General features: G+C 42.9%; 190 protein-coding genes, 1 tRNA gene, 1 other RNA gene and 2 pseudogenes (2 of these 194 only partly in view). 79 read left to right on the top strand and 115 right to left on the bottom strand.

The window, feature by feature from the left end:
• Both NTX44_09705 and NTX44_09700 read left to right on the top strand, forming a co-directional pair.
• Window positions 1-370, top strand: the 3' portion of a protein-coding gene (locus NTX44_09705) for a YajQ family cyclic di-GMP-binding protein (GenBank protein ID MCX6121881.1). The gene continues 128 nt to the left of window position 1, outside the view; only the last 370 of its 498 coding nucleotides appear in the window; the start codon falls outside the window, past its left edge; its stop codon occupies window positions 368-370.
• The gene (locus tag NTX44_09700) at window positions 371-1,954 is read left to right on the top strand and encodes an N-acetylmuramoyl-L-alanine amidase (GenBank protein ID MCX6121880.1); all 1,584 of its coding nucleotides are present in this window, start codon (window positions 371-373) and stop codon (window positions 1,952-1,954) included.
• Window positions 1,955-2,017: 63 nt separating this feature from the next.
• On the opposite strand, the gene NTX44_09695 is transcribed toward NTX44_09700, so the two are convergent.
• The 6 genes from NTX44_09695 to NTX44_09670 form a co-directional block, all read right to left on the bottom strand.
• Window positions 2,018-2,578 carry a transposase gene (locus NTX44_09695; GenBank protein ID MCX6121879.1) on the bottom strand — a complete coding sequence of 187 codons (561 nt, stop codon included), beginning with the start codon at window positions 2,576-2,578 and terminating at the stop codon, window positions 2,018-2,020.
• 69 nt (window positions 2,579-2,647) lie between these two features.
• On the bottom strand, window positions 2,648-4,513 hold the full coding sequence (locus NTX44_09690; protein ID MCX6121878.1) for an Nramp family divalent metal transporter: 1,866 nt from the start codon (window positions 4,511-4,513) through the stop codon (window positions 2,648-2,650).
• Window positions 4,514-4,562: 49 nt separating this feature from the next.
• Complete coding sequence (locus tag NTX44_09685; GenBank protein ID MCX6121877.1) at window positions 4,563-5,276, bottom strand: hypothetical protein; 714 nt, start codon at window positions 5,274-5,276, stop codon at window positions 4,563-4,565.
• Between the two features lie 58 nt (window positions 5,277-5,334).
• Entirely contained in the window at window positions 5,335-6,606 is a 1,272-nt protein-coding gene (locus NTX44_09680; protein MCX6121876.1) for an MFS transporter, read from the bottom strand.
• Window positions 6,607-6,639: 33 nt separating this feature from the next.
• A complete protein-coding gene (locus NTX44_09675; GenBank protein ID MCX6121875.1) occupies window positions 6,640-7,476 on the bottom strand; it encodes an ABC transporter permease in 837 nt (278 codons plus the stop codon).
• Window positions 7,473-8,399, bottom strand: coding sequence for an ATP-binding cassette domain-containing protein (locus NTX44_09670; protein ID MCX6121874.1), 927 nt, complete (start codon window positions 8,397-8,399; stop codon window positions 7,473-7,475). The genes NTX44_09675 and NTX44_09670 overlap by 4 nt, the downstream gene beginning before the upstream one ends.
• Window positions 8,400-8,570: 171 nt before the next feature.
• On the opposite strand from NTX44_09670, the gene NTX44_09665 reads away from it, so the two are divergent.
• From NTX44_09665 to dapA, 4 genes are all read left to right on the top strand, one after another.
• The gene (locus NTX44_09665; protein ID MCX6121873.1) at window positions 8,571-9,569 is read left to right on the top strand and encodes an aspartate-semialdehyde dehydrogenase; all 999 of its coding nucleotides are present in this window, start codon (window positions 8,571-8,573) and stop codon (window positions 9,567-9,569) included.
• 159 nt (window positions 9,570-9,728) lie between these two features.
• Window positions 9,729-11,123, top strand: a complete 1,395-nt coding sequence (gene lysC, locus NTX44_09660) for a lysine-sensitive aspartokinase 3 (GenBank protein MCX6121872.1) — start codon at window positions 9,729-9,731, stop codon at window positions 11,121-11,123.
• A gap of 5 nt (window positions 11,124-11,128) precedes the next feature.
• Entirely contained in the window at window positions 11,129-11,860 is a 732-nt protein-coding gene (dapB, locus tag NTX44_09655) for a 4-hydroxy-tetrahydrodipicolinate reductase (GenBank protein MCX6121871.1), read from the top strand.
• A 14-nt stretch (window positions 11,861-11,874) separates the two neighbouring features.
• Complete coding sequence (dapA, locus tag NTX44_09650) at window positions 11,875-12,768, top strand: 4-hydroxy-tetrahydrodipicolinate synthase (GenBank protein MCX6121870.1); 894 nt, start codon at window positions 11,875-11,877, stop codon at window positions 12,766-12,768.
• A gap of 45 nt (window positions 12,769-12,813) precedes the next feature.
• On the opposite strand, the gene NTX44_09645 is transcribed toward dapA, so the two are convergent.
• From NTX44_09645 to NTX44_09600, 10 genes are all read right to left on the bottom strand, one after another.
• Window positions 12,814-13,581: a sugar phosphate nucleotidyltransferase gene (locus NTX44_09645; protein ID MCX6121869.1), complete on the bottom strand. Its 768-nt coding sequence runs from the start codon at window positions 13,579-13,581 to the stop codon at window positions 12,814-12,816.
• Between the two features lie 10 nt (window positions 13,582-13,591).
• Window positions 13,592-14,449 carry a pantoate--beta-alanine ligase gene (panC, locus tag NTX44_09640; GenBank protein MCX6121868.1) on the bottom strand — a complete coding sequence of 286 codons (858 nt, stop codon included), beginning with the start codon at window positions 14,447-14,449 and terminating at the stop codon, window positions 13,592-13,594.
• Between the two features lie 13 nt (window positions 14,450-14,462).
• The gene (accD, locus tag NTX44_09635) at window positions 14,463-15,305 is read right to left on the bottom strand and encodes an acetyl-CoA carboxylase, carboxyltransferase subunit beta (protein ID MCX6121867.1); all 843 of its coding nucleotides are present in this window, start codon (window positions 15,303-15,305) and stop codon (window positions 14,463-14,465) included.
• 25 nt (window positions 15,306-15,330) lie between these two features.
• The gene (tsaB, locus tag NTX44_09630; GenBank protein MCX6121866.1) at window positions 15,331-16,014 is read right to left on the bottom strand and encodes a tRNA (adenosine(37)-N6)-threonylcarbamoyltransferase complex dimerization subunit type 1 TsaB; all 684 of its coding nucleotides are present in this window, start codon (window positions 16,012-16,014) and stop codon (window positions 15,331-15,333) included.
• A complete protein-coding gene (gene tsaE, locus NTX44_09625; GenBank protein ID MCX6121865.1) occupies window positions 16,011-16,460 on the bottom strand; it encodes a tRNA (adenosine(37)-N6)-threonylcarbamoyltransferase complex ATPase subunit type 1 TsaE in 450 nt (149 codons plus the stop codon). The genes tsaB and tsaE overlap by 4 nt, the downstream gene beginning before the upstream one ends.
• Complete coding sequence (locus NTX44_09620; GenBank protein MCX6121864.1) at window positions 16,457-18,022, bottom strand: bifunctional response regulator/alkaline phosphatase family protein; 1,566 nt, start codon at window positions 18,020-18,022, stop codon at window positions 16,457-16,459. The genes tsaE and NTX44_09620 overlap by 4 nt, the downstream gene beginning before the upstream one ends.
• A 57-nt stretch (window positions 18,023-18,079) precedes the next feature.
• Window positions 18,080-25,114: a cell surface protein SprA gene (sprA, locus tag NTX44_09615; protein MCX6121863.1), complete on the bottom strand. Its 7,035-nt coding sequence runs from the start codon at window positions 25,112-25,114 to the stop codon at window positions 18,080-18,082.
• Window positions 25,115-25,340: 226 nt separating this feature from the next.
• Window positions 25,341-25,703 (bottom strand): Hpt domain-containing protein, encoded by a 363-nt coding sequence (locus NTX44_09610; GenBank protein ID MCX6121862.1) that lies wholly within the window; start codon window positions 25,701-25,703, stop codon window positions 25,341-25,343.
• A gap of 12 nt (window positions 25,704-25,715) precedes the next feature.
• Window positions 25,716-28,967 carry a PAS domain S-box protein gene (locus tag NTX44_09605; GenBank protein MCX6121861.1) on the bottom strand — a complete coding sequence of 1,084 codons (3,252 nt, stop codon included), beginning with the start codon at window positions 28,965-28,967 and terminating at the stop codon, window positions 25,716-25,718.
• 112 nt (window positions 28,968-29,079) lie between these two features.
• The gene (locus tag NTX44_09600; GenBank protein ID MCX6121860.1) at window positions 29,080-32,292 is read right to left on the bottom strand and encodes a PAS domain S-box protein; all 3,213 of its coding nucleotides are present in this window, start codon (window positions 32,290-32,292) and stop codon (window positions 29,080-29,082) included.
• A 316-nt stretch (window positions 32,293-32,608) separates the two neighbouring features.
• On the opposite strand from NTX44_09600, the gene NTX44_09595 reads away from it, so the two are divergent.
• A complete protein-coding gene (locus tag NTX44_09595) occupies window positions 32,609-33,979 on the top strand; it encodes an LptF/LptG family permease (GenBank protein ID MCX6121859.1) in 1,371 nt (456 codons plus the stop codon).
• Window positions 33,976-35,079 carry an LptF/LptG family permease gene (locus tag NTX44_09590; GenBank protein ID MCX6121858.1) on the top strand — a complete coding sequence of 368 codons (1,104 nt, stop codon included), beginning with the start codon at window positions 33,976-33,978 and terminating at the stop codon, window positions 35,077-35,079. Before NTX44_09595 ends, NTX44_09590 begins: the two co-directional genes overlap by 4 nt.
• A gap of 675 nt (window positions 35,080-35,754) precedes the next feature.
• Here the strand turns inward: NTX44_09590 and NTX44_09585 are convergent.
• The 19 genes from NTX44_09585 to NTX44_09495 all read right to left on the bottom strand — a co-directional run bounded on the left by NTX44_09585 (window position 35,755) and on the right by NTX44_09495 (window position 55,797).
• The gene (locus tag NTX44_09585) at window positions 35,755-36,156 is read right to left on the bottom strand and encodes a response regulator (GenBank protein ID MCX6121857.1); all 402 of its coding nucleotides are present in this window, start codon (window positions 36,154-36,156) and stop codon (window positions 35,755-35,757) included.
• A 178-nt stretch (window positions 36,157-36,334) separates the two neighbouring features.
• Window positions 36,335-36,739, bottom strand: a complete 405-nt coding sequence (locus NTX44_09580; protein ID MCX6121856.1) for a response regulator — start codon at window positions 36,737-36,739, stop codon at window positions 36,335-36,337.
• Between the two features lie 263 nt (window positions 36,740-37,002).
• Window positions 37,003-38,283, bottom strand: coding sequence for a hypothetical protein (locus NTX44_09575; protein MCX6121855.1), 1,281 nt, complete (start codon window positions 38,281-38,283; stop codon window positions 37,003-37,005).
• Window positions 38,280-38,738, bottom strand: coding sequence for a hypothetical protein (locus tag NTX44_09570; protein ID MCX6121854.1), 459 nt, complete (start codon window positions 38,736-38,738; stop codon window positions 38,280-38,282). The genes NTX44_09575 and NTX44_09570 overlap by 4 nt, the downstream gene beginning before the upstream one ends.
• A 216-nt stretch (window positions 38,739-38,954) precedes the next feature.
• Window positions 38,955-40,562, bottom strand: coding sequence for an ATP-binding protein (locus tag NTX44_09565; protein ID MCX6121853.1), 1,608 nt, complete (start codon window positions 40,560-40,562; stop codon window positions 38,955-38,957).
• A gap of 29 nt (window positions 40,563-40,591) precedes the next feature.
• Entirely contained in the window at window positions 40,592-41,824 is a 1,233-nt protein-coding gene (locus tag NTX44_09560) for a PP2C family protein-serine/threonine phosphatase (protein MCX6121852.1), read from the bottom strand.
• Window positions 41,821-42,450 carry a DUF3109 family protein gene (locus NTX44_09555; GenBank protein MCX6121851.1) on the bottom strand — a complete coding sequence of 210 codons (630 nt, stop codon included), beginning with the start codon at window positions 42,448-42,450 and terminating at the stop codon, window positions 41,821-41,823. The genes NTX44_09560 and NTX44_09555 overlap by 4 nt, the downstream gene beginning before the upstream one ends.
• Complete coding sequence (locus NTX44_09550) at window positions 42,443-42,943, bottom strand: DinB family protein (protein ID MCX6121850.1); 501 nt, start codon at window positions 42,941-42,943, stop codon at window positions 42,443-42,445. The genes NTX44_09555 and NTX44_09550 overlap by 8 nt, the downstream gene beginning before the upstream one ends.
• Before the next feature lie 3 nt (window positions 42,944-42,946).
• Window positions 42,947-45,562: a DNA mismatch repair protein MutS gene (mutS, locus tag NTX44_09545; protein ID MCX6121849.1), complete on the bottom strand. Its 2,616-nt coding sequence runs from the start codon at window positions 45,560-45,562 to the stop codon at window positions 42,947-42,949.
• Window positions 45,563-45,664: 102 nt separating this feature from the next.
• Window positions 45,665-46,447, bottom strand: coding sequence for a 5'/3'-nucleotidase SurE (gene surE / locus NTX44_09540; GenBank protein MCX6121848.1), 783 nt, complete (start codon window positions 46,445-46,447; stop codon window positions 45,665-45,667).
• Between the two features lie 10 nt (window positions 46,448-46,457).
• Window positions 46,458-47,282 (bottom strand): 3-methyl-2-oxobutanoate hydroxymethyltransferase, encoded by an 825-nt coding sequence (panB, locus tag NTX44_09535; GenBank protein ID MCX6121847.1) that lies wholly within the window; start codon window positions 47,280-47,282, stop codon window positions 46,458-46,460.
• On the bottom strand, window positions 47,279-48,055 hold the full coding sequence (locus NTX44_09530) for a lipoate--protein ligase family protein (GenBank protein ID MCX6121846.1): 777 nt from the start codon (window positions 48,053-48,055) through the stop codon (window positions 47,279-47,281). Before NTX44_09530 ends, panB begins: the two co-directional genes overlap by 4 nt.
• A 7-nt stretch (window positions 48,056-48,062) precedes the next feature.
• On the bottom strand, window positions 48,063-48,854 hold the full coding sequence (lpxA, locus tag NTX44_09525) for an acyl-ACP--UDP-N-acetylglucosamine O-acyltransferase (protein MCX6121845.1): 792 nt from the start codon (window positions 48,852-48,854) through the stop codon (window positions 48,063-48,065).
• Window positions 48,855-48,881: 27 nt separating this feature from the next.
• Window positions 48,882-50,294 (bottom strand): bifunctional UDP-3-O-[3-hydroxymyristoyl] N-acetylglucosamine deacetylase/3-hydroxyacyl-ACP dehydratase, encoded by a 1,413-nt coding sequence (locus NTX44_09520; protein MCX6121844.1) that lies wholly within the window; start codon window positions 50,292-50,294, stop codon window positions 48,882-48,884.
• A 20-nt stretch (window positions 50,295-50,314) separates the two neighbouring features.
• Window positions 50,315-51,379, bottom strand: coding sequence for a UDP-3-O-(3-hydroxymyristoyl)glucosamine N-acyltransferase (gene lpxD / locus NTX44_09515; protein MCX6121843.1), 1,065 nt, complete (start codon window positions 51,377-51,379; stop codon window positions 50,315-50,317).
• A 12-nt stretch (window positions 51,380-51,391) separates the two neighbouring features.
• Window positions 51,392-51,934, bottom strand: coding sequence for an OmpH family outer membrane protein (locus NTX44_09510; protein ID MCX6121842.1), 543 nt, complete (start codon window positions 51,932-51,934; stop codon window positions 51,392-51,394).
• A 51-nt stretch (window positions 51,935-51,985) separates the two neighbouring features.
• Window positions 51,986-52,540, bottom strand: a complete 555-nt coding sequence (locus NTX44_09505) for an OmpH family outer membrane protein (GenBank protein ID MCX6121841.1) — start codon at window positions 52,538-52,540, stop codon at window positions 51,986-51,988.
• Window positions 52,541-52,589: 49 nt separating this feature from the next.
• Window positions 52,590-54,977: an outer membrane protein assembly factor BamA gene (gene bamA, locus NTX44_09500; protein MCX6121840.1), complete on the bottom strand. Its 2,388-nt coding sequence runs from the start codon at window positions 54,975-54,977 to the stop codon at window positions 52,590-52,592.
• On the bottom strand, window positions 54,961-55,797 hold the full coding sequence (locus tag NTX44_09495) for an isoprenyl transferase (GenBank protein ID MCX6121839.1): 837 nt from the start codon (window positions 55,795-55,797) through the stop codon (window positions 54,961-54,963). Before NTX44_09495 ends, bamA begins: the two co-directional genes overlap by 17 nt.
• A 249-nt stretch (window positions 55,798-56,046) precedes the next feature.
• Between NTX44_09495 and NTX44_09490 the strand changes: the two genes are divergently transcribed.
• Both NTX44_09490 and NTX44_09485 read left to right on the top strand, forming a co-directional pair.
• Window positions 56,047-58,554: an ATP-dependent Clp protease ATP-binding subunit gene (locus NTX44_09490; protein MCX6121838.1), complete on the top strand. Its 2,508-nt coding sequence runs from the start codon at window positions 56,047-56,049 to the stop codon at window positions 58,552-58,554.
• 111 nt (window positions 58,555-58,665) lie between these two features.
• Complete coding sequence (locus NTX44_09485) at window positions 58,666-59,262, top strand: pseudouridine synthase (protein MCX6121837.1); 597 nt, start codon at window positions 58,666-58,668, stop codon at window positions 59,260-59,262.
• Window positions 59,263-59,268: 6 nt separating this feature from the next.
• On the opposite strand, the gene NTX44_09480 is transcribed toward NTX44_09485, so the two are convergent.
• The 8 genes from NTX44_09480 to waaF form a co-directional block, all read right to left on the bottom strand.
• Window positions 59,269-61,458: a S9 family peptidase gene (locus NTX44_09480; GenBank protein MCX6121836.1), complete on the bottom strand. Its 2,190-nt coding sequence runs from the start codon at window positions 61,456-61,458 to the stop codon at window positions 59,269-59,271.
• Window positions 61,459-61,635: 177 nt separating this feature from the next.
• Entirely contained in the window at window positions 61,636-62,985 is a 1,350-nt protein-coding gene (gene lysA, locus NTX44_09475; protein MCX6121835.1) for a diaminopimelate decarboxylase, read from the bottom strand.
• 192 nt (window positions 62,986-63,177) lie between these two features.
• Window positions 63,178-63,251 (bottom strand) — tRNA-Arg (locus tag NTX44_09470).
• 170 nt (window positions 63,252-63,421) lie between these two features.
• On the bottom strand, window positions 63,422-63,820 hold the full coding sequence (locus tag NTX44_09465; protein MCX6121834.1) for a cyclic nucleotide-binding domain-containing protein: 399 nt from the start codon (window positions 63,818-63,820) through the stop codon (window positions 63,422-63,424).
• 242 nt (window positions 63,821-64,062) lie between these two features.
• Window positions 64,063-64,992, bottom strand: a complete 930-nt coding sequence (locus NTX44_09460) for a hypothetical protein (protein MCX6121833.1) — start codon at window positions 64,990-64,992, stop codon at window positions 64,063-64,065.
• 386 nt (window positions 64,993-65,378) lie between these two features.
• Window positions 65,379-66,044, bottom strand: a complete 666-nt coding sequence (locus tag NTX44_09455; GenBank protein ID MCX6121832.1) for a tetratricopeptide repeat protein — start codon at window positions 66,042-66,044, stop codon at window positions 65,379-65,381.
• Window positions 66,045-66,486: 442 nt separating this feature from the next.
• Window positions 66,487-69,396, bottom strand: coding sequence for a lamin tail domain-containing protein (locus NTX44_09450; GenBank protein ID MCX6121831.1), 2,910 nt, complete (start codon window positions 69,394-69,396; stop codon window positions 66,487-66,489).
• A 326-nt stretch (window positions 69,397-69,722) separates the two neighbouring features.
• Window positions 69,723-70,784, bottom strand: a complete 1,062-nt coding sequence (waaF, locus tag NTX44_09445; GenBank protein ID MCX6121830.1) for a lipopolysaccharide heptosyltransferase II — start codon at window positions 70,782-70,784, stop codon at window positions 69,723-69,725.
• Between the two features lie 200 nt (window positions 70,785-70,984).
• Between waaF and NTX44_09440 the strand changes: the two genes are divergently transcribed.
• From NTX44_09440 to NTX44_09400, 9 genes are all read left to right on the top strand, one after another.
• Window positions 70,985-71,749 (top strand): 1-(5-phosphoribosyl)-5-[(5-phosphoribosylamino)methylideneamino] imidazole-4-carboxamide isomerase, encoded by a 765-nt coding sequence (locus NTX44_09440; protein ID MCX6121829.1) that lies wholly within the window; start codon window positions 70,985-70,987, stop codon window positions 71,747-71,749.
• A complete protein-coding gene (locus tag NTX44_09435; GenBank protein ID MCX6121828.1) occupies window positions 71,750-72,730 on the top strand; it encodes a carbohydrate kinase family protein in 981 nt (326 codons plus the stop codon).
• 17 nt (window positions 72,731-72,747) lie between these two features.
• The gene (locus tag NTX44_09430; protein ID MCX6121827.1) at window positions 72,748-73,596 is read left to right on the top strand and encodes a 2,3,4,5-tetrahydropyridine-2,6-dicarboxylate N-succinyltransferase; all 849 of its coding nucleotides are present in this window, start codon (window positions 72,748-72,750) and stop codon (window positions 73,594-73,596) included.
• Complete coding sequence (gene rfbD / locus NTX44_09425; GenBank protein ID MCX6121826.1) at window positions 73,593-74,504, top strand: dTDP-4-dehydrorhamnose reductase; 912 nt, start codon at window positions 73,593-73,595, stop codon at window positions 74,502-74,504. Before NTX44_09430 ends, rfbD begins: the two co-directional genes overlap by 4 nt.
• 21 nt (window positions 74,505-74,525) lie before the next feature.
• Complete coding sequence (gene serS / locus NTX44_09420) at window positions 74,526-75,791, top strand: serine--tRNA ligase (protein ID MCX6121825.1); 1,266 nt, start codon at window positions 74,526-74,528, stop codon at window positions 75,789-75,791.
• Between the two features lie 67 nt (window positions 75,792-75,858).
• Window positions 75,859-77,619, top strand: coding sequence for an ABC transporter ATP-binding protein (locus NTX44_09415; GenBank protein ID MCX6121824.1), 1,761 nt, complete (start codon window positions 75,859-75,861; stop codon window positions 77,617-77,619).
• Between the two features lie 43 nt (window positions 77,620-77,662).
• On the top strand, window positions 77,663-78,031 hold the full coding sequence (locus tag NTX44_09410) for a four helix bundle protein (protein MCX6121823.1): 369 nt from the start codon (window positions 77,663-77,665) through the stop codon (window positions 78,029-78,031).
• 74 nt (window positions 78,032-78,105) lie between these two features.
• Window positions 78,106-79,902, top strand: coding sequence for an ABC transporter ATP-binding protein (locus NTX44_09405; GenBank protein ID MCX6121822.1), 1,797 nt, complete (start codon window positions 78,106-78,108; stop codon window positions 79,900-79,902).
• A gap of 10 nt (window positions 79,903-79,912) precedes the next feature.
• Window positions 79,913-80,515, top strand: coding sequence for a 3'-5' exonuclease (locus NTX44_09400; protein MCX6121821.1), 603 nt, complete (start codon window positions 79,913-79,915; stop codon window positions 80,513-80,515).
• An 86-nt stretch (window positions 80,516-80,601) separates the two neighbouring features.
• Here the strand turns inward: NTX44_09400 and NTX44_09395 are convergent, their stop codons facing one another.
• Window positions 80,602-83,211, bottom strand: coding sequence for a T9SS type A sorting domain-containing protein (locus NTX44_09395; protein MCX6121820.1), 2,610 nt, complete (start codon window positions 83,209-83,211; stop codon window positions 80,602-80,604).
• 419 nt (window positions 83,212-83,630) lie between these two features.
• On the opposite strand from NTX44_09395, the gene NTX44_09390 reads away from it, so the two are divergent.
• Window positions 83,631-85,637, top strand: a complete 2,007-nt coding sequence (locus NTX44_09390; GenBank protein ID MCX6121819.1) for a PAS domain S-box protein — start codon at window positions 83,631-83,633, stop codon at window positions 85,635-85,637.
• Between the two features lie 238 nt (window positions 85,638-85,875).
• On the opposite strand, the gene NTX44_09385 is transcribed toward NTX44_09390, so the two are convergent.
• The 9 genes and pseudogenes from NTX44_09385 to NTX44_09345 form a co-directional block, all read right to left on the bottom strand.
• The gene (locus NTX44_09385; protein MCX6121818.1) at window positions 85,876-86,580 is read right to left on the bottom strand and encodes an SEC59/DGK1/VTE5 family protein; all 705 of its coding nucleotides are present in this window, start codon (window positions 86,578-86,580) and stop codon (window positions 85,876-85,878) included.
• A 119-nt stretch (window positions 86,581-86,699) separates the two neighbouring features.
• A pseudogene (gene ftsH, locus NTX44_09380) lies at window positions 86,700-88,559 on the bottom strand (ATP-dependent zinc metalloprotease FtsH).
• A 167-nt stretch (window positions 88,560-88,726) separates the two neighbouring features.
• On the bottom strand, window positions 88,727-89,290 hold the full coding sequence (gene hpt, locus NTX44_09375) for a hypoxanthine phosphoribosyltransferase (GenBank protein MCX6121817.1): 564 nt from the start codon (window positions 89,288-89,290) through the stop codon (window positions 88,727-88,729).
• Window positions 89,283-90,671: a tRNA lysidine(34) synthetase TilS gene (gene tilS / locus NTX44_09370; protein MCX6121816.1), complete on the bottom strand. Its 1,389-nt coding sequence runs from the start codon at window positions 90,669-90,671 to the stop codon at window positions 89,283-89,285. Before tilS ends, hpt begins: the two co-directional genes overlap by 8 nt.
• A gap of 172 nt (window positions 90,672-90,843) precedes the next feature.
• A complete protein-coding gene (locus tag NTX44_09365) occupies window positions 90,844-91,716 on the bottom strand; it encodes a hypothetical protein (protein MCX6121815.1) in 873 nt (290 codons plus the stop codon).
• Window positions 91,700-92,533, bottom strand: a complete 834-nt coding sequence (locus tag NTX44_09360) for a hypothetical protein (GenBank protein MCX6121814.1) — start codon at window positions 92,531-92,533, stop codon at window positions 91,700-91,702. The genes NTX44_09365 and NTX44_09360 overlap by 17 nt, the downstream gene beginning before the upstream one ends.
• Window positions 92,530-94,014 (bottom strand): restriction endonuclease subunit S, encoded by a 1,485-nt coding sequence (locus NTX44_09355; protein MCX6121813.1) that lies wholly within the window; start codon window positions 94,012-94,014, stop codon window positions 92,530-92,532. The genes NTX44_09360 and NTX44_09355 overlap by 4 nt, the downstream gene beginning before the upstream one ends.
• On the bottom strand, window positions 94,014-95,429 hold the full coding sequence (locus NTX44_09350; protein ID MCX6121812.1) for a class I SAM-dependent DNA methyltransferase: 1,416 nt from the start codon (window positions 95,427-95,429) through the stop codon (window positions 94,014-94,016). Before NTX44_09350 ends, NTX44_09355 begins: the two co-directional genes overlap by 1 nt.
• Before the next feature lie 3 nt (window positions 95,430-95,432).
• The gene (locus NTX44_09345; GenBank protein ID MCX6121811.1) at window positions 95,433-97,889 is read right to left on the bottom strand and encodes a DEAD/DEAH box helicase family protein; all 2,457 of its coding nucleotides are present in this window, start codon (window positions 97,887-97,889) and stop codon (window positions 95,433-95,435) included.
• A 514-nt stretch (window positions 97,890-98,403) separates the two neighbouring features.
• Here NTX44_09345 and NTX44_09340 point away from each other — a divergent pair.
• A complete protein-coding gene (locus NTX44_09340; protein MCX6121810.1) occupies window positions 98,404-99,393 on the top strand; it encodes a helix-turn-helix domain-containing protein in 990 nt (329 codons plus the stop codon).
• 144 nt (window positions 99,394-99,537) lie between these two features.
• A complete protein-coding gene (locus NTX44_09335) occupies window positions 99,538-101,361 on the top strand; it encodes a PQQ-binding-like beta-propeller repeat protein (protein MCX6121809.1) in 1,824 nt (607 codons plus the stop codon).
• 169 nt (window positions 101,362-101,530) lie between these two features.
• Here NTX44_09335 and NTX44_09330 read toward each other — a convergent pair whose 3' ends face one another.
• The 5 genes from NTX44_09330 to NTX44_09310 form a co-directional block, all read right to left on the bottom strand.
• The gene (locus NTX44_09330) at window positions 101,531-101,965 is read right to left on the bottom strand and encodes a DUF3276 family protein (protein ID MCX6121808.1); all 435 of its coding nucleotides are present in this window, start codon (window positions 101,963-101,965) and stop codon (window positions 101,531-101,533) included.
• A 335-nt stretch (window positions 101,966-102,300) separates the two neighbouring features.
• Window positions 102,301-103,950: a chaperonin GroEL gene (groL, locus tag NTX44_09325; protein MCX6121807.1), complete on the bottom strand. Its 1,650-nt coding sequence runs from the start codon at window positions 103,948-103,950 to the stop codon at window positions 102,301-102,303.
• Between the two features lie 19 nt (window positions 103,951-103,969).
• Window positions 103,970-104,257, bottom strand: coding sequence for a co-chaperone GroES (gene groES / locus NTX44_09320; GenBank protein MCX6121806.1), 288 nt, complete (start codon window positions 104,255-104,257; stop codon window positions 103,970-103,972).
• A 128-nt stretch (window positions 104,258-104,385) separates the two neighbouring features.
• Window positions 104,386-104,940, bottom strand: coding sequence for a hypothetical protein (locus NTX44_09315; GenBank protein ID MCX6121805.1), 555 nt, complete (start codon window positions 104,938-104,940; stop codon window positions 104,386-104,388).
• Window positions 104,941-104,955: 15 nt separating this feature from the next.
• Window positions 104,956-105,540 (bottom strand): sigma-70 family RNA polymerase sigma factor, encoded by a 585-nt coding sequence (locus tag NTX44_09310; GenBank protein ID MCX6121804.1) that lies wholly within the window; start codon window positions 105,538-105,540, stop codon window positions 104,956-104,958.
• Window positions 105,541-105,684: 144 nt separating this feature from the next.
• Here NTX44_09310 and NTX44_09305 point away from each other — a divergent pair, with 144 nt between their 5' ends.
• Window positions 105,685-106,053, top strand: a complete 369-nt coding sequence (locus tag NTX44_09305; GenBank protein MCX6121803.1) for a hypothetical protein — start codon at window positions 105,685-105,687, stop codon at window positions 106,051-106,053.
• Window positions 106,054-106,386: 333 nt separating this feature from the next.
• Complete coding sequence (locus tag NTX44_09300; GenBank protein ID MCX6121802.1) at window positions 106,387-107,058, top strand: porin family protein; 672 nt, start codon at window positions 106,387-106,389, stop codon at window positions 107,056-107,058.
• A gap of 54 nt (window positions 107,059-107,112) precedes the next feature.
• Here NTX44_09300 and NTX44_09295 read toward each other — a convergent pair whose 3' ends face one another.
• From NTX44_09295 to NTX44_09260, 8 genes are all read right to left on the bottom strand, one after another.
• Window positions 107,113-108,681: an aldehyde dehydrogenase family protein gene (locus tag NTX44_09295; GenBank protein MCX6121801.1), complete on the bottom strand. Its 1,569-nt coding sequence runs from the start codon at window positions 108,679-108,681 to the stop codon at window positions 107,113-107,115.
• Window positions 108,682-108,841: 160 nt separating this feature from the next.
• Complete coding sequence (locus tag NTX44_09290; protein ID MCX6121800.1) at window positions 108,842-109,666, bottom strand: SDR family NAD(P)-dependent oxidoreductase; 825 nt, start codon at window positions 109,664-109,666, stop codon at window positions 108,842-108,844.
• Window positions 109,667-109,703: 37 nt separating this feature from the next.
• The gene (locus NTX44_09285) at window positions 109,704-110,252 is read right to left on the bottom strand and encodes a lipocalin family protein (protein ID MCX6121799.1); all 549 of its coding nucleotides are present in this window, start codon (window positions 110,250-110,252) and stop codon (window positions 109,704-109,706) included.
• A gap of 131 nt (window positions 110,253-110,383) precedes the next feature.
• On the bottom strand, window positions 110,384-110,815 hold the full coding sequence (locus NTX44_09280) for a pyrimidine dimer DNA glycosylase/endonuclease V (protein MCX6121798.1): 432 nt from the start codon (window positions 110,813-110,815) through the stop codon (window positions 110,384-110,386).
• A 141-nt stretch (window positions 110,816-110,956) separates the two neighbouring features.
• Window positions 110,957-111,244: a DUF1059 domain-containing protein gene (locus tag NTX44_09275; protein MCX6121797.1), complete on the bottom strand. Its 288-nt coding sequence runs from the start codon at window positions 111,242-111,244 to the stop codon at window positions 110,957-110,959.
• Window positions 111,245-111,574: 330 nt separating this feature from the next.
• Window positions 111,575-111,937: a thioredoxin gene (gene trxA / locus NTX44_09270; GenBank protein ID MCX6121796.1), complete on the bottom strand. Its 363-nt coding sequence runs from the start codon at window positions 111,935-111,937 to the stop codon at window positions 111,575-111,577.
• Between the two features lie 42 nt (window positions 111,938-111,979).
• Complete coding sequence (locus NTX44_09265) at window positions 111,980-112,363, bottom strand: DUF302 domain-containing protein (GenBank protein MCX6121795.1); 384 nt, start codon at window positions 112,361-112,363, stop codon at window positions 111,980-111,982.
• A gap of 74 nt (window positions 112,364-112,437) precedes the next feature.
• Window positions 112,438-112,824, bottom strand: a complete 387-nt coding sequence (locus NTX44_09260; protein ID MCX6121794.1) for a rhodanese-like domain-containing protein — start codon at window positions 112,822-112,824, stop codon at window positions 112,438-112,440.
• Between the two features lie 84 nt (window positions 112,825-112,908).
• On the opposite strand from NTX44_09260, the gene NTX44_09255 reads away from it, so the two are divergent.
• Window positions 112,909-113,067, top strand: coding sequence for a hypothetical protein (locus tag NTX44_09255; protein ID MCX6121793.1), 159 nt, complete (start codon window positions 112,909-112,911; stop codon window positions 113,065-113,067).
• Window positions 113,068-113,336: 269 nt separating this feature from the next.
• Here NTX44_09255 and NTX44_09250 read toward each other — a convergent pair whose 3' ends face one another.
• The 17 genes from NTX44_09250 to NTX44_09170 all read right to left on the bottom strand — a co-directional run bounded on the left by NTX44_09250 (window position 113,337) and on the right by NTX44_09170 (window position 134,838).
• Entirely contained in the window at window positions 113,337-113,810 is a 474-nt protein-coding gene (locus NTX44_09250; GenBank protein ID MCX6121792.1) for a periplasmic heavy metal sensor, read from the bottom strand.
• A gap of 184 nt (window positions 113,811-113,994) precedes the next feature.
• Entirely contained in the window at window positions 113,995-114,807 is an 813-nt protein-coding gene (locus tag NTX44_09245) for a hypothetical protein (GenBank protein MCX6121791.1), read from the bottom strand.
• A gap of 350 nt (window positions 114,808-115,157) precedes the next feature.
• Window positions 115,158-116,249 (bottom strand): flavodoxin-dependent (E)-4-hydroxy-3-methylbut-2-enyl-diphosphate synthase, encoded by a 1,092-nt coding sequence (gene ispG / locus NTX44_09240; protein ID MCX6121790.1) that lies wholly within the window; start codon window positions 116,247-116,249, stop codon window positions 115,158-115,160.
• Between the two features lie 57 nt (window positions 116,250-116,306).
• The gene (locus NTX44_09235; protein MCX6121789.1) at window positions 116,307-117,218 is read right to left on the bottom strand and encodes a rhomboid family intramembrane serine protease; all 912 of its coding nucleotides are present in this window, start codon (window positions 117,216-117,218) and stop codon (window positions 116,307-116,309) included.
• A gap of 149 nt (window positions 117,219-117,367) precedes the next feature.
• Window positions 117,368-118,633, bottom strand: coding sequence for a phosphoglycerate kinase (locus NTX44_09230; protein ID MCX6121788.1), 1,266 nt, complete (start codon window positions 118,631-118,633; stop codon window positions 117,368-117,370).
• A gap of 168 nt (window positions 118,634-118,801) precedes the next feature.
• Window positions 118,802-119,869, bottom strand: coding sequence for a type I glyceraldehyde-3-phosphate dehydrogenase (gene gap / locus NTX44_09225; protein ID MCX6121787.1), 1,068 nt, complete (start codon window positions 119,867-119,869; stop codon window positions 118,802-118,804).
• Between the two features lie 317 nt (window positions 119,870-120,186).
• Window positions 120,187-121,248, bottom strand: a complete 1,062-nt coding sequence (locus NTX44_09220; protein MCX6121786.1) for a glycoside hydrolase family 88 protein — start codon at window positions 121,246-121,248, stop codon at window positions 120,187-120,189.
• Window positions 121,249-121,348: 100 nt separating this feature from the next.
• The gene (locus NTX44_09215) at window positions 121,349-122,719 is read right to left on the bottom strand and encodes a sigma-54 dependent transcriptional regulator (protein ID MCX6121785.1); all 1,371 of its coding nucleotides are present in this window, start codon (window positions 122,717-122,719) and stop codon (window positions 121,349-121,351) included.
• 43 nt (window positions 122,720-122,762) lie between these two features.
• On the bottom strand, window positions 122,763-123,527 hold the full coding sequence (locus NTX44_09210) for a hypothetical protein (protein ID MCX6121784.1): 765 nt from the start codon (window positions 123,525-123,527) through the stop codon (window positions 122,763-122,765).
• A gap of 60 nt (window positions 123,528-123,587) precedes the next feature.
• Window positions 123,588-126,674, bottom strand: a complete 3,087-nt coding sequence (locus NTX44_09205) for a fused MFS/spermidine synthase (GenBank protein ID MCX6121783.1) — start codon at window positions 126,672-126,674, stop codon at window positions 123,588-123,590.
• Window positions 126,675-126,707: 33 nt separating this feature from the next.
• Window positions 126,708-127,640: a GDP-mannose 4,6-dehydratase gene (locus NTX44_09200; GenBank protein ID MCX6121782.1), complete on the bottom strand. Its 933-nt coding sequence runs from the start codon at window positions 127,638-127,640 to the stop codon at window positions 126,708-126,710.
• A 21-nt stretch (window positions 127,641-127,661) separates the two neighbouring features.
• Complete coding sequence (gene purD, locus NTX44_09195) at window positions 127,662-128,957, bottom strand: phosphoribosylamine--glycine ligase (protein ID MCX6121781.1); 1,296 nt, start codon at window positions 128,955-128,957, stop codon at window positions 127,662-127,664.
• Entirely contained in the window at window positions 128,954-130,276 is a 1,323-nt protein-coding gene (locus NTX44_09190) for a glycosyltransferase family 4 protein (GenBank protein MCX6121780.1), read from the bottom strand. Before NTX44_09190 ends, purD begins: the two co-directional genes overlap by 4 nt.
• A 3-nt stretch (window positions 130,277-130,279) precedes the next feature.
• Complete coding sequence (locus tag NTX44_09185; protein MCX6121779.1) at window positions 130,280-131,350, bottom strand: Xaa-Pro peptidase family protein; 1,071 nt, start codon at window positions 131,348-131,350, stop codon at window positions 130,280-130,282.
• Between the two features lie 7 nt (window positions 131,351-131,357).
• Window positions 131,358-132,818 carry an IMP dehydrogenase gene (gene guaB, locus NTX44_09180; protein ID MCX6121778.1) on the bottom strand — a complete coding sequence of 487 codons (1,461 nt, stop codon included), beginning with the start codon at window positions 132,816-132,818 and terminating at the stop codon, window positions 131,358-131,360.
• Window positions 132,819-133,071: 253 nt separating this feature from the next.
• Entirely contained in the window at window positions 133,072-134,442 is a 1,371-nt protein-coding gene (locus NTX44_09175) for a sigma-54 dependent transcriptional regulator (protein ID MCX6121777.1), read from the bottom strand.
• 24 nt (window positions 134,443-134,466) lie between these two features.
• Complete coding sequence (locus tag NTX44_09170; protein MCX6121776.1) at window positions 134,467-134,838, bottom strand: response regulator; 372 nt, start codon at window positions 134,836-134,838, stop codon at window positions 134,467-134,469.
• Window positions 134,839-135,056: 218 nt separating this feature from the next.
• Between NTX44_09170 and NTX44_09165 the strand changes: the two genes are divergently transcribed.
• The 11 genes from NTX44_09165 (at window position 135,057) to NTX44_09115 (ending at window position 145,798) form a co-directional block, all read left to right on the top strand.
• Window positions 135,057-135,743, top strand: a complete 687-nt coding sequence (locus tag NTX44_09165; GenBank protein ID MCX6121775.1) for a response regulator — start codon at window positions 135,057-135,059, stop codon at window positions 135,741-135,743.
• A 208-nt stretch (window positions 135,744-135,951) separates the two neighbouring features.
• Complete coding sequence (locus NTX44_09160) at window positions 135,952-137,064, top strand: Nif3-like dinuclear metal center hexameric protein (protein MCX6121774.1); 1,113 nt, start codon at window positions 135,952-135,954, stop codon at window positions 137,062-137,064.
• 28 nt (window positions 137,065-137,092) lie between these two features.
• Window positions 137,093-137,824: a C4-type zinc ribbon domain-containing protein gene (locus tag NTX44_09155; GenBank protein ID MCX6121773.1), complete on the top strand. Its 732-nt coding sequence runs from the start codon at window positions 137,093-137,095 to the stop codon at window positions 137,822-137,824.
• Complete coding sequence (locus tag NTX44_09150; GenBank protein ID MCX6121772.1) at window positions 137,821-138,237, top strand: ribonuclease HI family protein; 417 nt, start codon at window positions 137,821-137,823, stop codon at window positions 138,235-138,237. The genes NTX44_09155 and NTX44_09150 overlap by 4 nt, the downstream gene beginning before the upstream one ends.
• 78 nt (window positions 138,238-138,315) lie before the next feature.
• An RNA gene (gene rnpB, locus NTX44_09145) (RNase P RNA component class A) lies at window positions 138,316-138,821 on the top strand.
• A gap of 86 nt (window positions 138,822-138,907) precedes the next feature.
• Complete coding sequence (gene recJ / locus NTX44_09140; protein MCX6121771.1) at window positions 138,908-140,650, top strand: single-stranded-DNA-specific exonuclease RecJ; 1,743 nt, start codon at window positions 138,908-138,910, stop codon at window positions 140,648-140,650.
• 136 nt (window positions 140,651-140,786) lie between these two features.
• Window positions 140,787-141,545, top strand: coding sequence for a YebC/PmpR family DNA-binding transcriptional regulator (locus tag NTX44_09135; protein MCX6121770.1), 759 nt, complete (start codon window positions 140,787-140,789; stop codon window positions 141,543-141,545).
• An 11-nt stretch (window positions 141,546-141,556) separates the two neighbouring features.
• On the top strand, window positions 141,557-142,132 hold the full coding sequence (gene ruvC, locus NTX44_09130) for a crossover junction endodeoxyribonuclease RuvC (GenBank protein ID MCX6121769.1): 576 nt from the start codon (window positions 141,557-141,559) through the stop codon (window positions 142,130-142,132).
• Window positions 142,129-142,737: a Holliday junction branch migration protein RuvA gene (gene ruvA / locus NTX44_09125; GenBank protein ID MCX6121768.1), complete on the top strand. Its 609-nt coding sequence runs from the start codon at window positions 142,129-142,131 to the stop codon at window positions 142,735-142,737. Before ruvC ends, ruvA begins: the two co-directional genes overlap by 4 nt.
• Before the next feature lie 109 nt (window positions 142,738-142,846).
• Window positions 142,847-143,884, top strand: coding sequence for a Holliday junction branch migration DNA helicase RuvB (ruvB, locus tag NTX44_09120; GenBank protein MCX6121767.1), 1,038 nt, complete (start codon window positions 142,847-142,849; stop codon window positions 143,882-143,884).
• A 24-nt stretch (window positions 143,885-143,908) separates the two neighbouring features.
• Window positions 143,909-145,798 carry a YCF48-related protein gene (locus NTX44_09115; GenBank protein MCX6121766.1) on the top strand — a complete coding sequence of 630 codons (1,890 nt, stop codon included), beginning with the start codon at window positions 143,909-143,911 and terminating at the stop codon, window positions 145,796-145,798.
• Between the two features lie 27 nt (window positions 145,799-145,825).
• Here the strand turns inward: NTX44_09115 and NTX44_09110 are convergent, their stop codons facing one another.
• Window positions 145,826-146,569, bottom strand: coding sequence for an RluA family pseudouridine synthase (locus NTX44_09110; GenBank protein MCX6121765.1), 744 nt, complete (start codon window positions 146,567-146,569; stop codon window positions 145,826-145,828).
• A gap of 122 nt (window positions 146,570-146,691) precedes the next feature.
• Here NTX44_09110 and NTX44_09105 point away from each other — a divergent pair, with 122 nt between their 5' ends.
• Complete coding sequence (locus NTX44_09105; GenBank protein MCX6121764.1) at window positions 146,692-148,362, top strand: aldehyde dehydrogenase family protein; 1,671 nt, start codon at window positions 146,692-146,694, stop codon at window positions 148,360-148,362.
• 135 nt (window positions 148,363-148,497) lie between these two features.
• Window positions 148,498-149,139 (top strand): DNA-3-methyladenine glycosylase, encoded by a 642-nt coding sequence (locus NTX44_09100; GenBank protein ID MCX6121763.1) that lies wholly within the window; start codon window positions 148,498-148,500, stop codon window positions 149,137-149,139.
• 172 nt (window positions 149,140-149,311) lie between these two features.
• Here NTX44_09100 and uvrA read toward each other — a convergent pair whose 3' ends face one another.
• From uvrA to NTX44_09050, 10 genes are all read right to left on the bottom strand, one after another.
• Entirely contained in the window at window positions 149,312-152,206 is a 2,895-nt protein-coding gene (gene uvrA, locus NTX44_09095) for an excinuclease ABC subunit UvrA (GenBank protein MCX6121762.1), read from the bottom strand.
• A gap of 169 nt (window positions 152,207-152,375) precedes the next feature.
• Window positions 152,376-153,272, bottom strand: coding sequence for a DUF58 domain-containing protein (locus NTX44_09090; GenBank protein ID MCX6121761.1), 897 nt, complete (start codon window positions 153,270-153,272; stop codon window positions 152,376-152,378).
• An 82-nt stretch (window positions 153,273-153,354) separates the two neighbouring features.
• Entirely contained in the window at window positions 153,355-153,870 is a 516-nt protein-coding gene (locus NTX44_09085; GenBank protein ID MCX6121760.1) for a tetratricopeptide repeat protein, read from the bottom strand.
• A gap of 174 nt (window positions 153,871-154,044) precedes the next feature.
• On the bottom strand, window positions 154,045-155,379 hold the full coding sequence (gene rsmB / locus NTX44_09080; GenBank protein MCX6121759.1) for a 16S rRNA (cytosine(967)-C(5))-methyltransferase RsmB: 1,335 nt from the start codon (window positions 155,377-155,379) through the stop codon (window positions 154,045-154,047).
• Between the two features lie 547 nt (window positions 155,380-155,926).
• Window positions 155,927-158,560, bottom strand: coding sequence for an ATP-dependent chaperone ClpB (gene clpB, locus NTX44_09075; protein ID MCX6121758.1), 2,634 nt, complete (start codon window positions 158,558-158,560; stop codon window positions 155,927-155,929).
• 367 nt (window positions 158,561-158,927) lie between these two features.
• Entirely contained in the window at window positions 158,928-159,296 is a 369-nt protein-coding gene (locus tag NTX44_09070; GenBank protein ID MCX6121757.1) for an endonuclease domain-containing protein, read from the bottom strand.
• A 265-nt stretch (window positions 159,297-159,561) separates the two neighbouring features.
• Window positions 159,562-159,825 (bottom strand): hypothetical protein, encoded by a 264-nt coding sequence (locus tag NTX44_09065; protein ID MCX6121756.1) that lies wholly within the window; start codon window positions 159,823-159,825, stop codon window positions 159,562-159,564.
• A gap of 189 nt (window positions 159,826-160,014) precedes the next feature.
• Window positions 160,015-161,991 (bottom strand): molecular chaperone DnaK, encoded by a 1,977-nt coding sequence (gene dnaK / locus NTX44_09060; protein MCX6121755.1) that lies wholly within the window; start codon window positions 161,989-161,991, stop codon window positions 160,015-160,017.
• A 146-nt stretch (window positions 161,992-162,137) separates the two neighbouring features.
• Window positions 162,138-162,602, bottom strand: coding sequence for an Hsp20/alpha crystallin family protein (locus NTX44_09055; protein ID MCX6121754.1), 465 nt, complete (start codon window positions 162,600-162,602; stop codon window positions 162,138-162,140).
• 28 nt (window positions 162,603-162,630) lie between these two features.
• Window positions 162,631-163,035, bottom strand: a complete 405-nt coding sequence (locus tag NTX44_09050) for an Hsp20/alpha crystallin family protein (GenBank protein ID MCX6121753.1) — start codon at window positions 163,033-163,035, stop codon at window positions 162,631-162,633.
• Between the two features lie 389 nt (window positions 163,036-163,424).
• On the opposite strand from NTX44_09050, the gene NTX44_09045 reads away from it, so the two are divergent.
• The 14 genes from NTX44_09045 to NTX44_08980 all read left to right on the top strand — a co-directional run bounded on the left by NTX44_09045 (window position 163,425) and on the right by NTX44_08980 (window position 176,733).
• Window positions 163,425-164,849, top strand: coding sequence for a M20/M25/M40 family metallo-hydrolase (locus tag NTX44_09045; protein ID MCX6121752.1), 1,425 nt, complete (start codon window positions 163,425-163,427; stop codon window positions 164,847-164,849).
• A gap of 91 nt (window positions 164,850-164,940) precedes the next feature.
• Window positions 164,941-165,738, top strand: a complete 798-nt coding sequence (locus NTX44_09040) for an aminoglycoside 6-adenylyltransferase (GenBank protein MCX6121751.1) — start codon at window positions 164,941-164,943, stop codon at window positions 165,736-165,738.
• Window positions 165,739-165,773: 35 nt separating this feature from the next.
• Window positions 165,774-166,394: a hypothetical protein gene (locus tag NTX44_09035; protein MCX6121750.1), complete on the top strand. Its 621-nt coding sequence runs from the start codon at window positions 165,774-165,776 to the stop codon at window positions 166,392-166,394.
• A 19-nt stretch (window positions 166,395-166,413) separates the two neighbouring features.
• On the top strand, window positions 166,414-166,818 hold the full coding sequence (locus NTX44_09030; protein ID MCX6121749.1) for a DUF1761 domain-containing protein: 405 nt from the start codon (window positions 166,414-166,416) through the stop codon (window positions 166,816-166,818).
• A gap of 46 nt (window positions 166,819-166,864) precedes the next feature.
• Entirely contained in the window at window positions 166,865-167,386 is a 522-nt protein-coding gene (locus NTX44_09025) for an isoprenylcysteine carboxylmethyltransferase family protein (GenBank protein MCX6121748.1), read from the top strand.
• Window positions 167,387-167,544: 158 nt separating this feature from the next.
• Window positions 167,545-168,153: a hypothetical protein gene (locus tag NTX44_09020; protein ID MCX6121747.1), complete on the top strand. Its 609-nt coding sequence runs from the start codon at window positions 167,545-167,547 to the stop codon at window positions 168,151-168,153.
• Between the two features lie 255 nt (window positions 168,154-168,408).
• Window positions 168,409-169,524 (top strand): rhomboid family intramembrane serine protease, encoded by a 1,116-nt coding sequence (locus tag NTX44_09015; protein ID MCX6121746.1) that lies wholly within the window; start codon window positions 168,409-168,411, stop codon window positions 169,522-169,524.
• Between the two features lie 206 nt (window positions 169,525-169,730).
• Complete coding sequence (locus NTX44_09010; protein MCX6121745.1) at window positions 169,731-170,738, top strand: NAD(P)-dependent alcohol dehydrogenase; 1,008 nt, start codon at window positions 169,731-169,733, stop codon at window positions 170,736-170,738.
• Window positions 170,739-170,751: 13 nt separating this feature from the next.
• A complete protein-coding gene (locus NTX44_09005; protein ID MCX6121744.1) occupies window positions 170,752-171,399 on the top strand; it encodes a methyltransferase domain-containing protein in 648 nt (215 codons plus the stop codon).
• A gap of 31 nt (window positions 171,400-171,430) precedes the next feature.
• Window positions 171,431-172,423 (top strand): NAD(P)-dependent alcohol dehydrogenase, encoded by a 993-nt coding sequence (locus NTX44_09000; GenBank protein ID MCX6121743.1) that lies wholly within the window; start codon window positions 171,431-171,433, stop codon window positions 172,421-172,423.
• Window positions 172,424-172,625: 202 nt separating this feature from the next.
• Window positions 172,626-173,033, top strand: coding sequence for a hypothetical protein (locus NTX44_08995; protein ID MCX6121742.1), 408 nt, complete (start codon window positions 172,626-172,628; stop codon window positions 173,031-173,033).
• A 337-nt stretch (window positions 173,034-173,370) separates the two neighbouring features.
• Complete coding sequence (rarD, locus tag NTX44_08990; GenBank protein MCX6121741.1) at window positions 173,371-174,279, top strand: EamA family transporter RarD; 909 nt, start codon at window positions 173,371-173,373, stop codon at window positions 174,277-174,279.
• A gap of 99 nt (window positions 174,280-174,378) precedes the next feature.
• Window positions 174,379-175,941: a M28 family peptidase gene (locus NTX44_08985; GenBank protein ID MCX6121740.1), complete on the top strand. Its 1,563-nt coding sequence runs from the start codon at window positions 174,379-174,381 to the stop codon at window positions 175,939-175,941.
• Between the two features lie 12 nt (window positions 175,942-175,953).
• Window positions 175,954-176,733 carry a biotin--[acetyl-CoA-carboxylase] ligase gene (locus NTX44_08980; GenBank protein ID MCX6121739.1) on the top strand — a complete coding sequence of 260 codons (780 nt, stop codon included), beginning with the start codon at window positions 175,954-175,956 and terminating at the stop codon, window positions 176,731-176,733.
• Window positions 176,734-176,838: 105 nt separating this feature from the next.
• On the opposite strand, the gene NTX44_08975 is transcribed toward NTX44_08980, so the two are convergent.
• Window positions 176,839-177,861 (bottom strand): acyl-ACP desaturase, encoded by a 1,023-nt coding sequence (locus NTX44_08975; GenBank protein MCX6121738.1) that lies wholly within the window; start codon window positions 177,859-177,861, stop codon window positions 176,839-176,841.
• A gap of 584 nt (window positions 177,862-178,445) precedes the next feature.
• Between NTX44_08975 and NTX44_08970 the strand changes: the two genes are divergently transcribed.
• The 23 genes from NTX44_08970 (at window position 178,446) to NTX44_08860 (ending at window position 199,135) form a co-directional block, all read left to right on the top strand.
• A complete protein-coding gene (locus NTX44_08970; protein MCX6121737.1) occupies window positions 178,446-179,759 on the top strand; it encodes an O-acetylhomoserine aminocarboxypropyltransferase/cysteine synthase in 1,314 nt (437 codons plus the stop codon).
• Between the two features lie 242 nt (window positions 179,760-180,001).
• The gene (gene cysK, locus NTX44_08965; GenBank protein ID MCX6121736.1) at window positions 180,002-180,916 is read left to right on the top strand and encodes a cysteine synthase A; all 915 of its coding nucleotides are present in this window, start codon (window positions 180,002-180,004) and stop codon (window positions 180,914-180,916) included.
• Window positions 180,917-181,092: 176 nt separating this feature from the next.
• Window positions 181,093-181,542, top strand: a complete 450-nt coding sequence (locus NTX44_08960) for a DUF4395 domain-containing protein (GenBank protein ID MCX6121735.1) — start codon at window positions 181,093-181,095, stop codon at window positions 181,540-181,542.
• 12 nt (window positions 181,543-181,554) lie between these two features.
• Entirely contained in the window at window positions 181,555-181,980 is a 426-nt protein-coding gene (locus tag NTX44_08955) for a thioredoxin family protein (GenBank protein MCX6121734.1), read from the top strand.
• 214 nt (window positions 181,981-182,194) lie between these two features.
• On the top strand, window positions 182,195-182,623 hold the full coding sequence (locus NTX44_08950; GenBank protein MCX6121733.1) for an SRPBCC domain-containing protein: 429 nt from the start codon (window positions 182,195-182,197) through the stop codon (window positions 182,621-182,623).
• 50 nt (window positions 182,624-182,673) lie between these two features.
• Window positions 182,674-183,321 carry a TMEM175 family protein gene (locus NTX44_08945; protein ID MCX6121732.1) on the top strand — a complete coding sequence of 216 codons (648 nt, stop codon included), beginning with the start codon at window positions 182,674-182,676 and terminating at the stop codon, window positions 183,319-183,321.
• 12 nt (window positions 183,322-183,333) lie between these two features.
• On the top strand, window positions 183,334-183,894 hold the full coding sequence (locus NTX44_08940; protein MCX6121731.1) for a hypothetical protein: 561 nt from the start codon (window positions 183,334-183,336) through the stop codon (window positions 183,892-183,894).
• Window positions 183,895-184,001: 107 nt separating this feature from the next.
• Window positions 184,002-184,583, top strand: a complete 582-nt coding sequence (locus NTX44_08935) for a YdeI/OmpD-associated family protein (protein ID MCX6121730.1) — start codon at window positions 184,002-184,004, stop codon at window positions 184,581-184,583.
• Window positions 184,576-185,118 (top strand): DUF1697 domain-containing protein, encoded by a 543-nt coding sequence (locus NTX44_08930; protein MCX6121729.1) that lies wholly within the window; start codon window positions 184,576-184,578, stop codon window positions 185,116-185,118. The genes NTX44_08935 and NTX44_08930 overlap by 8 nt, the downstream gene beginning before the upstream one ends.
• 114 nt (window positions 185,119-185,232) lie before the next feature.
• The gene (locus NTX44_08925; GenBank protein MCX6121728.1) at window positions 185,233-185,625 is read left to right on the top strand and encodes a nuclear transport factor 2 family protein; all 393 of its coding nucleotides are present in this window, start codon (window positions 185,233-185,235) and stop codon (window positions 185,623-185,625) included.
• Between the two features lie 151 nt (window positions 185,626-185,776).
• Window positions 185,777-186,142: a DUF4180 domain-containing protein gene (locus tag NTX44_08920; GenBank protein MCX6121727.1), complete on the top strand. Its 366-nt coding sequence runs from the start codon at window positions 185,777-185,779 to the stop codon at window positions 186,140-186,142.
• Between the two features lie 43 nt (window positions 186,143-186,185).
• Complete coding sequence (locus tag NTX44_08915) at window positions 186,186-186,518, top strand: hypothetical protein (GenBank protein MCX6121726.1); 333 nt, start codon at window positions 186,186-186,188, stop codon at window positions 186,516-186,518.
• Between the two features lie 280 nt (window positions 186,519-186,798).
• Window positions 186,799-187,599, top strand: a complete 801-nt coding sequence (locus NTX44_08910) for an alpha/beta hydrolase (GenBank protein ID MCX6121725.1) — start codon at window positions 186,799-186,801, stop codon at window positions 187,597-187,599.
• Between the two features lie 156 nt (window positions 187,600-187,755).
• Complete coding sequence (locus NTX44_08905) at window positions 187,756-189,318, top strand: glycosyltransferase family 39 protein (GenBank protein MCX6121724.1); 1,563 nt, start codon at window positions 187,756-187,758, stop codon at window positions 189,316-189,318.
• A 264-nt stretch (window positions 189,319-189,582) separates the two neighbouring features.
• A complete protein-coding gene (locus tag NTX44_08900) occupies window positions 189,583-190,566 on the top strand; it encodes an aldo/keto reductase (GenBank protein MCX6121723.1) in 984 nt (327 codons plus the stop codon).
• 155 nt (window positions 190,567-190,721) lie between these two features.
• Window positions 190,722-191,159, top strand: coding sequence for an HIT family protein (locus NTX44_08895; protein MCX6121722.1), 438 nt, complete (start codon window positions 190,722-190,724; stop codon window positions 191,157-191,159).
• 18 nt (window positions 191,160-191,177) lie between these two features.
• Window positions 191,178-192,425: an NADP-dependent isocitrate dehydrogenase gene (gene icd, locus NTX44_08890; protein ID MCX6121721.1), complete on the top strand. Its 1,248-nt coding sequence runs from the start codon at window positions 191,178-191,180 to the stop codon at window positions 192,423-192,425.
• Between the two features lie 193 nt (window positions 192,426-192,618).
• Window positions 192,619-192,909 carry an ATP-dependent Clp protease adaptor ClpS gene (locus NTX44_08885; GenBank protein MCX6121720.1) on the top strand — a complete coding sequence of 97 codons (291 nt, stop codon included), beginning with the start codon at window positions 192,619-192,621 and terminating at the stop codon, window positions 192,907-192,909.
• A 5-nt stretch (window positions 192,910-192,914) separates the two neighbouring features.
• Entirely contained in the window at window positions 192,915-195,830 is a 2,916-nt protein-coding gene (alaS, locus tag NTX44_08880) for an alanine--tRNA ligase (GenBank protein MCX6121719.1), read from the top strand.
• A 10-nt stretch (window positions 195,831-195,840) separates the two neighbouring features.
• Window positions 195,841-196,584, top strand: a complete 744-nt coding sequence (locus NTX44_08875) for a geranylgeranylglyceryl/heptaprenylglyceryl phosphate synthase (protein MCX6121718.1) — start codon at window positions 195,841-195,843, stop codon at window positions 196,582-196,584.
• A 24-nt stretch (window positions 196,585-196,608) separates the two neighbouring features.
• A complete protein-coding gene (locus tag NTX44_08870) occupies window positions 196,609-197,214 on the top strand; it encodes a D-sedoheptulose 7-phosphate isomerase (protein MCX6121717.1) in 606 nt (201 codons plus the stop codon).
• A gap of 48 nt (window positions 197,215-197,262) precedes the next feature.
• A complete protein-coding gene (locus NTX44_08865; protein MCX6121716.1) occupies window positions 197,263-198,678 on the top strand; it encodes an undecaprenyl-phosphate glucose phosphotransferase in 1,416 nt (471 codons plus the stop codon).
• Window positions 198,679-198,763: 85 nt separating this feature from the next.
• Window positions 198,764-199,135, top strand: a complete 372-nt coding sequence (locus NTX44_08860) for a hypothetical protein (GenBank protein MCX6121715.1) — start codon at window positions 198,764-198,766, stop codon at window positions 199,133-199,135.
• Here NTX44_08860 and NTX44_08855 read toward each other — a convergent pair.
• The 5 genes from NTX44_08855 to NTX44_08835 form a co-directional block, all read right to left on the bottom strand.
• Window positions 199,122-200,081 (bottom strand): energy transducer TonB, encoded by a 960-nt coding sequence (locus NTX44_08855; protein MCX6121714.1) that lies wholly within the window; start codon window positions 200,079-200,081, stop codon window positions 199,122-199,124. The genes NTX44_08860 and NTX44_08855 overlap by 14 nt on opposite strands.
• Before the next feature lie 130 nt (window positions 200,082-200,211).
• Window positions 200,212-200,910: an SPOR domain-containing protein gene (locus NTX44_08850; protein MCX6121713.1), complete on the bottom strand. Its 699-nt coding sequence runs from the start codon at window positions 200,908-200,910 to the stop codon at window positions 200,212-200,214.
• A gap of 57 nt (window positions 200,911-200,967) precedes the next feature.
• Window positions 200,968-202,674 (bottom strand): TonB-dependent receptor, encoded by a 1,707-nt coding sequence (locus NTX44_08845; GenBank protein ID MCX6121712.1) that lies wholly within the window; start codon window positions 202,672-202,674, stop codon window positions 200,968-200,970.
• Window positions 202,674-205,643, bottom strand: coding sequence for a tetratricopeptide repeat protein (locus tag NTX44_08840; protein MCX6121711.1), 2,970 nt, complete (start codon window positions 205,641-205,643; stop codon window positions 202,674-202,676). The genes NTX44_08845 and NTX44_08840 overlap by 1 nt, the downstream gene beginning before the upstream one ends.
• Window positions 205,644-205,912: 269 nt before the next feature.
• Window positions 205,913-206,452, bottom strand: coding sequence for a hypothetical protein (locus NTX44_08835; GenBank protein MCX6121710.1), 540 nt, complete (start codon window positions 206,450-206,452; stop codon window positions 205,913-205,915).
• Window positions 206,453-207,002: 550 nt separating this feature from the next.
• On the opposite strand from NTX44_08835, the gene NTX44_08830 reads away from it, so the two are divergent.
• Complete coding sequence (locus NTX44_08830) at window positions 207,003-207,692, top strand: hypothetical protein (GenBank protein MCX6121709.1); 690 nt, start codon at window positions 207,003-207,005, stop codon at window positions 207,690-207,692.
• An 88-nt stretch (window positions 207,693-207,780) separates the two neighbouring features.
• On the opposite strand, the gene NTX44_08825 is transcribed toward NTX44_08830, so the two are convergent.
• The 7 genes from NTX44_08825 to NTX44_08795 all read right to left on the bottom strand — a co-directional run bounded on the left by NTX44_08825 (window position 207,781) and on the right by NTX44_08795 (window position 215,567).
• Window positions 207,781-208,317 carry a putative metal-dependent hydrolase gene (locus tag NTX44_08825; GenBank protein MCX6121708.1) on the bottom strand — a complete coding sequence of 179 codons (537 nt, stop codon included), beginning with the start codon at window positions 208,315-208,317 and terminating at the stop codon, window positions 207,781-207,783.
• A 518-nt stretch (window positions 208,318-208,835) separates the two neighbouring features.
• Window positions 208,836-209,213 (bottom strand): DoxX family protein, encoded by a 378-nt coding sequence (locus tag NTX44_08820; GenBank protein ID MCX6121707.1) that lies wholly within the window; start codon window positions 209,211-209,213, stop codon window positions 208,836-208,838.
• A 606-nt stretch (window positions 209,214-209,819) separates the two neighbouring features.
• On the bottom strand, window positions 209,820-210,263 hold the full coding sequence (locus tag NTX44_08815; protein MCX6121706.1) for an endonuclease domain-containing protein: 444 nt from the start codon (window positions 210,261-210,263) through the stop codon (window positions 209,820-209,822).
• A gap of 133 nt (window positions 210,264-210,396) precedes the next feature.
• On the bottom strand, window positions 210,397-210,879 hold the full coding sequence (locus NTX44_08810) for a hypothetical protein (protein MCX6121705.1): 483 nt from the start codon (window positions 210,877-210,879) through the stop codon (window positions 210,397-210,399).
• 169 nt (window positions 210,880-211,048) lie between these two features.
• Window positions 211,049-213,556: an AAA family ATPase gene (locus NTX44_08805; GenBank protein MCX6121704.1), complete on the bottom strand. Its 2,508-nt coding sequence runs from the start codon at window positions 213,554-213,556 to the stop codon at window positions 211,049-211,051.
• Between the two features lie 497 nt (window positions 213,557-214,053).
• Entirely contained in the window at window positions 214,054-214,917 is an 864-nt protein-coding gene (locus tag NTX44_08800; GenBank protein MCX6121703.1) for a serine hydrolase, read from the bottom strand.
• 182 nt (window positions 214,918-215,099) lie between these two features.
• Window positions 215,100-215,567 carry a hypothetical protein gene (locus NTX44_08795; protein MCX6121702.1) on the bottom strand — a complete coding sequence of 156 codons (468 nt, stop codon included), beginning with the start codon at window positions 215,565-215,567 and terminating at the stop codon, window positions 215,100-215,102.
• 411 nt (window positions 215,568-215,978) lie between these two features.
• Between NTX44_08795 and NTX44_08790 the strand changes: the two genes are divergently transcribed.
• Both NTX44_08790 and NTX44_08785 read left to right on the top strand, forming a co-directional pair.
• A complete protein-coding gene (locus NTX44_08790; GenBank protein ID MCX6121701.1) occupies window positions 215,979-216,797 on the top strand; it encodes a penicillin-binding transpeptidase domain-containing protein in 819 nt (272 codons plus the stop codon).
• A 120-nt stretch (window positions 216,798-216,917) separates the two neighbouring features.
• Entirely contained in the window at window positions 216,918-219,065 is a 2,148-nt protein-coding gene (locus NTX44_08785) for a glycoside hydrolase family 97 protein (protein ID MCX6121700.1), read from the top strand.
• A gap of 339 nt (window positions 219,066-219,404) precedes the next feature.
• Here the strand turns inward: NTX44_08785 and NTX44_08780 are convergent, their stop codons facing one another.
• The 8 genes from NTX44_08780 to NTX44_08745 all read right to left on the bottom strand — a co-directional run bounded on the left by NTX44_08780 (window position 219,405) and on the right by NTX44_08745 (window position 228,120).
• On the bottom strand, window positions 219,405-219,752 hold the full coding sequence (locus NTX44_08780; protein ID MCX6121699.1) for a translation initiation factor: 348 nt from the start codon (window positions 219,750-219,752) through the stop codon (window positions 219,405-219,407).
• Window positions 219,753-219,785: 33 nt separating this feature from the next.
• Entirely contained in the window at window positions 219,786-220,445 is a 660-nt protein-coding gene (locus NTX44_08775; protein ID MCX6121698.1) for a SprT family zinc-dependent metalloprotease, read from the bottom strand.
• A 149-nt stretch (window positions 220,446-220,594) separates the two neighbouring features.
• Window positions 220,595-220,918, bottom strand: coding sequence for a hypothetical protein (locus NTX44_08770; GenBank protein ID MCX6121697.1), 324 nt, complete (start codon window positions 220,916-220,918; stop codon window positions 220,595-220,597).
• A 326-nt stretch (window positions 220,919-221,244) separates the two neighbouring features.
• Complete coding sequence (carB, locus tag NTX44_08765) at window positions 221,245-223,077, bottom strand: carbamoyl-phosphate synthase large subunit (protein ID MCX6121696.1); 1,833 nt, start codon at window positions 223,075-223,077, stop codon at window positions 221,245-221,247.
• Entirely contained in the window at window positions 223,064-223,543 is a 480-nt protein-coding gene (locus tag NTX44_08760) for a hypothetical protein (GenBank protein MCX6121695.1), read from the bottom strand. The genes carB (NTX44_08765) and NTX44_08760 overlap by 14 nt, the downstream gene beginning before the upstream one ends.
• 26 nt (window positions 223,544-223,569) lie before the next feature.
• Window positions 223,570-225,042: a carbamoyl-phosphate synthase large subunit gene (carB, locus tag NTX44_08755; GenBank protein ID MCX6121694.1), complete on the bottom strand. Its 1,473-nt coding sequence runs from the start codon at window positions 225,040-225,042 to the stop codon at window positions 223,570-223,572.
• 103 nt (window positions 225,043-225,145) lie between these two features.
• Window positions 225,146-226,780 (bottom strand): thioredoxin-like domain-containing protein, encoded by a 1,635-nt coding sequence (locus NTX44_08750; protein MCX6121693.1) that lies wholly within the window; start codon window positions 226,778-226,780, stop codon window positions 225,146-225,148.
• Between the two features lie 125 nt (window positions 226,781-226,905).
• The gene (locus NTX44_08745; protein MCX6121692.1) at window positions 226,906-228,120 is read right to left on the bottom strand and encodes a tetratricopeptide repeat protein; all 1,215 of its coding nucleotides are present in this window, start codon (window positions 228,118-228,120) and stop codon (window positions 226,906-226,908) included.
• A 109-nt stretch (window positions 228,121-228,229) separates the two neighbouring features.
• On the opposite strand from NTX44_08745, the pseudogene acnA reads away from it, so the two are divergent.
• Window positions 228,230-230,686, top strand: a pseudogene (gene acnA / locus NTX44_08740) (aconitate hydratase AcnA) (it continues 291 nt past the right edge of the window).

Here is a 230,686-nt window from a genome sequence, read left to right as displayed (position 1 = left end):
ATTGGACCAGAAAGAAAAGAAAATCATCCTTCTCACAGGTGATGAATTTCATCTGAAGAGCGTCGTTGATATATTACAATCGAAGTTGATCAAACGCGGTGTTCCGATAAAGGCACTCCGTTACGGGACCATTGAACAAGCAGCCGGCAGTTCCGTGCGGCAGACAGTTACCTTGCAGGTTGGTATAGCGAAGGAAGATGCAAAAGTTATAACAAAACTTGTGAAAGATTCAAAATTGAAGGTGCAAACACAAATCATGGAAGATCAAGTGCGGGTGAGCGGGAAAAACAAAGACGACCTGCAAGCTGTTATGGCACTGATTCGGGGCCATGAGTTTTCGTTCGCATTGCAATTCGTGAATTACAGATAGATGAGACTCGCCTGCTTCTTAAAAGTCATTCTTTTTGCTCTCGTGTTTTCGCTGTGCCAAGCCCAAACAACGGAAAATAAAACATCTCTCACCTTTCGACTTGCATCTGGGGATACAACAGTTATCGGCCGTATCGATAGTGCCGGCGTTCTGTTCTTTTCTCTCAATGATTTTTTAAAATCGTTGCAGCTGCCGGCATCGGTGAATGACAGTACCGGAAAGATCGAATGCCTCATTGCACTGCAGCTCGTGCGTTTTACGGATCGTAATCCGTTTGTCGTTATCACGGAACGAACGAGCAATACTGCAACGATGTACCAAATGTCCGGCAATGTTATTCGCAGGCGCGGAGAGTTTTTTGTACCGGCAAACACTTTTATTCAATTATATGAACGACTCACCGAACAGCGCTTATCGATCGATGCACAGCACAACACGCTGTCATTGGAAACTTTCCGCCGTTTACAGTACTCGGTTGCAGGAATCGAAATCGAAAAAAAAATCAACGGTTCTCTCATTACCATTCATGCTAATACTAAATTGGGAGATGTTGAAAGTTGGTTGAAGCCGGATGGCTGGCTTTTCGTTACTATTATGGGTGCGGATGCAGATACCATTGCAATCAATGCCACAAAACCATTTGGCGCAGTGCGAAAAGTGCTGACATTTCAATCACCTGCATCGCTTCAATTAACATTCCAGGTAACTCCAGATGTCGTTCAGGCAGAGACCGTGAACGATCCTGCTTCCAACGATATTCACATCTCCCTCCGGACTCTATCAACTTCAGAAAAGGAAGAGCTGAAAAAGAAGAAACAGGAAGCTAAAAAGCAACAATTAACCAACGGGCGTGATCGATGGAAATTAGACGTTATTGTGATTGATGCGGGACATGGCGGAAAAGATCCCGGATGCATTGGCGTCGTTGGAACACGCGAAAAAAATATCACACTTGATGTAGGACTAAAACTCGGCCACATCATTGAAACGAATCTCAGAGGTGTAAAAGTTGTCTATACGCGATCGAGCGACAAGTTTGTCGAATTATACAAGCGTACACAGATTGCCAATGAGACAGGCGGAAAATTATTCATTAGTATTCATTGCAATTCTCTAACGCATAAACCTTCACGCATGAACGGGTTCGAAATTTATCTGTTGCGCCCCGGCCGCACCGAAGATGCTGTAACTGTTGCTTCACGCGAAAACGCTGTTATTCAACTTGAAGAAGGATACAAAGAGCGCTATCAAAATTTAACGGAAGAGAAATTCATTATTGTCACGATGGCGCAAAGCGCATACATGAAACAGAGCGAACAATTTGCCGAGAGTGCTGTTGGTTCGATGGCAAAGCGCCTGCGTATCAAAAACAGCGGAGTGAAGCAAGCTGGATTCCAAGTTCTCGTCGGTGCCTCAATGCCAAACGTTCTTGTCGAATTAGGTTATCTTTCTAACAGGAATGAAGAACAGTTCTTGCGCAGTGAAAACGGTCAGGATCGGATTGCTGATGCTCTCTTCCGAGGAATTAAAGATTATAAAATGAAGTACGAAAAATCCCTGCAAGAAGGAATTGAGGATAAATAAAAGTGACCCATTAACAGTACCTACCCTTGCGAAGAGTTTGGAACCTTCGCAAGGTTTTGTATACTAATCAAGCATAAAACGATCAAGCTTTTCTTCAACGCGAGCATATCGTTGCAACTCTATAAAATCGTGGTATTGTTTCCCATTTTCAAAAAAGGAATTTCTAAGAGATAGATCGGTAAGATCTGATTGTCGAACATCTATCCATTCCTTGTAGTCAGAAAACTCCCACTCTTCTGGTGTATTGACTAATTGAGCTGAAACAGGATTAAGATGAATGTAGGCACATAACTGAACTGCATAGAGATCGTTGTCTACCTCGCGAGCTTTCGCTCTGCCTTCGAAAAGTGTTCCTGACCTCTGCTGTTGTTTATTGAAGGCCTGTGTGTATGCATTGAACATGGTCTGGATACAGCGTTGAATGGAACCCTCTAACGACTGCTGGAGCAGGAAGTGGTAATGATTGGGCATGAGACAATATGCAAGAATGGAAGTTTTATCCTCGATTGCGTATTTGTACAAAAGCCGCAAGCAATAGCGGTAATTTTCGTGTGAGAGAAATAATTTTTCTTTGTTCGCGCCTCTGTTAAAGACGTGGTAGTATTTTTCTGATTCGTATTTCATAATTAACGAATCCTTGCGAAGGGTTTGGAACCTTCGCAAGGTTTTGTGAGAGATGGTGACAGTCACGTTTTATTGCACAACAAGGACAGGTACTTTCAGGCCATGCCGCACTTTCGAGATGGAAGTTCCAAAGATGATGTCCTTGATGCCGCGATGACCATGCCCGCCCATCACCAGTAAATCGATCTTCTGCTCAATTGAGAGACGGATAATTTCTTTTGGTATACGGCCGAAACCGAGCACAGCTTGGACTTCTAATCCTGTGGCTCGGAGTTGTTCTGCATGGTTCTCTAAATGTGCTCGGTCATCACGCGCTTCGTCATCGTTTGCGTTCACGCCAAATAATTGTCCCCCGACTCCTTCAACAACATGCATGAGCACAAGACGTGCGCCATTTTGCTGTGCCAGTGTCTTAGCTTGCGAAAGTACCTTAGAATCCATTCCGCTGAGATCAAGCGCGACACCGATATTTGTGAATGGGTGCGAAACCAATTCGAGTTGTTCAATTTCTGAAGGCATTGCGAGTTCTCTCCTGCGCCATGTTTTCGGCAATGTAATATATATGAGGAATAAAAATAATCCGACAATTATTGGAACAAATGTCATCCAAATAATTATCGACATGCTCCCTGCTCCCTTAATCCAATCAGTGATAGTCCCAAATACCAAACGGGCATTTAATCCTACAATGATGATCGCTGCAATCCAAGCAAGAGACTTCACCCATGGCTTATTGACAAACACGCCCATTCGTTCTTTGTCGCTTGTGAAGTTAATCAAAGGAATAATGGCAAACGGCAGTTGCATACTTAAAACAACCTGACTGAGAATCAACAACTCATACGACCCTTGATCCCCGCGGAAATAAATGACGGCGATTGCCGGAACTATGGCAATAGCGCGCGTAATAAATCGGCGAAGGACCGGACGCATTTTAAAATGTAAAAATCCTTCCATGACAATTTGACCTGCATAGGTTCCCGTCAATGTTGAGCTTTGTCCAGAAGCCAATAATGCACCTGCAAATAGAGTGCTTGCCAGCGTTGTTCCAAGCAGTGGCGCTAAAAGCGAATGTGCCTGCTGGATTTCTGTCACAACCAGACCATTCTTAAAGAACACCGAGGAAGAAACAATCAGGATTGCGGCATTCACTAAGAATGCAGCGTTCAGCGCGATCGATGTATCAATGAGATTAAATTTGCATGCTTGCCGTTTTCCCTGTTCCGTCTGTTCGACTAATCGTGTCTGAACGAGTGCCGAGTGCAGATACAAATTATGCGGCATCACAGTTGCACCGAGAATTCCAATAGCGACAAATAAGCTCTCGGAATTTAATCGTGGAAGAAAACCATTCGCAACTTCACTCAGAACCGGCTTTGAAAGCAGCATCTCAATTCCAAAGCACACGCCCATAACAGACACGAGCATGATAATAAAAAACTCCATCTTCCTGATTCCAAAATTCTGGATCACGAGAAAAAGCATGGTGTCGAAACCGGTGACCAAAACGCCGATAAGAAGCGGTAGCCCGAATAGAAGATTTAATCCAATAGCTGTACCGAGTAATTCGGCAAGATCACATGCTGCAATTGCAACCTCGCAGAGAATCCATAAAACGAATACGACCGGTTTCGGATATTCATCACGGCACGCTTGCGCAAGATCGCGGCCTGTCACAATGCCAAGACGAGCTGAAAGCGTCTGTAAAAGCACCGCCATCATATTCGACATCAAAATGACCCAAAGCAGTTGATACCCAAACCGCGAACCGCCTTCGATGTCTGTTGCCCAGTTTCCTGGATCCATATAACCAACACTGATTAGATACGCAGGGCCGGCAAAGGCAAGAAACCGCTTGATCATCCCGTAATTTTTGGAAATGTTCACAGAGCCATGCACTTCAGAAAGCGAGACGGATGTTTGGCTGTTTTTCATTCCTTTGATTTCTTACACTGAATGCCGAGCGCTGATACCTGAGGCTTCATCACTTTTCTTTCTTCTCAAAAAGTTCATCCGAGAGCCCGATATTGATTTTGTAATTTGAATAAACGACTGTCACCGTACCGCTTCGCGGCATGGAACGCTGAGCACCTTCCAATTGACTGTCGAGTGATGGCGTAGAATCTTTCTGCATCTTATCCGAATCTGACGCGAATGATACAACCAACTTTGATGGAAGCCAATATTTCTGTTGTTGGTATTCATAAGTGAATGTCATGGAGAGCGTGCGTCCCTCATACGGGATGGTTTCTATCTTCGTGATAGTCCAAAACATTGGATTCACCCACATGGAAAGCGCACGGAGACGAGTTTTCGCATCTTTGGCGGCAAGAAGGAGTTTGATCAATTTTATTCCACCGACAGTTTCGCGCACTACCGAAGTTGCGAGATAATGTTCTTTGAATACCGATGGATTCAACGCAAGGCCTTCACGCGGCACAAGAAGAAAACTCTGCGATGAGAAATGAATTTTATCCGGTTTCTTGAAGAACAATTCAGCATGCATTTTGGGAATTTGTACGCGTTCCATATTAATTTCGGCATCGATAACAGCGGAGAAATCCTTTACTTCTTCAAACCTTTTATCGATCTTCGTTAATATTTCATCTGCATCACTAATTTTCAGTACCCGTTGAGCAAACGCATGGCACATGATCAATGCGCTTATCAATACTATTTCCAAAATTTTCATAATCATCCCTTTCTCTTTCACAAGACTGGACGATATCCTGTTTCGTATTTCTTTATAATGCCGTCTAAACTGTTTTAGTTTCTTGTGCCTTGACGATTTTATTGTAAAGCAGCATCAAGATAGTACCAAGCGCTCCAATGCCTATGAGTGCAAACCAGACTAATTCCGGCTTGCCGCTTGCCTTCGACGTTTGATATAGCCACCCGCCTATTGGATCGCCGACAAATCTTGCAATCGCAATCGGCAGAAAAGCATACCCCTGAAATAATCCTTGCTGCCCCGGAGGCGCTATTTCTGAAATGTATTCGTAATACCGCGGTGCTTGAATCATTTCACCAATTGCAAATGCAACGATTCCCGCCGCAATTGTTGGAATACTTGGATAGATACCGATAATCAGCCAGATGAGACTGGAAATCGCAAAACCGAGAACAATAGCGCTGCGCGTCGGGATATTCTTCGTAAGACGGTTGAGCGGAATCTGAAACAGAATAATTGCACCAGCCCCTGCCCACGACTGAAGAATTTCATAAGGGGCGTTCGCATTGATATAATCTGTTACGTAATATGGTACAATAATAAATTCCTGCCAGAAAATAATCCAATAGAGTGAATAGATAAGGAGAAAAATCATGAACTTCACATTTGCCAGAACGACAAAGAGGTTGGCAATTTTCTTTCCAAAAGATTCCACAACAACTGTCCGCGTGCTCTTCACTTCTTTGTAAAGGATTAAATTCACGACAAGCATTGCAAGGCAGCTGAGAGACGATACCATATAAACAAACTCGTTGCCGAAGCTATCCCGTACAAAATAAGCAATCGTAGGCCCTAACATTGCTCCAACATTGACTAACCAGTAATAGACAGCAAAACCAAGCGACTTGGTTTCTTCTTTGGAAGTAACCGCAACTGTTCCCAGAACAGAAGGTTTGATAAACGAACCGCCAAACGCTGTAAAGATAAGAAATATCATCAAAAGCCAATAAAGATTGAAGTTACTATACACACCGGCAAATGCAGCCATTCCAACTGAGCCAATCAAGAAATATCCAAGAGCAAGAATTGTGAATGCAATGTTGAATGCACGGCGGAATCCCCATTTATCAGCGAGCGTGCCGCCAAGAATTGGCAGTAAATAAATCAAACCGCCAAAGATACCGGAAAGCTGCCCTGCCTCTGTTTCCGTAAAACCGAGTTTGTTACGGAGATAAATCATGAAAACAATTTGCTGACCATAATACGCCAGCCGCTCAAACAATTCCATCCCGTTTGCTACCCAAAACGTTGGATGGAATCCATTCCTTATCTCCTGCACCCTTGCTTTAATATCCACGCATTCTCCTCGCTTTGTGACAATTCAATTATTTTATGAAAGAATATCCTTCTTCACAAACACACTCCACGCTCCCAGTACTGCCGCTAATGTCCATGAGCCCATAAACAACATTCCCATCTTAACCTCATTCCATGGAATAGGATCCATAAATATTTTTTGCCACATGTCGAGATACCGGGTAAAAAGGAATTTCTTTGGAATTTCAAACATCTCTACCGGCATAAGAGTTATCACTGTGCACACAATCAGCAATCCCATCGTAGCGACAATGGGGCCGATTGCATTCTCGACAAACGATGAGAAGAAAAATGAAATCGATGCAATGGTAATCATAGTCCAAGTGGCAAGAAGATAGGCGATGAAAAACCGCCACGCAACTTCCGATTCAGGAAGAAGAAGAATATTGCGAGTTATAATAACGAGATCACCACGACCAAGCAACGTCAGAGCCAAACCGATACTTAAAGCCGCTAAGAAGAAAACAAAAATAACGGTGTAAATAAGTGTTGTGATATATTTCGAAATAAAAATACGCGTACGTGAAACTGGCCGAATGAGGATGAGACGGTAGGTGCCTGCTGTCGCTTCGCCGGCAAGCTGATCTCCAGCAACAAATGAAATGAGTAACGGGATATGCAACCAGAGACTGTTCATAATCTGATGAGCGACAAACCAGCCATTAAAAATATTCCCAAAGAATAGAAAATCTCTTGACAATCCGCGCATTGCCATCGTCAAAAAGCGGCCGCCTTCTAACTTCATCGCCACTTCCACGAGCGGAACAATCACCAGTACAATTCCGAAGCCGAGATACGTGCGCTTCTTCATGAATATTTTTATGAGTTCGTAATAAATAAGCCGAATCACGTGTCCACCTTGTTTGACTGTTCGGTCATAGAAAGAAATAAATCTTCGAGCGAGCGTTTCGGAATTAATGCCTGCACGCGAACTCCGGCTTGCACAAGTGATTTGTTTAACTCAGGAATGTCGGCAAAGTCCATTCTCACTTTAAACATCTCTTGTTGTACGTCGTATGCTCCGATTATTTTTTTTAGCCTCCGCAAAACGGACTCAACTTTCTTCTGTGGTTGAGCTTGAATCACAACATATTTCTCCCCTTCATCTAAGAGTGTGCTCACATCTCCTTGTATAACTAATTCACCGTTGTTAATGATCACCATACGATTGGCGACTAATTCAATTTCATTGAGCAGGTGAGAAGAAAGAATAATTGTTTTCTTTCGTTCGCGCGAAAGATGCACAATGAGATCCCGCACTTCTTTCATTCCCTGCGGATCGAGTCCGTTCGTAGGTTCGTCGAGGATCACAAGTTCAGGATCGGAGAGCAATGCCTGTGCAATGCCCAGCCGCTGTTTCATCCCGTGCGAATAGGCCTTTACATTGTCGGCAGCACGACTTGTTAAGCCCACCAGATCCAGTACTTCTAGAATTCTCTTCCGTTCTACACCGCCGGTAAGTGCCCCAATGATTTCTAGATTTTTATACGCGGAGAGGTATAAATAGAAATCGGGCTTCTCGACAATTCCTCCGACACGTCGTAGTGCATCCGATCGCCGAGACTTGAGCGAACAACCGAAAAGTTCGGTTTCACCTGTTGTTGGTTTAATAAGCGATAATATCATTCGGATAGTAGTGCTTTTTCCTGCCCCGTTCGGTCCCAGAAAACCAAACACATCACCGCGAAGAACTTCAAGATTAAGATTCTTGACAGCCCAGCGTTTTCCGTACCGCTTTCCAAGCTGACGCGTTTGTAAAATATATTCGTTCATATCAAATTCGTTCTGAGAATATTATTTCCATAGCCAATATACCAAGCTCTTCATTCTCGTTCAATATAAAATATTTTACATGTTATGGAAGAATTTATTTGAAGAAGAGCGTTGGAATCTGTATCTTAACTAAGGTAAAGTAGTCTTTCATCAATATAATAAAGTGACATAATGAGAAAATCATATACAGTTGCGGTCGCAGGAGCGACTGGTTTAGTTGGACGTACCATGACGACAGTATTGGAAGAACAAAATTTCCCCGTGGCGCGTTTTGTTCCACTTGCTTCTGCGCGTTCTGCGGGTATGGAAGTACTCTTTCAAGGTAAACCTGTGAAAGTGCAAACACTTACCGGTGATAGTTTTTCTGGAGTAGACTTCGCGCTTTTTTCTGCAGGTGCAAACACCAGCAAAGAATTTTCGCCTAAAGCCGTTACACATGGCACAGTTGTCATTGATAACAGCAGTGCATTTCGGATGGATCCGGATGTTCCACTTGTTGTGCCAGAAGTAAATCCTGAAGATGCCTTCAAACATCATGGCATTATTGCCAATCCAAATTGCTCGACTATTCAGATGGTAGTAGTCTTGAAACCGCTGCACGATGTGTTCGGTATCAAGCGCGTCGTGGTTTCTACCTATCAGTCTGTTACAGGCGCCGGCAAGAAAGGCGTCAATCAGCTGGAAGATGAAATAGCAAAACGACCGTTGCGTGAGAAAAAATTTCCCCATCCAATCGCGTTCAACATTCTGCCACATATTGATGTCTTCCTTCCGGATGGCTATACGAAGGAAGAACAAAAGATGATTTTGGAGACGAAAAAAATAATGGGCGCAGATATTCCCCTCACAGCGACCACGGTACGTGTGCCTGTGTTCGGCGGACATAGTGAAGCAGTAAACATTGAATTTGAGCGGCCGTGTACACCGGAAGAAGTGCGTACAATTCTGAATCATGCACCGGGTGTCATCGTGGAAGACGATCCGTCAAAGAACATCTATCCGATGCCTATCAATGCATTCGGAAAAAACGAGGTTTTCGTCGGGCGTATCCGAAAAGATTTTAGCGTTGCGCATGGCATCAATCTCTGGATCGTCTCAGACAATATCCGGAAAGGCGCCGCAACAAATGCAGTGCAAATTGCGGAATTACTTACTTCGCGAATGGAATAAAGACAAGGATAATTCACAATTATCAAATATTCAAATAGCAAATAATTTCCAAATCCCAATCATTTAAATATAGTTTGAGATTTTATTTTTGAAATTTATTTGATTTTTGTTTTTTGAAAATTGTTATTTACTATGAAGCTATAGAATGAGGTCTGATACATGATTGTAATGAAATTCGGCGGCACTTCTGTCGAAGATGCCAAATCGATGCGCACGGTAATCGAAATTGTACGAAAGGAACGTGCACAGACACCCATTGTGGTGCTCTCTGCCATTTCCGGGGCAACCAACATACTTTTAAAATCCGCACGAACTGCACAGGAAGGTAAACTCGAAGACGCAATCCTTCTTTTAAATGAACTCTTTGATCGTCATGTCACAGTGATGGAAAATCTTATCGATCATCGCCAGACGGTTCAGCAGCTTATCGCTTCTTTTAAGCAGCGGTTTGAAGAACTTCGAAATCTATGCCGCGGCATTGCTATTCTTGGCGAGTTGACAAATCGTTCGTTAGATGCCATTGCTTCTGTCGGTGAACTCCTCTCCTCACAAATTCTGAGCGAAGCAATCCGTGCACAAGGACTCCCGGCGCAATGGATTGATGCCCGTTCATTTATGATCACTGATAATCAATTTGCTTCGGCGGTACCTCAATTTGATCAGATAGATATTAAAGCAAAGGAAATTCTCTCTCCGCTCATATCTGCCGGAAAGATTATTATTACACAAGGATTCATTGGATCGAATGCCAAAGGCACGACCACAACCTTAGGCCGCGGAGGTTCGGATTATTCTGCTTCAATTATTGGTGCAGCATTGGATGCCGAGGAAATCCAAATCTGGACAGATGTCGATGGAGTGCTGACAGCAGACCCGCGCATCGCTCCTGGGGCACAGAAACTCAGAATGATCTCATTCCGCGAAGCAGCAGAGCTTGCCTATTTCGGGGCAAAAGTTTTGCACCCCAGCACGATCTTTCCCGCAGTAAAGAAAGATATTCCTGTGGTTGTGTTAAATTCAAAGCGCCCGGAAAACAGCGGTACACGGATCGTTTCCCATCCACCGAAAACACACATTCCGGTAAAATCCATCGCATGCAAACGCGGTATCACAGTCGTGAATGTGCAATCACTGCGTATGTTGATGGCTTATGGTTTCCTTGAATCAATTTTTTCTGTCTTCAATAAGTATCAGACACCGGTTGATCTCGTCAGCACTTCTGAAGTGGCCGTTTCACTCACCATCGATTCTACAGCGACACTTGATAAGATTGTTGCAGAGCTTTCTGAATTTGCTGAAGTTTCGATCTTAGAACACCAAGGAATTATTTGCGTGGTTGGCGATCAAATGCGCTCCACTGCTGGTGTTGCAGATCAGATTTTCAGCGCACTCAAGGAAGTGAACCTGGTCATGATCACGCAAGGAGCATCGGAAATCAATATGAGTTTAGTGATCGATGAAACACAGGTAGATGAAGCTGTGCGACGGCTGCACAAGCAATTTTTTGAGTCCATTCCTGACACTGATATGTTTGAACCAGTTGGAGGCAAATAACTCCAATGCGTTTAGCACTTGTTGGATACGGAAAGATGGGCAAAGAGATTGAACGCCTCGCACATGAACGCGGGTGGAGTGTTGAACTCCATGTCGATATCGATACACCGCCTGTCACGAAGGCGCAGCGTGAGAATGTAGATGTTGTGATCCATTTTGCAACCGCCAAGAGCATTATCAACGATCTGACACCGTGGGCTAAAGCGCATAAACCAATTGTTGTCGGAACAACCGGCTGGCAAGATCAATTGCCCAGTATAGAAGCACTCGTTAGTAAGAATCAGATTGGTCTCATTTATGCGTCAAATTTTTCGCTGGGTGTGAATATTTTCTTCCACCTCGTTAAGACTGCGGCACAAATGATGGATAAATTTTCAGAGTACGATGCTTTCATTCAAGAAATTCATCATAAAAATAAAATCGATAGCCCGAGCGGAACTGCGCTCACGATGGGACATATTGTTCTTGAGCACATGCGAAGGAAAAAAGAATTATTGAGCGAAACATCGCACGATAAGATACGGCCCGAACAGCTTCATGTCTCTTCCACACGAAGCGGCACAATTGTCGGTACACATACACTCGCGTTCGACTCTGCCGCAGATACGATTGAACTGAAACATACTGCAAAAGACCGGTCCGGCTTAGCGTTCGGTGCGTTGTTTGCCGCGGAATGGATTCGAAATAAAAAAGGGCTTTTCACTATGGATGATGCATTTCAAGATATCTTCAAATAAGGAAACCGTTCGTCATGGCAGCACAGACAAAATTTCGAGGAACAGCTACAGCGATCATCACTCCTTTTACGAAAGACGGTTCGATCGATGAAACTGCATTGAGGCGTTTTGTAGATTTTCAAATCAAGGGCAGCGTTGAAGCGCTTGTACCGTTGGGAACAACCGGCGAGTATTCAACGCTCAGTATGAAAGAACAGCAACGCGTCATTGAAATTGTGATCGAACAGGCAAATGGGCGTGTAAAAATCTTTGCCGGTGCAGGAAGCAACAACACGGCCGAAGTGATTGAAAAAGCGCGCTTCGCCAAACAAGCAGGTGCGGATGCGGCACTTATTGTTGGTCCCTATTATAATAAGCCGACACAGAACGGATATTTTCAGCATTTCAAAGCAGTTGCCGATGCGGTCGATATTCCCATTATCGTTTATAATGTTCCGGGACGAACAAGCGGAAATATCGAAGCTGCGACTGTGCTGAAAATGGCTGAAGAGATACCGAATGTTGTCATGGTAAAAGAAGCTTCCTGCAATATGGCGCAGGTGATGGAAATCGCACGCAACAAACCGAAGAATTTTTCACTTCTCTCTGGCGATGACGCACTTGCCTATTCCATAATCGCCCTCGGCGGCGATGGATGTATTTCGGTTGTTTCAAACGAAGTGCCAAAAGAATATTCTCACCTCATGCGTTTATGCTTGAAGGGTGAATGGACGAAGGCCCTTCAACTTCACTTTCGCTTGCTACCCCTTATGAACATCAATTTTATAGAGTCCAGCCCGATTCCGGTAAAGACTGCACTCACGATGATGGGAATGATTGAAGAATCTTTCCGCCTGCCTTTGGTACCTATTACAGAGCCAAGCCGCGCAAAGTTAAGGAAAGTGCTGGAAGATTTAAAATTGATATAAGGAGCGCACGAACCTTGTCAAAGTTTGAAACTTTGACAAGGTTGTTCAAGATTGCATCCGTTTTTGTTTGATAGTCTCCGCCTCTTTCAGCTGTTCTATTGTGTTAATACCACGAATCTCGTCAACATAAGTTGCCTTTAAGGCAGAGACTCTCCAATGATGTTTCCAGAAATATTCAAAGACATCCGTTAGGTAATATTCCTTTTGAACATTATGTGGCGTTATATGCTGCAAACCATCGAATAGCTTCTGTTTGTCAAAGATATATATACCTGAATTAATCTCCTTCACTTGACGCTCTTCTTCTGTTGCATCCTTATGCTCGATGATTTTCTTCACCGAATTATCATCGTTTCGTATAATACGGCCATAACCGGTTGGATCATTAAAATGTGCAGTAAGGATGGTGGCAACCGCCTGTGTCTGAAAGTGATGTTCAATAAGTTGTTGTATGCTTGCAACTGTTAATAGCGGAACATCACCAGAAAGCACGATCACATCTCCATAAAAATCTTTTAGCGCATTCTCCGTTTGCATTACGGCATGACCAGTGCCAAGCTGTTCAGCTTGGACGGCAATCTCAATATTGGGATGCGATTTGCAAATGTGATTCATTACCACATCTCGTTGATGTCCAACAATTGCAATGACACGGTCCGCTTTTAGATTAAATGCAAGGTCAACAACATAATGAATCATCGGTTTACCAAGGACTTTATACATTACCTTCACCTTGGATGGATCCTTCATGCGTGTTCCCTTACCGGCCGCCATAATCACTACAGCTAAACCGCGCTTCTTTTCTGTTTTCAATATTGTTTCCTCATTGTAACTGAATGCAAATATTATCAATAAGCCGCGTCGAACCGAAACGTACAGCTATCGCTACGAGCACTTCCGGCGATTCAATTATTTCCACTTCCTTAAATATTTCCGGATTGACAATTGCGATGTAATCGATTTGACTTGGATTTCCACTTTTAATTATTTTTTCTATTTCAACACGAATGTCTGCTGCCTTTTTTGCCCCATCCCTAATGCGTTGAGCAGCGTGCTGAAGTGAACGATAAAGCACCAGCGCATTCTTTCGTTCAGTTTCGTTGAGATATACATTGCGCGAACTCAACGCCAGTCCATCTTCTTCTCGAACAATGGGTGCAATGATAATATCTATATCGAAATTCAGATCTTTCGCCATCTTTTGGACGATGAAAGCCTGCTGTGCATCCTTCTGTCCAAAGACGGCGATATGTGGTTTTGTGATATGAAAAAGTTTTGCTACGACCGTCGTGACACCTCGAAAGTGAACTGGACGGAAAGCACCCTCCAATATTTTTGATGCCCTCTCAACTTCTACCGTACTATTAAAATCCTCTGGATACATTTCTGCGACCTCTGGAAAGAAGATGAAATCTGAGCCCGCATCCTGGGCAATTATTTTGTCGTGTTCAAGGTCTCGAGGATAACGATTGAAGTCTTCGTTTGGAGCAAACTGAGTAGGATTAACAAATATTGTGGTAATGACAACATCTGCACGAGAACGTGCAATTTCAATCAAACGTGCGTGTCCGCGGTGCAGATATCCCATTGTCGGAACCACGCTAACGATCTTACCCCCGCACCGAAACCGTTCAGCAATATCCTGCATCTCACGGATCGTTTTAACTATCTGGATAGACACCTGAACCTTTTCGTTATCCTACAAGACTCCGAATTACTTTCGTAGTTGTTTCTTTGAGTTCTTTCCGATGAACAACGAGGTCGACGAATCCTTTATCCATCAAAAACTCTGATCGCTGAAATCCTTGAGGCAAATCTTTTCCAATTGTCTGCTTAATAACACGCGGACCTGCAAATCCGATAAGCGCGGCAGGTTCCGCAATGTGTATATCGCCTAACATTGCAAAACTTGCAGTCACACCGCCTGTTGTTGGATCTGTAAGGATGGAAATGTACGGCACACCTGCATCGGAAAGTTGTGCAAGTTTTGCGCTCATCTTAGCCATCTGCATCAATGACATTGCGCCTTCCATCATCCTTGCACCGCCTGTGGAAGAAACAATGATCATCGGTTGTCTCTTTTTACGAGCAACGTCTGTTGCACGTGATATTTTTTCTCCTACAACAGAGCCCATGCTTCCTCCGATAAAAGCGAAATCCATGCAGGCGATGACCACTGGAATTCCATTCATCATTCCTTCGCCGGTCCTCACAGCATCATAGAGACCGGTTTTTTTTATGGTCGTCTCCACACGGCTTGCATACGATTTTGTGTCGGTGAACTTCAGGGGATCCACAGAGCGCATTTTCTTGTTCATCTCTTTGAATGTACCGTTGTCAAGCAGTATTTCGAAATACTCTTTGCTGCCAATACGGAAATGGAAGTTACACTTTGGGCATGTGAAAAGATTTTTATCTAACTCCTTCTTATGAATGATCTCGCTGCACCCGCTGCACTTCGTCCACATACCATCGGGAATGTCCTTCTTCTGACCATCCGACGAAATATTTTCTTGTGACCGCTTGAACCAAGCCATTGTAATCTCCTTTACCTGCCGTGAATCATTTTGCCAATTTCATCTGTGTCCGAACAACGAAGTCTTTCAAATACATCGGTTCTCGTTGTGCCCAAACACTGCTTTCCTCAGGCGCCCATCTCTCTAATGCCCTATGTGCAATAACATCTCCGCGGCAATAAGGGAACACATCCTGAACAAGGATGGAATCACGAGATTCTGTTCTCACTTCGTCGGTACGATCTGTGACTATAAGGGTTCTCACAGAGGCTGCAGCAATGGCCGACGCTATACTTCCAATGTGCACAGGCAGTACCTCGCAGATAGTTCCATTGTCGTGTTTGTACACCCCAATATAATACTCTCTCTGCTTCGCATCAATGCATACAATAACCCGCGCACAATCCGGATGCGAACCTGCTACACTGTGTGCGATAGATGCGAACGTCGGCACTGCAATAAGCGGTTTTTCAAGCGCGAAGCACAATCCTTTTGCGGTGCTTAATCCGATGCGAAGTCCGGTAAAAGAACCGGGACCTATGGAAACCGCCACACCATCCAACCGAGAGAGCTTCATTTTTTGTTCATCGCACAATTCTTGAATCAGCGTTAACAGTTTTTCTGAATGAATATGTGATTCAACGAGCGATCGTTCCGACTGCAATCCACATTCGTCTGCCAATCCTACAGAACACACCGCCGTTGATGTCTCGATGCCGAGAATCGTCATGACGTATGAACTCCAGAAATTTCAATATAGCGTTCGTTCTCACCTGCGCCTAAAGAAAACCGAACGTCGTACCTTTGCTTCGGCAATAATTCCCCAAGCATCTCCGCCCACTCGATAAGGCAGACACCATCGCCCTGAAGAAATTCTTCGTAACCAAGATCGTATATTTCTGTGAGCGACTTTACACGATAGAGATCGAAATGATATAATAATATTTCGTTTTTGTGCTCATCTATGCCATTATACCTATTGAGGATGACGAACGAAGGGCTTGTTGCAGGCGTGCGCGTCTTGAATGCCTGACATATACCTTTCACAAACTGTGTCTTCCCACTGCCCAGATCACCAAAGAGTGTGACAACATTTCCCCGCTGTAATCTTCCAGCGAACGTACTCGCAAATGCAATCGTTTCTTCCGATGATGTCGTTGTACGCGTTTCGTTCATTTTGGTTGAAGTTTCACAATGGGAAGAATCATCTCCTGCATTGAAATACCGCCGTGCTGGAAGCTATCGTGGTACTGGTTGAGATATTTATGATATTCTGTCGGGTAGACAAAATAATAATCTTCTTTCGCCATGATATAATTTGTCGTAACACTACCTCGCGGCAGTTTATAATCAACCGGACTCTTGATAAAGACCGCTTGTTTTTCGTCCACTTTAAGATTTCTGCCAAATTTATAACGCAGATTTGTTGATGCTTCTCGATCTCCAACAACTTTCGATCCGCGCATGCATCGGACACTTCCGTGGTCTGTAGTTAAAATAATCTTGACATTTTTCTGCAGAGCAAGTGTTTTGAGCATTCCAAAAAGCGATGAATGCTGAAACCAGGATCGTGTCAGCGAACGATACGCTGCTTCATCAGGAGCAATTTCTTTTAGGAGAGGAGAGTCCGAACGCCCGTGCGCGAGCATATCGATAAAATTCACCACAACAGCCGTGAGGCGGCTTTGTGTGTAAGAAATGATGTTTCCCTCGAATTGTCTGCCGAAATCCGAATCCAATATTTTCACATACTTTGATTCCGGTTTTAAAACGATGCGCTTGCGTTCTAAGAGTTTGTCCATCAATTGGTGCTCGTACCGATTGCGGCTGTTTTCGTCGTCGTCATCTTCGGAAGACCAGATTTCAGGGAATCGTTTTTCTATGTCTATAGGAAAGTGCCCGCTGAAAATTGCGTTTCGTGAGTATGGCGTTGCAGTCGGCAAAATGCTGAAGTAATATTGCTTTTCGAATGTGTAATATTCTGATAACAGTTCTTCTAAAATCAGCCACTGGTCAAGCCGCAGGCAATCGATAACGAAGAAAAAGACTGAAGTGCGGTTATTCAGTTCAGGGAGTACACAGCGTTCCATAACGTCGGGCGAAAGCATAATCGAACGTTGTTCATCCGAAATCCACTTGCGATAGTTCCGTTCGACAAATTTTCCAAACTCGGCGTTGCATTCACGTTTTTGATCCTGAAGTGTCTGCCGCAATCCCAATTCCGGATGGGCATCCAATTCCATATCCCAGTTTGTGAGTTTGAGATACAGATCGATCCATTCTTCTTCCGCAAGAGAATTATTCAACGTGAGACTGATATTTTGAAACTCCTTAATATAGTCTCGGGAAACGTGTTCACCGGATATCTTTTTCGATTCAAATATTTTCTTACATGCCATAAGAATCTGGCTGGGATTTACCGGCTTCACCAAATAATCCGTGATTTTACTACCGATGGCCTCTTCCATCAAACTCTCCGCTTCGCTCTTAGTCACCATGACTACCGGAAGAGTTGGTGAGATGTCTTTCATCGCCGAAAGAGTTTGTAAGCCGCCTAAACCGGGCATCATCTCATCAAGAAAAACAAGGTCATAGCCCTTCTTCTTCACTGATTCGATGGCATCCTCGCCATTAGCCGCCGTATCGACTTGATATCCCTTCTGTTCCAATAACCGCAGATGAGGACGTAATAAGTCGATTTCGTCATCGACCCAAAGTATTTTTTTAGGAGTTTCCATGAAAAACCTTAAGTAAATTACTATTTCCACACGCGAGAATCAACGCGAGAAAATGGATTATTGAATAAGGACGTGAACATCTACCCCGCCTTCATTGGTTGTGGATCCGGGAATTTGCGATCCGCCATCATCCGGAGCAAGTCTTGTGTATCGATAATAGACAGAAGCTGTTACACGCTCACTCAATGTGTAGCGGATACGCGGTTCTAGTGTTGTGCGACCCGAACCTTCCATAGGAGTACCACCACTTTGGAAATTGCTGAAACTGTAGAGCAAGCGGGCGTTATGTGAATAGCCGTAGGTGAAAGAAATGTCGATATTATTCATAAGCGACAAACCGAAAAGAGGAATTTCAAATCCCTGCCTGCTGTAAGTTCCTGTAATCGACATATCTGTGGTCGATGATTGCGATACATCTTGAGTAGACGGGGCAAGATCAAATGATGTTGTCGTCCCGTACCTGAATGTGGCGCTCATACTTCCTTTGATAAATTCTTTAAATGTTATATTCACACCAATTAATGGAGAAAATCCATACGTAACCGTTTGGCTTGTTGTAACCTCAGTCATGCTGGTAATCCCCCTAACCGGATCATTAGCGGATGTCATTTGCCAGCGCCGTTTATAATCTGACGTATAAGCATGATCGAGCGAGATGCGTGACGCAAAACTACTTAAAATGCTAAACTTCTCCAATCCATCCCAATGGATAGACCAGTTGGCACGTGGTGCAAGCGAACCTACTATTTTTGACAACCATGGAAGCGCCTCTAATCCCTGCTCAAACGCTTGTGATAACTTTGCAGCGTCAGTCCGTGTATCATTCACATCTTGTTTCAACGCAATATATTTTTCATTTACATTGTCAAGATTCGTTTTCACAAATTTAAATGGCAGTGATATATACGAACGCCCCACATCTCCGGTGACCATCCTGCTTACCGTGCTATCAATAATATAACCGAGCGAATCTGTATTGGTGGTCCTGTTCTCGCTATACGTCCAGCCGACTTTCCAATCCAACTGAAGAGTTGCCCCCTCCCATAATGGTCTTGAGGTATGCATGGCAATCTGATTATTTTGCGAATATGCATCAGCAATATTTGCATTTGCAGCGCGAATACCCGGTATCGTGGAACCGGTGAAGAACGGAAATGTTGGTTTCGTCTTTATCACCAACTCGCCATTTGGATCAGATATTAACCCAAATTGGTACAAAAACTTTGGACCATTTTCGTCCAACGAAGATTGAAAAAACGGAGCTCGTGCAAATATGTTCGCAAATCCTGTACTGCCGCGTACGCCGTTGTTTTGTGACGAGTTTGACTGTGAGAAACTGAAATTGAACTTCTCAAAATCAAATAACGTATTCTTGAATAAGATGCGTGATATATTATCAAACGATATCTGACCAAACTGCTTCAGCAGATGATTGATTGAACTCTCCTTCTTTTTGGTAGTATCCGCAGATAGTGGTGCTGGAGTTGGTGTTGGTGTTGGTGCTTGAGTTGGTGCCGGTACTGGAATTGGTGCCAGCGTCGTCGACCAAATGGCTTCTGTGAGTGGTTTTAAATTGACATCAAGCGAGAATGAAGGCCCACCGCTCCAACCGGCGCTGCGGCCGCGATCAGCTGCCTGAATATTGTTTGTCCAATTATAGTTCACAGCATAACGCAGGTTTGGCGTGAAAATCTTATCGAGCATCAGTATTTGCGGCGCTGTGACTTTTGTATTCAATGTAATTCCCTGGCCATAGGATTGGTCAATGCCGAAGTCGATTAATCGATCGCTGAAAAATATATCGCTGAGGATTGCCATAAACGTACGCTGGTGTGAGTACTGATCTGTTTCCAAATGCAGAAGAGTACTTGAGACATTAACATTATATGCAACGCCAAGATCAAACAATCCGCCCTGAAAGAATTGCCAGCTGAAATCCATTGACCGCTGCGCACTTAAATTACGCTGAACATCATTTGGATTTGCCTGGGTACGCAACTTTGCCTGTGATTGACTCCGGCTCAGCGTTGCGCCAAAATTCATCGACTGGGGCGTGAAAAAGAATTTTAATCCTCCTAATGAAAGATAATTATTCGGATTGAACTGCGTTCCATATCTGAAATTTGCGCTCCAACTCCACGCATTTGCATATTCCGTTGATGGATTGCGTTGGTACGATGTTGTATAGCTATAACCAAACGACATTTTATTGATCGTTTCTGTTACAAGCCAGGTTTTCGCTGGAATGTTGAGCTTCAATGTCGGCAAGGAGTAAGAATCCGTAATACTTAGATCCTCCGATTGCGCCCGCACATCATCTGCATTTTTATATTGGCGATTTGGATTGGTGGATGTATCCGCTGCAACACGCTCCGCCGCCTTTTCCACTAAAATATCTTTGCCTGGAATATAGAGCGGTTTGTTAGTTGATTCCGAATGAGAATAACTGAAGTTTAAAATAGAACCGTTCCATGTCTCCGGTAGAAGCCGCTCAAAAGCGAAGGAAGTGGAAATGCTCCAAGCCCGGCTTGTGTTGCGTGTGCCGAATCGATCTTCCAATCCGTGGAAATACGGATCGCGTTGACTTAACGAGAAGGCGATACTCCCGATGTCTGCAAGTTTGACGCTGGCGTCTACTTTATACGCCCAACCGCGCGTATCATCCACATCGGTGAGGCGGAGCTCATCGACCCATAATTCACCGTTAAGAACTGGAGCACCCTTTCCAGAATTTTGAATTCCAATGGAAATATATTGGATTCTATCTAACCGCGGATTTCCTCGAACCTTATACTTCGCACCTGGTGGTCCACCTGATATTTCTTTACTGACTTCATTATGTGCGCTATCTAATAAAGCTTTAAGGCCAGTGAGGTCAGAAAATGAGATGAGAACATCATTTCCCCCCCAATCTGGACGGACAGGGGCACGATATTCATAGTAATTTAATGTATCATCGCCAAAATGCAGAAACATTTCTGCATCATAGCTGTTTGTATCTTTATACGCAAATTCGTCATACTGTTTAGCCATATCGTGGCCCTTTTGGCCGTGAACAAACATCTTTAACGTCCGATAGTTAAACATGTCAATTGGACGTTCTATACTATACTTCACCGCTTCTTGAGAATGGCCGGATTGCAGATTCTTCACTATCAAATTCAGCGATTGTTCATTACTAAGAATTTCTTTATCCGGTTGTGTAAGATCTCTCGTGCGAAGGCCATCCACCGGCGGCTGATAGAGAGGATTATCTTCGTAGTTCACGACACTCAATTCAAATGAAGGATCCGTCTTTACACGCTTTTCCCATTGATTGCCGACAAGATTAAATTCAGCAACGCGAAACAGCACAGGTTTTCCAGCACCCGTAACCCATAGACGCACCCCTTCCACATTTGTAAAGGTTGGAGCTCCTATTTTTCTATTATATTCAGCGAGCGGAATACGAATTTGTTTCCAATTGTCAAGGCCTCTTCCTATGATTAATTGTTGAAATCGAGTGCTGGTTGTATCGAGAGGAATTTCATATTCAAAATAATCATTATATCGATCTACTTTTCCATTTCTATTCAAGTCTTCTGTATCCGGGAAATGCCCATCTTCACTGGCAAAGTTACCCTCCGTGCCATTCACTCCTTGATATTGCTCAGCGAGTACCATATTCAGTTTCATTCCACCACCGATTGGCAGGCGGGACCAATCATCACCTGATGGATCTGAATGATATTCAGGATACTTGTTCCAAAAATTTTCATAATGTACTTTACAGTATTCTTGTTCCGTCGCATTACTCATTGCATCAAGCCCCCAATCATAATCTTTATTCATGATTCCTCTTGGGGTATGGAGTGGATTATCCAAACCATCTTCCGTATCGAGTTTTTTATTCGGAATTACATCTTCACATATATAGCCAAGATCGACACTAAGTTTCGCAGAGGTATTATCAGTTATCGGTGAAACAATATTGATCCAGAGTTCTATGAATGCGACGTTTTGTTCTATGAGGTTAGTAGAGCTTGTACCAAGAACATGCTGAATACCCGCCCATGATTGTAGATGAGAATTAACTTCTGATTTATATCCGATTGTATTTTCAAGATCTGAAGAATAGTTAAACTCGCCACGTAATTCCGGATGAAAAAGGAAATCTAAGGACGTCACTGGTTCATTCCTAATCGCTAGCGATTTACGATCCCCCCAGATCGTGCCATTCGTAACATCGCTGGGGATGACATTGAACCAGCAAGCCTTTCCCTTATAATACATCTTTTCTGTATCTGCTTTAATGCCAATTGAATATGGATCATTTGGTGTCGGAATATAATCGGGACCATTGATCGTGTCGGATCCAGGCACATAGGAATCCAAATTTTTCATGAACCACGGTGCGCTCGCATCTCTCCATCCCGCATACGAAACGCCAAGAGGAATGCTTTGGCGGGCACCTTCAAAGTCATCGATATAAGCTACGCCTTTACCGCCATCACTAGAAATAGGACTGGTGCGCGTGTTTGGATTTGGCACCATATATGCCACTTCGCCGCGGACAGAAATTTGTGATAATGCCGTTGTTTTTATGCCGGGTATATAATTCAACGCATCAGTCAGCCAGTTTGCATTCAGCGTGGTACCGCCATCAATTCCCATAATAAAGTTGCTGATAGGTTCTTCACCAAGCCGCACTTTGTCACTTAACGATTGCTGGCTGTAATTCATAAGTGTAAAACCAAGTGCAGAGTTTTTATCTAAATTAAATTCACCACGCGCACCAAGCAGCGATTTTGAAGCAAGCTGGAACATGTCGTTCGCTTCATACTTGATTTGGACGTTGCGTCCCGGACTAAGATATGCTTGATTCTTGATAACGACCTGGCTGGAGATATAATCAACCGTGTAATCAACGCCCGGCGTTGTTACCTGACCATCGACAATGACTTGCACGCTTCCTTCAACAATATTAAAACCAAGCGAGTAACTTGCCCTCTGTGCTGTTTTCACCGTACTGCGCATATAATATAAGTTGTGCGGGTCATTCGTCGCGTCAATGATGTCCTTGGTATAAATTGCGCCATAAGCGAATGAATCTGCATACTGTCGTGCAGTGGCATCATCAATGCCACCGTGCAGTATAAAATATTTATACATACTCGATGCACTAAATGGTTCCACCGTCGGGAAAATAATTTCCCCGCGCAATTCGTTAATAGTAATTCCGGAAAAATAATCAAACAGCTTATCAGGCTTTTTTGAACCATCGGTGCTATAGCGATCTAATCCAAGCATTTCCATCACCCCGACATTCTGCTGCGTGACATCCGTTATCGGTGTTTGACCTGATAATTGATAGTCTATATGGAATTCAAAACTCGATTTATCTATACCGGTTCCGCCAAGAGAATACCGGTTCTTCAGCATCATACGCCATGCGGTCTTCATGGTTGGACCAAGCTGGGATGGACGGACAAGTTTCATGACAAGATTCAACGCTTGTCCGTTGAGAGAGTCTTTTGGGGTCTGGCTCGACTGACCTATAACTCTGATAGAATTATTATTATCCATCGAATAACAGACCGCAACTGCCTGGTCATCTTGCGGCTGGGTCCGAAGTGAAATAATGCCTGCATAGGCATTCACATCATAATCATTATTGGGATCAAGTTTAATGAATTTTGCTTCTTCAATTTCTCCCTGATTCGGAGTCATTGCACCTGGGACTCTGGAAGCTTTATCGTTATTTTTAACTATATTTTCAACTTCGTTTTGATCCATCAACGCAAGAACATTTCTATATTTTGCTGGATCCATCTCCGTTTTTGTAGAAATCCATACTTCAATTTCATGAATATGCATCCTCGACATATCCGCGTTAATGAACGGGTCAGGTTGATACACGTTTTCATAAAAATTGATGTACGATGTATCGATAAAAAAGTGGCACCTGGAATAATTGGGCGGACGTATTTCTGCCGGCGTAGATTGTCCGCCGCCGGAAATGGACAGCTCTTTGATCTGTCCTTTCTTCTGGGTAGTGACCGTCGTCAGGCGCAATGGTCCGATCTGAAATTTTGCCATGATACCAAACAATGCCGAACCGCCAGAAATAAATGACGAATTGGTAGGTAGTGATACGTTGCCTGCTTCCACACTTTGTACAAGTTCATCTTCGTACCCTTGGTACTTGACATGGAGCTGGTTTTCATACTCGAATGTACGTTGAGTATTCCAATCGGCATCAATCTTCAACTTATCTCCAATTTCGCCTTTGACATTCACTTGAATTTCTTGTTTGAAATCAGGAGTGCTTTGGCTCTGCCCCAATGCACTGGATGTATAAAGATCTGATTTTGTGTTGCGAAATCCGGCATGGATATCAATTGCACCATTGATGATCATTGATATTCTACTTGGCCCGAAAATGCTGAAAATCGGGTTCTTCGGTACCGGAATTTCAATTTTTGTGATCTTGCCAAGTACATCTCCCAACGTGGTTTTCGTTTCACCCTGAAGCTGGTAGAATTGTGCCATCGATTCCCAGTTTTGCCGCACGGTTTGCTTCAACCGAAGCGAGGAATATTCATCCAATGGTACTTCGGTTGATATGCGTGTATCTAGATCACCAACAGTTTTACGCAGGCGGTATACCCATTTCGTAGAATCCAAAACTGCTTGACGTTTGACAATGAGCGGGTCTGAGAGGAACAGTGGATGATTTTTATGATACGTGCCGTCTACCACCGGTTTGTCTCTGCGCACATATTGGAATTGTGCAAGCCGTGCAGAAGAATCCCGGGGAAGTGCACGTATTGCTTCCAACGTCATTCGCGAAGTATCGCGAGTGACAATACTTGCAGTGCTGGTGGAACTGCGTCGCAGTGCCGCTTTGGCGCGCCGAGAGAGTTTGCCCGTTGACTGTTGCTGTTGTGTCAGCGTCGAATCCGACCCGGCAACGAATAGATAGGGTACGTCATTCGTTGCGAATAAGTGATCTGATGCTTCGATCGGCATCTGGTAGAAAAAAGCCAGAGCGAACAACGCACTACTCCACCAGACACTTCCTATCCGAATAATAAATTTATGCGGAATCACGAGCGCTCGTTAATCGTTCAATTAATTGATAATACTATTTAACAGCCAGTTTAGAATGGTCGCAACCGTTCGATATGGCTCCGGAAGGATTTTGGATGGGGATTTATACAATAAACAACGTTCATCTTGCTAATTGCCTTTTCTCATAAACATACTTTTGACTTAAAAAACTTAGTGAAAAGAAGTCGAAATTGCAAGCATCGTCAAAAAACAAAATTGCAGCACATCATTTTTGTTTATAAGCAAGCAGCATTGTTTTGACATTCTCATATTCTTCTTCTATTTCCGCAGTGCTTGTGTTTTCTGGGATCGACTTGCCCGCGCGTCCTAATTCTTCTAATTTCAGACAACGTGCGCCAAGTTGTTTGGCACCAAGATTCAAACTGCTTCCTTTGAGCGTGTGCGCGGCAATCATCAATGCAGGAAAGATCTGTGCCGTCAACGCTGCATTTATTGCTTGAATTTGTTTCGGTGTCTCATTGAGATAAATATCGATCAATTCGATAACAAATTCGCGATCTGTTTCCTGTTCTAATTCCTGCAGCCGTGTAAGAAGGGGATTCAAAAATGTTGTGTCTGTCGTTGGCATAGTATTCTTTCGTTAGAATGTACCGTGAATTGTTTCGTACCATTTCTTAATAATGCGTCTGACTTCATCGATCATTATTGGTTTGCTCATATAGTCGTTCATTCCGACTTCCAGGCATTTTTCGCGATCGCCCTGCAAAGCATTCGCCGTCATTGCAATGATAATCGGCTGATGATCCTTGGATACCTCGGTGCGAATACGCTGCGCAGCATCATAACCATCCATCTCAGGCATTTGGATATCCATTAATACAATATCGTATTTTTTCTTATGTACTGCATTCAATGCTTCCAATCCATTATTTGCGATATCTACTTCCTCACCAAGAATCTTCAAAACACGTACAATGAGTTTTTGGTTAATCGCATTGTCTTCCGCGATCAAGATATTCATTGGCGGCAGAGTAAGGCGCTTCTCTGGCGATATACTAACAGAAGATGATGACAATGGCACACCCTTTAATTGTTTCAAGGAGACAGCAAGTGAATCGTACAATACGCGATGCCGAACGGGTTTTAGAACGACCTGAAGAATTTCATTATTCGTCCTGACGATTTGGTCGCGTTTCGATCGAATAGCTACAATAATGAACGCAACATCTGGCTTCCCGTTTGCTTTTCGTATTTTTTCTTTTACAAGCTTCCCGCTATAATCGGTCGGTGCTTGCTCTGCTACCACGACATCAAACGGCTCATTATCTTTCATGAAAGCAAGAGATTCTTCTGCCGTTGCGGCAGAACGTACAATGAGTCCCCAATCCACCAATAAGTTCTCTATTATTTGACGGCATGTCTTATTATCATCAATCACTAACGCTTTCATTGTTTTATTGATCAAAGGTGGACACAAATTCTGTCCCTGAAAATCAATAAGAAGCTCAGAGACAGTAATCGTAAATTTGAATGTGCTCCCTTCTGCGGAATTACTTTCAACCCAGATATGTCCATCGAGCAAGGCGACAGCTCGTGCACAAATAGCAAGTCCAAGACCCGATCCGCCATATCTTCTCGTGGAAGACGTATCGACTTGCGAAAACGGTTTGAATAGTTTATGAATTCGATCGGAAGGGATACCAATGCCCGTATCTCGTACAGAAAATAGAAGTTCAAATTTGCCGTTTTTCTCAGATGCTTTCGATACGATGATATGTATTTCGCCGTGGTCAGTAAATTTGATAGCATTACTGACAAGATTCACGAGTACCTGTCGTAAACGTGTGGCATCTACCATCACCACCTGCGGCACTTTATCATCAATCCAATAGACAAGGTCAATGTTTTTTTGATCTGCTTGAACGGCAAAGAGGTCGAAGGTTTCCTCGATACAAGTTTCGATGCGGAACGGATGTTCTTCCAATTCGATTTCATTCGATTCGATTTTCGATAAATCAAGAATATCGTTTATGACATTTAACAATGCATCTCCGCTCAATCGTATGGTTTCTACATACTCTTGTTGTTCAGCTGTTAATTGAGTTTCAGCCAGGAGACTGATCGTTCCGATGACGCCATTCATCGGTGTTCGTATTTCGTGACTCATATTGGCAAGAAATTCGCTTTTTGCTTTATTCGCGATTTCCGCCGCTTCCTTCGCTTGTCGAAGTTCTTCTTGTGCCCGTTTGGATTCAGTAATATCTTGCGCAACAACCAGCACAGCTCGGTGATTGTCATAATCCAAATTATGCCAAGAAAGGTGTACGTCAATGACAGCGCCATCCTTGAGGCAATGTTTGCCCTGTATCGTACTGGAATCTCTCGTTTTAATTATTTCAAGCTCCTCTTTTACGCTCTCGGTATCTTCGGGAGGACGAAGATCCATAATGTTCATTGCGAGAAATTCTTCTTTTGAATATCCATAGTGATTGACAGCCGCGTTGTTCACCTCGAGAAATTGGCAGGATTCAAGGTCGAACACCCACGTAGGGATAGGATTGTTTTCAAAGAATATGCGGAATCGTTTGGAACTTATTTGTATTGCCTGCTCCGCTTTCCTGTACTCCGTAATATCACGGTAGGCACTCAACACCATCTTTCGGCCATTATAGTTCACCAATGAAGAAGACATCAAAAGAATTTTCTTTTCGTCGAATTTTGTACGAATTGTTATTTCAGATTCCTTTACTCTGCCTGTGCTCCATAATTCCTTCTGTGTTGAAAGAATCCTTTGATATTCATTTTCAGTTGAAGTAAGTAATCTGTTGAAATCAGGATGGTCGTTTGCTTCGTTCAAGGAATAGCCGGTGAGTTCTTCCATACGAGGATTAAATACTTCGAAGAATCCACTTTCATCGCTCAAAGTGATTCCCTCATTCACCGTATTGACAATACTCAATAATCTGCGTTCACTTTCTGCGACACGATCATCGATACGTTTTTTTTCGGTGATATCACGAGCAACGACAGAAAATCCTATGATCTTTTCTTTTTGAAACAACAGTTGCACATTCTGCCCAAGCCACACAATAGTGCCATCTTTTGCCAGAGCCGGCACTTCACGAGAGGTGACCGGTATTCTCTTGAGAAACTGTACCCCATAAAATTTTTCAACAGACTTACGGTACGACGGTTGAATTAATTCCCGGTAATGATGTCCAACGAGTTCATTTTGCTGATATTTTAACAATTGGGTTGCAGCTGGATTAAAGAAAGTAATGAAGCCGTTCTCATCCGTTCGATAAATGAGTTCGTTTGCCGAGTCGAAAATGCGTTTATATTCTTGCTGGCTGTTCCTCAACTCCTGCTCTACGCGTTCTTTTTCAGTCAATGTTGTTTTCAACCGTCGAACAATACGGCGCATCTCAAGCTGTGAGACCACAAGCTGACTCAATTCTTGAAGAGCAGATCGTTGTTTTTCTGTCAAGGTGCGGGGTTTTGTATCCAAGATACAAAGTGTGCCAAGTACATGTCCTTGTGGACTTATGAGCGGTGCTCCGGCATAGAAACGAAACTTTGGACCGTGCTTTACAACCGGCAAAGACGAGAACCGAGCATCTTTTTCTGTATCTTCAACGACAAGTAATTCTTTTTGTTTAATTGCTTCGGTACAGAACGATTGACTGCGCGGCATTTCTTGTCCATCAAATCCCACCTTCGATTTGAGCCACACTCTCTCCGTATCCACGAGATTGATAAGTGCAATTGGTACAGCGCAAATCTGCGATGCTATGGAGGTCAGCACATCGAATTCAGTCTCAGGTTGAGTATCAAGAATATCGTACTCGTGAAGTTCTTGAAGCCGTTCTTTTTCGTTTATTTCTTTTGTCATACAATAATTTCTTTTTCTATCATCCTGCAATGTCTCGACAATGATTACTATAATAACGTGTTAAGCGTTGATATTCTTCATGTGTGTGATATTGATTCAATACTCATTCTTTTTATTTCTTCAACCTTTTAGGAATTACTGCTCCTTTGATCCGCACCAACATACCACTGCTATCTTGAGTTTTTATATAATTTGCAACAACGGGAATAGTTTTCCCTGATGCGCTTGTCAGTTTCACTTCAAAATCCATTACTTCTGATGTTTTCTGTAATCGTTTCATCAGATTGTCCTTTACCCGCTTGGAAGTGCCCATAATATCGATGTGCGCAGTGATCAGTTCATCATGGGTACTAAAATTCAATAGATGCATGAATGCAAGATTGCAATCAATTACAATTCCATCTGCATTTGCGATAAAATGACCGATGGTATTCGCTTCTAGAAATCCCAGATAGCGTTGTTCAATTTTCTTCAGTGCAGTTAAATTACTTTTTCGATCTATTGCTTTTGCAATCTGAATAGATACGAATTCCACCATATGTTGTTGTTCTGGACCGAGTCGGTTCACATCGGAGTAATCCTGTACAGCAAGGACGCCCACCACTTGTTCATCGATAATGAGCGGCACACCAAGCCATATTTTCGATTGCACGCCCACAAGCTCAATCTCACCCCGCTTCGTCAATTCCTCATCTACTGCCGGTGTATAGAGCAGCGATTTACCAGTCTTTAAAACATACTCCGTTAATCCTTTTCCTAACTTCTGTGGAGGATGCGGTCTATCAACTTCATCCACAAAGTATGGAAAGCTTAAGAGATCTTTTTCCTTATCATACAAAGCGATGTAGAAATTTTTAGCCGGCATCACTTCTTGGATTAACCGGTGAACTTCCGAATAGAGATCATCCAAAGTTTGACTTGTATCTTGTACCTGCGCAATTCGAAAAATAACATCCTTCATCAATCCAGCTTGCTTCTCTACCGTAATATCCCGCTGTGTGCCCCACACACGCACAAGTTTTTCTCCTTCGACAACACCAATCATATTATTCAAGAAATACTTCGATTTTTCATTCTTATCAATTTCGTGGGACTCAGCATTGACGAGCCGATAATTCGAGCGAATGAATGAGCGTAGATATTCAACATTTGTCGGATCTGCCGGATCAAGCAAATCTTTCACTTTCGCTCCTAGGAGTTGCTCGGCAGATTCGAGACCGTACATTCTCGCCATTGTATCGTTGCATTCTTTCAAGCACCCAACTTCCATTAAGTACTTAATTTGTCTCTCTTCGGATAAACTGATCGGCATTGGTTCAGAAGATTCAAAACACCAAATTGCCTCGGCGCTTTGTTCGATGAATGCACGGAAGCGTTCTTCGCTGATTCGCAATGCTTCCTGCACATTCTTCAATTCTGTGATATCTGTAATCGTTCCTTCATAATAGAGAATATCACCAAGCCGGCTTCGAACCACTCTGGCATTTTCTAACACATCGATAATCTGACCATCTTTTCGTCGAAGTTTAAACTCCGTGTTCTTAGCTCGCTCTCCTTTATTAAGAAGTCTTAAGTACTGTCTCCGTTCTTCCGAATTTATGTAAAGTTCCTTTTCAGCATTGAGAAGCAGCAAATCGGTTTCAGATTCATACCCAAGCATACGAGCCAATGCTGGATTTGCCGTTAAAATTTCTCCATCCGGAGTTGCTTGATAAACGCCATCGAGCACGTTTTCAACGAGCGATCGGTACTTCGCTTCTGAACCACGCATAGCTTGTTCTGCTTTTATTCGCTCCGTGACATCGCGCAGAACAACTTGAATAGCGGGCTTCCCTTGCCACAAAAACGGCATTGCCGCGACCTCTGCTTCAAATATTGTGCCATCCAGCCGGATAAATTTCTCTTCAATAGTTGGTACGCGTTTTCCCTGCTGTGACATTTGCAGGATGCGATCTTTAACAATAATACGATAATCTGGATGAACCAATTCTATGACTGACCGTCCGATTAAATCGTTAGCTGACCTCGCGGCAAATATTTTCACCGCGGCTGTATTGACAAACACTAACGTGCCGCCTATATGAACAGCAATCGGATCAGGTGAGAGCTCGACAAGCGCACGGTATCGTTCCTCGCTTTCACGTAACGCCTGATCAGCGTATTTTTTTTCTGTAATATCGCGAGACACTCCCATCACACCAATCATTTCACCTTTTACGTTTCGCAGAACAGATGATGATAGTAAACTCTGAAATAATTCGCCATTTTTTCGTTTGTTCACCACTTCCTGCACATAGCGGCTTTGTTCCACTGTCGTTTTATGTACCTTATTGCTTTCCTCCGGATCAGCATAGAGGATACTCACATGTTTTCCCAAGAGTTCGTTACGAGTATAACCGAACGTGTCTTCAGCCTCTTTGTTGAACTCGATGATGTTGAGATTTTTATCAACGGCAATAATCATATCAAGCGAACTATTGATGATGTTCTGTGCATATTCCTGCGAGGTTTTCAGTGCTTCTTGAACCCGCTTACGATCCGACACATCCTGAAAAACCAACACCACTCCAACGGTATTTCCGAGTTCATCTTTAATTGGCGATGCACTTTCGTCAATGGGAATTTCTTTTCCTTCGCGCGAAACAAGCGTGGCATGATTTTTCAATACTGCTGTAATTTTGTTCTTTAAAATTTGCTCGATCTGATTTGTAAAGTGAGGTTTTATTGTTTTTTCCACGGTTCGGAATACTTTCAGCAAATCCTCCCCAAGCACTTCGCTCATTTTCCAACCCGTAAGATTTTCCGCGGCGGTATTCATAAACTTGATAGTACCCAACGTATCGGTAGAAATAACAGCTTCGCCGATGCTTCGAAGTGTTGTACCATACCAAGTTTCATTCTCTTTGAACCTTCGCTCCAGTTCTCTTCTATAGAGGGCCATCTCGATAGTCGTATGAAGTTCACGTTCTTCAAATGGTTTGAGAATGTATCCGAACGGTTCCGTTTTACTAGCACGTTTGAGTGTATCGTTATCCGCATATGCACTCAGGAACACAACAGCAATGCCATACTGAAACCGAAGTGCTGAAGCTGTTTCAATACCATCCATCTCTCCCTTCAAGCGGACATCCATTAATACTAAATCGGGCAATGTTGCAATCGCTTTCTTAATTGCTTCTTCGCCCGTCGAAACGATGCCCACAATGTCGTATCCGAGATTCATCAGTCGTTTCTGAAGATCTTTCGCCACAATGTTTTCATCTTCGACAATTAATATTTTTGGATTTAACATTGTTTCTACTGTCCCTCTTCTAGTGCTCCCCATCGATCTCAGTATCTTTCAGAATTAATCATACACACGAAGTACGATAGTCTGCATATCCGTTGCCGAGACAAAATTGTTCTGAAGCAAACTCATCACTCGCCATTGAACGACGCATTACTTTGCTGCAATTGCGCAACTCGCGAGTGCGCAATTCCATACGCGTCAACATGGCTTTCGATCATTTTAATTCCTTTGCGAGCAAGGAATACTCCTAAGACACAGTCTATCCTTTCTATGTGAAATATACTTACGATCGCAGGCAAAGGCAATATCAGAAACTTGTAAAGAGCGGACATTCTCGTTATATTTCTATGACATGTATATTCTTTGGCGACATATCCTCCGTATGCACATCGGACCATTTATCTTCTCCGTTGTTTTGATGATGTGCATATTTCTCCTTCAATTCCTTATGAAGTATCTCGACCAGTTGACGGGGAAAGGATTAAGTGCTGCAGTTATTGCCGAATTGATTACTCTCAATCTTGCCTGGATGCTTGTGCTGGCTGTACCGATGGGCGTCCTTGTAGCGACGCTGATGGCATTCGGCGGATTGGCTTCTACAAACGAAATTACTTCAATGAGGGCAAGCGGTGTAAGTCTCTACCGAATGATTGCACCGGTGATCGCTGCATCCATAATGATCTGTCTTCTTTTGATCAGCTTCAATAACGATGTATTGCCGGATGCTAATCACCGTACGAAAGTGTTAATGAACGATATTTCCCATAAAAAGCCAACCTTAACCTTGGTGCCTGGAATGTTCATTCAATTGCTGCAGGGACACAGTATTTTAGTGAGAAAAACATTCGAACATTCCAATGATCTCGAAGGTGTAACCATCCTCGACTATTCCAAACCGATGATGACTTCCACAATCACAGCGCACCGGGGAACGATTTCATTCTCTACAGATTATCGAAAGCTTGTCATGGATTTATCGGATGGCGAAATACATCAGGTCAATAATCAATTTAAAAGCCAGTACCGCGTTATCCGATTTCAAAGACATCGGATTGTCATGGATGCCGAGGGATTCAACTTCCAGCGCTCTCTCGAAACCGATATTTCTCGTGGTGATCGTGAAATGAGTGTACAAAGGATGTCGCATAATGTGGACAGCATCCGAACATTGCAAGCAAGTACCGAACATCATCTAAAAGAACTTACGGGGAAACAGCAGGATGAAATTTTCAATGTTAAGAAATCCATTGAACCCTCCGAGATTTACACAACGCCCCTCAAAGGAATAAAAGCAGATCCTTCTCAACAAGCGGCAATTCGTTCTGATCTTTTTATGATCAATAATTATGAACGGGCTGTGCGCTCATATTTAGTGGAGATTCATAAAAAATTTTCTATTCCATTTGCATGTATTGTTTTCGTATTTATTGGCGCACCGCTTGGCATTATGTCAAGGCGTGGAACATTCGGCATGGGCGCGAGTCTTAGCTTGGGATTTTTTGTATTTTATTGGGCGTGCCTGAAAGGTGGTGAGAATCTCGCAGATCGTGGTTTTTTTGATCCCTGGATCGGAATGTGGATCGCGAATATTATTTTAGGATCCATTGGATTGTATTTGACTGTGCGAACTGCTCGAGAGAACCCCACTATTGATTGGTCGGTCCTTGCCCGGTTGATTCCAAAATCATGGCGTTCGGATTCTCATTCGCCGGAGGAATCGTGAAAATACTCGACCGCTACATCATTCGACAGTTTCTTATCGTATTTATTTTCGGATTACTCGCTTTCATTGCCATTTTTATTATTATTGATATGATGGAGAAGTTGGATGATTTCATAGACGCGCAAGCACCGACAAGCACCATTGTGCAATACTACATTGCTTCAATCCCTGATATCGTCAAGTTGATGATCCCTGTTGCCGTACTGCTTTCGGCATTGTTTGTAACCGGCCGGCTTTCCAGTCAGAACGAACTCGCTGCCATCAAATCCAGCGGAACCAGTTTGTATCGAATCATGGCACCTTTTCTCATCGTAACATTCATCATCTGTTTTGCGTCCATCTATCTCAATGGTTGGATAGTTCCATATGCCAATCAAAAAAAATTCTATATAGAACGCACTCACTTGAACCGTTCCAGCCAACCAATTGTTCGATATAATATTCTTTTTCAAGAAGGCAAAACACGCATCGTTTCCATCAGTTACTATGATACACAAGCCAAGTGCGCTCGGCAAATCAGCATTCAGGATTTTGATAGTAATGATATAACCGTTTTACGGCATCGATACGATGCACTCCAAATGCAATGGGTACAACAGAATGGAGATGATGTACAAAAAGGGAACTGGGTGCTGCTTCACGGAACCACTCGCGCTTTCCTCGATTCTACGCAAACTCTTGTGGCATTCGATAGCTTAAAGGTGGGGAAGCTTTCATTAACCCCATCTGACATGGAAAAAAAGCAACGGACACCTGATGAGATGGATTATTATGAATTGCGTGAATTTATTGCTAATCAGCAACGTGCAGGACAAGATATAGCCCGCTGGTTAGTGGAGTATCATTTCAAGCTCGCATTCCCATTTGCAAGTATTATTATGGTGCTCTTCGGTGTGCCATTTGCAGCGAGCAGACCGCGCACCGGCGCGGCGCTTGGATTCGGCATTGCTACCGCCGTTACTTTCATTTATCTCGGTTTTATGAAAGCGAGTCAAGTATTTGGCTACAACGGCGATCTTAACCCGCTTTTTACTGCATGGCTTGCCAACATTATTTTTCTTATCGCTGGCATTGTTAATCTCTTGAGAGTTCAAAAATAGCATTCATCTCAGAGACCATTATGATGCAGGTCTATAGTGAACTACTTTTTTCCTGTTGGTATACCTTGTTTGATTTTCCATCGCTTCGATTTCCTCATCCCAGTGATGGATGGACTGTAAGAATCGAACCAACAGGAAAACACCGATGCAATAACTTATTAGTATGATCCCTATCGACATATTGTACCTTTCTTCAGCCTTATGAGCAGCTTTTATTACTACAATATGGAACAAGAGTTATACCACTGAAAATTCTGTGAAGGGATTAATCGAAATTGTCGTTTTTGCAAAATTATGGGGTGGCTTTTAACAAAATTGGACTTCCTTTGTAAAACGATATAACATACACTAGAAAATATTGCCGATTCTACAATTGAAAATTTTATAATTCCTCTGTCATTTTCAAATAAATTATTATTTTTGTCCAGACTCGTCGGGAAAGACAGGAATTTAGAAGTAACCGAAGACGAGAACTTAAAATCCGAAAAAGCATTAGGATACGAGAAGGGATTTGATAAAATGTTGAGAATACTGAATATGTTACTAAGTAGTTAAGAAATATATATTATGTCTGTTATCAGCTGCGTGCGGTTTTCAGCAGTTTGCAATGAATGCAAGATCTTTCCACCGGCAGCGAATGATCAACATCAGCTATCTTCTAAAATCTTGCTTCATTTATTTTAATCTTTCTTTTCGCGCTCGATGTTTACTGTATACTTGTTCTACCATAACAGGAATTCGTACCGTATCCATTTCCCCTTTTACGAAGTACTCTGATGCTCCCCATTTATACGCTTCTTCATAAATTTCTTCAGACCCATAACCCGTAATGAGAATCGCCGGAATATCCATTTTCTTCCCGTACATCCATTGCAGGACATTAATACCGCTGGTGCCTTCCATTTTATAGTCCAAGAGAGCAATATCGAATTGTTCTTTTTGCAAACGATGAAACGCGTCATCTGCTGAATTACAAACTACAACGGAATGTCCATGTCCAGTAAGAGCCTTTTTTAAAAGAACGCAATAAGGATGATCGTCATCCGCCACAAGGACATGAAGTGATTGTTTATTCATAATTGTGTTGCACAATAGAAGTAAACAGTATTTATCTACAACAGAAGTGTACAACAAACAAAGGAAGAAGTCAATCCAACTTCCTGAAAATACCTCTTCGTCCACATTCAAATGTGCAACGAATCGGTTCAGTAGCAAAAATACAACGAATAAATTATATACCGAGGTACAGGCTGGTTTATTCTGACCTGCGTTGACGTTCCAAGATTACCTGTTTATACACTTTCAAAACAAGTTCCGGTAGTTGGGACATATCTGACTTTCCCTTTACAAAATAGTCCCTCGCTCCCCACTTCCACGCTTCAAGAGCAATCTCTTCCGAACCATAGCCTGTAATGAGTATCACTGGAACATCCATCTTCATTCCGTACATCCATTGCAGTACATTGATACCGCTTGTTCCGGGCATTTTATAATCAAGCAGCACCACGTCATACTTGTTTTTTTGAAGCAGGCTGATAGCGTCATCTCCACTGTCACAAGATTCGGTTGTGTGTCCGCAACCTTTAAGTGTTTGTGTGAGAACAATACGATATGTCGGTTCATCATCTACAATAAGAACATTTAACAATTGTTCGTTCATGCAAACTCCAAAAAAATAAAATGATTAATGATGAAAATAAATTTTTATTAATAATTCGGAAACCTCTAAAATGTGCAACCTTTTACTATCGAAATCCACACGCATAAAAAACATGCAAACTCGTAATTCATATTCAATCTATCGACACAAAAGATTACAACAGAGTATATCGCAAAAAGAACTATTCGCTCTTAGTACCGCATGAAGTAACCTATTCTCACATGCAATATTTTTCCATTCTCGAATCGAATTTCGTTTAATAGTTATTCTTTTTGACTTGTTTTGGGTCCTTTACGGAAAATCCATACACAAATAATCGCTACAAGAAGAACTCCTAAGACGATCAATATATACGTCAGCCATGTCGCACCTGGCATAACAGATGCATGCCACTTTTCAAATTTTTCTTCTATATCTTTTTTCTGGGTATCAGAAATCTTACGCAGTTCGGTGAGAGCTGGCAGCCATGTTGCATTCAAATCTGTTTGCCATAGACTTTCATTAAAGTTTGTAAACAGTTTATATCGTGTGTTATCGGTTTCCTTATTCGGATTTTGAATTTGCTCATCAAGGAAGGCAATAAAGTTTGCAACAAACTCATCACCGTTATAAAACTCCTTGGCCACAAAACCTTTTTCTTTGAAAAGAGTGTTGAGCGAGCGCCACATCGCACCATCAACCTTATCTCCCCACATTGCCAGCATCGAATCGACTACGCCAACTTCACTCTTCTTCGATTTCCCGCTTAGATAGAGTGAAGCAAGTTTCGGTGCTAACCCAGTCCATTGCGACTGAAACCGTTTCTGTTGCCGCACAATTGTAACAAGATCACTTCCTTTAAGCTGTGTCGATTCGAGGAATGCTACATTGTCTATAATAGATCGTTTGACATTTCCAATGATACCGTGGCGATCGATCTTGCCTAACAGTCCCTGCTTTTCAATATCCTTCATATCACTGACATTTTTATCGTATTGCATAAAAAGACTATCTGTCAGGGCGAAGATAAGAGCATCGCGTTCCTGCAATCCTTGGCGTAGCCTTACAATCATATTACGGAGCGAATCTATTGGTGTGGCAGAATTAAAAAGATCGCCTGAAAGTTTTTTTACATTCAGGGAAAGTTGCTTGACTTCGGCCATCAATGATTCATTCTGGCTTGTCAACTTCATGAGCTGATCCGACAGTTCACGGATTTTCACTTCCAATTCTGTAATACGTACAATCTGACTTTCAATGACGCCAAGATCTCTTTGCCGAATGAGTAGTTTACCTCGAAGTTGTTCTACGGTTTTATCATATCCATCCGGATAATTTGCTTTATTGATAAGTGCTTTATCCTCACTGAATTCTTTTTCAATCGCATCAATTGAAGTATTGGCTTCGGCACACTCCTGCACCGTCTTTGCCTGATCAATATTTTTCGCAATGGATTTGGTTATGGTTTGAAAATGCTGAACAATAACATAATCCGATTTTTGCTGAGCGGTAAGCGTCAAGGTCATCATCACCAGCAAAGCAATAATCCGTATCATGGTCTTCATTTCTTTTCTCCTTCAAAAACTCCATCTTCTGTTACTAAGATGGTTGGATTTTTTCCATTCACAATTTGGATGTACGGTACTCGCTGGTTAAGTGCCGGTTCACTCAGTCCATTCTGTGCCACAAAAATTTTATTTTTAAGTTTAAGACCGCCCTCTGTTTGTTCAAACACATAGACATTCTTAAACTGTGACGCTGTTATAAAGTAAAAACCCTTTACATCGCGAATCATCCGCAAAGTCACTTTTGCTATATTGACAGAGTCTTGTGTTTCGATAAAGAGGAGTTTTTTGACATTGAGTGAAAAGCTGTAACGTTCGCTTTGCACATTACCTTGAGCATCAACGCTTAGGGCAGACTCGACAGGCCAAGCAAAATCACCTGGTTTTAACGTGAGCGATGAACAACCGGCCAGAATAAAAAAAGATAGAGCAATAGGATTGACAAATCCTTTCATATTACCTCCAAGATTGTCATTCAAAGGAAATTACGCTAAATCAATCTGCACCAATGTATAAAAGGAAATTGTCGGATTCAAGTGGTGTACTTAAAAACTTGCCGTCAAGGCAGCAATGCTTTTCTCACACACACAAAGGACAATCATTGACAACAAGAAAGAGAGAAGAGGTGGAAGCATAGAGTGCAAGGGACATCCTATTCAATGCCCACCAGTTCACTTAACCTTTTCTTGCTTCCACCATCGCGTGACGACTTCCGCAATCTTTGTTTTGGCATCACTCTGTTTCCATTTCTCATAAAACCTTATATCGCTGCTATCCGGTTCCGGATTAGGATAATCGATCTGCACACGCAAAGGCATCGAGATTGCTTCACCCACAACGAGTGCTTCTCCTGTTCTCAGTGAGGGCAACACATCAGTAAGACTTGCAAATGTATCTGGCACCAGCCGTCTAATATAATTCTGATCAAGCGGGTTGGTCAATCGCAGGACAACATAATTGTTGCATTGCGAAAGGATTGTTTCTGAAACTTCCGACGGACGCTGGCTAACGATCATACAACTGACACCGTATTTTCTTCCTTCTTTTGCAATGCGCTCTACAGTTTTACGAGCAGAGGCCGTAGCAGTGCCACTGCTTGGTAAATAATTATGCGCTTCCTCAAACACCAAGAGAATTGGAAAATCACGCCTGTTGGGATTCCAGAAATTGAAATCAAATATTAAGCGCGCCAGAAGCGATACGATCGTATTAACGATATCGAACGGCACACCGCTCATATCCAAAATTGTCACTTGCGCGCTGCCGTCTGCACCCAGTATCTTCGAGAGCAAATCGTTAATGGCAGCAGATTGAATATAATTTTTTAACCGAAACATAAACGCGTATCGCGGATCGTTCAACTTACCATCTAACCGGACAAGGAATCTGGCAAACTTGCCGTAGAAAGGTCCCTCCTTCACTGTCGCACCCATCGTTATTTTTTCGGTGTCCATAAACTGCAGCTTTGCACGGATCTCGCTGATGTCATAATATACCGGCGTATCAATTGTTATCATCGTCGACATCTCCGGATTTTTTCCTCTTTTTGACATGATAACGAGATCTTTGAGCACAGTAATCTGGCTCGAGGCGTTTTCGTCCTTATCATCTATAAACATTTCACGCAATTCGTCAAAGTTCATCAACCAATAAGGCAATTCAAATTCTCCAATGTCGAGATGATTGCAGCTCCCCTCGAACGCTTTATGATATTCGTTGTGAATATCTAGGATGATGATATTCGTATCGGGATACTTTGACACCTTCTGTAAGATAGAGGCGACAGCGCACGATTTTCCGGAACCGCTCGAGCCAAGCACAGCAATATGCTTTCCAAAAAACTTGTTCGCATCAAGAAAAGCACGTTGATTCTCGAAAAGCGAAATCTGTCCGATCGAAAATCCATAGCGCTGAAATGTTGCAAATGCCACGGCAAGGTCAGCATCTTCTGCAAAAAACACCGGCATATCAACCACTGGAAAAATAGACACGCCACGCTCAAAGCGTCCACTTTTTACGGTGCCCACCATCGAAGCAAGAATAATATAACGCTGCTGCGCTTGTCCATTAACATTCAAGTCTTCTTTTTTCAAATCCGATACCATCCCAAGGAGCACCATTGTCCCCATCGGGATCAAGAAGTAAGTACCGATTTGTCCTATATAATATGTCTTACCGTTAATCTCCCGCTTCAGCGAAGTAGTTTTTGGATCGACAAGAATGGAAATGATTCCGCTATTCACTGATGCAACGACACCAATATATTTTTGTTCTACCATAGTTCAACCTTCTTCGTGAAAGATTTAGTTCAATTGACTCGTTTAATGACGACAATAGTTCGGTCGTCTGAATATTCTGCACCTTCTGCAAAGAGTTCAACATCCTCAATTAATGATTTACATATCTCCTTCGCTCCCTTAGCCGCAAGCTTCTGTATATTTTCCGCTAAGTGCTTTTCTCCATACGGCATACCATCACTCCGTTGTGCTTCAGTAATACCGTCGGTGTAAATCACGGCGACATCTCCTTTTTTCAGCATGGTGCTTTCCACGCGATAATTGCCGCGGGGGAAAGGACCAAGAATGAGTCCCGTCGGTTCTAACAACTCAATGCTTTTATCTTGTGCGTGATACACCATCGGACTATTGTGTCCGGCGTTCGCATACAGGAGCAATCCCTTCGCGCCGTCTGTCAGCTCGGCATAGAACATCGAAACAAATTGTTCTTCAGCAAATGAACGATTCACAATTTTATTGATCCCTGACATCAATGCGGCAGTTTTCGTTTGATGCGCAATTCCCATCCGCAAGGCGCCGACAACATACAACGCCTGCGCCGCAGCACGGAATCCTTTGCTCGCCGCATCGCCCACGACAATCATCAAACGATCTTTTACCTCGTCTGCAAAGAGATAATCAAAGAAATCTCCACCGACGATCCTGTCCGGCACAGAAATTCCATAAATATCATAGAAGTAAAAATGAAGAAATGGATCTGGTAAAATGCCTAATTGAATTTCCCGTGCTTTGTCGATATCCTGCTCCAGCAGTCGAGCTTTTTGTTCGATACGCTTGCTGCGGAGAACAGATGTGACTGCAAGGCTGATAACGTTGAGGTTAGGAAGAAGATCTTGATCGAAAAAATCCGAATTAAATGCTAAAATATATTGATAGACCGTTCCGTTACGATAGGGCATTTTATCGCCGACACCTGTCGCAGAATATTTTACAATTCCTTTTTTCCGAAGATACCCGTCGGTTTCATTTGCAATGATGGAACGCTGTTCCGTCAGGTGCTGGAACATCGGGTACCGTGAAACTTGAATGCGATAACCCGGGTCGAGCCGTTCAATTTGCCCGATCTGGTGAAAAAGACGGTACGATTCGGTGGATGGTTCGTACTGCCAAAGTCGCCCCCCCTTGAGAAGAATGTCTTCGCTCTTGACGATTTCATTGAGAACGTGTTTGAGCAAATCTTTTTCTGTTTTGAATTGTTCAGGAGCGAAACTTTCGATAGTTCGATATAATCTTCGTTGATTCATAGTGTACTCGCAAGCGAGAGCGAGGGCTCCTCATGAAACAATTCCTCAATCTCCTTTAATCCCTCAGTTCCAAGAATATATTCAAATTCTTCACGACATACATCAAGTACCGTCATCGGACCATCAGCAACTATACTGCAGCACTGCCGCCGATTCGTAAATTCCGGTTCATACGTTGTCAGCACGTGTTCATCTATCGTGATTGGAAAAGCGATGCAGTAAAATGGTTTCAATGCAAATTTATCCATCCCTTCCGCCATCGCAGTCTTTTGTAAGGCACAGAGACCTTTGCTGCATAGAAAAACGCAGCTGTTCCCTTGCACTGCCGTCCCATCGCACTTGCCGGAAGGAAAATCAGAATCATGTTCGATGTTATTATCGAACCATTTTGCGGCATCTTTTTCCTGTTCTGGTTCGAGGTACTTTTTAATCATGTCGGCGTGTGCAAGAATCAATTCTTTCTCTTTCACATCAAGGAGCACTCCTTCCGTACAACAAGTGCCATTGCAGTGACACATCGAACTGTTAGGTGAAAAACGTTGAGTAAGGATTTCCGGGTCAACGTGCAGTTCAGGGATATGTCCAAGTTTATGCTTCTGTAATATCTTTAAAAGTTTTTCAGCCACGAGTTTCCTTTTGTCTAATGTAATTAATCATATCTGTGCTAACAACTTTTTCTCCCATCTGCCTCAGCATCGTCACCACTTGTCCCCTATGATAGGAAGAATGATTCACTTTATGCTGCATTTGCTGGAAAAGCGGGTGAGTATATGAATTGCCTTTAAAATCAGTGTAAGGCATCTGATCGTTTAATTTCTCCTCGGTGAGACTCCGCACAAAGTTACTCATCTCGCAATGGTAAGCATCCCACTGTTTTTTTACAACTTCGACTGTCGGGAAATCTTCTGCTTTCAACAGCACAGGTATCTTCCCAGTCCAACGGGCGAACCATACTTTATCAGCAGAAAGGATATGTACAAGGGTTCCATGTATTCCGCCGAAACTGGATGCGAGATCTTTCTTGTACTGATCTTTGGCTAGCATCGCAATCACTTCGAGCAGTTTCAAATCCGCCCACTTATCATAGTCGTACAACATTTGAATCTCATTTTGTGTCATTTCTTAGTCCTTCGTTTCTATTTTACTCTTCAATATCGCTAATATCTGAAGTGCTTCCAGCGGAGTCATGTGTTCAATATCGAGATTGACGAGTTCCTCGCGCAACTTGTCGTCTTTCACTTCAAACATTGCTAATTGCACTTCTCCATTGCTCTTCGCATATTTCATTTCTTTTTTCTCTCTTGTTCTCACCACCAATTCCGAGCTTTCCAAATTTTTCAATACTTGCTTCGCACGTTCTGTTACTTCTTCCGGTAAACCTGCCATTTGCGCTACTTGAATTCCATACGAGTGATCGGCAAATCCCGGCATCACTTTATGAAGAAATATTACTTTATCACCATACTCGCGCACATCTACTTTGTAGTTCTTGATGCGTGTAAAAAGATCGGCGAGTTCGTTTAATTCGTGATAATGCGTTGCAAAAAGTGTCTTGGCGCCAATTCGTTCATGCAAATACTCCGTCAGCGCCCATGCGATACTGATACCATCGAACGTGCTCGTCCCGCGCCCAATTTCATCAAGAAGAATGAGACTGCGCTCCGTCGCCGTGTTGACAATATTCGCTGCTTCGTGCATTTCCACCAAAAAAGTACTTTCACCTGATGCAATGTTGTCGCTCGCACCGACACGCGTATAAATTCTATCCACAATCCCTATGCGGGCTGATGCAGCGGGGACAAAACTTCCAATTTGCGCAAGCAAAACATTCAACCCAACCTGCCGCAAATAACTCGACTTGCCGCTCATATTGGGGCCGGTGATAATGAGTATCTGATCCGATGCCGTATCGAGCAGAGTATTATTTGGCGTATAGTGCTCACCTGGCGGTAATAGTTTTTCGATTACCGGATGCCGCCCTTCTTGAATCGTTATACAGAGCGAATCATCCACAATGGGGCAGGTATATTTATTCTCTACCGCTACATCGGCAAGCGACACAAAACAATCCAACGTTGCGATTGCATACGCGTTTGTTTGAATTGTCTCTGCATGTTCAGTAATCATTTTACGCAGTTCATTGAAGAGACGCGTTTCGAGTGCAAGAATTTTTTCTTCTGCATGAAGAATCTTTTCTTCATATTCCTTCAATTCCGGAGTTACAAAGCGTTCAGCATTTGTCAGCGTCTGCTTACGAATGTAATTATCGGGCACCTTATCCCTGTGTGTATTCGTCACCTCAATAAAATAACCAAACACATTATTGAAACTAATCTTGAGCGATGAAATACCTGTGCGTTCGCGCTCCGATTGCTGATGCTTTGCCACCCAATCTTTCGCCCCATACGCCAATGCTCGAATTTCATCCAACTCCGCGTTATAACCATTCTGAATCACGCCGCCGTCTACCAATGCAATCGGCGGATCATCTGCAATTGCTTTATCAATGGCGGAAACAAGATCAGCGAGCGAATCAAGGTTATTATTCAGCACCACGAGTGTCTGGTTTTTCAGATTTGAGATTTGGGATTTAAGATTTGGGATCAGTTCCAGCATTGCCTTTAACTGATTCACTTCCCGCGGATTCGCTCTGCCAGTGGCAATTTTTGCAATCAGTCTTTCCAAATCGCCGATATGATCTAATTCTTCCCGAATTCTGCTCCGTGTTGATTCATTCGTTACCATTTCCTGCACCGCAGTAAGCCGCGCTTGTATCGGCTCTAATCGTTTTAACGGACGATTGATCCACTGCTTCAGCATTCTCCCGCCCATGGGCGTACATGTACGATCAATGATGGCATACAGAGTGCCTTCGGGTTGCCCAGAGATGTTGGTGGTAATTTCAAGATTGCGTTTCGTTGAAATGTCCAACAGCATATACTCACTTACATCATGCGGCACAATTTTTTTTATGTGCAGAATGTTTGTCTTCTGTGTTTCCTGTAAATAATTCATCACTGCACCAGCTGCAATTGTGCCGATACGCATTTCTTCGATGCCGAAACCTTTCAGTGATTGAGTTTTGAAATGATTGACGAGAAGCTCGTAAGCATAATCTGCGTTGTAAACCCAATCGTCCACTTTTGTATAGAGTACACGAAAACGTTCGCCGAGCAATGTTTTAATCGTCTCCAGATCACGCTTCTGCACCAGTAATTCTTGCGGTTGTAAATTGTTCGCCTGTTCAAAAAGTTGTTTCAGCGGAAATTCACTCAGCCCGAATTCTCCTGTGGAAACATCAATGAAAGCGAATCCAATCCGATCTTCACTTGTTGCGAGCGGGGATGGCAGTGCAATTGCAGCGAGATAGTTATTTTGTTTCTCTTCTAACACTTTATCCGAGAACGCTACACCTGGCGACATCACTTCAACCACATCACGTTTGACGATGCCTTTGGCAAATTTTGGATCTTCCATCTGCTCGCAGATAGCCACGCGATAACCAGCACGTAGAAGTTTGGGAAGATACGCATCGAGAGCGTGATGCGGAAATCCAGCCAGCGGTGTTTCACCGGAAGCGCCATTACCACGTTTGGTCAACACAATACCCAGAACTTTGGATGTTATCTTTGCATCTTCATCGAACGTCTCAAAGAAGTCGCCCATTCTGAAGAGAAGTATCGTATCCGGATACTTCGCCTTCACCTGCTGGTATTGTTTCATTAATGGAGTTGACATAAGAACAATGCAAAATAAAACAGTGATAATTTAAAAATTGCGATATGCTTTCAGAAGTGTGCAATCATTTATGAGCGTTCTGCTCAATACACTTTTTACTTCTTATTTAATCTTTCCTATTCCCCACTTCTTCATCGTTTCAAACATTTTATAATCTGTGAGATCATATTGAATAGGAGTGACAGAAATATAATTGCTGCGTACTGCCGCTTCATCAAATTCTAAATCCTTATCTACTTCTTCTAATCCGCCGGTAAGCCAGTAGTATTCGCGATTATTCGGATCTCGCCGATGATCGAACGTATCATTCCACACTGCTTTGCCTTGCCGAGTAATAAGCACGCCTTTGATTTCTTTCGCCTTCAAGGGAGGAACGTTGACATTAAGCAACGTGCTTGGCGGAAGCCCGCGTTTGCCGATGAGCAAAGCAAGTTTTCGGGCAAATTTCGCCGCATACCGAAAATCTGCCGGTGCGTACGTGGTCAACGAAACCGCGATAGACGGAATACCGAGAATTGTTCCTTCAGTCGCAGCCGAAACCGTACCGGAATAAATAATACTTATCGCAGTGTTGGAACCATGATTTACACCGGAGACGACCAAATCTGGTTCATGTTTAAGAATTGCGCGGACGGCAAGCTTGACACAATCCGCGGGAGTACCTTGCACAGCATACCCAAAGAACTTTCCGTCCTTCTTGAATTCTTTGACACGCAAGGGATAATTCATCGTGATAGCATGACCGACGGCACTTTGTTGTTTGTCCGGTGCCACAACCGTTACGGTACCGATCTTTTTCATTTCTTGTACCAGTGCATAAATACCCGGAGCATCAATGCCGTCATCGTTGGAAACAAGAATACTGAGTTTACGTTTTGGTTTCATCTTCCTTAGTCTAATAGCTTTCTTTTTGAGTCGGAAATTTTTCCTCTTTCACATCTTTTACATATCCGCCAACACTTTGGCGAATTGTATCAGCAAGATGTGCGTAGTAGCGTACGAAACGCGGATGGAAATCTTCATACAATCCCAGCATATCAGACACCACAAGAATCTGCCCATCGCAATGCAAACCAGCACCAATACCGATTGTCGGAATCTTAATGGATTTCGTCACTTTCGCCGCAAGCTCTGATGGAATTTTTTCGAGTACCACGCCAAATGCACCGGCGTCTTCCAAAATTTTCGCATCTTTGAGCAGCTGTTTCGCCTCCGATGGAGTCGCACCGCGCGGAGTAAAGCCGCCGAACTGATGAATCGACTGTGGTGTCAATCCAAGATGCCCCATCACCGGAATTCCAGCACGCATCATCATATGCACTAAATGAGCGGTACGTTCGCCGCCTTCAAGTTTCACACCGCCGGCGCCGGTTTCTTTCATGATACGACCCGCATTGCGAAATCCTTCTTCATCATTTGCCTGATAGGACATGAATGGCATATCAATAATGACCATCGCCCGATCGACGCCGCGAACAACTGTCTTCGCATGATAAATCATTTCGTCAAGTGTCACCGGCAATGTTGTTTCCTGCCCTTGAAAAACCATACCAAGTGAATCGCCGACAAGAATCAAATCTATGCCCGATTGATCGAGCAGACGGGCTGTAAGATAATCGTAGGCCGTCAGACACGCGATCCGCGATCCGTCTTTTTTCATCGCCGCGATGACTTTTGTTGTAATTTTCTTAGGACCTGATGTCGTGGATGAATTTTTCATATGGTCACCTTTTGTTCTTTATCAATCGTACTAACAATTTCCGGAGATATGAACCATGCCTTCCGAAATCCATGCAGAATTGCATCTGCTGTTTCATCATAATGTACGTTGCGATTTAAAACCGTTGACAGCTCCGTTGTTTTTTCATCAAGCTCCTGCAACAAAGCAACACGCTGTTCTTCAGATGGAAGATTGAGAAATTCTACCATTTGTTTGTGTTCGGATCCTATCAGGATCGAACCGTGCTGTAGTACCACTTCTTCGCCATCACCTGCAGCATAGCGGCGTTGAGCACTGCCGACAAGTTTTTTACCGTTACATTTAATTTCATAACGTCCGGTACTCGAAAAGCACGCCACTGCGGAAGCAGAACGATAGAGCGATGGAAAATGCGGCTGACTTTTCTCTATAGCGACAGGCGCACCAAGCTCTTGCAATCCGGCAACAAGCGCGCGGCTAATATCCTCATAGACAGTAAGAACGTTTTTATTATGCACTCGCATAACGACACTGTAGGTCAATTCGTTTGCATGCAATATTGCGCGACCACCAGTGGGGCGACGAACGACATCGATGCCTGCTGCCGATGTTTTATTGACATCAATTTCATCTATCGATTGATTCCAACCGAGCGAGATGGCAAACGGCTGCCAGCCGTACACACGAATAGTGGGATTACCTGTACCTTCGACGAGCGCTCGAGCAAGGGCTTCGTCATATTCCATATTAAAAACACCAGAACGAACACCGGTGTTTTCAAATCGCCAATTCATATTCTTCCTAGTGATGACTAGGACCCGGAATGATACCGCGCTTACTGCTTGCTATGAAATTTAAAATGTTTTGAATCTCGGGTATCTGCTCCAATTCTTCCTTGATTCTTACAACTGCTTGCGAAACATTCAAGTTGGAGAGATAGATGAGAGTATACGCTTTGTCTATGAATTCAATTGCCTCCCGATGAAAACCGCGACGGCGCAATCCTACAGAATTTAATCCTTCAAAGACCATCGGCTCTCGGCCAGACCGAATGTAAGGTGGAATATCTTTTGTAACCCGGTACCCGCCGCCAACCATCGTATTGTCTCCTATACGAACGAATTGATGTACTGGTGTCAGCCCTCCAATAATCACCCAGTTATCAAGTGTGACATGACCCGCCAATGCAACACTGTTCGCTAAAATACAATTATTGCCAACAACACAGTCGTGGCCCACGTGAGCATTTGCCATAATCAAACAATTGCTGCCTATAACAGTCTTTCCTGTTTCAATTGTTCCCCGGTTTAATGTTACATATTCTCGAACATCGCATGTATCGCCAAGTTCTAATAGTGTCGGCTCGCCTCTATATTTTAAATCTTGCGGCGGTCCACCAATGACTGCGAAAGAAGCGATTTTGCATCCCTTGCCAAGACGCGCTCCATCCTGAATGATTGCATAAGGTGCAATCGTCGATTCGTCACCAACAACGACATCGTCGCCAAGAATTGCCGAAGGACCGATTGTAACATTCTCACCAAGCTGTGCTTTTTTTCCAACTAATGCCAAAGAATGAATATGAACACTCATAAATCTCTTTTCTCATTTATTTTGAGATTATTTCGTTTTCGCTTCGTCACGGTCAACAAGCGCGGCGGTAAAATCACCTTCTGCTACCACATTTCCATCGACGAGAGCTTCACCACGAATCTGAATTACTTTAGAACGGCGGCTCACCATCCGAACATCAAGAATGAGCTGATCGCCCGGAACAACCGGCTTACGGAATTTTACATTATTAATCGCCATGAAAAAAACCAATTTATTCCCAGGATTTTCAGTTCCATTGAGCATGAGAACACCACCTGCCTGTGCAAGAGCTTCCACAATCAATACACCGGGCATAATTGGTTTGCCGGGAAAGTGACCCTGGAAAAAATTCTCGTCCATCGTTACATTTTTCACACCGACGGCATGTTCATCCATCTGAAAATCAATAATTTTATCAACGAGAAGGAACGGATACCGATGCGGCAATATTCGTTGAATGGCATTGACATCAAAAATAACGCCTTCCTTTTTCTCATGCTGATACTTACGAACGAGTTTATTTTGCTGGTACAGCTTTCGAACTTTGCGCGCAAATTCAATATTAGCAGCGTGGCCGGGACGCGCCGCGAGTATCTGTGCTTTAACGGGCGCGCCAATAAGCGCAAGATCACCAATCATATCAAGTAGTTTGTGTCGTGCTGGTTCATTGCGGTAATGAAGTTTTTTATCGTTCAATACACCGGAGGAACCGAGAATCACCGAGTGATCAAGGCCAAGTTTATGCACAAGTTTCCGTAGTTCATCATCCGACAGATCGCGATCAACAATGACGATAGCGTTATCGAGATTTCCTCCTTTAATGAGTCCTTGATCAAACAGCATTTCAACTTCATGAAGGAAACAGAACGTTCGTGCCGAAGAAAATTCGGTGACAAATTCTTTTTCAAGATTGAATAAACCTGTGTGCTGGCTTCCCAATGCTGGATTGTTGTAGTCAACCATGACCGTGACACGGAAATCATCTGTCGGCAACGCAACAATTTCGACGCCGCGGGCTGGATCCTGATAATGGATAACTTGATCTATGATGAGATAATCTTTCGGTGCTTCCTGATCTTCTAACCCTGCTTCAAGCAGCATATCGACAAATGGTTTTGAACTGCCGTCACCAATAGGAGGTTCGATGTTGTTGAGCTCAATAACGATATTATCAACCTGCAATCCGGCTACAGCGGCAAGCACATGCTCGACGGTATGCACACGCGTATCACCAATTCCGAGAGTTGTACCGCGCTGGAGATCAACTACGTGATCAACATCAGCTGGAATTTCCGGTGAATCCGGGAGGTCAACACGGCGAAATCGGATGCCATAATTTTCAGGAGCTGGTTTAAAGGTCATCGTCGTTGTCACGCCGGTGTGAAGTCCTACACCGGACAGAGAGACGGGTTTCTTGATAGTCATTTGCTGAACGAGCATGCTTTCAACTTCTCCTTTACTTATTTTCCTAAAAGTTTTTGTTCGAGATCGGCAACTTTTTTCTTCAGTGCCGTGAACTCGTGCAGCATATCCGGCAGCATCTTCATTGCAATGTATGCACGTTGTGCTTTCCTTGCTTCATCAGCAGGATATCCGAAAAACGATTTGCCTGGTTCTAGAATATTGTTAGCGACTCCAGACTTCCCCATGATAATTGTTCGGTCAGCGATTTCGATATGACCGACAAGGGCTACCTGACCGGCAAGCATACAATTTTTACCTATCTTCGTACTACCGCTGATTCCCGTCTGCGCGGCTATGACCGTATTCTCCCCAACAACAACATTGTGCGCAATTTGAACAAGGTTGTCTATCTTCACGCCGCGGTGGATGTGTGTATCACCCATCACCGCACGATCTATGGTTGTGTTCGCGCCGATCTCTACATCGTCCTCAATGACAACAATGCCAAGCTGGGGAATCTTTTCGTACGTTCCATCCGGTTTCGGTGCAAACCCAAATCCATCCGACCCGATTACTGCACCAGAATGAAGAACGACTCTATTCCCAAGTACGCATTGATGATAGACAACGACATTGGGATAGAGCATACAATCTGCTCCAATCTGCGCATGTATTCCAATGATGCAACCCTCGCCAATCTTTGAGTTGCTGCCAATAACTGCATGTTCACCAATCACAGCATACGCACCTACCGATACATTTTTCCCTAGTGTTGCAGTAGATGAGATAACAGCTGTCGAATGGATACCGGAGGCGAATGGATCCATTGTTGGTGTTAAGCGTTTCAATACATGGAGAAACGCGACATATGGATCGTCGACACGAATAAATATAAGTGAAGCTCGACTTTCAATTTTCTTTAGGTCGAGCTTTCGGGATACCAGTACTGCCGTGGCATTGGTTGTGCCGAGATATTTTTCGTATTTCGGGTTAGCCAAGAACGTGAGACTGCCGGGTGTTGCCTCTTCAATTTTTGTAACACATTCAATCTCCGGTTTTCCCTCAACATTGCCGCCCACGATTTCCCCGCCAAGCCACTCCGCTATCTCACGAATGGTCATAAGTCGGTTGTGTTATTTTGTGGTTGATGGAGCTGTTGTCGTTACCTTGAGTTTGGCAAAGACTTTTTGTGTCAGGTCGTACTTTTCATTTGCATACATTAACAAGATATCGCCGCTTTTATCAAACACGTAATCGTACCCGTCTTCGCGCGCTATATCCTGTACTGCTTTAAACACACGATCCTGCACAGGCTTCATTAGTTCATTCTGTTTGTTGAACAACTCGCCGCTCTGTCCGAATTTTTGTGTGCGGAAATCGACTATTTTTTGGTCCATATCCCGCAATTCACGTTCAGCATCTGCACGCCGTTGTTCAGTCATAATGAGTTTCCGTTTATCATAATCATCAAACTTTTTCTTCCACTCATCCTGCATTTTGTTCAATTCTTGCTGCCAATCGGCAACGAATTGATCGAGCTGCTTTTGAGCGTCCTGCGCATCCGGAAGCTGTTTCATAACTGCTTCTGAATTAAAGTAAGCAATCTTCATCTGTGCGCTTGCCTGTACCATGCACAAGAGCAAGAGGAATCCTACCAAAGCCGAAATTTTCTTCATATCATTTTTCTCCATCAATCATTCATTGGGAGATACCACAACTTATTTAACTTATTTTGACTTCGTCGGTACTGGAGATGCGAAACCTCTCTTCAATTGATCGATCACTTTATACGTCAGGTCGAACTTTGAATCTGCGTACAGGAGATTAGTCGCTGCTTCCAGCTTGTCAAATACATAATTGAATCCATCTTCCTTTGCTACTTTTTCGATGGTTTTCATGACCCTCTCTTGAATAGGTGCAAACTTCTTTTCGCGCAGTTTTACTGCTTCACCTTCACGTTGATCAAACTTCTGGTATTGATATTCACGTGCCTTCTGTTGGAGATCCTGTAAACTTTTTTCCTTGTCAGCTTTTATTTTCGGATCAAGCAAAGCTTGTTTTTTCTGGTAATCTTCTAAACCATCCTGAAGCTCTTTACCCATGCGTTCCAGCTCGTCCTGCCATCCTTTGATAGTGGCTTCAAGCTCCTTCTTCACTTGTTGGGCTTCAGGAAGTTCACGAAGAATAGTTTCAGAATTGACATAAGCAATCTTCACTGTTTGTGCTGTGCCAATGGATGCAACCAAAACAACCAGTGCGGCAATACAAATGATTTTTTTCAAGGTACCCTCGTTTATTTAAGTGATTAAATGTTCAACTACGCTAATAATTCTACATAGATTTTCCGAATTGGAAATGAAACTTCCATCCGGGAGCAGCAGCATTCGGTGTTGCTCCATCATATCCATACCCATAATCGAATCCAATCATACCGATGGGATTCACCAATAAACGAACACCAAATCCAGCTGAACGGCGAAGATCATGCATGTCCATAACGGTATGATCGAGCCACACATTTCCTGCCTCGGCAAAGAAGAGTGTGTAGATCGGAATTGGATTTAATGCCAGTGCAAAACGTAATTCTGTTGTGTACTTTACCATTGCTTTACCGCCGATATTGCCATTATCTGGACCGACAGTGCGATCATCATATCCACGTAACGGGGTTACAGCAATCTGTCCAAGTCCCGTTCCACCCATATAAAACAAATCTTGATATGGAATGTAGGAGTTTTTATCAAGGCCAAAAATGAGTCCAACTAAATTAGAGCTCATCAATGTCACTCGGCCGGAACTTGTTAAAGGCACATACCAATCGGCACTAAAGACATGCTTGTGATACCGTGCTGCTTGAACTCCACCGCCGAAACTTGGACCGCCGTTTATATCGGTCAATAATGAAAAGCTGGAACCGCGAGAAGGAAAAATAGGACTGTCAGTGCTATTACGGGAAATAACTTGTGAAATACCAATCTGTGTCGTTGTTCCTTCATAATAATAATCATAGGCAGTTGCAGTGCCAAGGGAATGATACGTGTTCTCCTGAACGCGCAATGTCCAGTCACCGCGGAAATACATATCGGGCCACTTGAAACGCCGTCCGATACGGATGGACGCGCCGCGATAATGCAGGTCTGCATAATACGATTGATAGGTATCGAAGATACTGAATCCAAACAATGTTGGTGTATCGAACATCCATGGCTCTGTAAAGCCTATCGAGAATGTTCGATAATAATTGCTTACGCCAAATTGATAATCGAATGTCATTGCTTGACCTGCGCCGCCGCGCAATGGTTCACTTAAAGAAAAATTATTAAAAGTAAGGCCGAGACCGCCGCTAAAACCGAACGCACCGCTGTATCCAACCGACATATTGAAGGTATCGCTGGATTTTTCTTCAACAGAATACTCCAACTCAACTGTTTTGTCATCGACCGGACGGACATCTGGTTTTAATTTTTCTGGATTGAAATAATTTAATTGCTGCAGCTGTCGCAGACTTCTGATAATCAACTGCCTGCTGAAGAAATCACCCGGCTTCGTTAATAATTCGCGGCGTATCACTTTTTCATACGTTTTTGTGTTCCCCGAAATAAAAACACGTCCAACGCGGAATTGATTACGTTCATGGATTTGCAGTGTGATATCAAGACTGTCCGTGCCAACTACTTTTATTTCAGGTTCCACTTGAAAATAGAGATAACCGTTGTCGGCATAGAGCGATGTGACATCCGATTCTTCTTCGTTGCGGTGCAAATTTTGATCAAACTTTTCCTGATTAAATACATCACCTTGTTTGAGTCCGAGCCGTGCACTGAGCACATCAGATGGATAAACAGTATTGCCTTCCCAAAAGATTTTTCTAACGAAAAACTGCTGCCCCTCTGACAAATAGATGTTAATCGTCATGTATTTATTTGTACGATCGTAACTCAGTGAATCAGAAAGAATTTCGGCATCGCGAAATCCATTCTTTCGATAAAACGCAAGGACGAGATCCTTATCTTCTTGATATTTTTTCTTATCAAATTTATTTGTCGCCCAAAACTTCCACCACGTTCTTTCGCTTGTTTCCTTCATCTCACCTTTAAGGTCGCTGTCATCATATCGTTTATTACCATGAAAATGGATATAATCCACCTTCACTTTTGGCCCCTCATGAATAACAATTTTCAACGCCACGCGCCCGGTCGTGTCGTTCACTGTTATGAGCGTCGGGGTAATACGTGCATTCAGGTATCCATCTGTATCGTATTGATTTTTTAATATACGTACAACTGAAGAGAGATCCTGTGGTGTAACAATTTGCCCTTTCACAAGGCTAATTTTTTTAAGAATCTCATCTTCATCCAATTCGTCATTACCGGAGACTTCAATGCGTTCCAATCTTGGATTTTCTTTCACTTTGATTAAGAGATAGACCCCATCCTGCACTTGATTCTCTATGAAAATCTGGACATCATCAAATATTCGAAGGTTGTGCAATCGTTGAATGGCCAATTTTGTCTGCTCACTTGGAATAGTGATTTCACCGCCGATTTTCAATCCAGTATTGGCGATAATGGCGGAGGGTTCTCCTGATCGTTGTCCCTCTACGCTGATACCGAGAATTTTATAAACTTCTGGTTGCGGCTGTTGCTTCTGTCCGAGTAAAATTCCAGCTTGGAACATTACGATGAGGAAGAGGAAAATGAGTTTATGAGTTCGTGACACTTTTCTTAAACCTTTCTATCATCCGGGCAGAACGACTTTTTGAGGATTGCTGTATTTGCTCACTCACCATACCAAACCGACGCTCACGCGTTTGGAAGTCTGCAATTGCTTCATACAGATGCTTCCGTCGAAAGGCAGGCCAAAATTCATTTGATATAACGATCTCGGAATATGCTGATTGCCAAAGAAGAAAATTACTGAGCCTCAACTCGCCGCTTGTCCGGATGAGCAAATCGGGATCCGGAATGTTTTTTGTTGCAAGATAGTTCCCGATTATGTCTTCTGTAATCTTCTCTTCCTTTAACACTCCAGCTTGAATATCAACATACATTTTTTTGATAGCATTTGTTATATCCCACCTACCGCTGTAACTGAGTGCAAGCACCAACGTTAAACCGGAATTTTCCTTCATCATCTCCATCGCATCATATAATTCCTTGGCGACATCACGCGGAAGCGCTTGGAAGTCCCCAATGACTTTCAGGCGTACTTCATTCTGATGCATCCGATCTCGTTCATCCCGCAATGCCCTCACCAATAAGCGCATCAGCATGGACACTTCATCTTGAGGCCGCTTCCAGTTCTCAGTAGAGAAGGTATAAAGAGTAAGATATTTTACTCCAAGTTGTGCACACGCCTCAATAATATCCCGAACAGAATTGACACCTTCGTTATGCCCGGCAATTCGTGGCAACCCTCGGCGTTTCGCCCATCGCCCGTTTCCATCCATAATAATGGCGATGTGCATTGGCAACGGACCACTTGCAATAAGCTGTTCTTGATGCTTCTTATCGATTCCCGTCGCCTTTACTAACGGCACAATTTCTCCAAATTTCTAATAATGAATCGTATGCATTTGTAAATTTAACCTTTTTTGGAACGATAGTCAAAAGAAAGCATCTAATAAGAGTGACACGCCGCGTGCGCAGGGGTTGGTATTCGATTTCTTGACTGCCCCCGTAAAAATGGTTATATTGATTAGGAAACTTTATTTCTTATAAAACCGTTCATGACATAGGAATTCAGACGTTTTAATAAGATAGATGGTTCCGTTATTAAGGGAAATTATATGGAAGGAAATTTTTCAAATAGAGTACAAGATGTCATACGACTAAGCCGTGATGAAGCTCTCAGGCTTGGGCACGATTATATCGGAACAGAGCATTTGCTTTTGGGCGTCATTCGTGAAGGTGAAGGGATAGCGGTAAAGATTCTTCGCAATCTCGGTGTAGATTTATACAAGTTGAAGAAAACAATTGAAGATACCGTTCGCGCCGTAGGTGGAACGCTTACCATTGGCAATATACCTTTAACAAAACAAGCAGAAAAAGTCCTTAAGATCACCTATTTGGAAGCGAAACTCTACAAATCTGATGTGATCGGCACGGAACATTTATTACTCTCGCTTCTCCGCGATGACGACAATATAGCCGCACAGATTATGCATCAATTTAATGTGCATTATGATGTAGTACGAAATGAATTGGATAATATTATTTCCGGTAAGCCATCCACTCCTCCCGGACAACAACATGTTTCAACGGAAAAAAAGCAAGATCGATCGAAAACTCCTGTATTGGATAACTTCGGCCGTGATCTCACAAAATTAGCAATTGAAGATAAACTTGACCCTATTGTCGGACGCGAAAAGGAAATCGAACGCGTCGCTCAGGTTTTGAGCCGCCGGAAGAAAAACAATCCGGTACTCATAGGTGAACCGGGAGTTGGAAAGTCCGCCATTGCAGAGGGTTTGGCACTTCGGATAGTTCAAAAGAAAGTCTCTCGCGTTTTACATGATAAACGCGTCGTCACACTCGACCTTGCTGCATTAGTAGCTGGCACGAAATATCGCGGCCAATTTGAAGAACGAATGAAAGCAGTGATGAATGAACTGGAGAAATCGAAAGATGTCATCCTTTTCATCGACGAATTGCATACGATTGTCGGTGCAGGCGGTGCAAGCGGCTCGTTAGATGCATCTAATATGTTCAAACCAGCACTGGCGCGCGGCGATCTCCAATGCATCGGAGCTACCACCCTTGATGAATACCGGCAATATATAGAAAAAGATGGAGCACTTGACCGTCGGTTCCAAAAAATTATGGTGAATCCAACCACGGTTGATGAGACTATACAGATCCTCCAGAATATAAAACATAAGTACGAAGAGCACCACGGAGTTCTTTATTCTGAACCGGCTCTCCAAGCAGCAGTGCGGTTGAGTGATAGGTACATCACCGATCGGTACCTGCCGGATAAAGCCATCGATGTGATGGATGAAGCCGGTGCCCGTGTGCACCTCGCCAATATAAAAGTGCCGAAAGAAATTCTCCAGCTTGAAGAAGAGATTGAAAAAATTCGGCAATCAAAAAACCAAGTTGTAAAAAATCAAAATTTCGAGGAAGCAGCACGCCTGCGCGATCTCGAGAAGAAACTTCTCAGCGATTTGGAAATTGCAAAACGTGAATGGGATTTGAAAGCACAGGGTACGATTTACGATGTCGATGATGAAGATTGCGCCGCGGTTGTCTCGATGATGACAAATATTCCAGTACAAAAAGTTGCGCAGAGCGAATCCGAGAAATTACTCAAAATGGAATCAGCACTTGCCGAGATGGTCGTCGGACAAGAAGAAGCCATTTCCAAGCTGACGAAAGCAATTCGACGCACTCGAGCCGGTTTGAAAGATCCGAAGCGTCCAATCGGTTCCTTCATCTTCCTCGGTCCTACAGGCGTCGGTAAGACCGAGATGGCAAAAGCGCTTGCCCGTTATTTATTCGATTCTGATGAAGCGCTGATTCGCATCGATATGAGCGAGTATATGGAAAAATTCGCGGTCTCGCGCCTTGTTGGTGCACCTCCGGGCTATGTCGGATATGAAGAAGGCGGACAGTTGACTGAAAAAGTACGTCGAAAACCATATTCGGTCGTTTTGTTAGATGAAATTGAAAAAGCGCATCCGGACGTTTTCAACATTTTACTTCAGGTATTGGATGATGGAGTACTAACCGACAGTATCGGTCGCCGTATTGATTTTAAAAATACGATTTTAATTATGACGTCAAATCTAGGTTCACGCGATATCAAGGTTACAGGCGGATTAGGATTTGGGACAGATTCACACCAGGACAAATACAAGACGATGAAATCTAGTATCGAAGATGCGCTCAAGCGAGTCTTTAATCCTGAGTTTCTCAATCGCGTAGACGATACGATTATTTTTCATCAGCTCGAACGTTCTCATATTTATAAGATTATCGAGATTGCCACGAAAGAGCTCTTTGGCCGCATGACATCCCTGGGAATCACAATTGAGCTGAGCCAAGAAGCAAAAGATTTTCTCGTGGAAAAAGGATACGATCCAGCATTTGGTGCGCGGCCGCTCCGCCGAGCAATCATGAAATACATCGAAGATCCGTGCGCTGAAGAAATTCTGAAAGGAACGTACGCGCAGGGAAGTACTATACACGCAAATTTTGATAAAGAAAAAGAAGAGCTTGTGTTTGTGTATACCGCCAAAGAAATTGAAGGCGATCAGCAAGAAAAACACGATGAGGAAATAATCGGTACCAAGTAAGCGAATCAATTAAAAATATTTATAATCCCTCGGCAGATGTCGGGGGATTTTTATTTCCATCAAGAATAAAATACATTAATATTTCTTGTATGTATCTCATCTGAGACATCCGTGGAATCACATACGAAGTCTTACGTCCTCTTTTACAAACCCTACGGCGTTCTGTCTCAATTCACCCGGGAGGCCGGATATTTATCATTAGCCGACTTTGGTCCATTTCCAAAAAATACGTATGCCGCCGGTAGATTAGATGCAGACAGCGAAGGCCTTCTTCTCTTAACGAATGATAATGATATCAAACATCGCATCACTGATCCAAAGTTCGAACACGACCGAACGTATCTTGTTCAGGTGGAAGGTTTTCCGGACGAAAATGATATCGAACGATTACAAAAAGGAATTATGATTGAAGGAAAGCGCACGAAGCCGGCAAAAGCAAAAATGTTAACTCACGAGCCACATATGCCCCCGCGAGCTGTGCCAATCCGTTTCAGAAAAAACGTTCCGACATCGTGGATAGAACTCGTCTTGCGTGAAGGACGCAATCGACAGGTGAAAAAAATGACTGCCGCAGTCGGCCATCCCACATTACGACTTGTAAGGACAGCTATTATTTTCCTCCCCCTCAACGGATTACATCCCGGGGAACATCGCACGTTAACTTCGAAGGAAATTAAGGAGATGCACAAGTTTCTTCACCTCCCTTAATCTCTTTTACAATTTCTCCACAATATAATTTGTAATCATTTCAAACAGATGCAGGCGCGTGTTGCCCCCTTTTAAACTGTGATTCCGATTCGGATAGAACGCGGTACGGAATTGCTTTCCTGCTTTCTCCAATGCATCGACAAGCTGGACAGTATTTTGCCAGTGAACATTGTCATCAGTTGTACCATGAATAAGGAACAGATTCCCTTTCAGTTTATCAATATACTCGAGAGTTGAACTTTCTTTATATCCATCAGGATTATCTTTGGGTAACCCCATGTAACGTTCCGTGTAGATATCATCATAGAATCGCCAATCAGTTACCGGTGCAACTGCAATAGCAGTGCTAAAAAATTCTGCTCCTCTGAGTATGATTGATGCTGCGACATATCCGCCGTAACTCCATCCCCAGATTCCTATTCGTGAAGCATCCACAAATTTCAGACCAGCCAAATATTTTGCTGCTTCAATTTGATCGTTCACTTCCCATTTACCGAGTTGATGATATACAATTTCCTTAAATGCTTTTCCTCGTCCGCCTGTTCCGCGACCATCGACACTGACAATAATATATCCCCTCTGCGCCAGCATGTGCTGCCACAATGCAGTCGATCCTCCCCAAGTGTTCGTTACACTCTGAGAGCCGGGTCCGCCATACACTTCAAACAAAACCGGGTATTTTTTCTGTGATTCAAAAGGAGACGGTTTAATCATTGAACCGTTGAGTTCGGCACCATCGCTTGTTTTAAAAGTAAAGAATTCTGTTGTATTCAAATCGTACTCATTGAGAGAAGGAATCAAATTTTTTTCAATCATCCATTTTGATTTTCCTGTGATGTCGTAAAGTGCTGTTTTCGTGGGTGTCGTTGTATTAGAATATTTATCAATGAAGTGTTGAGCGTCTGGTGCAATATCGATGGAATGTGAAAACCCGTCCTGTGTTAATTGATGCATCGAACTTCCATCCATTGTGACGACATAGAATTGCTTTTCAATCGGTGTTTTTACTCCAGCGGTGAAATAGATCAATTCATTGACTTCATCAATTCCATCAAGAGAGCTAACATCCCATTTCCCTTTCGTCACCTGATTGACCATTTTGCCATTCATATTATAACGGTAAATATGATTGTATCCATCCCGTTCGGAAAATTTTAAGAATTGATTTTTCTTCTTGAGAAATCGGAATTCATATCCTTCTTCAATCCATGTCTTCTCTTCCTCAGTGTGAAGAATTCGAGATTTTCCAGTTTCGATATTACTTAACAATATATCAAGCTTGTTTTGAAGACGATTCAACCGCTGAATGGCAAGAGTGTTCCCATCAGGTGACCACTGTATTCGAGGAACATACATATCATTATCCGGACCAATATCCATCCACGTAATATTTTTAGATTCAAGAGAAACGACGCCAATTTTGACGATGGAATTCGGATCACCGGGTTTGGGGTATTTCATGACAATATCATCATCGTTCTCCGTCATAAAATCTGTCATCTTGAAGTTCGGCACCCTGTTTTCATCAAGCTGCCAGAAGGCGATATGTTTCCCATCAGGCGACCATTGCCATCCATCCGATATTCCAAATTCTTCCTCATACACCCAATCAAATTTTCCATTGATCACATGCTCTGCCCCATCATGGGTAAGCTGTGTTTCGATGCCGGAGGCGAGATCGAGAACAAGTATGTTGTTCCCGCGGACGAACCCAAGTTTTGTTCCATCCGGAGAAAATTTATGATTGAATTGTGATTCATTGACATTTGTTAAGCGAATAAAAGTGTGCTTTTGAATATCATAGAGAAAGTAATTTCCCTCTGGCGTTAATCGCGAGAGGTACTGTTTGTCCGGTGGCGCTGACACAAATAAGATTTTGTCTTCTTGCGAAGACCACTGGTAGGATAAATATCGAAAAGGCGGATCATCTGGATGCAGCTTCAGGAGTGATGCATTAACCTGCAGGGATCGCGATCCATCCGAACACCGAAAAGTGAAAATATTTTCCGTTTGAGTATTTGTATCAAACTGTTGATAAGAGAACTGTGCACCATTCATCATCCAATGAATTCCTGCAACAGACTTTCCGCTGAATTTTGATGAATGAAAAATGTCTTCGACGGTGAGGGTTTTTTGTGAAGGTTGACCATATAGAAAAACAGGTATGATAAAAATCAGAGCATAGAAGCGTTTCATAGCAACCTCAAATGTATACAGTTTTATAATCACCTCGTTCCCAAACTCAGTTTGGGAACGAACAGGATTGAAGCCCTGCCTCATAATAAATATAGAAGCTGAGCTTCCGGGAAAAAAACTCCCAAGCAGAGCTTGGGTGTGAGAAGATTCATTTTAAGATTTTTATTCATCGTTTCGTTAACGCTCTAATCTCGTATCAACGTTAAACCGGTGCAGTATCTGGTCCAAGTCTTCAATACCTTTTGAACACTTAATAAGTTTGCCATTGTGCACCATCAGAATATTTGCTCTACTTCTTAAGCAATATGCTGAAGACATGACATCACCATAGGCGCCGGTATCAAGAATACCTAACACATCCCCCTCTCGAATCTCAGGAATTTCCCTCGGTTGATCTTGCGTGAAGGTATCACCCGTTTCGCAGACATTACCGTCAATAGCATACACGCTGAGAGGACCGTTTGGATTTGATACATTAATTATTTCATGATATGCATGATAGAGTTTTGGCCGAATCAATGTCCCCATACTTGCATCAGTATAGGCATGGAGTAAGCCATTCTTCTCCTCAACAGTATTCACCTTCGTTAAGAGAATCGTTGAATCTCCGACTAAACTTCTGCCCGGCTCGACAATTAATTTGTTTATTGCAACTCCGTTCTTTTCTATTTCTTCACTGATCATCGCGGCATACGTATTAAAGGGAAAAGATTTTTGAGACTCTCTATATCTGATACCGGGACCTCCGCCAACATTGAGATTCAGGTTGGTAAAATTGTGTTTCTTTAATTCATTGATAACTTCAAGAGTATTCTGCAAAGCGATTCTGAAACTATCAACATCATTCCCAAGCCAGCCGGAACCAATATGGATGTGCAGGGTATCGGGATGAAATCCATACTCACGCGCATCCAGAAATGTATCAACAATTTTGTTCTGCTCTATTCCGAACTTTATTGGAACACCCTCTTCATTTTTTGAGCCGGCAGTGATAACATCAGGATTATGACCGGCGCCAACATTAGGATTCAATCGTATGGAAAGATGTAAGCCTTGAATATTCCATTCGTCCCTGTGCTCTCCAAGTTTTTTAAGTTGTGAATTTGAATCAATGTCGATTTTATAATTACCGAACTTCACAAGTTGTTCTAGATCTTCTTTGGAAACAGACGTTCCAGTAAACATGATTCTCTGTCTGGAAATTCCACGCTGTTCTGCAAGAATTGCCTCGTTGGGAGAAACGACGTCTGCGCCCAAACCAAGCATCGCAATAAGATCAAGAATTTGAGGGCAGTAATTTGCCTTTACGGCATAATGAATATCGACAATACCTGTATAATTTTTTGTGAAAGCTTCCCTGATGAGTCTCGCTTTATCTTCAATTCTTTTTCCGTTCGTAAGATATAAAGGAGTAGAACTGGATTTTGCCAGCTCATCTAGATCGCATTCCGTATACGAGCGGGACCACACCTTGTTGTTTCTCACATCAAAACCTTTGAAAAACCACCAGTATTGCCGATCAGCCATAAATATTCGTTCTCTTTGATTTCTTTTCAGCATGTATAATGTTTCATTGATGTTTTAATATAGTATATCGCAACCAGAGAGACAATATTGGGAACGATAGTAGAGACACAAAAGCCTCCATCATTGGAGGCTCCTGTTCATCGCTGAAAGTTTTTAAGATAGCTCGATCTCTAAAACCATGATGAGATCGTGTGACCCCGGCGTGACTCGAACACGCGACCCACAGCTTAGAAGGCTGTTGCTCTATCCACCTGAGCTACGGGGCCATGGAATTTTTGTGATCCTTAGTTATAGTACGGAAAATTCAATTTTGATTCAACGTCCACCATCGATCCATGAACAAGAAAGGCTTAGATTTCTCCAAGCCTTTTCAAACTCCACCGACACCTTTACCCTAGCAATCTATCTATGACAAGCGGCCATAGATATATTTTTTTTACAGAGGTTTGATATCCTTTTCAACAAATGAAATATAATCTTCGGTCGTTTTCGCCAGGCGTTCGGCAAGATTGATGAGTACTTTTTTTGTTACATCGGGATATTCTGTAATGAGCTGATCTAGAGGCATATCGAAATGCACTGCTTTTGTTGTCTCGAGTGCAACAAGCGAAACAGTTTGTGGAGTATTAAGGATAAAACTCAATTCACCGAATACGACTCCGCGCCTACTTAATTCGGCCACCTGCCGGTCGTGTTTAATAACACCGATTTTCCCTTCCAACAATATATACCACCCATTCGATTTTTCTCCCTCGGTGCTAATTTGCTCTAACTCTTCAAACGTGCGAATGTTACTGGAATATGATGTTATATTATTCTCTATAGAATTATCCACCGTGGTTTTCTCCTTATAGATTTAGTATTGAATATATGTTAATCATTTCAATATAATAAATCTAATTGAAATTACCCTCACAATTCACTCATATTCGTAAAGAAGCCAGAATTAATTTGACCATTTCTTCATCCTGAAGCTCTTTCATACGTCGTAAATGCCCTTCAGGGCAGGTCTTGCCGCCGATATGAGAACACGGCCTGCAATATAAATCCTTCCGCTCCAGAACGATTTGCTCTTTATTACTTTGATATGCCATTATATACATCTATTCCGTGTTGCGTTGCAGAAAATATATTCTTACCAAGTACTGTTAGAGCATTGACGACTGTATTATTAGCTCCAACTTGAATCCAAAATAATCCAGTATTGTCAATTGACTGATATATTCCATCGCTTTTATCGATATCATTTATTGTATAACCTGTTCCGGCAACAATACTTACTCCATCAGTTGATAACGCAGTAAATTCCTTATCTGACCTTCCTACTATATTCCAGTTTATTCCATTATCAGACGTTCTAAATAATCCGTTACGCGTACCGGCAATAACACATCCTGATTGAGTTACTAAGGCATTGATGTATGTATTTGTCAATCCATTATTTGCTTTTTTCCAAGCTGTGCCGCTATCTTCCTTAATATAAACTCCATCCGGTGTCCCTGCGAATATTTTTCCGTCCATTGAAGCAAGAGCACGTATATCATTATTAGTTAATCCATTACTAATTTGCTTCCAACTATTTCCATTATTTGTCGATAAAAAAATACCATTGGTAGTCCCCGCAAATGCATTTGCTCCGGATATTGTAAAGCTGAGCATATATTTATTAGTCAAGCCATTATTAACTTCTCTCCAATTTGCACCATTATCAGTTGAACAAAATATTCCATGTCCCTGTGTACCCGCCCAAATATACATCCCCGAAGACATCAAAACTCCAATATCTTTATTAGATAATCCTATCGGCTCCCAACTTTCACCATTATTAGTTGACAAGTATATTCCGCCTCCTCCTGATGTACCAGCATAAATGCTTTTTTCTGTTACTACAAGCGATGTGATATTCCCACCATAAGGGCCGATTGTTTGTACCCATTGAGCGTTCATTAGAACCGTTGTGGCAATTAAGGAAGTTATAAACTCGAGAAGGCGTAAGAAATTATTCAAAAAAATTTTTCCCTTGAATTAGTGAAACCAATAGCTAAATAACAAATAGAAATTAAGTTGTTCAATGTTTTTGATCTTATTTGATTCTACAGATTTGTAGCGAAAAATTCAATATCTAATAGTTTTTAAACAGCCATTATTCTTTCATTTTTGCATTATAGGCTATCTTCTTAGTCTAAGGATATAGAAATATTGTTTAATACCGAATGCAAACTCTCAGGCTGAATATGATTACGAATTAAGAAAAATCCTCGATTGTGCTAACAATCAAGGATTTGCAACTGTACGTTTGTTTAGGAGGGAATAGTACAAAATTAAAATTATGTATTATACTGTTTTTTGTGTCAGCGAATTCCTTCCAGAAAATAAACTCAGTTATTCCATCTTTACTTGGTTGTATCAACACTTACATTTCCCTTGGTTGTATCAACATCTACTTTGCACTTATCCAAAAGCTCCTGAGGAACATCATGACCTCGCATTGTTGCCCTATTAAAATCTTCCAGTGCTTTGTCCTTTAGATTAAGCCCCAAGTATGAAGCCCCCCTGTTGGCATAGGCACCTGCATTATCCGGATTGATACTGATTGCCCTATTATAATCGAGAACGGCTCCCAGATAATCCTTAAGTCTTTCCTTTGCGTTCCCTCTATTGTTGTAGGCGCTTGCATTATCTGGCTTCAGCTTGATTGCCTTCGTCCAGTCGGCAATGGCTCCCTGATAGTCTTCAAGACCAGATTTTGCAATTCCTCTGTTGTTGTAAGCTTCTGCAAAATCCGGCTTCAATTTAATTGCTTTGTTGCAATCGGCAAGAGCTCCCTGAAAGTCTTCAAGGTTAGACTTTGCCAGCCCCCTGCTGCTGAATGCTAAATAAAAATCCGGTCTAAGACTGATTGCCGTATCGTAATCGGCAATGGCTCCCTGATAGTCATTATGGTAATACTTATCGAGCGCACTTTTATACCAATCGGTTGCGCTTTTCTGTGTCTGAGATAAAGAAATTTGTTGAAGACATCCAAATATCAAAACAAATGTAATTATTTGTCTTTTCATTGTTATTCACTCCAATGTTTACCACGGTTAAATATTTCTTCTTTATTTGATTTAGGCTCACCAAGAGCTTCTTAAAACACCGAGGCATCGTACATCTCTATGAAATACGGAACTCTTTGTTTGGTGATTTTACAGAAACCATTCATTTGAATTCTACATTTATTAGAATATATAGTACGGAAAATTCAATTTTGATTCAACGTCCGTCATCGATCCATAAACAAGAAAGGCTCAGATTTCTCCGAGCCTTTTTTATACTATTCCTGCATCTTGAACCTCAAATGTATCTAAACCTAGTCAAGGTTCCGGTTTGGTAATCACTCCCGTTCCATGTTGCAGGTGGAAACTTTTGAGTCTCTCAGTCATCCACGTGGATTGATAGTGTGGATCCATTACAAAATATTCCTCAACCTGGATTCCCGATTACATCATTCGGACTTCTTTATTTCGTCATCAGCATTTTGTGCGTGATGCGCTGATTGCCGAATTCTAATACGCAGAAATACAGGCCTGTTGCCATACATGACGCGTTAAAAGTCGTCTCATAAAGTTTTCCCGCTTTAGCTACACCATCAAATAGTGTCATTACTTCCTGACCGACGACATTATATACACACAGGCGTACATTGCCATTGACAGGAACCGTAAACTGCACCTTGGTTGATGGATTAAATGGATTCGGAAAGTTGCCAAAGAGTTTCAATTCTTTTGGCATGCTCATCTCGAGTTCAGTGCTGCTCGAATATTTACATGCACCGCCGTTATCGATTTGTTTGAGACGATAAGCATACTTCCCCGATGACAGATTACTATCTGCATAGGTATAAGCGTGTACGGAGTTGCTGGTTCCAGCTCCTCTTACAAACCCAACTTTCTGCCACCCGTTTTCTCCAATCTCTCGTCTTTCTATCTCAAAACCATAGTTGTCTGTTTCTGTCGCTGTGATCCACTTCAACTGGGCACTCATCTTCTGAGCAACCGCTGCAAAGGAAATCAATTCAACGGGAAGAGGCGAATTAGCAGTGAGATTTGATTCAACGTAAAAATCGAGAGAGTTATCATCACCATCATAACCATTTGCGCTTCCATAAACGTTTGTCCCTGCGTTACTTTTTCTTCTGATGCTTGACGTATTGCTTGGTGCGTAAGCATACCCTGTTCCTTCGTAGGCATTTGCAGAAGAACCATAACCAACAAAATCAATCACCGATGATCCAGAAGGAGCCTGAACCGTAAAAGCCGTCGTTGAATTGGATAATACGACTTTTCCCGCAGTGCCATTCATATTAATTGAACCAGTTACTATTGGAGTATGAGGAAGTACCGTCCCAACAGCACCACCGGTCCCTTCTTGAATGAGGTAATAACTGTTTGCCAAGATACTTCCACTTAAATTAGTTACCTGCCAGGTCGTCGTCGTCGATGCAGCGGAATTATATTGCACAGACCAACCTGTTAAATCTATCGAAGAAATAGTCGGATTATATAACACAATATAATCGTTCGTATATGGTGCACCAGAATTTCCGCCACCGCCATATATCTCAGCGATCACGACATGATTGGCAACAGGAATATTCAAGCATGAAATACTACCTGACACCGCACTCGTTAATCCGGACGCTGCGGCTGTTATGACAAATGATTCCACAGTGTTATAGGCAACGTCAGACCATGAATAAACACCGGATGACATTGATTGTGTCAGACTTGTTGCTGAAGTAAGTGTTCCTGTTCCGGTTGTTCTAGTTAATGTTATGGAATGAACAGCGTCAAGATCCGTATTATTATTTATATCCGTGGCTTTTATTTCAACAATAAAAGGCACGTTTATATAAACACTGGCAGGCGGTTTATTTGTGGTATTGACTAACCGAGTTGCAGTGACTTCAATTTTATTATTATCTCCAATAATTGAACTTGCGGCCCCGCCCGCATTCGAAGTAGCAAACAGTGAGCCGGTTAAATCAGCAGCAGCACCGCTCACTGTTAATTGAATTTTTTGATTGTCGGTTACAGTAGTATTTAAACTCACTCGTATGCTAAAATCCTTTGTGCCTCCATCGACTGCAGATATCGCAAAGCCGGAGAATGTGACCGAAGAAGCTCCCGCTGCTTCTGTTCCAACTTCTGTTGCCCCGTCATATAAAGCAATTCTCCGTATAAAAGAAAAATTAGTAATATTAAATGTGATGGAATTTAAGATTGTTCCGAACGAATCTCTCTCAGCGGATGCACCGCCATCACGGATCGTGAACTGAGCAATTTCAATATCACTGCTTCCGCCGACTATATCCGTCGCCTGGTAATTCTCGTAAGCAATATTTGTAGGATACGTGAAACCTGTATTTTCAATAATATCAGAAGTGTTTATATTTATCCCCGTACCGCTAAGAGCAATATTCTGTGTTATCGCACCAGTACTAGCATTTGTTATATTGACTGACTTCACTCCAGTATTCAAAGGAGAAAACCGTACATAAATTGTTGTGGTCGAAACGATCCCGCCGGCTTGAGTTAATGTGATTGGATTTGTTGAAAATCCCGAGCCGCTTGTCTGCGAAATTTCAAAATCTGTTGGAGAAGTGACAATGATATCATCGGTAAGATTTGTTCCTGAAATTGTGTAAGACTGTTCTGCAGAATGATTGCCTACAATAATATTTCCGAAGGAAGAAAGTGTCCCAACAGTCGATATCACTGGAGCCGAAGAATTTGTCACAGTTCCACCAATTGTAAGACCATTTTGACCGGAAGTTGACGAGTAGAATCCCCACCCACCAGTTGTCGTTTGTCCGCTTGCATAATAACGAATCGTAATAGTCGTACCAGCAGCAACATTTTGTAATGCAGTGATTCCAGATAAATCGATTTGAGCCATCGTTAACGGAACTGATCCAGAAAGGTTGAAGGATGAACTTATCAAGGTGAAGTTCGTTCCATCTACGCTATAGGCGAATTGGGATGTCACTCCTGAAGAACCTACAAATGTTTGTGTACCGCTATATTTTGCATCGATTGTCAAGAGAGAAACGGCATATCCTGAAACAGCTGTCAGTGTGATTTGAAAATAATCTGTGTTCGAAGAAGAAATGCCTTCATTTTTGAATCCCGTGGTTCTGAAAGAATTACTCGCGTTACTCCAAGACGCGGCAGCTCCGCGAGTAATATTGTTCGCCCCTGAAGTTGAAACTAAATGAGCATCAAATGTCGTCGCCGCATATGTTGGAAGCGAGGTGGTTCCCGCACCTGTAAAATCCCAAGCAGCAATCTGACCCCATGCCGTCGCAGTTCCGCCAATCAAGCAGAATATAGCAACCATGGCCGTTAGCACATGTGTCTTTGTTTTCATGATATCCTCCCGAAAAATATTGTTTGTGGTAGTTAATTAAGTGAAGAAATATTTTGCGCACATTATCCCATCGTACCGTACGCTAAGGCACTCCATTTCAGAACGCAGGAGGGCCTTCTCGCTTTTTTTCCGATAGCGAATTGTGAAAAATGGATGTGAAAATATTTTATGCCGTTAATGTGTACATCCTTCAAGCCTCCTTGCGGATGTACGGTACTTCTTGAATCTTATAAGCCTCGGAACACTCCCTTCCCGTAAATCAATAACATCTTATCGGGATCTTCATATACGAAGGAAAAATATAATAAGTTTTCTCAAAGTGTCAACTATTTTTTTAATTTACGAAAGCCTAAGTGTTGTACCGCATCGGCTACTTCTTCCATCGAAATTTCTTTCATGCATCGAAAATGCCCTTCAGGGCAGGTTTTGCTGCCTATATGAGAACACGGCCTGCAATACAAATCCTTCCGTTCTAGGACGATGTGTTCGTTGCCTACCGGAAAGAAGCCGAATTCACGAACTGTCGGACCAAAGATCGCTACTACCTTTTTCTTCATTGCAGATGCAATATGCATCAGACCAGAATCGTTCGTCACGATGAGAGTGCATGCTTCCATCACAACCGCGCTTTCCAGCAGCGATAATTCACCGCTGAGATCTGTTGCACTGCCTTCCCCCCCTAATGAATTTATTACATAAGCGATGGAAGAACATTTTTCTTTATCTTGAGATCCGCCAAAGAGAAGTATCTTTGCGTTAAAATCCTTCGATAACTTAATACCCAATTTTTCGAAACGCTCTTGCGGCCAGCACTTGGTTGTGTGCTTTGCTGAAGGACAAAAGCCGATCATCGTGCCAGACTGATGAATTTCCATCTTTTTCATTTTGGCTGCCGCTTGGGCACGGATCTCATCTGAAATATACAACTCAAGACCTTTACCATCATTTTCAATCCCATACTTTTGTACAGGCTCTATGTATCGATCGACAACCGAGACCACACTTCGATAGAAATTCTTTTTCAATCGAATGAGTAACATTCTAGCAACTATCCGCTTATAGATAACGACAATATCATTCGCCCCCAGTATCCATCGAAGATACCGACTTCGTAAACTATTATGGATATCTATGACAAGATCGTAGTGCCCCGCACGAAGTTGATGTTTAAGCTTACGCAGCCCGGACAATCCAGTCTTTGCATCAAATTCATATATGTGATTGAGATTTTTATTATGTCGGACGAGTTCAGCGTATTCCTTCCGCACCACAAAATCTATCTGAGAAGTTGGTAAGCGAGAGTGAAGCACGCGTAGTAACGGCGCAGCGAGTACAATATCGCCTATGGAGCTGAATCGAATGATGAGTATTTTTTGAGGAATAAGCATGCCGTGGAGAAAATACAATGTTTTTGATGGAGGTGCAAACTTTCATCTTCTGAATTGCTACTATCGGCACAATTGAATATTTTTTGATATTCTTTTTTACGTTAATTATGTTTCTTGAATATCGCCGATTTTTTCTGCATTTTAATTCTATAACCGTTTTTCCTTGATAGTTGGAAAGTTTTTTTAAGAAAAGCGATAAGATGACACTTATTTATCCTGCAATCGAAATCAGTCACAAATGCTGTGTCGAATTTGTTCATGGCATTTCGGGATCAGAACATATATACTCTGTCGATCCGGTTCAATTGGCTGTGATGTGGCGAGGTGAGAACGCCAAGACACTTCACGTGGTCGATTTGGATGGAATTGCTGAAGGACGAATTGTGAACGAAGATGTGATCCGGAGAATGGTGAAAGCGGTTGATATCCCCATTCAAATGGGCGGCGGATTACGATCGTATGAGGAAATTAAAAAAGTACTAGACCTCGGTGTTTACCGCGTCTCAATTGCTACTGCAGCCGTGGAACAGCCTGGTTTAATCGAGCGCCTATTAAAAGAATTCGGCACTCGGAAAATTGACATTGCTATCATCTCGGAAGGTGGAAAAGTCTCCATCAAAGGCGGCGCAACGCCAACAGAAATCTCGCCGCTTGAGCTTGCATTGAAAATGGTGCGCATCGGTGTATCACGAATTCTCTACGGTGAGCGTGAAGACGGTGATATGGACAAATCATTGCCATACGATACACTGAAGGAACTTGCGATAAAGACCAGAGTTCGAATCACAGCCCGCGGAGGCGTTTCCGACTATAAAGATCTTATGCGCATTCAGGAACTGGAAAAATACGGCGTTGATTCGGTCGTTATTGGGAAGCCATTGTACGAAAATCGTTTTCCATGTCAGGCACTTTGGCGTATAAACGAATTAGCGCTCACGGATCTTGGACCAACACGAAGAGTATAAATGACCATCACAATTATCGGACATCTCTGCAAAGACATCGTCCATTTACCCGGCGAAAAAGATATACAAGAGGAATCATTTGGCGGAATAATGTTCACATTACTTACTCTTGCCAATTTGATGAGTGAAAGGGACTGTATTCAGCCGGTTTTTGGAGTTGGACAAGCTGACTATGAAGCATTGATGGAACAATTAAAACCGTACAAAAATATTGATGTAAGCGGGATTTTTAAATTCAAAGGTCCCACGAATCAGGTACAGCTCTTCTATCAGAATGACGGTCAGACACGAATTGAATGTTCAAAAAATATTTCTGCCCCGATTCCATTCAATCGCATCAAACCGTACTTAGATGGTGATGGTGTGCTGATTAATATGATTTCGGGAGCGGACATCACACTTGAAACGCTGGGATATATTCGGATGGAAACTCGCGAGCAAGGTATTCCGATCCATTTTGATTTCCATTCACTCACACTTGGTACAGACCAGGAATTTAAGCGCTTCCGCCGTCCCATTACCGATTGGCGGCGATGGTGCTTCATGCTGAATTCGATTCAGATGAGTGAAGAAGAAGCGCTCGGATTATCAGCAGAGCGATACGACGAGAAAACGCTTACCAATCATATGATGCCACTCATGGTCGAGACACTTCTCATTACACGAAGCGAGCGCGGAGTAACTGTGATTGTACAGGATATCCATAAGAAACTGACGCACAAGGACATAGTCGGTGTTTCTTTCGGCACTGCAATAGATGCGACTGGATGCGGCGATGTATTCGGTGCGGCATTTTTATATCAATATCTAAAGTCCAAAGACAGTTTTATTGCTGCAGAGTTTGCAAATAAAACCGCCGCTCTGAATGCAACATTCAAAGGTACAAAGGAGCTGGAAGGATTGCGCGTGAAATTGGAACAACTTGGAATTATTCCTTCTAAACCGGCAACGAATGGAAAGAACACCAACGGCATTCGGTAGCCGAGGAGATTGGTACTATGATTCTCAAAGAGCGAATTGAATTATACTATCCGCAAGATATTGACAAAATAGACCGGCATGAGGCGATTCAGACTTTCAATGAGTTTAAATTCTTTTTGAACAACGGAGATATCCGTGCTGCATCACCTTCAGTGAACGAAAAAAATAAATCTGGATGGATTGTTCATGACTGGGTGAAGAAAGGAATTTTGCTCGGCTTCCGGCTTGGTGAACTTGCAGATGTATCAATAAACGAGCATTTTAAATTTTTTGACAAGAGTACATATCCGCTCAAGAAACTTACGCTCGAACATCAAGTGCGAATCGTGCCAGGAGGATCATCTATTCGCGATGGAGCGTACGTGGCACCGGGTGTGGTGATTATGCCTCCAGCGTACATTAATGTGGGCGCGTATGTGGATAGTGACACTATGATTGATTCTCACTCGCTGGTCGGATCATGCGTACAAATTGGCAAGCACGTTCACGTAAGCGCCGCCGCACAACTAGGCGGTATGATGGAACCGATCGGCGAACTGCCCGTTATCGTTGAAGATGATGTGTTCATCGGCGGGAACACTGGCATTTTTGAAGGTACCATTATCAAACAACGAGCAGTTATTGCCGCGGGTGTGATTCTCACTGGCTCCACTCCTGTCTATGATTTAGTGAATGAAACTATTTATCGCCGGACAAAAGATGCACCTCTCATCATTCCTGAAAGTGCAGTCGTCGTTCCCGGCAGCCGCGCCATCGATACGCCCTTTGCAAAAAATAATCATCTCGCGCTCTCTACACCAATCATTATAAAGTATCGTGACAGCAAATCAGATGCGGCGACTGCATTGGAAGAAAGTCTTCGATGAAACGTATTCTAATCTGCGGCGCAAACGGATTACTCGGCCAGCGTCTTTCACTCATGCTGAGCACACAAAATGATTATGAAGTTTTAAACACCTCAGTTGAACGCTCGTATGTGTTCGACAACAAATTATTTGATTACAACCAGCTCGATATAACGAATCGCAGTGATGTGAAAAGCCTTATATCGAGTTTCCAGCCGAATGTAATTTTAAATGCAGCAGGCGCCACCAATGTCGATTGGTGCGAATCGAACCGTGAAGAGGCATGGAAAGTCAATGTCACTGCCGTTGAAAATCTTGCAGATGCATCGCGTAAGGTTGCTGCTCAACTTATTCATGTTTCTACAGATTATATATTCGACGGTAAAAACGGTCCGTACGATGAAACAGCGAAGCCTCATCCTCTAGGATATTATGGTAAGACGAAACTCGCCAGCGAGAATGCGATCCGAAGTGCGACGATTCAACATACGATTGTACGAACACTTGTTTTGTATGGCAGCGGAATCGGCGTGAAAACGAACTTTGCCCTTTGGGTTGTCAATAGTTTGAAAGCCGGAAAACAAATTCAAGTTGTTGACGACCAGTTTGGCAATCCGACGTTTGTTGGCGATTTGGCAATCGCAATGATTAAAGCATTTGAGCTGAACCGCGAAGGTATTTTTCATGTCGGCGGCGGCGATCAATTGAGCCGTTACGATTTTGCGCTACAAGCAGCTGAAGTATTCAACCTCGATGCTTCATTGATTAAGCGGATCAAGACGATCGATCTTCTACAAGCTTCACCGCGTCCAATGGTATCCGGTTTCATAACATTGAAAGCCGAAACTCAGCTTGGCATGCGTTTCCTCACCGTAAAAGAAGGATTGACGCTGCTCAAACATGAACTTCGATGCAACGGCAGAAATTGAATAATAAAGGTAACGACGATTATGCTAGACTTGAAATTTATTCGTGAGAACCGCGACCTCGTGCGCAATGGCGCCGAAGCAAAAGGCATTACTATTAATCTTGACGAAATTTTTATTCTTGACGACAAACGCCGCGCTCTTATACAAGAAGGTGATGCGCTTAAAGCGAAACGTAATCTGGTTTCCGCCCAAGTCGGCAAAATAAAGAAACAGGGCGGAGATGCAAGTGCAGTCATCGCAGAGATGGAATCGGTGAAGGATAGAATTCAAGAAATAGATCCTGAAATACGTGATAGAGAGACGAAGTTGAATTCTCTTCTTCTTACTGTGCCCAATATCCCGCATCCATCAGTACCAATTGGAAAAACTCCGGCAGAGAACAAGGAGATTTTCCGGTGGGGCGAGATGCTCAAAACTGACTTTCCTTTAAAGCCGCATTGGGAATTGACGGAAAAGCTGAGCATCGTCGATTTCGATCGAGGTGCAAAAGTTTCCGGTGCAGGATTTCCTTTCTATGTTGGTAAAGGCGCAACACTGGAACGCGCACTCATCAACTTTTTCCTCGATCAAGCAACCGAACGCGGATATACAGAAATTATGCCGCCCATCGTCGTGAATGAAGACAGCGCTCGAGGCACCGGACAAATTCCAGATAAAGAAGATTTGATGTATATCGTCGAACGGGATAAGCTCTATATGATTCCGACAGCAGAAGTTCCTGTAACAAACTTCCATCGAGAAGAACAAATACACGAAAAAGATTTACCGGTTCGCTATGCTGCGTATACTCCTTGCTTCCGGCGCGAAGCCGGATCATACGGAAAAGATGTGCGCGGCCTCAATCGTCTTCATCAATTTGATAAAGTGGAATTGGTAAAGTTTGTTCATCCATCAACATCGTACGACGAGTTGGAATCACTGCGGCAAGATGCAGAACACCTCCTCCAGCTCCTCGGTCTTCCCTACCACACACTTCTCATGTGCACAGGTGATATGGGATTTACACAGGCGAAAAAATACGATCTTGAAGTATGGGCGCCTGGTCAGCAAAAATGGTTAGAAGTGTCATCGTGCAGCAACTTTGAATCGTTTCAGGCACGGCGAATGAATATAAAATTCCGACCGGGGAACGGCGGAAAGCCCGAAATTGTTCACACATTGAACGGATCGGGTCTGGCACTTCCACGAGTCGTTGCTGCACTTATTGAGCACTATCAAACACCGGAAGGGAAAGTTATTATTCCAAAAGTGCTTCATCCGTATACAAAGTTTGAAGTGATTGGATGAGTGAGCATTTCCAATTGCGAATTTTCAATTTTGAATTTTTACTTTTTCATTTTAACTTTTAACGTGAATGCGGCCGCTCCTTCGTCTTAAACCATATCTGATTCGCTACAAAAAGACTCTCCTCTTCGGATTGCTGACGGTCATAGGAAGCAACGTTTTTACGGTCGTCCAGCCTATGTTCCTTGGTAAAGCTGTTGATGAATTGAAGCGAGGTATCGAATCGCGCACACTCGTCTCCGGCGACCTGCTGATGTGGGCCGGACTTATTGTCGGCTTCTCCCTCATCGCTGGCATATTTACATTCCTGACTCGTCAAACCATTATCGTTACTTCACGACATATTGAATTCGATTTGCGGAACGATCTTCTTTCGCATCTCCAGAAATTGTCCTATTCCTATTTCCAAAATAAACCAACCGGCGACTTGATGGCGCATGCCACGAACGACATTAGTGCGGTGCGTAACGTCGTCGGCCCTGGTATCATGTATCCATCCGATACATTCATGACGCTGTCGTTTGTCCTGATTATGATGTTTATGAATGATTGGCAGCTTACGCTTCTTGTGCTCATTCCCATGCCGCTCGTGTCCTATGTCGTCTACCGGTTAGGAAAACTCGTGAATAAAATTTTCACAGATCGTCAGGAACAATTTTCATTACTCACAACACGCGCACAGGAAACTCTCTCCGGCGTTCGTATTGTCAAAGCATACGTGCGCGAAGAATATGAAGAAGAACGGTTCCGAAAACTGAGCTGGGAGTATTTGAAAAAGAACCTCGTGCTTGCACAGGTGCAATCGATTATGTGGCCGATGATGTTCGTCCTTGTTGGTTTATCGCTCGTTATAGCCATCTACTTTGGCGGACTCAAAGTAATTGACGGACGAATGACCATCGGAACATTGACGGCATTTACAGCATATCTGGGTATGCTCATTTGGCCGATGATTGCTTTTGGATGGGTAACAAATATTTTGCAGCAAGGCGCCGCTTCCATGGGCCGCTTAGCTGCAATTTTTGATACCGAGCCGGAAATAAAAGATACCGAAACGACAGATCATTCCATCGACCATATTGATGGCAACATAGAATTTCGATCCATTTCCTTCACTCATAAGAATGCTGCACAACCGACGCTGAAGAACATCAATCTCAAGATTGACTCCGGGATGACAGTCGCAGTTGTCGGATATACAGGTACGGGAAAATCGACGCTGGTCAATCTTCTTCCGCGCCTCTACGATATCACTCGCGGTGAATTGCTCATCGACGGGAACGATATCCGGACAGTTCCTCTTGAAGTGCTTCGTTCCAACATCGGATTTGTACCACAGGAAACATTTCTTTTCTCTGAAACGATTGCCGAAAACATTCGATATGGTGTGGATAATTTCGTTGAGGAAGATTTAAAATCGGCGGCAGAGATTTCACAAATTGCCAAAGACGTGCTGGAATTTCCAAAACAATTCGATACAGCCATTGGTGAACGGGGCATTACACTTTCCGGCGGACAGAAACAGCGCACAAGCATTGCCCGCGCCATTATGCGCCAACCCAAAATATTAATTCTGGACGATGCGCTTTCTGCTGTTGATACGTACACAGAAGAAAGAATTCTCCAGCGCCTCCACGATTTTATGAAGGGCAGAACTAGCATCATCATCAGTCATCGCATTTCAACGGTGAAGGATGCCGATTTAATCATCGTGCTTCAAAACGGAGAAATTGTGGAACGCGGTACACACGATGAACTGGTAGCACTCAATGGAATCTATTCGGAACTGCACACAAAACAGTTACTCGAACAAGAACTGGAGACAATGTAAATAACAAGTTAAAAGTTAAAAGGAAAAAGAAAAAAGAATATGTATGGCAGATAAACCAATGGATATTCGTGAACGAACTTTTCAATTTGGACTTGAAATCATTCAGTTCATTGAGAAGATTCCACACACACGGACTGGGAATTCAATTGCAAATCAACTGATCCGATCCGGTACTTCCATAGGCGCCAATGCACAGGAAGCTCTTGCGGCAAGTAGCAAAGCCGACTTCATTTATAAAACCAATATTGCACTTCGTGAAGCGAGAGAAACACAATATTGGATACGACTGTTAATGGAATCAAAATTAATCATTGATAAAGAGATAGAGACTCTCTTCCAAGAGTCAGATGAAATCACAAGAATTCTCGGTGCAATTGTTAGCACAGCACGAGGGAAGCGTAAGATACGATGAACAATAGTTCACTTTTTCTTTTGAATTTTTGTTTCTTACTTTTTCCTTTTTACTTGTCACTTTAGACTTGAATTATGCAAGAAGAAGAAGTCTTAGGTAAAGCATACGATGCCCGCCTCATGCGGCGGCTCATTAAATATTTGAAGCCGTATCGCTGGCATGTTGCGCTTGGCATTGTGCTTAGTTTACTGGTCAGCGCTATGGAAGCGGTGCGCCCGTACTTCACAAAAATTGCTGTGGATACGAACATTGTACAAGGTGATAGACACGGCTTGCTTGTCACAATGCTGGTGTTTCTCGCAATTATGATTGTGCGCGGTTTCGTCCAATATGCCAACGCGTACTTAACACAATGGATTGGGCAGCGTACAATTTTTGATCTTCGGATGGAAGTCTATCGACATCTTCAGAAACTTTCGCTTAAGTTTTACGACCACAATCCCATCGGCAGACTCATCACCCGCGTGACAAACGATGTGGAAGTACTGAACGAAATGTTCTCCTCCGGCATTGTCATGGTTTTCAGCGATGTTTTTACTATCGCAGGGATTTTTTATTTTATGTTTTCCATGAATTGGAAGTTAGCATTTGTCACATTGAGCGTGCTGCCGTTTCTTTTTTATGGCACATTTCTTTTTCGCAAAAAAGCCCGAGAAACCTACCGCGATGTCCGTATTCAAATAGCCCGCATCAACACATTCATGCAGGAGCACATCACCGGTATGCTTGTGGATCAAATTTTTAATCGTGAAAAAAAGTCGTATTCAAAGTTTTCAGACATCAATGCTGCACATCGCGATGCAAATATCCGCTCAATTTTCTACTATGCTGTTTTTTATCCGGGCGTTGATCTCATCGGTGCAGTAGCGGTGGGACTCATTATCTGGTATGCGGGGCGAAATGCGCTGGAAGGTGTCGTCACGGTCGGAACAGTGATGGCATTTGTGCAATTCAACGAGATGTTCTGGCGCCCCATCCGCGATCTTTCTGAAAAATACAACATCCTTCAGACTGCAATGGCATCTTCAGAAAGACTCTTTCAATTGTTGGATGACAAAACAGTTCTGAACATTCCGTCGGTACTCCTCCCGTTGAAGCATGTCCGCGGCGACATCGAATTTCGCAATGTCTCTTTTGCGTATAATCCTCCGGCAGATAATGAGCATGCAGCTCAATGGATTCTAAAAAATATTTCCTTCAGTATTAAGCAAGGACAGACGGTAGCAATCGTCGGACATACCGGCGCAGGCAAAACGACCATTATCAACTTGTTAAGCCGGTTCTACGATATTCAGCAAGGTGAGATTTTGATTGACGGCATCAATATTCAGCATGTCAGTCCGAAAGATTTGCGCAAACATATTGCCGTCGTACTGCAGGATGTATTTTTATTTTCCGGCGATATTCAGAACAACATTCACCTTGGCGATGAAACAATTCCCATCGAACGCGTCAAAGCAGCCGCGCGTTTGGTTGGCGCGCATCGGTTCATTGATGCCTTGCCGAATACCTATGCTGCAGAAGTAAAAGAGCGTGGTGCCACACTTTCCGTCGGGCAGAAACAATTGCTCTCCTTCGCACGCGCACTGGCTTTCAATCCACGGATTCTTATACTGGATGAAGCGACTTCAAGCGTTGATACCGAAACCGAACAATTGATTCAGCACGCAATTAAAAAAATGCTTCAAGGACGAACATCGATCGTCATTGCACACCGCCTCTCGACTATCCAAAGCGCAGATAAGATTATTGTTTTACATAAAGGTGAAATCCGCGAGATGGGCACTCATCAAGAATTGCTTGCGCTGAACGGCATCTATCGGAAGCTCTACGAGCTTCAGTATAAAGATCAAGAAATCAAAACTAATTGAGATCCAAGAATTGATACAAGATTCCCACTTATCTGATGGTACATTCGTTGTAGTAGATGTTGAAACAACTGGTCTGAATCCGATAGAAGATCGAATTACTGAAATTGCAATGATGAAAGTTAAGAACGGCGTTCTGTTAGATGAATTTTCAACATTGATTAATCCATTGGTTTCCATCCCTGCTTCTATCACAAATCTAACAGGGATCGATAACTTGATGGTTGCAGATGCACCAACCGCGAGAGAAGTAGCTCCAACGATTGCAGATTTTTTAGGCAATGCAATTTTCGTTGCGCATAATGCACAATTCGATTGGGGTTTTGTTTCTCAAACCACAATGCGCGAGCGCGGAATTGAACTTAATAATTCGCAGTTATGCACAGTCAAACTGAGCCGCATAATTTTGCCGCATTTGCCCAGTAAATCTCTTGGTCCGGTAACCACAGCATTGAATATTACCATTCCCGAACGTCATCGCGCTTCCGGCGACGCGTACGCTACTGCGCTTGTACTCGTTAAATTTATTTCCTACGTTCAACGCAAGCATGATATTCATCTCGTAAGCGAACTGCTCCGTTTTCAGAACGGTTGGTCACCTGTGCCTTCAAAATAGAACTGCCCGTCTTTCTCTCTCTATCGAGAAAAACGGGCAGTCATTCCTTCTTCTAGAATCAAATGATTGCGGCTATGCAGCGCGTACTATTTAATGAACTGCATCTTTTTCACCTGTATAAATTCTCCTGAAATGAGCTTGTAGAAGTACAACCCGCTAGTCATATTCGAACCATTCCATTGAACGGTATAACGCCCGGTAAGTTTTACATCATTGACCAACGTAGCAATTTCCTGTCCCAGCATATTATAAATTTTCAATGTTGTGAATCCTGTTTTTGGCAAATCGAATTTAATCGTAGTACTGGGATTAAATGGATTTGGAAAATTTTGGTTGAGAGCATAGCTTGTTGGGATTGTCGATTGATCCCTCGATACTCCTGCTATCGTTGTTTGAACAGCAACGGTATCCGAGTAGGCGCTTTCATTATTAGAAAGATCGATTGCAGATATTTTAAATCGATATGTAGTGCCGCCGGTTAATCCTGTAAGATATGCAGTATCGAGTGTCGAAACAGAAACAGGAGAAGGTCCTTCATTTGCCTCTGTTCCAGCGAAGCTGAAATCAGATGAATAATAGATTTTATATCCAGCGAGATCTTTTTCTGCATTTTGTGTCCATGTCAGCATCACCTTACTATTCACCTGCATGGTCAAAGTCAGCCCCGTCGGCTTGGCAGGTGGAATGATATCCGGTACAAGGATAGCACGATTGACATCTTTTGAAACAACATTGGTACCGCTAATACTGATTGTGTAAAGGTTCAATCCGGATGAATCTTTCTTTGCATTGATTTTCCAATCGAGTCCTAACGTGGTTTGCGCGGCCAGTGAGGCGATGGTTGTATCTACTGAGCCTGAATCAGCTTCGAGTCCATTAAAAAGTAACAGTTGAATATGGACTCCGTCAGCACTCACTGTCCCTGTATTAAAAATATCTGCATGAACAGTAAATGGGTTTGGTGTAAGAACGGAACCAAGAAGTTCAAGAGCCTCAGGTGCAGTGACGTACACAGAAAGCGGCGGAAGCAGATCTTGATTCGATTTCAGAGGCCTGAATGAAGTATTGTTCGATTCATTCGATTCAGAAATTGAATTGTTTGGATCTACCCTGACATAAATATTATGATACTTCGCATTCACCGGAACGATATAAGAAATCGTCTTTGTATAGTTTCCTCCCGCAGGAATCAAGGGAGCAACAAAGCTTCCAATGGAAGGCGGTGTTCCTGCATCAGGATTTCCATCGTACAGCACAACAAGAACATCGGAAACATCCAGTGTTCCATAATTGTAGACGGTGACACCAATTTGAATTTTATCGCCGCTGCGATAGACGCTGTCCGGGGGTGTAAAAGAGATATCACTTTGTGATATAGCGAGGTCAGGTAAATTTAATGCATACCCTAACGGCATAAAATCAGCTCCTGCACTACCGTTACATTGTAAAACTGAAACTCTTCCTGTTCCCTCAATTCTGTAGACATTGTTGCCATAATTTGAATTAAAGATATATCCTTTACCGGATTGTAGAAGAGTATCGGCAACGAGAGACGGAGATGTGTACGGATATGTAGTATCTCCTAAGAGCGTGACTTTTACTCGGTTATTATCATCATATGAAGAAATTGAAATAGTGCTTGCAATAGCTGGAATAACATATGCTCTGCCGGTATTTGTACCTGTCGAATCCGCACTGCGTGCCATATAATAATAACTACCTGTCCATCCGGCAAATGGTATATTCGCTGCAGTCACCGTGCCGGTTGAAACAATTTTCCAAAATGTATCCTGGTAAATACCAATTGTTTTTACTTGCCAGAGGCCAAGTGTCGCATCAGCAATCGTATCTCCCGTTGCAAGATTGGTTATCAGAACATGATTATTTTCAGCATAAGAAGTTACCGTAATTGAGTTTTCCCAGTAATATCCAGAAAACCCATAGAAGAGCGTACCTGCAAAATTGCCATTTGAAGAAGGCACGTAATAATCTTGATCGGTGTAGGAAAGGACAGAGACAGGTTTATTGCTGGTGACTTGCAAAGCTTGTCGTTCTATACTTGCAACATTCGGAAAATCTAGATACTGGCCGTCATTAAGAGAACCTGCATAAACAAATGCTCCTGTCTGTAGATTTTTTATAGTATATTGAGTGCCATCTTCATAAGCGAACACGATGAAATGCGGATCAAAACCGCCTCCTAACATCATCCATGTATTGAACTTTGTGCTCACACCGCGACCACTCTCATTAAGGGCAAAATATCCATTCACATAATTTGTAATTGCATCTCCAATGAGAACAGAAAATGTTTTGTTCCCACTAATGGAGTAAATGCCAGTTCCGGGAGAAATAGAATACAAAGTATCTGCTCGCATCCAGGCAACCCCTACGGTGTCTCCAATACTATTTGTGATGATCACATCAGTACTGTCGAAATAGGAAAATATAGTAATGTCACTAAATGTATATGTGGTGGTGGTATATTGTACTGTATTTGTACGCGCACTTCTTGTCGCCTTTGTTATTTTCTTAAGGCTGGATGGTACACTGTTTTTTAAATGGCTTACTGTTCCAGCAGGAGCGCCCGCCATTTGTGAAGATTGTTGTGCGAATGTAATTGTAGATACTGAATAAAATGTTAGCACAACAATACAGACCACGGTAAACCGAAAAGCTGTAGAGGAATAATTCATAGTACCCCCGTGACGAAATGGATAGTTTGTTGGATTTAATCTTTGCCAAATGATAACAAACGCATGTACGAATGTCAATGATGAAGTTATAGATCTAACTCTTTTTTAGGGAATTTTAACGTACATCACAAAGAATGTGCGATCATCTGACAACTATGCTAACAATTGCATTTCGGAATTACGCCTTTTGGGGATACAAAGAGCCTTTTAAAAGTCTTTTTTTGAATTTACCCATCAAGTAAAAAGCTTAACGCGTCTTATTCTTTTCCTTCCACCTCCAATTGTAGAATCTTCAAGGATATAACTCTCAATAACCTCGATTCTTGGCTGTAATCAATGATATGCCTACGGTACCCGCCTTGTGCCACTTTCTGGAAGAAAGAATAAAGGAGTGAGACAAAAGTCTCAAGGAGGATACAATGGAAGCAGCAACAAGTGGTATCAACATAATCCCGTTCATACCGTCAACCGCACAGGCAGCACGATCGGTCATGCTGTCAAACAGGCAAAATTTTCCGAATAATAGTCTGCGCAATGCCACAAAGATTTTTACATCCATCTGGGAGAACTCAAATGAAGGAATGAGGCTAACAGATGGCAATGGAATTATCGTTGCTATCAATCCAGCATTTTGCCGGCTTGTAGGAAGGAACTCTGAAGAACTGGTCGGTCACCTCTTTACCAGTATTTACGCCGACGTGGAAAACCGTGAGAAGATGATTCGCAACTATGAATCACACTTCAAAGAGCGCCAAGCAGAATCGCACTATGAACGAAGATTAGTACTATGGACAAACCACACCATCAATGTTGAAATTAATGATTCCTATATAGAGACAGATGATGGACGCGTATTACTGCTTTCACGATTTCGCGATATCACCATCGAAAAACTCACTCAAAATGCCCTTACAGAAAGCGAATCGAAATACCGCGGCCTCTTTGCAAACTCGGTGATGCCGATGTTTCAAAGCAGTGTCGATGGAAAATTAATGAATGCTAATCGCGCTATGCTGAAACTGCTTGGGTACAACAATTTCTTTGAACTTGCAGATCTTGATATCGCTAGTGACATCTATGGTAATTCCGATGAACGTCAAACAGTAACAGAGACCCTGCAGAAAAAAGGATATGTTGTCAATGCCGAATTGAGCCTGAAAAGAAAAAGTGGAAAAATTCTTACCGTGCTGGAAAACGCCCGTACCTTACATGATGAAAACGGAAAAGTGATCGGCTATGAAGGTGTATTAGAAGATATCACTGCCCGCAAAGCGATGGAAAAGAAATTGCAGGAATATGTCTGGGCGCTGGAAAAATCCAAGAATGCATTAGCTGAATTAAATGCGAAGAAAGACAAACTGTTTTCAATCCTCTCACACGATCTTCGCTCTCCATTCAGCAGCATCCTGGGATTCTGCGATATCCTTTTAAAAGAAAATGATCAACTCACATCTGAAGACCGAGTACAATTTGTCGCGTATATACAAGAAGGAGCTCAGGATCAACTTGCATTGGTCAATAAGCTGCTTGATTGGTCGCGTTTAGAATCCGGACATACACGACTTGAACAAACAGAAATCGATTTGCAGGATATCGCTAAAAAGAGTGTTAACTCTCTCTTGGGGCTTGCACATCAGAAACAAGTGAAACTGCAATCAACATTGCCGGCAAATATAGCGGTACGCGGCGATAGGCATATGCTGGGACAAGTGTTTGGAAATCTCATCGGTAATTCTCTCAAGTTCACACCAGCAGGCGGTGCAATCACTGTAGAATTAATCGAAGAACAGGACGATCAATGGGTTATTGGAGTTCGCGATACGGGTATCGGTATACCTGAAGAAGATGTACACAAGCTGTTCAAGATCGAAGAGAAATATACTCGTAAAGGATTACAGGGTGAAAAAGGAACTGGACTTGGTTTACCGGTTGTTCACGAAATTGTTTCGAAACATAATGGCACGATTGAAGTAAAAAGTCATTCCGGCACTGGAACACTCTTCCTTATTACTCTTCCTAAAAGCCGGCCCGGAACATGCGAGAACATTCTCGTCGTTGATGATGAACACGGGATGCGGATGTTGCACACACGATATATCAAGCGAATGCTGCCAGATGCAAATATTCTGCACGCATCGGATGGCGCAGAGGCGTTGCAACTCGCACGCGACTTTAATCCGAAATTGATTATTTCTGATAATGATATGCCAGACATGAATGGCGAAGAAATGGTTCGCACATTGAAATCAGATCCGATGACTGCCAACATTCCAATCATTATCGTCACCGGACAAGATTCCGATGCAAATCGCGAAGCACTAAAGCAATACGGTGCATATGCTGTATTAACGAAACCAATCACACCGGAACAACTTGCTGAAATATTAGAAAATATCGAAGCTGGCGAGGTTACTATAACTCTTTAATAATATATGTCTTCCTCTCAAGCCTTTCCATGGAAGCCTCCTCAAGAATAATCTTGATCCATGGAAAGGCTCCTCCTTTCATGTTCAATACAACGTTACAAATTGTTACGGTTATACAATTCAGAAATAGGGCTCACTGGACTTGCTGAATTTGCCAAGAGTTCTCCATCCGACGGTACACGAGAAAACCTATTATAAACGCAGGAAATAGCACTCGTATAACGCGTCTTAAAACGATTTATACTAACCGTAGAAGATTTATTCCTGGAAGAAGCCATGCATAAAGTAGCCAGAGGGAGAAACCAACGGAGAGAGGAATTGAAATGTTGTCGTCAATTTTAACAGAAAGTGCCTCGACGACAGTACCGATTGCTGCTGCTATGAAGCCGATGAAGTATTCCATGGGAAGCTGGTCAATCTTTGGTGCAATGAGAATCACGAGGAGAGCAGAGATAAAGAATGCCAACGATCCTTCAAGACTTTTAGCAAAAAAACGATGTCTGCCGAATCGTCTGCCGATAAGGGCAGAAGTAGTATCCGAGATTATAAGAATAGTAAAAGCGTTAAGTGCTATGACTTTGGGAAACAAGAGTACGCATAACAACGCTGAAATAAGCACATTCGACGCACCGCTTAATCTTTTTTTGTTGACGTCGGTTTCGTGCCGCCGCAGAAGCCAGCCAAACCATTTGTAAAACCATCGTGCAACACTTGGAATATAGTGCCGTGCTACGTCAATAACGATGCACACCGTTGTAATTGGCACAAGAAGGTAAAGTGCCATTTGCTTAGAGATAAAAAAATAAATAGTAGGGATTGAAAGAGAAAAAAGATGAATTGCCTTCCTTACCAACTCATGTTTGTAATCGATGGTTGCGGTATGATCGAGATGCCTTAACTCGCTACCGCGCACACTCCATTTCTCCTCATCGGCGTCAGGCACTATGATTTTTTCTCTTCGCTTATTGCCGGTGGTGCCAGCACACTCACCTTTGCTGGTAACGGTTTCACTTCCGGTAATTCCGTTTGAGCAGATTGTGCTCCATTCACATGTTTGTCAACCGGCGGCAATTCTTCCCCGCGAATAATTTTATCTATTTCTTCTGAATCGAGGATTTCGCGCTCAAGCAATGCATTTGCCAGGCGATGAAGAATTTTTGCGTTTTCCTTAAGGATTTTATCCGCACGTTTCATTGCTCGCATGACAATTAATCGCACTTCAGCATCGATAGCGATTGCAGTGTTTTCACTGAAGGCGCGAGTCTTAGTAACCTCACGTCCTAAAAAGAGTTCTTCTTCTTTTGCACCGTACGCCAACGGGCCAAGTTTATCACTCATGCCCCATTCGCACACCATTTTACGGGCAAGTTCGGTAGCGCGTTCAATATCGTTGCCGGCGCCTGTGGTAAATTGATTGAAGACTAACTTTTCTGCAGCGCGTCCACCAAGGGCATACGTGATCATTGCCTCAAGATATTCGCGTGAGTATGTATGTTTCTCGTCAATTGGCAAGTACGTTGTCACACCAAGTGCGCGCCCGCGCGGAATAATCGTCACCTTGTGGACTGGATCAGCTTCAGGCAGGCACCGGGCTACCAACACATGACCTGATTCGTGATACGAAGTTACTTTCTTTTCTTTGTCGGAAATAAGCATGCTCTTCCGTTCCGTTCCCATCATCACTTTATCTTTCGCTTCTTCAAAGTGATGCATTGCCACAGCTTTACTATTCTGCCGTGCAGCAAGCAATGCGGCTTCGTTCACAAGATTAGCGATATCGGCACCTGATAACCCCGGTGTTCCTTTTGCAAGAACATCTAATCGCACATCCTCATACAACGGAATATTTTTCGTATGTACTCGGAAAATCCCCTCGCGTCCTTTCACATCCGGCCGATCCACAACTATCTGCCGATCAAATCGTCCTGGTCGCAGCAACGCGGGATCGAGAACATCCGGGCGGTTTGTCGCAGCAATAATAATAACACCAGTGTTTTGCTCAAAGCCATCCATCTCTACCAGTAACTGGTTCAGCGTCTGTTCACGCTCGTCATGTCCCCCGCCGATTCCGGCACCGCGATGCCTGCCAACAGCATCGATCTCATCGATGAAAATGATGCAAGGAGCACTTCTTTTTCCTTGCTCAAATAAATCTCGCACGCGGCTTGCACCTACTCCCACGAACATTTCCACAAAGTCCGCACCGCTGATAGAGAAGAACGGCACGCCTGCTTCTCCCGCGACCGCGCGTGCAAGCAATGTTTTGCCGGTACCCGGAGGACCAAGTAACAATACACCCTTAGGGATTTTCCCACCGAGCCGCTGAAACTTCGCCGGCTCACGCAGAAACTCAATAATCTCCTGCAATTCTACCTTAGCTTCGTCCGCACCTGCAACGTCGGCAAACGTTACCTGCATCAATCCTTCTGTTAACAGTTTTGCGCGGCTCTTACCGAACGAGAACAATCCTTTCGTTCCTCCTGCTCCGCCTGCACTGCCTTGCATTCGCCGGAAAATGAACAGCCAAATTCCAATGAGCAAAATCCAAGGCAAAATACTGACTGCGACATTCATCCACGTATTGTCTTCCTTTTCAACTCGAAACTTCAGACCTTTTGTCATCCACGATGTCACAAGTGCATCGTCAAGATTCGTATAGGGAAGCGTCAGTGTAATTCGCGTTGCGTTGCGTGCAGTCTTACCGCTGGCTGTTTGAATATCCATCGGGTCTTTCAGTTTCCCATGAAAATCGAAAATGGCATACCCGCTTATCTTCACTGATGCATCACTGAACTTTTGATCGTTCAGTAATTGCTGGAAGGTCGTAAAGTTGACTTCATATTCCGTTTCCTCATTCGTACGGAACATCCACATGAAAAGAAATACTGCAAGAATAATGGCAATCCAGCTCAATATAACTTTTCCAAATTTTCCCCACGGCGATTCCTCTTCTCGCGGCTGTTTCATCGGCCGTTTTGGGAAAAAGGGAGGTGCCGAACGTTTTTTCTGAGGTGCGTTCTGGTTCTTTTTTTCTTTGTTATCATCCTGCATATCGGTACTCATTTCAAACTCCATGGTCGGGCACACACTTACTCTGGCTTGATAGTTCCTTGCGGATTAAGCCGATAAATTGATTTCAAGTTACGAACTTTTTGCGCGTAGTCCAAGCCATAGCCAATGACGAAATCCGGCGGAATTTCGAATCCAACATAATCAACCGGAAAGTCAATTTTCGCCACGCTTTTTTTTAACAAGAGAGAGACGAGCTTCAGTGACTTTGGATTTTCTTTTTCAATGATATTTTTAATGAAGGCAATAGAGAGGCCAGAGTCAACAATATCTTCTACAACAATGATATCACGCCCCGCCACCTCACAATTGAGGTTCTTCAATAGCTTTACTTGTCCGGAGGAAATTTTAGCATCGCCATAGCTCGAGAGCTTGAAGAAATCCATCTCGCAATCGACAGTAATCTCGCGAATGAGATCGGCAAGGAAAATGAACGAACCGTTTAAGACACCAATAAATATTGGCGTCTTTCCCGCATAGTCGGTATTGATGCGCGCAGCGAGTTCTTGAATGCGGTTACGGATTTGCTCTTCCGTAATGAAAGGTTCAAATGTATCGCCATTGATTTTTATGAATTCAGACATGGTGAGCTCTTGTTGATGGTTGACAGGTAAGCCGAATTGCTGTGTGTGTCCGATCGGTCAATTTGAATCGATCGTCTAACCGTTTGCCGCAAATCCACACGATAGTGCCGTCAGATTCTAGAACAGGAATGGAAGATTTTTGATACCGCGGTACTTTTTGATCTGTAAAGAAATCGCTCAACTTTTTTTTCGTTTTCATGCCAAGCGGAATAAACCAATCACCGCTCTGCCAAGTGCGCAAAACAAGTTGTTGGCCTAATCGCTCGGCATCGATGTATTCAACTTCATGCGTTCCGGCAAAGGCGGATGGCACGCGTTCCGGTGTACTGATCGAAATAAGACAATTTTTGTAGTCGTAGCTTTTGCCAAATTCAACTTTTCTGCTCTTCAATTGTTCGTCGTCTGTGATTTTGAAAACAACATACTCGCGATCATGGTATGATGCAAATCTGCTGCCTAATTCTACACTGCGTCCTGTTGGTTGAGTGCAAAGCCGGTGAAGCGCACTCACTTTCTTTTCTGTCGGTTCAATACCCAACCGATGAAGGACTTCAACAAAAATTTCATCCCACAGAAAATCCGGTTCCAACTTCAGTTTTTCCACATGTAACGTTAAGCGCCCCTGTGGATCTTTTTGGATGAGAGCACGCATTGTTTCATCAACAATTCTTCGCATTTTTTCGTTTACGTCCAACATCGTGCCGGCAATTTGATTTAAGGTCTTGACGATCTTGGGATGACTCTTCTGCAGTATTGGAAGAATGTTGTGCCGCAGTTCGTTCCTTCGATATGCAAGCGAACGATTTGACGAATCATTTCGGTACGTGATGCCCTGCTCTACCGCATACGTTTCAATCTCTTTTCGTGTTGCAAAAAGTAACGGACGAATAATACAACCTGTCTCGCGTTTCGGTGGGATTCCCGCCAAACCGTGAATGCCGGTTCCTCGCATTATGTTGAGAAGCACTGTTTCTGCATTATCATCCGCGTGGTGTGCTGTGGCAACCGTATCTGTGCCTGCTTGGACGCGGATACGTTCGAAGCATTCATAACGAAGACAGCGGGCAGCAAGTTGTTTTGAAAGTCCAAGCTCATGAGCATACGACATCACATCGATTCGCTCACAAGAGAATGGAATGTGATAAAAATTCGACATCTCCATGACGAATTTTTCATCCCCCATCGATTCTTCACCGCGCAATTGGTGATTGACGTGAATAACCGAAAGCTTCAGTTTCAGTCGTTCACGAACTCTTGAGAACAGATGAAGCATAACCATTGAATCCACGCCGCCGCTTACCGCAAGAAGAACGGATTGCACCGGTGCTATTAACCGATGACGCTGATTGTATTTTTCAAGTTTTACTTCGAGAGAATGCATACATGCAAAAGACAGATGCGTCTTTGTTCTGTCCACTATTATAAAAAAAAACTTGACCTGTCGCCAGATCAAGAAATGCCATATTTAGTAAGGTACGGCTTTTTGGCAGGAAAGACAAGGTGAGGGAACAACTACGGACGCAATGGTTTTTGAATATTGAGGTAAATAAAGATTAAAAGGCAGTCTCTTTATTTTGCTGAATCAATGGTTTGACGCCGTGTTTTTCTGCATACTCAAGAATTCTTCCACATTCCGACGTATCGACATACTCAAAAGGAAAGTTTTCTCTTAGTTGCTTCCAGATCTGAAAGTTTTTTGTATTTTTTCCTTCAGGTTCATTTGCGACGACATATCCGAAGGAATTTTGACGCTGCCCTTCAAATGCAGAACGTAATAAAAACAACTGAGCCAAATCATATTCGATTATGTTCACTCTTTGATCTAGATCGATTTCCCTGGCAAATACAGGATATTCATTTCTGCCAATCAAATCTAGTTTAACCGGCGCAATAAGATATGGAATTTCTGGAGCCGACAATTCTCGGTCAATATTGAAGTGTCTTTCCAACTGGGATACATGTATTGTCTTATATGTATTAAAACTGTTTATCCGCGGCACACCTTCTACGATCGATATTGTATCATCAATAAATTGCTGATATAATTTCTGGAATATCTCCTGCGTTGCTTGAACAAGTATCGGTTTCGGAGCAGAAAAGGATATTACATTATTATTATACTTGCTTAGATAATTGATATATTCTTCTGAGAATAACTTATGCATCATGTCCGAAGCAAATACTGGTTGTCCTTCCGACCTTCCCGATTGCTCACTTTCCATCATTGCATTTTGTTCTATATTCTTCAAAGTGCTTCGGAGAATGGAATAGCTATTATCGCTTAGAAGTTGTTTCAAAGCTTTCAACTTGCCGTGAGAGTAGTTAAAAAACACTTTTCCTTCACTTGCGAGTAAAAGCCCTAAGGTTATTTTTTCCTGAACTTCAGGTCTAATCTGGGCTGAGAGTATGCTATATATTGTTTTCATGGCTTTTGTTAAAATTAAATTGAATAAATTCTAAATATTTCTGATGGCACTCTTCCAGCCATCGTTCACTAAATAATTTTTCTCTCATCAGGGAAAGTTGAGTCTCAAGATCGATATGCCATTCATTTGGTGTCTGCCCTAGAATGGTTTCAAGAACTTCTTTACATTGGTTTATTGAAACGTACCACTTCTTCTTCAGCAATGCAACACGGTCTTGATCGGCAAGCTCTTTTCGGCTAAAAATCCGTAAAAGAAGCGGGCTTGATAATAGCGTTTCTTCCTCTGTAAGTACTGTTAGCCCTCTTTCGAGATTACCATTATTGAATATGCTTTCATGATCAAATGCTACTAAATGAGTTCCATCATCTTCAACAGAAAGGAATAAGTTAAAGTTTCCCGAATGACGGTCTTCATTGCTTAACCACAAATCAAAGAAAGCGATTGTAAGAAACTCATTGGGATTTGCGAATTTTCTCTTTTCGTAATTCGACATTGCATAGAGAAATTGATCTATTTCCTTATACTCACGATTATAAAGCGATCCGAAACATGGGTATTTGAGATTGATAGAACGAATTCCAAGTTCAGGTGGAAGATGGTCCTTTCTTAGTGTCACTGCTGAAAATTCAGGGACACGTATTCCCCACTCTTTTGCAAATGATGCTGCAACATACTCTCTGAACAGTTTATCAGCTGACTTGCCCAATATATGGTATTTACACACATAGAAATTCAGATCACTAGCATGAACAAGGAGCGGCCTGCAGCCTGTCTCATAAACTTTCTCAACAGCTTCTATGCTGTTTAATCGATTCATTTCTTTTCTGCTACCATCCGATAGACATGTTCTGGAGTTTTATAGACAGTTTTTGTTTCAAACGCCTCTTTTAACACCGCTTGCAATAACATCTCTGAGTGCTTCGTATTCTCTTCGATTTGTTTTTCGAGTTGGTCACAATTACTAAAAAGCAAATTAACTTTTTGAACAATTCTTTCTTGAGCTGCTAACGGTGGAAATGCTATATTAATATTATTTAGATTGGCTTGACTTAATTTTGGTTGAAAACCGCCTGTGATATAAGGTTTCAAGTCAATTGCATTAACGAATATTTCTGTGTATTGGAGTGTACTATGATCAATGAATTTCAAAACATGGGCATGGTTGTTAACCCAAAATTTCCCTTTTGCTATAAAAGCCACTGACGTCGATCTTGCAACAAGATTTGCACCATCTTCACCTATTAATAAAAATTCTCCGTCATGTGTATAATGATCTATTTTATCGATTACACCCGATGCACCGTAGTAATCATAAAGTTTCTCTTTCATTACTCTGTCATTACGTGCTACTGGAATGCGATCTTCATCTCGATTGATTGAACAATCCCCCAACCTACACCACACCCAACCCTTTGGAAGTGCAAAAGGTATTTCCTCTTCTTTTATTAGTGGGAGAGGCTTTTCTTTTCGGAGCTTTCCTTCGGCAATGAGTTTTTCTTTTTCGGATTTTATGCGATTGAGCAATTCGCTCGCAGGTTCGTCGTTTGGATCTTGCGGTACGAGTTTTCCTTGCACTGCCTCCTGCAATATCGCTTGCCGTAATTTTTTGAGAAGAGATTGTTGGTGAGAGATTTCATTAGACAAACTCCGAACTTTATCAAATTGATTTTCAATGTGTTCTATACCATCTGTAAGATTCCGATAAACCTCCTCATCAGCACAATTATTTAAAGATTGGATTACCTTTCCTTGGACTGTCTTGTCACACTTTGGGATAACCAGTAACTTTATTTTTTCAGCATTGACATTAGGCTGTGCAGAACCAGATTTTAGTTTTGTTATTTGACTCCAAAATATATATGAGTTCAAATAGGCATAGATAAATTCTGCAGAATTATCATTGCTAACTCGCAGTCGTATTAAGTAGCTCGCAAATATTGCATTGTTTGGTGGATTCTTAACCAAGAACGTTATTCCTGTTGTTCCGCCTGTGCGTGCAATTAAAATATCATTTTCCTTCAAGAGATATTGTTCATGCGAATCACAATCGCAAGATGGGACACTCGCCCAATCAACCATACCATCATTGATGTCAGTAATTCTTACAAGTTTATGAGCTCCAGTTGCAGCAGCCGAAGCCGTATATCCATATTGCGAATTTACAAGATAATTTGAAAGAGTGGTTGTTTCATATTGGTCAAGTAAATGAGAAAATACGACTGTATTCCTAAGCTGTTTTTTTATTTCGGTTTCTGAAGTAAGGAAAGATAAAGGAATATATTTTATTTGAGGTTTCACTATCTTGATTTTAGTTGATTCAATATTTCAGATGACATCCTAAATGACTCTTGAATTTTCTCAATCAATTCACCACTCGTAAATTCTAATTCCTCCTCAACAACCGTTGGATTCTTTATATCCAAATCAAATCCACGTTCTTTGATTGTATCAATATTAACCTTCCAACAAATCTCACTCTCTTCTCGTTTCTTCCACCATTTTTTTATCGGATCAAACTCTTTTAACTGTATCGGTCGTGTCTTGTTATATGCCTTTTGCCCTTCTGGTAATCGGTGTTGATAATACCAAACCTCCTTTGTCGGCTTACCTTTCGTGAAGAACAATAAATTGGTCGCTACTGTTGCATAGGGTTGAAATACGGAGTTTGGCAATCGTATAATGGTATGGAGGTTGCAATCGGTTAACAGTTTCTCACGGATACGTTGTTTTATGCCCTCACCTGTCAACGAACCATCCGGCAATACAATCGCCGCACGTCCTCCATCTTTAAGCAGATGAACGAAGAGAATGAGAAAAAGATCGGCACTCTCTTTTGTTCTGTACGTTTGAGGAAAATTCTTTTCATTATTGTTGGAAACCGTTGCACCAAACGGCGGATTCGCAAGAATAACATCTACACGCTCCCTTTCTTTGTAACTCGTCAGTTCTCTTCCCAAGCTATCGATGTAAGTAATATCCGGCTCTTCAATATCGTGAAGGAGAAGGTTGGTAATAGCCAACAGATATGGAAGCGGTTTGTATTCATTGCCGCGGACAGTCTCTTGCAGTATCCGTCTGTCGTGAACATTCTTGATCTGCTTCTTCAAATGCTCAATGGTGCAGGTTAAAAATCCGCCTGTTCCGCACGCGAGGTCAAACACCACTTCGCCAAGTTTCGGGTTCACCATATCCGTCATAAACTGCGTTACTGCACGTGGTGTATAGAACTCGCCGTAATCTCCGGCATTTTGCAATTCACGCAGTATGGTTTCATACATTTCACCGAACAGATGCCGTTCAGTAGCAACATTAAAATCAAGTTCATCAAGTTTGTTCAACACCTTACGGATGTTGGTACCGCTCTTCATGTAGTTGTTATTGCCTTCAAACGCCTCGCGCACTAAATATGCACGTTTTGTTGCAGGCCTTAACTCCCTGAGTGCTGGAAACAATTCCTGATCGACAAATTTTGAAAGCTCATCCCCCGTTATTCCTTCGGTATTTTCCGCCCAATGACGCCATTGATATTTCTTTGGAATAGGAGATTTGTAGGTATCCTTCCTCAGTTCAAGGTCCTTGTCGTTATCGTCAAAGATTTTTAAGAAGAGCATCCAAGCAAGCTGCTCAATGCGTTGACCGTCGCCGCTTACGCCACGATCTTCACGCATAATGTCACGGATAGATTTAATTACACCGGAAATGTTGTGGGACATAGATTACGCTGCCGAACTATAGAGTTGTTGTTCTAATTCTTTAACTGCGGTAAGATAGTTTTCTTTATTGCCAAAGAGACTTATAATCTGAGTTACTGAACCAAATTCATCAAACGGAGGCACTTTGAGAACTTCCATCGATTCAAGATTTTCTATTCCTTCAGTGGCATACTTTTCAAGCAGTTTTTCAAGTACTGCACGTGCCTGATTGCCATATTTTGTAAAATAGTTACGCTTCTTCACATTTTCCGCACGCTCTCTCCTTGTTAGCGGCGGTTTATCGAATGCAATGTGGCAAATAATATCGAAGAGATCGAGATCTTTGTTCACAGCTTCCTGCAATTCATCCACGAGAATGCCCTGCTGTTTCAATTCCTCAATCAATACCTCTTTACGGTCAGCACTATTCCATCGTTGTAAAAAATCATCAAGTGACTTAAACGAATGTTCAATCTTTTGTTTTGTAAAGTCTTTCAGACTTGATGTGATTGGCTTTCCATATTCATCAAAGTAGGTCTCACGAATAAGCAGAACTGATACATCAACATTATTTACATAAATCTTCTTTCGTTTCTCGTGCAGTTTATCCGAATGCTCAGAAAGGGCATCTTTCACCTTTGGTTTCTCAAAGACAACTTCTTTTCCTGATACTTCATCAATAACAATCTCTTCAGTGTTTGTTTCTGCATCGACAGTAGAAATGTCGTCATCCTCTTTTACTTCTTTTACCTTCACCGGATCACCGTCGAACTCTTTATCCGCAAAGAGATCTGTCACACTGCGAAAATCCAAAATGGTAAAGTATCGCTTTCCATAGTCCTCATTAATTCGGGTACCACGCCCAATGATCTGTTTGAACTCCGTCATAGACTGAATGTTGCTATCCAGCACAATAACTTTACAAGTCTGTGCATCAATTCCGGTCGTCATGAGTTTTGACGTTGTTGCAATAACAGGATATTTCTCTTCGGGGTTAGTGAAATTATCCAGCTGCATCTTTCCTTCATTATTATCTCCCGTTATTTGCATAACGTACTTATCATTTTCCGCAACAAGATCGCTATTCACTGCCACTAACTCATTACGCATTCCTTGAGCATGCTCAATATCAACACAGAACATGATAGTCTTTTCAAAACGAGTTCCCCCCGTTAAGAACTCTGTTATCTTCTTTGCAACGAGTTTTCTGCGTTCATCAATAACAATATTGCGATCAAAATCTTTACGATTATAGATTCGATCTTCGACAGGATTACCATCTTTGTCCAAGTATCCCTTCGGCGGCCTCCATCCATCAAGATCAACATTCAAACCGATACGTACAACCTTGTATGGAGCAAGAAACCCATCGTCTATACCTTGCTTGAGTGAATAAGTGTAAATCGGTTCGCCAAAGTATTCGCTGTTGGAAGTAACGTCTGTTTCTTTTGGAGTTGCAGTTAATCCAATATGAGTGGCATTTGAGAAATAAGTAAGTATCTCTCTCCAAGCGCTATCATCTTTAGCGCTTCCACGATGACACTCATCAACGATGACCAGATCAAAGAAATCCGCGGAGAAATCTTTGTATGCATCCTTGATATTATCATCAGTGCTCGAAAGTCCTTGATATAAGCCCAGAAATACTTCGTATGCTTTGTCTGCGCTATCGATACCGCGCTTATGAGTCGAGACAAGAGTTTCCTTCCCCTGTGTCTCTACTACCTTCTTCTTAATCACCGTCATCTTATCTCGGAAGTATCGGAAGTCGTTACGGCGAGCCTGGTCAATGAGCGCTGTACGGTCGGCCAAGAATAGAATTCGTTTCTTCGCACCTGCTTTCCATAATCTATAAGCTATTTGGAATGCAGTATAGGTTTTTCCTGTGCCAGTCGCCATCACAAGGAGAACGCGCTTTTCACCTTTCGCTATTGCTTCAATCGTTCTATTAATGGCAATCTGTTGATAATAACGTGGCTTCCGGTCGAAGCTGTCAGGGTAATAATCTTGCTCAACAATCTTCTCAACTGTTGGATCTTGGAGGCCTTTGTATGCTTTATATTTCGCCCACAGTTCATCCGGTGACGGAAAACCATCTAATGGGAGTGTCTTTTCAATTGATTCACCGCTTGCGGTCTTGTCGTGAAAATAGAATCCAGTACCATTGCTGCTGAAAACGAAGGGAATATCTAAGATTTTAGAATATACCAACGCCTGTTGGATACCGCCCGAGACAGTATTATTAGCATCCTTTGCTTCAACAATTGCTATCGGAATATTGGATTTATAATACAAGATGTAGTCTGCGCGCTTCTTTTCGCCGCGACATGTAAGCTTACCTTTTACATAGATCTTGCCAGCAGTGAACGAAACTTCTTCCATCAATTGAGTCTGGATATCCCATCCTGCTTTCACAATTGCAGGAGTGATAAATTTAGTGCAAATATCACGCTCGGAAAGGTTTTGTATGTTGCTCGCCATCAGTAGTTCTCTGGAATCACCTTGGTCTATTTGCTGGCAAATTTGATTAATAGTACTTCAACTTCGTAGCAAATGCAAGAAACATAAGTCGGAAACAAAAATCCCCAGCGCTCTACCAAACGCCGGGGATTAAGAATGCCAACGCGCTATCGGGAGGGAGGACTGGCGCATGATCACTTATTACTACTTCAGATGTCCAACCGCTTCTTCCACCGCTCCCACAAAGTCATTCGTTCTCGGCTCTCAAAAAAGTAACAAAATTGACAGTTGCATCGTAATGCAATTAGTGATTACATTCAATTGAAGGAGGGTCTGGAATATTCAACCTCCGAGGGACTATATTCTTTCTAATTATTTTTATGGTGAGTGAAAAACGATGAAGGTAGGATTGCTGGATATAATCAACTTCATTGCCTTATTTCAACTGACAGTTTTTATTTTCTTTTTAGTCCTAAGGAAAACTAATATACAATCTAATAGAATCCTTGCAGTATTTTTAATTGAACAAATATTGATGATCATTAATTATGAATGCTTTCAATTTTATCGTGAAATCTATGCTTTTTGTCCGGATCTTTTTTACCTTGGTGTACCTATCTATTTCCTTGCAGGACCGACATTTTATTTCTATATCAAATCCCTGGCATATTCTGATTTTAATTTAAACAAACGGCATATTATTCATGCATTGCCGTTCATATTGACCGTAATCTATTTCACTGGTACGTTTCATATTCATTCTGTGGAAACGAAACAAGCATTACTTGCCAACCACGCATTCCTTTCTCAGTCGTTCTGGAGGTATTACAATATAGCCGTACACATCCACATACTTATTTACAATATTACCTCTCTTTTCATCCTTAAGAATTATCGGGCTAAAATAAGACAGGAATATTCTTCTATTCAAAATATAAATTTGTCTTGGTTGAGTGTCGTTCTCTATGGATTTCTTATTGCATGGTGTACAAGTGTTTTTAATTTTATATCGCGTGTACTTGTCTTAAATATTTCAACGAGTATAGATCTAATAAACTTTCTCGCTTTTTTTATTTTTTATAACTACATATTTTTCAAAGCCCTCATTCATCCTACAATATTTTCAGGTGTTGAAGAAGAAAGCCGGCAGAAAACTCCTTACTTATCAAAATCAGTAGAGAAGCAATATCTCAACAGATTATCCCAATATATGGAAAGTGAAAAGCCCTATTTGGATCCTAATATTACGTTAATTGATCTCTCGAGAAAAATATTGATCCCGCACCGCTCGCTATCGGAAATTATCAACAATACACTAGGTCAAAATTATTACGATTTTATCAATACATACCGTATAAAAGAATCTCAGCGCCTCCTCTCGGACACAGCGACACAGCGGAAAACAATCCTTGAAATTCTATACGAAGTCGGCTTTAATACAAAATCTTCTTTCAACCAGGCTTTTAAAAAACATACCGGTACGACTCCGACTGAGTACAAAAGACAGCGCTTAATGACGAATTAAGTCACTTTTCGTTCAATTTTCACATCCCACTACTAAAAATAAATGGTTCGAATACCTGCAGTCTGACTTTATCCGGTCGAGATTCCTATTGCAATTTATTTAATTACACTCAATCAATTTAATCCAAGAAAGGAGTATTTTAAAATGCGCAGTATTTTTCATTTAACAATTGTATCAATCATTCTGGCTTCTTGCCTCACTGGCCTGATGACAGACATCAGTTTTGCTGCAAGTCAAAATAATAATTCGAATTCACAGGCGAATCCTATCTTATGGGAATTCAAAACAAACGGAGCTATTTACACTGCACCTCTTGTTTATAACGGCATGGTCTTTGTCGGAAGTCTGGATAGTAATTTTTATGCACTTGATGCTCAAACAGGAAACGAGCGATGGCGCTTTGCTACGGGTAGTCCGATTCGTTCGAACGCAGCGATCTGGAACTCCATCATATGCTTTGAAAGCGGCAACATTCTTTATGCCTTGAATTCTCAGGGCAAACAGATATGGAAGTTTACATTGTATGGTGATAAGCTCATCGATCAGTACGTATCGTATGACTATTTCCATTCTTCCCCGAAGATTGTAAATGATATTGCATTCATCGGTACCGACCAAGGACTTGTGTATGGCATTGATATGAAAACAGGTTCGCAAACATTTATATGTCAAACGACCCGGAAGAGTGGAATTCGCGTGTCGCCTGCGGTCAGCGGTAATATGGTGATCTTCGGAGATTGGTATGGTGTGATGTATGCCTACGATATCACTACAGGCAATAAGGTATGGGAATTTGATACGCATTCTGTCTATAATTGCCCGTACGGCAATGCGATTAATACACCTCCCATAGTTCACGATAATACGGTGTTTTTCGCCGGCATAAGCAGCACAATTTTCTCGATCAATGCTGGGACCGGGGTAAGGAACTGGTCCTGGAAAGATCCCAGAACGAATGAAAATCTCTTTCTTGTTGGCGGACCGGTCGTGTCGGATAGCCTGATCTATATTGGAGGATCTTCACAGCATAATGCGAAAGCGTTTAACACATTGACAGGCCGGTTTGTTTGGGAATGCAAGGTCGATTTTCGAATCTTCAACTCACCGACAGTCGACAGTAGTTTCATCGTTCTCGGAACCGGAGACACGTTCGATGGCAATGCATACGGTTCATTGATCGCGATCGATAAGTGTTCGGGAATTGTTAAGGCGAGATTACGGATTGCCAACGGCATCAATTCGATTCCCGTCAGTGCAGACGGTAAAATATTTTTCGGCGACAACAGGGGGTACGTGTACGCCCTCGACCGTCAGCTTTTTTATGAATCCGGTGCGCCGGTGATCGATGTGGGTGCTGATATCATCCAGCTGGATACTGTTTCGCTTAAGAACGAAGTTATTGACACATCCTTTATTGTCGCCAACACCGGCACCGGATCGGATTCGATCACGGTGGCTATGGGCAACGGCATTATTCCTGATTCGTGCATCACCATCACTCCAATGAAATTTTATGCGGCTCCGCAAAGTTCCAGCACGGTGCATATACACATTCGGACTTCAGGATTGAGGGCAAAAACATATAATAAATATTTCTCTCTTAATTCAAAATATTTTGAAAACATATTCGGATACCCGAAACAACTGCGGGTTACGCTTGCGCAGCCGACAGGCATTCGCGATTTCAACGATAATATCCCGCGATCCGGCTCACTTGAGCAAAATTATCCAAATCCGTTTAATCCATCGACAGTCATTCGTTATCAACTCCCTAGTGCCTGTTATGTGAGTCTAAAAATATTTAATATCATAGGGCAGGAACTTATGACATTAGTCGATGGCTATAAAAAAGCAGGGAATTATTCTCAACTCTTTAGTAGTACTTCAGAGATTCCCAGCGGTATCTACTTTTATCGCATTCAAGCAGGAGAATTTCAAGCAACGAAAAAGATGATCATAATGAAATAGGTACCTCTTATTCACAATTTTGTTGACTATCACTCTTTGAGGTCCGTCATTTCCCATACTGTATCAGCTTGAACAAGATACATTGATAGACTTACAATAAAATGCGCTGAGGGCCTCCCTCTCAGCGCATTCATTTATTGTGCTCTCCTATGATTCCTTCTTGTATGAATCACTTGAGATGTTCAACTGCCTCTTCGACTGCTCCCACAAAATCATTCGCGGCATTATTGAACACAGTAATACTTCGTCTTGAAAATTTCGTTGGATCTTCTTTCGAGGGCTGGCTTTCAGTGATGGACAAATATCGAGAGGCGTTTTTCGCTTCTTTCACATCCACGAAATATGTAATCTTCCCCGTCTTCATCCTCTTTGTAAACTCACCTTCACCGTTGACAACAGTATTCGCTTCCTTCAGTGCGCCGATGAATTCATCTACAACGCTGCTGAAGACGATGACGCTGCGACTGGTAAATTTCTTCTCGCCTTCCTTCGCCGGCTGACTTGCTGTAACGCTGAGATATTTCTTGTTGTTCTTCGCCTCTTTCACATCCATGAAATAGGTGGTAGAGCCCGCTTTGAGCATTTTGCTGAATAGTGCGTCCATGATATTACTCCCTTATTGATAGTATTGATTTGTGAATTAGTAAAACGTGGTAATGAATTAGTACAGCACGTTCAACTCAATCAACAGAACAAAAATGTCAATGTTGAAATCATGAAAAACTGCTACAACCTGGAGTATCCATTAAAACGAAGTATTGAGGGATGGTTTTAGTAGTATCCCTGGGAAAAAGCTAAGGTTTTTAAAGAGGAATGTCAAGAATAAAAACGCCCCTCAAGTTTTTCAACCGAGGGGCATTTCATTTACCCTGATATGTTGCGTGTTAAAAGTCGAAATCAATTATACTTTATACTTTTGACTTCATACTTTTTACTTGCTTAATACATATCCCCGCCGCCCATACCACCCATTCCACCAGGAGGCATCGAAGGCATAGAATCCTTCTTCTCCGGTTTCTCTACGATGGTTGCTTCTGTTGTCAACAATAGGCCGGCAACACTGGACGCGTTTTCAATTGCAATACGGGCAACCTTCGTCGGGTCGATAACACCTGACTTTACAAGGTTCTCATATTTTTCTGTTTGTGCATTGAAACCGTAATCGTCTTTGCCATTCTTTACTTCGTTCACAACGACAGCACCGTCGTAACCGGCGTTAGCGGCAATCTGACGAAGCGGCTCTTCCAACACGCGGCGGATAATATTCACACCGGTTTTTTGGTCGAGATTGTCCGTTTTCACTTCATCAAGCTTCTTTACACAGCGAAGGTATGCAACGCCGCCGCCGGGGATGATACCTTCCTCGACCGCTGCACGTGTGGCATGAAGCGCGTCTTCGACACGTGCCTTCTTTTCCTTCATTTCCACTTCCGTTGATGCACCGATCTTCAGTAAGGCAACACCGCCGGAAAGTTTTGCAAGGCGTTCTTGCAGTTTTTCCTTGTCGTAATCGGATGTGGTCTTATCAATCTGCTGTTTGATCTCGTTGATGCGTTTCTTGATATCTTCTTTCTTGCCGGCGCCTTGAACAATCGTTGTGTTGTCTTTATCGATAGTGACGCGATCGGCAGTTCCGAGATATGCAAGCGTTGCATTCTCAAGCTTAAAGCCCTTCTCTTCGGAGATGACTTGACCGCCTGTGAGCACTGCAACATCTTCCAGCATCGCTTTGCGACGATCACCGAAACCGGGAGCTTTCACTGCGCAAATGCGAAGTGTGCCTCGCAGTTTGTTCACGACAAGTGTAGCAAGCGCTTCGCCCTCTACCTCTTCCGAGATGATGAGCAAACTCTTGCCGGCTTGAGCAATTTTTTCCAGTATTGGCAGCAAATCCTTCATGGCACTGATTTTTTTGTCATGAATAAGGATGTATGGATTTTCAAGAACGGTTTCCATTCTATCTGCATCAGTCACAAAATATGGTGACAGATAACCGCGATCAAACTGCATTCCTTCTACAACTTCCAATGTTGTCTCAGTACCTTTTGCTTCTTCCACTGTGATGACGCCATCCTTGCCAACTTTCTCCATGGCATCGGCAATCAAATCACCAATGGCACGATCGTTATTTGCAGAGATGGAACCCACTTGTGCAATCTTCTCTTTATCATCACCAACAGTTTTGCTGATTTCTTTGAGACCTTCGACAACCTTCTTCACTGCGAGATCGATTCCACGTTTCAAATCCATCGGATTTGCGCCGGCAGTCACATTCTTCAATCCTTCGCGCACAATTGCCTGTGCAAGAATCGTTGCGGTCGTGGTTCCGTCACCAGCAACATCAGATGTCTTCGAGGCAACTTCACGAACCATCTGTGCGCCCATGTTTTCGATAGGATCAGAAAGTTCAATTTCTTTTGCTACTGTGACACCATCTTTTGTAATGGTTGGTGCGCCGAATTTTTTATCGATAACAACGTTGCGCCCTTTAGGTCCAAGTGTCACCTTCACTGCATTTGCGAGTTGATCAACACCCTTCTTTAGCGCGGCGCGCGCTTCTGTATCGTAATTAATTAATTTCGATGCCATATTCTTTTTCTCCTTTTACTTACTTTGGCATAATGGCAAAGATATCACTTTCGCGCATAAGCAAAAGTTCTTCACCTTCAATTGTGACTTCGGTTCCGGAATACTTTCCGTAGAGAACCTTATTGCCGACCTTAACTTCCATAGCGATAGGTTTTCCTTCATCGGAAATTCTACCGGGGCCAACAGCAATCACTTCGCCCCAAACGGGTTTTTCTTTTGCCGTATCTGGAACGATAATACCGCCCTTTGTCATTTCTTCAGCTTTGGACGGCTTCACAACAACGCGATCCGCTAATGGTTTGAGCATCATAGATACTCCCTCCTTTTGATTTTGAATGAATTTGACAGATTCTTGTAGGAAACCGTTTGGCACTCCTACACTGTGAGTGCTAATATACAATAAGGAGTCATTAAAGTCAAGAAAATCTTAAAATTTTAAGATCGAACCTTTGACCGTTGGAAGAAGAATCCTGCAATTTTATCTAAAAATATGAGCAAAATGATTGCAAGGAAAGCAAAGAAGATAGTATGGCCTTGAGAAGCATCCATGCTATGACTTGTGATTTTTGGTGTGAGGTAGCTGCCAAGTTGATGACTGCCATTCTGAATAATCTTAAAAAATTCTAAAATTGGTTCAATTTTTGTTGGTTTATCATTTTGAATAGTACTAGTTCCTGTCACTGAAAATACATATCCTAAAAAAGCAAGAACAGTTGTCATAGCAAAAATATTACCCATATTATGAAGAATCCATTCGTACCATTTCTTCTTCTGAGATGGGCGAATTGCTGCGAGAACGTTCTTTGAAAAATCTGTTGAAGGCCTGACCAGTTGTGATTGCCTCGATACTTTTAAAATTGACCGCTGCAAATCAACTTCTTGTTGGCATAATCGGCACGATTTCAAATGATTCAAGTATAACGCAATTTCATTTTGTACTATATCCCCATCTGCAATTCTACAGATGATGTCAAATGAGAGGTGTTCCATTGCTTACTATCCTTCTTATTCCTTTATCACATGAACGTGATCCATCCGCTTCACAACTGCTTCTCGTAGCATTGCCCGCGCTCGAAAAAGCCTTGCTTTTACCGTACCAAGCGGTAACCCGGTGACTTGAACGATTTCTTCGTAACTCATATCTTGAATCGCAAATAAGGTAAATGTGCTTCCGTAGACAACAGGTAATTTTTCCACTTCTTCATTTACAATTTGAGAAAATTCGTTTGACTCTATCCTTATATCAGGTTGTAGCTCATCCGATTCAATCTCCATCCGCAATCCATCTTCATCTTCCATATCAATAGAAAGATGATGTATTTTATTTTTTTTCCCAACTGCAGTCGCACATGTATTATAAACAATCCGATAAAACCATGTAGAGAAACTCGATTTCCATTCAAATGAAGGTAATGCATGATACACGCGTACAAAAGAGTCCTGCAATGCTTCTTCGGCGTCTTCATGATTCTTCATTATTCGAACTGCTAATGTCATGGCTTTAGCTTTGTGCCTGTCCACAAGAATTCCAAATGCTTTTACATCGCCATTAAGCACTTGCTGAATGATCTCTCTGTCCAAATCGCTCATGTACATCTACCAGCAGTCATACGTTCTTAGACACGAATTATTCATTATAGGTTTCAGAAAAATACCTGCAACCTTTTCTCCAAATTTCAAGTCAAAGATACTAAAGCAGCTAATCAACATCAATCATAATAAAAGGATAAAACAATGGAAGGTGAAATTATAGTCCCTATAGTCCTTTTCGGAGGAACAGCGGCGGTTCTATGGACTTTTTTTGAAGGCCGTCATAAAGAACGAATGGCAATGATCGAAAAAGGAATAAGTCCTGCTAATTTCAAATCAACCACTCCCTTCCGGCTTTTTCAAGGAAATGTACTCAACAACCTTAAATGGGGACTCCTCTTTGTTTTTGCCGGCATCGGATTACTCGTCGGTCAGCAGCTTGAATACTACTTTGGATTTCATGAAGACTCTGCTGTTTTTGGAAGCATCCTCATTACGGGAGGGCTTGCATTAATCATTTTTTATTTTATTGCAGCAAAGAAATTAAAAGAAAAGAAAGAGGATGGAGAGTAAGAGATAAAAACATGAAAGCCGGTCCCGATGCCAGTCGGGATCGACTTTAATTTTTGTATCCCTCCACAAAAAAACACTGAACTTCTCTCATTAGAAAACATCAATGACCATTTTTGATCGACGTTTTTGAAAATGTGACCGCTATCAATATCGAAATGTATTGATCTCTTTTTACATCAATTCCAGGATTTTTCAGATATTCTATTTCTTTCTGAAAATTTCTTGACCTTCACACTCTTGATCTTCACTCTCGTTTTACCTATACTATTGCATTATTCTGATAAAGTTGTAAAATTCACCAAAGTACAAATACCAATAGAAAGGAATGCTCTCATGAAAAATATTCTATTAGTTTCTCTTGTGATGCTTCTTGCTGTCTCTGTAGCATTTTCTCAATTTGGCATTAAAGGAGGTATTAATCTCGGAACAGTTGGCGGAGATGATAAATCGATTAGCACTCCTGACGGTAAAATCGATCCCAAAACAAGTTTAGGTCTCGTGGGTGGAATTTCATATAAGCTTGGATTAATAATGGGTCTTTCTATCCAGCCGGAAGTATTGTACATTCAAAAAGGAGCTATCTACGAAATAAGCGGTACCATGGGCAATTACTATATGAACCAAAAAGTTACATTTGCTTTTAACTATATAGATATTCCCATTCTCGCAAAATATAATTTACCTATACCATTATTAAGTCCATATATCGAAGGGGGTGTAGCATATAGTGTCTTGCTTTCAGCAAAAGAAAAAGAAGAGATGACTACGAATTTTCCTGGAGAGACATCGAGGACTATTGAGACTGACATTAAAGACCAATATACAAAAAGCGATTTCTCTATTATTATCGGTGTCGGTGTCGAATTTCTCATGTTAGATGTGAATGCCCGATATGTGATCGGTCAAACGAAACTGGGGAAAGATGACCCAACAACGTTGATAAACGAAGGGGATTTGAAGGTTTATAATCGCGGATTCTTGTTGACCGCCGGTATAAGATTCTAAAATATTTCTCCGAGGTTTATACAAGCGGGGGCAGCCATGCTGTCTCCGCTTTTTTTATTTTTGGAATGTTCGGATGAATACTTTAACCAATCTGAGGCCACCAGTAATTCTTTTTCCAAGGTTTTTGGAATACAAAAACTCCAATGCACCCCTCATTCCTTCATAAACTTTTTTATTATGGGGGTGCCACCACATATTCTTTTGCACACCGGGAAGAATATCATCCACGACACAACGTGGCTGCGTCATTTCTTCTAAGCCGATATAGCCATGAGTACGACCAATACCAGATTCTTTCCAGCCGCCCCAAGGAGTCTCTGCTAGTCCATGACTCATCAAATGATCATTAATCATCACTGATCCGACTTCGAGTTGCGATGCAATTTCATGTCCTTTGCGTCTATTTTTCGTCCAGACTGATGCAGTTAACCCCAACGTTGAAGCATTGGCATGAGTAATTGCTTCCTCTATGCTTTCAACTTTTTGTACAGTAAGTATCGGACCGAATATCTCTTCATTCACTACCATCATATCATCGCTAATATTTTCTAAAATCACGGGCGGAAAAAATAATCCCTTTTCTTTCTTTTCGATCTTCTGAATTTCAGGATACGCTTTTGCTCCTTTCTTGATTGCATCTTTATAAAGGTCGTGTACTTTTTTCCACTGCTGTTTTGTGGACATAGAGCCAATATCGACATCCGAATCAATATCGACTCCTTGTTTTAATTCGCTCACCTTCGCTTTTAAAATCGATAGGAATCCGTCATACACTTCCGATTCCACGTAGATTCGTTCGACACCAGCACAGATTTGACCTGCATTTGAAAGCCCCGCCCATATTGCTCCACCTGCTGCACGATGAACATTTGCATCATTACAGACGATCATAGCATCATTCCCACCCAATTCCAATGAAAGAGGAACAAGATGCTTCGCTGCCTTTTCCATCAAATACTTACCGACCGATACAGAGCCGGTAAAGAATAACTTATTGATTCCGGAATTCAGGAATGCATCGCCTGCAATTTTCCCCGGTAGATTGATAAGATGAAAGATATCCTTTGGCAATCCTCCAGCTTGAATACATTCATGAATGATTTTGCCGACTTCGAGTGAATGCGATGCAACTTTGAGCACAACGCCATTTCCTGCAATGAGTGCCATAGCTATTTCATGAAATGGGATTGAAAATGGGTAATTCCACGGACTGATGATGCCAATGACACCCATTGGAACCCGGTCTACATAGGATCGTTTGTTAATCGTCAATATGCTTCCACCGCTTAATCTCTTCCGCTTCAGTACTTTTTTTGCATTTTTTGCGTAATACGTAATTGCCATCGAAGCAGAAAGCACTTCCGAGCTGAGCGCATCCATTTTTGTTTTGCCAGAGTTCTTCGAAATGACGTTAGAAATTCTATCAGCATTCTCCACAATAAAATCGCGAATCGCAAAGAGATATTGCGCACGCTCTTGAAAACTGAGCTTGGCCCATTGAAGCTGGGCAATTTTTGCACGAGCAACAGCCTGCTCCAATTCTTCTATGGTATTCTCTGATGTTTTACCGATGATCTCTCCCGTTGCGGGATTGATTGAGGTTGTTATCTTTTTTCGTGGCATGGCGAGGTCCAGTTTAGAGATTTAAGAATTTAGAATTAAAATATTAGACTTGAGATACGAGATATTCGATTTTGTGCTTTGTGATTGAGTGATTCGTATTCATTTTAATAATTAGGCATTGTCGTTTTAAAATCATTGATCACTCTTCATTTGTCATTCTTCATTGTTTTCGACCGTGCCATGTTTTCATACTCCCCGCGACTCCCATGATGATAAGGAAACGCTGGAACCACCGATCCGGCATCAACGCTCGGAATCGAAGATTGAGATTGACTGTGCTTGGACGTTTGGGAGAATATTTTCCCTTCTTGAGTGCATCCGTTACAATAGCTTTTGCAATGACATCATGATTCTTGACCAATGGTACGATCCATCGACCCGGAATGCCTAATTTCGCCCCTTCGAACATTCCCGTTGCAATATATCCCGGATGAATAGTCGAAAATTTTACTCCAGATTTTCCATTCTTTAGAGCTTCCATGCGAAGTGATTCTGTTAATCCCCACACTGCCCATTTTGTCGCAGCGTACACTGCAAGCCCTGCAACACCAATAGTTCCCGCAGCAGAAGAGATGTTGACGATATGTCCGCTATTGCGATCGTACATTTCCGGGAGAAACGCTCTTGTTGTATAAAGTAATGCCGTCAAATTCACATCGATAGTCCTTTCCCAATCTGCATCTGGCCTTTCGAGAAATTCTCCTCCGGAAACATATCCTGCGTTGTTGATAAGGATATCAACTTTCCCCATTTCTTTTTTTGCCGTCTTGGCAAGTTTATACACCTGACCCTTCTTCGTCACATCACCTTGGTGAAGGAACACTTTTCCTAATGTTGAAAGTTCTTTTTTTACTTGGCCGAGAGCGTCCTGGTTTAAATCCCAGATAGTAACGACAACGCCTTCTCTCAGAAGTCGTTTGCTTGTGGCCAGTCCGATACCCATTGCTCCACCGGTGACAATTGCGCACTTATCATTAAGTTTCATAATGTTGCTCCATTCAATCGATGAAGAAAAGTAATAATTATTCTTGAGGTACTTTATATATCGCAGAGATATTAAATCCCCAGTCACCAGCTTTACGAATTAATGTATCAGAGATTGCATCGCTTAAATGCGGTGTTCGACTCAATATCCATAAATATTTCTTTGAACTGCTTGTCACCATTGCATAAGAGTAATTCATCGTATCGAGTATGATTACTTTATAATCTGAGTAGAAAATCCAGAAAAAGCTGACTTCAAGTAAAGTTCCAGTACTAGGATCTTTGAACCGTGCCTTGCCTTTGGCTTCCTTCCATTCTCCTTTTACTGTATTGAATCCCCTATTGAGTACATCTATCTTACCGTCATCACGTAACGTATACGTAGCAGTTACTTTATCCAATCCATTTTCAAACGAATGAGGAAGGCGTGCAACCTCATACCATGTTCCGAGGAATCGTTGAAGGTCGAAGGATTTCACTGCTGGAATGGATGCCGTGTTCATTTCTTTCGAAACGAAACATCCGTTCAAGAGTATAAAAATAAGCGGGGAGCCCAAAACGATCGACGGTAATTGAATTGGATTCATACAAACCCCCTTTTTGCCTATCGAATGAGTTACGGTTTGATAACGAGAAAAGGTAAAGAAAATGGATGGAAAGAGCAAAGGGAGAATATTGTTATAGCAATAAGGTATCTGGCCTTTTTAAAGATATTTCTTTATTTCACTCGTTCCCAATCCTGACAGGGTCCGGAAATAATTCGAAAAAGAGGATGCGGTTTCGGTATTTCGGTAGATTTGAGTAATAGATATTTCTGATGATCCCGCTTCCGAAGTTTCTGCTTCAGATGGTCCCATTCATAAAGCAACTGCCCATCGGTCTCGACTAATGTTCCATAAAAGCGAGATCTTGAAATTTTCCTTCCATCGAAATGATAGCCTCGAACTTTTGCCTCTTTTAGAATGGCTGTAAGATATGCAGCGAGGACAGCTGCCGGACGAGAATGTTTCTGGAACCGAATCAATTGTGGATGATGACGATACGCTTTTGTTTTACCTTGGAGGACTTTTTGTGCAAGTAACGCTTCGCGCCATACCGCAACAAGGCCTTTTGCATCAAGATAGCAAGGATGAAGCGTCCATAATCTCATGTCATTATATACTTTATTTCATTCGCGGTTATAAACTTAACGTTTAGAAGCAACACCGTCAAGCTCATTCTGATATGTCAAAAACAAGAAACCCCGTTTAATATAACGGGGTTCTTATGAACAACAATGAAGGCGAGCAGGTTATTTTGAAGGTACGTCGGTAATCTTCGCTTTGAGCTGTGCATCCGTCGCATTCATCTTATGATAGGTCTTCACATGTTGTTTTGTGATCGCAACGAGTTCTTTTTCATTACGACTCCGCACAACGAAACCGCATGCATCGTCACATGCAATCTGCTTAACAGGCCCAGCTTGTTTCATTTCCGTTGTCTTCTTTTCTTTCTTCGGCATATCTTGTGCCGCCACTGGAAGCACTATAAAAAGTGCGAGGACAATTGTGAACAAAACTACACTCATTCTTTTCATCATATTACGTCTCCTTGAAATTATTTGAATTATTGTGGATTAGAATATTATCATTGAAGAACATGCTTTTTGAGCCATCCTACGTTAAGCATTTGCATCGGTGTCCAATATATGCAAATCATTTCATTACAGAACAATTTATTCAAAGAATAGTTCCTGAATAATTGCATATATGACAAGTCATATGGAATGCAATAATCATGCAATTCTGCAGGTTGAGCAACCGAGATTATTTGATGTAGATGTCTTATCGTAGCTGATAGAAGCGAGTCAACGATTTTTACCTGAAGGGGAAGCCAACTCCGACGCATCTTCGAGGTGCATCGGAGATTGTTAATTCGCTGAAACACTTAATTCATTTTTAATGGCATCAATGAGTGCCTCTTTCGGTAATGCACCAATGGACATCTTTGGCCTTCCTTCTTTCGGAACAAACAGCATTGAGGGGATGCTTCGAACGCCAAATACTCCTGCAAGTTCCTGTTCGTCATCTACATTCACTTTATAGAAATTTACCTTACCAGCGTATTCTGTTGATAGCTCATCGATAATAGGACCCACCATCCGGCACGGTCCGCACCATGGAGCCCAAAAATCAATCACTGCTGGTATATCGCCTTCAAATTTCCACTCTTTATTTGTTTCATAATTAAATACTTTCTGTAAGAAAGCACCTTTTGTTAATTGCTCTGCCATGATCGGTTCCTTCATGATAAATAATTGTTCTTTAAAAATTCCTTATACTGCTGCTATCACCCGCTCAAGCCGCGCTTTCATTTCTTGCGCTATCGGCTGGATAGCAGAATTCTCTACGATCTTCGTCATCGCCATTGGATCGAATGCTGCAACAGCGGTTTTCCCTTCTTTCTCAAACACAATAACATTACAGGGAAGCAACAATCCGATTTCTTCTTCCGCCTGTATTGCTTGATATGCAAAGGGCGGATTGCAGGCTCCAAGAATGACATATCTTGATAAATCAACATTAAGTTTTTTCTTCAACGTGTCTTTTATATCGATAGTAGTCAGGACACCGAATCCTTCTTTCTTCAATTCCTCTGTTACTCTGATTACCGCATCATCGAACAAGAGATCTGTCGATTTTGAGAATCCGTACTTCATTGCTTTTCTTCCTTCAATTTATTGTTCATCGCTCTCTATGGAATCAACAATGCAACAATGAAAACAACATTTTATTATGTTAATTTTTGTGAATTCCATTCTATCATTCCGCCTTTCATATTGGCGGCATTAAATCCATGCTTATGTAAGATCGACACTGCCGCCATACTTCTACTTCCTGAATGGCAGTAGCAAATGATTTCTTTTTCTTTATATTTTTCCAATAAATGCAATTTTTGCGCAATTTCACTAACAGGAATATGCATTGACCCTTTGATGTATTGATGATTTCTCTCCTCTCGTGATCGTACGTCGAGAAGAACAACAGAATCATCACTTAATATTCCTGCGACTTGTTTTGGTGAATACTCTTTCATACGCGCTCGCTGAATGAATCGTCGTACATAGAACAAAAGGATGAGTGCTGAGATTGCATATAAAATTATTTGTGATTCCGTCATTATTTATTTATTTCCAAATAGATCTATAATTTTCTTGTGTAAGTATGAGATGCAAGAAAAGTGAAAAGGATTAACATCACAAAGATGAACGTCGAGTTTTTCTGCGGGATATTTCAATTTAATCCACAGCTGCCGCTACCGCAACAACCGCCTGATTCACAGGAGGGAGCAGATGAATTTTTTGAACTTGAAGAATTAGCTCCCATAGATACTAACGGAATCGACATCAATTTCTTGTGGTGAAAAGATCCACAAGACGGACATACAACATCCTGCAATACTTCATGTCCTTTATGGAAAACATCATATGTTGAATTACAATCTGTACATCGGTAATCGTACACGGGCATATTCTTTCTCCTTTGCTCATTTAACATATAGGTGGGATGCCAAGTTCCTGAAAAGGATTCCAATTTTTTTATGAATGTCTCACACGGAATGTACAAACAAAAGGGTCGACTGCTCGAATCGACCCGTTCTTTGTTTATTTACAATCTTCTTTTATATGAATCTTACTTTGGCATAGGTGCATCTGGATGCGGTGACGGCATATGCCTGTTTCTCATCTGCCTCATCATCTTGTGTCGTTGAAGCTCTGGACCATACTCTAACACTTTCTTCCATGTTTTTTGCTGATCGGGCGTCAGCAATTTATTAATTGCAAACCACGAGTTGATCTTGATCATATGCATCTGCACTTTCAGATCTGCTAGATCGTTGATCTTTTTCTCGATGGATGCTTTGTCCGGGGCATCTGCCTTCAGGAGCTGTTGGAGTTCAATTCGCGCAGTTTCCACTTTCGCCTTTTGAGCAATTGTCTGCTTCTCCGCATCGAAATGGATTTTTTCAACATCCTTCTTTTGTTCATCGGTAAGATTAAGCTTCCCCATGAACTTATGAATCTGCTTCGTATCGTCCAGCTGGCTGTACAATTGAGCACTGAAGAGCATCAAAACAGCCGCTATCATTACTGTAAGTCGTTTCATTATGTTTCTCCTTTTATTAATGACTTCCATTGTTTGATGAGTTACGGCGAAAAAGGTTTAAAGGCAGTCTTGAAGTCTGTGGGAAAACAGAAAAAGGATAGTTCAAATATAGATTCAGAAGAAATTAGAATCGAATACCCCCTGGTAAGACGGCATGTGGAATAACGTGAAATTAAGATCAAATCTATTGAAGATTGATCGTCTCTTGTTTTACTATCTCAGCCATCACGATAAAAACTTTGCTACTGATAATAACCACATTGTAGCGATATTTGACAACCTGCAGTACACACGTTCCAGTCATCGCGCCAAGGTCGCTGCCCGCGATTGAATAGCTGCCTTGGGATGAAGACGATCCCGATGAAATCGAGCTCTTCATAAATGAACCTCCATTCCCAACAATAACAATGAGAATGGAATCAAGTCCATTGGGATTTGCATTGGTCCAATTTATATTCAGTCCATTTGCCTTCACTATATTTTCACCACTGGCAGGTGAACTGATTTCAAATGTAACAGGTGTTAGTGTATAAAGACCACTTGTAATTGCAGGAATACCTCCTCCACCGGAAACAGTCCAGTTATGTACGGTGCCATTAGAGAATTCAACAGAAGAGAGTCCCGTTCCACCCAATGTAAAATTATTCATATAGTAAATCTTTGACCCGTCAGTATGTTTTGGCAGCGTATCGGAAACTACCGTTACAGTACCGACATCCACTCCGTTTCCAAATTGAGCAAATCCCAATTTAAAAGTAACGGTATATGAAGGAATTCCCTGATACGCAGGAGTTGAGTAATCATATTGAACGGTGGACAACAATCCACCGTAGTTTGGAACACTGCTTAAATTAGGGACAGGCTGTCCGCTGGCATTTGTTACAGCCGGATTGGACGGTGTAGTGAGTGTTGGTGTGTTTGGCAATGCATTTTGTTTATTGCACCCTGCGAGAACAACTGCTCCAATCAATATTGTCGTTAAAAACAGCCTTTTCATGACATTCTCCTATGAGAGAATCAATGAACTCTTGCGGTATTACATACTGACCTCACCGCAATTGGACTAATTTTAAGCTTAAAATTTATAAATTGATTGTTGCTTGAATTATCCAGAAAGTCGGGGAAGGCTCTTTGATTGAATCGAAGAGGTTCTTCGTACTCCAGGTCTAAATGTTCGCAACACAAGAACCATTCCTGCTGCAATCGAAATTGAGATCCTGACAATACCACCGAGGCGGCTGCTGCGATGATCCGAGCCGAATGACCTTTAGCTATGATAGTCATTCCTTTTCCTACCGATGCAACAACTTTAATCATTCCAGGTTCTTACATTTCCGTTTCTCTTTATTAACTTTTTGGCTGGAACTTTTCTACTTCTTCCAATATGGTAGCAACAATTTCGTTCTCTTTGACGCGCTTGATCATCTCACCTTTGCGATAGAGAATGCCGACCCCTTTGCCTGCTGCTATACCAATATCTGCAGAACTTGCTTCTCCGGGACCGTTCACCACGCAACCGAGCACTGCAATCGTGACAGGTTTCTTTACCTTTGCAAGTTTTTCTTCAAGCTCGCCCATGATTTTAAAAAGGTCAACTTCGATCCGGCCGCATGTTGGGCATGCAATTAATTCGACAGTGCGTGAAGCAAGGTTAAGCGAACGCAAAATTTCTTTTCCTACTTCAACTTCCTTCACAGGATCGTCGGTAAGCGAAACGCGAATCGTGTCGCCAATTCCTTCAGCAAGTAAAGCACCAATACCAACCGCCGATTTAATAGTGCCGCTGCGTGTCGGTCCAGCTTCTGTGACACCCAGATGCAATGGAATGTCTGTTCGTTCCGCAACAAGCCGATACGCTTCAATCATCAATTTCACGTCCGTGGATTTTACCGAGATGACAAGATCTTTGAAGTCATATTCATTACAAATTTCCACGTGGCGCATTGCACTTTCGTACAATGCTTCCGCTGTTGGGTAGCCATGTTTTTGGAGGATATCTTCTTCCAACGAACCGGAATTCACTCCAATACGAATAGGAATACTGCGCTCTTTTGCTGCCGTCAGTACTTGTTTGATGCGATCCTTCGATCCAATATTGCCGGGATTGAGACGAACTTTTGCCACACCGGCTTCAATTGCCTTAAGAGCGAAAATGTGATTGAAATGAATATCTGCGACAATTGGTACCGGTGACTGTTTTACAATTTCAGTCATTGCAGCTGCAGCTTCTTTGTCATTAACCGTCACTCGAACAATATCGACACCGGCTTCTGTCGCTGCTTTGATTTGTGCGATAGTACCAGCAACATCATCCGTTTTTGTTTTTGTCATTGTTTGTACAGAGATTGGCGCATCACCACCGACTTTTATGCCGCCGATATTAACTTGCCGAGTCTTCCTTCGTGTAGTTACCTTGTATGTCTCGTGTTGTTGGCTCATCGATCATCTATCTTTCCATATAAAAACAAAGGGCACGATGAATCGTGCCCCTACAATTTAATTCATACGTTTACTTGCTTCGAAGAGTATCTTCTTCTCTTCCTCCGATAAACTTTGATATCCGCTTCGGCTGATTTTGTCAAGAATCTCATCAATGCGCTTTTGTGCGTCCACTGGGGGCTCTTTCGGTTCGAAAGATTTCGATTTGTTTATATCAAATACCTTTGCATCCACTACATCGCCCGAAGAAGTTGTTGGATGGCTCCAAGGCGCAGATGACATCCACGATTGAAAAGTTCCGCGACTTTTTCCACGAGTCAATTGCCGGCGATCATATAAAATATAAAGATATCCAGCGACCGCTCCGCCAAGATGTGCAAGATTAGCAACATTTCCCTGTCCGCCCACCGACATGACACCAAAAACAATGAGGATAATGACAAAGTATTTTACTTTCACTGGAATCAAGAAATAAAGAAATATGTATCGATCAGGGAACATCGCTGCAAAGGCAATCATAACGCCGTAAATTGCTCCAGATGCCCCGATCGTTGGGCCAAGCGCTGGCTCAAAGATCGGCGAAAGTATTAGCTGGGATAACCCAGCCGCCACGCCGCACGATAAATAATAAATAAGAAATTTCTTTGCTCCCCAAATATGTTCAACTTCCATCCCGAACATCCATAGCCCAAATACCATATTAAAGAATAGATGCCAGAAATCTGCATGCATAAATTGATAGGTAATAAGCTGCCACGGATAGAAACCCTCACCGAGTGGCATCAAACCAAAAACCGTTGTTAACACCATATGCAAACTTATGCCGTTAAAATGGAACGCACTGAAGAACCACATTAAAATAAATATGGCACTATTGGTGATCAATAATCCCTTTATGACAGGCGGGAAAAATTGGAATCCTCCAAACATTGAGGGACGGTAGTAATTGCCTTGATTGTCGTAAGCCATTTTCAGATTTTCTGCGCCAGTGGCGCAACCGCTTTCGGCGGAGATTTAATAATTCGGTGATTGTGTGATCGAAAAAATGCAGCCATTGTTTATCTGACAGCTAATTACTTTCTTCTTTTTACCTTTTACTTTCTACCTTCTACCTTTTCTCACTTATCATTCAGCGCCGCAACACCCGGCAGAACTTTTCCTTCCAAGAATTCCAATGAAGCACCGCCGCCTGTTGAGACATGCGATACGGCTTTATCGAGTCCGGCTTGTGCAATGGCCGACGCAGAATCTCCGCCGCCAACTACTGTAATCGCGCCCGCCTTTGTTGCAGTAACTAACGCTTGAGCAACGGCAGTAGTTCCTTTTGAAAAGTTCGGCATTTCAAATACACCCATCGGTCCGTTCCAAACAACCGTTTTCGCTTTCACGATTTCATCGCTGTATATTTTGATAGTCTCAGGACCGATATCCATTCCAATCCAATCAGATGGGATTGCGTTGATTTTCACTGTCTTTATCGCTGCTGCGTTATCAAACTTATCGGAAATGACACAATCGACCGGCAGCATCAACCTTACATTTTTCGCTTTTGCCTCATCAAGAATTTTCTTTGCCAATTCGACTTTATCTTCTTCTAACAACGATTTTCCGATCTCCAATCCTTGTGCTTTGTAGAACGTGAAGATCATTCCACCGCCAATGAGCAGCGCATCCACTTTGTTCATAAGGTTCTGGATGACATCAATTTTGCCGGATATTTTTGCACCGCCGATGATTGCAACGTACGGCTTCGCGGGATTCTCAACTGCTTTGCCGAGATACGCCAATTCTTTCTCCATCAAGAATCCTGCAACAGCCGGCAAATAATGTGCAATAGTCTCTGTAGATGCATGCGCACGGTGTGCAGTGCCAAATGCATCATTGACAAAGATATCGCCATAGGAAGCAAGTTCCTTCGCCATCTGTTCACGTTCCGCTGGATCTTTTGAAGTCTCTTGTTTATGGAAGCGGGTATTCTCGAGCATCAGAATTTCGCCATCCTTCAATCCGTCAACCATTGCTTTCGTTTCTGCGCCAATGGCTGCCGGAGCAAGTTTTACCGGTTTGTTCAGAAGTTCCGCAAGATGGGCAACGATCGGTTTCATCTTATGTTTGCCTTCGATGAACTTTGCTTCATCGAATGGCTTGCCATCTTTCTCGGCTTTCTCTTTTGCTTTCTGAGTATCTTTTTTCGGATCTCCAAGGTGTGACATGAGCACGAGATATTTTGGTTTTTGATCAAGGACATATTTAATTGTTGGAAGTGCTGCCCGCATACGGATGTCGTCTTGAATGACGCCGCTCTTCAGTGGTACGTTAAAATCCACGCGCATAATAACGCGCTTGCCGGTAAAACTTATATCGCTCACAGTTTTCTTATTCATTGTTTTTCTCCGTGAAGAGATGGATGTTTGATTATTCCGGCAACGCCGGAGTCCCTTTCATATATAAAAAACGGGCTTCGACCCGATAAGTCGTCAGCCCGATGCAGAAAAACATTCTGCCCGATGCTATTGTGCACCGGGCAGATAAAAATTGAACACATCTGAATTTTACTTCAGTTTCGATGCAATAAGGTTTGTCAAATCAACTGTGCGGACTGAATAGCCCCATTCGTTGTCATACCACGAAACAACCTTGAAGAATCTCTTTTCGCCCTTGAGATTGTTCTGCAATGTTGCAAGAGAATCATAGATGGACGATCGATCATCATGAATGAAGTCCGTCGAAACAACCTCTTCCTTACAATAACCGAGAATACCTTTGAGATACGTCTCTGATGCTTTCTTCATCAAACCATCAATCTCTTCAATGGAACTATCCCGAGTTGTACGGAATGTAAGATCAATGACTGACACATCCAGGGTTGGAACCCGAAACGACATACCTGTCAGTTTACCCTTTACCATTGGGAGAACTTCCCCAACAGCTTTCGCAGCACCGGTTGTGGAAGGGATAATATTATTCGAAGCCGCACGACCACCTCTCCAGTCCTTTTTGGATGGACCATCAACGGTCTTCTGTGTTGCTGTAGTCGAATGAATCGTCGTCATCAATCCAGTTTCAATGCCAACACCTTCCTTAATCAATACGTGTACAACGGGAGCCAGGCAGTTTGTTGTGCACGATGCATTGGATACGATATTGTGTTTTGCAGGATCGTATTCATTATCATTGACACCCATGAGAAGTGTTTTGACATCGCCTTTTCCCGGTGCGGAGATAATGACTTTTTTTGCACCTGCCGCAATGTGTCCTTTTGCCTTTTCGGAATCGGTGAACAAACCGGTAGATTCAATCACAATTTCAACGCCAAGTTCTTTCCATGGCAATTGCGACGGATCTTTTTGAGCCATCACGCACTTAATTTTATGACCGTTCACAACGAGAACATCATCCGCTTCCAATGAAGGATTGCTTTTCTCGCTACCTAACGTCCCACGGAAATGACCATGGATTGAGTCATATTTCAATTGATACGCAAAATATTTTGCGTCCGTGCTCACATCGACGACTGCAACGACATCAAGTGTTTTACCGAGAACACCTTTATCAGCCATAACATTGATAATTTGCCTGCCAATGCGGCCAAAACCATTAATACCTACTTTCACTGCCATTGTAATTATTCCTCCAAAGAGATTTTATGTAAGATACGCACTATCTATCCAATACTACCGATTTAAATTAGGTAGAAATCACAAAAAATGCAAGAAGATGCGGGAAAGCCATAAATTAATGAGATACTCTATCGTCTGATATCGCAAGAAATGTACGGGAACACAATCTGAGTGGACTTGAACTTGAGTGGTTTGAAGATGAATTAAATTCCGCTGTCACTCTTAAAAGCAGGCAAACAATGACATATCGTGCAACTCATTTTAATAAAGAATTGTTTCAGTATCCAAATGTTATCCTCATATAAGGTTTTTACAAATCACTTATTCAAGTCGTTATACGCCGCTTCCATTAATAGAAAGAACGCTTGTCCTTCGGTTGAGCGGCCAGAACTTTGAAATGCAGGCGCACCGCATACTCCTGTCAAGTATCCATGATCATCAATTTTCGCATAGGCGGCTTTGCGCATCTTTTCTGCTGGTTCTCGATAGGAACTTTCTAACCATCCGCCTTTTAGTCCTCTGAAAATTGAATATGCCAGCATTTGAGCGAGATTTAATTCGATAAATGTATCAGGTTCATTTACAAAATCATAGAACAAACCGTCTTTACACATATGGGCCAAACATCCTTTAAGGAGTTGTTTGTGATACTCAATGATTTTCTCTTTTTCTGATTTCATATTTTCTGGCATCATTCGTATGATGCGGCTGAACGATGCGGCGGCCCATCCATTTCCTCCCCCCCAGAATCTTTTATTTAGAAACTTCTGTTCACCGTCATGCCATCTGTGAGAAAATAACTGATGCTCTGGATTCCATAAAACCTTTCTTAACCCATCAACTTGCGCAAGAGCTTCATTATATTTTCCTGCCGCTGCAAGGAATGGCGGCGACATATAAAACCCATCACTCATGATTTGGGGAGAATCCATCGTATGATAAATAACACCTTCCTTACTTCGAGGTGCTTTTACTAAAAGCCATTCAAGCATTTTATCTGCGGCAACTTTAAATTCTTTTTCGCCTGACATTTGATATGCATGTAAGACTCCTTCCCCAGCCGCCGCAGGATCAATCACTCCATTATCAGAATACACGACCGATAATCTGCCATCGTCTCTTTGCCGCAATACCGCTTCTTTTGCCATCAGATAGAGCATCTCTTGATTCCCAAGTTCAAGCATTGCCTGCAGAGCGACTCCCTGCTCCCAAGAAGCGCGCTGCATAGAAAGCATTGCACGTGTTACCTTTTCCATGGCGGCAGACTGTTCACTTTTTTCAGACTTCTCTTCATTTGTTGTTTTAGCGATATAATATGGCAAAGCAGTGATTGCGCTACCAAGAAACGATGTTTTCGCTATAAAATTTCTACGGTTCACGGTGTCATCCTCAGATAAATGTTACTAACATTGCATCCCTATGTGAAGCCATCCCGGCTTGTCGGGACCCATCACGTGTATATCGTTTGCCACAGGGTGTTTATTCTTTCCCTTCATCTTCTCCCTCTTTAGCCAAGCCGTAACGTTTCATTTTGGTATAGAGATGGCTACGCTGGATTTCCATAGCTTCAGCGGTCTTGGTGACGTTCCACTTGTGAATTTCCAATTGCTTCTTAATGAACGCCGCTTCAGCACGCTCTTTGAATTCCTGAAATGTTCCACTCACATCGAGCGAACCTAGATCCATCCCGCTGGTACTTCCAAACGCATCGAGCACAGTAATATCAATCGAAGTGCCGTGTGATAAAATGACCAGGCGTTCCACTGCGTTTTTTAATTCGCGCACATTGCCGGGCCACTCGCGTTGAACGAGGACATGGATCGCATCATTGGAGATTTCCTTCCGCGCAATTCCATTCCGCGAACAAACATCCTCAATAAACGATTGAACGAGGACAGGAATATCGTCTCGATGTTCGCGCAGAGCCGGCGCGTGAATCGGAATGACGTTAAGCCGGTGAAAGAGATCATTGCGAAAATTCCCTTTACTAATCTCCTCTTCCAAGTTCTTGTTGGTCGCCGAAAGAACGCGGACATCAACAGCAATAAGTTTGCTGCCCCCAACACGTTCGATTTTTCCTTCTTCCAATGCACGAAGTACTTTCGCCTGCGCTTGCAGACTCATATCGCCAATTTCATCGAGGAAAAGAGTTCCTCCGTCAGCCTGTTCGAACTTGCCAATGCGCTGCGCTGTCGCTCCTGTAAAGGAACCTTTTTCATGACCGAATAATTCCGATTCAATCATTTCAGAAGGAATCGCAGCGCAGTTGACTTCCACAAACTGTTTTGCATTGCGTTTGCTGAAACGGTGTAGAGCGTGCGCGATCAGTTCCTTCCCAGTTCCATTCTCACCTGTGATCAATACGCGCGCATCCGTCGGTGCTACTTGATTGATGACGGCAAGTATCTCTTTCATCTTCTTGCTCTCGCCAAGGATGCGCCGCTTCCCTTCCACACTTTCTTGCAGCTTCTCGAAATCTTCTGAAAGTTTTGCATGCTGGATCGCATTACGAATGGTGACAAGAAGTTTATCACGATCAAGGGGTTTGGAAAGAAAATCGAAAGCGCCCAGCTTCGTCGCTTCCACCGCCGTCTCAATAGTCCCGTGGCCGGAAATCATTACCACCGGCAGCTTCTCATTCTTCTCTCGAATCTTTGTCAGTACTTCGATGCCATCCATGCCGGACATTTTCACGTCTAACAACACTACATCGACCGGCAAGCGATCGAGTTTCTGTAACCCTTGTTCGCCGTTCTCTGCAAACTCTACTTCGTAGCGATCGTATTCAAGAATCATCTTGAGCGATTCACGGACGGATTTGTCATCATCAACAATAAGAATAGTTTTCATATGAGTTTTCAGTCATCAGTGGTCAGCGAAGAAAGACTGGTTCCTATTTACGACCTTCATGTGGCAAAATCAAGTAATCAGATGGAAGTAATGTCTTTACGACCAACAAATCGCGGCCGAAACTTTTGCCTTGTTCGTTTGCACGTTTATCGCGCGGGTCATCTGTGCCGCCAACAACTAATTTCTCTTCTCCCCACTCGATAAGATTGCCAGTGGTTCGCGTGAATCCAGGTGACTCAGATGCAAAGGCAAGATATGCTGATCCAAAAAAATGTTGTAGTTTGTCATTATCGCCATGAGAGCCTGGCGGTGTATCTGCATACACTTGCGTAGGAAGATTTTTTACACGGGCATAGAAGATACTATCTGCTTCGAATGTCAGCGGCAATGCGAGTGACTTGAAGATCGGCATTTTAATATCAACATTTCGATGTTCAAGTACAGCCATAAACGAAAGAAAAAGTGCACGCGCAATATTGTATTCTGCAATCTTTAACGATTTCAAATAGATGGCATCGATAGCACGTATATCGCCGCACTGACCGCGTAAGATCTGAAATCGAGCATCACAAATATATTCTCTGATACGTTTCGTGTCGAGGATAATCGACGGCGTGAATATATCTGAGACAAATGCGCCAATCGAAAAGCCTTTATTCTTCCCTTCATCGAAATCCCAGGAAAGGTCATTCGGACTTTTTTCATCATTGCATTGCGCGTGTGCCGTTGTGCATAAAGAGAGCGGACATACACATAGAATGACACACAGCAATTTGAAAACAGATATATTGTGCCTCGGTATCACCATTTGGTACTTTTGTACTACGTATAAACTTCACACAGGTTTCCATCGACAACATCATGGACATTAATTGGGTTTTACTTCGTTGATCTTTTTTGTCCAAAGTTCATACACCAAATCTTTCGCCTCTTCGTTTTTTGGATTGATCATAACTGCTTGCAAAGCATAATCGATTGCGCGGTCATTTTTCCCCATCCAGTTAAGACAACGGGCAAGCCGCAGAAATACAGCATCATCGCGAATATTGAGATTACGTTCGTATTTGTCACGTATCTGTATGGTACGTGCGTATTGATCAGCGGCTTTGACATATCGTTGTGTTCCATAATAGAGATCAGCTAAGCTAAGACGGTAGCTGTCCACTGTGTCAGTTGCGAGATTGATACTTTTGTAGAGCAGATCCTCGCTTTCTTTAGTATCGATGGGGGTTAATATAGTTGTGCGATCGCGTTCGATCATGTATTTTAACCACGCATATTTTTCCAACACATCAGGATTGGTTGATTCAAGCTCTGCAAGTTTCTTGTAATATGAGAGAGCTTCTCGCGATAAGTTCAATAGTTCGGCCGTCTTCGCAAGCCGTTTCAAGAGCGGAACATCGTTTTGATATTTCTTCTGAAGATCACTGAGAACTGCATATCCAAAACGAGAAAAACTGTTTTGTCGTTCAGTATGGAAAAATCCAATATTGCGCAACTCTTCATCTGTTAACAACTTGTTTTCCATACGTTTTTTGAGTTGTATTTCCATGCCATCGCATCTTGTGCGTTCATCATATTGTGCAAGTTGTACTACGGTAGTACCTAAAAAGAATGTGCCTGGCGCGCCGTATTCTAATCTAGGATGATCTTCTGTATTTAAATCACCAATGCCAATATATCGCACCACCGATTCCGGCGGAAGCATTTCAAGTGAAAGCAGTGTTGCGGCATCTTGAAGTTGAATCTGCTGTAAATCTTCTTTCACACCTTTTAGGGATATGGCGGTTTGTATCCTTTCAAAGGTCATCGTTATTGGCTGATTTGAACCAATCATAATCACATCAACGTCCAGCGGTTGCCAGATTGATACATATTTGAAGCTTGATTGAAATGTGCGCACAACCAATTTAAAGAGATCGTCGTTCATTTCATAAAGATGAAACCATTGGACCATCAAGCCACCGGTATTCATCCGACGTTTACATTCTTCAAAAAAATCTGTTGTGTACAAATTGCCGATACCGGCAATCCAAGGATTCGATGGTTCGCTTATAATGATATCGTACTTACGCGGAGTAAGCTTGAGGTACGCAAGCGCATCTTCGATAAATAATGTCGTGCGTGGATCACTCAATGGATTATGATTCACTTCTTTAAAGTGCGACGATGCTTCTACAACTTCTGGTGATATCTCAACGCAATCCACACGCTTTACGGGATGCGTTAAAACACTACCAAGTGTGATGCCACTGCCAAGACCTATCACTAAAGCATTCAGTGGATCTTGATGAATAAAACATGGAAGTTGACCGAGGAGCACTTGTGTTGGCAAATCTCCTTTTGATGATGCATCTGCTTTGCCATTTACAATTAGGATTTTTTGTTTTTCACTGCCAACTCCACCTTCGACAACACCGATCGTTGCCGTTGTCCCTTCTTTATAGAAGAGCACTTTTGTCATATTTTCTTTGTCTATAAAATCTGCATACCTCATTGGCAATTGAGCATTTGAATGAATCCGGCGAAAAACACCAGACAGCATCGCTCCGCTGTTCCACGTTGGAACAAATATCGAATACGATATGACTGCACATACTACAATTGATAACGCAATGAACGTCTGGCGACGTGGAACCGAACCTGTAAAGAGAAGTACAAGCAAGGCAGCAAGTAGGTTACAAGCAATTCCGACTTCAATTGCATGCCTAACTCCAATCAGCGGAATCAACACAAGTCCCGCTAAGAGCGAACCAATCACAGTACCAAGAGTGTTCACCGCAAAGATGTTTCCAACTGATTTGCCAAGAACATGAATACCGCGGGAAGCTATGCGCGTTGCGACAGGAAGCGACATACCAAGAAAAATAGTGGGCATAATCATCAAAACGAAGCAGAAGAAAAACTGAATGGCAAGAAATATTGGATACGTAGCGTCACTGCGGGTGAGAAAAGACGCAACTTTCCAAAACTCATAAGGAATGCGCACGTACATTGGAATTGTTGCAAGCATCGATAACACAATACCAACCTGACACCACATGAGCATAGCGGATAGATTCTTTACTCTCTGAATGAGTAACGACACAATGAAACTGCCAATAGTTATCCCGGAAATAAAAGTCACAAGCATAAGCGAGAAAGAATATGTTGAAGAACCCAATACAGGAATTAATAATCGCACCCATGTCACTTCATAGATCATGGCTGCTAAACCGGAAATTCCAGCAACGACAATGGCGAAAATTACATCTCTACGGGGGAAAATAATTTCAGGCTCTTCCGATTCTTTTGAATTGTTTTTCTCCTGTTCCGTCTTTACCACAGACAATACAATGGCAATACCACCAATCAAAAAATTAACGACCGCTGCAAAATATACAGTTGTGCTCAATCCAAGAATTCGGATGAAGAAGAAACCGGCAAGCAGCGAACCAAAAACCGCACCTAAACTATTGAGAAAATAGAGTACTGCAATATTTCTGCCCGATTCTTCCAACTTGCGAGAGATAAAGCGAACAAGTATAGGTAGTGTACCGCCCATTAATATTGTTGGAACCAACAACGAACAAAGGCTTGTCAAAAACTTGAGAAGAAGAACAGCTGTTCCGTCACTAGGAAGTTGTAATGAAACAACAATCGAGATGAAAATACTTTTCAGGACTTCGAGGAACTTCGGATACAGCAAACAATAAACACCTATGCCTAATTCTAGAAAAGCATAGAGCCGAAGCGGATGTTCTGCGTGGTCCACTTTCCTTCCCCACCATGCCGAACCGATGGCAAGTCCACCCATAAAAGTGGCAAGCACGATGGTCTGTGCATACGTCGTATTGCCAAGAAAAAGCGAAAGATATTTAAACCAGACAATTTGGTAGATGAGTCCGAGTGCACCAGATACAACGAAGAGTATTCCTATGATTGAATGAATCGTTTGACGGGATAAAGTTTTCATCGAATGTGACTTTCCGCGTTTATTTGTAATTATTTATTTTATCTCTGAATATTTCTTTTTAAAATATTCCGCCGTCAAACGCAATCCTTGTTCTAATTGCACGGTAGGTTTCCAGCCAAGCTCGCTCTCAATTTTTTTATAACTGATGACACTGCGCTGCTGCTCACCGGCTTTTACCGGAGCGTGTTTTTCCGGACAGGGCGGATTGAGATGACCGCGCAATTCGAGGAAGAGTTTATTTACATCGGTTTCGATGCTTGTACCTATGTTGAAGACATTCGATCCATTGTACGTGAGAGCCAACACATTTGCTTTCACAACATCGCCAACGAACGTATAGTCCCGCGTCTGTTTGCCATCACCATTAATGACCGGCTGTTCACCTTTCAACATTTTATTACAGAAAATGGCAACAACACCGGCTTCGCCATGCGGATTCTGGCGCGGGCCATAGACATTTGCGTAACGAAGAATAACATGATTGATTCCATAAACTTCTTTGTAGAAAAAGAGATATTTCTCTGTGCAAAGTTTCGTGATGCCGTACGGAGAAAGCGGGCGCGTAGGATGTTGTTCATCAGCAGGAAAATAATCTTGTTCACCATAAATTGCGCCGCCGGTGGAAGAGAAGATAATTTTCTTCACTCGGTGCTTCTTTGCAGACTCGAAGATATTTAATCCACCAAGGACATTGACAGAAGCATCGAACTTCGGATCGCTCACTGACCGTCGCACATCCATTTGCGCCGCCAAATGATTTACCACATCGATTTTTTCTTTCTGAAATACATCTTCCAATTTTTCGTTTCGGATGTCGAGTTGATAGAATTTTGCTTTCGGATTTATATTCTCCAAAACACCACCGGACAAATTATCTACAATAACAACATGATGCCCTTCGGCGATGTACGCATCTGCTATATGCGATCCGATAAATCCGGCGCCGCCTGTTACAAGAATATTCAATGGTTCTCCCTGCTGATTATTTTATTTTGCATGTACATGCGTTAATGCTTTTTTGCCGATGTCACTGCGGTAATAAGCGCCATCAAATGTAATTTTCTCAACTGTACGGTACGCGTTTTGGATCGTCTGCTCCAGTTCATTATTAAAACCAATCGCTGTCACTCCGAGCACACGCCCGCCGGATGTAACAATTGCACTTCCTTCTTTTTTTGTGCCAGCATGAAACACCACGACGCCATCTTCTGCTTTGATGTTTTCCAATCCGAAAATCTGTTTACCGGTCTGGTATTTGTCCGGATAGCCATGCGATGCCATCACGACGCACACGGCTGAAGCCGAATGCAGTTTTACTTTCGATGAATCAAGCCGGCGTTCTGAGATGGAGAGAAATATTTCCGCCAAATCTCCGTCGATAAGAGGAACAACAACCTGCGTTTCCGGATCGCCGAAACGGCAATTATACTCCAGCACTTGAGGTCCATCTCGTGTTATCATCAATCCGATATATAAACATCCGCGATACGGCATACCTTCTTGTTTCATGCCGTCGAGCGTCGGTTGGACCACTTCATGCAGCACGCGCTGAAGAAGTTCATACGTCACAATAGGTGCTGGTGCGTACGCCCCCATACCACCGGTATTTTTTCCAAGATCACCATCAAGAATACGCTTGTGATCCTGCGCCGAAGCGAGTGTGGCAAATCGCTCGCCATCCGTCAAGACAAACAGTGACGCCTCTTCACCATTTAAAAATTCTTCAACGACAATGTGATTACCGGCAGAACCGAACGCTTTCTGTAAGACAATTTCATCCAGTGCAAGAGCGGCTTCCTGCCGGCTCTTACAAATAAGCACTCCTTTGCCTGCCGCAAGACCGTCCGCTTTCACAACCATCGGCGGCTCAATGGTGTTGATATATTTTTTCGCTTCGTCAATTGCAGTCGCTGCAAAGCTCCGATAGTGAGCTGTCGGAATGTGATGCCGCAACATAAAATTTTTCGAAAAAACTTTACTGCCTTCCAATTGGGCAGCAGCCTTACTTGGACCAAAGATTTTGAAGCCGCGTTCTTCGAAGGCATCCACTATTCCTTCAACAAGAGGCTGTTCGGAACCAACAACTGTCAGATCGATCTTTTTTTCCTTTGCAAACTTCAGCAACCCTTTGATGTCAGACGGCTTCAATGGTACGCAGACGGCACATTGTTCGATACCGGCATTTCCGGGTGCGCAAAAGACTGTTTTTACGTTCGGGCTCTGACGAAGTTTCCACACAAGTGCATGTTCTCTTCCACCGGAACCAATGACAAGAATATTCACGCTGATTGCTCCTTCACCTTCACAAATCCGGCACGATCATAATCCATGAGCAACTCGAATTGTTTCGCCAATTCAGCTGTGAGTGTTAACCGATTGAATTTTGCCGCAAACGATTCCTGCACGCGTTCTAATTTTTTCTGTTCGAACCGCTTGAACTGTTCGAGGATGGCACTCTCGTGCGCTGTGACATCTTTCAGCGGAACACAAATCGCCGCACCGCTCTCTTTGATGACCTGCTTCGTATATCCATCGGTGACCGAGGCGATTAAAGGCTTTCGCGAACCGAAATATTCATACAACTTGCCGGGTGTTTGGTAGTCGTTATCAATAACGAACCATAACACATCAGATTCAACTAAGTGTTTTATACATTCCCTATGCGGCAAATACCCCAGAAAGTGAACAGCATTCTGTAAATCCAATTTTTTCACAAGCTGCCGGTCTTCTTCACGCACGTTGCCAATAAAGTGTAATTCGACTCGTCCGCGAATCTTTGGATTCGCTTGTAAAACATTTGCGAGTGCTTGAAGCATTTTTACCGGATTCCTTTCGGCATAAAATGTCCCCGCGTGAGCAATTTTCATTTTTACCGGCTTCGCTCGTTTCTCAGTGTTCGTCGGTGGAAAATCCTCCGCATCAAATCCTTGCGAGATAATCATTACTTCATTGTAATCTACAGTTTTATGACGCCGCAGAATACTTTCCTTCACTCGCCGGTGCGTTACGATGACCCTATCTGCAGCTTTGAGAACTCGCCTCTCTAAATGTGTATGCCACCAGCGATGCAGAGGGGTTGGAAAATATTTGAATGGATAATCAAGCCATGCATCTCTATAATCCACCACCAGAGGGATCTCATACTTGCGTTTCAGTGCTGCGCCTATAAGAAAATCGGTTTGCGGCGGAGCAGTAGCAAACAACAGATCAAAGCGCTCCTGTTCGATGAGTTCCGATGCTGCCTTCACAGCAATGGATTTCCATCCGATCTTTGTATCAGGGATGAAAAATAAATCACCAAAGAATTGCAGTATCTTCCGCATCCGTTCCGAAGGCATCTTTATAACGCCTTGCTTCTTGAGTAAGCGATTCACATCGTAAGAATTTGTGCGAATAATCCTCACACCGGCCTCTTCTGCTTCCTTCAACAAGGTGTCATCAAATGCATAGTACCCAGTCGGTTCCACGGTGAGCACTGTCGGTTTCCAGCCGTATTTTGGAAGAAACTTCGCAAACTTCACCGTTCGCTGCACACCGCTTAATCCCATTGGAGGAAAATAATATGCAATGATTAAAACTTTTCTAAATCCGTCATTCGTCATAAATCACACAATAATTAATTCTTTTGAAGATGTTGTCAGTATGTCGCAGCCGTTTTCACGAACAACAATATCGTCTTCGATACGCACGCCACCGCGACCCGGAAGATAAATTCCCGGTTCAATCGTCATGACATTGCCAGTGTGAAGCACTGCCGCACTGAGTGCAGAGATACGCAATGGGTCGTGAACATGAATGCCTAACCCGTGACCCAGCGAGTGGATGAAATATCGTCCATAGCCATTCTGTCTAATGTATTTCCGCGCGATTGCATCAATTGAACGAGCCGTCACTCCGTTACGCACTGCCTCGATAGCTTTCTTTTGCGCATCAAGCACAATTTGGTACACGTTCTTCATCTCTGCCGAAGGATTTCCAACTGCAAGTGTGCGTGTCATATCGCTGTTGTATCCATGATAACAACAGCCAAAGTCCAGTACGACCATTTCGCCGCGCCGAATTTTTTTTTCAGATGCCCGGGCATGCGGTAAAGCTCCTCGTTCACCGCTTGCAACAATCGGATCGAATGCATCGCACTCAGCGCCGTATTTCCGATGCAAGTAGCTGATTTCCGCCGCGATGTCGCATTCACGCACACCCGGACGCACGAGCGTTAAGAGATTTTTAAACACTTTATCGCTCAAGCGAGCGGCAAAACGAATCAACTCAATTTCTTTGTCATCTTTGATCGCAGTGATATTTTCGAGAATGCTTTTTACGGAAATGAACTGCCTGAGGGGCAGCAGTTTTTTCAAACACTTCATATCCGCAACCGAAATATACTGACTCTCGAATCCGATGCGTGATTGTATTGGTATTAATTTTCTTTCAATAAGTACAGGAAAAAGATTTTGTTTCGCGATAATAATCTTGAACCCACGAACCTCCTGCGGCGCCTGACTTTGATATCGTCTGTCGGTTATAAAAAATTGTTTTGTCAGCGTAATGAGACAAAGTCCACAGGATCCAGAGAATCCTGTAAGATAACGGACATGCGCCCGTTCGGTTACAAGCATTGATTGGAGCCGAAGCTTCGTCATCAATACGCGTACTGCTTTTAGCCGTTGGTGAATCATCAAAGAATCAGAGATGGTAATTCGGCGCCTCTTTTGTAATGGAGATGGAGTGCGGATGACTTTCGCGCAATCCTGCTTCTGTCATGCGAGTGAACTGCGCTTTCTTCTTCATCTCGGCAATAGTGCGGCATCCGCAATATCCCATTGCGGCGCGCAAGCCGCCCATCATTTGATACACTGTGTCGGAAAGATTTCCTTTAAACGGCACGCGTCCTTCAATTCCCTCCGGTACTAATTTTTGGATGTCGTCTTCTGCATCTTGGAAGTAACGATCTTTGCTTCCCTTTTTCATGGATTCGAGTGATCCCATACCGCGGTACACTTTGTAACTGCGACCTTCGTACAGAACTTTTTCTCCCGGGCTTTCTTCCACACCGGCAAATAATCCGCCGATCATAACCAAATCTGCACCGGCTGCGATCGCTTTTGCAATGTCGCCGGTTTGTTTTATTCCCCCATCGGCAATAATGGGAATTTTTAGCTTTGCAGCTGCTTTTGCGCATTCCATAATAGCAGTAACCTGGGGAACACCAACACCTGCCACAACGCGCGTTGTGCAGATCGAACCCGGTCCAATGCCGACTTTCACCGCATCGACCCCCGCTTTGATGAGGTCTTTCGTTCCTTCTGCCGTGCCAACATTACCGGCGATTAACTCAATATCAAATTTACCGCGGACGCGCTTCACCATCTCGATGACACCTTGAGAATGCCCGTGCGCCGTATCCATGACGACAACATCGACACCGGCAGCAACAAGTGCAGCAATACGTTCAAGCGTATCAGCCGTAATACCTGCTGCGGCACCTACACGCAAGCGTCCATGTTTGTCCTTGCAGGCATTTGGATATCGTTTCTTTTTTTGAATGTCTTTGAATGTAATCAGCCCGCGCAATTTTCCCATTTTGTCAACGACCGGTAATTTTTCAATGCGATGTTCTTGAAGAATCACCTCGGCTTCTTCTAGTGTCGTACCAACAGGAGCAGTGATAAGATTTCCTTTGGTCATCACTTTGGAAATGATGAGTTCGAGATTCGGCTGGAAACGCAAATCGCGATTTGTAAGAATACCGACAAGATTTTCATGATCAACAATGGGGATACCGGAGATGCTGTACTTGCGCATCACATCTAATGCTTCGCCGACGGTTTGATGAGGCGACAGCGTTATAGGTTTTTGAATCATACCGCTTTCTGAACGTTTCACGCGGTCTACTTCCTCTGCCTGCCGTTCGATTGTCATGTTCTTGTGAAGAATACCAATGCCGCCCTCTCGTGCAATTGCAATTGCCATCTCGGCTTCTGTAACCGTATCCATTGCGGCACTCACTAATGGAATGTTGAGTTCAATATGCCGTGTGAGTTTTGTCCGGAGATCTGTTTCGCGCGGTAAAATCGACGATTTTGCCGGCAGCAGCAACACGTCGTCGTAAGTAATTGCTTCACCAATAATTTTTTTATTTGGCATAGTATACAACCGATAAGTGATTTATGAAAGATTAAATTTTTAAAAAATTAGTCAATAATCGATGCAAAAGCAAGAATGGGATGTGCGGAGGAATAATGATAGAGCCAGTGTCTCGATCGACACCACCACGTGCAACCGATAACTGGCTCTATTAAGAAGGAGATTTGGGAAAGTTGGTTTCGTTCCCAATGAATGTTACGGGAGTAATGATAAAAAGGTTGCAGTCACATAAAAACAAATGAGAACGTGATTACTATTCTGGAGTATCTAAACTTGGTATTTGGATTTTATATCGCTTGATTTTTAAGTAGAGCGTCTTCGGAGTAATCCCCAATGTTGCCGCAGTCTTCACACGGTTCCATCGGTAGTGTTTCAAAGCACGTTCGATGTAGAGTTTTTCAAGTTCATCCATCTTGATGAGTTTATCGGCGGCGGGTAATTGAGACGGAACTGATGCTGCAGGCAGTGTGACACTCAGCGCAACATTCATCCACAAATCCTTCGGTTCTATAATATCGCTGTGACTGAGAGCGACAGCGCCCTCAATCACATGTTCAAGTTCGCGCACATTTCCCGGCCAATCATAACTCATGAGCACTTGAAATGCCTCCGGGTTGAGATACTTCGTTCTTGTTTTTCGTGAAAGAAAACTTTCTACCAGAAGGGGAATATCTTCTTTTCGTTCATTCAAATTTGGAAGGCGAAGACTGACAACATTTAATCTATACAGCAAGTCTTCACGAAAGCGGGCGGCTTTCACTTCTTCCTGCAAATTTTTATTCGTTGCAGACACGACGCGAACATCAACCATTCGAGTATTTGTGCCGCCAACTCTCCGAAACTCACCTGTTTCCAAAAAACGAAGAAGCTTTGGCTGCGTTGTGATGCTGATATCACCAACTTCATCCAAGAACAACGTGCCGCCGTCGGCAACCTCGACAAGACCTTGTTTTGTTTTGATGGCGCTCGTAAATGATCCTTTTTCGTGTCCGAATAATTCACTCTCTAATAATTGATCCGGCATTGCAGCGCAGTTGACGGCAATGAATGGCTGATCCTTGCGCGTACTATGTTGGTGAACAAGCCGCGCGAAGAGTTCTTTACCGGTACCGCTCGCACCTTGAATCAATACAAACGCTTCGCTCGACGCCAATTTAATTGCTTTGTTGATAATGTCTTTGAATATCTGACATTCACCAATCAGTTCCACCGGTCGTCCAAGCTGGTTCACTTCCTTGTCGATAACTAACTGCTTGTGTTCAAGTGCACGGCGGACTGTCGCTAAAAGTTCGGCTGTTTCATACGGTTTGCTAATGAAATCATATGCGCCTAACTTTGTTGTCTCGATTGCCGTTTTAACATCGACAACATTCGTCAATATAATTACCTGGGTGGTTGGGGCGTGATCTTTTATATATCTGAGAACTTCAACGCCACCAATACGTGGCATCTTGACGTCAAGTAACACAACGTCATAGACTTTTGATTGGATAAGATTGATTGCATCCGAACCGCTTAATGCAGCGTCAACTTCAAACTCCGGTAGATCTTCAAGTTCGGTTTTAACGAGATAGGTTATAGATTCTTCATCGTCTACGACAAGAACCCGATGTTTTTTTGGCATATCGGCAGGTCTCCCATGCCGGCTTTATGCGCTCGTAAGAACTCTTTCGACTGTGGTCAGCAGATCGACGAGGTCATAAGGTTTACTAACAAAATCTTCCGCACCGAGCTTCTTCGATTCAATAGCATTCTTGAGATCGGCAAAACCTGTCAACATCACCACTTTTGTTTTAGGCCAGCGTTCCTTTACAAACTTGAGTACTTCGAATCCATCGACATTGGGCATTTTAATATCTAAGAGAATAAGATCATATTCATTCGTCGTTAAAACGTTGATCGCTGCTTGTCCGTCAACAGCACTGGACACTTGATACCCCTCGCCTTCTAATTCAGTACTGAGGACATCGCGAAGTGCTTCTTCGTCATCGACAACTAAAATCTTGTTTTTTACTGGCATAGAGTATCTCCTCACAGAATGTCTGTTTTCGTCTTGGAAACCGGACATTTAAAAATTCTGAACGGGTATTTATGATTGTGATTATATGAAGAATAGTGATGAAAAGCAACCAATTCTACAAGAAAGCATATCATTTCAAATCTAAAAATATTGCATCCGCACGTACAATAGAATAAATCTTTCATTGAATGTTATACGAACTTGTGGTACTTTAGTACATGGAAACTCTCACCCGTGATCAGCAGACATCCATTCGGGTACTTCTGGTGGATGATGATGTCACCTTTGCCAAGTTGGTTCAACTTATTCTCAAACGTTTTCAACAACGCACTTTTGTTGTTCTTTGGAAGGATTCTGTTGAAAGTGCACTTGCCGAAATCGCTCAGAACCAAGAGATAGATGTGATTATCATGGACTACTACTTCCCGACTTCGAGCGGTCTGGAGTTCTGTTTACAATTGGATCAGATGGGACGATACATCCCAATCATCTTTTTAACTGGTTTTCGCGATTTCAAACTTGCGGTTGAGGCAATGAAACTTGGAGTTGAAGATTTTCTTCTGAAAGATGATTTAAACGAGGCATACCTGCCGCGAACAATTCTCAGTATTCTTGACCGTGTTCACTTACGGAAGCACAAACAGGCGGTTGAAAAAAGATTGGCCATGGCTGAAAGTCGAGCCCAGGCCATCCGTGAGTTAGTCGTCACGGTGTGTCATGAATTCAACAATCCGCTTGCAGCAGTCAAAATTAGTTTTGATCTCCTGCAGCGTCAAACGTTAGAAACTGTACAGCCCGAAGTGATGAAATCGTTTGAGAACCGATTCAATACCATCGATTCAGAAATTAAGCGGTTACGCGATCTCAATTTTGAAAAAATAGATTTCCATGGCGATTATTCTTGACACGTCTGACAAGAATGTGCGCCTTGCATTTCTATCATTTTTTTATTATTCTTGTAGAAGCAGATGGCGCAATGTGAATCCATATCAATGGCTGTAATGCGAATAAAGATGCCTGTAAAAAAGAAATTAATAATCGATAAAACTGCAATTCAAAAAACTTAAAGATTTTTAAAAGTGTCCCGCCCAACCAGCGGGACACTTTTTTTATATGAGCCTGCATGTATCAAATATCGTTCAGTTGTTTGAAGATTGGGCACCGAAGTGGGTTGCATGGGAAAAAGATAATGTCGGGTTACAAGTTGGCGACAAGCGAAACAAGGTTACAAAAATTTTAGTAACACTCGATGTCACCAGGCAAATCGTTCATGATGCAATCTCACAAAAAGTGGAACTCATCGTTTCGCATCATCCGCTGCTTTTCCGGCCGCCGTCAGCAATTATCGCAAACGACCCAATTGGTGAATTGGTCTTGCTGCTTGCAGAACATAAGATAGCTCTTTTTTCAGCACACACGAATTTAGATTATGCACAAGGCGGTGTCAGCTTTTCATTAGCAAAAGTACTCGGATTAAAGAACATTCGATTCCTTACACTGTTGAAAAATTCTCTGGCAAAGATTGTTGTGTTCGTTCCGGAAGGGCATGTGGAGCGAGTGAGAAATGCAATGACGCAAGCCGGCGCTGGAGTAATAGGTAATTACTCGTCTTGTTCTTTCGGTACGAAAGGAACAGGAACTTTTAACGGTTCAGCAGCATCCATTCCGTTTTTAGGAAAGCGTGGAAATCTTGAGTCTGTTGAGGAAACACGGCTTGAGATGATTGCATCGCGGGCAATTGTATCCGATGTGGTTGCGGCAGTAAAAGCTGTTCATCCATATGAAGAACCGGCATACGATATTGATTTTGTCGAAAATCTTAATCCAAATTTTGGAATGGGCGCTCTCGGTATGTTGCCGAAACCTCAGTCACTTGAACTTTTTTTAAAATCCATAAAACGAACGCTTGGCGTTGGAGCGTTGCGTTATACTGGCAGCTTGGCGCATAAAATTCAGAATGTTGCAGTCTGCGGCGGAGCCGGTGCCGATCTCCTGCCGGACGCTCTCGCAGCGAAAGCAGATGTTTTTGTTACTGCAGATGTGCGGTATCATACATTTCAGAAAGCAACCGACGGTATCGCTCTGATCGATGCCGGTCATTGGGAAACTGAACAAACTATTTTAAAACCCATTGCAGCTCGACTTCGTTCTGCGGCCCGCGCGGCGCACGAGCCGTTGACTGTATTCATGACAAAACATAAAACGAACCCGATTAAGATACTATAAGCTGTTTGATTACAGAGAGGAGCAACCGTTGGAAAACAGATTACGATCGTTATACATATTGCAGTTAGTTGATTCAAACCTCGACGAATTGCAGGAAATGAAAGGTGATCTACCGCAAATCGTAGCTGAATTATCAGAGAACGTAAAAAACAAGCTTGCAAACAAGAAAGAACTCGAAGACATATTAAAAAAATCGATTGTCATTCGAGATCAAACCGATACAGACATCCTTTCTCTCAAAACAAAAATTGAGAAGTATAAGACTCAACAGTTTCAGGTAAAGACCAACAAGCAATACGACATGCTGGCAAGAGAGATCGATCTCTCACAAGAAAAGATCACAAAGCTTCAAAGAGATATGGAACTATTCGAAGGCAAGGCGATGCTTGCCAAAGAAGATGCGGAAAAACTATTACCGGAACTTGAAACACTTCAAGCGGAACTTGCGAACCGAAAGAAAGAACTCGCTGCAGTCAATAAAGAGCACGAAGATGAAGAACTAAAATTAAGACACCAACGCGAAAAGATAGTGAGCAAAATTTCGAAAGCAGATTACCAGATGTATAGTAGAATCCGCAAAGCGGAAGATGGACGTGCAATTGTGGCGGTGCAGCGAAATTCCTGCGGGGGGTGCTTTAACCGCGTAACACCGCAGCGAGTGTTGGAATTGCGGAAGAATGCTGCCCTTATTGCTTGCGAAAGGTGCGGCCGCATTCTTGTATCGGATGAAATCGTCGAGAACGCAAAAAAGTCTCTATGACCATCTTCGCGTATACAGATGGCGCGTCGCGCGGCAATCCAGGTGAAAGCGGCGTTGGTATAATTCTGAAGGACGAGCTTGGCAACGTGATCGCATCGCAGTATGGTTATATTGGAAAAGCAACAAACAATATCGCCGAATATACTGCACTTGCAGCTTGTCTGAAACTCGTGCAATCAACTGAATGCAGTCAGCTTGTTGTTCATTCCGACAGCGAATTGATGGTACGTCAATTAAATGGTCAATACAAGGTGAAGGATGCACAATTGAAGAAACACTTTCACCACATCCAAAATATTCTTGTGGCGTCTCCATTTCAGTTTAAAATTAGACATGTGCCGCGCGAAAAAAATCGGGAAGCAGATGCATTAGCAAACCGCGGAATAGATACAAAAAAACTTTTACTCATGTGAACATTGCAGTATAGTTGCGTTTCAAGAAGTTGTGAAAATTTTGGTGAGAAAACTGGACGTTGAGTCCAGAAGCAGAAGCTGGTGCGTCAGGCAGCCGCCCCGATCATCGAAGATGATCGGGGAGGAAAGTCCGAACACCACAGGGCAAGGTGCCTCGCGTGTCTGCCAGAGGCGGTTCAATCCGCATCTGGTTGAAAAAGCGGGGGTTCTGCAGGCAACATCCTGCAGAAACGGATAGTATCACAGAAAACACACATCCCGGTTTCTTCGCAAGAAGGAATCGAGAGAAAGGTGAAAAGGTGGTGTAAGAGACCACCGCATCGTCAGTAATGGCGATGGTCGCGTAAGCGATCCCGATGTAACCTCAGGTTATATCGGGACAAGAGAAACCCCGCTTGGTGCAAGACCATGTAGATCCCGTTTCCCGATGAGCTAACGCTCATCGGGATAGAGTTGCCCGCACAAGTCCACGAAAGTGAAGACGGGATGGGTAGGTCGCCCAGAGAAATGGCTGCCTCGTTTCGCTGATTGCCTTGGCATTCATCGGGATTAGACAGAATTCGGCTTATCGACCAACCACTTCTTGCTTCTGGATTTTTGGTACGCTTGAATCTAAACAAGCGCTCAGGTTTCTCGCCGCATACATCAATCATCGAACTAAAGGATACCTTTGTCACCTATTAAGGAATACCGCTGGACATTACGGAGTGATACGACTGTAACGCCGGAAATAACGGAGAGAGTGCAATCGTTGTCACAGGAACTTTCCATATCTCCTGTACTAACCGAGATACTTGTAAGCCGAGGCATTGATACATTCGAGAAGGCACGGACATTCTTCCGGCCCAGCATGGAAGATCTCCACGATCCATTTATCATGGATCATATGGATGCAGCTGTAAAGCGCATCTCACTGGCAGTCTTCAACAATGAACACATGATTGTGTTTGGTGACTACGACGTTGATGGAACTGATAGCACTGCGATGCTGTGGAAATTTCTGAAAGATGCGGGCGCAAACGTCAGCTATTTTATTCCAGACAGAATCAAAGATGGCTATGGTATTTCGACTGCAGGCATTGATCATGTGCGTGATGCCGGCGCTACACTTCTGATTGCTGTTGATTGTGGTATTACGGCAGTCCAGCAAGTGGAATATGCTCGCTCCTACGGCATCGATATCATCATCTGTGATCACCATGAACCTGGGAATGAAATCCCAAACGCCACTGCCGTACTTGACGCTCTGAAACCATCTTGTTCGTACCCGTTTAAATATCTTTGCGGATGCGGAGTGGCATTCAAACTCATTCAAGCGCTTGCAACATCCGAACCAATTCGGAGCAAGTTTGGCGAAGATGCGCCAAAACGCCTGCTCGACTATTTACAATACGTAACGCTCGCAACCACAGCGGATATCGTTCCGCTTGTCAATGAAAACCGTGTTATGGTCAAATTAGGATTAGAGCTGATGAACTCTATCCCTGTACCTGGAATTCGAGCACTCATCGAAACCTCTGGATTATCACTTGGCAGAATTTCTTCCGGACAGATTGTCTTCGTACTTGCGCCGCGTATTAACGCGGTGGGAAGATTGGGAGACGCCAACCGAGCAGTTGAAATGCTTGCGAGCGATTCGTACGATCGTGCTGTTCAAATCGCTCGTGTTATGGAAGATGAAAACTTTCAACGGCGGAAGATAGATGAGGAAACGTTTCTTCAAGCGCAGGAAATTGTAGAGAAAGTTCTTGAGGCGGACAACGACAGCGCAATCGTTTTGCATCAGGAAGCGTGGCATCCGGGTGTGATCGGCATTGTCGCGTCTCGATTAGTAGAGCGATATTATCGTCCCACCATTATGATGACGACGGTTGACGGCGTTGCGAAAGGTTCTGCGCGCAGTATCTCCGGCTTCAATATTCATGAGGCACTGAAGCGGTGTGAAGACAAACTCATACAATTTGGCGGACACAAATATGCCGCCGGCTTGACAGTAGAATTAGACAGGCTCGATGAATTCCGCGATGCGTTCAAGCAAGTTGCCGCTGAACTTCTGACGGAAGAATTGCTTACGCCGGAAATAAAGATTGACGCAGAATTACAGCTTTCCGATTTAACGCCAAAATTTATTCGAGTGTTAAATCAATTCGCGCCGTTCGGGCCAGAGAACATGCGTCCCGTATTTGCAGCACGTAACGTGGAAGTGCTTGGACAACCGCGCATTGTCGGAAAGAATCATCTCCGCTTTAAGGTACGCAGCAACACCCATATTGTGGATGCTATTGGATTTAATCTCGGCCATTTATTAAGCCGAGTGCGCAACGGCAGTAAAGTTGATGTTGTCTTCTCGTTGGATGAAGGAGAATTCGCCGGTGAAACCGTTCCGCAATTAAAAATTCGAGATGTTAAGTGAACCGATGAGCAGATAAGCATATGAGTCATAATAGACTTGGACAAAAATATTTTATTCATCATACGTTAACGTTCATCTTCTCATCAGCTCAAAGGCTCAATGGCTTCATAACTCTCACCATGTAAGGAGAGGAACAATGTCCGGTCATAGCAAATGGTCAACAATTAAGCGGAAGAAAGCCGTTACCGATGCACGACGCGGCAAAGTCTTCACGCAGGTCATCAAGGAAATAACTGTCGCCGCAAAACTTGGCGGCGGCGATCCAGGCAGCAACGCACGACTGCGGTTCGCGATTGATAAGGCGAAAGCAAGCAACATGCCTGCCGACAATATTAAGCGCGCTATTCAAAAAGGGACGGGTGAATTACCCGGCGTTAATTATGAAGACGCGGTGTATGAAGTCTACGGACCTGGCGGTGTCGCTATTATTATCGAGACCGTGACGGATAATAAAAACCGCACAATTTCGGACATCCGTCATATACTTGAACGAAACCATGGTAAGATTGCGATGTCCGGATCTGTCGCGTTTCAATTTCACAAGAAAGGCATCATCCTTGTTCCAAAGTCTGTTGTGCCGGAAGATGATTTACTCTCCATCATTCTTGATGCAGGAGCCGAGGACATGAAAATCGAGGGAGACGAGTACAGTATTATTTGCAATCCTGAAAATTTTGAAAAGGTGAGACAAGCCATCTTTTCAAAAAGCATTAAGATCGAATCTGCAGAGATTCTTCTCATCGCCGATAATACTGTAAAAGTAGAAGGAAAAGATGCGGAGAACTTATTGAAACTCATGGAAGTGCTTGAGGACTATGACGATGTGCAAAAAGTACACGCCAATTTCGATATTGACGACAAGGAACTGGCGCGCATAGGAACCGGCATTAGCTGATTGGTACTAGTATGATAATTCTCGGTGTTGATCCTGGCACTCTCGTTACTGGTTTTGGCATTATAGATGTGGTGCGGGGAAAGTATTCTATTCTTACGTATAATGTTGTAAAAAATTCCGGCAATGATTCTATGCCAATCCGTTTGAAGCGAATTTATGACCGGCTGTGTGAAATCATCAACCAATATCATCCGGATGAGTTTGCCATCGAAACCGCCTTCTATGGAAAGAATGCACAATCAGCTTTGAAAATTGGCCACGCACGCGGCGTATCAATTTTGGCGGCAGTGAATCATGAAATTCCAACTGCCGAATATTCTCCACGCGAAGTCAAGAAAGCCGTTACCGGCAACGGTGCAGCTTCTAAACAGCAAGTGCAGTTCATGGTGAAAACACATTTGAAACTCCGCGAGACGCCGAAATATTTCGATGTCTCGGACGCGCTCGCAGTCGCCTTATGTCATTCATTCCGAATCACGGGCGGCAAAGCAACGTCCCGACGCACGCGGAGGACGGCGTCGAATACACATCGAAGCTGGTCGGATTTCATTCACTCACATCCAGAACGAGTCGTGAGGAAAAAATGATTGCATCTCTTACGGGTATCCTCAAATATAAAAGTCCTACCGAAATCCTTATTGATGTGCACGGCGTTGGCTACACCGTGAGTATTCCGCTCTCGACATATGAAAAACTTGGGGATGTTGGTTCTTCCATTTCCCTGCTGACGCATTTTCATGTACGCGAAGATGCCATGCAATTGTTTGGTTTTTTTTCAGACGAAGAACGACGGCTCTTTAGACTTCTCATTTCGGTATCGGGCATCGGACCAAAGATTGCACAGAGCATTCTTTCTGGAATGAACGTAGAAGAACTCAAATCCCATCTTCTCAGTGGAAACGTCACTGCTCTGACGGCAATTCCCGGCGTTGGTAAAAAAACAGCCGAACGTTTGATCTTAGAGTTACGCGATAAGGTCGGCAGGGTGATTGCAGATACTGACCATATGTCAGCTCCCGATATGGCCTCTGCCGCGATGCGCACGGAAGCGCTTCAAGCGCTTACATCACTGGGTTACAATCTGCAAATCGCTGAGAGGTCTATCCGACTCGTTTTAAAAGAAACCGAGGGCTCGATCATTTCTCTTGAAGAACTCGTTAAACGTGCGCTCCGCCACACGAACGCCCGATAAATCAACCGCAATGCAATACTAAATGTTTTTCAAGTGTTGTGTTGCAATTCTCTGCGGTTCTTGGTAATTTTGCATACTTAGTAATTCTGTATAAATGAGACAGTCTAATTTGACAAAACCTGAACGACTGGATCAAGAAATTGATCTCGATCAAACGTTACGCCCGTCTGCGCTCACAGATTTTGTCGGACAAAATAAAATTGTTGAGAATCTGAAAGTGTTCATTGCGGCAGCACGGCAGCGTGGCGAACCGCTCGATCATGTTTTATTGACTGGTCCCCCTGGACTTGGCAAGACAACGCTTGCCCACATCATTGCACACGAAATGGGCACCGGTATTAAAATGACATCTGGCCCGGCGTTGGAAAAGCCAGGCGATCTCGCCGGTATTCTTACTTCGCTCGAGGAATCGGAAGTGCTCTTCATTGACGAAATCCATCGTGTGCCTGCAAGAATAGAAGAATATTTGTATTCCGCGATGGAAGATTTTCGAGTCGACATTGTGATAGACAGCGGACCTGGGGCAAAAACCATTCAGCTTGGTCTTCAACCATTTACTCTGGTTGGAGCTACAACACGCGCCGGATTGCTGAGTTCACCCTTACGATCGCGGTTCGGCATTACAAATCGTTTAGATTATTATTCGTACGACCAATTAGACAGCATTATCCGGCGCTCGGCTGGTATTCTATCGATAGCGACAGAGTCAGAAGCAACCATAGAAATTGCTAAACGTTCACGCGGAACGCCGCGTATCGCCAATCGTCTATTAAAACGGTGCCGCGATTTTGCACAAGCGGATACACGGTTAGCGCATTTCGATGGCTTCATCACACAAGAAGTTGCTGAATTTTCACTCAAGGCGCTGGAAGTGGACGAGCACGGGTTTGACGAGATGGACAAACGCATTTTGCATGCCATTATTAATAATTATAATGGCGGACCGGTCGGTGTCGGCACACTTGCCGTTGCGGTTGGTGAAGAACCTGGAACGCTGGAAGAAGTATATGAACCGTATCTTATTCAAGAGGGTTTTTTGAAACGCACTTCCCGTGGCCGCGAGGCAACCGCACTTGCCTATAAACATTTTGGCATCCCGGCAAACAAAAAATCGATACAGCAATCGGATATTGAGTTTGGCAGCTAACGTCGGAACCTGAGGAAAGATACAATGCAAAGGCATAAACGAAAAATTCCATGGCTGCTGATCTGCATGTGCTGGATCATGAATTTAGCTGGATGGAAGATCGTCTATTCTCAGAACACGCCGTCGGAGGGAGTATCACTGCGAGCAATAACATTTGCAGATGCAAACACCGTTATTGCCGTTGGCGATAGCGGAACTGTTGCACGTTCTACCGACATGGGCAGCACGTGGTCAATGTGGCGCACTATCAACAACATAACGACTCCGTTGAACGGAGTAGCTTTTACAACTTCAGCGCGTGGATTTGCTGTCGGGGCAAACGGTGTTCTTCTTATGACAACAAATGGCGGAACATCCTGGACCAACCAACTCATCAATGCAAAAGAAACCCTGCGCTCAATCTTCTTCAGTAATGGGACGACCGGTACTGCTGTTGGTGAGAATGGTGTCATCTATCATTCTCTCGATGGCGGGAACAATTGGTTCATGCAGACAAGCGGCGTTCGTGTCAATCTCAACAGTGTTGTCTTGCTGGACAACAAAACAGGAATCGCCGTCGGTGACCACGGAATAATTCTCCGCACAACAGATGATGGAACTACATGGACAAATCTATCTTCTTCTTTCATCACTTATAATTTTTACTCCGTTGCTTTTAACGGATCGAATAATGGAATCATCGTCGGTCAAAACGGAACAATTCTTCATACATCGAATGCCGGCATAAGCTGGACATTAGAACCGAGCGGCATTGCACAAACACTTTTTTGTACGGTTCTTCCCTCCTCAAACTTTTCTATCGCCGTAGGGAGTTCTGCAACAATTCTTACCTCCTATTTAAGAGAACCAAATTGGCTGAAGCAAACGAATTCCACCCGCAGCACATTTATTGCAGTGGCATTTGCTAATACGAAAGTTGGCGTTGCAGTTGGGGGTCAACAAACTATTATTCGAACAACGGATGGTGCAGTTACATGGAATGCTATGACACCGGTGTTGCAAAAACCAATCGTGCAGGAAGCGACAACAAAACCACCTGGTGGATTTCCAAAAAGTAATATTGCAACCGGCGTTGGAGCGAATGGCATGATTCTCCAATCTAAAGATTTCGGTACGACCTGGTCGAAGATCGTCGGCACAAGCGAGAATACACTTATGGCAATCACAGCGATTGACCAAACGAGTGCTACTGCTGTGGGAAACAGCGGCATTATTCTCCGTACGAACGACGCTGGAGCGACTTGGACGACTCAACTGAGTACAACCACCAGACCATTATTCCGATCATGCTTCACAAGCAAAGATTCCGGAATAGTCGTTGGTGATTATGGCCTTATGCTGAGAACAACGAACGGCGGTACCACATGGAACAAACAGCCGTCAGGTACAATTAACCATCTGCGCGATATTGCATTTGTTGACAGCAAAACCGGTATTTCCATCGGGGCAATGGGAACAATTATCGGGACGAGCGATGGCGGAACGACATGGACATTGCAGGAAAGCGGAACGGCAAATTGGTTAAATGCTGTCGTGCTTCTTTCTCAATCTACATCCATTGTAGTCGGTGGAGACGGAATAATTCTTCGCTCTACAAACAACGGCAAAACGTGGATATCACAAGCGAGCGGAACGACAAAGGAATTGTTTAATGCTTACTCTATCGACTCAGCAAATGTATTCGTCGTTGGAACTGAGGGAACGATTTTACGTACACAGGATGGCGGAACAAAGTGGACTGCGATTGAGGGTCAATCTGCCAGTGATTTGCGTTCAGTCCAATTCTTCGATGAAAACCTTGGCATCATCGTCGGAGCTGGAGGAACAATTCTGAGAACGACAAACGGCGGGACCACTTGGACAAAGGTAGAAACAGATTTTCCGTTATCGCTCTTTGGTTTGACAATCAATTGAAATCGAAACGTCGCTCACACCTCATTTTTACTGATATTTTTTCAAGACTTTTAATACTGTTTCCATATCTTTAGGCATGGGAACTTCTATGAACGTCTTCTCGCCTGTTGCAGGATGGATAAAGGAAAGAGAAAAAGCATGAAGAGCCGTCCGCGCTAACAGCGGCTTCTCTTCCCCATTCGATTTATAATTCCGCTTGATGCTCGAAAGAAAAAACCGGCCGCTGTTACTATACAAAGGATCAGCAAGAATCGGTAATCCGATGGCGCTCAAGTGAATGCGGATTTGGTGTGTGCGCCCTGTATGCGGCGTTGCCTCTATAAGCGCGTAACCATTTATTTTTTCTAGTACTTTATAATCTGTAATCGCTTCCTTTCCATTTTTCTTGTCGATCTTCATTTTTCTCACGCCATGTTCATTCTCTGATATCGGAAAATCTATGCAGCCGCTATCAGCATTTGGCGATCCGACAACAATTGCCCGATATGACTTTTCCACTTGCCGCTTTTCAAATGCAGCATTGAGAAACGCATGCGCTTCGGCAGTCTTGGCAAAGAGCACAACACCGCTGGTCTCTCTATCAATTCTATGCACAACAAAAATAGTTCCGAACGTTTCTTTCAGAAGATCATAAAGATTCATCAATTTCCTGTCGAACCGGTCCGGAAGCACTAACAATCCGGCAGGTTTATTGAGAACAATGATGGTCTCATCTTCCAGCAGGATCCCGCCGCCGTTCTTCTTAAGAATATTTTCAAGTTTCCATCGCATAGAGATTTAATTTAATGTAGAACCGCATTTGTTGAAAAACAAGCGGTTGTATAAATTGATTGTCAATAGAAATAGATTTACATTCGTTCCAATACTTGTTGGGAAAGAGCAGGAATAGAAATATGGATAAAGACCTCCAATCAATTCAGGAAGCACGTGATCTCCTCACACGCGCCAAAGAAGCACAGCTTGCGTTTAAGAGTTACACACAGGAAAAAGTTGATAAGATTGTCAAAGCGATGGCTGATGCAGGTTTCAATGCAGCGGAGAAACTTGCAAAGATGGCGGTAGAAGAAACGGGCTTCGGTAAAGTAGCAGACAAAAAACTTAAAAATGAATTCGCTACGAGACGAGTGTGGGAATCGATTAAAGACCTCAAGACCGTCGGCGTTATTAATGATGATAAAGAGAAACGCATAATCGAAATCGGAGAACCGATGGGCGTGGTTGCGGCGCTTATTCCCTCCACCAATCCGACCTCCACGATGATGTTCAAGTCGATCATTGCACTCAAAGGGCGCAATGCCATTGTTGCAAGTCCGCACCCAAAATCAGTTACCTGCACACTCGAAGCAGCACGCATCCTCACTCAAGCGGCAGAATCAGCAGGTGCCCCAAAGGGATTGATACAATGTATGTCAATGCCGACGAGCGAAGGCACGAGCGAATTAATGAAGAATAAACTAACTGCAATTATTCTCGCGACAGGTTCCAGTGCAATGGTAAAGGCAGCGTACAGTGCCGGCAAACCGGCATACGGTGTAGGACCCGGGAATGTACCATCGTTCATAGAGCGCACAGCAAATGTGAAGAAAGCCGTTGCCGATATCGTCTTTGGAAAATCATTCGATTGGGGTGTACTTTGTTCTACCGAATCCGGGGTCATTCTCGATGCGCCAATTAAGAAATTAGCGGTTGAAGAATTCAAACGGCGAGGCGCTTATTTTGCTTCTCCGGAAGAAAAAGAACGATTATCGCGCTTGATGTTCGATCCGCGCGGTGGGTTGAATCCGGAGGTCGTCGGTAAGTCCCCCAAGTATATTGCGGAAAAAGCCGGCTTCGATATTCCACATGATACAACTTGTATAATCGCAGAAATACCGGCGGTTGGGAAAGAATATCCGCTGTCGCGCGAGAAGCTTTCACCTGTGCTTTCTATGTTTACCGTAGATGGCTGGTTAGAAGGATGTCATCGCTGTATCGAAATGTTGGAATTCGGCGGCATAGGTCACTCAATGGTGATTCACTCAAGTGATTCAGAAGTTATTTTAAAATTCGGATTAGAAAAGCCGGCGTTTAGAATTCTTGTGAACACCACGTCTTCGCTCGGTGCGATCGGTTATACAAATGAATTGATGCCATCTCTCACGCTCGGTCCTGGCACGTGGGGCGGATCCATCGTTTCTGAAAATGTATCTGCAAAACATTTGATAAACATCAAGCGTCTGACATTTGAAACTCGTCCTGTCAACCCACCGGAGAAATTTGGCGGACAATCCGCAGAAGTTACCCACAAAGCACCTACACCTGCAAAAGCATCTCACTATGCTTCTTCTCCTCAGCATCAGGTTAAATCGTGGATGGATGAAATTGATGAACGGATTAGATTGAAGGCAGGAAACGTTATTGAAAAACAGATTACAGAAACAAGAATAGAGAAGACAGAAGAAATTATTAAGTCTCCCATTGCTCATGTCGAATCGGCGAAACCGGTCGACTCAAAACCAAAGTATGGAATAGGAATTTCTGAGTCTGATATTGACCGCATAATGAAAGAATTCCAAAAACGGTAACTAAGAGAAAATCCTTAATGTGTGAATTGAGTCTCTTCAACTGAGAACTGAGAACTGAGAACTGAGAACTGATAACTGACTGCTGATAACTGACTGCTTATTACTAATTGATCACTTATCATTGCACATTGCTCATTGAAACCACTCCCCCGCTCTTTCTATCTTCGCCCGACACTTCAAGTTGCTCGTGACCTTCTTGGCAAGTACATAGTCAGGAAGATCGGTAGCAAATTACTTATTGGAAAGATTGTTGAAGTTGAAGCTTACTGCAAAGGAGATCCGGCATCTCATGCATTTCGCGGAAGGACTAAACGTAATGATGTAATGTTTTGGGAAGGCGGGCATTTATATGTCTATTTCACTTATGGTATGCATTTCTGTTCTAATGTAGTAACAGGAAACGAAGGAATAGGAGAAGCGGTACTTATTCGCGCCGTCGAACCTATAGCCGGAATTGAAGTGATGACAGAGAACCGGAAAAAGCATTTGAGCAGTGGAGTAGTTGAGCCGTTGAGCGAAAAGAAGAAAAAGCTAAGAAGGGATTCTATTCCCGACACTCTCAGGAATCTTACCAACGGTCCAGCAAAGTTCTGTCAGGCGTTTAGTATTGCGCGAAAAAAGAACGGATTAGATTTGCTCGATAGTGAAATTATTATTATTGACGCCAAGACGATACCCTCTTCATCCATTGCCCGAACTGCAAGAATCGGTATTCGCTCGGGCTTGGAAAAGAAATGGAGATTCTTTGTAAAGAGAAATCCTTGGGTATCAAAATAAAGAAATCGCTTCCTGTGACCGTCACCTGCTCTGTTATGCATAGTTGGTGACGGTCACAACAATATCCACCTCTCCGATCGCTTGAACCTGCCCGCCGCACATACAACGTGTTTACACACCGTAGCGTTACAACACGCAGGCGTGCTGATGGCAGGCGGGGCGGTCGGAGAGATCACAACTCCTTCCTTAAATATTCTCCCGTGTATGATCGTTGATTCATCGCAACTTCTTCCGGCTTTCCTTCTGCAACAATCTCGCCTCCTTCATCGCCGCCGTCGGGACCTAAATCAATAACCCAGTCCGCAGTTTTGATTACATCAAGATTGTGTTCGATAACGATAACCGTGTTTCCTTTATCAACCAATCTATTCAGCACGAGAAGCAGCATCCGGATATCTTCAAAATGCAAACCTGTTGTCGGTTCGTCGAGAATGTAAAGTGTTTTACCGGTACCGATTTTCGAAAGTTCTGTCGAGAGTTTTACACGCTGCGCTTCGCCGCCGGAAAGTGTCGTCGCTTGCTGGCCCAAACGGATGTAACCCATTCCAACATCATGCAGCGTTTGCAAATGCCGATGAATGCGCGGTAGCTCGCTGAATTGTTCCATCGCTTCATCGACTGTCATATTCAGTACATCGGCAATCGACTTTCCTTTATAATGCACTTCAAGTGTTTCGCGGTTGTATCTCTTGCCGTTGCAAACATCGCAATGGACATACACATCCGGCAAAAAATTCATTTCAATTTTTCTTACTCCATCGCCTTCACAATTCTCACACCGCCCGCCTTTCACATTGAAGCTGAAGCGCCCTGCCTTGTAACCGCGAATCTGCGCCTCGGGCAATTGTGTAAATAAATCCCGGATCAGCGTGAAGAGTCCTGTGTACGTCGCAGGATTTGATCGCGGCGTTCTGCCGATTGGCGACTGGTCGATGTCTATGACTTTGTCAATGTGTTGCAATCCATCGATAGACTTGAAGGGAAGCGGAACGAGTTTCGTTTTATAAAACTTTCGCGAAAGAATCGGAAAAAGCGTTTCATTGATAAGAGTAGATTTACCAGAACCACTTACACCGGTAATACATACAAATTTTGCAAGCGGAATTTTCAGAGTAACATTCTTGAGATTGTTGCCTTCTGCTCCTTTTATGATGAGTGACTTTCCACTTCCCTGCCGTCGTTTTTTAGGAATATCGATTCTGTGCTCTCCACGAAGATATGCCGATGTGAGAGATTGGTGATTTGAGTTTTCAGAATCAACTTTTCCCTTTTTCCTTTTACCATTTTTCATTAAAACATTTTTCATTTTTAATTGGCTTGGCGTTCCTGTCACTACAACATGCCCGCCATGTTCGCCTGCACGCGGACCAAGGTCGACAACAAAATCAGCGCTTTCAATCATCTCTTTGTCATGTTCAACGACAATAACAGTATTGCCCAGATCGCGGAGTGATTTAAGAGAACCAATCAGCTTAATGTTGTCACGCTGATGTAAGCCAATGCTCGGCTCATCTAAAATGTAAAGGACACCAACGAGTTGTGTGCCTATCTGTGTAGCCAGACGAATCCGTTGTCCTTCACCGCCAGAGAGCGTCCGCGCACCACGATCGAGCGTGAGATAACTCAATCCTACATTCAACAGAAAGTCCAAGCGTTGTCGTATTTCTTTCAATACCTGACGAGCAATTTCTTCCTCACGTGGACTGAGTGTGAGGTTTTCAAAGAATTGCCTGGCTTGTGTAATGGAGAGAGTCACTACATCGTGAATATTCGTTCGTTTGCCTGTCTTCGTATTTTCTAAACGGATAGACAGGCTTTCTTTTCGCAGCCGGCCGCCTTTACACACTTCGCATGGACTTGTCGCCATAAACGATTCCACCCAATCCCGCACTTGATGAGACGATGTATCTTCGTACCAACGGTCTAACATTTTAAGAAGACCTTCGAAGCGGTGTTTGTAGATTTGCACGCGCCCCGTTTTATCGTGCGTGTATTCTATCTCCAACTTCTCTCCGTGCGATCCGTAGAACAACACATCACGCGCTTCCGTGGAAATATTTCTTATCGGTGTATCGAAATCGAAGTCATATTTCTTTGCCACTGCGCTAATCTGGCTGAACATCCATGTCTGGCGCGGCTTGCCCAACGGAGCAAGTCCTTCTTGATTGATCGACAGATCTTCATTGGGAATAATGAGTTTCATATCGAACGAACGCAGCTCGCCAAGTCCTTCACACGTTGGACAATAGCCAGCCGGCGTGTTGAATGAAAATGAATTCGGCGCCGGTTCTTCATAGCTGATTCCGCATTCATGGCATGACGATTTTTGACTGAAGAGCTGATCCTTTTCGCCATCATGAACAATGAGAACTCCTTCGCCATAACGCAGCGCCATCTCGACTGAATCGGCAATGCGCGAACGCATTTCCTTCTTCAAGACAATTCTGTCAATGACAATTTCAATCGTGTGAATTTTATAGCGGTCAGCCCTCATCCCCTTTTCGATTTGTCGCACTTCGCCATCCATCCGAACACGAAGAAATCCATCTTTCATGATGCGCTCGAACAATTCCCTATAATGCCCCTTACGTCCCTTGACAACCGGTGCAAGAATCTGAAGCTTCGAACCATTCGGATAATTCAGAATGGCTTCAATGATTTGGTCGACTGATTGCCGCTGGACTTTGCGGCCGCAATTGTAGCAGAATTGCGTTCCGACGCGTGCGAAGAGCAGGCGAAGGTAATCGTAGATTTCTGTGACGGTGCCGACAGTCGAGCGCGGATTTGTGCTGATAGTTTTTTGTTCAATGGAAATAGACGGACTCAGTCCCTCGATGAGATCAACATCGGGACGTTCCATCACATCGAGAAACTGGCGTGCGTAGGCAGAAAGACTTTCAACATATCGGCGCTGTCCTTCGGCATAGATTGTATCGAACGCCAGGCTCGATTTTCCAGATCCGGAAAGGCCGGTGATAACAGTCAATGAATCGCGCGGAATGTCAACGTCGATATTTTTCAGATTGTGTACGCGTGCGCCACGAACTATGATTTTATCTTCTGGCAATTGCAAATTCCGAATTGTGGATTGCGAAATGAATAGATGCTTTCTACACGGCACTTCATCCTGCCCACTGACGACTGACAACTGACAACTTGCGCCGAAGGCGCATGCACCCGCCTGCCAAAGTGTAACGGCGTGCAGGCCTCTGGCGCAGATTACTGAATGCTTTTTCTCAATTCATTCTTTTTCGTTTATTGAGATATTCAAAAAGCGCCTTGTCGAACGGAGTGCTCGTATCCAATAGGACATAATCGATGTTATTGTCGCGGCATTGCCGCTTGTAGAAATCGAGGAACTCTTGCATCGATTGCCGATAAGCCGTCTGAATATGCCACGGCTGTGTCATGAGTTCTTCCTGTGTTTCCAAATCTTTGAAGATTGCATCACCGTCAAACGCAAACGATCTCTCCAGCGGGTCTAATATCTGCATCACAACAACTTCATGTCCCTTATGGCGAAAATGTTTTAGCGCCGTCATTACCGATTCCGGTGTATCAAATAAATCGCTTAACACGATCACGAGTCCGCGCCGTTTAATTTGTTCAGCAATAAGATTTAATGATGCCGACGTCCCGGTTTTTTTTGCCGGCTTCGCAGATTCCAACTCTTTCAAAATTTCTTTCAGATACGAGCGCGTGGCACGCGGCGGCAAGGAAACACGAATTCCTTCATCGAATAATGTCAACCCGACTGCATCGCGCTGTTCGATCATCAGAAATGATAAGGCGGCAGCGACATACGAGGCATATTCAAACTTTTTAAGATTTCCCTTTGATGCATAATCCATCGACCGACTTGCATCAACTATCAAATACGATTTAAGATTTGTCTCTTCTTCAAATTGTTTTATATAGAAACGGTCGGTTTTCCCGTACGCCTTCCAATCGATGTGTTTTATTTCATCACCCGGCATGTACTGTCGATGCTCGGTGAATTCAACACTGAAGCCGTGATACGGACTTCTATGCAACCCCGTGATGAATCCTTCCACCACTAAACGCGCACGCAATTCCATATTCGCAAGTTGAGCAACAACGGCTGGCTGGAGATATTTGAGAGATTCGTTCAAAACAGTTTTCAGTTATTAGTAATCAGTGGTCAGCTATTGACTTCCGTAATCTGTGATCTGCTATCAGTACTCTGTCCTCTTTCTACTTCTTCACTTTCTTCCCATGTTTCGTTTCTTCTTGTGCCATCTGTGCTTGCGCCTTCAGAATTTCTGTCGGATCCTTTCCAAAGTTGCTCATCTCAAACTGAGCAGATACGACAAGCTGATTTGCAGGATACCGCTTGATGAATTCTTCGTAGGCAATCCGTGCTGAGTCAATATTTTTTAGCTCATTATTGTAAATGAAACCGATAAGAAACGACGCATTAGCCGCAGTGGCATGATTCGGATATTTTTCTACAAGAAGGCGATATGCTTGAATTGCTTGATGATATGAATGTTTGCGATTCTGATAAATTGTTCCGATTGCATAGACCGCTTCCGGAGTGCGTGCGCTGTCGGGATAAGTTTTGATCAATTCTTGATACGCAGCGATTGCATCGTCATATTGTTCCGTCTTCTGTGCATCTACACCCTGATTGAACATCTCTTCTGCACTTGGCTTGGAACACCCTACAAGGGTAATCACGATAATTAGAGAAATAAAAAATAATCTCATTGCAGCATCCTTTCTTCTATTATACGAATTACAATCTTCTGGCAATCAATTTTCGCTCTTGAGTGTTAACTGATAACTTGCGCCGAAGGCGCATGCGCCTCTGGCGCAGAATACTGACAACTGATGCCTGATAACTGACCGCTAATTTTAAAGTATCAAAACATCTCTGGAGAATCAACGAACCGCTTGCCTTTCAAGAACAGCGCAAAAGAAGCCGTCAGTTCCATGAACGTGAGGAAGAAGTTTGAAGAATGGATCTGTTGTCATCAATCCATTATTCCATTTTTCTAATACTTCATTTGCATCGATCAATTTAAACTCAGGATGACGCACCATAAATTCTTCCACTACTCCCTCATTCTCTTGTCTCAGCAGCGTGCATGTCGCGTACACTATTCTTCCTCCCGGTTTCACGAGCTGCGCAGAAGAATGGAGAATGGAACTTTGTTTATCCGACACTTCATTCACTGTCTGTTCCGTAACCATCCATTTCATTCCAGGATTTCGGCGAATAGTACCAAGTCCACTGCATGGCGCATCTACAAAAACTATATCAAAGAAATGAGAATATTGTTCATGGAGATCTTCAATTGCCTGAATTTCCTGAACACGAACATTCTGCGCTCCGGCACGCTTTGTGCGCTTGCGTAATTCCTCAAGACGATAACTGTTGATATCCGTCGCAAAGATTTCTCCACGATTCTTCATCAGTGCAGCAAACTCCAGTGTCTTTCCTCCGGCACCTGCGCATACATCAAGTAATTTTGCATTCGGTTTCGGATCAATGAGAAACGGCAGCAACTGACTGCCTTCATCCTGCACCTCAAACCATCCGTCTTGAAACACAGAAAGCGAAAATACATTTATCCGTTTTGCAAGATTGAGACCAAATGGTGATAGTGACGTCTTCGTCGTCTCAATTCCCTGTTTGCTCAATTCCGCCTGGCACTGTTCAACAGTCGCCTTCAACGTATTAACACGCAATGTGATTGGGGCTTGCTCGTTGAGGCTTGCACATATTTTTTCGACTTCACTCTCACCGTACTGGTCATTGAATTTCTGCACCATCCAATCGGGGAACGAGTACTCAAGACCAATTCGCATGTGAGCAGGCTCTTTTAAAACCATCACCGGCTTTAAGAATACCTGAAGAATATGTGCCGTCTTTTCTGCCAGCCGTACACTCTTGAGTTTTGATGAAACCGCCTCTGGTATCACGCCCTGCATCTTGCCTTGTAAAGATAAATAAGCAACAACGAGAAAAAGAATTTTATCTTCTTCAAATAATGTCTCGTCTAATTCAGCCATTGCCGATGTGACTATGAGTTCGCATTTCCTCAAATGACGCAAAGTGCCGTACGTTGTTTCCGCGATGAATTTCCTGTCATGAGAACCGAGATACTTATGCGACCGAAAGAATGTATCGATGAGAGCGTCCGCGGGTTTCTTTGAGTTCAGAATAATGCCGAGCAGTTCCTGAGTATGTCCAATGAGTGATGAAATTTGCATAGGTTCAAAAAAAGAATCCTTCCTGTCATAATACCTGACGTAGAAGGATTCTTTAGAATAGAGAGAATCCAAAAAATGAATTAAAATTTCGTTTTCAAGCTGTCTAATTTTTTCTTCAATAATATAGTGGTTTTTCTAATGAAATAGGTATAAAGGAATAATGGGTTCGTGTGTTGAACTCCTAACGGAGTTCTCTCTTTTATCTGCTTTTGTTACAAACATACGACTCCTACGGAGTCGTTCCCCACAATCTGAATTCTACCAATCTCGTACTCCTGCCTGCCGCTGGCATGGATTGTACGTTTCTAATTTCCCGATAAAAATATAGTGCAGACATCCATTCGTTACAAACATGTGTTTCTTATGGAGTCTTTCATTCAAATCTGAAATCCACCAATCCCATAGGCCTGCCTGCCGCAGGCAGGGATTGTACGTTTATAATTCTCCAAAACAAATATAATGCAGAACTCCATAGGAGTTCCACACATACTGATTAGTAAATCCGAATTATCTGTAATGTTCAATTGTTATATTGAATAGTTACAAATTATTTCAATGATTCCGGTTTCACTTTTTTCACGAACGCAATCATCCCGCGGTTATCTGTGCCAATCTCAACCGTATCTCCATCCACAACGTCACCGGAAAGAAGTTTTTCTGATAATATGTTGATAACATATTTTTGAATCACTCGTTTCAATGGCCGCGCACCATAACTTGGATCGTATCCGATTGTCGCAAGACGCTCTTTCGCCTCAGCAGTAAAATTTAATATAATATTCTTATCTGCCACCAGTTTCTGCACTTGTCGCAATTGCAGCTCGACAATTTTTTCCAGTTCAGTCATTGTGAGCGGTTTGAAAAGAATGATCTCGTCAATGCGATTGAGAAACTCCGGACGCACAGATTGTCTGAGCATTTCAAGAAGCTGTACGCGCAGTTCACCCATCAGGTCGTCGCGATTCTCTTCTGTCAACGTATCCATCTTCTCTTGAATCAGTTGAGAACCAAGATTCGATGTCATAATGACGATGGTGTTTTTGAAATTCACTGTCCGCCCTTTGCTGTCCGTCAACCTGCCTTCATCCAGCAATTGTAAAAGGACATTGAACACTTCCGGATGCGCTTTTTCAATCTCATCGAGAAGAACAACCGAGTACGGTTTTCTCCGCACTGCCTCTGTTAACTGACCGCCTTCTTCGTAACCAACATACCCCGGCGGTGCGCCGATTAGCCGCGATACGGAAAACTTTTCCATGTATTCTGACATATCAATCCGCACAACAGCATTTTCATCATTGAAAAGAAATTCAGCAAGTGCTTTTGCCAATTCAGTTTTCCCAACGCCGGTACTGCCGAGGAAGATAAACGAACCTATTGGTTTCCGTTCATCCTGCAATCCTGCACGACTTCTTCTAATTGCATCTGCCACAGCTTTTACAGCATCTTCCTGATCGATCAACCTCTCATGAATCCGATCTTCTAAATGGAGAAGCTTCGTCCGATCGCTTTCTAACATACGTTGGACAGGAATGCCGGTCCATTTTGCAACAATTTCTGCAATATCTTCCGCATCGACTTCTTCCTTCAGCATCTTTTGAGTCTTTTGTACTTCGTTCAATTTCAGCGATGCTTCCTTCAATTGCTTTTCTAATCCTGCAATAACACCGTAACGCAATTCTGCCACACGGCCAAGATTGCCTTGCCGCTCTTGTTGTTCTGCATCCTTTTTTGTGTTGTCAATATCTCCCTTCATTTTTCGGATGGATTGAATCAATCCCTTTTCCAACTGCCAGTGCGCCTTCAACTCGGAGCGAGTTTGATTCAAGTCGGCAAGTTCGTGTTCGATTTCTCCCAAACGAGATTTCGAGTCAATATCTTTCTCGCGCTTTACCGCTTCACGCTCAATTTCTAATTGTTTGATTCGGCGTTCAACATCATCCAATTCTTCCGGCATCGAATCGATTTCCATGCGAAGTTTCGAGGCAGCTTCATCCACTAAATCGATTGCCTTGTCGGGCAGGAAGCGATCTGATATATAACGGTGGCTTAACTGCGCTGCCGCAACAATTGCGCCGTCCGTGATACGTACACCGTGATGCACTTCATACCGCTCTTTGAGTCCGCGCAAAATAGAAATCGTATCTTCCACCGTCGGTTCTTCCACAAGCACCGGTTGGAATCGCCGTTCCAGTGCAGGATCTTTCTCGATATATTTTCGATATTCATCAATAGTCGTGGCACCAATGGCTCGCAAGTCACCGCGTGCAAGTGCCGGTTTCAGCATATTCGACGCATCAACGGAGCCCTGAGCTGCGCCAGCGCCAACGAGTGTATGCAGTTCATCGATGAAGAGAATAATTTCCCCGTTCGAATCGGTTACTTCTTTCAGGACCGCCTTTAAGCGTTCTTCAAACTGTCCACGGAAGCTTGTGCCTGCAACCAGCGTTCCCATATCGAGTGCAATAATACGCTTCGTTTTCAAACTCTCTGGAACATCGCCCTGCACAATGCGCTGCGCAATACCCTCTGCAATTGCTGTTTTGCCGACACCCGGATCGCCAATAAGCACTGGATTATTCTTTGTACGGCGTGAAAGCACTTGAAGTACACGACGAATCTCTTCTTCGCGTCCGATGACCGGATCTAATTTGCCTTTACGCGCGAGATCGTTCAGGTCGCGTCCAAACCGCTCGAGAGATTGGTACTTATCCTCCGGAGTCTGGTCGGTCACACGCTGTGTGCCGCGCACATCTTTCAGCGCTTTGTAAATACTTTCTTTGGATACACCTTGATCAGTTAACAGTTTCGTCACAGATGACTTTGCTGCAAGTAATCCCAGGAGTAAATGTTCGGTGCTGACATATTCATCTTTGAGCTGCTGCGCTTCCTGCTGTGCAGATTCAAAAACTTGCCCGAGTTGAGGTGAGATATGTTGATTACCGAGACCGGAACCTTGCACTTTTGGCAAATGTTCCACCGTCTCGTTAATTTTTATTTTGAGATAGTTAACGTTAGTACCAAGTTTTTGCAGGATCGGCACGACGATGCCTTCGCTATCTTGCACCAGTGCCGCCAACAAGTGCTCTGGTTCGACAACTTGATTGCTGTAACTTGATGCAATCTCCTGTGCATTCTGCACAGCTTCCTGAGATTTAATTGTAAATTTATTGAAATTCATGATTACCTCTGTTTACTCGGTCTTTTATACAATCATAATAAAAAACTTCTTCCTCTTTAGGGAGCCGGAGACCTGATAATATGGCGGATGAAATCCACTTCAACTTCTAGGATTGTGTCATTCATTTTGTCAGATAAATATTTCAAAATACAATAACATAATGACCTCACCCCGGCCCTCTCCTGAAGGAGAGGGAGTTTTTGCCTATTTTTTTGAACCGCTTCTTGAGATCTAATTATAAATTTATTGAAGTTCATGATTACCTCTAATATTTAAAAAGAACAACAATCAACTCCTTCCCCTGTAGGGAGCCAGAGGCATAGAATAACATGTGCGAATGCACATAACTATTTTCGACAGGATGGGGTCATTTTTTATCCGGTAATTTTTCCCAAATTGTTTCTAATACACCATCCATATTCTCAGTCACTTCCGTATTGTTAAATCTTAACACAGTAAATCCTTCATTTGTAAAATATTGATCTCTTAGTTTATCCTGTTTAATTGCATCCTCTTGATAATGTTGGTAACCATCAAGCTCGATAACAAGATGTGCTTCAAGAGATATAAAATCAGCAATATAATTACCGAACGGAACTTGACGCCTAAATTTTACACCAAGTTGGTGAGATCGCAGCTTTGACCAAAGTTTTCGTTCAACATCGGTCATTGTCTTTCGCAACATTCTTGCAGTCTGAATATTGCGATGTGGATATTTTAAAATATACTTGCCCAACGATCTTAACTCTGACGTTTTTATTCTTTTACAATTCCTTCCACTTTAGGGAGCCGGAGGCCTAGAATAATATGTGCGAATGCACATGACTATTTCCAATAGGATGGGGTCATTTTTTTCTTTTTTTGACCTCACCCCGACCCTCTCCTGAAGGAGAGGGAGTCTTTTCCCTATATATTCTGCACCGCTTCCTGAGATTTAATGGTAAATTTATTAAAGTTCATAACGGTTATCAGTTAATAGTGATCAGTGATTAGTTTTTGCATCACTTTGTGTCTTCTCGATTTTGATTGTTTTCTTCTCCACTCTCTTGTTCTTTCCACTTCTTTTCTGCCTGCTGCTCTATCACCGTTTCAATTGCATTCTGTTCATCTTTTCCTCCCATATCATGCAATGCTGCCATTGAAGCAAAACTGCCGGACCGCTGTAAATCTTTTTTGTCTTTATGTGCAATTGTATAGATAATGACAGTCAGCAGAGAAATGATAATTCCGATGAATAATAAAAGTGCAATTGTTGAGTTGGACATTTTACTTTCCTCTCTAGTAATCGCAACTATGATTTTCTGTTTGTGTGGGAAGTAATTCCCGACACCACCGCAACAAAAACGAAAGGCGAGGGATCTCCTCGCCTTTCGTTCGTATCTCAGATCGGTGAGTATTCACCAAGCTCTCTGTTATCTTTTGCTCATTTACTCACATACTTTATACTCATCGACTTACTTATCGTCCACCACCTCGAAGTCGGCATTCTCTACTTTCTTGCCGCCTTGATCGCCGCTTTGCTGTTGCTGCGGACCTGCACCCGGTTGGCCGCCTGCGAATGGACCTTGTTGCTGTCCACCTGCTCCTGGTTGCCCTGTGGGCGGTGCTTGTTGACTTTTCGCCGACTCATACATCTTTGTCGATGCTTCATTCCAGGCATTGTTGAGCGCTTCTGTCTTAGCCTTAATATCCGTGGGGTTGTTGCCCTTGATTGCTTCTTCAAGAGCATTTGCTGCTGCTTCCACTTTCGACTTTGTGTCGGCGTCCATCTTATCGGCAAGGTCTTTCAGTTGCTTGCGTGTTTGGAAGACGAGATTGTCCGCTTGATTCTTCGTCTCGATTTCATCTTTCCGCTTCTTATCTTCAGTGGCATGTGCTGTCGCATCTGCCTTCATTTTCTCTACTTCTTCTTTGCTCAATCCGCTGGAAGAAGTAATACGAATGGATTGTTCTTTGTTCGTTGCTTTATCTTTTGCAGAGACATGCAGCATGCCGTTCGCATCGATATCGAAAGTAACTTCGATCTGAGGGACACCGCGCGGTGCAGGCGGAATACCGTCTAAATGAAATTGGCCAAGCGTGCGGTTATCTACAGCCATTGGACGCTCACCCTGTAAAACGTGAATCTCTACAGAGGGCTGGCTGTCCGATGCCGTTGAGAATATTTCACTTTTCTTTGTCGGAATAGTTGTGTTTGCTTGAATCATCGGCGTCATCACACCGCCAAGCGTTTCGATACCGAGCGATAATGGCGTGACGTCAAGCAATAGTACATCTGTAACATCGCCGGAAAGCACACCGCCTTGAATTGCTGCGCCTATTGCAACAACCTCATCCGGATTTACGCCTTTGTGCCCTTCTTTACCAAAAATATCCTTTACCAACTGCTGAACACGCGGCATACGCGTCATTCCGCCGACGAGAATAATCTCATCAATCTGATTCGGATTAAGTCCGGAATCCTTTAGTGCTTTTTCCACTGGCGGGAGACAACGCTGTACTAAATCTTCCACAAGTTGTTCTAACTTCGCCCGTGTGAGCGTCATGTTTAAGTGCTTTGGGCCTTCCGCTGTTGCCGTGATAAACGGCAGATTAATTTCCGTCTGCAGCAACTGAGATAGTTCCATCTTTGCTTTTTCAGCTGCTTCACGCAAACGCTGAAGTGCCATAGGATCTTTGCGAAGATCTATACTTTCTGTTTTCTTGAATTCATCTGCAATGTATTCAAGCACACGCATATCGAAGTTATCGCCGCCAAGGTGTGTGTCACCGTTCGTCGATTTTACTTCGAACACACCTTCACCTAATTCTAGCACGGAGATATCAAATGTTCCGCCGCCAAGATCGAATACTGCTACTTTAGAATCTTTGTGCTTTTTATCCAAACCGTATGCCAATGCCGCCGCAGTCGGTTCGTTGATAATACGCCGGACATTCAGGCCGGCTATTTCACCTGCTTCTTTTGTTGCCTGCCGCTGTGCATCATTGAAGTATGCGGGCACTGTAATAACCGCTTCAGTGATTTTTGTACCAAGGTAATCTTCTGCTGTCTGTTTCATTTTCTGAAGAATCATCGAAGATATTTCAGAAGGCGAATAGACGCGATCACCTATCTGCACACGTGCAGTGTTGTTATCGCCATGAACCACATTGTAAGGAACCAACTTCATTTCTTCGTTCACTTCATTGAAGAACCTTCCCATAAAGCGTTTAATAGAAAAGACGGTATTTTGTGAATTCGTCACTGCTTGACGCTTAGCAGCCGCTCCAACAAGCCGTTCACCTGACTTTGCAAATCCAACTACCGATGGTGTGGTACGCGCACCTTCGGCGTTTGCAATGACAACGGGATCATTGCCTTCCATCACCGCAACAACCGAGTTGGTTGTTCCAAGATCAATACCGATTATTTTTCCTGCGTTTTTTGACATTGTGTAACTCCTTTTACTCTCGCGGCTTGTATACCGCTGCTCTGTGGATTTATGCGCCAACGGGCCGGATTTGTTCCACTTCAAACCCGACCCTGATTGACGCGTTGATCGATCAATGGATGAATTTTATTCATCCACGTTGTTTATTATTTCACTTTGACTTCTATTTGCTTTGGTTTCGCTTCATCGGCTTTCGGCAATGAGACCGTCAAGATGCCGTCTTTGTACGATGCATCGATCTTGTCAGATTTTACCGCAGCCGGAAGTGTGAAGGATCTTTGGAAAGAACCATAACCCCGCTCCACGCGGTGATAATTCTCCTTCTTCGTTTCCTTCTCGTGTTTCTTCTCACCACGGATCGTCAGGATGTTGTTCTCAAGCGTGAGTTTCACTTCATCCTTATTCACTCCGGGTAATTCCACCTTCACCAAATATTCATCATCATGTTCGGCAATATCAACTGCTGGCGTCCACGATGAGATTGCATAATCTTCATCGGTTGTGCCGCGGAAGAAACCATCGAACATTCTATTCATTTCCCTCTGAATCCCAAACAGATCAGAGGGCCAGGTCGCTAATTCGCGAGCTGGATTCCATCGTACGAGTGACATACGTATACCCTCCTTTAAGATTGTTTATTTAGTTAATTGATATTTCTCGCGCCTTGACCGCTTCGGTTTTCGGCAGCGTGATTGTTAAAATACCATTGCTCATTTCTGCGAATATCTTGGATGCATCTACTTCAAATCCTAACTTCACTGAACGTTCGAAATTGTCAGATTGAGTTTCTTTCAAAAGAATTTTCGCTTTTTCCGACAACTCAACGGGTTTTCGTTCCCCGCTGATCGTTAATACATTCTTCTCGAATGTAATCTTCACATCTTCCTTCTTCATGCCGGGCAATTCTGCACTGACAACGATTTCATTTTCTTGTTCGATAATATCGAGCGCCGGAAATTCTGTACTAACCGGGACTCTATCTGTTGCAAGGAAATCATTCATCAAACTGTCGCAAGTTCTTGGATAATCAAATCGTACTAACATTGGTGTATCTCCTTATGATTAATTTATTGTTGTGCTATACTATATACTAACGGTGTGCCAACAGAAAAAATGCGGATTATGGTTGATTTTAGAGGATTTAAAACCGCAGTACGGCATTATGGCAGTTCGCCTGCCAATGTTTCCGATAGAAGAAACGCAAGTTGGCAGAATTTTAAGAAGATATGTCAGGAAGAAAATATCCGATTAATCCGTAATGTCTAAAAAGCTCTCGACCATGAGTGATTTCCACAAAACACACGGCGGATAAATGAACTCACCAACAAAACATTACGAAGGATTTCGATGGAAGAAAATTTTATATTATGTTTTAAAACCTTCCTCTAATAAAGATTCAGAACAAAAAGATAAACGTGAAACAGAAAATATCTATGAACAAAATATTCGTGTCCATCGCATGTATAATATTCATTGCAATAATTGCGGAATCAGTTAATGTTTTTTCACAGAACTCCGGAGACTCCAATGCATTCGCGAATCATCAGAAATTAGCGCGCGATATATTCCGAGAACTGATCGAGATTAATACAACATTAAATGTCGGCAGCACTAAAGCAGCTGAGGCGATGGCTGCACGGCTGAGAACGGCAGGTTTTTCAGAGAGTGATATCCAGCTTGTAGGTCCACGACCAGAAAACATGAATCTCGTTGTACGATACCATGGCAAGAGCACGCGTCGCCCCATCCTCTTGATCGGTCACCTTGATGTTGTTGAAGCGCTCCGCCAGGATTGGTCGTTCGATCCGTTTACCTTTCTTGAAAAGGACGGATACTTTTATGGCCGGGGAACATCCGACATGAAATGTGAAGATGCGGACATCGTTGCAAATCTTATTCGACTGAAGAGTGAGGGATTCATACCGAATCGCGATATTATTGTTGCATTGACCGAACAAGAGGAAGGCGGCAACGCAAACGGTATTGCTTGGCTCCTTGCAAATCGCCGTGACCTCATCAATGCAGAGTTCGCTATCAACCTCGAAGGCGGCGGCGGTGAGATCAAAGCCGGCAAATCGATGCAGATGGAAGTCCAAACGAGTGAGAAGATTTATATCAGTTTCCAACTTGAGGTGAAAAATCGGGGCGGCCATAGTTCCATACCGGTAAAGGACAACGCCATCTACCGCCTCTCAGCCGGACTAAACCGTTTGGCACAATACGACTTTCCAATCCGTCTTAACGAGACAACTCGATCGTTCTTTGAGCGAGCTGCGATCAAAGAGACTGGCCAAGTTAAAGCCGATATGATTGCACTTCTGAAAACGCCTTTGGATACAGCTGCTGCAAATCGCCTCGCGTCATCCTCTTCTTACTACAACGCGATGATGCGGACAACCTGTATACCGACAATGCTGAGCGGCGGGCACGCTGAAAATGCTTTGCCGCAAACAGCAAGCGCCATCGTAAACTGCCGCATGCTTCCCGATGACTCTGCAGAAAATGTACTGGCAACACTTAACCGCATACTTGCCGATAATCAGATCATAGTTACGCAGCGGGGGCAGCCGCAAGCCGCACCGCTGTCACCTCTCCGAAAAGATGTTATGGACATCGTCGAGAAACTTACCACGTCGATGTGGCCCGGTGTGATAGTGACGCCTATCATGTCCACCGGTGCATCAGATGGTAGGTATCTGCGGCAGGCGGGCATTCCAGTGTACGGCGTGTCGGGAATCTTCGCGGACATAGATGATGTACGCGCGCATGGAAGAGATGAGCGCATCGGAGTAAAGGAATTCTACGAAGGCGTCGAATTCATGTACAAATTTATCAAGATCCTGACTTCCGGATCATAGTTTTCTGAATCGAGAATCTTGGATTCAAAACAAAGGCATTAGTGGGGTCAGGAATTACTCCCTGACACAAAACTTTCGATATGATTGAATAATGACTATACACAAAGATTTTGTAAAAAATATTATAGAAATAGTTAAGACTGACCCGACTATAGCGGGATTAGTCGTTGGTGGTTCTTGGATTGAAAATAATATTGATGAATTCTCCGATCTTGATTTAGTTTTAATTACAGATCGGCTCGTCTCTGACGACTTCAATAAAATGTATGGCTATGCTAAACGGTTCGGCAATCTCTTAAATGCATTTACCGGAGAACATGTTGGGGAAAAAAGGCTGCTCATCTGCATGTATGATAACCCGCTGATTCATGTCGATATAAAATTTATTGTCAAGGAAGATTTAAAACATCGAGTAGAAGATCCTATTGTTTTATGGGATCGAGATGGATCGATCATGAAAATTATTGAGACCACAACCTCGGAATGGTCAGCAATAAATTTTCAATGGATTGAAGACAGGTTTTGGACATGGATTCATTATACAGCAACCAAACTTGGGAGGGGAGAATTATTCGAGGCACTTGATTGCCTTTCGTTTTTGAGAATACATGTATTATCGCCCCTCTTACAAATAACATGCGGGCAAAAGCCGCGCGGACTTCGGAAAATAGAGCAAACATGCCGCAAAGAAGATCTTCTAAAATTGCAGGAGACAATTTCCACATATTCAGTGGAATCTATCGCTCTTTCCTTGGGGAAGGCTATAGAAATGTACCAGGAGCTGCGAAGAGAACTCTTCAAAGACAATATTGTTCTCCGCAAGGATACAGAGAAGAGATGCGTTGATTATTTTTATGAAATTAAAGAAAGAATATTGACTGATTCATAGTAAATAATTCGAACGTTCACATCAAAGGAGCATCCATGGAATATTTATTCACTGCATTACTGTGGGCAGGCTATTGCGCACTTCACAGTTACCTCATCAGTGTGCGATTCACAAATTTTGTGATACGCTCATTAAAGAACTATTATGCCTTTTACAGACTTTTTTACATACTCATTTCGTTGATACTGCTTATTCCATTAATTAATTTTACATCACACATTGATACAAACGTCATTATAACGTATTCACCGCTTTTGTCTTTTGTACGGTACGTACTCATTTACGGATCCCTGTTTATGTTCTTTTGGGCATTTTTCTTCAACTACGATTCTTTATCGTTTTTTGGAATCCGCCAAATACTAAATTTCGGGAAGGAAAATAAAACAAATCCTTCGGACGCGATCAAAAGAAATGGATTATTAGGAATAATGAGGCACCCGATGTATTTAGCTTTGATCATATATTTATGGTGTCAAACTTTCAGAGTCATGGATATCGTTATCAACACAGTGCTGACGATTTATGTCCTTATAGGAACGAAGCTTGAAGAAGAGAAACTTGTTTTAGAATTCGGCGACACGTACGTCAAGTACCAGCAGGAAGTACCTATGTTAATCCCATTTACTAAAATTAGAGATAAGCAAATTTCATCTTGAATTATGCGGAGCAAGGCTTATGATGAACTTTCAATTTACAGACATCAATCTATTAGCTGTTTTTGTTGCATGGATCGTTCATATAGCGATGGGGCTTATATGGTTTCGTCCAGAACTATTTGGCAACGAATGGTCGAGGTTGACAGGCAAAGAACTCAAACCCGCATCACAATGGATTATTCCGGGATTCATCGGACATCTCATGATGATTTTTGTCTTGGTCATTCTTATTAAGCTTACGAACTCAAGCAATGGTATGAGCGGTATGCTTATCGGACTGCTTGCATGGATTGGTTTTATTGTACCCATGGAGGTTGGCGAATTAGTCTGGGAGAAAATACCATTCAAGTTATTTTTGATCCGAATCGGAAATCATTTCTTGGGCTTTGCCGTTTCGGGTTTTATTTTAGGTGCATGGCAATAAGCGAGTTAACAATACACTATAACACTTACTAAGGATGAATAGGATTATGGACAATAATTCATTTTTTGTATTGGTCGCAGTGTGTGCTGCCACTCATATTATCAGGTTTGTGTATGAAATATTAAAGCACAAGAAGATATTAAATCCTAACAAACTCTCTTTTGTGATTGTATTTACCAATATGTTTTTATTATGGACATCATGGTTTATTTTGTGCAGGTTTGATATCTATACAATTAATATTCCTGGCATCGTACGGTATTTGGGCATTTTGTTAGTTGGCATTGGAGTAATTCTCTTTTTTGTAGCGCTAATCACGATTAGAAGTTTAGAAAGTTATGAAGGAGATCTGATCACCAAAGGTATCTATTCAAAGATAAGACATCCGATGTATTTAGGATTTATACTGTGGCTCATCGGCTTTCCTATTTTCAACGGAGCTCTTATTTCATTTATTCTTTCGTTTGTATTTATTGCGAATGTCTTATTCTGGAGATCTTTGGAAGAGCAAGAGTTAGAAAAAAGATTCCCTTCGTATATGAATTATAAAAAGACGACTATTTTTTAGAGAGCAATGAATCACTGCAAATCCACCTAAAAGATGGCGCGTAAGTGCTTGGGAGCAAGGACAACAAAACACGTATAAAAATGTTGAACGATTTTCACAGTTAATACAAAGGTGGTTGAAGACTTTAAAAAATCAGAGTGAACAGCTTTATGTGACCAATGAAAACGACTGAACATACTTCAATGTTGATACTAATCGTGATGCTGTCCTTATGGCCAATACATATCTCTGCACAACCCATCGAATCAATCGCAGAGAGAATCCCTGCCTGGCATGTGTCATTTCAATATTTGGGACTTACGTATCATCCCGATGGAGGAACCACACCTGAGGTGTATCCGCTGAAGCTCGACAGGAAGGCATATCTTGTACTGGATGTCGGTGTAGTAGCGAATCTCGACTATCGCATCAATAATTATTCCTTTCTCCGTTTCACAACGGCGTTGTACCAGGATTGTGCATTCGTCACGGGGGGATGTGTTCATGCAGGGCCGAGACTGCAATACTCCTGGGGTGATAATAGTATAAACGCAGGAATCGGTCCTATCTTGAGTTTCAGGCAAGACTGGCATCGATTCAAGGAATACCAAGGTGACGAGTTCTATGGTGACCGTGTGTATAAAGGCTTGCAGTACCGTTTCTTCCCGACTGCAATTGAATTAGAATATCTCCGTAGAATTAATGACTCGCTGGAATTTCAATGGTCGATTATCCCCGGTGCGCCACTCGTTATTACATCCTTGTTTGGAGTCCGATTCAGTTTATGAACACAAGGTTCCGCTATTGCTAGTTTGAATCTCATGTAAATGCATGCATTTTAGATCAAGAGGCTATACGCATAACATGATTGAAAAATAGAAAATTTCAATTGAAAAGGAGTTTGCAATGGATATCGTCATGAATTTTCGTTCCCAATCTCCCCGCCTGAACGGCACAGTCAGGCAGGCAATTGGGAATGTAAAGTCTTGAAGCTCCTCTTCGAAATGTTATTTCATTCTCACTACTAAACATGGAATACTGAGATGATGCTTATCCCCTACAAATTGGAATCGACTTTTACCCGCATACCATACACAAATGTCGCTCTCATCGTTATTACGTCCATCATTTTTTTCCTTCCCGAACAAATATTTCCCATGTCAGAACAACAATCATTTGTTCTTCATGATTGGGATGCTTCCGGCTTACTGGGAAACATGTTTTTGCACGGCAGCTTTTTTCATTTATTAGGCAATATGTTGTTTCTCTGGATATTCGGAAATGCAATCTGTGCAGTAGTTGGGAATGCCGCATATTTATTTCTTTATATCAGTCTCGGCATCGTTGCGGGTGTAACCCATCTTGCCATCGATGGGCACCCTGCCATCGGTGCGAGCGGCGCAATAAATGGTATTGTCGGTATGGCATTAGTTTTTTTTCCGCGCAATAAAATACACAGTTGGTATTTTTTTGCAATCCCTATTCTCTGGTTGTTCAAAGCAGGAACGTTTGCAACGAAGGCATATTGGTTGGTACTGTATTGGCTCGTGTTCGATATTCTCGGCAGTATGGGCTCCCCGGATGGCATTGCACACTGGATGCATATCGGCGGATTTGCAGGTGGTATGATCATTGCGATGTGTGCACTGAAATTTAATTTAATAGAAACCTACCATCTTACACTCTTCGATATGTTTGCTGGAAGGACAGAAGAGGATGAACTTGCCCGCACATTGGCTTTAGAAAAACAGGTTGCAGTCAGAGTGCCTGCAGAATTTATTGAGCCACAGGTTGAAAAAGCAAAAGATTCAATTTCTGTTTCACCAGCACTTCCTCCCCAACCGGTTCCGACAGCCCCGGATATTCAATTGAAACGTTGTGTAGGAGAAGCAACACTCGTCACATTATATATTGTCAACAACGGTGCTTCGATGAACTCTTTGAATTTAAAAGTCCCCCAGGGAGTAACGACGCAAATAAGTCAGGCGAAATGTCTTCGCCGTGGAGAATCGGGATGGATTCGATTTAGTACAGTCGACACTCCGATCGACAGTATCGAATTTATCATAGCATATCAGGATTCTAGAAATGCAGCGCATAAAATGCGATTTCGTTGTGTACCGCAAGCATCAACTCTTGAGGTCGTCTCTGCAGCTTAATCTTTTTTGACAGGCGATGGTTCGAATTTTACGATCTGCTTTCTAAAGGAATCTTTCACAAGAGATATTCATCGAAAGACACGTCATTCCCAATATCTTGTTGGGAATGGAGAGGGATGAAGCTCTGCTTCTTAAAGAGTTCCATACCCAAGCAGAGCTTAGGAACGAGTTTTTGAACACATCCAAGTAAATAGGAAGATTACAAAATGAAAGCAATGATATGCTCAAAATACGGATCGCCGGATTCTCTTCATCTCGAAGAGGTAGAAAAACCTGTTCCCAAAGACAACGAATTGCTTATCAAAGTTCACGCAGCTTCTGTCAATGCACTTGATTGGCACTTTTTAAGAGGCAAACCTTTTCTCGTGCGTTTACAATTTGGTTTTTTCAAGCCGAAAATCAGGATACTGGGCTACGATATAGCAGGCCATGTCGAAGCTGTTGGCAAAAAAGTAACTCAATTTAAACCAGGCGATGAGATGTTCGGTGGCTTAGGCTTCGTCCTGGGAGGCTTCGCCGAATACGCTTGCATTGCTGAAGACGGATTTGTGGCGCTGAAACCATCGGGCACAACATTCGAGCAAGCCGCAGCAGTGCCGGCTGCCGCAGTTACTGCACTAAAGGGTCTTCGCGACAAGGGACATATAAAGTCCGGGCAGAAGGTACTCATTAATGGTGCAGCTGGTGGTGTGGGTACATTCTCAGTGCAGATTGCTAAATCCTTCGATACGATAGTCACAGGTGTTTGCAGCTCACAGAAGCTGGATATGGTTCGCTCAATTGGAGCAGACAATGTTATCGATTATACCAAAGAGGACTTCACCAGGAATGGCCAAACTTATGACCTGATTCTCGATAATGTCGGGAACCGCACGGTATCAGACCTTATGCGAGCATTGAATCCCACAGGTAGATGCGTCATAGTTGGGTTTACTTCGATGGGACACATGCTCATGCAGTCCATTCTTGCACTGAGGGTTTCTAAATCAGAGGGCAAAAGGATCCTTTCTGCTTCAAGCGAGAAGCCGAACAGAGAGGATATCAGTTTTTTAAAAAAACTCCTTGAGTCCCGCAAAGTTGTACCTACTATTGACAGACAGTACCCATTAGAACAGCTTGCCGAAGCAATTGGTTATGTCGAAACAGGACACGCAAGGGCGAAAGTAGTCATTACTCATTGCCATAAATACAAAACCGAACAATGCATTAGCTAAAAGCGGTGAATACATGAATAAATCGGAAAAGTTTTGGGATAAGCACGTAAACGAATTTGATAAGGATAAGGAAAACAAGTCTTACACTGACATTAAGACTGTTGAAAACACAAATAAATATCTCAATCGTAGCGATATTGTTTTAGATTACGGATGTGCAACAGGAACAAAAGCTCTTCAAATTGCTGGAAATGTTAAAAAGATTTATGGTATTGATATATCGTCCAAAATGATCGAAGCTGCAAAAAGAAAAACTGCTGAGCGCAAAATTGAGAATGCAGATTTTGTACAGGCAACTATATTTGATAAGAGATATGATGCAAAATCATTCGATGTGATCCTTGCTTTTAATATTCTACATTTTTCAGAAGATATGCAGAAAGTTATGAAGAGGATAAACGAATTATTGAAATCAGGAGGACTGATTATTTCTGTAACTGCTTGTCTGGGAGAGAAGAAAACATTTTTAAGTATATTTATATCCTTCTCGATATTCCTCCTGCTTAAAATAGGGATGCTTCCCTATATGAGGTTCTTTAAAGTCTCCGAATTAGAAGATTTCATCACTCATGGAGATTTTCAGATTGTTGAAACTGAAAGTATGATTTACAATCACATAACTATTTATTTCATTGCAGCAAAGAAAATAGAGAGAACATAATGATCGATAAATTTCTAAAGAGGAAATACGTATGAGAGCAATTGTCTATACTGAATACGGACCACCGGAAGTTCTCCGGCTTAGAGAGTTAGACAAACCTGCTCCGAAGGACAATGAAGTACTAATTAGAGTATATGCGGCACCTGTAAGTTTCGGGGATATTATGGCTCGAAATTTTAGAAAAATCTCCCCCCGCAAGTTCACAATGCCTCTCCCCCTCTGGCTCCCCACGCGAATGTATTTTGGTTTCACAAAACCAAGAATCAGAATACTGGGAAGTGAGTTCGCCGGGAAAATTGAAGCAGTGGGAAAGAATGTCAAATTGTTTAAGGAAGACGATCAGGTTTTTGGATATCGCGGCCAACACTTTGGCACTTATGCAGAATATGTATGTATGCCTGAAGACGGAATAGTGGCAATCAAACCAACCAATATGACCTATGAGGAAGCCGCCGTCGTTCCTTATGGAGCAATAATGGCATCGAGTATACTTAGAAAAGTTAATATTCAGAAAGGACAGAAAGTCCTTATCAATGGCGCTTCAGGAGGGATAGGTTCAATGGCGCTACAACTTGCGAATTATTTCAGAGCAGAAGTTACGGGGGTATGTGGTACACCGAGATTAGCATTGGTGAAATCTCTGGGCGCTGACAAGGTTATTGATTATACAAAAGAGGATTTTACCGAAAACGGTGAAACCTATGATCTTATTTTTGATGTTCTCGGCAAGAGTTCATTTTCACGGTGTAAAAACTCGTTAAACCAAAACGGATGTTATCTGCTGGCCAGCTTTAAGATGAAACAACTTTTTCAAATGCTGTTGACTTCGATAGCAGGTAATAGGAAAGTAATATGTGCGATGTCATCCGAAATGGTTGAAGATTTAATTTTCATCAAAGAGCTTGTTGAGGCAGGGAAAATAAAATCAATCATAGACAAACGATTTCCGTTGGAACAAACTGCCGAGGCGCATCGGTATGTCGAAACAGGGCAAAAGACAGGAAATGTTGTAATAACTATTTAAAATGACTTTTTAAGGATCGACTACATAGTCGGTAAAATTGTTCTCTTTGTGTAAAAAGCATGTGAGTAGGATTTTCCTTATGACTGCTTTAAACCTATTGAAAAGCGTAAATTGTCAGACCTTAAATTAGGCATAGGATATGAGCCCCTATTCCTGAATCAATATATTGACATTGCTACATAGGTTTATTATATAGAATATTATGGGTCAACAACAGATAATAATTTTAGTCCTTGGGACAATAATTATTGGAATTGCTTTAGCCGTTGGAATTTTATGGTTTCAGTCAAATAGCATTTCATCAAACAAGGATGCGCTTATTGGAGATTTAAACAATATTTTGGCGGATGCTCATGCATATTATTTAAAACCAGCCTGTCTTGGCGGCGGCAATCACAGTTTTATAGGATACACTATTCCCAGAAGAATGAAAACATCTGATAATGGGACTATTAGTTTCACAGATAACCGACTCCCCGAATTCAATACTGTTTTCGTGACTGCAACTTCTTCCCAAAATGATGGAGTGATCACAGCCAAGATTGACATTTTTCATACTCAATTATTTGCTGTTACACCTAAACCCGGAACTGTATTTGATGACGAATAAAATTAAATTCGATAATTCATTCGCTACTACTTCTCCACAACACCTCTCTATATGTTGATTCCATAGAACAAAAAATCATTTTCAGATCACTTCATTCGTTTTCATTTTGATATCTCCACGGTATACTGGTATTCACCTATTTTGTCCTCAAGGATTAATTCCTTCGCATTCCCAATCTCCGAATAGAAATGGAAATTCTTGAACCTCCTCTTTGAAATGATATTTTGTGAATATTAAAACAGATTTGACTCCTTAAGTGTTTTCTGTGATGTCTTTTTTCCCTACCTTACATAAAAAATTATAGTTTTACCTCTTTTGAAGAAAACGAGAATTGTTGATGAACAAAGGAATGCGGTATGCCGTTGGTGCATACATCAGCTGGGGAGTTTTGCCGATTTATTGGAAGTGGCTTCATCACGTCCCTGCACTGCAATTAATAAGTCACCGCATTCTCTGGTCCTTTTTTGCACTGGTCGTCGTCATTCTGCTCACACGCCGCTGGAAGGAATTCCGACAAGCTGTTTTTACTCCGCGTGTTCTTCGAGTGTACAGTGCCGCAGCTCTCCTCATCGGCATCAACTGGCTCACGTATGTCTGGGCAGTTAATGCAGGGCACATTATTGAGACCAGTCTGGGATATTTCATTAACCCGCTACTCAGCGTATTAATGGGAGTCATCTTTCTGCATGAACATGTGCGGCCGCGGCAGTGGATTCCTCTCGGTCTCGCAGGTGCAGGAGTTTTGTATCTGACATTCGCGTACGGTTCCCTTCCCTGGATTGCACTCACCCTTGCTGTCTCGTTTGGCGTTTACGGACTTGTTAAAAAAATCGCTCCGCTTGGTTCACTCTATGGTTTAACATTAGAGACGGGCATTCTGCTGATTCCAGCGTTTGTTTATCTTCTGTATTCCGATATGCATGGATCGGGTTCGTTTCTCCATACTGGAACATCATCAGATTTTCTTATGATTGGTGCCGGACTAGTCACAACCATTCCGCTTCTCATGTTTGCTTCAGCTGCACAGCGCATCTCGCTTTCGCTTGTGGGCATCCTGCAATATATCGCCCCGACGCTGCAATTTCTCGTTGGTGTCATTATCTACAAAGAACCATTCACTCACATTCAATTCATCGGCTACGGCGTTGTCTGGGTAGCGCTGTTCCTCTTTGCAGTGGAAGGGTATCTTGCCTATCGATCGAAACCTGTTGCTGCAGCCGAAGGCATTGAGCAAGACTTGCTGTGAAAAGTAATCCTTATAGCCAGCTACTTGATTCCGGTTCATCTTGCATTTCATACGCATTTTAGCGTATCTTTTTCTATCAACTTTCATTCAGGAGCCATTATGCGTCGGTTGTTTTTATTTCTGCCATTATTCTCAGTCATAGTATATGCCCAATCCATCGACCCAAAATCTAAAATTGGTTATGAATCTATCAATGCCGCTGATTTGAGGGCTCATCTTACTATTCTCGCTTCCGACAGTTTAGAAGGGCGAGAGACCTCGTACCCCGGTCAAAAGAAAGCGGCGAATTATATCGCAGATATTTTTAAGAACTTAAATCTCAAAGCCATCGGCGACAATGGAACATACTTCCAGCATTTTGATGTCGAGGTCAGTCGTGTCGATCCGGAAACAAAGATCATAACGGATGTTGACGGAGTGAAGAAGAATTTCACATGGGGAACAGATTTTATTTCTGAAGGAGCGAAAGACACCCTCGTAAGCGGTCCCGCGGTATTTGTTGGATTCACGGATACGGAATTAGATTCCTCTGCGAAAGCAAAACTCGCAGGACGAATTGTATTCGTCTTTATCGGCAAGAAAAATTTCGCCAGCGATACATCCAAATCGGCAACAATGCGGCGGTTCTATGCAATACGCCGTGATGCAGGGGCGGCGGCGACATTGATGATTCCCGACATCGAAGGACCTGCGACTTTTCAAAAAGCATTAGAGACGATGGGCGATTTTGGAACGGATAAAGGAACAATGAAGATGAAAGATAGTTCATCTCAATTGCGTCAGCAATTTATCCGATTCCTTGTATCACCGGAATTGGCGGAAACAGTTTTAAAACCATCGGGCAAATCATTGAAGCAGCTCAAAAACGAAGCCCTTCTCGATCAACCGTTTCCTCCGGTGTTTATTGACGATGCAACCGTTACTATAACCTCGAAAGCCATTCATGAAACAAAACAAACTGAAAATGTACTTGGCTTTCTGCCGGGAAGCGATCCAGTTCTTAAATCGCAAGTCGTAATATTTACCGCGCATTACGATCACCTGGGAATAAGTCGTACTGGCGTCCTCTATCCCGGTGCAGATGATGATGGTTCCGGCACCGTTACCATTCTGGAACTTGCAAAAGCGTTTACAGCAAATCCAAGAAAACCGAAACAGAGTTTGCTTTTCATGACTGTTGTGGGTGAAGAAAAGGGATTGTATGGCTCCAAATATTATACAAATAATCCGATCATTCCATTAGATAAAACGACAGTTGATTTAAATCTCGATATGGTCGGCAGAATCGATACGACACATGAGGCGAATAAAGATACGAATTATACATATGTCATAGGTTCGAATAAAATCAGTCTTGAGCTCGATAGTCTGCTTCGAATTGCGAATAATGAGTCGGAACATCTCGCGCTTGATTACACATTTAACAGCGAAAACGATCCGGAGCGATTCTATTACAGAAGCGATCATTATAACTTCGCGAAGAACGGCGTACCCATCGTTTTCTTTTTCGATGGCATCATCCGCGACCTTCATAAACCGACTGACACTGTGGATAAAATTCTCTTCGAAAGAATGGCAAAAATAGGACGATTAATTTACGACCTCGGATGGCGGCTCGCAAATCTGGATCTTCCATTAACGAAGATTCCCATGCAGCAATAGGATGTCATACGAATGTACTCGGAAGAAGAACTTCAACGCGGACTGTCTACGAAAATATTTGGCCGTAAATTATTCGTCTATGACTCTATCGATTCAACGAATGCTTGTGCAAAAACTTTGGCAAACAGAGGCGCCGAAGAAGGCACCGTCGTCATAGCAGATCATCAAACTGCAGGCCGAGGACGATTTGGAAGAACATGGAATGCAGAATCAGGGAGCAGTTTATTGTTCTCCGTCATAGTCCGGCCGACATTCAGTACGGACAAGATTGGATTACTACCCTTCTTTGCCGCTGCTGGTATTGCCCTTGCCGTTGAAACAGTTACCGGATTACAGTGCGAATGCAAATGGCCAAATGATGTTCTGTTAAATAAAAGAAAATGCTGCGGAATCCTTATGGAGAGCAACCTTCAAAAAAATAATCTCGATTATGTGATTATCGGAATTGGATTAAATGTAAACCAGAAGAAATTTCTTGACGATCTTGATGGCAAAGCTACTTCGCTCAGCAATGAGTGCGGCAATGAGTTTGACCGAAGAAGTGTATTCTGCCAAATCATGTCATGGCTCGAATCGCTTTACTACAATGTGAGCAGAGGAAATTTCAACAATGTGCTGATGGAATGGAAAGCCCGCGCGACATTATTTGGCAAGCGGATAACGCTCGCTCAAGCCACTGCTGTCATAGAAGGAACTGCAATCAATCTTGCTCCCGACGGAGGATTGGTTGTAGAAACAAAAACCGGCCGGCATGTGTTTTATGCCGGTGAAGTGACTCTTGCAAAAGAATAATGAATAAACAATTTCCCAGTTCGAGTGAAGCTGGGATGATGGATCACTATCTTCCATCTAGAACCGTGTAATAAAGATTATTTCTGACTCGCATTACTGAATATTTCAAACGATCGTTGCAAGTGCAATTTCTCTATCATATAGCCAGCTGAACTTCTCTACACCCGAGAAATTCACGCGATCGGCAAGTTTGAGATATCGTTCGGAAAGTCCGCACAAATAATCTTGTGCTTTTGCCGATGCATCGGAAATTCCGGTTAAGCTTTCAATCTTCCATTCGTGGACCAGCGTTCCAATAATTTCTGCATAATCTTTTGCCGTGTACACACCTATTTTTTGTGCAACAAGAGAAAACCTTGAAAACAAGTTTTTATCTTTCCCATCGTCCATCAGCATTGCCGGCATGGCAATTTTTGATTTCATCATTTTGGCAAACGCTAGTACTGCTTTTGCCGGATCAAGCTCAAAGATTTTTGTCATAAATAATTTATACGCTTTTTCGTGACGCGCTTCATCGCCGGCAATCATACCGCAGATTTTGTGAAGATGGTCCTCGCCGGCTCGCTTGGCAAGGACGCCGACGTTCCGATGTGATATTTTGGTCGCCCGTTCTTGAAACGATGTATAGACAAAGCCGAGATACGGATCATTTTCTGTTTGCGGATCAAACCCGTTGTTGATGAGATGGTGGATTGTTGTTTCGACTGAACGCATATTAACGCGTCCGGTGAGATACAAATATTTGTTCAACAGATCGCCGTGGCGATTTTCCTCCGATGTCCAGCCACGGCTCCATCGTGCCCACGGTGATGGGCTCGCGCCTGTTTTGTCGGTGACGCCCTGCAGTCGATTAAGCCATGTTTGATACGTTGGCAATGCCTCTTCCGTCACCATATCACCGACAAGAACCACAAGCACTTCATCGGATAACGCAAGAGCACTTGTACGAAAATCTATCAATTGCTCAACCCAATTTCCCGCATTCAAGTCGGGTAAAAAATCGGATGGCTGCCAGCTTTCTTCCACGTTCATGAGCAATGAATTCAACTGCTCGCCGACAAATCCTTCTATGCTCTTTATAACTTCTAATTGATGCGATGTGACGTGTACTTCGTTTTGCGCAACCATAGCTTTCACTCTCCAAAAGATGGAAATGGTTTTTTGAACAACATGAGTGAAACGTTATTTTTTTCTACATCGTTCCTTATTTCGTAATGAGTTTTAAAAAAATATTCGTCTTCATCTTGACAAATTCAGTTCCATGTATTATACTAAAGTGAAGAAGGAGCAAGAACGCTCCTAGAAAAACCGATGATAAACTCAAATACAACATCTTCGATTATTTTTCGCGAAGCCATCATAGCCCAGGCGTTCGATAGAACAGCTGGCAGGTGTTGTCGCTGTTGTTGTAGTTGCTTATCGCAACTCCACGCAACGATGTTGGATAACGGTAATTCATCGGCCTGTTCACTGTAAGATAAAACGCATCACCTCAGAGATAAGGTCGAGGGTTCAAACCCGATGACACCTGACCCCCAATCGCCCGTTGCGGTTGAGGGAATGATGAGATGAGGCGGTTTTTTTTATAACCTCTTCTGGAAAATTCCTGGAAGGGGTTTTTTCATTTAAAGCCCCCCCATCTTTCAACCTCAGGTGAAATAATTTGATATCAACAAACAATCATCCTATACCACTAGTAGAAAGGTAATACAATGAGCGCACCAAAATACAAATTCGAAACTCTCCAACTCCATGCCGGACAAGTGGTTGATAAGACCACAAATGCACGTGCAGTTCCTATCTATCAGACAACATCGTACGTCTTCAATGATGCAGATCATGCCGGGCGTTTATTCGGATTGCAGGAGTTCGGCAACATTTACAGCCGTATCATGAATCCAACCGTTGCCGTTTTTGAAGAACGTATTGCGGCGCTTGAAGGCGGTGTCGCTGCACTCGGAGTTTCGTCGGGACAGGCAGCGCAATTTATTGCACTTTCCACTATTGCACAAGCAGGCGAAAACATCGTGTCATCAAGTAACCTGTATGGAGGAACGTACAACCAGTTTAAAGTGACGTTCCCCCGTCTCGGAATCAACGTAAAATTTGCCGAAGGTGACAGCCCGGAGGCATTAGGGAAACTTATCGATAAGAAAACAAAAGCGCTCTATGTGGAATCCATCGGCAACCCTCGGCTCAACGTTCCTGAATTTGAGGCGCTCGCCAAGCTGGCGCACTCAAATGGAATTCCTCTCGTCGTGGATAATACATTTGGCCAGGGCGGTTATTTGATCAATCCAATCTCTCACGGTGCCGATATTGTGGTGCATTCGGCTACGAAATGGATCGGCGGACACGGAACATCCATCGGCGGCGTGATCGTCGATTCCGGTAAGTTCAATTGGGGAAATGGCAATTTCCCGATTTTCACCGAGCCGAGTCCCGGTTATCACGATTTGAAATTCTGGGATGTGTTCGGTTCGAAAAGTCAATTCGGTAATATCGCCTTCATCATTAGAGCGCGTGTGGAGCAGCTGCGCGATCTTGGTCCCGCATTAAGTCCGTTCAATGCATTTCTGCTTCTGCAAGGGCTTGAAACTCTTTCGCTTCGAGGCGAACGGCATAATGCCAACGCATTAGCACTTGCTCACTATCTGGAGGGTCACAAACAAGTGAGTTGGGTCTGGTATCCTGGATTGGAAAGCCATCCGTACCACTCCACTGCAAAAAAATATTTACGCAAAGGACAATTCGGCGGTGTGCTTGCATTCGGCGTTAAAGGCGGAGTTGCAGCCGGCAGAAAATTGATTGATAGTGTGAAACTTGCAAGTCTACTTGCCAATGTCGGCGATGCGAAGACACTCATCATTCATCCGGCCTCGACGACGCACCAGCAATTGAGCGAAGCAGAACAAAAGTCAAGTGGAGTGGTACCGGAATTAGTTCGAGTGTCCGTAGGGCTCGAGCATATCGATGATATCATTGCCGATTTCGATCAGGCACTTGCAGAAACATTAAAAGCATAAACTTTGTTTAAGTAAATGATTCTGTTACGAAAAACAACATGGGTGTCACGGTCCGTACCATGACACCAAAAATGAATTGTTTTTCAGCGACTGAGCGTCACAAAATCCTGCCCGACTGCTGATGCCCGCCAGAATGCGAAGCGGGCTGGCAGTCATGCAGGCGGGGGTTCGTGACGCCCCAGTGCAAAGCATAATATTTGTTAGAATAAATGATGAAACATTGAATAATAAAAGGAGATACTATGAAAGCTTTAAATATTCTTGAAACTATCGGCAGAACGCCTCACGTTCGCATCAATCGTTTGTTCGGGGATAAAGAAGTCTGGATAAAACTTGAACGCAGCAATCCGGGTGGTAGCATCAAAGACCGTATTGCACTCTCGATGATAGAAGACGCTGAACGGCGCGGACTGTTAAACCCGGATACGGTCATTGTCGAACCAACCTCCGGCAACACTGGAATTGGATTGGCGCTTGTTGCCGCTGTGAAGAAATATAAACTCATCCTTGTGATGCCGGAATCGTTTTCCGTTGAGCGCCGCCGTTTAATGGCAGCTTACGGAGCACAATTCGATCTCACACCGCGCGAAAAAGGTATGACAGGTGCAATTGAACGTGCGAAGGAACTTGCCGCTTCACTTCCCAAGGCATGGGTTCCTCAGCAATTTGAAAACGAAGCCAATATAGAAGTTCATCGGCGTACGACGGCAAAAGAAATTTTAGCGGATTTTCCGCAAGGTATTGACATCATCATCACCGGCGTCGGCACCGGCGGTCATATTACTGCAGTAGCGGAAGAATTGAAAAAGGTGTACAAAGGTTTGAAAGTCTATGCCGTAGAGCCTGCGGCTTCGCCTGTGATCAGTGGCGGCAAACCTTCGCCCCATCCGATACAGGGAATTGGTGCGGGTTTTATTCCGAAAAACCTACACGTCCAGTCCATCGATGGCGCTATTCAAATTACAAAAGAGGAAGCGTACGAATATGCACAGCGCGCCGCACGTGAAGAGGGAATTCTCGTCGGAGTTTCTACAGGTGCTTCCTTGGCAGCGGTCGCGAAGAAACTTCCCGAACTAAAACCGGGCGGCAGAATCCTGACATTCAATTACGATACAGGTGAACGGTATCTTTCCGTTGATGGACTATTCCCGGCGTAGTGGAAATATGAAATAACATGCACAAAGTTATGAGAGAGAGATGTAGAGTCCGGTCATCTGACCGGACGTACAAATTTACCCTCATCGTCCGACTGGAAGTCGGACTCTACTTATGGTCGGGAGTGTGACTCTCTTTCGACTTGAGGAATGGAAATAAATATATTCGGAGAAAATTTATGGATACATCACGACAGGTACTCGATCATAGCGCTCTGAAATTTAACCAGATATCGATTATAACGCTTGCACTGCTCGGCTTTATTCTCAACCAGCCGATTCTACCCTCTTTTGTCGCGGCGGTGCTCATAGCGGGTTCGCTCAACTCGAACTTTGCACTTTTCAAGCTTACATATAAGCATGTGATCAAACCGCTGAAATTATTAAAACCGAATCCAATAGAAGACATTTCGACTCCGCATGAGTTTGCACAGCTGTTAGGCGGAATCGTACTTGGCATCGGCAGTTTGTTACTGTACACCGGATCACCTCTTCTCGGATGGATATTCACTTGGATCGTTATCGCACTCGCGGCGGCAAACCTCATCTTCGGATTTTGCGCTGGCTGTTTCGTTTATTACCAGTTGAAGAAACTCGGAGTGCCGGGGTTCCGCATTCCATCACAATAATAGTACAATAATATGACTCAAATAATCATTCAGCGAATTCTCTTATCGTCCGAAATATTTCTTGCATTCATTCTCGTTGTTAAATCATTTGGCGCTTACAGCGAATGGAAGTTACGCTTGCGTTCCCGCAAACAACAATTATCCATGAATATTGAAAAGGACAAACCGGTACTTTTGTACTTCTGGACATCTGATTGTTCCCAATGCAAACTTCAGGAACGGCAGATCGAGCGGGCGCAAGCTGTCTTACATCAATCTGGAAAGACATTGGAAGTACAAAAACTGAACGCATTTGAAGAACAGGCGCTTGCAAAGCATATGAACGTGATGACCGTACCAACGATTGTGCTGCTGAATTCTCAGGGAAATGTCACAACTTGGAATCCCGGTTTGACATATGCAGACACCATCATTAAACAATATCTTGCCATCCAATAAACTTGTGCAGTCTGATCAGCACGGTCGCTCTCGCCCAGGTTTTTACGTAAATATCACAAGTGTTTTCATATCCTACCTTAAATAAGGCTACCCGGTTCAATATTCCAGGGAACAAAACCTGATATATGGATTGTTATAAAACAAGAATCTACAAGCCACACAATGACTCATTTACCTCGGCTTAGATAAATAGTAATAAAGGAAGGAAAATATCATGCCGGATATTCTTCACAGAGTTGGAATCAAAGTCACACCGGGCAAAGTTTTCGAAGCTCTATCGACTATTGACGGGCTACATCATTGGTGGGTTGTTGAAACCACTGGAGATACCAAACAAGGCAGCATTATTAACTTCGGTTTTTGTGAGATGAAAGTGGTTGAGTCCAAACCTAATAAACTCGTGAAATGGAAATGCGTGCGAGGACCCCGAGATTGGATCGGCACGGAAGTGTCTTTTCAATTAAAATATAAAGACGATCAAACCTTCGTTATCTTCAAACACGCCAACTGGAAAAAGCCATTGGAGTTTATGCATCATTGCAGTACCAAATGGGCTACATTCCTTCTCAGTTTAAGGGATTGGTTGGAAAGAGCCGAAGGCCGTCCATCTCCTTACGATGTAAAAATCCATGTTGGTGATTGAAAAAAAATAAAGAAGCAATCAAATATCAGATTCACGATATAGAAGAATATATGCGTCCATCCATGGATAGAGAACATCTCTCATTCGAACGAATACTATTCTTCAGTGATGCTGTATTCGCGATTTCGATCACCCTCCTTGTCTTGGAAATCAAGGTGCCATTGATGCAGCAGGAATTTTCAGAATTGCAGCTCGGATATGCCCTTCTCCAGATGACACCTAAGATTGTCGGTTTCCTTATCTCCTTTTTCCTTATTGGACAAACATGGATTGAGCACCATCGCATTTGTAGTTATTTGGGAGAATACAATTCCGGAATGTTGTGGAGAAACCTTTGGCTGCTCTTGTTTGTCGTGTTCTTACCGTTTGCGACAGCGCTTCTGAGTGACTACTATTTTTCGCGCGTAGCAATTTGCGTCTACGGTTGTTCGTTTGCAGGTCTTGGCTTCGCAAAAGCTTTCTTTTGGCACCACGCTGTAAAAAAGCATTTACTAGCGAAAGATATTGTCGCAGCGCAGGCAGCTCGTATTGGCCGCCGTGTGTGGGCAACACCGATTACATCTTTTGCCGTGATCATTGCGGCTGTCGTTGGGATTCCTTATGCATATTGTGGTTTTGCTCTCATTCCACTTGCAGCAATATTGTTAGATCGAACCGTAGCACGAAAGAAAAATCTATTACAATCATATACACATTAAGAGGAGAAATATATGACAGGCCTATTGACGCTCTGGCTCCCGATACTGCTTTCTGCAGTGATTGTGTTCATTGTGAGTTCTATCATCCACATGTTGTCGCCCTGGCATAAAGGTGACTATCCCAAGATGCAAAATGAAGACAAAGTGATGGATGCACTCCGCCCGCTCAATATCCCTCCGGGCGATTATATGGTACCCCGCCCATCGGGCAGAGAGGAAATGCGCGCACCTGAATTTATCGAAAAATTGAAAAAGGGCCCGGTGATGATGCTGACGGTTTTTCCAAGCGGTCAGAACTCAATGGTGATGAATCTTGTCCTCTGGTTTCTTTATTCGGTCGTGGTCGGATTCTTTGCTGCATACGTTGCCGGGCGTACGCTTTCTCTTGGCGCAAATTCCTTGCAAGTTTTTCGGTTAACTGGAGTCACAGCATTTATGGGATACTCCGCCGCACTCTGGCAGATGTCGATTTGGTACCGCCGGGCTTGGAGTATAACGATCAAAGCGACAGTCGATGGATTGATCTATGCAATACTCACTGCTTACATTTTTGTATGGTTATGGCCGCAATGAACTTATTGCAGAGAAAAACTAAAGGGCTTGATGAGCATTACCGCAACCAGTATAAAGCATGACAATCGTACGTTTGAGATCACTTATGTAATTTCACTAAAATAATTATGAATCCGGTACAAAACATCGAAATACTTGCATTTACTTCTTCGAAAGAATGGCGGCAGTGGCTTGCGAAAAACCACAACCGAACGGAAGGCATATGGCTGCGGTTTTATAAAAAAGCTTCCAGCGTTCCATCAGTGACGTATGATGAAGCATTAGACGAGGCACTTTGCTATGGCTGGATCGACGGTCAGCTGAAACCGTACGATGAAAGGTCGTGGCTGCGAAAATTTACACCCCGCCGGGCGAAAAGTCCTTGGTCAAGACGAAACATCGAGTATGTTCAACGCCTCATCAAAGCAGGAAGAATGAAAGACGTCGGATTGAGAGAAGCCGAAGCGGCAAAAGTGGACGACAGATGGATGAATGCCTACGATCCCGGAAGCACTATGACCATGCCCGCAGATTTTCTCAAGAGACTTTCCAGGATGAAGAAAGCGAAAGCATTTTTCGAAACGCTCAATAAAGCAAACACTTACGCAATTGCCTGGCGTTTGCAGTCCGCCAAAAAACCTGAAACAAGGGAAAAACGCATGAAGGCAATTCTTGCAATGTTAGCGAAAGAGGAAAAATTTCATGACTAAGTACGCTGCTTTTCTCCGCGGGATCAATGTCGGCGGGCATAAGCCGGTTCCTATGCAAAAATTGAAAAAAGCACTTGAATCGCTTCACTTCAAGAATGTGCAGACGCTGCTTGCAAGCGGCAATGTTGTGTTTGAGGCACCGCCGATAGACACGATCGCTCTTGAACAAAAACTGGAAGCAAAGCTGCAGAAGACTTTTGGAATGAAAATCGGCGTTCTTATCCGCACGATGGAAGAATTGCAATCTCTGAACGAATCGCAGCCGTTCAAAGGAATTGACGTGACTCCGGAGACCCGCCTTTACGTAACTTTCTTTTCAGAAAAGCCCAAGAACCGTCTGAAGATTCCATATACATCGCCTGACAAGAGCTACAAAATTCTTTATATTTCGGGACGTGAAGTGTGCAGTGTTCTCATCCTCTCTTCAAACAGCCAGACTACTGATCTGATGAAAGTTCTGGAGAAAGAATTTGGCCGTAAGGTCACCACACGAAATTGGAATACGATTGTTCGAGTTTTGGCAATAAAACAATGACATTACATTACACAGGATTAATCGTGGGAGCTGAGTGAATTGACGGAACCCGGCTGGAACGAATGCTACAATAAATTCGCTGAAAATCTCCTATAACAGAAATGTGAGATTCCTATGACAAAAAACAACTCTCAAACCATATCCCATAAAAACACAGCAATAACATTCTTGCGTCTTGTGGTTGCAAGAAAGATCAGAGAAGCCTACGCAACATACGTAAGGCAAGATATGATTCACCATAACACGGCATTTGCAGGCGATGCAGCGAGTCTTGAAAAAGCTATGGAGGAAAGCCACTCACTCTTTCCTCATACTGTCATCGAAATCAAGCACGCGCTAGAAGATGGAGATCTCGTGGCGGTGCATTCTCATGTGCGCATGCAAGCGGATGATCCGGGTTTTGCGGTTGTTCATCTCTTCCGCTTTGAAGATGACCGTATCATCGAGATGTGGGATGTAGCACAAGCTGTACCGAAGGACTCTCCGAATATAAACGGCATGTTTTAATCAAAATATTTTTATACTACTAAATAATTATACCAAGATTGCCGCGAAACCGGGAAAACAAGAGATTGGTATTACTCAAGTCTTTCCTGGGCAGCGTATACTTACAATGAAGAATCCCGAAATCGACAATGTTCCTCAAATCGATTGATTTATGGTGCAACACGTAAAATTCGAAAACCAAGCCGGCAAGCAGTACATGGCAAGCCGCTCATCGAAACGGTTTATTCATACACCGCAGGACATACTGGATCTGTTGGCATGCGGTAATGAGAACGAAACAAATCTTTTCCTGCTTGAAGAAACAAATTTCATCTCCGAATTCTATGATCTGAAAACAGGTCTTGCAGGTGAGATTCTTCAGAAGATATCAACCTACCGCGCACGGCAGGCGATTGTCGGGTCATTTGAGATGGCCGAGAGCAAGAAGTTTGGCGAAGTCATGGTTGAATTAAATAAAGGATCGCAGGTTCGATTTGCACGGACCAAAGAAGAAGCCGTCTCGTGGTTAATGCAGTAAATTTGGGGCGTCACTTCTTATTCAATTTTAAAAGGAATGAAATATGACTTTAAAGCTCAAACCGCCAATAACTGTCATTATCGTGTGCGTATTCGAACTGCTCGGTTTGATTTTATTACCATCTGCCTTGCTCAAAGAGTCAACTAAAGAAATTGGCATATGGTACCAAATCTATATTGTGATCACCGGCTTTGTCACTGCCTTTATGATTTCGTGCCTTTTGAAGATGAAAAAGTTAGGCATCTATTTATATTTTACAGCGTATGCGGTGCATAATATCATAGCTTTCCTCGTTGGAAATTGGGTTATTTACGTTCTCATTATTCCAATTGTCGGTGCGATATTATTACTTCCTCATATAAAAAAAATGTCTTAGGTGATAAGGAGTTCGCTGTAAAATTCATGCCTGCCTGCCGGCTTGTCCGCTGAAACGAAGTGCAAGCGGAAGTGTAACGGCCTATCCGCCGCATCCCGCCCGACTTCGTCGAGGTCTCGTCTCGACTGAGTCGAGACGGACTTTGCGGGACGGAAGGCGGGCGGGCAGGCAAACAACGCGGAAAGCAGAGGCCTGGTTGGCGGAGCCGCCATCCATTACGTAACTTTATTCATAAGCACGAGTACTATTTATATAATAATATTAGACGGGTACAATTATTATGACTACTACTAAGACGGTGATTCTTAATAAGAACTTCAATGCAGCCTACTGGAAACGTCCATCAGAGAGCGGCGATACAGTTGTCTTCATCCATGGTTTTGGATCTGCAAAGGAGCATTTTCGATACGCCTTCAGTTCGCCCTCACTGGAAGATTTTACACTTATTGCTTTAGATCTCATCGGATTTGGACAAAGCAGAGGACCTGAAGATTTCGGATATACCATGAAGGATCAAGCTTCGATTGTTCTTGACTTGCTTGATCATTTAGGAACAACAACCTTCCACCTCTGCGGACATTCAATGGGTGGGCTCGTTGCGATGAACATATCACAAATGAAACCACAACGAGTGCTATCGTTTATCGACTTGGAGGGTAATCTTACGATAGAGGACTGTTCCTTTACGGGGAAAGTCGCTGGCAATACGTTAGAAGAATTTGCTCATACAGGAAAAGTGAAATTAGAAAAAGAATTCAGGGATGCCGGTATTAATGATCCGACGATGAGTGAATACGCGGATACATTTAGTACTGCGTCAACATTAGCACTTTATAAAAGTGCATGTCACACAGTTGAAGATTCATCGACACCGCTTATAGAGAAGCTCGTGCGAATTAAAAATGTTTGTTACATTTATGGAGAAAAAAACAGAGGAATTTATCCAAGTGAAAATCTTCTTAATGCCAAAAGCGTACCTATTTTCTATATTGAAAAAGCAGGACATACGATGGCTATTGAAAATCCTAACCAACTATATTGTGTCATAAGAACTTTCATTGATCGGTTATCACCAACTTAATCAAAAAGAGCCTCATACGTTAAACTGCAAACTCCAGTGGGCAAGCGAACTTGAGAGCGAGGATGTAGACAACATATTGCAGTTTGCATATAATTTGTAACTGTTAAAGCAAATGTTCGTATATGTTTCTTATTATACCAAGGGGAAAACGTAGCTATGCTGAAAAGAATATTGCCGGAGAAAATTCTGTCCAACGATAATACAATTCCAATCCTCATTGCTTTGCTCCAGTTTGTTCTTCAAGTGATGGTTCACGGCAATTACGGGTATTTCAGAGACGAATTGTATTACATTGCATGCAGTAATCACCTTGCTTTCGGTTATGTCGATGCACCGCCGCTATCGATAGCGATTCTTACACTGAACCGATGGATTCTCGGCGATTCACTTCAGGCCCTCCGATTTTTACCGGCGCTTGCCGTGGCGGGAGTCGTGATCCTGACTGCACTCATGGCTCGTCGGATGGGCGGAGGACGCTTCGCTCAGGGAATGGCTTCACTGACAATAGTCGCAGCCCACGTTTTACTGGGGAACGGAAGATTTTTTTCGATGAACGCATTTGATATTTTCTTCTGGGCTCTCGCCGGATATATTGTCATAAGAATTCTTACTGAGGACAAACAAAGACTATGGATCGCATTCGGTATTGTCGCGGGACTCGGATTGCTCAATAAATATTCGATGGGATTTCTTTGCATTGGACTTGTTGCCGGTCTCATCCTGACTTCTCAAAGGAAGCAGCTTACCACGAAATGGTTCTGGTTCGGGGTGCTCACTGCTTTTATCCTGTTCCTTCCTCACATCATCTGGGAAATCAGTCATGGTTTGCCGACGCTTGAATTCATGCATAATGCGAGTCAGGAAAAGAATGCACCCATAACGATAGGAGATTTTTTTACGGGACAGTTGCGCGATATTAATTTCTTCAATGCGCCTCTCTGGCTGCTTGGACTTTATTTTTTCCTATTCCATCGGATCGGCAGACAATACCGTGCGCTTGGCTGGATATATATTGTCGTCTTCATCATCATGGTCGCTGGAAATGCAAAAGTGTATTATCTCTCCCCTATCTATCCGATGCTGTTGGCTGGTGGATCTGTATTTGTGGAACATCTTATCCGGGAGTATTCGTGGAATTGGACGAAACCGGTGTACGTGAGTCTGCTCGTTCTCTGGACTGTCATAGTCCTTCCTTTTACACTTCCTGTATTGCCGGTCGAGGATTTGATTTCTTATCAGAAGTTATTGGGTGTGACTCCACGCGCCGAGGAACGAAGTGCCCTCGCAGAACTCCCGCAATATTATGCGGACATGTTCGGCTGGGAAAAAATGACTGCAGATGTGGCAACTGTCTATCGAACATTAACTCCTGAAGAACAGGCAGAGTGCGTCATTTTCGTCCGGAATTACGGCGAGGCCGGTGCGATAGATTTCTTTGGAAAACACTACGGGCTTCCCGACGCCACGTGCGCCCACAACAATTATTGGCTGTGGGGACCCGGACAGCGAACCGGACGTATTGCAATCATTTTCGGAAGCTGTAGAACCCTCGATGAGAATCTTACCGATTTAAGCCGTGCGTACAAACATGTGGAACTCGCCGCTACAACAAATGCCAAGTTTTGTATGCCGTATGAAAACGGCCGCATGATTTTTATTTGCAAAGAAATGAATACGACATTTCAGAAGATCTGGCCGAAAGAACGATTCTATATTTGAACAAATGGCAACGGAGTTATTGTAGAGATTTCCGTCGTGCTGACGGTCGGGAATGACTTGAATATTGTTGCATGCTAACGCTTGTTTCATTCTCAGGCCTCCGGCTGTCATTCCCATCCCGATTGTCCAAGACAATCGGGATAAGCGAGAATCTAAAATAGCCTGCCACATAGAATTTCCAGTGCTTGCGAGATACAGCGGTGTTTCTTATCTTGAACACACCAGAGCAGCAATCCTCATTTCTCTATATCTGAAAGAATCATAATGGAATATCGCACACTTGGAAAAACCGGATGGAATGTCTCGGCCATCAGTTTTGGCACGTGGGCACTTGGAAGCGCGTGGGGAACCGTTCAGGATAAGGATTCTCTTTCTGCCCTGCACCGAGCGCTGGATTTAGGAGTGAACTTTTTTGATACAGCCGATGTCTACGGCGATGGACGAAGCGAACGCCTCCTTGCTCAATTAAAGCAGGCTCGCAAAGAAACATTTTACATTGCGACAAAGGCAGGCAGGCGCCTTGACCCGCACACTGCCGGCGGATATAACAAAAAGAATCTGACTGCCTTTATTGAACGAAGCTTGAGAAATCTCAATACCGATACGATCGATTTGCTTCAGCTGCATTGCCCGCCGACAGAAGTATATTATATGCCGGAAGTATTTGGAATTTTAGATGACCTTGTTAAACGAGGAAAAATCAGATTCTATGGTGTGAGCGTTGAAAAGGTCGAAGAAGCGCTGAAAGCTCTTGAGTTTCCCAATGTTCAATCTGTTCAAATCATCTATAATATCTTTCGCCAGAGGCCGGCAGAATTATTTTTCAAAGAAGCACAGAAACGAAATGTCGGAATACTTGCCAGGCTACCACTATCTTCAGGTATACTGACGGGAAAATTATCCAGGCAATCATCGTTTGAAAAAGACGATCACCGTTTCTTTAACCGGCACGGCGAAGCATTCGACCGCGGAGAAACTTTTTCCGGTGTTGATTATGATTTATCTTTAGATGTTGTTGATCAGCTTCGTCCGCTTGTGCCTGACGGTATGACGCTTACGCAGTTTGCGCTGAAATGGATTCTTATGTATCCCGCCGTAACATGTGCCATTCCCGGCGCAAAGAATCCAAAACAAGCAGAGGAAAATATCAACTCTGTCAATATGCCTGCTCTTTCGGATTCCGTTATGGGAAAAATTAAAGAGATATACGAAAAACGTGTGCGACAGTTTGTTCATCAGTACTGGTAAAGTTGAGTTCAGTGCTGTCGTCTACGACGATCAAGTCTACCTTTACCCGCCTCTGGCAGGAATTCCGCTGTTTCTGTGTCTCTACACAAAAGTACAAAAAAAAATCTTCCCGTTGTTTTTTTGACTTTGCTCACATATTTAAATAAGTTTTCATCATGAAGAGTTCAAAGACTGACTGTATTTTCTGCAAAATCGCCTCAAAAGAAACTCCGGCGGAAGTTCTCTATGAGAACGAACATGTTATCGCTGTTCTCGACATCAATCCAATTCATTACGGACATGCACTCATTATACCGAAACAACATTGCAATGGTTTTTTAGACTTGCCGGATGAGATATATCATTCCATTCTTCAAGCAGCCAAAATTGTCACACAGGCGTTGGTACAGAGTCTAACACTTGAAGGATACAATCTCTTTTCCAATAATGGCACTATTGCCGGACAATCCGTGTTTCACTTTCATCTCCATATTACACCGCGATATAGAAATGACAATATTAGATTCGTTCTTAATCTTAAAAAATATTCAGACGGAGAAATGAAAGAGTACGGAACGATGATTCGAAAATTTATCAAACCTCCGACATTATAAGAGAAAGTCAAAAAATCCATGACACAGTATGCTAAACTTACAACACCAACCGCAGGACAATCGATACGATTCATCGACGGCAAGCTCACTGTTCCGGATTTGCCCATTATTCCTTTTATTGAAGGCGATGGAACCGGGCCGGATATTTGGCGCGCATCACAGCGTGTATTTGATGCTGCCGTCGCAAAAGCTTACGGCGGGAAGAAAAAAATAGTCTGGTTTGAAGTGTTCGCCGGTGAAAAAGCGAACGTCGTCTATGGCCCCAACACCTGGCTCCACGATGACACGCTTGCGGCCATCAAAGAACATATTGTAGCAATTAAGGGACCTTTAACAACGCCCATAGGCGGCGGCATTCGCTCTATTAATGTCGCATTACGGCAAATGCTGGATCTGTATGTCTGTTTGCGGCCTGTGCAATATTTTACCGGAGTGCCGTCGCCCGTGAAGCATCCGGAACTCATCGATATGATTATCTTCCGCGAAAACACGGAAGACATTTATGCAGGCATCGAATGGAAAGCCGGAACACCGGAAGCTAAAAAAATTGTAGCATGGCTGCAAAAGGAAATGGGAGTAAAGAAGATCCGCTTCCCCGAAACATCCAGCATCGGCATCAAACCGGTCTCTGAGGATGGAACAAAACGATTAGTCCGCGCAGCGATTCTATATGCCATCAATCATAAACGTAAATCCGTGACATTAGTACACAAAGGCAATATTATGAAATTCACGGAGGGCGGATTTCGGGATTGGGGCTATGAGTTAGCACAAGAAGAATTTGGCGGCACACTCATCGATGGCGGTCCGTGGGTAAAACTTCCGAATGGAATTATTGTTAAGGATGTCATAGCGGATGCTTTCCTTCAGCAAATTCTCACGCGTCCCAATGAATACGACGTCATCGCGACACTCAATCTTAATGGCGACTACATTTCCGATGCGCTTGCCGCGCAGGTTGGCGGCATCGGCATTGCACCCGGCGGCAATATTAATTATGAAAACGGCTTCGCAGTCTTCGAAGCAACGCATGGCACTGCGCCAAAGTACGCCAATCAGGATAAAGTGAATCCCGGTTCTGTCATTCTCTCCGGTGAAATGATGCTGCGTTATATGGGCTGGGATGAAGCCGCTGATCTTATTATCAACGGACTCAATAAAAGCATTCAAGCAAAAACCGTCACGTACGATTTTGCCCGCCTGATGGATGGAGCAAAAGAAGTGAAGTGCTCGGAATTTGGTGACACAATAATCAAGAATATGTAAGCTTTATCACCTTCGCAAGGTATAGAAATAGAAACACGTTTCACGTGTTACATTATCAGGCTTCCAGCTCTTGCGAAGGTAACACTTGGGGCATTTCAGGTAATGAGATGCCCTTTTTGCTTCATGCCCGTTTCTTGAAAGACTGGGCATTTTTCAGTATTATATGTACGATATTTCGCAATAGAGAATTGTCATGACTCAAGCTCCATTACAAAGACCTCTTCAGCAAGAAGATAAAGATACCGATGTACTAATTGAACAACCGGCTAAAGTGATCTTGTTCAACGATGAAATTCATTCATTCGACGAAGTCATTGGACAAATTATCAAAGCCACCGGCTGCGACACGTCGAAAGCTGAAACATTGACGTGGGAAGTCCATACAAGCGGCAAAGCGATGGTGTTTGAAGGAGAAATGGATAACTGCCTGAAAGTGTCTCATATATTAGAAGAGATCTCGCTGAACACGCAGATTGAAATATAGGCCTTATGACTTCATCCGAAATCCGAAACAGCTTTTTGAAATATTTTGAAGAACGTGGTCACACCATTATTTCAAGTTCGCCTGTTGTTCCCTACGACGATCCGACACTTCTCTTCGCAAACGCAGGAATGAATCAATTTAAGGATGTATTCCTTGGCAATGGCAAACGCTCGTACAAGCGAGTGGCAGATACGCAAAAATGCATCCGTGTCAGTGGGAAGCACAACGACCTTGAAGAAGTGGGACGGGACACATACCACCACACATTCTTTGAGATGCTTGGCAATTGGTCGTTCGGCGACCCGTCCGCACCGGACGGTATCGGCCGGGCGGGTTACTACAAGAAGGAAGCCATCACGTGGGCGTGGGAATTATTGACAAAGGTTTGGGGACTGCCAAAGGATCGCCTCTGGGCAACAGTGTACAATGATGACCAGGAAGCTGAGCAATATTGGAAAACTCTTACCGACATAGACCAAAGTCATGTTTTACGCTTTGGTGAAAAAGATAATTTTTGGGAAATGGGTGAAACCGGACCATGCGGACCATGTTCTGAAATTCACATAGACCGAACACCCGCCGGCAACGCCACTTCTGAAATGGTGAATGCTGGAATACCAGAAGTGATGGAAATTTGGAATCTTGTTTTCATCCAATACAATCGCGACGAAACCGGCAAACTTACTCCCCTGCCGTCCAAACACGTGGACACAGGAATGGGCTTCGAGCGCGTATGCGCCGTGCTACAGAATAAGAGTTCCAATTACGATACCGACGTCTTCTCTCCAATCATTAAGAAAATTTCTGAATTCACTCATAAATCGTACAATGGCGGCATGCGATCCGCAATTGACAATTCGCAATTCGAATTTGATACCTCCATGCGCGTCATTGCCGATCACGTGCGCACACTGACGTTTGCAATTGGTGATGGTGCGCTTCCGAGCAACGAAGGGCGCGGATATGTTCTTCGGCGCATCTTACGCCGCGCAGCCCGCTTTGGACGTAATCTTGGTATGCACGAGCCGTTCATTTATCAACTCGTACCGGCGCTTGTTGAAACGATGAGCTACATCTTCCCCGAAATAAAATCGAATCAGGAACACATCCAAAAAGTTATTAAAGGTGAAGAAGAAAGTTTCAATGTAACCCTAGAAAATGGATTGAAGATTTTTGAAGAAATCGTATCAAGAGCTAAAGCATTAGATTCAAAAACCATTTCCGGTGATGATACCTTTAAGTTATACGATACATTCGGATTCCCCTTTGATCTTACGCAGCTTATGGCACAAGAACGTCAGCTAAAGGTCGACAGTTCGAGGTTTGAGGAATTGATGGAGGAGCAAAGGGACAGAGCAAGATTGACAAGAGAAACAAAAGTTTTTGTTCAAGATAACCTTGGTATTGAATCAACTGATTCTAAATTTGTAGGATATGATCAGTTTCAATGCGATTCTTGGGTAATTGAGCATAAACGTCATCCTATGGATGGTGATTTTGAATATTCCGTACGTGATTCCATACCATCCAAGCTTTTTGTACGTGGCATTTCAGAATATGTAGTTTTCGATACTACTCCTTTCTATGCACAGGCTGGAGGACAAGTAGCTGATATTGGTGAAATTGAAATTTTAAACACAGGCAATGTAATAAAGGTTTCTGATGTCTTTAAGACATCTAAGAGTGCGATAGTGCATGTAATTCCCCCATCAAGTGAAATTGGAATGGGGATGAAAGTGAGAATAAGAGTCGATCAGTTTCGCCGCCTCTCCATTATGCGTAATCATTCTGCCACACATTTACTGCACAATGCTCTGCGCAGAATTTTAGGAACGCACGTGCACCAAGCCGGTTCGCTCGTGGCACCGGATTATTTACGGTTCGACTTCGCGCATTTTGCCAAGCTCAGCGATCAAGAGCTTGCCGACATCGAGGCGTTAGTGAACGAGAAGATCAAGGAAAATATTCCTCGCACGCCGGGATTGAACAACATTCCATTTGAAGACGCGAAAAAGCTTGGTGCGTTGATGTTCTTCGGCGATAAATACGGCGAGCGTGTGAATGTGATTCAATTTGGAGACTTCAGCACAGAGTTTTGTGGCGGCACGCATGTCAATAATACAGGCGAAATCGGCTACTTCAAAATTCGCAGTGAAGGCAGTGTGGCAAGCGGTGTGCGCCGCATCGAAGCAGTAACAAATGACTATGCACTTGAATTGCTGAAAATTCAGGATAAGTCGTACTTTGAACGGCTCGATTATGCCTTTAACCAATTCGATGAAACTCTACAACTAAAATCCGAACTTGCGGATGCAAGCGGTGGAAAATCCAGCTTGGCACATAATTCATTAGGCGGATATGAACAGCGTCTTAACGATCTTAAACAAATCAGATCTATACCCAATGAAGCTTCACAAGAATTGAAATCATGGTTTGATCAAATCAAATCGCGGAATCAGATAATGGAAGAACTCATCCTCCAAATTGCTGAGACCAAGAAATCAATGGAAAAAGAGCTTGGACGCTTCCGGTTGCAATCACTTTCCGGTTCAATGGATGATTTAACCGCTTCTGCCATTTCGATTGGAAATATCAAGTTAGTCGCTGCAATAGTCTCTGCCGCCTCTATAGATGAATTAAAAAACCTTGGCGACTCACTTCGTGCAAAACTTGGCAGCGGTGTCGGCTTGCTGGCTTGCGTTATTGAAGATAAAGTTCAGCTTGTCTGCGTCGTCACGGATGATCTCGTCGCTGCGAAAAAGATTGAAGCGGGAAAAGTTGTCGGGGCAATCGCTAAATTAGTTGGCGGCGGAGGCGGCGGACGTCCGCATATGGCAACCGCAGGTGGAAAAGATGTTGAAAAATTAGATGAAGCACTTGCACAAACGAAATCTATAGTGGAATCTCTTTTGCGAAAGTGAATAAAACCTGATGACAACCTTCGAACAACTCCTAAAAATCAAGCATGATCGAGGTGCAGGATATTTGTTGCTCATCGATCCGGATAATATTGATTCAAAGAAGCTGCCCGGCTTCATTCGCGAAGCAACCAAAGCAGGAACTGATGCCTTTCTTGTCGGGGGCAGTCTCATGCTCTCGAATGAATTCGACAAAACTCTAAAAATCATCAAGGAGAATACGAAAGCACCGGTTATTATTTTTCCAGGCAGTGTATCGCAGGTTTCCTCTGAAGCTGATGCAATTCTGTTTCTTTTACTTATAAGCGGACGCAACCCGGATTATCTTATTGGGAACCAGGTAAATGCCGCCCCGATTATTAAACGAATGAAACTTGAAGCCATTTCAACCGGGTACATGTTGATCGAAGGCGGGAATGTTACTTCGGCAGAATTTATGAGCAATACGAAACCAATACCGCGCGAAAAACCGGATATCGCCGTCGCGCACGCGCTTGCGGCAGAACTCATCGGCTTGAAATTACTCTACTTAGAAGCAGGCAGCGGCGCCAAACAATCTGTACCAGATGCGATGATAAAGAAAGTAACGAAGTACTGTTCACTACCGGTTATTGTCGGCGGCGGAATTCGAACTCCGGAAGAAGCAAACAACAAAGTGAAAGCCGGCGCTTCGTTCATCGTGACGGGAACAATCATCGAAGAGAATTCACATAGTTCAGTTATTCAAGAGTTTGCCAGCGCAATCCACACATCATAAACAGAAGAAACGATCGGGTTTTCTATGACTCCATCCTCGAACAATAAGCTTTCACGCGATACGTTCATCAGTGATTCGCTTAAGGAAAGCAGCGACACGAAGCTCCGTATTTTACAGCAGTGTTCGCCGGATATTTCCAAAGCAGTCGATATTATTATGAATGCGTTCAACAATAAAAAGAAAGTTCTGCTTTGCGGCAACGGCGGCAGCGCAGCAGATGCACAGCATCTTGCAACTGAGTTTGTGATTCGCCTCAGCCCTCACATCAAAAGGCCGGCATTACCGGCAATCGCACTCACGACTGATTCATCCCTGCTGACCGCCGGCGCTAACGATATCGGTTATGATAACGTCTTCACCCGCTCTCTTGAAGCGCTGGGTAATAAAGGTGATGTACTTATTGGAATATCCACAAGCGGTAATTCTCCTAGTGTGAACAATGCATTCCAAAAAGCGCGCAAAATGAAATTAGCTACGATTGGTTTTCTTGGCAAAGGCGGCGGCAAATCGAAAAGCCTCGTTGATCTTGCGATCATTGTTCCATCTGACGATACGCAGCGCATTCAAGAAGGACATATAACCATTGGCCATATCATTTTCCAGGAAGTTGAACAGGAAATGTTTGGATAATGCAGGGATGCTGACAACTGATAACTGACGGCTGACAACTGACTCCTTATGCCACATAAACGACGACAAGATTTATTAATACCACTACTCACCGTCATCTCGGATGCAGTTGCTATAGAAGCGTCGTTTCTTTTCTCATACTGGTTCAGATTTTTTTCAACGCTGACGCAGTACATTCCGATTTCGTACGGCCTTCCGCCGTTAAAAGCATACATCATAAGTTCTTTCGTTGTTATTCCTGTGTGGTGCTGGTTGTTCCATACACGTCATTTATACGTTCCACGGCGAATTACATCTTTCTCGGATGAATTTTTCGCCATTGTGCGTATTGTTGTGCTGGGCATGTTGGTTGTCATGGCGGGCGCATTTTTCTACCGTTCATTCTCGTATTCACGCATTGTATTTTGGATCCTTGGTCTTTCCGCTGTCATGTTCATCTCCATCGGACGATTTATTCTCATGAAGTTTGAACAATTCTGGTATGCACATGGCAACGACCTGAAACAGGTCATCATTGTGGGAACAAGCTCTGTTGCAGGCAAAATCTTTCGATCTCTTACGACACATCGATCACTCGGATATGAAGCCCTTGGCTATTGTTCCGTGCAGGGGAGCACAGAAAACACCATGGAACATATTCCGTACTTAGGATCCATTGCTTTTGTACCGGACTTGATTAAAACGCAGAAAATAGATGTTATATTGATTGCATTTAACGAGACGGAACATGCACTTCTGCATGATCTCGTCCGCGACTGCCAGGGATTAAATGTGGAAATGATGATGGTTCCGGATATTCTCGAGTTGATGACCAGTCAAGTTCAAATCAAACATATTGAAGGAATTCCATTCCTTGGCATTAAAAGTCCTACTCTCAGCACATGGAATTTTATCGTCAAGCGGGTGTTTGACCTGCTCTTCGCCTCATGTATCCTTTTGTTGGCAAGTCCAATAATTTTATTGATTGCAATTCTTTTAAAACTCGATTCTCATGGGCCGATCTTCTATTTACAGGCACGCGTAGGTTTGGATGGCGAAGTGTTTAAAGTCATTAAATTCAGATCGATGCGCATTGATGCGGAACAATCGACCGGGCCGGTCTGGTCGCACAAAGACGACCCGCGAACAACGCGGCTCGGCCGATTTCTTCGCCGCTTCAGTTTGGACGAACTTCCCCAACTCATGAATGTTATCAAAGGCGATATGAGCATCGTCGGCCCGCGTCCGGAGCGGCCGCACTTTGTGGAAAAATTCAAAAATCAGGTACCGCGATATCTGGAACGGCATCGGGCAAAAACCGGTATGACCGGCTGGGCACAAGTCAACGGCTTGCGAGGCAATACTTCCATTGCTGAACGAACGAAGTACGACATTTATTACATCGAACATTGGTCGCTTGTCTTTGATCTAAAAATTATTCTCAAGACAATTCACGCCGTTCTTTTTGGCGATGATGCATATTAAATCAATTATTCAATGCAAAATGAAAAATTAGAAAAATAAACAACAGTTCTCTTATTTTTCATTTATCTTATTTTTAATTGAACCTATGACCGCTGCATTTATTTATTCCCTGCATATTGTGCTGGTTGTTTTTGCTTTTATCAAATATAAAAAAGAGAGCATGGGTGAAGGATTTCTTGCCGTAGCGTTCATCGGCATTATTTTTGCCGTCGGCTGGACAATTGCTGCGATCCTGACAAATCTTCTCTTCTCTCCTGAATGGTTTATCAAATGGTATTGGCAGCCGCTGGATTCTTGGGTATGGCGAACGATCAGAAAAGAAATAAGCCGAGATACGATTTCTCTTTTGTTTCTCACAGCCATGGAAACTGCGTTTTATTATTTTTATTTTTTATTAGAACTCAAGCAGGATCATGGAAAGAAAAAAGAAGAAAACACTCCGACTACTTCAGCGTAAAGGAAAAGGTGATAACGCAGGATTGTTCCACTTGCGGCAGTGACGAGGCAAGAGGTTCAAATTTCCAGGAAAGGATTGCTTTCATTGCGGTTTCTTCTAAAAGGCGATTTGCCTTTTGTTCCGGCTGAACAGAATGCACAGATCCATCGGGTAAAACTTTCGTGAGAATTCGCACTTGCGCTGAGACAGTTGTTCCTTGCGGATAGTTCGGTAATTCGCCGCTGAGCTTGCGGCGCGTCATTCCATGAAGCCATTTCATAGAAAATACGCCGCTTCCTTCTCCATCACCGCCTTCGCCAGATCCTAATCCATACGGTGTTGTTCCGGCAGATGGTTTAGAAGAACTTCCAATTCCTGAATGGTCAAATCCGCTTGGCGGCTCGCCGGTTTTTCCCGGTACAGGACGTCCGCCTTTTCGCCATGGTTCACGTGATTCTCCACTGCCGCCTGCAATATCATTATGCCCAGCCGGTGCGTTTATAGTACCCATATCGTTCGGATAGGTCGTCCTGTCGTCTGTTTGAATTTTATCTACGCCAACCTGCCCCGGCAAAGAGCTCAAACCTTCGCCCGGCCGCCGTTCTCCCGGAACATCTCGTTTTCGAGAATTCGATCTATTCCGAAGAGCGGTCGCTGGAAAGGATTCATCAGGAGAAGTGATTTCCGAAGAGATGGATTGATCTTGAAGAATCGGATATGCCGACATACCAATTTCCACATTGCTCAATGAACGCGGAAGTTCGATTTCGGAATATGCGAGAATGTGGACAACGTGCTGCGGCGACGGATTGAACGCTTCTGGATCTACTAACAACCGAAGAGAACTAAGAATGGCAAGTGTCAGTACGACGGCAAGAATAAATGCAAGCGACATTTGTTTTACATAGACTCGCTGCAATTCTTTTGCACCGTACGGTACTCTTCCCAAGTGCGGCGATAGTTTCACAGGTATTCCTTCACGCCGCACTTCACACTCAGAACCGGCATTACTTGATATGACTCATACTCTCGTTCATTCACACAGATAATCGTTTCCATGCAAAAGTAAATTGGACGAGAGAAATCCTTATATACGTTTATTTTGATCGAACTTTGTCGATAACGTAGTGCGCCTGCAATTCCTCTGCAAATGACTGCACTGCTTTCTTCGCTTCATCGCGAGATGTATAGCGTCCAATGCGAACAGTATACCAATCGCCGCCCTTCATCGGAACTTTTTCAACGAAGGAAGGGTATCCGGAAAACTCTAAATTTTTTGCTGTCTCTACTGCTCTGCTCTTATCGTGATAAGCAATAACCTGAACCGTAAATTCACCTTTCATCTCGCTGAGTTTTGAAGAACCTTCCATCTCCATCATCGCTTCGTTCTTTTTTACCGCCTTTGATTTTTTCGCAATCGGTTCCGGAGTTTTTGCTTCAGGTTCCTTGACAGCTTCTGTTTTTTCTTCTATAGGAGCTGTATCGAGCAGTGCAACTTCATTTGTATCCGCCTGTTTCTGTGCCTGCGCAGGTTGTTGACTTGCGGGTTCCATCGGGAATTGCTCTTCTTGCATTTGCACGATCGGCTGCTGCTTTTTGCCCCAGATCTTAATAATACCGCGCTGGTTCAAAAGATAGACAGCACCTGCAAGAACACATAGAATAATTACTAAGAGCAGAATTGTTTTTCCACCTCCGCCACCGCTGCTTTTAACACTCTTTTTCGCCGGGGGAGCAGCCGGCGCCTCCGGCACATCTTCAAATCCACCTTCATCAATGAGATTCAAATCTGGCATTGAATAATCCTCCTTATATGTTTGGAATGTTGTGTTGCGTTCACGAACATGTATTCTTCACCATTTTATTTGTGCATCGAGTCGCACAGTAAATGGAAATTCTCTATATCCACGCCACGTTTCAAATTGTGCATTCGTTAAATTTTTAATTCCAGCTGAAAGTCTTAAAAAATCACATGGTGCATATTCACCGTTCACATCAACAACTGCATACTTTGAAAGCGCTGCAGTACCGGCGAGGTCGGTTGTACGCTCTCCGACAAACCTTACATCTCCATTCACCGCGATCGCCGTTCCAAATCTATGGATTGCTGAACACCAAGCTTCGATCGCCGATGTGTAAGGAATTCTTCCGTTTAGATAAGAATCATTCGTCGAACGGAGCAAAATATTAGAAGCAAAATAATCATTTGAGTTCAACTTTGCAACCATTTCCGCACAGAATGTTACGATTGTTGCCTGTCCTCCGTATGCCAGCGCCCAGACACCTGGATGGGAGGAATCTGAAAACATGGGCAAATCACGGGCAGATTTCACATTTAAGGATACACGGCTCCTCATTGCCTCTGTCCAATTGGATTCAATACCAAGTTCAACGGCACTTGGAATATATTCATGCTTGACGATTGACGCGGAGGAAAGATACCGGTTTTCGATACTGTGAGATGTCAATGTCATCGGAATGAACAGTTGTTCATACACTACAAATGCCCGATGTTGAGGTGTCACCTGATAGCTTGCCATGAATTGCGGACAGAGACGCGCCAAACCCTGCCCTGCCATTCCTTTTGCCCAATACAAATGAAGCGCCGCTTCGAAAAGTATACCGGCATACCAATAATTTTGTACGCCAGCTGACAAATCCATAAATCCCAACCCGCCTGTTGCGGACATGATGTGTAATTTTGTCTGAAGAGGAAGAGATGCAATCGGGAATGAAGTTTGATATTTGAGATCAAATCGAGTTTCTTTTACCGATACCGACGAATCCGATACATCCATACTTTCCAAAGCTATTCCAGCTGAGTAAGGGAAAGAATTCAATGTCTGATTCTCTACTTTCGCCTCCACGCGGTAATCCGAAATCGTTCGTTGAAGATTCGGTGCTGCGGAACCATAAAAACGAAATGATTCACTCCGATAACCGACCTTGCCATCGAGTGCCGCATTCCGAAGCATCGGTACGCTTGATGCGAGTGATGTTCCTCCCACCGCTGTTACACTGCCGTTTGACTCATCTGTGTTCGGCGCGTAACCTTTCGTCAGAAAATATTGAGTGCCAAGAGAATAAAAGTATTCCGGGAACGACTTCCCGAATTGAAGTTCAACGTGCGGTGTGAAGTATGTACCGATACCTGCTTTTGCAAACCCCGAATACGTACTCGTTTGTTCCTGTGAATTTCCTCTGCTGCTCTTCATTCCAAGATCCAGCGTTTCACGATCGCGCAGAGTTTTTTCTGAAGAATTCAACATGGGCTGTGAAATGACGGCGGGATCATCAATGATAATTTTTTCTAATTTCGGCAAATCGATTGAAGCAATTCCGGTGATGACATATTCCGGTAAATCAAATTTTGGGAGAGGCCGTTGTGCGGTCTTTGTCGGTGCCTTGACCGTATCCTGACGCGGAGAACTGATTTCCCTATTTCGCATGACCGGATTTTTCTTTTCTTGCACGATCGGTTCTTCTTGTGCAAGCAGCGCCGCTCCTTGCAGGACAAGCAGAAGAATCGGTAATTCCCAAACACGTAGCACTGCGCGCACTACTGTTGCTCCATTCTTTTCAGACGCCGTTGGGCTTCTTCGATGACCGAGCTCTCAGTCTTCAATTTCAGAACTGTCAGGTACGATTCACGTGCACGGCGTGCATCCTTTGTTTGCTCATAGGCATCGCCCAGACCGAGATACGCCCTTCCGACCCACCGCTCGTACGAAGGAAAAACATATTTCACCCGGAGCAGAGCAGTAATGACATTCGACCAATCTTTTTTTCCGGCAAGCGATGCACCTACGATATATTGCGCTTCTGCGCCTGTTTCATCTTTTCTCGACGTTGCAACTTTCTCGGCAGCAGTTTTTGCCCGATCATAGTCTTGCAATTCAAAATACATACGAGCCTGTGCTACCCGGGCTTTGTCTGCAATCGGTAAATCGCCGTACTCTTGTATCACCTGTCCGAACTGTGCATCCGCCTCTGCATTCTTTCCAAGTGATCGCAATATCTCGCCTGTTCGGAATTTTGCTTCGGCAATAATCTCGGGCTCATTCACTTTCCCCTGAAGATTCTGCAACGTAAGAATTGCTTTATCAGGTTTGTGCTGAACGGTGTAAATCTCCGCCGCTTCGAACAGGGATTCGCCAATGAGTTTCTCTGCTGCAGATGGAACATTTGCGGCCCGCTCAAATGCCAGGGCTGCTTCATCGGGACTGCCCTGCACGCGGTAGCACTTCGCTACTGCATAGTGTGCGTTTGCGAGAAATTGAGAGTGAGGATACTTATCTGCAAAACCGCGGTACACCGCTACGGCATCTGAATATTTTTTCTGATTGAAAAGCAGATCGCCTTTTTTCAGCTCAAGCTCTTCACCCACGGGTGAAGTCGGATTATCTTTTACAAATTCATCTAATGCCTCGACCGCTTCGGAATCTTTTCCTAACGCTGTCAAGCAATACTGAATTCCGGTCGTGGCATCTGCAACATAAGGACTTTTCGGAAATTGCCTCAGCACTTCCCGGTAAGATTTTTCAGCTGCCACATACTGCTGAATATTGTAGTAACTGTCGCCGAGACTATAATACGCACGCGGTAACAGTTCACTTGCGGTATAAGTTTTTAATAGTGTATTGAATTCCTTAATCGCTTCACCGTATTCTTTGCGCTGAAAGTTGACCCATCCCAGGGCAAACTGCGCATCGTCGGCAAGCGGCGAGTGCGGTAATGTTTTGATCAATCCGTCAAACGCTTTGTACGCCTCGGTATTGTCGCCGTCTTTTAAGTAACTCTGACCCAACTGATAATACGCGTAGTCGATGGAAGCGCTGTCCGGATACATGCGAATGACCGTGCGATAGATACCGACAGCTTTTTTATAATCCTTCTGAAAGAAATTCGCATCGCCCAACCGTAAGCGTGCATCGAATGCAAACTTGCCTCTCGGATATTCCACCAAGAGCTTCTCAAATGATTCGATAGCCTGGGGAAATTTCCCCTGCTTGTACAACGCCCACGCAATGCCGTACAACGCTTCTTCTTTTTTCGCCGATCCTGAACTTTCCGCGGATTCCTGATAGAGCCGCGTGGCTGTTGTATAATTTCCAAGCCGGTACTCAGCTTCCGCCTGATAGAATTTTGCCTCATCAGTCTTCGGATGTTTTGGATAGTGCGCAATAAACTCAGCAAACGTTGCTGCAGCGTCTTTAAAATCTTTTAGTTTGAAGGCACAGAACGCCGATTGAAAGCCTGCTTCGATCTTTACTTCGAATGACGCACCCGGTGCCGCTAACGCTTTCTGAAACCACACGTGCGCTTCTTGAAAGTTCCCTTCGATCAGCAAACACTCGCCTAACATTTTATATCCATCCGGCAGAATATCGCTTTTCGGAAATTCTGCAGTCAACCGCTGGAAGTACGGTTTCGCCCCGCTTGCATTTGTTTCCTCAAAGAAAATACTTCCTGCATCAAACAGCGCGTTGTCCGACCACTCGCCCTGCGGCTCGCGCTTAACAACTTCCTCAAACGTCTTGAGCGCTATCGCATTTTTTCCGTCAAGACGTTCCGCAGTGCCGCGCCGGTATAACGCAGCATGACCAAGGTCATCAGTTCGGTTTGTCAGCTTATTAAAAACCTCGATTGCCTTTGAATAATTCTTCTGATTGAACAAACTCCATGCAAGATTGTACGTTACTTCAGGCACAAGCGTGTTTTTCGGATAGTCAAGAAGGAATTTTTCATATCGTTTTTGCGCTTCTGCAAAATCATCCAGTTTATAACACGCTTCGGCCAGCAGGTAATCGGCGTTTGCTAACTCTTCTTCGCTATGAATCTCTTCACGGGATTTCGTCAGCGCTTCGACAGCCTTTGCATACTCTTTTGCATAATAGAAACATTCGCCAATGCGAACGTGTGCGCCGGGCGTTAAGCTGCTTTGTGGAAACTCGGCAATCAGTTTGCCGTACTGCTCGGCAGCTTTTGCATATTCCGTACGCTTTTGAAGTGTCCATGCAACTGAATATAACGCGTACTCACGCAGGCGATTTTTAGGATAATTTTCGTATGCAAGCGTGTAATATTTCAGCGCGTTTTGCGTATCGTCATTTCGCAATGATGCTTCGCCGATCCAGTACGCCGCGTCACCGGCGGATTCACTTTCGCCATACTTATCCAGCACGATCTTCAATGCGGCAATTGCGTCGTTGTTCTTTTTTAGATTGAGTGAGGATTGGCCAAGCTTGAGATATGCTTCCGGTACATATTTGGAATTTGGATTATTCTGGATGAATGCATTGTACTTTGCGGCGGCGTTTTGATATTGTGCTGACTGGAATAAACACTCAGCGCTAAAAAACTCTGCATCCTGCCGCTTGATGCTCTTGGGATATTTTTGAACGAAGGTTTCAAATTGCTGACCGGCAAGCTGGAAAAGACTGTCGCTGTAAAGTCCGAAAGCAAATGCATAATCCTGCTCTTCCGCTACAGATGAAAACGATAGAGGTGAAATTTCTTGCGCAGACACTGATAAAAGAAATCCGGATGCTGTAAATAGGAAAAGGAATAAAAAAGGCAAATCGTATAGATTACTGCGATGATTTATTTTGCAGTTGGAAAAATTGATTAGACTTATCAATGCGGACTTAAAGTATTGTTTTAAATGTTACCGCTAATGGTTTAATGTAATGGAAAGCCGATTGGAAAGCAAGAACCGCCCGATGGAAACTCTTATTGGCCCCGTCCTCCCTTCCTACTGTTTACTCGTCACTGGTTACTGTTAATTGCTCATTGCTCTTAGGCAACTTTCTGTTTCCGAACTGGAACTTTGATGTATCCGGAATAATTCAGCTGCTCAAGCACGGGGGTTAATACATGTGCAACATCCAATAGCCGTTGTTTCATCCTTGCGTACAGTTCCGGAAAGGCACTAAATTGCTCCTTTTCCAAAACTTCTTCTGCTTGCTTCATACAGACTTCGGCAATGACCATGCGCTGAGAAATGATTAAATATGTCGGTGTGTCAATTTTCTTTTTTATCTCACTCAGAGCTAATTTATGATAGGAGTATTCCTGTATCGATGAAGCAACTTCGGTTCCTAATACTCCTTTTAATCGCGATTTTTCTTTTTGGGTTTTTGCTATAGCTTCCAATGCTATTTGCTGTGCATCCTTGGCAAGACTTTGGCTCTTTATTGGATCGCTATCTGCCACAGCCCGGGCTTGAAGCAGGAGAGATTCTGCCCGCTGAACCGTATCCATATCGAATTGTGCTGCATGACCGCAAATTGCAGTACGAAATGTTTTCTCAGCTAATTTTATATCCTTATAGGACATGAACCAACTCGATTCTTTACTTGCGTAACACGGTTGCAATATCATATTATGGAAAGATTGCTGAAGTGCTGTGACAAATCGCACAGATGCAAGGAATACTTTCTTCACGCACTTACTACGGAACGCTCGTTGAATCATCGCCTCAAAGAGTCAACGGCTCATTACGTGACCGTCACTAGCCATGCTTAAATATTGTGAGTGACGGTCACGCGTATTGGAGATTATATCATTTGAGTAAAACGAGTTTTTTCATTTCAGTGAATGAGATGACTCAATGGTTTATTGGCTCATTGGCATACTATTGCAACTCATATATATTTCGAGTACAATTATTCAGTTCCAACGAGATGTGCTCTACCTAGCTCAATCGTTGTAAGGGATGGAACACACCTATGTACCGATATACTTCGGTGCGCAAACACACCGAAAATATTTTTCAAGAACAAATACACAGACAACAGAAATAAAACGCACTCCATGCGTTTTTACAAATGTTGACCGACAGCACGCTAAAACATTACAGAAAATAATAAGTAAGGAGGATACCCATATGAAAAAAATCAGTATTGCTTTAATATTTGCATCCATCGTTTTTGCAAGTATTGCCCATGCACAATTGTTGTTCAGCGTTAAACCGGGCTTAACAGGCAACTCTGCACAATTCGGGATCAAACTTGGCGGACTGATGGCATTCGGTGGATTGGAATATTTTCGTACCGCCACTACAACTGAAACAAGTGGTTTGCGATACATCTATCAGTATAGTTCTACCTATCCGTATACCACATCATATCAATTGGTACCTTACAGCGATAAATATGAAGCTTCAGTAAATGCCTATGTTCCATTTGTTGGAGCAAAGGTTCTCCTGGGAGGCCGTGAAAGTGGAAAAATCGGAGCATATATTACAGGAATCATTGGTAAACCATTCCTATCAGGGAAAACCGTTTCGAATGGTATAGAATCTGAGAGCACGAAGAAGTTCTTCGATAATCTGAGCGCATGGATGTTTTTGGGTGGATTTGGTACAGAGTATTTCTTTAGCGAGAACTTCAGTATAGGTGGTGAATTTGGATTGCGTGTTTTCCTCATTAATTACAATGAAGAAGCAAACGAGCCAATGAGCGTTTACAATTCTCAGACTGGTACCTATCAATACTATAATGCGCAAAATAAATATAAGTTTGATTTAGGCATGGGTATAACATATTCAACATTGGTGTTGAACTATTATTTCTAATCCAAACTCTCCATCCTTGACATTGTAAAAGAGGTATTTGGGAACGAAGAAACTGTTATTGCGGCAAATTTGATGTTCGTCGCATTCTTTATTCCCAATTCCTCGTTTTTTTTAATGTTGTTATATGTGCTAAATGATGATTACAATGCCACGCATAAATACCGATGGTTGTATCAAGTCTCAATTCTTTTCCGTGTTCAGGGTGAATGTACCTTTTTCCTAACTCCTCTTTCGTTAAAGATTTCAGTATCACGACCCAGCGTTGATGCAGTCCTTCCAATATTTTGAGAGCGGGTTCGATAGGCATACTTTTACTATCTGCAAGTTCAGCCCAGCGGTTTTCGAAATAAGGTTTTATCGTTGGGGTATCTTCTGTTAAAGCAAGTTTAAAGCGCATGAAACTGTTCATATGGCTGTCGGCACAATGGTTTACAACTTGTCTAATTGTCCAACCGCCGGGCCTGTAGTGTGTGTCCAATTGTTCATCTGTTAAGTGTTCAACTTCGGCTCTTAATCTGGAAGGAAACGACTCGATGTTGCGTATGTAATGATTGAGAATTTCAGGCGTAAAAGTGTCCGGTTTTACAAATTTTCCCAATGGATATTTCAGTTCTTCTACTGTCATTTTTTTATGTACCTCTGATAAGTGTGATATAGTTATATTAACAACACAGTACTCGGGTACGGAGTTTCCTTGCACAAGAGAATCGGCTGGCGGAGAATTCGGGAACGAGGTGAAACAGACGAGCGGGCGCTTACTACTCATCCGTCTTTCGCAATGTCGCGTTCCAGCCAAGTTCAGGATCCTGCCTGACCTCGACCTGCCACGATTGACAACACACAGAGCAGTCTTCTACATAAGACTGCCGATTTCCCCCGCTCTCATCGATGTCCAACTCTACGGGTTCACCGCAGTAAGGGCAGAATAGTGGAATAAGTTCCATTAAACGATTATCCATGTGCTTCTTGCACCCAAACTCAGCTTCCTAGTGCCGTTTCAAAAAAATGATATTGTATTCCATGCGGCACAGTGCCACGAAAAAAATGAACTTAGTAGTAATAAAACACAATATTACTTAATTGTAGTGGCACTAGAATGTAGTGTGAATGTATATCGTATAATTTATATCGAAGCGTCCAACTCTACTTTTTTCTTTTGAATGAGCTTAACATTTCTGGATTACGCAAATAATTCGTGACCCACATGAGCAACAGGATGACAACGACAGGGAAATACGCTTCCCCGTGTTCCATGTGTGTAGCAATCGCTCCGCCAAAATGGGAAGACAAAAGTAATGTCCCTAAGGATGAAGTCTTGGGAATGAGAAACAAGAGCGCTGAAACAAGTTCGCCCGTTGCAATGAGAATTATTTTTCCTTCCAGCCCATATTTTATAATTGATTTGACGACTTCGGAGTCGGAACTCCCGCTGGCAAGTATTTTCATAACACCGCTCATAAGCAGCAGAGCGAACAATAAACTTGCAAGCACCCAACCTGCAATCTTTCTGGTTTTGGACATGGTCAGTACCTCCTGTTTATTTTGACTGTTTATGTATGATTATTGTTGTGCCGGTCATTAAAAATGTGATCGGGTAAGGCAATGAGATTCTTTTTTTTACCTGTAATAAGTGTGATATAACTATATTAACAACACATTACACGGGCACAGAGGTTCCTTGCACAAGAGAATCAACTGGCGGGGAATTTTGGAACGAAGATCTTTTATTCCACTTGACCAACTACCACAACATAATTCTTTCCGTACTGTTAGTTGTGAGTGAGTTGCAGTCACGAACACAAGTGCACTCCAACCCCCCTTTTCTCCCCCCTTCAAGTGAAGGGGGGAATATGGGGGGTTTCAATAGAGTTAAACCATGAAATTTCTCTATGTTGTGAAGGAGTTTCACTCCTGAACTTTTATTCCACTTGGGCAACTACCACAATATAATTCTTGCCGTACTGTTAGTTGTGAGTGAGTTGCACTCACGAACACAATGCTCTCTCTTTTTTATCAGTCTTCGATAACTCGGCAAGCTCGCTACAGGCTAGCGCAGACTGACTAGGATTCTCTAGTGATGGTTCTGTAGTTTAAATTTCTCTTCGGTTCTGGAGAGATTTCAGAAATTCAATCCGTTGCACCTCTTTTACCATTCGATACAGGACGTATTCTTTTTGTATGTTCTATTTTTTCCCAAATCGTTTGGCATACACCATCTATGTTTTCGCAGATATCCGTGTTTGTAAAACGCAAAAAGTGAATGCTGAGTGCCTCAATATAACTCTGTCGTTCTTTATCGTACTCTTGGGCGTCTCCAATAAAGTGCGAGTCACCATCTACTTCGATGGCAAGTTTCAATCGTGGACAATAGAAGTCGATAATATATTGGTCAACACTGTATTGTCTCAAAAATCGCTCTCCGTGCATTTGTTTATTTTTGAGTTTTACCCATAACAACACTTCTGACTTCGGCATGTTTTGGCGAAGATATCTTCGTCTTTGTTGGCTTTCCTTTTTATTATAAATAAGAGTCATAGCTTTCACTAACCCCCCGTTCCGATTAAACTGCATCGGAACTTCCCCCCTTCGTATGAAGGCGCGTATTATAGAAGTCCCGCACCGCGGGACCACAATAACTACGCAGATACTCCTCCAGAATGGGGGGTTCGTTTTTTTGGGCTGGTAGTTTGGGAACGAAGATCTTTTATTCCACTAGAGCAACTACCACAACATAATTCTTTCCGTACTTCTTCGCGCATTTGGGACACGTCGTGTACCACATATACCACTTCTTTATTTTCACACATTTGCCTGCCGCATAGATTTCAAAGTCCTTGCACCATTTTCCTGTTTCTTTAAAAGCCCCTTCGTACACCTTGCTCAAAAACTTTCCTGTGAGCGATGCATTTTCAGCGCCGGGGACTTCTTTATCGACTGCAAGGTAGACATCCATATTCCATTTTGATGTATGATCCGAAAGGCAGAGCCAATCTGGCATGGTTGCACCGGCTTTATCAACTTTTTCATTTAAGCGTATCATCACCTTGCCAAAATTGATCGGCATATAGAAAAGTGTGAAGACTTTATCTTTGATAAACAGCTTGTTGTTCCATTCGAATGTTTTACCGTCCCACGGTGCAGGATCAAATTTGGGACAGCATTCGGGTTCGTTAGTTTCGTTGCGCATTGTTGTTCTCCATACTAACTTTAATTAAGCCATTCCATTTCCCTTCTAGCTTTCAGACATTACTTCATTCTTGTTACGAAACAGAGCTTTGTGTACGTTCCCAAACTGAGTTTGGGATCAAGATGAGATTAATAACAATTTCCATTTCAAGTTGAAGCCTGAATCTTTTTTAGGATTTTGATATTTCTATATTCTGTGCCAAAAGAGTGGATAATCCGAGTTTTGCTTCTTCTTTTATTCTGTAATCTTCATCTGTATCAGAAGATATTCTTTTAAAAACCGAATGAATTAAATTTATAGCTAGTCCTCTTCTCGATAATGAAGCCAAAGCAGAAACTATAGCTTTTCTAGAAGAGATGCTATCTTCTTTCTTTAGTCTTTCAATTAATGGTTCTACAGATTCATCATTTATCAATATATAACCAAAAACATCTGCTACTTGCTTGCGTACTTGGGTCTTGGGGTCATTTAATGCTTCGAATAGAATGTTTATTTCCCGATTTATAATATTTTTATCAGACTTTACCAACTTATTTAGATTATTACTAAATGCGTATACTGCGGTTTTTCTTAATTTATAATTTTTCTCATTCTTAATGATGTTTCTTAAAATATTAATAATTCTTATATCTACTATATTTGAAGAAAATTGATCAATAGCTGTATTCCTAACTGAAATCGCTAATTTTGACGATTCAATAATTTTTATAAGGGTAGGTGTAATTTCTTTATTTTTTGTCCCCCCAAGCGCGCTAATTGCTTTTTCATTTATTTCGGTATCCTTATCATTAATTAAGTTTAGACATATACTAGTCAGTTCCGCAGGCTCAATAATAGTGACCCATTTATTTTCAAAGTTCCAATAGACACTAAAGCTACTTTTTATTAGAAAAGTCCATTCTTCATCGTTTAAAATAAGTTGCTTAATATTCGGATATAATATTTCTAATCTATCTTTACTAGCTAATACCCCATGTTGTTTCCATTCTTTAAAAGCTTTTCTGAATATATCAATTGTCGTTTTTGCTCTTTGTGCTTCTGGACCTAATTTGTCAAAAAACCTTTTTGATAAGAAATCATGCACTAATTCATAACCAATGGCATTATCGTCTCCAACTACTGGGTGAACAATTTTCTTTTTTATTAAATGTTCAACGACGTGTTGAGCGTTGGTCTTGGTTGTTCCTATATGCCTGCTAACTTCTTCAATATTAAGAAAAGTTCTTAGTCCTTCAGGACCGGTCAGCAAATCTAATGTATTCTGAGCATAAAGTTTTTCTTCTTCAGTTAATCCTTCCAACATTGATTCACTTAAATAATCAGTAATGATTGATTCGGCACAATCTGTCCCTTTATATAGATTTTGTCCAAACTCAATTGTTGGTTTTGAAGTAGAATTTTGGCACTTATATTCATCGAATAATTTCGAACATACTATTTGCAAGTAAGGGGGATATATTAAGTCATCGCCAATTTTCTTTAACTCCACAATTAGTTGAAGAATAAATTTTTCACTCACCTTAATGCCAAGTTTATTAAGAGGTTCGACTATTGCTTCAAAAGCCTTCACTTCGTTTAACCTTTTTATTCTATATTGATGAATCCAAGCCTCTTCAAGATTATATAAATGCGACCAATCCCATAGCTCTCCTATATAATCTTCTCTCAATGAAAGTAGAAAATATATCTTTCCTTTTATTGGTGGTGCGGCCAATGATTCCATAATACCTTTTGACAAATGTTCTCTCTCTACTTCCCTCGCTCTTGTGAATATTTCCTCAAACTGGTCAATAACAATTATAAGGTTTCTGTTTTCCTTATCAACAAATGACTTAAGCTGCATAATTAGATGTGGAAAAGTGTCGATTGCAGCCAATTCTTCAATTGTCTGACTAGATATTTTATTTTCTTTCAGTGTTTTAAAAAGCTCTTCTCTAATTCTTTTAATTGGTTCGTCAAGGCATCTGACTGAAATAGTAATAATACCCTCGTTCTTGAAATTGGGAATTAATCCTGCATTCACAAGAGAGGTTTTACCTGTCCCAGATTCACCAAAAAGACCAACAATATTATAATTATTTATCCTAGTTAATAATTCTTCGATTTCTTCTTTACGGCCAAAAAAATATTCTTTGTCGCTTTCAGTATATGATTGTAATTCTTTATATGGATTTACTTTTTTCCAATCTTTAATACTTCCTCTGGTTGGTTTATTTAATGCCTTCTTATTATTTTCTCTTATTACTTGTTTCTGCCACTTTGCTTTTGCCTTTCGAATATTATCACTAGTTATTTTATTTGTTAAAGACTTTCCTTGTTTATGTGCTTCGTCGTGATCGTTCGGACATAATACGGCGAGGTTGTTATAAGAATTATCCTGCGATTTTGAATATTCCTCGATGTGATGTATGATATATGAATCACTTTTGGTCCCCTTACACAAACAACAAGTGAAATTGCTTCGCTCTAATAAAGTTTGCGATGTATGTTCGTCAATTGGCTCTCTCGTCAAACAATCCTTAACAAAATCAACCTGTTTTGGTGGTATCTTATACTTGTCATTGAGATTTTTCTTTGACGTTTGCTTAAAGGTAGTTGTTGAGATTCCAATAAGCTCATAATCATGAGCCCAATTACTTGGCACGCCATACTGAATGTATGTTTTCTCTAATGACATTATATTATTTATCCATCATATTTTAATTGCCTTAAGTAAAAATCGTCAGTTTATTTTGTTTTCTGCAATATTGATTGACATCATGCAAGCCGCATTGCGTTGTTGTAATATATTCTGTGTCAAGGATGAATATTGTCTTTGTAGTGGTCACTTTCAGTTAAACAATCGCTTCAATTGGCCGTAATCCAGCCATACAAAAATGTTTCTTTGGTACCAACGAATCTACATTCATCATACCAAGCCTGTTTGGAAAATTGTATTGCGAGTTGCTAAGATATCCCTCTAGTCATGCCTCCGGCCTGAGGAATATCTGCGTAGAATCCTCCGAGACTCAAAAATAGAATCAAACTATCGCTTGATACATTCTCAGGCCTCCGGCGGTGCGCACTACGCAGTAATGGTACTCAGTTTTATAGTTATCTGCAAGCACGAGCGTGACTGTCACTTGCCGTATTTGGATTTCGTGAGTGACGGTCACGAGTAAGGATGTAACACACTCATTTGTAGAGAGGGATTATTTTATTTATAATCACATCTAATGTATTGTACCATTGCTGATTTGCCGTGTCGGTTGGAACATTTGACCAATTATTTGTTGCAACAACGATTAACCTGACATCAGGAACAACAACAATGAATTGTCCGCCATATCCATTAGCAAAGAAATATCCGTGTGATGCACTGTTTCCAATCCACCAGAAATATCCATAGCCCGGACTAAAAGGTTCGATATCATTGGTTGTTATCTTGAATGTGGATGCTTTTTCAATCCAATCTTCAGAGACAATGCGAACTCCATTATACATTCCTTTATTCAGGTAGAGCTGACCAATCTTGAGCATGTCATAAGGAGTCAGGGATAGTGCTGCACCGCCGTTGTAGATTCCTTGTTTGTCTTTTCCCCAGGAATGATCTGCTATTCCGAGGAGCTGGAAAAGGTACTGCTTTGCAAATTGAAAGGTCGACTCTCCTGTGACTTGTGTGAGTATCGCGGATGTTAAGTGCGACGCTCCGGTATTGTATCCGAATGCCTCGCCGGGTTGATGAATCAAGGATTTATTGAGAGTGTATTCAAGTTGATTGGGAGCATTGAACCAGTTGTTGTATTCAGATACGTCTGGAATGTCATTTCCGGAAAGGCCGCTGCTCATGGAAAGCACATCGTGTAGCTTAATACTCGCTTTCGCCGAGTCTATGGTGCCAACTAGCGGCTGCAGGTAATCACCGATCTTCTGCTCCTCTGATGGGATGATCCCTTGATCGATGGCAATTCCAATCAAAGTGGACATCACGCTTTTGGTAACGGAACGCACATCATGCGCTGCGGAGGAATCGCCCGGATGGAAATACTGTTCTTTCATAATATGATCGTCTTTATGGACGATCAAACATCTTAAGTTCGCGTTCTGGGCTGCGATTGAAAAAGCTTCTTCTAGTGCCCCGGACGTTCCACTCGGCTCAACGGTATTATCTTTGCACGAAAAACATAAAACCGAAAGGAAGATGAACAAAGAGGGAAGAACTTTTTTACTATTCATCGCATTCACTGCTTTTTGGTTTTCCCAAGAGGGAAGTGTGTTAACGCGTTCGCAACCTGACTAAGGCGTGTGAATGATCGGATTTGTCCATCCGATTCGAGATACAAGGAATAGATGGCAGGAGAATCAATGATTCCTTGCTGATCTGTTCCAACGAGAATTGTAATCCAGAGCTTCCGACGTTCGGCGAGCTTTGCATAAATCTCTACACAAATCGGAAGGTCGCGTTGTTTGTCGACGTACGGATTACCGGTTTGCTCACCGCAATCATTGAGTTCCCATTCTACTGTGGCATCCTTGCCGAAAATTTTTGTCAACCAATCTGAAAGTTTCCCCTCTGGCAACGTCGAATCCAGTTCCGATGGAGAGATTCGTTTTACATATTCGATGGCATGAGCTTCTGAAATCTGTGCTTGCGCGTATCCGGTTAGAAAAAGACAAAAAGCAGCGACCCAAATTGAATTCTTTTTCATCTTACCAAACCTGTTTTGGAAAATTGTGTTGCGAGGTGCGTTTTACGGATGTATAGTAGTTAGTTTTACATTTATCTGCAAGCACGAGCGTGACCGTCACTTGCTGTGTTTGGATTTCGTGAGTGACGGTCACGAGTATAGGCATTTGTATAACATGAGTAAAACGAGTTTTTTCATTTCAGTGAACGAGTTGGCTTGTCCACTGGCAAGGTGCGCTACAATGCAATGGTACTAGGTTTTACATATATCCGCAAGAGCAAATACCTCCATGGCATAGATTGTGTCCCTTCGTCCATGCCAGTTTGATTCAATATGCTCCTTTGATCCATAATAGATTTTTTACTAAGTTCATAAAAGATTACTTTTTTAGTGATCAGGTCAATTCATTGCTACTTCATTCGGGACTATTACATGAAAAAACTCTTGTTGCTTTGTTCGTTTATATTGACCAACAGTGTATTTGGCCAAACGATTGATACAGTCGATCTCAAATCATATTTTGGTGGACACGCAGGCGGGTTCAGCGTCTACAGTTTCAATACAGACAGGTATGTTCAATATAACGTAGAACACTGTAAGAAGAGACTTTCACCATGTTCTACGTTTAAGATTCCCAACTCCCTCATTAGCCTGGAAACCGGAGTTGTGCCCGATTCCGGATTTATTATCAAGTATGACAGTGTGCTGCATCCCAGAGATGCAGAAATGTTAAACACAGAGCCGTTCAAATACTGGTTTCATGATTTGTCACTCAAAATGGCTTTTAAGTATTCGTGTGTGTGGTATTATCAGGAATTGGCAAGGAGGATTGGGCACGAACGCATGGCGAAGTATGTCAATCTTCTCGAGTACGGCAACAAGGATATCTCGAGCGGGGACGATACGTTTTGGCTGTGCGGCTCCATTCAGATTTCGATCAACGAGCAAATTGAATTTCTTAAGAAACTCTATATGCATCGGCTGAACGGATTCTCCGATACATCCATCAATACCGTCAAGGGTATTATGCTGTACGAATCTACTCCGCAGTACAAACTGTATGGAAAGACAGGCGGCGGCGGTTGTTTTGATAATAAGTTCCTTGGCTGGTACGTCGGGTTTGTGGAAACCGATGCGGGTACCAGCGTATTTGCGATGAACATTATCGTCGACAGTTTTGATGAATTAAAGAATAATTTCCGGATTGAACTGACGAAGAACGTATTGAGAGAATTGAAAATCATTCAATAGAAGCATATCGTTGGATTGGTAAAAGAATTCGAGAACGGAAATCAGCATCAGCGCCTTCTCTTCATTTGATAAATTGGATACATTACAGTATCTTGAAAATAAAAAGGAGTAATAAATAGCATGAAAAGCTTGAAAGTGATTCTATTTCTGATCTTGGTTCTGACGTGCAATACAATTTCACAAACTATTTATTCGCCCGGACATAAATTGAGTCTGACTTTCAACCTGACTCCTGAGGGTATACCGGTTTATCAGTTGTCATTGGCCCAGAAGGAAGTTATAAAAAGTAGCAAGCTGGGAGTGATTCTTAAGGAACTCCCTTCATTCGACAATGGATTCACAATCCTTAAAATTGACACGTCTTCGTTTGATGAAACCTGGTCTCCAGTATGGGGCGAGGTCAAACAGATCCGAAATAATTATAATGAGCTTACGGTTACACTTCAGCAGCCGACTGTACATAACCGCAAACTGCTGATTAAATTCCGCCTATTTGACGATGGATTGGGATTTCGTTATGAATTCCCCGACCAGCAGGAACTGACGTATTTTGTCATTGACGATGAGATAACAGAATTTAACATGACCGGCGATCACAAAACATTCTGGATACCCGGTGATTATGATACAAATGAATATTTTTATTCTACCAGCAGACTCAGCGAAATTGATGCCTTAGGACGCAATAAATCTTCAACCGAAATTTATCTAAGATCTTTTATAGCCCCTAATGCCGTTCAGACTCCACTTATGATGAAAAGCAATGACGGGCTTTATATAAATATTTCTGAAGCTGCTCTGGTTAATTATCCGGCATTGAATCTTTTGGTTAATAAGAATAATTTCTCTCTTCTTTCCACACTCGTTCCCAATGCAGTAGGAAGTAAAGCATTTATGCAGGCACCTTGCACAACTCCATGGCGCACGGTGGTTGTAAGCGATAAGGCTGTTGATATACTGGCTTCTAAAATGATGCTGAACCTGAATGAACCATGCAAACTGGAAGACGTCAGTTGGATACACCCTGTAAAATATGTCGGTATCTGGTGGGAAATGCACGTTGGAAAATCTTCATGGAATTATTCAGATGTTAATAACATAAAACTCGACCAGACCGACTGGAAAAGCCTGAAACCGAACGGAAGACATGGCGCAACCACAGAAAACACAAAAAAATATATAGACTTTGCCGCCAAATATAAATTTGACGGCGTTCTGGTTGAAGGCTGGGACATAGGCTGGGAGGATTGGTTCGGGAAGTGGAAAGAAAATGTATTTGATTTTGTCACTCCTTATCCTGATTTCAATGTTCCTGAATTGCAGAAATATGCCGCGTCTAAAAGTGTTAAACTGATAATGCACCATGAAACTTCTGCTTCCGCAACAAATTATGAACGCCGTATGGACGATGCATACAGGTTTATGAAACAGTACGGATACGATGCCGTTAAGACCGGTTATGTCGGCAAAATTATTCCACGCGGTGAACACCACGACGGACAGTGGATGGTAAATCATTACTTACACGTTGCCGAAAAAACTGCTCAATATAAAATAATGCTCGATGCGCACGAGCCGGTTAGGCCTACCGGACTGCAAAGAACATATCCCAACTGGCTGGCAAGTGAAGCCGCAAGAGGTAACGAATATAATGCATGGAGTATCGGAAATGCTCCTGAACATGAAACGATACTTCCCTTCACACGCCTCATGGGCGGTCCTATGGATTATACTCCCGGAATATTCCAGATTAAACTGAATTACTATAATCCGGACAAAAAAGAGCAAGTGCATACAACACTGGCAAAACAACTCGCTCTGTATGTTACTCTTTACAGCCCGTTGCAGATGGCTGCCGACCTGCCTGAAAATTATGAACGATTCCCGGATGCTTTTAAGTTCATTGTGGATGTAGCGGTTGACTGGGATGATACAAAAATTCTGGAAGCTGAACCGGGTGATTATATTACAATCGCACGCAAAGCTAAAAACAGCGATAAGTGGTTCATCGGTGCAATTACAGATGAGCAGGCACGAACTACTGAAATAAAATTGGATTATTTAGATAATGGCAAATGGTATGTGGCCTCTCTTTATACCGATGCAAAAGACACGCACTGGGAGAAAAATCCAATGACTTACAACATTAATAATTATCTCGTAAATGATAAAACCAAATTGAAAATAGACCTTGCATGCGGAGGCGGTGCTGCAATAAGCCTCAAACCGGCTTCAAAAGAAGAAATGATAAAGTATAAAAAATATTAGAATTCTAGAAGAGTTTTAAAACTAATAGCCCTCGAAGATTATTCCTCGGGGGCTTTTTGTTTTGATAATATCATAAACTAAATAAATGAGACGTCTGAAAAATCAAATCACCATCGGTAGTCGAAAGCTTCAGGTTTCGTTTTTTATTAATAAACGCGGACATAAAGTCCGCGACTACCATTAAATTATATTATTTCAGATGTCTCTAAATAATTCTTTAAGTGTTTCCGCTCCTCGTTCCCAAATACCTGCCCGCCAATCTTATGCCCAAGGCCTCACTTCGTGAATGGCGGAAAGTTTGGCAACGAGATTAAATGAACCATATAACGTACATCCAACTTACTTCACTATGTAGTTCATCTCTTTCAGTTTTTCTGCCGCGCGTGCACGCTGGTCGCCTTGCAGTTCAATCTTTCCTTCTTTCACTGTACCGCCGGTTCCACAATATTGTTTCAATATTCGCGCTATGTCTTCTCTTGTCGTCGGATTATGTTGCAGGCCGCTTACAATCGTAACGCTCTTCCCTTTTCTTCCATGTGTATCCAGCATAAGATGAACTGTGTTGCCTTTGCCATCGTATTTCTTTTTTTGAGAAACAGGAATGCTTGACTGCGACCCAGAGTGTTGTTCCGGTGCGACCAATTCGGCTAATTCTTCTAGAGAACGATATTTCTTTTGATATTCCATGTATTTTAGCTACGTTTTTTCTTTTGATACGTTTTACAAATCTCTCCCATGCTCTTTTAACCACTGCGATGCTATTTTATATTCGGGACACAGAGCATGCACCTTGTGCCAGTACTGCTTCGAGTGATTCATAAACTCTGTATGCACAAGTTCATGCAGAATCAAGTAATCGATGACAAACAGCGGCGACTTGATGAGTTTCCAATTGAATGATAGATTTTTTTTCTTCGAACAACTTCCCCATCGTGTTTTTTGGCTGCGGATAAATATTTTATTGTAATGAAATCCAAGAGACTCTGCCAGCTCTTGCGCTCTGTGCTCGAGATATTTTCTCGCTTCGTTTCTATACCATGCAAGTTGACGATACTTCTCCATGAATACAACACCGGCATGTATGATGAGATGCTCCTCATCTATTTCGATTGAGCGATTGAACTGCGCATCCTGCTCAACGTGGAATATCTTCCCTTTAAAGAGGATCTGATTTCCTGCAAGCGGTACCGGCTGTTTTCTTGTTCGCATCCTGTGCAAGTGTTTCTGAATCCAATCTTCTCTCTTCTTGAGAATATTCTCCAGATGCTGCTCCGGCAGCCACTTCGGCACGACAATACGCACTCGCTGGTCATGACTCACACGAATGCCAACGTGTTTGACATCCTTAAAAAGGATTGTATAATTATCAGGAAATTTCATTCAAGAGAACTCAATAATTGATGGTATGTATTCAATAACCTGGAGTACAGAAGTATAGTTTTAGAGAAAGTTGTCCACTTTCTCATCCCAAAGCGATACTGAATCGAGTTGTGCTTTCCGCTCCTGTAGAATAAAATCAGTTACGATCCTTATTCAATTGATGCTCGTAACTTCACTTTTAAGTCGTGAATGTGCTGGCGGATATCTTTCAACTGAGCATAGTCTTTCTTTGCGACTGCATCAGAGCGTTTCTTCTTCCAACTCCGGATCTCCAACTTCATCGAACTCTTCCCAGATATCTTAGCCTGATGATGCGCGTGGCTTTCGATACCGAGCGCTTTGCAGAGTGCAGGCACGAGCTTTTCTTTATGCATTGTAATATGCCCATGGACTGCTTCATGATCGATACCATCGGCAATCTTGCGCAGTTCGCTTACGGTCATCTTGTTCAATTCGTCATACGTGTATGCCATAGTGCATCCTCCTGTATTGTATGGTTACTGCAATTGTTTGATTTGAATAATTGATTCTGAAATAGAAAAAGAATAGTTGATTTATCCACTTTGCGGTGATACCGAGCGAGTTGTCCCGAAGAGTGGATTGGGAAAGAAACAATAAACAGGATGAGAACGATACGCAAAATATTGTAACGATTTTTTATGCGATTCATATCATACTTCACGATGCAGTAAGAGTATTTATTTCGCTTCGTACTCGGGAAAAGACGTTACTCAATCCACTTTCTAATATAAAAATAAATTATAGAATGGCTACCCTTCTTTTCACTTTTTCGTTCACGCTAGTACTTCGAAGCGCCCTCCTTGAGATACTCCTGTATGCTCTTGACAGTCAGCCCGCCTTCCTTTTGTTTCTGGATTGCCTTCACCGCTGTCGCAGCGGCAGAAAGCGTGGTAATAAAGGCAACTTTATTTTCCAATGCTGCCCAGCCAATGGCGTATTCGTCGTAGCGGGAAGTTTCGCCAAGCGGTGTGTTGATGACAAGCTGTATCTTTCCGTTTTTAATCAGATCCACAGAATTTGGCCGACTTTCGTTCACTTTGAAAACCTGTTCGCATGGAATGCTGTTTGAAGTAAAAAAGCCTGCTGTCCCTTCCGTCGCAATAAAAGAAAATCCCAGTGTTCGTAGCTCGCGTGCAATATTCAATGTCATTTCAGTTTTATCGTTATCGTTCACGCTAAAGAATACTGTTCCTTCATTCGGCAATGCGTTGCTTGCCGCAATCTGTGATTTAGCAATTGATGCACCGAAGCTATCGGAAATTCCCATCACCTCACCGGTAGAGCGCATCTCTGGACCTAGAAATACTCGCGTCTTTGGAAATTTTGCAAACGGAAATACGGCCTCCTTCACAGAAATATGTTTTATTTTTCGGAAATCGAAATCTTTGCAGCCAAGTTCTTCCAATGTTCTTCCTACCATCACTTTTGCAGCAATCTTTGCAAGCGGTAATCCAGTTGCTTTACTCACAAAAGGTACCGTGCGGGATGCACGAGGATTGACTTCCAAGACATACACGACATCATCTTTCGACGCAAACTGCACATTCATTAATCCTACTACTTTGAGCGCCTTTGCTAACTTCACGGTGGTCGCCATAATTTCATTCAGGATCTTTTCCGACATCATATACGGCGGAAGGACACACGCGCTATCACCCGAATGGATACCTGCTTCCTCGATATGCTGCATCACGCCGCCGATCATGACGTCTTTGCCGTCGCACACGCAATCAACATCGTATTCAAATGCATCTTCAAGAAAGCGGTCGATGAGCACAGGATGGTCGGGTGAAACATCGACAGCCTTCCTCATATATTCTCGCAATGCATCCTTTGTATAGCAAACCTCCATTGCACGTCCTCCAAGTACATAGGATGGACGTACAAGCACAGGAAAACTAATTTGATCGGCAACGAGGACTGCATTGTTGACCGTATACGCTGTGCCGTATTTGGGATGTTGAATGTTATTTCGCCGAAGGAGTGCGCCGAATCTCTCGCGGTCTTCAGCAAGATCAATTCCTTCCGGTGATGTGCCGAGAATTTTCACGCCGTTCTCATCTAATGCCTTCGCAATCTTCAACGGTGTCTGCCCGCCGAATGCAACGATAACGCCGTCCGGTTGTTCTTGATCGCAAATGTTGAGTACGTCTTCGAGCGTCAACGGTTCAAAATATAATTTATCGGTCGTGTCATAATCAGTTGAGACGGTCTCCGGATTACAATTGACCATGATAGTTTCGAACCCCTCTTCGCGAAGAGCCATGACGCCGTGCACACAACAATAATCAAATTCAATTCCTTGTCCGATGCGATTCGGACCGCCGCCGAGAATGATTACTTTTTTCTTCGTGCTTCGTAGAGATTCATTTTCCCGCTCATAGGTTGAGTAGTGGTACGGGGTCGATGCCGCAAATTCCGCTGCGCACGTATCCACTGTCTTATAGACAGGTATCACGTCCATTTTCTTCCGCATCATCCGTACGGCTGCCTCATTCATTCCCCAGATTTCTGACAACTGGCGATCGGAGAACCCGTACTCTTTTGCTTTTCGCATAATGTCCGGGGTGACTTTCACCGGCACTTCATTCTTTGCTTTACTTGACTTCACTTGCCTGTAATTCCTTTAGTCGTTCCCATTGTTTGGCGGATAAGATTTGTTTTTCCTTTAAAGATACCTGCAAGTGCATAAAGCGCAACTCAGCCCGCATTTTGCCGATTCGTTCCAGTTTAGCCCGTAATATTTTTTCATTGATTGTACCTGATTCAAAAAGTTTGTTGAGTTCTTCCTCCGCCTCGACAATATCCTGTCCCTTGATAGTCGCTGAGATCGGCAGGTTCGTCAACATCTCGTTGATTTTCTTTTGTTGGTCTTTTGATAATCCAAGCTGATCTTTATAAGAAATTATTTTTTGTGGGGCGGGAAAACCATTGATCTCCGCCACCAATGTTTGTCCAGCTGCTTCACCCTTCAACAATTGGTCTTTGTCCTGTGGAAAAGTAACTTGCGCATGTGCAGTCTTTGATAATGCAAGCAAAAATAATAAAACCGGGATACAGATACTTACTATTTTCATACAATAATCCTTTTATGAAGAGTCATTTATATTCTAAAGGAATACAGCTCTTCTTCCATTGCCACAATTTGTTTGATGTTGTACAGGAACCATGGATCAATGCTGGATGCCTGGAAGAGTTCGTCTATCGTCAATCCGAGCTGGAAACCATAACGAAGGAAGAAAATATTGTGCGGGCGCGGCGTTTTGATCCGATCTAAGACTTTTCGCTTCCATTCAATCTTTTCCGTATCCGATAACTCGCGAATATTCACAACATCTTTTCCATCTGCACCGAGACCGGAACGTCCCTGTTCCAGCGAACGGAGCGCTTTTTGCAGTGCTTCTTTGAAGGTACGTCCAATGGACATTGCTTCGCCGACCGATTTCATCTGCACACCAAGCGTGTCATCCACACCTTTGAATTTTTCAAAGTCCCATCGTGGAATTTTCACGACGCAGTAATCAATCGTCGGTTCAAAAGAAGCTGGAGTCAGCTTTGTAATATCGTTGGGAATTTCATCGAGCGTGTAACCGACGGCAAGCAATGCCGCAATTTTTGCAATCGGAAAACCGGTGGCTTTTGAAGCGAGTGCAGATGAACGCGATACCCGGGGATTCATTTCAATCACGAGCACTTGTCCATTATTTGGATTGACAGCAAATTGAATATTCGAACCGCCCGTTTCAACACCAATCTCGCGAATAACTTTGATCGATGCATCCCGCAACTGCTGATATTCTTTGTCCGTAAGAGTTTGTGCAGGCGCCACAGTGATCGAATCACCGGTGTGCACGCCCATCGGATCGAAGTTCTCAATCGAACAAATGACAACAACGTTATCCTTCAGGTCACGCATCACTTCTAATTCATATTCTTTCCAGCCAATCACCGATTCTTCAATGAGAACCTGATGGATAGGACTGCTGGTCAGACCGTGGACAACTTTGGTCTGGAATTCTTCGATATTGTATGCTGTGCCGCCGCCCGTACCTCCCAACGTGAATGAAGGACGTATGATAAGTGGAAAACCAATTTGGTTTGCTATTATGAGCGCTTCTTCAAATGAATGTACGAATCCACCGCGCGCACTTTGAAGTCCAGCTCGATCCATTGCAGCGCGAAATAATTCACGGTCTTCTGCCATTTTAATGGCTTCAAGTTTCGCACCAATTAATTCGACGTTGTATTTTTTCAACACTCCGTTTTCTGCAAGCGACACTGCAGTGTTGAGGGCTGTTTGTCCGCCCATGGTCGGCAGGATAACATCCGGTCTTTCACGTTCAATTATTTTTTCAACAAATTCCGGTGTAATGGGTTCAATATACGTGGCATCGGCAAATTCAGGGTCAGTCATAATCGTTGCAGGATTACTGTTGACGAGAATAACACGATACCCTTCTTGGCGAAGAACACGACAGGCTTGGGTTCCGGAATAATCGAACTCGCACGCCTGTCCGATTACAATAGGTCCGGAACCAATAATGAGGATGGAATGAATATCAGTCCGTTTGGGCAATTCCTTGTAGATTCTCCTTTTCTAAAGATCTCTTAGAAAATATAGTGAGAAGTGACCTGTTATTCAACTGATATGGAATAGAGAAATATTCTTTATACGAACACTACTGAGCAAAAACCTTATCCAACATTTTTTCTAATTTCTCGCCGCGCAAATCCTCGTTAAGCGCAAGAATTTTTCCGGTCTTATCAACTAAAACGGGTGTTGGAACGCCTATGATATCAAACTGTTTTACTATATCGTTATCAAACCCTTTTTCTATTAGCGAATTGAACCAAGGCATTTTCCATTTGTTCTTCCGGAATTTAATAACATCTTCCAGCTTTCCATCAAAAGAGAGACTAAGTATTTCAAATCCCACCGGTTTAAATTTTTCATATGTTTTATGAAGATTCTCCATTTCTGCCACACATCCTCCGCACCAAGTCGACCAAAAGTCAAGTAAGTACACTCGCCCTAAAAGGGTTTTATTTGTGTGTACAATCTTTGGATCGTCCATAGAAACGAATGAGAAGTCTGGAACAGGCGTTCCTGTTTTCAATTTCAGTTCGCGAGAAAATCGTTCCTTTGTCATTTTACCAACATCTGTATCTTTAAATTCTGTGACCATCTTATCATAGAGTTTGAAATATTCTTCGGTTTTGTGACTGTATTGCGCCATCATCATTCGGTTCATGACAAAATTAGCTCTTACATTGATATCGGGATTCTTTTCCTCCATTTCTTGAATGTAATTATCCGTTCTCGTTGCATGTCCAGATGGAGAAGTCGCGTAAATGGAAAATGGACTCAAAGACCATAGCGGAGAGGTTGGCAAGATATTTGAAAAAACGAGGTTGGTAATGTTAGAATCCAAATCAGGAACACGAAACATGCTTAAATTCAGATAACTCAAAATATAGAGTTGTTTTAGAATCGGCACTTTCTCCTGCATGACATTTGATGTGAGATAAGATTTATCTGCCGACCAATCAAATTGAAAATCTTTCCGATCTCTACCCGTTTTCTCGAATGCGCGGGCAGCATTTCTATATGCGTATTCCCTTTTCATCATCTCATCATAGATAGATGAGAATCTACTGTTGAGTGAATCATCTCCAAGAAATTGTGCCTGCGCATTTGTATTCGAACGCACAAGTTTGGCTGGTTTAAAAATTATTTTCACTTTTCCATCTTTTGGATACACTAAGGAACGATAATCACCATCGGGATCACGTTTAAATCCATCTGATTGAGTGCCATTGATGCTTTTACCAGTCGTCTCGACCCCCAGAATTTGATATTTGAACGTATCGGCTTTAGTTTCAAACTCAGATATAAAAGTACCATCGTCTTGTTTCGTCATTAATTGAGCGGTTCCGAAGTTGAAATTATTGAAATCTCCAATAATGTTCACCGAAGAAATAGTATCGAAATAATCGTATGTACTTAATTGGACATCGAGCTTAATCGAGGAAGGCTTCTCTATATAGAGTGCAACATCGTATAACTTATGATTTACGCCAGTATACGTAACGAGCACGATTCCAGAGTCAAGCGTCGTCAAGCTGTAGTTACCATCATTTGCTACTGTTGTTTCCGCAATAGAATTTCTCGTAAGTGGTTTTTTAATTTGAACATTCGCTTTGATCATCGGCTTGCCATCATAGCCGGTCACTCTTCCTGAAATTATAGTCTGGCAGAACAATGTACAACTCATAATACTTAGTAAGGCAACAACAAAGAGTACATGTTTCATAATGATTCCTTCCTAAAAGATGAGTGATGAAATAATTATTGCTTTATCATTTTTTCTGTTTTTCATCTTTGATCTGTTTTGTTAATTCTTGAACTCGTTTCTTTGCATAAATCACAAGTTGCTCATCATTCCCGGATGTATTCTGCAGAAATTTTATTGTACCACTGTAATGCATTTTCCTGCCATCCCGGTGATAAATCATAACACAGTGCTAATCCGTACATCGCCTGAGCATTTGCCGATGACAAATCAATCGCCTGTTTATATGCATTGATAGCACTAAACAACGATCGCTGTTTATAATAGATGCCGCCAAGAGATGTCAATACTGAAGCACTCAGGTCTAAAGAACTTTTTGAAAGGATATACGCCGTATTCAACTCGTTTCTTGCTGCATCCAAACTATCTTTTTTGAGAAGCGTTGAACCTAAATTGTAATGAGGTACAGGATTTAAAGAGTCAAGCCGTACAGCATGATCGAAATAAGCAAGTGCCGAGTCATATTCGTTTCTCGCATAAAACCAGCTACCGATACGTCCTAAATCCGATGCATTATAATCACTTGAGAGATCAAAATATTTTTGCATGAAACGGATAGCGATAGAATAATCTTCCTTTGTTTTGCGCTGACTGAAGCAAATTGCGAGTTTCCGAACTGCCGAAACAGCATCCTTATAATAATACAACAATCCCGCATACACACCAAGAGCGTCTTTGAAATCATCCATTCCGAAATAAGTATCGCCAAGGAGCATTTGCGCAGCATAGCTATTATAATCAAGCTTGGTTGCCCTGTGTGCTATTAGCACCGCCGCTTGATGTTTCATTGCTGCCACGAGTCCGCGCCCAACTGTGACCAATTCATCAATTGAATTTGTATCTGCAAGAGCAACAGCAGTATCATATCGTTGAAGGAGACACAATGTTTTTAGGAGCTCGATGCGAGCCGGTCGAAATGTAGAATCCCTGCAAATTGCATTTTCATAATCGTTGATGGCTGCAGGAAATAATCCCATGCTCGCATGAACACGACCGCGCTGGAAATAGGAAGATTTCGACAGGCTGTCGTTATGAATCGTAATAGAAAAGTTTGCCTGCGCGAGCGGATAATCTCCCAGTTGGTATGCACATAAACCCGAATAATAATTCGCAAGTGTATCCTTTGTCGAATCAGAGAGGCAGGTCTTGAATGTCAACGCCGCACCACGATAATCACCTTGCACATACAACTGAATTCCACGCTGGCGCAAAGATATTACGGAATCCAGCTTTGTTTGTGCAATTATTTGCTGGATGAAAATGTTAATAATTATGAGAATTGAAGGTAGTAATCTTTTCATTATTGAAATGAATGTACAAGTAAAAATTTAAAAAACAGAGCCATTTCCGGTTATTTTTTTTATATTAGAGGAACATAGAAACCGTATTACATCTGGATATACACCTTTGATGAAGAGTATTGATTCATTCCAAACAAAAAGAATTCTCCAAGTTGGCGGGAAAGAAATAACCATCTATTCCCTTTCTGCATTGCAAGACTCCATGGATGTACAACTTTCGCACCTGCCATTTTCCCTGCGAATTTTACTAGAAAATCTGCTGCGCCGCGAAGATGGAAGAGTTGTCCGAAAAGAAGATATTGAAGGACTGGTTCGTTGGAATGCAGCTGCAAAGCCAAATACAGAAATTGCTTTCATGCCTGCACGCGTTCTTCTGCAGGATTTTACCGGCGTACCTTGCATCGTTGACCTTGCCGTCATGAGAGATGCAATGATCAAGATGGGCGGCGATCCAAACAAAATCAATCCGATGCAACCGGTGGATCTCGTCATCGACCATTCGGTACAGGTAGATGAGTACGGAACTTCGACCGCCTTCAGAAATAATGCAACATTAGAGTTTGAACGAAACCGAGAACGGTATGCCTTCCTTCGCTGGGGGCAACAAGCATTCAAAAATTTCCGTGTCGTTCCGCCGGATACCGGCATCGTTCATCAAATTAATCTTGAATATCTTGCACAGGTCGTCTTTACTTCACTGAACGACAACGAAACCTTTGCATATCCTGACACCGTTGTCGGTACCGATTCTCACACGACAATGATCAATGGGCTTGGCGTTCTTGGCTGGGGCGTCGGCGGCATCGAAGCAGAAGCTGCAATGCTCGGTCAACCGATTTCTATGCTTATTCCGCAAGTCGTTGGTTTCAAGCTGCGCGGAAAACTGAAGCCCGGCGCAACCGCGACCGATCTTGTGCTGACAGTAACACAATTGCTGCGAAAGAAAGGCGTCGTAGGAAAATTTGTAGAGTTCTTTGGCCCTGGACTTGCTTCACTCGCGCTTGCAGATCGGGCGACGATTGCGAATATGGCTCCTGAGTACGGTGCAACGATGGGTTTCTTCCCTGTTGATGCTGAAACAATAAACTTTCTTCGCTTCACAGGACGAAGTGAAGAACAAATCGCTCTCGCAGAAGCGTATCTCAAAGAACAAGAACTCATCCACACGGCAGAAACTCCGGATCCGGAGTTTTCTGAGATCATCGATCTTGATCTCGCTGCTGTTGAACCAAGCATCGCTGGACCAAAGCGGCCGCAAGACCGAATTCCGTTATCGAAATCGAAGACTTCATTCCGCTCATCACTTGTTGAAGCACTAGAAAGTAAAGGCACGTCCATCAACAAGATGACTGCGGCTAATTGGGCATATTATTCGGATGATTCAGTAAAGCCTGATTTTCTTAAAAGTGTTCCCGTTCAAATAGGAGAATCTCAGTTCGACTTACATCATGGTTCTATCGTCATCGCAGCAATTACAAGCTGCACGAACACGTCGAATCCATCCGTGCTCATCGCTGCCGGACTTCTTGCAAAGAATGCAACTGAAAAAGGATTGCAAACAAAACCTTGGGTAAAAACAAGTTTCGCACCCGGTTCTAAAGTCGTCACTGAATATTTGCGTGAAGCAAACTTGATGCAACCACTTGAATCTCTTGGATTCCACATCGTAGGGTATGGTTGTACCACATGCATTGGCAACAGCGGTCCATTACCGGAAACTATTTCGAAAGCAATTCAGGAAAACGATCTTGTGGCAGCGGCAGTTCTTTCCGGCAACAGGAACTTTGAAGGGCGTGTGAATCCAAACACGCGTTCAAATTATCTCGCATCTCCGCCGCTCGTTGTGGCGTATGCACTTGCCGGTACAATGGATATCGACTTCCTCATAGATCCAATTGGAGTAGGAAAACATAACGAGCCGATCTTTCTCAGAGACATCTGGCCTACCTCGCTGGAAATTGAACAAACCATGCACGAGAGTGTGAAATCGGAAATGTTCAAGCAGGAATATACGAACGTATTTGAAGGTGAAGCGGAATGGAAGAATTTGCCGGTACCTCTCGGTGTGCAATACGCATGGGAACCAAATTCTACATACATCAAAGCGCCGCCATATTTTGAAAATCTTCCGCGCGAGCCAAAACCACTGCAGAATATTCACCATGCACACGTACTTGCCGTGCTTGGCGATTCCGTTACGACAGATCATATATCGCCTGCCGGTTCGTTCAGTGAAAAAAGTTCTGCAGGTGAATTCCTCATGTCTCTCGGTGTACATAAAAAAGATTTTAACCAGTACGGGGCGCGCAGAGGCAATCATGAAATTATGATGCGTGGAACATTCGCTAATATCCGTTTGAAGAACTTGCTACTTCCGGGGGTTGAAGGAAGCGTTACACTTCATCCATCCTCCAAAGAGCCGATTTCGATTTTCGATGCGGCGATGAAATACAAAAAGGATGGAACTCCGCTCATCATTCTTGCAGGCAAAGAATACGGCTCCGGATCGTCGCGCGATTGGGCTGCAAAAGGTCCCGCATTGCTTGGTGTTCGTGCCGTTATCGCA

This window comes from Ignavibacteriales bacterium, assembly GCA_026390575.1.
In the GTDB taxonomy this organism is placed as follows: domain Bacteria; phylum Bacteroidota; class Ignavibacteria; order UBA10030; family UBA10030; genus Fen-1298.
Note: the sequence above shows the minus strand (reverse complement) of the source record. Positions and strands in the feature narration are given on the sequence as shown.

Excerpts from the sequence above, each read along its gene's own strand:
- ispG (MCX6121790.1), bottom strand. The coding sequence starts at position 116,249 with ATGAGCCAACAACACGAGACATACAAGGTAACTACACGAAGGAAGACT.
- guaB (MCX6121778.1), bottom strand. The coding sequence starts at position 132,818 with ATGCCAAATAAAAAAATTATTGGTGAAGCAATTACTTACGACGACGTG.
- NTX44_09455 (MCX6121832.1), bottom strand. The coding sequence starts at position 66,044 with ATGAAAAGACAAATAATTACATTTGTTTTGATATTTGGATGTCTTCAA.
- NTX44_08795 (MCX6121702.1), bottom strand. The coding sequence starts at position 215,567 with ATGAAAAAGAATTCAATTTGGGTCGCTGCTTTTTGTCTTTTTCTAACC.
- surE (MCX6121848.1), bottom strand. The coding sequence starts at position 46,447 with ATGAAACCAAAACGTAAACTCAGTATTCTTGTTTCCAACGATGACGGC.
- NTX44_08895 (MCX6121722.1), top strand. The coding sequence starts at position 190,722 with ATGAAGAGTTCAAAGACTGACTGTATTTTCTGCAAAATCGCCTCAAAA.
- NTX44_08955 (MCX6121734.1), top strand. The coding sequence starts at position 181,555 with ATGACTCAAATAATCATTCAGCGAATTCTCTTATCGTCCGAAATATTT.
- NTX44_08865 (MCX6121716.1), top strand. The coding sequence starts at position 197,263 with ATGCCACATAAACGACGACAAGATTTATTAATACCACTACTCACCGTC.
- NTX44_09295 (MCX6121801.1), bottom strand. The coding sequence starts at position 108,681 with ATGCCACGAAAAAAGATAACAACCTCAATCAATCCCGCAACGGGAGAG.
- hpt (MCX6121817.1), bottom strand. The coding sequence starts at position 89,290 with ATGTCTGAATTCATAAAAATCAATGGCGATACATTTGAACCTTTCATT.
- NTX44_09335 (MCX6121809.1), top strand. The coding sequence starts at position 99,538 with ATGCGCAGTATTTTTCATTTAACAATTGTATCAATCATTCTGGCTTCT.
- NTX44_08980 (MCX6121739.1), top strand. The coding sequence starts at position 175,954 with ATGTACTCGGAAGAAGAACTTCAACGCGGACTGTCTACGAAAATATTT.
- NTX44_09345 (MCX6121811.1), bottom strand. The coding sequence starts at position 97,889 with ATGGCGAGCAACATACAAAACCTTTCCGAGCGTGATATTTGCACTAAA.
- mutS (MCX6121849.1), bottom strand. The coding sequence starts at position 45,562 with ATGTCAACTCCATTAATGAAACAATACCAGCAGGTGAAGGCGAAGTAT.
- NTX44_09230 (MCX6121788.1), bottom strand. The coding sequence starts at position 118,633 with ATGAATAAGAAAACTGTGAGCGATATAAGTTTTACCGGCAAGCGCGTT.
- NTX44_09010 (MCX6121745.1), top strand. The coding sequence starts at position 169,731 with ATGAAAGCAATGATATGCTCAAAATACGGATCGCCGGATTCTCTTCAT.
- NTX44_09055 (MCX6121754.1), bottom strand. The coding sequence starts at position 162,602 with ATGTCACTCGTACGATGGAATCCAGCTCGCGAATTAGCGACCTGGCCC.
- gap (MCX6121787.1), bottom strand. The coding sequence starts at position 119,869 with ATGGCAGTGAAAGTAGGTATTAATGGTTTTGGCCGCATTGGCAGGCAA.
- NTX44_09550 (MCX6121850.1), bottom strand. The coding sequence starts at position 42,943 with ATGACACAAAATGAGATTCAAATGTTGTACGACTATGATAAGTGGGCG.
- NTX44_08875 (MCX6121718.1), top strand. The coding sequence starts at position 195,841 with ATGACAACCTTCGAACAACTCCTAAAAATCAAGCATGATCGAGGTGCA.
- NTX44_09135 (MCX6121770.1), top strand. The coding sequence starts at position 140,787 with ATGTCCGGTCATAGCAAATGGTCAACAATTAAGCGGAAGAAAGCCGTT.
- accD (MCX6121867.1), bottom strand. The coding sequence starts at position 15,305 with ATGGCTTGGTTCAAGCGGTCACAAGAAAATATTTCGTCGGATGGTCAG.
- NTX44_09510 (MCX6121842.1), bottom strand. The coding sequence starts at position 51,934 with ATGAAGAAAATTTCGGCTTTGGTAGGATTCCTCTTGCTCTTGTGCATG.
- NTX44_09275 (MCX6121797.1), bottom strand. The coding sequence starts at position 111,244 with ATGATGAAAAGAATGAGTGTAGTTTTGTTCACAATTGTCCTCGCACTT.
- NTX44_09255 (MCX6121793.1), top strand. The coding sequence starts at position 112,909 with ATGAACGTCGAGTTTTTCTGCGGGATATTTCAATTTAATCCACAGCTG.
- NTX44_09210 (MCX6121784.1), bottom strand. The coding sequence starts at position 123,527 with ATGGTGATACCGAGGCACAATATATCTGTTTTCAAATTGCTGTGTGTC.
- NTX44_09415 (MCX6121824.1), top strand. The coding sequence starts at position 75,859 with ATGCGGCCGCTCCTTCGTCTTAAACCATATCTGATTCGCTACAAAAAG.
- groL (MCX6121807.1), bottom strand. The coding sequence starts at position 103,950 with ATGGCATCGAAATTAATTAATTACGATACAGAAGCGCGCGCCGCGCTA.
- NTX44_09045 (MCX6121752.1), top strand. The coding sequence starts at position 163,425 with ATGAACAAAATATTCGTGTCCATCGCATGTATAATATTCATTGCAATA.
- NTX44_09025 (MCX6121748.1), top strand. The coding sequence starts at position 166,865 with ATGGACAATAATTCATTTTTTGTATTGGTCGCAGTGTGTGCTGCCACT.
- NTX44_08860 (MCX6121715.1), top strand. The coding sequence starts at position 198,764 with ATGACCGCTGCATTTATTTATTCCCTGCATATTGTGCTGGTTGTTTTT.
- NTX44_09205 (MCX6121783.1), bottom strand. The coding sequence starts at position 126,674 with ATGAAAACTTTATCCCGTCAAACGATTCATTCAATCATAGGAATACTC.
- NTX44_09330 (MCX6121808.1), bottom strand. The coding sequence starts at position 101,965 with ATGGACGCACTATTCAGCAAAATGCTCAAAGCGGGCTCTACCACCTAT.
- tilS (MCX6121816.1), bottom strand. The coding sequence starts at position 90,671 with ATGCATTCTCTCGAAGTAAAACTTGAAAAATACAATCAGCGTCATCGG.
- NTX44_09310 (MCX6121804.1), bottom strand. The coding sequence starts at position 105,540 with ATGAGCGATTTGGACAGAGAGATCATTCAGCAAGTGCTTAATGGCGAT.
- NTX44_09160 (MCX6121774.1), top strand. The coding sequence starts at position 135,952 with ATGAGCCTGCATGTATCAAATATCGTTCAGTTGTTTGAAGATTGGGCA.
- NTX44_09665 (MCX6121873.1), top strand. The coding sequence starts at position 8,571 with ATGAGAAAATCATATACAGTTGCGGTCGCAGGAGCGACTGGTTTAGTT.
- lpxA (MCX6121845.1), bottom strand. The coding sequence starts at position 48,854 with ATGAGTGTTCATATTCATTCTTTGGCATTAGTTGGAAAAAAAGCACAG.
- icd (MCX6121721.1), top strand. The coding sequence starts at position 191,178 with ATGACACAGTATGCTAAACTTACAACACCAACCGCAGGACAATCGATA.
- NTX44_08940 (MCX6121731.1), top strand. The coding sequence starts at position 183,334 with ATGACAGGCCTATTGACGCTCTGGCTCCCGATACTGCTTTCTGCAGTG.
- rarD (MCX6121741.1), top strand. The coding sequence starts at position 173,371 with ATGAACAAAGGAATGCGGTATGCCGTTGGTGCATACATCAGCTGGGGA.
- NTX44_08930 (MCX6121729.1), top strand. The coding sequence starts at position 184,576 with ATGACTAAGTACGCTGCTTTTCTCCGCGGGATCAATGTCGGCGGGCAT.
- NTX44_08950 (MCX6121733.1), top strand. The coding sequence starts at position 182,195 with ATGCCGGATATTCTTCACAGAGTTGGAATCAAAGTCACACCGGGCAAA.
- NTX44_09360 (MCX6121814.1), bottom strand. The coding sequence starts at position 92,533 with ATGAATCGATTAAACAGCATAGAAGCTGTTGAGAAAGTTTATGAGACA.
- NTX44_09520 (MCX6121844.1), bottom strand. The coding sequence starts at position 50,294 with ATGCTCGTTCAGCAAATGACTATCAAGAAACCCGTCTCTCTGTCCGGT.
- NTX44_09245 (MCX6121791.1), bottom strand. The coding sequence starts at position 114,807 with ATGAAAAGGCTGTTTTTAACGACAATATTGATTGGAGCAGTTGTTCTC.
- NTX44_09490 (MCX6121838.1), top strand. The coding sequence starts at position 56,047 with ATGGAAGGAAATTTTTCAAATAGAGTACAAGATGTCATACGACTAAGC.
- NTX44_09265 (MCX6121795.1), bottom strand. The coding sequence starts at position 112,363 with ATGAAGTACGGATTCTCAAAATCGACAGATCTCTTGTTCGATGATGCG.
- NTX44_09410 (MCX6121823.1), top strand. The coding sequence starts at position 77,663 with ATGGCAGATAAACCAATGGATATTCGTGAACGAACTTTTCAATTTGGA.
- NTX44_09435 (MCX6121828.1), top strand. The coding sequence starts at position 71,750 with ATGACCATCACAATTATCGGACATCTCTGCAAAGACATCGTCCATTTA.
- NTX44_08815 (MCX6121706.1), bottom strand. The coding sequence starts at position 210,263 with ATGCAGTTTAATCGGAACGGGGGGTTAGTGAAAGCTATGACTCTTATT.
- NTX44_09600 (MCX6121860.1), bottom strand. The coding sequence starts at position 32,292 with ATGGGGAGCACTAGAAGAGGGACAGTAGAAACAATGTTAAATCCAAAA.
- rsmB (MCX6121759.1), bottom strand. The coding sequence starts at position 155,379 with ATGCAAATTTCATCACTCATTGGACATACTCAGGAACTGCTCGGCATT.
- dapA (MCX6121870.1), top strand. The coding sequence starts at position 11,875 with ATGGCAGCACAGACAAAATTTCGAGGAACAGCTACAGCGATCATCACT.
- NTX44_09620 (MCX6121864.1), bottom strand. The coding sequence starts at position 18,022 with ATGGAAACTCCTAAAAAAATACTTTGGGTCGATGACGAAATCGACTTA.
- dapB (MCX6121871.1), top strand. The coding sequence starts at position 11,129 with ATGCGTTTAGCACTTGTTGGATACGGAAAGATGGGCAAAGAGATTGAA.
- NTX44_08830 (MCX6121709.1), top strand. The coding sequence starts at position 207,003 with ATGAAAAAAATCAGTATTGCTTTAATATTTGCATCCATCGTTTTTGCA.
- NTX44_09115 (MCX6121766.1), top strand. The coding sequence starts at position 143,909 with ATGCAAAGGCATAAACGAAAAATTCCATGGCTGCTGATCTGCATGTGC.
- NTX44_09170 (MCX6121776.1), bottom strand. The coding sequence starts at position 134,838 with ATGCCAGTAAAAAACAAGATTTTAGTTGTCGATGACGAAGAAGCACTT.
- alaS (MCX6121719.1), top strand. The coding sequence starts at position 192,915 with ATGACTTCATCCGAAATCCGAAACAGCTTTTTGAAATATTTTGAAGAA.
- NTX44_09290 (MCX6121800.1), bottom strand. The coding sequence starts at position 109,666 with ATGAAACTTAATGATAAGTGCGCAATTGTCACCGGTGGAGCAATGGGT.
- NTX44_09040 (MCX6121751.1), top strand. The coding sequence starts at position 164,941 with ATGACTATACACAAAGATTTTGTAAAAAATATTATAGAAATAGTTAAG.
- NTX44_09430 (MCX6121827.1), top strand. The coding sequence starts at position 72,748 with ATGATTCTCAAAGAGCGAATTGAATTATACTATCCGCAAGATATTGAC.
- NTX44_08910 (MCX6121725.1), top strand. The coding sequence starts at position 186,799 with ATGACTACTACTAAGACGGTGATTCTTAATAAGAACTTCAATGCAGCC.
- NTX44_08775 (MCX6121698.1), bottom strand. The coding sequence starts at position 220,445 with ATGAAATTTCCTGATAATTATACAATCCTTTTTAAGGATGTCAAACAC.
- NTX44_09300 (MCX6121802.1), top strand. The coding sequence starts at position 106,387 with ATGAAAAATATTCTATTAGTTTCTCTTGTGATGCTTCTTGCTGTCTCT.
- tsaB (MCX6121866.1), bottom strand. The coding sequence starts at position 16,014 with ATGACGATTCTCGGCATCGAGACATCAACGGCGGTGTGTTCTGTAGGA.
- NTX44_09340 (MCX6121810.1), top strand. The coding sequence starts at position 98,404 with ATGATCATTAATTATGAATGCTTTCAATTTTATCGTGAAATCTATGCT.
- NTX44_09185 (MCX6121779.1), bottom strand. The coding sequence starts at position 131,350 with ATGATTCACCAACGGCTAAAAGCAGTACGCGTATTGATGACGAAGCTT.
- NTX44_09190 (MCX6121780.1), bottom strand. The coding sequence starts at position 130,276 with ATGACGAATGACGGATTTAGAAAAGTTTTAATCATTGCATATTATTTT.
- NTX44_09050 (MCX6121753.1), bottom strand. The coding sequence starts at position 163,035 with ATGTTAGTACGATTTGATTATCCAAGAACTTGCGACAGTTTGATGAAT.
- NTX44_09395 (MCX6121820.1), bottom strand. The coding sequence starts at position 83,211 with ATGAATTATTCCTCTACAGCTTTTCGGTTTACCGTGGTCTGTATTGTT.
- NTX44_09000 (MCX6121743.1), top strand. The coding sequence starts at position 171,431 with ATGAGAGCAATTGTCTATACTGAATACGGACCACCGGAAGTTCTCCGG.
- NTX44_08780 (MCX6121699.1), bottom strand. The coding sequence starts at position 219,752 with ATGGAATATCAAAAGAAATATCGTTCTCTAGAAGAATTAGCCGAATTG.
- cysK (MCX6121736.1), top strand. The coding sequence starts at position 180,002 with ATGAAAGCTTTAAATATTCTTGAAACTATCGGCAGAACGCCTCACGTT.
- NTX44_09450 (MCX6121831.1), bottom strand. The coding sequence starts at position 69,396 with ATGAAAACAAAGACACATGTGCTAACGGCCATGGTTGCTATATTCTGC.
- NTX44_09670 (MCX6121874.1), bottom strand. The coding sequence starts at position 8,399 with ATGAACGAATATATTTTACAAACGCGTCAGCTTGGAAAGCGGTACGGA.
- NTX44_08825 (MCX6121708.1), bottom strand. The coding sequence starts at position 208,317 with ATGACAGTAGAAGAACTGAAATATCCATTGGGAAAATTTGTAAAACCG.
- NTX44_08995 (MCX6121742.1), top strand. The coding sequence starts at position 172,626 with ATGGGTCAACAACAGATAATAATTTTAGTCCTTGGGACAATAATTATT.
- NTX44_09305 (MCX6121803.1), top strand. The coding sequence starts at position 105,685 with ATGGAAGGTGAAATTATAGTCCCTATAGTCCTTTTCGGAGGAACAGCG.
- NTX44_09575 (MCX6121855.1), bottom strand. The coding sequence starts at position 38,283 with ATGAAGACCATGATACGGATTATTGCTTTGCTGGTGATGATGACCTTG.
- lpxD (MCX6121843.1), bottom strand. The coding sequence starts at position 51,379 with ATGACCATTCGTGAGATAGCGGAGTGGCTTGGCGGGGAAATCGTGGGC.
- NTX44_09580 (MCX6121856.1), bottom strand. The coding sequence starts at position 36,739 with ATGAACGAACAATTGTTAAATGTTCTTATTGTAGATGATGAACCGACA.
- NTX44_09085 (MCX6121760.1), bottom strand. The coding sequence starts at position 153,870 with ATGAGATTATTTTTTATTTCTCTAATTATCGTGATTACCCTTGTAGGG.
- NTX44_08905 (MCX6121724.1), top strand. The coding sequence starts at position 187,756 with ATGCTGAAAAGAATATTGCCGGAGAAAATTCTGTCCAACGATAATACA.
- NTX44_09105 (MCX6121764.1), top strand. The coding sequence starts at position 146,692 with ATGGATAAAGACCTCCAATCAATTCAGGAAGCACGTGATCTCCTCACA.
- NTX44_09390 (MCX6121819.1), top strand. The coding sequence starts at position 83,631 with ATGGAAGCAGCAACAAGTGGTATCAACATAATCCCGTTCATACCGTCA.
- NTX44_08975 (MCX6121738.1), bottom strand. The coding sequence starts at position 177,861 with ATGGTTGCGCAAAACGAAGTACACGTCACATCGCATCAATTAGAAGTT.
- NTX44_09285 (MCX6121799.1), bottom strand. The coding sequence starts at position 110,252 with ATGAATCCAATTCAATTACCGTCGATCGTTTTGGGCTCCCCGCTTATT.
- NTX44_09065 (MCX6121756.1), bottom strand. The coding sequence starts at position 159,825 with ATGTCCAACTCAACAATTGCACTTTTATTATTCATCGGAATTATCATT.
- NTX44_09690 (MCX6121878.1), bottom strand. The coding sequence starts at position 4,513 with ATGAAAAACAGCCAAACATCCGTCTCGCTTTCTGAAGTGCATGGCTCT.
- NTX44_08835 (MCX6121710.1), bottom strand. The coding sequence starts at position 206,452 with ATGTCCTATAAGGATATAAAATTAGCTGAGAAAACATTTCGTACTGCA.
- serS (MCX6121825.1), top strand. The coding sequence starts at position 74,526 with ATGCTAGACTTGAAATTTATTCGTGAGAACCGCGACCTCGTGCGCAAT.
- NTX44_09035 (MCX6121750.1), top strand. The coding sequence starts at position 165,774 with ATGGAATATTTATTCACTGCATTACTGTGGGCAGGCTATTGCGCACTT.
- NTX44_09365 (MCX6121815.1), bottom strand. The coding sequence starts at position 91,716 with ATGAAAACAATATATAGCATACTCTCAGCCCAGATTAGACCTGAAGTT.
- NTX44_08960 (MCX6121735.1), top strand. The coding sequence starts at position 181,093 with ATGGATACATCACGACAGGTACTCGATCATAGCGCTCTGAAATTTAAC.
- NTX44_09570 (MCX6121854.1), bottom strand. The coding sequence starts at position 38,738 with ATGAAAGGATTTGTCAATCCTATTGCTCTATCTTTTTTTATTCTGGCC.
- NTX44_09260 (MCX6121794.1), bottom strand. The coding sequence starts at position 112,824 with ATGACGGAATCACAAATAATTTTATATGCAATCTCAGCACTCATCCTT.
- NTX44_08925 (MCX6121728.1), top strand. The coding sequence starts at position 185,233 with ATGACAAAAAACAACTCTCAAACCATATCCCATAAAAACACAGCAATA.
- NTX44_08760 (MCX6121695.1), bottom strand. The coding sequence starts at position 223,543 with ATGAAAATAGTAAGTATCTGTATCCCGGTTTTATTATTTTTGCTTGCA.
- NTX44_09030 (MCX6121749.1), top strand. The coding sequence starts at position 166,414 with ATGATGAACTTTCAATTTACAGACATCAATCTATTAGCTGTTTTTGTT.
- NTX44_09215 (MCX6121785.1), bottom strand. The coding sequence starts at position 122,719 with ATGAAAACTATTCTTATTGTTGATGATGACAAATCCGTCCGTGAATCG.
- ruvC (MCX6121769.1), top strand. The coding sequence starts at position 141,557 with ATGATAATTCTCGGTGTTGATCCTGGCACTCTCGTTACTGGTTTTGGC.
- NTX44_09280 (MCX6121798.1), bottom strand. The coding sequence starts at position 110,815 with ATGAGATTATGGACGCTTCATCCTTGCTATCTTGATGCAAAAGGCCTT.
- NTX44_08870 (MCX6121717.1), top strand. The coding sequence starts at position 196,609 with ATGACTCCATCCTCGAACAATAAGCTTTCACGCGATACGTTCATCAGT.
- NTX44_09595 (MCX6121859.1), top strand. The coding sequence starts at position 32,609 with ATGTATATTCTTTGGCGACATATCCTCCGTATGCACATCGGACCATTT.
- NTX44_09165 (MCX6121775.1), top strand. The coding sequence starts at position 135,057 with ATGGAAACTCTCACCCGTGATCAGCAGACATCCATTCGGGTACTTCTG.
- NTX44_08920 (MCX6121727.1), top strand. The coding sequence starts at position 185,777 with ATGGTGCAACACGTAAAATTCGAAAACCAAGCCGGCAAGCAGTACATG.
- trxA (MCX6121796.1), bottom strand. The coding sequence starts at position 111,937 with ATGGCAGAGCAATTAACAAAAGGTGCTTTCTTACAGAAAGTATTTAAT.
- NTX44_09610 (MCX6121862.1), bottom strand. The coding sequence starts at position 25,703 with ATGCCAACGACAGACACAACATTTTTGAATCCCCTTCTTACACGGCTG.
- rfbD (MCX6121826.1), top strand. The coding sequence starts at position 73,593 with ATGAAACGTATTCTAATCTGCGGCGCAAACGGATTACTCGGCCAGCGT.
- NTX44_08770 (MCX6121697.1), bottom strand. The coding sequence starts at position 220,918 with ATGGCATACACGTATGACGAATTGAACAAGATGACCGTAAGCGAACTG.
- NTX44_08745 (MCX6121692.1), bottom strand. The coding sequence starts at position 228,120 with ATGAAAAGATTACTACCTTCAATTCTCATAATTATTAACATTTTCATC.
- NTX44_08850 (MCX6121713.1), bottom strand. The coding sequence starts at position 200,910 with ATGCCAGATTTGAATCTCATTGATGAAGGTGGATTTGAAGATGTGCCG.
- NTX44_08810 (MCX6121705.1), bottom strand. The coding sequence starts at position 210,879 with ATGCGCAACGAAACTAACGAACCCGAATGCTGTCCCAAATTTGATCCT.
- lysC (MCX6121872.1), top strand. The coding sequence starts at position 9,729 with ATGATTGTAATGAAATTCGGCGGCACTTCTGTCGAAGATGCCAAATCG.
- NTX44_08900 (MCX6121723.1), top strand. The coding sequence starts at position 189,583 with ATGGAATATCGCACACTTGGAAAAACCGGATGGAATGTCTCGGCCATC.
- NTX44_09315 (MCX6121805.1), bottom strand. The coding sequence starts at position 104,940 with ATGGAACACCTCTCATTTGACATCATCTGTAGAATTGCAGATGGGGAT.
- NTX44_09405 (MCX6121822.1), top strand. The coding sequence starts at position 78,106 with ATGCAAGAAGAAGAAGTCTTAGGTAAAGCATACGATGCCCGCCTCATG.
- NTX44_08790 (MCX6121701.1), top strand. The coding sequence starts at position 215,979 with ATGAAAAAACTCTTGTTGCTTTGTTCGTTTATATTGACCAACAGTGTA.
- NTX44_08915 (MCX6121726.1), top strand. The coding sequence starts at position 186,186 with ATGACTTTAAAGCTCAAACCGCCAATAACTGTCATTATCGTGTGCGTA.
- dnaK (MCX6121755.1), bottom strand. The coding sequence starts at position 161,991 with ATGTCAAAAAACGCAGGAAAAATAATCGGTATTGATCTTGGAACAACC.
- NTX44_08800 (MCX6121703.1), bottom strand. The coding sequence starts at position 214,917 with ATGAAAGAACAGTATTTCCATCCGGGCGATTCCTCCGCAGCGCATGAT.
- NTX44_09175 (MCX6121777.1), bottom strand. The coding sequence starts at position 134,442 with ATGCCAAAAAAACATCGGGTTCTTGTCGTAGACGATGAAGAATCTATA.
- NTX44_08805 (MCX6121704.1), bottom strand. The coding sequence starts at position 213,556 with ATGTCATTAGAGAAAACATACATTCAGTATGGCGTGCCAAGTAATTGG.
- NTX44_09150 (MCX6121772.1), top strand. The coding sequence starts at position 137,821 with ATGACCATCTTCGCGTATACAGATGGCGCGTCGCGCGGCAATCCAGGT.
- NTX44_09250 (MCX6121792.1), bottom strand. The coding sequence starts at position 113,810 with ATGAAACGACTTACAGTAATGATAGCGGCTGTTTTGATGCTCTTCAGT.
- NTX44_08820 (MCX6121707.1), bottom strand. The coding sequence starts at position 209,213 with ATGTCCAAAACCAGAAAGATTGCAGGTTGGGTGCTTGCAAGTTTATTG.
- panB (MCX6121847.1), bottom strand. The coding sequence starts at position 47,282 with ATGAAAAATTCATCCACGACATCAGGTCCTAAGAAAATTACAACAAAA.
- NTX44_09530 (MCX6121846.1), bottom strand. The coding sequence starts at position 48,055 with ATGAATTGGCGATTTGAAAACACCGGTGTTCGTTCTGGTGTTTTTAAT.
- groES (MCX6121806.1), bottom strand. The coding sequence starts at position 104,257 with ATGCTCAAACCATTAGCGGATCGCGTTGTTGTGAAGCCGTCCAAAGCT.
- tsaE (MCX6121865.1), bottom strand. The coding sequence starts at position 16,460 with ATGAACGAAACGCGTACAACGACATCATCGGAAGAAACGATTGCATTT.
- NTX44_09685 (MCX6121877.1), bottom strand. The coding sequence starts at position 5,276 with ATGATTATGAAAATTTTGGAAATAGTATTGATAAGCGCATTGATCATG.
- NTX44_09235 (MCX6121789.1), bottom strand. The coding sequence starts at position 117,218 with ATGGCTTACGACAATCAAGGCAATTACTACCGTCCCTCAATGTTTGGA.
- NTX44_09560 (MCX6121852.1), bottom strand. The coding sequence starts at position 41,824 with ATGAATCAACGAAGATTATATCGAACTATCGAAAGTTTCGCTCCTGAA.
- waaF (MCX6121830.1), bottom strand. The coding sequence starts at position 70,784 with ATGCTTATTCCTCAAAAAATACTCATCATTCGATTCAGCTCCATAGGC.
- NTX44_09585 (MCX6121857.1), bottom strand. The coding sequence starts at position 36,156 with ATGAATAAACAATCACTTCATGTCCTTGTGGCGGATGACGATCATCCT.
- NTX44_08945 (MCX6121732.1), top strand. The coding sequence starts at position 182,674 with ATGCGTCCATCCATGGATAGAGAACATCTCTCATTCGAACGAATACTA.
- NTX44_08935 (MCX6121730.1), top strand. The coding sequence starts at position 184,002 with ATGAATCCGGTACAAAACATCGAAATACTTGCATTTACTTCTTCGAAA.
- NTX44_09700 (MCX6121880.1), top strand. The coding sequence starts at position 371 with ATGAGACTCGCCTGCTTCTTAAAAGTCATTCTTTTTGCTCTCGTGTTT.
- NTX44_08785 (MCX6121700.1), top strand. The coding sequence starts at position 216,918 with ATGAAAAGCTTGAAAGTGATTCTATTTCTGATCTTGGTTCTGACGTGC.
- NTX44_09605 (MCX6121861.1), bottom strand. The coding sequence starts at position 28,967 with ATGACAAAAGAAATAAACGAAAAAGAACGGCTTCAAGAACTTCACGAG.
- lysA (MCX6121835.1), bottom strand. The coding sequence starts at position 62,985 with ATGGCTGATCGGCAATACTGGTGGTTTTTCAAAGGTTTTGATGTGAGA.
- ruvA (MCX6121768.1), top strand. The coding sequence starts at position 142,129 with ATGATTGCATCTCTTACGGGTATCCTCAAATATAAAAGTCCTACCGAA.
- NTX44_09005 (MCX6121744.1), top strand. The coding sequence starts at position 170,752 with ATGAATAAATCGGAAAAGTTTTGGGATAAGCACGTAAACGAATTTGAT.
- NTX44_09350 (MCX6121812.1), bottom strand. The coding sequence starts at position 95,429 with ATGTCCCACAACATTTCCGGTGTAATTAAATCTATCCGTGACATTATG.
- NTX44_09565 (MCX6121853.1), bottom strand. The coding sequence starts at position 40,562 with ATGGTAGAACAAAAATATATTGGTGTCGTTGCATCAGTGAATAGCGGA.
- NTX44_09440 (MCX6121829.1), top strand. The coding sequence starts at position 70,985 with ATGACACTTATTTATCCTGCAATCGAAATCAGTCACAAATGCTGTGTC.
- NTX44_09480 (MCX6121836.1), bottom strand. The coding sequence starts at position 61,458 with ATGAAACGCTTCTATGCTCTGATTTTTATCATACCTGTTTTTCTATAT.
- NTX44_09695 (MCX6121879.1), bottom strand. The coding sequence starts at position 2,578 with ATGAAATACGAATCAGAAAAATACTACCACGTCTTTAACAGAGGCGCG.
- NTX44_09020 (MCX6121747.1), top strand. The coding sequence starts at position 167,545 with ATGAAAACGACTGAACATACTTCAATGTTGATACTAATCGTGATGCTG.
- NTX44_08985 (MCX6121740.1), top strand. The coding sequence starts at position 174,379 with ATGCGTCGGTTGTTTTTATTTCTGCCATTATTCTCAGTCATAGTATAT.
- NTX44_08750 (MCX6121693.1), bottom strand. The coding sequence starts at position 226,780 with ATGAAACATGTACTCTTTGTTGTTGCCTTACTAAGTATTATGAGTTGT.
- NTX44_08885 (MCX6121720.1), top strand. The coding sequence starts at position 192,619 with ATGACTCAAGCTCCATTACAAAGACCTCTTCAGCAAGAAGATAAAGAT.
- NTX44_09110 (MCX6121765.1), bottom strand. The coding sequence starts at position 146,569 with ATGCGATGGAAACTTGAAAATATTCTTAAGAAGAACGGCGGCGGGATC.
- NTX44_08970 (MCX6121737.1), top strand. The coding sequence starts at position 178,446 with ATGAGCGCACCAAAATACAAATTCGAAACTCTCCAACTCCATGCCGGA.
- NTX44_09015 (MCX6121746.1), top strand. The coding sequence starts at position 168,409 with ATGATGCTTATCCCCTACAAATTGGAATCGACTTTTACCCGCATACCA.
- clpB (MCX6121758.1), bottom strand. The coding sequence starts at position 158,560 with ATGAATTTCAATAAATTTACAATTAAATCTCAGGAAGCTGTGCAGAAT.